Genomic DNA, 224,736 nt, shown 5'->3' on the forward strand with positions numbered 1-224,736 from the left:
CGCGGCACGAATCTCGGCGGACAGTTCGGCCCACAGCTCCTGACGGGCGAGGAATTGGCCCTGATCCTGTGCGGCAACCGCTTCGGGGTCTCCGTTCGCCTCGCAGATCGGAATCGACAGGCTGTCCTCCAGTCTGGGAGCGGGGCTTGCGACTGTCTGTTCAACCGGCTTCGGCTGCGTCGTTGGCACCGGGACCGGCACCGCAACCGGCACGGCGCAGGCTTTGGAGGCGGAGCGCAGTTGGCCGCCAGGCGCAGTGGCGGAGAGCAGGCCGGAAATCCGCGAGAACATTTCCCGCGCCTGTCGAGACGGATTGAACATTTGCGCGTCCTGAAGATTGGCAGCTTGTCGTTACTGGCATTCTCCTCAGGCATTGGGGCGCAATCATGGCGCGACTGGGGAAGTTCCTGAGCGAAGGCGATAATTCGCCGCAAACAGGCAAGATCGCACGCAGGTTTCCGCGCGGGCAGCCAATTGGTTCTGCTGCGCGCCAACGGGCAGCAGGGCCGTGTCAGAACGGGGAGAAATGGTGGCGTTTGCAGCGCAGCCCGCGGGCGGCAAATGCGGCTTCCAGCCGATCTATGGGTGGGGTCGCCTCTTGTGGCAGGCGGAGGCGCTGTCCGTCTTTCAGGACGAGCGTCGCGCGCCGGGAGAGATCCCAGCGGGTGTCGAGGCGCAGGTGGTCGACCTCCTCCAACTTCACGAAGCCGGTCAGCCGCCCACTGTGCCAGTCAACCCGTTGGGGCGACATCGTCAGCCCGGCACTGGGGTTGCGGATCAGATCCAGAAGGGCTGGCAGCACCGGCAGCGTCAGAAGTGCTATGACCAGCGGGGAGGCCTCCAGCAGTAGCCAAAGGCCCAGCAATGCAGCCAGCCAGGCAGCCACCAGCGCAAACGCGGCAGGGGACCGCCCCCGGCGGGCGAATGTGAAATCCGCCGGGGGAGGCGTGGTTTGCGGGTCAGGCATTCAGGATCCGGCTGACCATCTCGTTGGTGTCGCGGCTCAACCCGTCGGTGCCCGCGATCCGCAGGAGCTGCTCACGGATCCGTTCCTGACGGGCGGTGTCGTAGCGCTTCCAGGTCTGGAAGGCCGCGCACATGCGGGCCGTGGTCTGCGGGTTCAGCTTGTCGAGGGCGATCAGGTTGTCGGCGAGGAGCACGTAGCCGTCACCGCTGGCATGGTGGAACCCCGCATGATTACCGGCCAGCGCGCCGAAAACGGCGCGGAAGCGGTTGGGGTTCTTCATGTCAAACAGCGGGTGCCGGGTGAGGGCGGCCGCGGTGGCGGCTGCATTCTCGGGGGAGGCACAGGCGATTTGCAGGGCGAACCACTTGTCCATCACCAGGCGGTCGTGCTGCCATTGGTCGAAGAAGGTCTGCGACTGCGCATCGGCCTTTTCCGCCTTCATCAGGCAGGACAATGCCGTGTACTGCTGGGTCATGTTGTCCGCGGTCGCATATTGGCGCGCGGCCTGCTCGCCGCCGTCCAGCCGGGTCAGCAGCGACAAGATACGACCGTTCAGTGCGCGTTTGCCGGCGCTTTCGGCGTCCGGGCGATAGGGGCCGTCGACCGTCGTGGCGGCGTAAAGCCGGGGCAGGCTGGTCTCCAGTTGCTGCGCCAGCGTCTGGGCAAAGGTTTCGGCCGCATCGTAGATTTTTTGCGGATCCGGCGTGTGGCCGCGCTCTGCCAGGGTCTGGGCGATGTCGGCCTGGCTCGGCGGCGACAGCACCAGCGCCCGGAAGGCGGGGTCCTGGTCGTCGTCGCGCACCAGTTTTTCAAGGGCGTCCAGATAGGCCGCGTCGGGGGTGGCACCGTCAACGACCATCGCCACGCGGACTTCCTTGGCCAAGGCGTTGCCCGCTTCCCAGCGATTGAAGGGATCGGTGTCATGCGCCAGCAAGAAGGCGCGTTCGGCATTGGTGGTCTCGCGTTCGAGGATCACCGGGGCCGAGAACTCGCGCAGGATGGAGGGCACCGGCTTGGCGGCGAGGCCCTCGAAGGTGAAACTCTGCCTGGCTTCGGTCAGCTCCAGCACTTCGGTGCCACGCACCTCGTCGCCGTTGGGCGACAGTAGGCCGACCGCCACCGGGATCACGCGCGGCGCTTTCTGCGGCTGGCCGGGGGTGGGCGGCGTCGATTGCTCGAATGTCAGGGTATAGGTGCCGTCGGCGTAGTCCTCCGAGACTTTCAAACGGGGGGTTCCGGCCTCGCTGTACCACAGCTTGAACTGGCTGAGATCGCGCCCGGTGGCATCCTCGAAGACCTTCAGCCAGTCTTCGATGGTGCAGGCTTGGCCGTCGTGGCGCGCAAAGTAGAGTTTGAGCGCCTTGTAGTAATTGTCATCCCCCACCAGCCGCTTCAGCATGCCGATCACCTCGGCGCCTTTTTCATAGACGGTGGCGGTGTAGAAGTTGTTGATTTCCTGGAACTGTTCGGGGCGCGGCGGGTGCGCGAGCGGGCCGTTGTCCTCGGGGAACTGGCGGGCACGCAGGGCGATCACGTCCTCGATCCGCTTCACCGGCTCCGAGCGCATGTCGGCCGTGAACTGCGCGTCGCGGAACACCGTCAGCCCTTCCTTCAGGCAGAGCTGGAACCAGTCGCGGCAGGTGATGCGGTTGCCGGTCCAGTTGTGGAAATACTCATGCGCGATGATCGCTTCGATGCGTTCGAAATTGGCATCCGTGGAAGTTTCGGGCGACGCCAGAACGCAGGAGGAGTTGAAGATGTTCAACCCCTTGTTTTCCATCGCGCCCATGTTGAAGTCATCGACAGCGACGATGTTGAAGAGATCGAGGTCGTATTCCAGGCCGTAGACATCCTCGTCCCATTTCATCGACTTCTTCAGCGCTTCCATGCCGAAGGCGCATTTGTCCTCATCCCCCGGGCGGACCCAGATGTTCAGCTCGACCTCCTTTCCCGACTTGGTGGTGAACTGACCGGGGTGGTTGACCAGGTCGCCTGCCACCAGCGCAAACAGATAGGCCGGTTTCGGCCAGGGATCGTGCCATTCGGCCCAGCCCTCGCCTTTGCCCATGGGGTTGCCGTTGGACAGCATCACCGGCGCGTCGCCCTCGATGCGCACGGTGAAGGTGGACATCACGTCGGGACGGTCGGGGTAATAGGTGATCTTGCGGAAGCCCTCGGCCTCGCACTGGGTGCAGTACATGCCGTTCGACATGTAGAGCCCCTCCAGCGCGGTATTGCCCGCCGGGTTGATTTCCACCTCGGCTTCCCAGGTGAAGGGGGCGCTGGGCACGTCGCATTTCAGGCCACCCTCAACAAGCGTCGGTGACACCTCCTGACCATCAATCTTTGCCGAGATCAGCTTCAGCTCCTCACCGTGCAGGAAGAAGGTCGTGTCCGTGGCAACTGCCTTCGGAGCGAAGCGGATCTTGCTGAGAACGCGCGTGGCTTCGGGGGTGAGGTGGAAGGTCAGATGAACGCTTTCGACGTCGTATCCGAATGGCGTGTAGTCCTTCAGGTAGATGGTTTCGGGGGCGGTGGCAGGACTGGCATCTTTCACGGCGGAACCTCGTTTTTGGGGAACCGGAGCGGGTCCGGCACGTTGTTTCCCTAGTCGTAGGCAACAGCAGGCGGAGCGGCAAGCCGTCCTGCATGTCAATTTGTTACCTTAAGGAGATCTGTTATGTCAGCACCGGACACCAATGTTGAGCGTCAGAAGAAAGACCACAAACCTTCGCTGCTGGGTATCGGCGCTGCCGCAATTTTTGGTGTGGCCGCCATCGCATTGCTCACGCTGATGGTCGTTGACCGCGCGAGTGAGGATGACACCGCCGAGCTACCGGCGACCGCGGATGAGGTGCAGGCGGTCATCAACGGTACCGCTGACTGATATTGGGGCCCGAGCCGGTTTGCCGGGGCGTGCAGCGAAAGCTGTGCGCCCTTTTGTTGGGGGCTTCCAGCTATTGCATATTCGGAATTCTTTTCGGCACTTTCTTGAAAATCAAGAAATTGCGTTTGGTTTCACAGGATGGCTGTTTTGTTGCTGATCGGAAACTTCTGCCCTAGGTAGGATGCAGCATACAGTGGTGTACCGCCGAAAGGAGCAAGTCATGAGCCGGGTCGAGAAACAGGGAATTCAGGTCGCGCCGGAACTGGCGGAGTTCATCGAAACGCAGGCGCTGCCCGGAACCGGGGTTGCGGCAGAAACTTTCTGGTCCGGCCTTGCAGACCTGGTGAATACCTTTGGCCCCGAGAACCGTGCGCTGCTGCAAAAGCGCGAGGACATCCAGGCCAAGATCGACGCCTGGCATATCGCGAACCGCGACAAGCCGCATGACCATCAGGCCTACAAGACCTTCCTGAGCGAGATCGGCTACCTGCTGCCCGAGGGCGATGACTTCGAGATCGAGACCAGCAACGTCGATCCCGAAATCGCCAAGGTTCCGGGGCCGCAGCTGGTGGTGCCGATCACCAACGCGCGCTACGCGCTGAACGCGGCCAATGCCCGCTGGGGCAGCCTGTATGACGCGTTCTATGGTACGGACGCCATGGGCACGCCTGCGCCCAAGGGCGGGTATGACAAGGGCCGCGGTGCCCGCGTCGTTGCCCGCGCACGGGTGTTCCTGGACGAGGCATTCCCGGTGGAGGGCACCAGCCACGCCGACGCCCGCCGTTATCACGTGCAGGATGGCGCGCTGCTGGTCGATGATCTGCCGCTTGCGCAGCCGGAGAAATTCGTCGGCTACCGCGGCAACCCCAAGGCTCCCGATGCCGTGCTGCTGCGCAACAATGGCCTGCATGTCGAGCTGGTCTTTGACCGCACCCATGCGATCGGCGCGCGCGATCAGGCGGGGCTGGCTGACGTGCGGCTGGAAAGCGCGATGTCGGCGATCATGGATTGCGAGGATTCGGTCGCCTGCGTCGACGCCGAGGACAAGGTTCTGGCCTATTCCAACTGGCTCGGCCTGATGAAAGGCAATCTCGAGGCCAAGCTCGACAAGGGCGGCAAGACCCTCACCCGCCGTCTGAATCCGGATCTGGACTACACCGCGCCGGATGGCTCTGCCCTGACCGTGAAGGGGCGCGCCCTGTTGTGGGTGCGCAACGTCGGCCACCTGATGACCAATCCCGCGGTTCTGGACAAGGACGGCAACGAGGCCTACGAGGGGCTGCTCGATGCGTTGATCACCGTTGCGATTGCCATGCATGATCTCAAGCGGGATGGCGGCAACTCTGCCCATGGCTCGGTCTATGTGGTGAAGCCCAAGATGCACGGGCCGGAAGAGGTCGCCTTTACCGACCGCATCTTTGACAAGGTCGAGGACATCCTCGGCCTGCCGCGCCACACCGTGAAGATCGGCATCATGGATGAGGAGCGCCGCACCTCGGTCAACCTCAAGGAATGCATCCGCGCCGCCAAGCACCGGGTGGCTTTCATCAACACCGGCTTCCTTGACCGCACCGGCGACGAGATCCACACCTCGATGGAGGCTGGCCCCTTCAGCCGCAAGGATTTCATCAAGCGCAAGGGCTGGATCGGGGCCTATGAGAACCTGAACGTGGACATCGGCCTGGAATGTGGTCTGTCCGGCAAGGCCCAAATCGGCAAGGGCATGTGGGCGATGCCCGACATGATGGCGGCGATGCTGGAGCAGAAGATCGAGCATCCCAAATCCGGCGCCAACTGCGCCTGGGTGCCAAGCCCGACCGCGGCGACCCTGCATGCGCTGCATTACCACAAGGTGGATGTGATGGCGGTGCAGGCCAAGCTGAAGGCGGGCGGGCGCCGCGCCCATGTAGACGGTATCCTTGAAATCCCGCTGGCCAGCTTCCGTCGCTGGACGCCGGAACAGATCGCCCGCGAGGTGGACAACAACGCACAAGGCATTCTGGGCTACGTGGTGCGCTGGGTCGATCAGGGGGTGGGCTGCTCCAAAGTGCCGGACATCAACGACGTCGGCCTGATGGAAGACCGCGCCACCTGCCGGATCTCGGCCCAGCATATCGCCAACTGGCTGCACCACGGCGTGGTGAGCGAGGAGGAGGTGATGGCCTCGATGCGCAAGATGGCGCAGGTCGTTGATGCGCAGAACCGAGGCGACAACAGTTACCGCGCGATGGCGCCGGGCTATGACACCATCGCCTTCCAGGCCGCCTGCGACCTGGTGTTCAAGGGGCGGGTGCAGCCTTCGGGCTACACCGAGCCGGTGCTGCACGCGCGCCGTCTCGAGCTGAAGGCGCAGGCTGCGGCAGGCTGATTGCGGCCTGCGGCGAACTGACCCGCGCAAAACAGTTTCGCCGCAAATGCGGCTAGTCAAAGGGGGCCGTTTGGCCTCCTTTTTCGTTCTGACGCAAGGTAAGCGAAAGGCAGGACGGATATGGCTGGGATTTCTCTGAGCGAGGCGCGCGGCATCATCGGGGCGGCGCTGGAAAAGGGCCGCGCACTGGCGCTGAAGCCCTTGTCGGTGGTGGTGCTGGATGCGGGCGGCCATGTGCAGGCCTTCGTGCGCGAGGATGGCGCCGCACCGGGTCGCTTTGCGATCGCGCAGGCCAAGGCCTATGGCGCGGTGATGCTGGGCATGGGGGGCACGGCGCAGATGGCGCGGGCCGAGGCGCAGGGTTACTTCATGGCGGCGGTGAACGGCGTCTATGGTGGCCGGGTGGTGCCGGTGCCGGGCGGCGTTCTGGTGCGCGACAGCATAGGCGCGGTGATTGGCGCGGTGGGCGTGACCGGCGATACCTCCGACAATGACGCCATCGCGGCGCTGGCCGGGATCGAGGCCGTGGGCCTGCAGGGCGAGGCCTGAGGCGCGCGCCGGGTGTCTGCGCCGCCTGTCGTCCGGCTGCAGGACCATCGCGCATGTGTGTGCGTGAACAATGTGTTGCGCGGTGCCGACTGTTGAACCCTGCAGAGGGCAGAGCTAGGTTTTCCCACAGGCATTAGTTTCGCGGGTGGATCATGGCGCGTCCCAAGGTTGGCATTATCGGCAATTCCTATCTGATCAACGATCAGTACCCTGTGCACGCGGGCGGCACGATGAACTCCGAGGCGGTCGCCGAGGTGGCGGGCTGCATGCCGCTGATGATCCCGTCAGACCCGCGCTTCGTCACGGTGGAGGAACTGCTGGAGACCTTCGACGGCTTCCTGCTGACCGGCGGCCGCCCAAACGTGCACCCCGCGGAATACGGCGAGGCCGAGACCGAGGCGCATGGCGCCTTTGACCGCGCCCGCGATGCCATCACCCTGCCGCTGGTGCGGGCCTGCGTCGAACGCGGTCAGCCATTCCTGGGCATCTGTCGCGGCTTTCAGGAGGTGAACGTGGCGATGGGCGGCACGCTCTACCCCGAGATCCGCGATCTGCCGGGGCGGATGAACCACCGGATGCCGCCCGATGGCACGCTGGAAGAGAAGTTTGCCTTGCGCCATCCGGTCAAATTCAACTCCGGCGGGGTGTTCCACCAGTTGATGGGCGCCGAAGAGGTTATGACCAACACGCTGCACGGGCAGGGCATCAAGCGCCCCGGCCCGCGTGTGGTGGTGGACGGGCATGCGCCCGATGGGACGCCAGAGGCCATCTACATCAAGGATGCCCCCGGTTTTACCTTGTCGGTTCAGTGGCACCCGGAATGGGATGCCGCCAATGACCCGGTGTCGCGTCCGCTGTTCGAGGCCTTTGGCCGCGCGGTGCGGGGCTGGGCTGATACCCGCGTTCAGGCCGGATTCCAGAAAAGCGCCTGACCCGCACAACGTCGCAAGAGGTTTCAGATGACAGTGGCAACCAAAGGGGCTGCCGGGAGCGGGTGGTCCGCTTACCGCATCCGGCCCGGCAGGCCGGAGGATGCTGCGGCGCTGGCAGAGGTTTTTCATGCCGCGGTGCATGGGCTGGCCAGCCGTCACTACACCCCGGAACAGATCCGCGCCTGGTGCCCGGAACGCCCGCCGACCGAGGTATTCGGGCGGCGGCTGTCGGACGGGCGGCAGCTGTGGGTGGCGGCCGATGCGGAGGATATGCCTGCCGCCTTCATCGATCTGGAAGCGGACGGGCATGTGGATATGCTGTTCTGTCATCCGCGCGCCGCGGGGCTGGGCGTGGCCGCGGCTCTGTACGCGCATCTCGAGGCTGCGGCGCGGCGGGACGGGCTGACCCGCCTGCATGTGCGCGCCAGCGAGGCGGCACGCGGGTTCTTTGAGCGTCAGGGCTTTGCCGTGCAGCAGCGCTGCGCGTTCGAGCGTAACGGCGTGATGATGCACAACTACCTTATGGAGAAGCTCCTGGCCTGACCCGCCCTCGGCCCGCCCGTTGCCGGGCAGGCCGAGGTCTGTGTCAGACCAGCAGGTCGAAGTCATGCATCAGGGGCAGCCGCCGGGCCCGGATGCCGGTCAGGTCGAACAGTGCATTTGCCAGGGCCGGAGCGGCCGGGGGCGTGCCGGGTTCGCCCGCGCCGCCCATCCGCGGCTGGTTCTCCAGAAGTTGCACCTGCACAGAAGGCATCGTGTGCATGCGCAGGGCGTCATAATCCGGGAAATTGCCCTGCTCGGCGGCCCCATCGGCAAAGGTGATCTTACCAAAGCAGGCCGCCGACAGCCCATAGGCCATGGCTCCGAACATCTGCGCGCGAGTGTTGTCGGGGTCGATCACCCGGCCCAGATCGGCAGCAATCCAGGCACGGGTCATGCGGATGCTGCCGTCCTGCTGCGCGACCTCGATCACCTGCGCAACCGGGGTGCCGAAGCTGTAGCACAGCGCCACGCCGCGCCCGGTGCCTGCCGGGGGTGGGCTGTCCCAGCCGGACATTTCGCGCACCGCTTCCAGCACCGCTGCGGCGGGTTCCCATTCGCGCCGGGCCATCTCCAGCCGGAAGTCCAGCGGATCGCGCTGGGCGGCATGGGCCATTTCGTCGATGAAGCTTTCGACAAAGAAGGCGTTGAAACTGTTGCCGACCGAGCGCCAGAAACCCACCGGCACCTCCACGTCGGACAGATGCCCGGCCATGCGGTGGTTGGGGATTGCGTAGGGCGTGTTGAAGAACCCCTCAACATGCACCTTGTCGGGGCCCGCAGCGGCGAGGCCTGCGACCCGGTCCATTGCCTGTGCTACCGGCGAAGCGGCGGCCACCTTGCCATCCAGCAGCACCGCGCGGCCGTCTTTCACCGCGCCGCGCATCCGCGCCAGCGCGCCGGGGCGGTACATGTCGTGGCGCATGTCCTCCTCGCGGCTCCAGGTCAGCTGCACCGGCACGCCGGGCATCGCCTTGGCCAGACGGGTGGCGTAGACGGCGTAGTCGAACTCCACCCGCCGCCCGAAGCCGCCGCCCAGGTAGGTGGTGCGCAGATCCACCTGTTCGGCGTCCAGCCCGGCTTCGGCTGCGCATTTCATCTGAGTGAAGCCGGGCATCTGGTTGCCGCACCAGACGGTCAGCTTGCCGTCCTCGAAAAGGGCGGTGGCGTTCATCGGCTCCATCGTTGCATGGGCGAGGTAGGGCACCTGATACTCCGCCGCCAGCTCCGTCGCGCCGGGCGGCAGCTGGTCTGCGTCGCCATCGTCCCGCATCACGGAGTTGGGGGCGTCGTCGAAGGCTTCGGCGATGCGGGCAAAGATCTGATCGGTCTCGGGCGGGTAGGGCGCCGCCTGCCAGTCGATCTGCACCGCCTCTGCCGCCTGCATAGCGAGCCAGGTGTTGCTGGCCACTACGGCAATGCCGCTGCCCATGTCGACGACGCGCTCCACGCCGGGCATTTTCAACGCGTCTGTGGCGTCAAACCCGGACATGCCGCCGCCCTGTGCCGGGTTCATGCGCAGGGCTGCGAATTTCATCCCGGGCAGGCGCACGTCGATGCCGAAGGTTGCCGTGCCGGTGGCCTTCGAAACCATGTCGACGCGGTGCTGCGATTTGCCGATCAGCCGCCACTGGCTGCTGGGGCGGAGTTCTGCCTCGATCGGTTCCAGCTGCGCCGCGGCCTCTGCTAGATCCGCGTAAGCGATTTTGGTGCCGTCCGGGGCGATCACCGCACCCTGCGCGGTGCGCAGTTGGCTGCGGGCCACACCCAGCCGCTCGGCGGCGGCCTGTTTCAGGGTCTCGCGGGCGCTGGCACCGGCCGCGCGCAGGCGGTCAAAGCCATCCTTCATCGAGGTGGAGCCGCCGGTGCCGTGCAGGTTCAGCACCTTGCCCAGATGCCCCAGCGCGTTGCCAATGGCATGGCTGATCTCGCCACGGTCATAGCCCTTGCCCGGCAGCGCATCTGTCATGAAGGCGGAATTGTAATAGGCCTTGGCGGCGGGGCCGTGCAGCACCCGGACCTGATCCAGTTCCACGTCCAGCTCCTCGGCGATCAGGGCGGCCCAGCTGGTTTTCACGCCCTGGCCCATCTCGGCGCGCGGCGCAAACAGGGTGACGCCCTGCTGGTCGATCAGCACAAAGGGATTGAGCGCGGCCTCGCCCTTGCCAGCGGTCAGCGGGTTGGGGGCCGGGCGGCTGACGGAATAGGCGCCAAAGGCCACACCGCCGACAATGGCGGCAGAGCCGATCAGGAAACTGCGACGGGCGATCTTGCCAATGCTGGCCATGGTTTATGCCTCCTGCAGCTTGCGTGCGGCGGTGTGCACTGCGGCGCGGATGCGCGGGTAGGTGCCGCAGCGGCAGAGGTTGCCCTGCATCGCTTCGTCAATATCCGCATCCGACGGTGTGGGGTTTTCGGCCAGCAGGCTGGCGGCCTGCATGATCTGTCCCGACTGGCAATAGCCACATTGCGCCACCTGGTGATCCACCCAGGCCTGCTGCACCGCGGCCATGGCGTCCGGCGTGCCAAGCCCCTCGATCGTGGTGACCTCGCCCCAGACATCCGAAAGCGCCACCTGGCAGGAGCGCACCGCCTGGCCGTCGATATGCACAGTGCAGGCGCCGCAGGCCGCCACGCCGCAGCCATACTTGGTGCCGGTGAGGCCGATTTCGTCGCGCAATACCCACAACAGCGGAACCTCGCCTGGGAGATCCATCTGATGCGGCGTTCCATTGATGCGGAGGGTTGTGGGCATGGCGGGCTCTCTGCTTGGTTGAGTGGGCTTTGATGCGCTGACAAAAATGCTTAATTTTGTCAGCGTGTCAATTGACAAATTTCGCCCGGACTGTCAGACCTCGCGCCATGACCCTGAAGATGACCGGACTTGATCCCAAGCAGCAGGCAATTCTCGGCGCCGCCTGGAGCGCCTTTGCCACCTATGGTTTTCGCAAGACGTCGATGGATGACATCGCGCGGGGGGCGGGCATGTCGCGCCCGGCGCTGTATCTGCATTTCAAGAATAAGGACGCCATTTTTCGCGCGCTGGTAACGGTTTACAACGCGGAAGCCTGCGAAAACCTGCGCGCGGCGCTGGCCGGGCAGGGCACGTTGGAGACCCGTCTGCTGGCCGCGTTTCAGGCGCAGGTCGGGCCAGCGGTGGAGGCCATGCTGACCTCTCCGCATGGGTTGGAAGTGTTTGAGGCGGGCATGAACGCCGCCGCCGAGGATATCGAGGCAGGCGAGGCCGCGTTCCGGGCGATCTATGCCGACTGGCTGGAGGCGGAGGCCGCCGCCGGGCGGGTCAGCCTGACCGGTCCCAGCGCCGAGATTGCCCGCACCATCTGCGCCGCGCTGAAGGGGCTGAAGCATACTTCCGGTGATTTTGCCACCTATCAGGCCGGGGTGCGGCAGCTGGCCAAGCTGCTGGGCGCTGCGCTGACACCGCGCTAAGGCGGGCCGGTGTCCCGGCCCGCAGGGCTGCGTTAGAGCTCGGTGCGCAGGTGCCAGAGCTCGGGGAACAGCTCCACCTCCAGCATCCGTTTCAGATAGCTGACGCCGCCGGTGCCGCCGGTGCCGCGTTTGAAGCCGATGACGCGTTCCACCGTGGTGACGTGGTTAAACCGCCAGCGGCGGAAATAGTCCTCGAAATCGACCAGTTTTTCCGCCAGCTCATAGAGCTCCCAGTGGTCTTCGGGCGCGCGGTAAACCTCGGTCCAGGCGGCCTGCACGGCCGGGTGGGGCTGGTGCTTTTCAGCGGGGTCGCGCTCCAGCACCTCGGCAGGCAGCGGAAAACTTTGTGACAGCGCCCGCAACGCCACGTCGTAAAGGGACGGCTGCGCCAGTTCCGCCTCCAGCAGCTCCACCAGGTCGGGGCGGTGGGCGTGGGGCTTCAGCATCGCCTTGTTGCGGTTTCCCAGCATGAATTCGATCAGCCGGTATTGGTGCGATTGAAAGCCGGAGCTCTGCCCCAGCGCATCGCGGAACCGCGTGTAATCGGAGGGCGTCATGGTCCGCAGCACGTCCCAGGCCGAGTTCAGCTGTTCGAAGATCCGGGCGACGCGGGCCAGCATCTTGAAGGCCTGCCGGGCTTCGCCGCTGATCAGCTGCTGCCGCGCTGCGGTCAGTTCGTGGATCGCCAGCCGCATCCACAGCTCGGACGTCTGGTGCTGGATGATGAACAGCATTTCATCATGGGTGTCGCTCCAGGTCTTCTGGGCGTTCAGCAGCATGTCCAGCGACAGGTAGTCGCCATAGGACATGCGGTCCTTGAACGACATCTGCGCGCCTTCCTCGGCGGGATCATAGGGTTTGCTCATCGGTGTCTTCCTTTTCCTAAGTGTAGCATATGTCAGGGAAGGGAAGCGCACCTCCGGTTCAGCGTGCCGCATTGGGCCAGGCGGCGCCACAGCGCGACCCAGCCCGCCGGACGGCACAGCGGCAGATGGTAGGAGCGTCGCAAGCGCATCAGGTGACAGCGTTGCGGATCTTGTACTCCGGGTTGTCCCACAGCGCGTTGGTCATCACATCGGCAACGATGTCAGTTGCGGCCCGTACGTCAGCCTCGTCGATATAGAGCGGGGTGAAGCCAAAGCGCATGATGTCGGGGGCGCGGAAGTCGCCGATCACGCCGCGGGCGATCAGTGCCTGCATCGCGGCGTAGCCCTCCCGGAACTTGAACGAGACCTGGCTGCCGCGGTAGGCCGCGTCGCGGGGAGAGGCCAGTTCCAGCTGCGGACATTTGGCCTCGACCTCGGCGATGAACAGGTCGCACAGTTGCATGGACTTCGCGCGGACCTCGGCCATGTCCGCCATGTCCCAGATGTCCATCGCCGCCTCCAGCGAGGTCATCTGCAATACCGGCGGAGTGCCGACGCGCATCCGCTCGACACCGCGACCCGGCCGGTAGTCGAGGTCGAAGGCAAAGGGCGCCTCGTGCCCCAGCCAGCCCGACAGCGCAGGGCGGGCCTTCTCGGCGTAACGTGGTGCAACATAGATGAAGGCCGGGGCGCCGGGGCCGCCATTCAGGTATTTATACGTGCAGCCGACACCGAAGTCCGCGCCGCAGCCTGCCAGATCCACCGGCAATGCGCCGGCGGAATGGGCCAGGTCCCAGACCGTCAGAACGCCCATCTCGCGCGCCTTGGCCGTCAGCGCGCGCATGTCGTGCTTTCGACCGGTGCGGTAATCCACCTCTGTCAGCATCAGCACCGCGATGTCATCGGTGATGTTCTCTTCCACGGCCTCCGGGTCAACCACGCGAAGCTCATACTCCGCTCCCAGGGAGGTCAGCAGCCCCTGGGCGATATAGAGATCGGAGGGGAAGTTGCCGTTGTCTGACAGGATCACCTTGCGCCCGGGGTTCAGTTCCAGCGCCGAGGCCAGCGCCTGGTAGACTTTGATAGACAGCGTGTCGCCGACGATGACGTGACCGGGCTCAGCGCCGATCAGCCGACCGATCCGATCCCCGAGATCGCGGGATTTCTGCATCCAGCCGGCCTTGTTCCAGCCGGTGATCAGCATGTCGCCCCATTCGTGCTGCATCATGTTGCCAACCCGCTCGGTTGCGGCGCGTGGCAGCGGTCCCAGCGAGTTGCCGTCAAGATAGATCGTGCCCTCGGGCAGGTGGAACATCGCCTTGGTGGCCGCAAAATCAGTCATCGGAGCCTCACTTGCTCATGGTATTTTATGCTTAAAGCATATAGTGGTGCTATCCCAAGCCGCGGCTTCTGTCCAGTGATAGTCTGATCCCGCACGGCGCAGCGATCCGGCCTCGACCAGCGATACGGCTTTGTCCGGTGTGGCTTGGCAACCGCGTAAGGTTTAGGCAGGCCGCCCACGCGAGGCGCGGTCGGGGTGTTCTGTGCGGCGGCTCGCAGGAGTGAGACCGACCTCGGCCAATTTGCCGCAGTTGCATTTGCGCATGGCAGACTATGGTCGCAGTGTTGGTGCCAGACAGGCGCCAGCGTCCGGATGACCCGCCGCGAGCCCGACAGATCCATCAGAATTAGCGATGGGCATTTGGACAAAACTATGCAGGATCTTGCCGCAGGATGGAACGGATTCGCCGTTTTTGTGCAATCAGCGGCAAACTGTTCTTTTCTTCGCGATGGGGCCAAATGGCTCTGGACGATGTGGCCGGATATGGGAAAGCTGCCCGCCATGTACGTGTATTTGCTGGATAATGTTGCCGAGGCCTGCGGATGACGGGCTGTCTGGCTTTCCCTTTTGTGGGGTCCTGTGATCGGGGGCTGCATGGTCTGACTGCGCATGCACCGGGGACCGGAGGTCTCTCTGCACGGCTGCAGCTCGGGAACAGGGATCCATGTCGCGTATCCAGCAACAAAGGCGACGGGAAAGCGAGGCGGCCAACCTGACATTTCCGCGTCGCGGCGTAATTTTGCGGCGATGCAGCAATTTTGTTGCGCAACAATCTTGCGCCATGTACGAAGTAAATTCACGATCTGTACCCGGACAATCGGCGTCCGGGCAAGACGAGGGGAAAAGCGGTGAAACTAGGGACACCAAAAGAGACATTTCCGGGCGAGAACCGGGTTGCGCTGACGCCGGACTCTGCGCGTCAGTTGCAGAAGCTGGGTTACACTTGCGCGATCGAGGCCGGGGCCGGGGCGGCGGCGGGGTTTTCGGATGCCGCCTACGCCGAGGCGGGCGTCGAGATCGTCAAGACCGCGGCGCAGCTGTGGAAGACGGCCGACATCATCGCCAAGGTGCGCCAGCCCAATGAGACCGAGCTGAAGCGGCTGACCAAGGGCAAGACGCTGATCTCCTTCTTCAACCCGGCTGGCAATGAAGAGGGGATGGAGGCCGCCAAAGCCAAGGGCGCCAATGTCATCGCGATGGAAATGGTGCCGCGGATCAGCCGCGCGCAGAAGATGGACGCGCTGTCCTCGATGGCCAATATCGCGGGCTACCGCGCGGTGATCGAGGCGGGCAACAACTTCGGCCGCTTCTTCACCGGCCAGATCACCGCCGCGGGCAAGGTGCCGCCGGCCAAGGTGCTGGTGGTGGGCGCGGGTGTTGCGGGCCTTGCCGCGATCGGCACCGCGACCTCGCTTGGCGCGGTCACTTACGCCTTTGACGTGCGTCCCGAGGTGGCCGAACAGGTGGAATCGATGGGCGCCGAATTCGTCTATCTCGATTTCGAGGAAGAGCAGCAGGACGGGGCCGCCACCGGCGGCTATGCCTCTGTATCCAGCCCGGAATTCCGCGAAGCGCAGCTCGCCAAGTTCCGCGAGCTGGCGCCGGAGATGGACATCGTCATCACCACCGCGCTGATCCCCAACCGCGAAGCGCCCGAACTGTGGACCGAGGACATGGTCGCGGCGATGAAGCCGGGCTCGGTGATCGTGGATCTCGCGGCCGAGAAGGGCGGCAACTGCAAGCTGACCGTCGCGGACGAGAAGATCGTCACGGACAACGGCGTCACCATCATCGGCTACACCGATTTCCCCAGCCGCATGGCGGCGCAGGCCTCGTCGCTCTATGCGACCAACATCCGCCACATGATGAGTGATCTGACGCCGGGCAAGGACGGGCAGATCGTGCATGACATGGAGGATGACGTGATCCGCGGCGCCACCGTGGCGTATCAGGGCGAGATCACCTTCCCGCCGCCGCCGCCCAAGGTGCAGGCGATCGCGGCGCAGAAGAAGCCCGAGGTGAAGGAGCCGACGCCGGAGGAAAAACGCGCCGCCGAAGTGGCCGCCTTCAAGGCGCAGACCAAGGCGCAGGTGACCATGCTGGCAGGCGGCGGCGCGCTCTTGCTGCTGGTCGGGCTGTTTGCGCCGGTCAGCTTCATGCAGCATTTCATCGTCTTTGCGCTGGCCTGTTTCGTGGGCTTCCAGGTGATCTGGGGCGTTGCGCATTCCCTGCACACGCCGCTGATGGCGGTGACCAACGCGATCTCCTCGATCATCATCCTCGGCGCGCTGATGCAGATCGGCTCGGGCAGCTGGCTGGTGATCCTGCTGGCGGCGCTCAGCGTCTTCATGGCCGGGATCAACATCTTCGGCGGCTTCCTCGTCACCCGGCGCATGCTCGCCATGTTCCAGAAATCCTAAGGAGGCCGGACACATGGATTACGGTTTCACCACCGCCGCCTATGTCGTTGCGGCTGTTCTGTTCATCCTGTCGCTGGGCGGCCTGTCGAACCAGGAAAGCGCCAAGCGCGCGGTCTGGTACGGCATCGCGGGCATGGCGCTGGCGGTCTTTGCCACCCTCATCGGCCCCGGCTCGGGCCTGTGGTTGCTGTCGCTCTTGCTGATCGCGGGCGGCGGCATCATCGGCATGTATGTCGCCAAGAAGGTGCAGATGACCGAGATGCCGCAGCTGGTGGCGGCGATGCACTCGCTGGTCGGCCTCGCCGCGGTTTTCGTCGGCTTCATCGCCCATTTCGAGATCGGCAATGTGGCGGCCGCCGCGGCGGCGGGCACGGCGGACGAGCTCGGCACCTTTGCCAAGCTCATCGCCAAGAAGACCCCGGCCGAGATCGCCTTTTTGCGGGTTGAGCTGTTCCTCGGCATCTTCATCGGCGCCATCACCTTCACCGGTTCGGTCATCGCCTTTGGCAAGCTGGCGGGCAAGGTCACCTCGGCGGCCACCAAGCTGCCGGGCGGTCACGCGCTGAACGCCGGTGCCGCGGCGCTCTCCTTCATCTGCCTGATCTGGTACTTCAACGCGGGCACCTTCCTGCCGCTCTTGCTGATGACGCTGGCAGCCCTCTTCATCGGTTACCACCTGATCATGGGCATCGGCGGCGCCGACATGCCGGTGGTGGTGTCGATGCTGAACAGCTACTCGGGGTGGGCCGCGGCGGCGATCGGCTTCTCGCTGGGCAATGACCTCTTGATCGTGGTCGGCGCGCTGGTCGGCTCCTCGGGTGCGATCCTCAGCTACATCATGTGCAAGGCGATGAACCGGTCGTTCGTCTCGGTGATCCTTGGCGGCTTTGGCGGCAGCACCGGCCCGCAGATGGAGGTCGAGGGCGAGCAGGTCGCGATCGACGCCGAGGGCGTGGCGCAGGCGCTGGAGGAAGCGGACAGCGTCATCATCATCCCCGGCTACGGCATGGCGGTGGCGCAGGCGCAGCAGAACGTCGCCGAGCTGACCCGCCGCCTGCGGGCAAAAGGCAAGGAAGTGCGCTTCGCCATCCACCCGGTGGCGGGCCGTCTGCCGGGCCACATGAACGTGCTCTTGGCCGAGGCCAAGGTTCCTTATGACATCGTGATGGAGATGGACGAGATCAACGACGACTTCCCGGACACGGATGTGGCGATCGTCATTGGCTCCAACGACATCGTGAACCCGGCGGCGCAGGAGGATCCGAACTCGCCGATCGCGGGCATGCCGGTTCTGGAGTGCTGGAAGGCGAAACAGGTGATCGTCTCCAAGCGTGGCCAGGGCACCGGCTACTCCGGCATCGAGAACCCGCTGTTCTTCAAGGAGAACACCCGGATGTTCTACGGCGATGCAAAACAGAGCCTCGACACGCTGCTGAATTCGATCAGCTGATCGGATCCGCAAAACAACACCAGCAAGGCGCCCCAATTGGGGCGCCTTTTTTGTGTGGGCATGAAGGCCGCATGCGCGGCGGTGGCAAGGCGTAGATTCGCGCGTCGAGCGGGGTATGCTTGGGCCGCCGAGACGCCGATGAGATGCAGGGCAGGGGCGGTTCCCGAAGTGTTTCTGGTTTGGGTGCCGAATGCGGCGGTCAGCCGGTTCTTTGCGGCGGGTCAGCGCGCTTTCGTATACTGTCGTATTCACTCAAAGCATTGATTGTAAACATTTCTTTACTTTGTCTCGGGGCGATCTATGGTGGCCGGGATTGCCCCGGAGACCACCATGACAAAGATCCAGGACCACCCGCTGCGCTACCAGCTGACAAATGAGCTGCATGCCCGTCCGTTTCCGACCATCTCCAGCCCCTCCACGGTGAGCTACCTTGCGGTGAAGCAGCCCCAGGATGCCGAACATCGCGACAGGGGGCAGGATCTGCAGCATCTGATCGAGTTGCTGGACCGGCACGGCGCGGCGCACCCGAAGCCCGGGGCGACGCATCATACGGCGCAGATCGGGCGGCACACCCTGAAATGGGAACAGCACTCGGAGTTCGTCAGCTACACCGCCTATGCCACTGGTGTCAGCACGCGGGCCTTTGACCCGGCGGATTTCGAGGTGTTTCCAGCGGATTGGCTAGCCACCGCGCCGGGGCAGCGGATCACCTCGGCGATGATCCGTGTGGTGCAGCATGACGGGGACGGAAGCCTGCAGCCGATGTTGCAGGAATGGTTCGTGCCCGAAAGCCTGGCGGTGTCGCGCGTGCTTGACGGCAGCGCAGTTGTGGCCGGTGATTTCCGCATCGATCCAGCGGGGCACGTGCGGTTTGCCATTCTGCCTGCGGCAGACACAGGCAACCAGCGCATCGGGCGCATCGTCAAACGCCTGTGCGAGGTGGAAACCTATCGGGCGATGGCAATGCTGGGCCTGGCGCGCGCCCGGGATCTGACGCCGAGCATCAGCAAACTGGACACCCGGCTCAGCGAGATGATGCTGGAGATGACGTCGGGCCAGACTCCGGCGGAGGAAACCCTGTCGCAGCTCCTGGTGGTCTCTGCCGAGCTGGAGGCGATGGCGGCGCGCTCGGCGTTTCGGTTCAGCGCCACGGGAGCCTATGATGCGCTGGTCAATCAGCGCATCGGCTTGCTGCGCGAGGAGCGGTACAAGGGGTTCCAGACCCTTGGCGAATTCATGCTGCGCCGGTTCGAGCCGGCGATGCGCACGGTGACCTCTACCGAGCGGCGGTTGGAAATGCTGGCCGACAGGGCGCGCCGCGCAGGTGAGCTGCTGCGGACCCGCGTCGATGTCGAGCGCTCCGCCCAGAACCAGGCGCTGCTGGCAAGCATGGATCGGCGCGCGGATCTGGCTCTGCGCTTGCAGCACACGGTCGAGGGGCTGTCGGTCGTGGCGATCAGCTACTACGCGGTCTCGCTGGCCTCTTATGCGCTCTACCCGCTGGCGGCGGTGTTGAACCTCAGCAAAGGGGGGCTGACGGCGCTGCTTACGCTGCCGGTCGTCGTGTTGGTTTGGCTGGCTGTGCGCCGGATTCGGAAGCGCCTGCACTGAGCCAAGCATTCGTCACAAGACCGCCCAGTGCAATCGACGCCAGTGCCAGCAGGGCGGCGACGCTCAGCGTGGGAATGCCGGCAAGACCAGCGCCAACCGTGCAGCCGCCGGCCAGCACGCCGCCAATGCCCATCAACCCGGCACCGGTCATGTAACGACCGGTCTGGCGCGGACTCTCGAAGCTTTGCCATTGGAAGCGGCCGCTCAGCAGGGCGGCAAACAAGGCACCCAGCAGCACGCCGCCGACCAGGCCGGGTCCGAAACCGGCCGGGATAGAGCTGGAGGCGACGATGAAGAACAGCGTATCGGCGGCTGGAGCGGTGAAGGACAGGCTTTCCATCGCGATCGGGTCAAACTCGTCATAAAGGATGAAGCCCGTGCCCACCCAGGCGATTGGCACCAGCAGGCCGATCAGCGCAGCCGCAAGCAGCGTTGGCAGGCCGTTTCCGGAGCGCAGTGCGACAACCAGGGCGGCCGCCGCGATCAGAACGCTCCACAACCAGCTGCCGCCGGGGAGCGCCGCGAGCGAGGCGTATTCGGCCAGAGGCAGGGTGACTGCGCCCAGCGTGGTGCGCAGGGGTGCCAGAACCCCCTTGAGCGTTGCATGTGCGGTGATCGAAAAGACCACGATCACCAGCAGCGCGCGCAGATTGCCACTGCCACCCAGCACCAGCAGGCGCGATGCGCAGCCGCGTGTGAGGATCATGCCAGCTCCGAACATCAGCCCCCCCGCGACGATGGCGAGTACCGGCAGATCCGCAGCCATCAGGCGGTGGTCGGCGAAATCGATCCAGCCCTGAGCGACGGCCGCCTGCGTCGCGATCACCGCCGTCGCCAGCGCCAGCATCCAGACGCCTGCAGCCTCACGCCGGTCCTGCCCGACGAGGGCGCGTCGGAAACAGAACCCTGTGCACTGCGCCAGAGCGCCAAAGATAAGCCCGACAACGAGGGCAAACAGCACGGACACTTGTCGCGCGGTGGTCTCTTCAAAGCCGAAGGTTTCGAACATTTCGGTCACCAGCTGGGAAACGGAATATTTTCCCGAAATGGCGGTAATGAGGGCGAGGGGCAAGTCTTGATATGCGGCTTGACGGTGACAAAGCGGGAATGGCGTTCGCATTGTCTTGGCCAGAGCGAACAAATTGCCTTTCAGGCCGCCAGGGGCGAAACAAACTGGCCACCCGAAAAGGGTGGCCAGAAGTCATGTTCTTATTTGAATGTGTATTTGCGATTGCGATCTCAGCGCCCGCGGATGCGGGGGTCGAGGGCGTCGCGCAGGCCGTCGCCGAGATAGTTCACGCTCAGCACCGTCAGCGAGATCGCCATGCCGGGCCAGAACACCCGCTCGGGGTACTGTTGGAGGTAGTCGGTGGCATCAAACAGCAGTCGCCCCCAGGTCGGGAAGTCCGGCGGGAAGCCGAGGCCGAGGAAGGACAGCGACGATTCCGTGATGATCGCCGTGGCGATGCCCAGCGTGGCCGAGACCATGATCGGCGACAGCACGTTGGGCAGAATGTGCCGGGTGATCAGCTTGCGGTTGGTGGTGCCGATCGAGCGCGCTGCCATCACGAATTCGCGCTCCTTCAGTGCCAGCACGTCGCCGCGCACGATCCGGGCGGTCGGCATCCAGCTGGTGACGCCGATAGAGGCCACGATCAGGATGAAGATCCCCTGTTCCGGTCCAAAGGCGGCGTTCAGCGGTTCGCGGAACAACAGCATCATCACCAGCAGCAGCGGCAAGAGCGGCAGTGCGAGGAACAGGTCGGTGAGCCGCATCAGCGGACCGTCCAGTTTCTTGAAGAACCCGGCCATCACGCCGATGAAGGAGCCGAGCACCAGCGCCAGCAGCATCGCTGTCAGGCCGACTGAGACCGAGGTCGCGCCGCCTGCCATCATCCGGGCCAGCATGTCGCGGCCCAGCTGGTCGGTGCCGAAGGGGTGCGCCCAGCTGGGGCCCTGGTTGCGGGCGCGGATGTCGATCTTGGTGGCGTCGATGTCCCAGACCAGCGGCCCGGCATAGACGGCGAGGATGATGAACAGGAACAACGCCCCGCCCATCAGCGCGCCGCGGTGGGATTTGAACTGGTCCCAGACGTCCAGCCACTGGCTGCGCGGCGGGTTGTGCAGCTCTTCCAGTGCGCCTGCTCCCGGCACCGAGGTGGAGGCCGGTGCCATGCCTTCGTCGGGCACAAAGCGTTCCTTGTCAGTCATAGCGGATCCTCGGGTCAAGAATGCCGTACAGCACGTCGGCGATCAGGTTGAACAGCACGATCAGCACCGCAAAGATGAAGGTCAGCGTCTGCACCATCGGCAGGTCGTTGGCCTGGATCGCGCCGATCAGGAGCTGGCCGATGCCGTTCACCTTGAACACCTGCTCGGTGATGATGGCGCCGCCGAAGATTGACGGGATCCCCAATGCGATCACGGTGACCACCGGGATCATCGAGTTGCGCAGGACGTGGACCATGACCACGACATATTCGCTCAGGCCCTTGGCACGGGCGGTGCGGACGTAATCCTGGTTCAGGTTGTCCAGCATAGAGGCCCGCATGAAGCGGCTGAGTTGCGCGGTGATCTGCAGCGCCAGCACCATCACAGGCATGATCATCTGCTTCAGCTGGTAGACAAAGGCGTCCCAGCTATCGACCACATGGGTGGTGTCATAGATCGACGGGAACCAACCCAGCTGCACCGAGAAGATCACGATCACCAGCACCCCCGAAAAGAACGGCGGCACCGAGAAGCCGACCATCGACACGAAGGTGCCAAGCTGGTCGAACCAGCTGTACTGGCGGTAGGCGGAATAGATGCCGATCGGCAGCGCGATCAGGATCGCCACGATATAGGCGGTGCCAACCACCCACAGGGTCTGCGGCATGCGCTGGATCACGATGTCCATCACCGGCGAACGGGTCTGCCAGGAGATCACCCGCAGATCACCGGCCGAGAAGCTGGTGCCGAGGTAATGGTCGATCAGAACCTGTGGCTCGATCCAGAAGAACTGCACCAGCCACTTCCAGAACCGGATGTGCATCGGCTGGCCGAGGCCAAGCGCCTCGCGCATCTTTTCTTTCACTTCGGGGGGGACGGTCAGGGGAACCTGCGCCATCGGGTCGCCGGGGGCGAGCTCGAGCAGCAGGAAAATCACGAGGCTGATGAATAGCAGTGTCGGAACCGCGAGAAACAGCCGCCGGATTGTAAAGGTCAGCATCAGGTGGGCGCCTTTGCAACTTGTTTGGAATTCGGGTCAGGCTGGGTGCCTTGGAGCCATACGCAGCGCGGCGCGGCAGGCGGGCGCGGGGTAATGGCAAGGGGCCCCGGCAGAACGCCGGGGCCCCGGTGAGGCAAGCCTAGGCTTACTTGATGCGGTACCAGTCAGCCACGTTCCACAGCTCGCTGTCCCAGACGTTCAGGTCGACGCCGCCCAGGGTATTGGAGTGTGCCGACAGGCGACCACGGTGCACCAGCGGGATCATGCCGCCCTTTTCGATGATGATATCGTTCAGGCGTTTGGCGATCTCGGCGCGGGCTTCCAGACCGGCGGTCTTGGTCAGCTCGGCGTGCAGCTTGTCGTATTCCTCGTCACAGAAGCGCGAGATGTTCTCACCCTGCCACTGGGTGGCCGGGGTCGGTGCCTTGTCGCACAGGCCGTTGCCCAGGTAGGACTGCGGATCGGTGCCGTTGAAGGTGTTGGCGTACATCTCGACGTCGGCGTAGAACTTCTGGAAGGTGTCGGGCGAGCCCGGGTCACCGCCGAAGAAGACGCTGGAGTTGATGTTGCGCAGTTCGGTCTCGATGCCGATCTGGCTCCACCATTCCTTGATCAGCGCCTGGAAGTCCTGACGCACGGCGTTGGTCGAGGTCTGGTACAGGATCTTCATCGGCTTGCCGTCCGGGGTCTCCCGCACGCCGTCGCCGTTGGTGTCCTTGTAGCCGGCTTCCTCCAGCATCGCCTTGGCGCCTTCGATGTCTTGGGTGGAGCAGTCGAAGGTGTCGGAGGCGAAGGCTTCAGGCGCGGGCACCCAGTTGCAGCCGACCTTGCCGGCCTTGCCGTAACCGATCTCGACCAGCAGCGGGCGGTCGATCGCCATCGACATCGCCTTGTAGACTGCCGGATCACCCAGGAACGGGTGCGGGCGGATCACCGAACGTTCGTCCGGGCCAAGCGCCGGGTCGGGGTTGGTGTTGTTGAGCATGATGCGCTCGACCAGCGGGCCGAAGCCTGCCACCGGCTTGCCCTTGCCGCCGGCTTCCATCTGCGCGATCACTTCCGGCGCCAGCTGCAGGTTCCAGGCGTAGTCGAACTCGCCGGTTTCCATCACTGCACGGCCTGCCGCGGTGGCATCGCCGCCGCCCTTGAACAGCACCTTGGCAAAGGCGGGCTTGTTCGGGTCGCGGTAGTTGTCGTTCGCCGACAGGGTGATCACGTCGTTCGGCTTGAACTCATCCACAACAAAGGGACCGGTGCCGATCGGGGCGAAGTTTGCCTCGGTACACTCAGGGGCCTTGGCGCCAAGGCAGTTCTCGAACTGGGCCTTCTGGATGATCGGGCTTTCACCGCCAACGAAGGGACCGTAGGGGAAGGGGGTCGGCTCGGCGAAGGTCACCTTGACGGTCAGATCGTCCAGTGCTTCGACGTTGGTGACGCCTTCGTATTTGGTTACCTGTGCGCAGCCACCTTCGGGGTGCATGCAGTATTCGGCGGTAAACACCACGTCATGGGCGGTGAAATCGCTGCCATCGGACCACTTGATGCCCGGGGCGATCTTCCAGGTGATCGACTTCAGGTCTTCGCTGACGCCACCATTCTCGACGGTCGGGATCTCGGATGCGAGAAACGGCACCATGTTGCCTTTGGAATCGTAGCGCGCCAGCGGTTCAATCACCAGCGAAGCCGCCTCGACGTCCTTGGTGCCGCCCGACAGGAACGGGTTCATGATCGACGGCGCCTGCCAGTAGATGATGTTGACCTGGCCATCCGACCCACGCTCGGCGAAGGCCGCCGGGGCCAGAGTTGCCGCAGCAACGGCACCCATGAGAAGGGATTTGAACTTCATTACACTCTCCTTGTCGGACACGGTTTCGTGTCTTTTTGTTGCCCGGACCTGAGACAGCCCGGATTTTGCCGCATCACTGCGGAAGTCTAGCACTCAGACCTGCTGGTATCGGGAAACCAAGACACTGGTGGCCGGTCAAAAAAGCGGCACGAACTCTCTGTCGGATGCACCGACGCGCGATACCTCGCAGGAAAACGCTGAACTCATCGAAAACCACTTGCAGGAAAATTGCAAATTCGAATTTTGGAGTAGTCATGCGAAATTTGCATGAGCATTTCGCAGGAAACTAGAGTTTACTGCAAAACCAGAAGCCGCGATCAAAAAGTGGTCACCAGACAAACAAATGGGGAAGTTGACATGCTGGACAACGCAATTGCGTCCATCCGAAATCTGCGCGTGGAGTTTCAGACCAAGGATGGCACCGTCACCGGCGTTGAAAATGTGTCCTTCGATGTAAGCCCCGGCGAAACCGTCTGCATCGTCGGGGAATCCGGCTCGGGCAAATCGGTGTCCTCTTTGTCGCTGATGCGGCTGGTAGAGTTCGGTGGCGGCGAGATTGCTGGCGGCGAGTTGGTGTTCAACCGCCGCGAGGGCGGCAAGACCGATCTGGCGCGCGCCGAGCAGGAGATGATGAAGCAGATCCGCGGCAACGAGATCGGCATGATCTTCCAGGAGCCGATGACCGCGCTGAACCCGGTGTTCACCGTCGGCCGCCAGCTCACCGAGGGCCTTCGCATCCACAAGAACATGTCCAAGGCCAAGGCCGAGGAACGCGCGCTGGAGCTGTTGCGCCAGGTCCGTATCCCCGAGCCTGAGCGCCGCCTGCGCCAGTACCCGCACGAGCTGTCGGGCGGCATGCGCCAACGTGTGGTGATCGCAATGGCGATGGCCTGCGAGCCTCGCCTCTTGATCGCGGATGAGCCGACAACCGCGCTGGACGTGACCATCCAGGCCGAGATCCTCGCCCTGATGGACCGGCTGAAGCGTGAGACCGGAACGGCCGTCATGTTCATCACGCATGACATGGCGGTTGTGGCGCAGATGGCCGATCGCGTCGTCGTCATGTTCCGCGGCAACAAGGTTGAAGAAGGCTCCGTCGAGGAGATCTTTGAAAATCCCAAGCACGACTACACCAAGGCGCTGTTGGCCGCGGTGCCCAAGCTGGGCGAGATGCGCGGCAAGCAGTATCCCGAACCGATGAAGCTGATGGGCGTGACCGACCAGAAGATCGAGCCGATCAAGGGCACCGACGAGGTGCTGCTGGACGTGCAGAACCTGACCACCCGGTTCCCGGTCAAGGGCGGCCTCCTGCGTCGGACCATCTCGAATGTGCATGCAGTCGAGGATGTGTCGTTCAAGGTTTTCAAGGGCCAGACCCTGTCGCTGGTGGGCGAATCCGGCTGCGGCAAATCCACTGCGGGCCGCTCGATCCTGCGGCTGGTGGAACCTTTGTCGGGCAAGGTCAATTTCGAGGGCCGGGACATCCTCGGTCTCAGTCACGCGCAGATGCACAAGGCGCGGCTTGATATGCAGATGATCTTCCAGGATCCCTTTGCCTCTCTGAACCCGCAGATGCAGCTGATGGACCAGGTGGCGGAGCCGCTGCGCAACTATGGCCTTGCTTCCGGCTCGGAACTTCAGGATCGCGTCGCCAGCCTGTTCGACCGGGTCCACCTGCCGCGCAGCTTCATGCGCCGCTACCCGCACGAGATGTCCGGCGGCCAGCGTCAGCGGATCGCAATTGCCCGCGCGCTGGCGCTGAACCCCAAGCTGATCGTCGCGGACGAGGCGGTCTCGGCACTCGACGTGTCAGTGCAGGCGCAGGTGCTGAACCTGATGATGGAGCTGCAGGCGGAGCTGGGCCTGTCGTTCCTGTTCATCAGCCACGACATGGCGGTGGTCGAGCGCGTCAGCCATCAGGTCGGTGTCATGTACCTTGGTCGCATTGTTGAAATTGGCCCGCGTGATCGCGTTTTCGAGAACCCCTTGCATGCCTACACGCAGGCCCTGATGAAGGCGGTGCCGATTGCCGATCCGCGCCAGCGCAAGTCGGAGCGCGAGCTGAATTTCAAACCGATTCCCTCGCCGATCCACGGGCTGGACTACCAGCCGGAACCCTCGGAGTATCTCGAGCTGGAGCCGGGCCATTTCGTGCTGAAGACCGACAGCGGATATTAAGGCGACGGACATGGCAACTGTGCTGACGCCGCTGGAGATCATGACCCGCCTGGTCTCCTTCCCGACCGTGAGCCATGACACCAACCTGCCGCTGGTGGATTGGGTGCAGGCCTATCTGGCCAGCCATGGTATCGAAAGCCACCGCTGGGTCGATCCGCGGCAACCACACAAGGCGGCTGTGTTTGCCCATGTCGGCCCCCGCGTCGAAGGTGCCGTGGTGCTTTCGGGCCATACCGATGTGGTGCCGGTCGACGGCCAGGAATGGCAGAGCGATCCCTTCACGGTAGAGGAGCGCGACGGCAAGTATTTCGGTCGCGGCACCTGCGACATGAAGGGGTTTGATGCGCTCGCCATCTGGGCCCTGGTCGAGGCGCACCGGCAGGGCGTCAGCCGCCCCTTGCAGCTGGCGCTCAGCTTTGACGAGGAAATCGGCTGCACCGGCGCGCCGCCGATGATCGAGGCGATGCAACCGCTGCTGCCCAAGGGCGCGGCGGTGATCGTCGGCGAGCCTTCGATGATGCAGGCGGTGACCGGCCACAAGGGCATCATCGGCTTTGATACGCATCTCACCGGGTTCGAGGTCCACTCCTCCCTGCTGCACACCGGCGTCAGCGCGGTGATGCAGGGCGCGCGGCTGATCGACTGGGCCAACCAGCGCAACGCCGAGAACATGGCCGCGGAGCCGGGCGAGGTGCAGGCAATGTTCGAGCCGCCCTGGACCACTGCCCATGTCGGCACCGTCACCGGCGGCACCGCCAACAACATCACCGCCAAGGAATGTCGGTTTGTGATGGATTTCCGGGTGGTGCCGGGCGAGAATGCCTCTGACTGGGAGGCCGCCTACCTGGCCGAGGTGCGCCGCATCGAGGCAGAAATGCAGGCCATCCACCCGGACAGCCGCATTGACGTGCAGCGGGTCTTCGCGGTGCCCGGCTTGGTGCCGGAAGCCGAGGGCCGGGCCGAGGCGCTGGTGCGCGGCCTGACCGGCGACAACGGCACCCATGTGGTCAGCTACGGGACCGAGGCGGGCCAGTTCCAGGCGGCGGGCTATTCCGCGGTGATCTGCGGCCCCGGCGACATCGCCCAGGCCCATCAGCCCAACGAATACATCACCGTCGCCCAGTTCGAGGCGGGACATGCATTCATGCGCAAGCTGCTGGAGCGGCTGCAGGGCTGACCGGCGGCGCTTTCGCGCCCTGAGACCGACCGCTGCCTGCGCAGATACAGGGCAGCGGCGCGCCCTGCGGCGGCCATGACGCCCGCGTGCGCATTTCAATCCGGCGGTGCGAAATACGGCCGGGTGATTACTTGCTAAAGCAAGTTTTTTCGCAGACAGTCAGCGGCAACGGCAAAGGGCCGCGCAGCAACGGAGGGGAACATGCCAGTCAAAAATCGCTTGGCCGAAATGCACACGGAGATAACTGGCTGGCGCCGTCATCTGCATCAAAATCCCGAACTGATGTATGAGGTCCACGAGACCGCCGCCTTTGTCGCGGCGCGGCTGAAGGAGTTCGGCGTCACCGACATCACCACCGGCGTCGGCAAGACCGGCGTGGTCGCGGTGATCGAGGGCAAGACCAACACCTCGGGCCGCACCATCGGTCTGCGCGCCGATATGGACGCGCTGCCGATCCCAGAAGCCTCGGGGGTGGACTATGCCTCCAAGACGCCGGGGGTGATGCATGCCTGTGGCCATGACGGCCACACCGCCATGCTGCTGGGCGCGGCCAAATACCTGGCGGAGACCCGCAATTTCGACGGCCGCGCGGTGCTGATCTTCCAGCCTGCCGAAGAGGGCGGAGCCGGCGGCAAGGCGATGTGTGATGACGGGCTGATGGACCGCTGGGGCATTCATGAGGTGTACGGGCTGCACAACATGCCGGGCCTGCCGGTGGGCGAATTCGCCATCCGCCCCGGCGCGCTGATGGCCTCCTCCGACGAGTTCGAGATCACCGTCACCGGCAAGGGCGGCCATGCCGCGGCGCCGCATGACGCCATCGACACCACGCTGGTCGCCTCGCAGATCGTGGTCTCGCTGCATTCGATCGTCTCCCGCAATGTGGACCCGGTGAAGCGCATGGTGCTGACCGTCGGCACGTTCGAGACCGACAGCACGGCGTCGAACGTGATCGCCCATACCGCCCGGTTGCAGGGCACCGTGCGCACGCTGGACCCGGAATACCGCGAACAGGCCGAGGGCTGGGTGCGCCGCGTGGTTGAAAACACCGCCGCCGCCTATGGCGCCACGGCCGAAGTGAAATGGAGCCCCGGCTACCCGGTGACGGTCAATGATGCGGCCAGCACCGACCACGCGGTGGAGGCTGCGCGGGCGGTCGCTGCCAAGGTCGACGCTGAAACCGCCCCGATCATGCCGTCCGAGGATTTCGCCTATATGCTCGAGGAACGCCCCGGCGCCTACATCTTCCTCGGCAACGGCGACACCCAGATGTGCCACCATCCTGCCTATGTGTTCGACGATGACGCCATTCCGCTCGGCTGTAGCTGGTTTGCCGAACTGGTCGAACGTCGCATGCCCGCCGCCTGAGGAGTCACTGATGCCGATCAAGAACCGCGCTGCGGAGTTTCACGAGGAAGTCGCAGGCTGGCGCCGCGACATCCATGAACACCCCGAGATCCTCTATGACACCCACCGCACCTCGGCGCTGGTGGCGGACAAGCTGCGCAGCTTTGGCTGCGATGAGGTGGTGACCGGCATCGGCCGCACCGGCGTTGTCGCGGTGATCCGCGGGCGCATGGACACGCAGGGCCGCGCCATCGGTCTGCGCGCAGACATGGACGCGCTGCCGATGCAGGAACAGACTGGCCTGCCGCATGCCTCGAAGACTGATGGCGCGATGCACGCCTGCGGCCACGACGGCCATACCGCGATGCTGCTGGGCGCGGCCAAATACCTGGCCGAGACCCGCAATTTCGACGGCACCGCAGTGGTGATCTTCCAGCCCGCCGAGGAGGGCGGCAACGGCGCCGAGGCCATGTGCAAGGACGGCCTGATGGAGCGCTTTGGCATCGACGAGGTCTATGCCATCCACAATTCACCGGGGTTGGAGGCGGGCAAGTTCGCCATTCGCCCCGGCCCGCTCCTCGCTTCGGTGGATGAGTTCACCATCACCCTGCAGGGCAAGGGCGGCCATGCGGCCAAGCCGAATGAAACCGTGGATACCACTGTGATGATGTGCCACCTGATCACCGCGCTGCAGACCGTTGTGTCGCGCAACGTCGACCCGGTGTTGCAGGGCGTGCTGTCGATCACCTCGGCCGAGACGTCCTCCAAGGCGTTCAACGTCATTCCCGACCGGGCCGAGGTCCGCGGAACCATCCGCACCCATGCGCCCGCGGTCCGCGAGCAGATTCCGCAGCGGCTGCGCGCCATTCTGGACGGTATCACCCGGACCTTCGGCGGCCGCGGGGAGATCGATTTTCACCTTGGCGTGCCGGTCACCATCAACGATGTGGCTGCCAGCGAACACGCCCGCGACGCAGCGCAAGCCGTGGCGGGCGGCTGCGAGGAGGTGGCGCTGGCAATGGGAGGAGAGGACTTCTCCTTCATGCTGCAGGAGCGCCCGGGCGCGATGATCCGCTTGGGCAATGGCCCCAGCGCCGGTCTGCACCACCCCGAATATGATTTCAACGACGAGATCATCCCCGCCGGTATCAGCTGGTTTGCCGAGCTGGTGGAACGAAGAATGCCCGCGGCCTGACGGCGCGGGAAACCTACCCAAGAAGGAGTGTAAAATGCCGGTCAAGAACCGCTTTGCCGAACTGCAGGATGAAATCACCGCCTGGCGTCGTGACATCCACGAAAACCCCGAAATCCTGTTCGAAACCCACCGCACCAGCGCGCTGGTGGCGGAGAAGCTGAAGGAATTCGGCTGCGACGAGGTGGTGACCGGCATCGGCCGCACCGGCGTTGTCGGCGTCATCAAGGGCAAGTCCGACAGCGCGGGCAAGGTGATCGGCCTGCGCGCCGACATGGACGCGCTGCCGATTCATGAGCAGACCGGGCTGGACTATGCCTCCAAGACCCCTGGCGCGATGCACGCCTGCGGCCATGACGGCCACACCGCGATGCTGCTGGGCGCGGCCAAGTACCTGTCCGAGACCCGCAACTTCGACGGCACGGTGGTGGTGATCTTCCAGCCCGCCGAAGAAGGCGGCGGCGGCGGCAAGGAAATGTGCGACGATGGCCTGATGGAGCGCTGGAACATCCAGGAAGTCTACGGCATGCACAACTGGCCGGGCCGCCCGGTAGGCTCCTTCTCGATCCGCCCGGGGGCGTTCTTTGCCGCCACCGACCAGTTCGACATCACCTTCGAGGGTCGCGGCGGCCATGCGGCCAAGCCGCAGGAAACCATCGATACCACCGTGATGGCCGCGCAGGCGGTACTGGCGCTGCAGACGATCGCTGCGCGCAACGCAGACCCGGTAGAGCAGATCGTGGTCTCGGTGACCTCCTTCGAGACATCTTCGAAGGCGTTCAACGTGATCCCGCAGAAGGTGCAGATCAAGGGCACCGTGCGCACCATGTCCACGGCCATGCGCGACCTTGCCGAGGCGCGGATCAAGGAAATCTGCACTGGCATAGCGGCGACCTTCGGCGGCACTGCGGATGTGACCTATCATCGGGGTTATCCGGTGATGGCCAACCACGAGGAGCAGACCGAGTTCGCCGCCAAGGTGGCTGCGGATATCTCCGGCAGCTGTGACGAGGCCCCCTTGGTGATGGGCGGCGAGGATTTCGCCTTCATGCTGGAAGAGCGTCCCGGTGCTTATATTCTGGTCGGCAACGGCGACACCGCCGCGGTGCACCATCCGGAATACAACTTCAACGACGAAGCCATCCCGGCGGGCTGCAGCTGGTGGGCCGAGATCGTCGAGCAGCGGATGCCTGCGGCCTGATCGGCTTGATCTGAAACAGGGGAGGGGGCTGTCTGCCCCCTTTCTACGCCACTTGGCGCAAGTCCCCCCGGAAAAAAGAGAAGGGGGCAATTTTGACCGGAGCCAACCGCGCGGCCATGCCGTTGGAGGTTAGTGCTCCAGCATCTCGCGGTAGATGGTGACCAGGGTTTCGGCCTCTTTCTCCAGTGCGAAATTGGTGACCGCATGCTTGCGCGCGGCCTTGGACCACTCCGCGAGGCGGCCTTCGGTGGTCAGCACGGATTTGATCGCCTCGATCATCTGGCCGGTGTCGCCGGGATCGATCAGCAGGCCGGTCTCGCCGGGCGCGATCAGTTCTTCGAAGGCGCCGACGCGGGTGGCAACGGCGGGCACGCCGCAGGACATCGCCTCCAGCGGGGTCAGACCAAACCCCTCCCAGCGCTGCGGGGCGACGTAGAGATCCAGCGCCTGATACCAGCGTGCCACTTCCCAGACCGGGACTTCGGGTGGGAACAGCAGCCGCTCGGACAGGCCCGCAGCGGCCACGCGGGCGCGCAGATCCTTCTCGAAGGCTGCGTGTTTGTCGGTGGCGCGGCCCATCACGATGCCAACCGTGTTGGGGTTGTCTTTCAACACCTCGAGCATCGCATCGACAAAGACATCGGTGCCCTTCTGCGCGCGGATCCGGCCGTAGCAGCCGATCAGGGTGGCGTCCTGTGGCAGGCCCAGCTCGCGCCGCAGGGCCTGTTTGTCCCGAGGCGGGCAGAAGTCATCGGTGTTGATGCCGTGATGCACCACCTGCACGGGTTTCTCGAGGTAGGCCGCCCCCTTGGCAGAGGTGGCAATCACCCGGTCCATCTGCCCGATCAGCCATTTGGTATAGGCCGAATGGTGGCGCTGCGAGGCCGAGGTGAACAGGAGTTTCAGCCGCTTGCCCAGCAGGTATTTCAGCGCCAGCCCGCCCAGCATCTCGACGTTGCGCCGGGCATGCCAGACGCGCGCGCCGGTGGGGCCGTTGCGGCGCATGAAGATCAGCTGCGCGAGTGATAGATGCGGCAGATCCTCGGGCAGACCGCTGCCTGCCGTGGCAATGGCGATGTGCTGCCGTTGCAGCGGCACCAGCCGCACGATGGTGGAGGTGACACCGGACAGGCGGCGTTTGAAGTTGGGGGCGATGACCTCGATTGCATTGGCGTCTGTCCGGGCCATCACGGGGCCTCCTGTTGTTGCGCAGGCAGCAGCGCCAGAAGCGATGCGACCGTCTGATCCAGCTGGTCCGACTGGCGGAAGATGAACTGCGCCGCGGCTGTGCGGGCGGCGTCCAGCTTCTCCGGCTCTTGCAGCCAGAGCGACAGCTGTTCGGCAAGCTGTTCGGCCGAAGTGACCTCTGTCGCGGCACCAAGCCGGGTCAGCTCGGCGTAGGTTTCGGCAAAGTTGAAATGACCTGTACCGCTGATGACCGCCGCGCCAGCCTGCATGGGCTCAAACGGGTTGTGGCCGCCGATCTCGCGCAGCGAGCCGCCGAGAAACACCAGCGGGCTCAGCGCATACCAGGTGCCGACCTCGCCCAGCGTGTCCGCAAGATAGACTTGCGTGTCTGGGGCGGGGCTTTCGCCGACACTGCGGCGCGCCGAGGTGAAGCCGGCGGCGGCAATCAGCGCCTGCACCGCATCGCCGCGTTCAGGGTGGCGGGGGGCAAGCAGCAGGCACAGGTCCGGGTGGCGCTGCAGCAGCAGGCGGTGCGCCGCCAGCACGGTTTCCTCTTCGCCCTCGTGGGTGGAGGAGGCCACCCAGACCGGGCGCGGTCCGAGGGCGGCGCGCAGGTCAGCCAGGGTCTTTTCATCTGCGGGCAGGGGCGCGGAGACCGCCTTGAGGTTGCTGCCGGGCCGGATGCGCTCCGGGGCGGCTCCCATGGCGGCGAGGTTGTCGGCGGTCCGCTGGTTCTGGGTCACCAGCAGATCGAACTGATCGAGGATGAAGCGCGCGGTCTCGGGCCGCTTCTTCCAGCCGTCGGCGGAGCGCTCGGACAGTCGCGCGTTCAACAGCACCAGCGGGCAGCCCGTCCGGCGGGCGCGCACCAGCATCTGCGGCCACAGCTCGCTTTCGACAAAGACGCCCAGATCGGGCTGCCAATGGGCGAGGAAACGGTCAACGGCGGCGGCGCTGTCCAGGGGCGGGAACTGGTGGCGGCAGCGCGGCGGCATGCGTTTTTCGATCAGCTCGGCCGAGGTGGGCGTGCCGGAGGTGATCAGGAACTCTGCCGCGGGCAGCTGCTCGCCCAGCCGGCGGATCAGGGTCAGCACCGACAGGCTTTCGCCTACAGATGCTGCGTGGAACCAGATCAGCTGTCCGTCGGGGCGCGGCAGCGAGGCGTGGCCGAGGCGTTCGCGCACGCGTGCCTCGGGCAGACCGTAGGCGCGCAGCTTGGCCGCCACCTTGCGCCAGGCGAAGGGGGCCATGAGGGCGCTGGCGCCGCAGTACAGCGAATAAAGCAGCGTCGGCTGCGCAGGTGTTCCCCCGGGCATGGGTCAGCCGCCGGTGTGGCTCATGTGGCGGGTCATCTGGCCTGCAACCTCTTGCCGGGAGTAATCGAAGTCATGGCCGCGCGGCTTGTCGCCAATCGCTGCGCGGATCGCGGCCTCCAGGTGGCCGCTGCCTTCTGGATGGGCGCGCAGGGGCGCGCGAAGGTCGGCTTTGCCCTCCTGGCCGAGGCAGGTGTAGATCTCGCCGGTGCAGGTAACGCGCACCCGGTTGCAGCTTTCGCAGAAGTTATGCGACAGCGGCGTGATGAAGCCGATCTTTTGGCCGGTTTCCTCCAGCCGCACATAGCGCGCCGGGCCGCCGCTGCGTTCGGCGAGGTCGGTGACGGTGTAATGGCGCTCGTACTCGGCGCGCAGGTCCTTCAGCGACCAGTATTGGCCGATGCGCTCCATGGCGCCGATGTCCTCGCCCATGGGCATGACTTCGATCCAGGTCAGGTCCATGTCCCGTTCGGCGCACCAGCGGGTGATTTGCGGCAGCTCGGCCTCGTTGAAGCCTTTCAGCGCCACGGTGTTGATCTTGACCCTCAGCCCCGCCTTTTGCGCGGCATCGATGCCCTTCAGCACTTGCGGCAGGCGGCCCCAGCGGGTGACATCCGCGAATTTCTGCTCGTCCAGCGTGTCGAGCGAGATATTCACCCGGCGCACCCCGGCCGCATAGAGATCATCCGCGTATTTCGCCAGCTGCGAACCGTTGGTGGTCAGCGTCAGCTCCTTCAGGGCACCGCTGTCCAGATGGCGGCTCATCGCGTCGAAAAAGGTCATGATGCCCCGGCGCACCAGCGGCTCGCCTCCGGTGATGCGCAGCTTTTCCACCCCAAGCCGGATGAAGGTGGAACACAGCCGGTCCAGTTCCTCCAGCGTCAGCAGGTCCTTCTTGGGCAGAAAGGTCATGTTTTCCGACATGCAATAGACGCAGCGGAAATCGCAGCGGTCGGTAACCGAGACACGCAGGTAAGTGATTGCGCGGGCGAAGGGATCGATAAGCGGAGCTGTCATGTGTCTTAGGTAAAGGCGGCCACAGTCCGCGACAAGGGGGGCGTGATGTTTTGTGGCTGGCAAACTGTTTCGCACGAGGCTAGGGTCACCGCATGCGTATGACAGTTCTTTCCCTCGCGTCCATTTCCCTGCTGGCGGCTTGCAACAGCCCTCAGCTGAATTCTCAGATTTTGGGTGGTCAGGCATCTGTGCCTGTACAGGAAACCGGGCAATCGCCGGTTCTGGAACCGGCACCGGGTGTTGAGGTCGCAGAAGCTGCGCCACTGGCGCCCGATGCCCCCTCGTTCAGTGGCTCGGCCACGACCGTGGCTTCCCTCGGCGATCCTTCGGTGCCGGGGATGTGGATGGAGACACCGCTGGTTGCTACCGAGCAGCAGGCGCTGGTCCGGTCGGATCGGAACACGCAGGTGGTGGTGACGCTGAAGCCGCTGGCCGCTGGTGCCTCCGGCGGGAGCCGTCTGTCGATCGGCGCGATGCGGGCGCTTGGCCTGCCGCTGACCGAGGTCGTTGAACTGCAGGTTCTCCCGGCCGGGTAAGGCTGTTTGGTTCGGGGCGGGCCAGACCGTGGCCGGATCGCCCCGCCAAGGTCAGGCGTTTTTCAGATATTTGCCCGCTTCCTTGCGGGCAAAGCTTTTCATGGCGTCGCCATGTTCCGCCAGAAAGGCGCGCGTGCGGTCTGCATCATGCTTGCTGAGGTCGCGCAGCCACCAGGCCACGGCCTTCTGAATGAACCAGTCGCGGTCTGGCACGTAGGACGCGGCCCAGCCGAGGATACGCTCGCGCCGTTCCTGGTCCGCGGGTTTCAGATTGTTCATCTTGGCCCAGGGTAGGGTGGCGACCAGCGCCGCGCGGCGGGTCCACATGTGTTCAGACTGTGTCCAGTCTGCCACCGTGTCCAGCCGTTCGGGAGCTGCCACCAGCCGCTTGGAGATGGCAGAGCAGGCGTGATCGGCGATCGCCCAGCTGTCAAACTGCGGCACCCAGCCTTGCAGCAGGTTCCAGACTGCGCCGTCTTCCTTGATCCGCGCTTGCGTCAGCAGCTTGCCCGCGGCGATGCGGGCTTCGAAGATGTCGCTGTCCCACAGGGCGCGGGCCAGCTCTGCTCGCTCTGCGACGTCCAGAGCCTGCCGCCAGGATTTGGTCAGCTCGTTTATGGCAGGGTTCGGGACGCCCAGAACGTCCCGGGTCTGCTTGTGATAGGCGGTCATCTGCTCGGCCCGGCCGGGTTCGGCCAGCGCCTTCAGCTGATCCAGCGCATCCTGCAGTGTCGGTGCCGTCATTCCACGGTCACCGATTTGGCCAGGTTGCGCGGCTGGTCGACGTCGGTGCCCTTGGCCACCGCGGTGTGATAGGCCAGCAGCTGCGCCGGGATTGCATAGAGGATCGGGCTCAGCGCCTCCTTGACGGCAGGCATGCGGATCGCCTCCCAGACATCGTCACCCGCAGCCGCAAGGCCCGCCTGATCCGAGATCATCAGCACCTTGCCCTTGCGCGCCAGCACCTCCTGCATGTTGGAGACGGACTTGTCGAACAGGCTGTCATGGGGCGTCAGAACCACCACCGGCATGTTCTTGTCGATCAGCGCGATGGGGCCGTGTTTCAGTTCGCCGCTGGCATAGGCTTCGGCATGGATGTAGCTGATTTCCTTCAGCTTCAGCGCGCCTTCCAGCGCCAGCGGGAACATCAGCCCGCGGCCCAGGAACAACACGTCGCGGGCCTCGCTGACCTTCTGAGCGGCCTGGCGGATTGCCTCGTTCTGCTCCAGCGCCGATGACAGCACGTTGGGCAGGCCGCGGATGGCGCTGGCGTAATCGGCCATCTCATCTTCGGACAGATGTCCGCGATCGCAGGCCGCCTTCAGCGCCAGCGCCAGCAGCACGGTCAGCTGGCAGGTGAACGCCTTGGTCGAGGCGACGCCGATTTCCGGCCCGGCAAAGATCGGCAGCGCCAGATCGCTTTCGCGCGCGATCGAGCTTTCGGGGACGTTGACCACCGACAGGATGCGGTCGGCCTTCTCCCGGCAATAGCGCAGCGCCGCCAGCGTGTCGGCGGTTTCCCCGGACTGCGAGACGAACAGCGCCGCGGTCTTGGCCGGGATCGGCGGTTCGCGGTAGCGGAACTCGGAGGCGATATCGACCTCGACCGGCAGGCGGGCGATCTGCTCGAACCAGTATTTCGCGGTCAGACAGGCATAATAGGCCGTGCCGCAGGCGACCATGGTCAGCCGGTCCACCTGCGCAAAATCCACGCCGTCGCCGGGCAGGCGCACGGCGTCTTCCTCGACCGGCAGGTAGTGGCGGATGGCCTCGGCGATCACATGCGGCTGCTCGGCGATTTCCTTGGCCATGAAATGCTTGTGCCCGCCCTTGTCGACCTGGGTCGAGTCGATCTGGATGGTCTTTGTCTCGCGGTTGACCAGCGCGCCTTCGGCGTTGCGGATTTCCGCACCGGCGCGCGTGACCACGGCGCGGTCGCCTTCTTCCAGATAGGTGATCCGGTCGGTGAGAGGTGCCAGTGCGATCGCATCGGAACCGACGAACATCTCGCCGTCACCATGGCCGATGGCCAGTGGCGAGCCCTTGCGGGCGGCGACGATAAGATCTTCCTGACCCTCAAACAGAAACGCCAGCGCAAAGGCGCCTTCCAGCCGGTCCAGCGTCTTGAATGCGGCCTCGACGGGGGGCAGCCCCTGCTGCAGATGGCGTTCGGTCAGCAGGGCGACGGTTTCGGTGTCGGTCTCGGTGCGGAACTCCAGCCCGCAATCCAAAAGCTCGGCGCGCAGTTCCTTGTAGTTTTCGATGATGCCGTTGTGCACCACGGCCACCGCGCCCGCCCGGTGCGGATGGGCGTTGGCAATCGATGGTGCGCCGTGGGTGGCCCAGCGGGTGTGGCCGATGCCGGACTTGCCCGCCAGTGGCTCATGCACCAGCAGATCGGACAGGTTCACCAGCTTGCCCACCGCGCGGCGGCGCGCGAGGACGCCTGTGTTCACGGTGGCGATGCCCGCGCTGTCATAGCCGCGGTATTCCAGCCGCTTCAGCGCCTCGACCAGGATCGGGGCGGCCTCGTGATTGCCCAGTACGCCGACAATTCCGCACATCACTTGGCTCCCTTCAGCAGGCGGGCCTTCTTTGCGCGCAGCATGTCCATCAGCTTGCGCGCGCGGCCCGGTTTGTTGGTTTGTTCGGCGCGGGCAATGGCCAGGTCGCCGTCGTCAACATTCTTGGTGATCACCGCACCGGTCGCGGTCATCGCCTCGTTGCCGACCCGGACCGGCGCCACCAGCATGGTGTTCGATCCGATGAAGGCCCGGGCGCCGATCTCGGTGCGGTGCTTCATCACGCCGTCATAGTTGCAGGTAATCGTGCCTGCGCCAATATTCGTGGCTTCGCCCACCGAGGCATCGCCAATGTAACTAAGGTGGTTCACCTTGGCGCCTTCGGCAATCTCGGCGTTCTTGATTTCGACGAAATTGCCGATGTGGGTGTTCTCGGCCAGCTCGGCACCGGGGCGCAGGCGGGCATAGGGGCCGACCTTGGCGCCGCGGCTGACGTGGCAGCCTTCAAGATGCGAGAACGCCCGGATCAGCGCGCCGCTTTCCACCGTGACGCCGGGACCAAAGACCACGTTGGGCTCGATCACCGTGTCGCGGCCGATATGGGTGTCAAAGGCGAGATAGACGGTTTCGGGCGCCATCAGGGTGACGCCCAGCTCCAGCAGTTCTGCCCGCGCACGCGCCTGGAACACGGCATCCGCCTGCGCCAGATCGGCGCGGGAGTTGATGCCCAGCGTCTCGGCCTCGTCGCAGGCAACCGCGGTAACTGTCTTGCCCTTGGTGCGGGCCAGTTCCACCAGGTCGGTCAGGTAGTATTCGCCAGAGGCATTCTCGTTGCCGACCTCCGAAATCAGATCGAACATCACCGCCGCGTCGCAGGCCATCAGGCCGGAGTTGCAGAAGGTGATGGCGCGCTCGGCTTCGCTGGCGTCCTTGAATTCGACAATGCGCTCCAGGCTGTCACCGTCCATCACCAGGCGGCCATAGCGGGCGGGGTCGGCGGCCTCGAACCCGAGGATCACCAGATCGGCGCGCTGGCGGGCCTCGACCATGCGCTCCAGCGTCTCGGCGCTGACAAAGGGGGTGTCGCCGTAAAGCACCACGACATCGCCCGCGAAACCTTCCAGCGCGCTACGGGCCTGATCAACCGCATGGGCGGTGCCCAGCTGCTCTTCCTGCAGCACCACCTCGGCTTCCGGGTCGATCTCGGCAACGGTCTTGCGCACAGCTTCCGCGCCGTGCCCGGCGACGATGATCGTGCGCTCCGGCTCCAGCGCGCGGCCTGCGGCCATGGCGTGTTCCAGCATCGGCGCCTGGGCGATCGGGTGCAGGACTTTGGGAAGATCGGAGTTCATCCGCGTGCCTTTACCGGCCGCCAGGATGACAAGGGCAATGCTCATAATCGCTTTTCTCTTTGTCTTTTTAGCGCTCCCGTTTTATCCGCTGGGGGGCAGGGCGCAAGGGAGCGCGCCATCAAACTAGGTTGCGGGCTGCAACATCCGGCAGCGGAAACACGCCGAAACGGGCCGAGGAGGCGGGACATGCGGACGGTAATCTTTGATCTGGACGGGACCTTGGCGGATACCTCGGGCGATCTGCTGGCCGCGGCCAATGCCTGCTTTCGGCAAATGGGACTGGGGGATGTGCTGACCCATCCACAGGACGCAGGCGTTGCGTTGCGGGGAGGGCGCAATATGCTGAGCGTCGGCTTGCAGCGGGTGGGGCAGTTCAACTCCGCGACGGTGGACGAATTCTACCCGGTGCTGCTGGACGCCTACCGCGAGGCTATCTGCCTGCACACCCGGCTGTATCCCGGCGCGATGGAGGCGGTGGAAGCGTTGAAGTCTGCGGGCTTTGGTGTCGGCATCTGCACCAACAAGCCGGAGGCGCTGGCGGAGCAGCTGATGCGCGATCTCGGTGTGCGCGACGCCTTTGCCTCGTTGGTGGGGGCGGACACGCTTCCGGTGCGCAAGCCGGACCCGGAGCCGCTGTTCGAGGCGGCGCGGCGTGCGGGTGGTGACCCGGCGCGCACCTTGCTGGTTGGCGACAGTGACACCGACCGAAAGACGTCCGCCGCCGCGGGCGTGGCGTCGGTGCTGGTGACCTTCGGTCCCTCCGGCGATGACATGGCGGCCTTGGAGCCCGAGGCGTTGTTGCACGACTTTTCGGACCTCGTGGACGTTGTGTCGCGGCTGCTGCCCTGACACGGCGAACGGGGCGGCGATGGTGCGCTTGCCTCTTGACCCTTCGCCTGCTGCGGCCCAGAAACGCGGGATGAGCGAGATTTTTTCCGGGTCATTCACCCAGCAGGAACCTATCCCCGAAGACGCCATCGAAGCGGCGCTGGCGGTTTTGCGTCACGGTCGCTTGCACCGCTACAACGTGGCGGCGGGCGAGGTTGGCGAAGTGGCGCTGCTGGAGCAGGAATTCGCCGCGCAGATGGGGGCCAGGTATTGCCTGGCTGTGGCCTCGGGCGGCTATGCGCTGGCAACGGCCCTGCGCGCGGTGGGCGTCGGTCATTCCGACACCGTGCTGACCAATGCCTTCACGCTTGCGCCGGTGCCGGGGGCCATTGCCGCGGTCGGAGCCAGGCCCGTCTTCGTCGACGTCACCGAGAATTTGACCATCGACCTGGAGGATCTTGCGGCCAAAGCGGGGCAGGCGAAGGTGCTGATGCTGTCGCACATGCGTGGCCACCTCTGCGACATGGACCGGCTGATGGAAATCTGTGACGCCGCGGGCATCACCGTGATCGAGGATTGTGCTCACACCATGGGGGCGTCCTGGAACGGGGTGAAGTCCGGTCGTCATGGCGCCATCGGCTGCTATTCCTGCCAGACCTACAAGCACGTGAACGCGGGCGAGGGCGGCCTGCTGATCACGGATGATGAAGAGATCGCCGCCCGCGCCATCATGCTGTCGGGCTCCTACATGCTTTATGGTCGCCACCTGGCGGCGCCGGGGCCAGAGGTGTTTGAGCGGGTGAAATACGAAACCCCCAACATCTCGGGGCGGATGGACAACCTGCGGGCCGCCATCCTGCGGCCGCAGCTGCGCAATCTCGACGCGCAGGTGGCGCGCTGGAACGAACGTTACCGCAAGCTGGAGGATGGCCTGCGTGGCACGCCGGGGCTGACCGTCGTGGAGCGTCCCGCTGCCGAGGTCTACGTCGGCTCGTCCTTTCAGTTCCTGCTGCTGGACTGGGCCGAGGGGGCGGTGCAGGCGGTGCTGGACCGCTGCGCTGCCCGGGGGGTGGAGCTGAAGTGGTTCGGCGTGCCGGAGCCGGTTGCCTTCACGTCGCGCTATGACAGCTGGCGCTACACGCAGACGCCGCGCTTGCCGCAAAGCGACCGGATCCTTGCGGGCATCATCGACATGCGGGTGCCGTTGACTTTCAGCCTTGAAGACTGCGCCCAGATTGCCCGCATCATTCGCGCCGAGGTCTCCGCGGTCTATCAGTCAGGCTGATAGAGCGGCACGGTCGAGATGGACACCTTGGCCGACCCATCCGTCAGCTCGGCCGCGTGGGCGACATAGATCAGCGTCTGGTTGGCCTCGTCGTAGAGCCGTTTGACCCGCAGCGATTTCAGGATGATCGACCGCGACTGGCGAAACACGTCTTCGCCGTCCTCGCTGCGGTCGATGTCACCGAGGGTGATCGGCCCGGTCTGGCGGCAGGCCAGCGATGCGTTGGACGGATCCTCGAACCAGTTGCCTTTGGACAGTCGGTCCAGAAGGCCGCGTTCGAAATATGCGACGTGACAGGTGACGCCTTCGACCTTGGGATCGGCGATGGCTTCGATCACGATGTCATTCCCCACCCAGTCCACGCCGATCTTCCCGACCTCCTCGGCCAGAAGGGGCGGGCTGATCAGGCAGGCCGCGGCGGCCAGGGTGGTTCTCAGGTAACTCATGTGACGCTCCTCGGGGTTCGGGTTCTGTCGTGATAGCAGACATACGCGGCTGGCCGCAAAAAGGATCCCCTTTTGCACGGTCTTCCGCCGGGCGATGTCGATCGTTTGGAACCCTTGGGCTTTGGCGACGTTAGTGCTGCACAACGGCGCAATGAGGCGCCGGATACTGACGAGAACATCGAGGAGAACACCATGTTTACGCCGAAGCTCGCCATGACCGCATCTGCCCTGGCCCTGGTTGCAGCGCCCGTCTGGGCAAGCACCCAGGTGCAGGCTGTGACCGACCTGAACCTGCGCACCGGCCCTGGCCCGCAGTATGAGATCGCCAGCGTGATCGACGCAAAAGGCGCCGTTGATCTGCAGGGCTGCCTGGAAAAGTCGAACTGGTGCAAGGTGTCCTATGAGGGGACTGAAGGTTGGGCCTATGGCGAATATCTGACCGGCACCGTCACTGAAAAATTCATCCCGGTGGTTGCCAGTGACAGCCCGGTCACCGTGGGCACCGTGACCTATGATGCCGTCGGCGAGACCGACGAGGAAATGGGCGCGATTGGTGGTGCCATTGCCGGCGGTCTGGTGGCCGGTCCGGCCGGGGTTCTGGCCGGTGCACTGGCCGGTGCAGCCGCGGGTGAGGCAGCCGTCCCGGACGAGCGCGTCGTCACCTATGTGCGCACCCATGAGGTCGAGCCTGTCTACGTTCAGGGCGAGGTCGTGACGGGTGTTATCGTGCCGCAGGAAATCCAGCTGGCCGAAATCCCGGACTCTGACTACCGCTATGCCTACATCAACGGCGTGCCGGTGCTGGTGGAGACCGAAAATCGCACCGTGATCCACGTTGTGCGCTGATCGGCATGACATGTGACAGGAAGCGGGCGGCCCGATGGGCCGCCCGTTTTCTTTTGCACCGCATTCGCCCCCCCGGCGGGCCAACCCGATTGACGCGAATCGAGCGGTGCTCTATTGAATTGAACAACTGTTCATATAATGGCCGTACCTGCGGGAGGATATGCGGATGTTCAATGCAAGCATGACGTTTGATCTGGGTGAGGACGTGAACGCGCTGCGCGACATGGTGCACCGCTGGGCGCAGGACCGCATCAAGCCGATGGCGCAGGAAATCGACCAGAAGAACGAGTTCCCGGCCGAACTGTGGCGGGAGATGGGCGAGCTGGGTCTCCTCGGCATCACCGTGCCGGAGGAGTTCGGCGGCGCGGGCATGTCCTACCTGGCGCATACCGTCGCGGTCGAGGAAATCGCCCGGGCGAGCGCCTCGGTGTCGCTGTCCTACGGCGCGCATTCCAACCTGTGCGTCAACCAGATCAAGCTGAACGGCAACGCCGAGCAGAAGGCGAAATACCTGCCACGGCTGATCTCCGGCGAGCATGTCGGCGCGCTGGCGATGTCCGAGGCGGGTGCCGGTTCCGATGTGGTCTCAATGTCCCTGCGCGCCGAAAAGCGCAATGACCGCTTCGTGCTGAACGGCAACAAGTACTGGATCACCAACGGTCCCGATGCAGACACGCTGGTGGTCTACGCCAAAACCGATCCCGAAGCGGGCTCCAAGGGCATCACCGCCTTCCTTATTGAAAAGGAGATGAAGGGCTTCTCCACCTCCAAGCATTTCGACAAGCTGGGGATGCGCGGCTCCAACACGGCTGAACTGGTGTTCGAGGACGTTGAAGTGCCGTTCGAAAACATCCTCGGCGAAGAGGGCAAGGGCGTGCGCGTGCTGATGTCCGGCCTCGATTACGAGCGCGTGGTGCTCGCGGGGATCGGCACGGGCATCATGGCTGCCTGCATGGACGAGATGATGCCCTACATGAAAGAGCGCAAGCAGTTCGGTCAGCCGATCGGGAACTTCCAGCTGATGCAGGCCAAGATCGCCGACATGTACACCGCGATGAACACCGCCCGTGCCTATGTCTACGAAGTTGCCAAGGCCTGCGACAAGGGGACCGTCACCCGGCAGGATGCCGCGGCCTGCTGTCTGTATTCCTCCGAGGTTGCCATGACCCAGGCCCATCAGGCAGTGCAGGCCTTTGGCGGCGCGGGCTATCTGAACGACAACCCCGTCGGTCGCATCTTCCGCGATGCCAAGTTGATGGAGATCGGCGCCGGCACCTCGGAAATCCGCCGCATGCTGATCGGTCGCGAGCTGATGGGGACGATGTGACAGGCAGAAGCGTGACAGGCAAAAGCGCGCTGGCCTGAAGGCGAGGGGCGGGGAGGCCCGGCAGCCGGTTGTCGGCCGCCGGACCCTCGCACGCAGACTAAGGGGGGATTAGAAACGGTGCACGTAAGCGAGGTTCACCACGACCGGATCGATTTCCGCGGTGCCGATGGCGGCCCCGTTAAGCGTTGCGTCCGTGTCAATGTCCATCCAGCGGACGTTGAACCGCAGCGCGCCGCGCTCCGTGATCTGGTAGTCGGCGCCGGCGTTTACCGCGATCCCGAAGCTGTCGTCCAGCTTCAGATTGCCGAGCGCTGTCTCCTCCTCGAAGAAGGTGGTGTAGTTGAGGCCAAGCCCGAGGAACGGCTTCACTTTGCCCGCGGTCGGGAAGTGGTAGTTCACCGACAGGGTCGGCGGCAGCTGCCGCGCCGAGGCGGCAAAGGCGCCGTTCAGTTTGACGTCATGCTCGAACGGGCTGGCCGCGAGCAACTCGACCCCCCAGTTGTCGCGAAAGAAGTATTCCACGGTCAGAGACAGCGCCGTGCCGTCATCAATGTCCGCTGCCGCGCCCGCCAGCGTTCCGTTGCCCGACTTGGGGTTGACATTGGCAATACCGACGCCAACGGTCCAATCCCCCCGTTGTTGCGCCAGACCCGGCGCGGCCATGGCGGTCAGGGCGGAGGTCAAGGCCAAAGCGGAAACCAGTTGTTTCATGGGGTGTGTCCCTTTTCTTTCAGTTGTCGCCGCGTGTTAGGCGCCCCGTCGCCGCGCGGCTCTGATCTGGATCAAAAGGCTGCCCGTTTGAGCGTTGAAAAGTTTGAGAAATATCGCATGGCTGCCATGCGTTTCAGGAATGCATCATGATGAATGACCGACCGCATGTTCCGGGACTGACAAGGGATGGCGACTGGGATCTGCCGCCAGGGTTGAACATGGCGGCGCAATGCCTGTCGCACCCTGCGGAGGCGCTGGCGCTGATCGACATGACCGGCGGTGAACGGCGCGATATCTCCCATGGCGTGCTCGCCCTGATGGTCGATGGGATCGCGCGTTACCTGCTGACCCGTATTCAACCCGGCGACCGGGTGGGCGTATTGCTCAGCCAGTCGCCCTGGTGCGCCGCCGCCCATCTGGCGATCTGGAAGATCGGCGGGATCTCGGTGCCGCTGTTCAAGCTGTTCAAGCACGACGCGCTGGCATCGCGGGTGGGCGACGCAGGCGCGCGCCTCGTGCTGACAGATGGCGAGGGGGCCGAATTGCTGGGCACCTTGGCAGAGCCGGTGATGGCGGCCGAAGTTGGCCTGGACGGTGCGCCGGTGCCCTTTGCCGACACCACGCCCGAGACCCCGGCGATGTTGATCTACACGTCTGGCACCACCGGCAGCCCCAAGGGGGCGCTGCACGGCCACCGGATGCTGACCGGACACCTGCCGGGCGTCGCCATCAGCCATGACCACCTGGGGCAGCCGGGTGATGTGCTGTGGACCCCGGCGGACTGGGCCTGGATCGGTGGCTTGTTCGATGTCCTGATGCCGGGTCTCGCGCTGGGTGTGCCGGTGGTTTCCGCGCGGTTGGACAAGTTTACCCCGGAGGCCTGCGCGGAGCTGATCGAACGGGCAGGGGTGCGCAATATCTTTTTCCCACCCACCGCGCTCCGCATGCTGAAGGCGGCGGGGCAGGGGCTCAGCGGTTTGCGGTCCGTCGCGTCGGGCGGGGAGCCGCTCGGGGCCGAGATGCTGGCCTGGGGGCGGCGGCAGCTGGGCGTGACCATCAACGAATTCTACGGCCAGACCGAATGCAACATGACGGTGTCCTCCTGCGGCGCCGACTTCCCGGTGCGCCCCGGCTGCATCGGCAAGCCGGTGCCGGGCCACGTGGTCGAGGTGATCGACGAAGCGGGCCAGCCGACGACAGAAGAAGGCGACGTGGCAGTGCGGCGCGGCTCGGCCTCGATGATGATCGAATACTGGAACCGCCCCGAGGAGACCGCCGCCAAGTTCCGCGGCGACTGGCTGGTCACCGGCGACCGCGGCATCTGGGAGGACGGCTACCTGCGCTTTGTCGGTCGCGAGGATGACGTGATCACCTCGGGCGGCTACCGCATCGGCCCGGCCGAGATCGAGGACTGCCTGCTGACCCACTCGTCGGTGGCGACAGTGGGCGTGGTCGGCAAGCCCGACAGCTTACGGACCGAGATCGTCAAGGCCTACGTGGTGCTGAAGGACGGTGCCACCGCCTCGGAGCAAGACCTGCAGGACTACGTCAAGGACCGCCTCGCGCATTATTCCTACCCGCGGGAGGTCGAATTCCTTGATACGCTGCCGATGACCGTGACCGGTAAGGTGATCCGCAAGGAACTGAAGGCGCGGGCGGCGGCGGAATGAAACCGGCTGTCGCACACTCGGCGTTCGCTGCGCCAACCGGAACGAAAGATCTCAACCCTATGACGGGAGAGTGGACATGAAACTCACATCCAAGGCGATGCCCTCCTCGGACGGCTTCAAGCAGAACCGCGAGGCGCATCTGGACGCGCTCGCGCAGATCAGCGAGGCGGCCGAGGCCGCGCGCATGGGCGGCGGCGAGAAATCCCGCGCCCGGCACGAGAGCCGCGGCAAGATGCTGCCGCGCCGCCGGGTGGCGAACCTGCTGGACCCGGGCTCGCCCTTTCTTGAGATCGGCGCCACCGCGGCACATGGCATGTATGATGGCGCCGCCCCCTGCGCGGGTGTGATCGCGGGCATTGGCCGGGTGCACGGGCAGGAGGTCATGGTGGTCTGCAACGACGCCACCGTGAAAGGCGGCACCTATTTCCCGATGACGGTCAAGAAACACCTGCGCGCGCAGGAGATCGCCGAGGAAAACCGCCTGCCCTGCATCTACTTGGTCGACTCCGGCGGCGCCAACCTGCCGCAGCAGGACGAGGTCTTCCCTGACCGCGACCACTTCGGGCGCATCTTCTACAATCAGGCCCGCATGTCGGCCAAGGGCATCCCGCAGATTGCCGTGGTCATGGGTAGCTGCACCGCGGGCGGCGCCTATGTGCCTGCGATGTCGGATGTCACCATCATCGTGAAGGAGCAGGGCACCATCTTCCTCGCAGGTCCGCCGCTGGTGAAGGCCGCGACGGGCGAGGTGGTGAGCGCCGAGGACCTGGGCGGCGGCGACGTGCACACGCGGCTCTCGGGCGTGGCCGACTACTTGGCCGAAGATGACGCCCACGCGCTGGCGCTCGCCCGGCGCGCGGTCCAGTCGCTGAACATCACCAAGCCGCTCACCGTGAACTGGGCCAGCCCCGAGGAGCCGGCCTACGACCCCGAGGAGATCCTCGGCGTGGTGCCCGCGGACCTGCGCACGCCCTATGACATCCGAGAGGTGATCGCACGGCTTGTCGACGGCTCCCGCTTCGACGAGTTCAAGCCCCGCTTCGGCGAAACCCTGGTGACCGGCTTTGCCCACCTCAAGGGCTGCCCGATCGGCATCATCGCCAACAACGGCGTGCTGTTCTCGGAAGCCGCCCAGAAAGGCGCGCATTTCGTCGAGCTGTGCAGCCAGCGCAAGATCCCGCTGGTGTTCCTGCAGAACATCACCGGCTTCATGGTGGGCCGGAAGTACGAAAATGAGGGCATCGCCCGCCACGGCGCCAAGATGGTAACGGCGGTGGCAACGACCAACGTGCCCAAGATCACCATGCTGGTCGGCGGCTCCTTCGGCGCGGGCAACTACGGCATGTCGGGCCGCGCCTACCAGCCGCGCTTCCTGTGGACCTGGCCGAACTCCCGCATCTCGGTGATGGGCGGCGAGCAGGCGGCCGGCGTGCTGGCCACCGTCAAGCGTGACGCCATCGAACGCCAGGGCGGCAGCTGGAGCGCCGAGGAGGAAGCCGAGTTCAAGCGCCCCACCATCGAGATGTTCGAAAAGCAGAGCCATCCGCTCTACGCCTCGGCGCGTCTCTGGGACGACGGTATCATCGATCCGCGCAAATCCCGCGAGGTGCTGGCGCTCTCGCTGAGTGCGGCGCTCAATGCACCGATCGAAGACACCAGGTTCGGCGTCTTCCGGATGTAAGCCGCCGGGCTTTCATCTTTCGAAAAATACTCCGGGGGTCCGGGGGCAGCGCCCCCGGTCCAGAGCTCCAGACAAAGGACCAACCCCATGTTTGACAAAATCCTGATTGCCAATCGCGGAGAGATTGCCTGCCGCGTGATGGAAACCGCCCGTGCCATGGGGGTGCGGACCGTGGCCGTCTACTCCGACGCGGATGCCGCGTCCAAGCATGTCTCGCTGGCGGATGAAGCGGTGCACATCGGCGGCCCGGCCCCGGCGGACAGCTATCTGAAGGGGGACGTGATCATCCGGGTAGCGCAGGAGACAGGCGCTCAGGCGATTCACCCCGGGTATGGTTTCCTGTCGGAAAACCCCGATTTCGTCGAGGCCGTGGAGGCCGCGGGCCTCACCTTCATCGGGCCATCGGCGGATGCGATCCGCAAGATGGGGCTCAAGGATGCGGCCAAGGCGCTGATGGAAGAGGCCGGCGTGCCGGTTGTGCCGGGGTATCACGGCGCCAATCAGGATCCGGAGTTCCTCGCCGAGCAGGCCAAACAGATCGGCTACCCTGTGCTGATCAAGGCCGTGGCCGGCGGCGGCGGCAAGGGGATGCGGCTGGTTGAGAAAGCGCAGGACTTTGCCGATGCGCTCAAAAGCGCGCAAGGCGAGGCAACCACGGCCTTCGGCAACCCGGATGTGCTGATCGAGAAATACATCCAGCAGCCCCGCCACATCGAGGTTCAGGTCTTTGGCGATGGGACCCACGCGGTACATCTGTTCGAGCGTGACTGCTCGTTGCAGCGCCGCCACCAGAAGGTGATCGAGGAAGCCCCGGCGCCGGGCATGATGGACGAGATGCGCGCCGCCATGGGCGAGGCCGGCGTGCGCGCGGCCGAGGCCATCGGCTACAAGGGGGCCGGCACGGTGGAGTTCATCGTTGACGGCTCGGAAGGGCTGCGCCCCGATGGCTTCTGGTTCATGGAAATGAACACCCGCCTGCAGGTGGAACACCCGGTGACCGAGCTGATCACCGGCGTCGACCTGGTGGAATGGCAGTTGCGTGTCGCTTCGGGCGAAAGCCTGCCCGCGCGGCAGGAGGATCTGAAGATCACCGGCCATGCGTTCGAGGCGCGGCTGTATGCCGAGGACGTGCCCGCAGGCTTCCTGCCCGCAACTGGCACGCTGACCCATCTGTCGTTTCCGGCCGAGTGCCGGGCGGACAGTGGCGTGCGGGCCGGGGATACCATCAGCCCTTGGTACGATCCGATGATTTCCAAGGTGATCGTGCACGGCTCCACCCGAAAGGTGGCGTTGTCGCGGCTGGCGCGCGCGCTGGAGGACACCCAGGTCGGTGGCACCGTCACCAACCTTGCCTTCCTTGGCGCGCTGGCCAGTCATGAGGGGTTCGCGGCGGGCGAGGTGGATACCGGCTTGATCGCCCGCGATCTGGAGGCCTTGACCACGGCGCCCGAGGTCGAGCTGCGTCACAAGGCGGCGGCCGGGATGGTGGCGTTGGACCTGGTGGACGCCGCGGCGGAGACGGGGTTCACGCTCTGGGCACCGTTGCATCGGGCGGTGACACTGTCTCATGCGGGCGAAAGCTTTACCGCTGATGTGCAGGTCGACGGGCCGGACCGACAACTGTGGACGGTGGAGGGTGAAACGGTCGTGGCCGAACGCTCCCAGGGCCAGTGGCGCATCGGCGGGCAGCGCATGCCAGCGGTGTCGCGGTCGGCTGGCTTGATCACCGTACATGACGCCTATGGCCTCGAGTTCACCGTCATTGACCCGCTTGATCGCGATGCGGCCGCCGGGGGGGATCTGAACGTGATCGAAGCCCCGATGCCGGGCCTGGTGAAGGCGGTGTTCGCCGAAGCCGGGCAGCCGGTGAAGGAGGGGGATCGCCTGGCGGTGCTGGAGGCGATGAAGATGGAGCATTCCCTGCTGGCCCCGCGCGACGGCGTCGTTGCGGAGGTGCTTGCGGGTGCGGGCGACCAGGTCGAGGCCGGCGCTGCGCTGGTGCGGCTGCAAGACGAGAGCGATTGACCCCGGTCCGGGGCGGCGCGCCTGTCGCCCCGTTGCGGTTTGAGTATTTTTGGAAAGATGAAGGGGGAGGGGCGTTCCATGGCAGAGCACGTCGAGATTTTCGAGGTCGGTCCGCGCGATGGGTTGCAGAACGAGAAGCGCGAAATCCCGGTAGCGGAGAAAGTCGCGCTGACGGATTGTCTGAGCCGCGCGGGCTTTCGCCGGATTGAGGTGGCCAGTTTCGTCTCGCCCAAATGGGTGCCGCAGATGGCAGGCAGCGCGGAGGTGCTGGCGGGCATCACCCGCGCCCCCGGCGTGCGCTACGCGGCGCTGACGCCGAACATGCGCGGCTACGAGGACGCGGTGGCGGCGCGGGCCGACGAGATCGCGGTTTTCGCCTCCGCCTCCGAAGGGTTCTCCAAGGCCAATATCAACGCCAGCATCGAGGAGAGCATCACGCGCTTCCTGCCGATCCTCGAGGCGGCGAAACAGACCGGGTTGCCGGTGCGGGGCTATGTCTCCTGCGTGACCGACTGCCCCTACGATGGCGCGGTGCAGCCCGGCCAGGTGGCCAAGGTGGCGGCGCGGCTGTTTGAGCTTGGCTGCTACGAGGTCTCGCTCGGTGATACCATTGGCCAGGGCACGCCCGAAAGCATCACCGCGATGCTGCAGGCGGTCACGGCAGAGGTGTCGGCAGGTAAACTGGCGGGCCACTACCATGACACTGCGGGCCGCGCGCTGGACAATATCGAAGCCTCGCTGGCGCAGGGCGTGCGGGTGTTCGATGCGGCGGTGGGCGGGCTCGGCGGCTGCCCCTATGCGCCGGGGGCTGCGGGCAATGTCGCGACCGAGGCGGTGCATGCACGGCTGCTGGCGCTGGGTTATGAGACCGGGCTGGACGCTGATGTTTTGACTGAGGCCGCGGAGCTGGCGCGCGCGATGCGCAACCCCAAGTGAAACGAAACAGGAGAAGCGGCATGTTCGAGACAATTACCCTGGAAACAGATGCGCGCGGCGTCTGCACCCTGACCCTGAACCGTCCGGACAAGCACAACGCCATGTCCGGTCAGATGCTGCAGGAACTGACCCTGGCGGCAGGCCGCCTGGCGGCGGATGACACGGTGCGGGTGGTGGTGCTGACCGGCGCGGGCAAGAGCTTTTGCGCAGGGGGTGATCTGAACTGGATGCGCGCCCAGATGGATGCCGATGCCGAAACCCGCGGCCGCGAGGCGCGCGTGCTGGCCGAGATGCTGATGGCGCTCAACACGCTGCCCAAACCGGTGATCGGCGCGATTCAGGGCAATGCCTTTGGTGGCGGCGTCGGCATGGCCTCGGTCTGCGACGTGGCGATCGGCGCGGACCACCTGAGGATGGGGTTGACCGAAACCAAGCTGGGCCTGATCCCGGCCACCATCGGCCCCTACGTGATTGCCCGCATGGGCGAGGCGCGCGCACGTCGGGTGTTCATGTCGGCACGGCTGTTTGACGCCGCGGAGGCCGTCGAGCTGGGTCTGCTGGCCAGGGCGGTGCCTGCGGACCAGCTGGCCGAGGCGGTCGAGGCCGAGGTCGCACCCTATCTCAACTGCGCGCCGGGGGCGGTTGCTGCGGCCAAGAAACTGGCCCGGGACCTTGGGCCACGCCTGGACGATGCCGTGATCGATCACACCATCGCGGCGCTGGTCGAGCGCTGGGAAGGCGCGGAAGCGCAGGAGGGGATCAGCGCCTTTTTCGACAAGCGCAAGCCCGGCTGGCAGGCCTGAAAACAGGTATCTGACATATCTGTTCAGTACTCGGTGGCAGCCCACGGCTGTCACCGATTTCCTATTAAAATGATAGGGTATCAGAAACTTGGCGCTGGGGTGCTTTTTCCTGTCACAAACCCTGCATGATTAACCTCGCCTTAGTTGACGCTGTGGGGGTGGGGGAGTATGCACGATCCAAATCAACACGCCAATTGACGTCGCGCGGGAAACCGCCGGGGAAAGGAGCTGCTCTTGGAAGAGATGTTGAGGGAATACCTGCCGATCCTGGTCTTCCTGGGCGTTGCGGCAGGTTTGGGGATTGTCCTTATCCTGGCAGCCGTGGTGCTGGCGGTCCGAAATCCGGACCCGGAAAAGGTCAGCGCCTATGAATGCGGTTTCAACGCTTTTGACGATGCCCGAATGAAATTCGATGTCCGGTTCTACCTGGTGTCGATTCTCTTCATCATTTTCGACCTGGAGATTGCCTTTCTCTTTCCCTGGGCCGTCGGTTTCAAGGACATCAGCGACCTTGGCTTCTGGTCGATGATGGTGTTCCTGGGCGTGCTGACCATCGGCTTCGCCTATGAGTGGAAGAAGGGAGCGCTGGAATGGCAGTGATGACCGGGGCAAACACCGCAGGCGTGGACAAGGAAGTTGTCACCCAGGCGCTGAATGCGGAACTGCAGGACAAGGGGTTCCTGCTGACCTCTGCCGAAGACATCATCAACTGGGCACGCACCGGTTCCCTGCACTGGATGACCTTTGGTCTTGCCTGCTGCGCGGTGGAGATGATGCACACCTCGATGCCGCGCTATGATGCCGAACGGTTCGGTATCGCGCCGCGCGCCTCGCCGCGCCAGTCGGACGTGATGATCGTCGCGGGCACCCTGACCAACAAGATGGCCCCGGCCCTGCGCAAGGTCTACGACCAGATGCCCGAGCCGCGCTACGTGATCTCGATGGGGTCCTGCGCCAACGGTGGCGGGTACTACCACTACAGCTATTCGGTGGTGCGCGGTTGTGACCGTATCGTCCCGGTCGATGTCTACGTTCCGGGCTGCCCGCCGACCGCTGAGGCGCTGCTGTACGGGCTGATGCAGCTGCAACGCAAGATCCGCCGCACCGGCACATTGGTCCGCTGAGGCAGGGAGGCAAGCAAATGACGCAAGCGCTGCAAGAGCTGGGTGCCCAGATCGAAGCCAAACGCCCCGATTGCGTGGTGTCCTGGGATATCTCCTTTGACGAATTGAACATCGACGTGGCCCCAGCCAACATCGCCGGGCTGGTCGAGTTCCTGAAGAACGATCCGAACTGCAAATTCTCGACGCTGGTCGACATCACGGCGGTCGACTACCCCGACCGGCCCAAGCGGTTCGATGTGGTCTATCACTTCCTGTCGATGTACCGAAACCAGCGCATCCGCCTGCGTGCCGCCGTGCGCGAGGACGAGATGCTGCCGTCGATCACCGATGTGCACCCCTCGGCCAACTGGTTCGAGCGTGAAGTCTACGACATGTTCGGCATTCTGTTCACGGGCCACCCGGACCTGCGCCGGATCCTGACCGACTATGGCTTCCGCGGCTACCCGCTGCGCAAGGACTTCCCGACCACCGGCTATACCGAGGTCCGCTATGATGACGCGCAGAAGCGCGTGGTCTACGAGCCGGTCAAGCTGGTGCAGGAATACCGCCAGTTCGATTTCATGAGCCCTTGGGAAGGTGCCGAATACATCCTGCCCGGTGACGAGAAGGAGGGCGCGAAATGATGGATGGGACCAACCTCGAGGCCAAGTTCGACGATGGCAGCGTGGATGCGCTGAGCGGCGAGCAGAAGATCCGCAACTTCAACATCAACTTCGGCCCGCAGCACCCGGCGGCGCACGGCGTGCTGCGTCTGGTGCTGGAACTCGACGGCGAGATCGTCGAGCGCTGTGACCCCCACATCGGCCTGTTGCACCGCGGCACCGAAAAGCTGATGGAGAGCCGCACCTACCTGCAGAACCTGCCGTATTTCGACCGGCTCGACTACGTGGCGCCGATGAACCAGGAACACGCCTGGTGTCTCGCCATCGAAAAGCTCACCGGCGTCGAGGTGCCGCGTCGCGCGTCGCTGATCCGGGTGCTGTACTCCGAAATCGGCCGCATCCTGAACCATCTGCTGAACGTGACCACCCAGGCCATGGACGTCGGCGCGCTGACGCCGCCGCTTTGGGGCTTTGAAGAGCGCGAAAAGCTGATGATCTTCTACGAGCGGGCTTGCGGTGCGCGCCTGCACGCGGCCTATTTCCGGCCCGGTGGCGTCCACCAGGATCTGCCGGATGAGCTGATCGATGACATCGAGGAATGGGCGATCGAATTCCCCCGCGTGCTCGACGACATTGATGGCCTGCTGACCGAGAATCGAATCTTCAAGCAGCGTAACTGCGACATCGGCGTGGTCACCGAAGAGGACATTCAGCAATATGGCTTCTCGGGTGTCATGGTGCGCGGCTCGGGCCTTGCCTGGGATCTGCGCCGTGCGCAACCCTATGAATGTTATGACGAATTCGACTTCCAAATCCCGGTTGGCAAGAACGGCGATTGCTATGACCGTTACCTGTGCCGGATGGAGGAGATGCGCCAGTCGCTGTCGATCATCCGCCAAGCGATCCACAAGCTGCGCGAAGCTACCGGCGACGTGCTGGCGCGTGGCAAGCTGACGCCGCCCAAACGCGGCGACATGAAGACGTCGATGGAGAGCTTGATCCACCATTTCAAGCTCTACACCGAAGGCTTCCATGTGCCGGCGGGCGAGGTCTATGCCGCGGTCGAGGCGCCCAAGGGCGAGTTCGGCGTCTACCTGGTGGCGGACGGGACCAACAAGCCGTACCGCGCCAAGCTGCGCGCGCCGGGCTTCCTGCATCTGCAGGCGATGGACCACGTGGCCAAGGGTCACCAGCTGGCCGACGTCGCCGCCATCATCGGCACCATGGACGTCGTATTTGGAGAGATTGACCGCTAATGCTTCGCCGTCTGCATCCCGAACAACCCGAAAGTTTTGCCTTCACCCCGGCCAACCAGGCCTGGGCCGAGGCGCAGATCACCAAATACCCCGAAGGGCGTCAGGCCTCTGCGGTCATTCCGCTGCTGTGGCGCGCGCAGGAACAGGAAGGCTGGGTCAGCAAGCCGGCCATCGAATATGTCGCCGACATGCTGGGCATGGCCTACATCCGGGTGCTGGAGGTTGCGTCCTTCTACTTCATGTTCCAGCTGCAGCCCACGGGGTCGGTCGCGCATGTGCAGATCTGCGGCACAACCTCCTGCATGATCTGCGGCGCCGAGGATCTGATCGCGGTCTGCCGTGAGAAGATCGCCGCCAAGCCGCACACCCTGTCGGCAGACGGCAAGTTTTCCTGGGAAGAGGTCGAATGCCTTGGTGCCTGCACCAATGCGCCGATGGCGCAGATCGGCAAGGACTACTACGAAGACCTGACCACCGAAAGCTTTACCCGTCTGCTGGACGATCTGGCGGCTGGCAAGACCGTCACGCCGGGGCCGCAGAATGGCCGCTACGCGGCAGAGCCAAAAACCGGCCTGACGTCGCTTGGCGACTATGAGAGCGGCAAGACGCAGTACAACGCTTCGGTGCAGCTGGCGATGGACATCAAGGATGGCGTCAAGCGCATCCAGGGTGACGAGGTGCCGCTGCTGACGCCCTGGATCGGCAAGGATGGCAAGGTAGCCGGGCGCGCAGCCGGGGGGCAGCCGCCGAAGGCGCCCGAAGCCGTGCTTCCGGCCGTGAAACAGGCGGCCAAGGACGCCCCCGAGAAGAAGGCAAAGGTTGCCAAATCCGCTGCGGCCGAGCCGTCTTCGCCGGAAGGTGCCGCCGCCAAGGTGACGGAAGACTCCACGACCCAGCCCGCGGTTGAGGAAAAGGCGCCGGAGACCCTGAAAGAGGCCCGCGGTGGCCTGCCGGATGATTTGAAACTGCTTAAGGGCGTTGGCCCGAAGCTGGAGCAGACCCTGAACAAGCTTGGGTTTTTCCACTTCGACCAGATCGCCGAATGGACAGACGCCGAGGTCGCCTGGGTCGACGCGCGGCTCAAATTCAAGGGCCGGATCAAGCGGGACGGCTGGATCGAACAGGCCAAGCGCCTGGCCGTGGGCGATGAGACGTCATTCGCCAAACGCGCCAAGGACGAAGGCATCTACAAAGACGACGACAAGTAACAGGGGCGGCTCCGTCAGGGGCCGCGCCCGGGTGATAGGGAACAGATGAGCAAGGATCAGGACCACGCCATCGCGGCCAAGGGTCGGCATATCGCGCTTGTGATTGCCGGGACCATTTCGCTGTGGGTTGTGCTGTCGCTGTTCATCGGCCCCATGCTGGGACTGCCGGGGCGCTATGCCCTGCTGTTCGACTTCGCCGCGCTGGCAGGCATGATCTATGCGCTGGTCAACATATTTCAACTCTGGCGGATGCGCCGGGACAACCAAAGGTAGGCACCCATGCTGAAGGATCAGGACCGGATCTTTACCAACCTTTACGGCATGCACGAGCGCACGCTGGCTGGCGCCAAGGCGCGCGGCCATTGGGACGGCACCGCGGGCATCATCGAAAAGGGCCGCGACTGGATCATCCAGACGATGAAGGATTCCGGTCTGCGTGGCCGCGGCGGCGCGGGCTTCCCCACGGGTCTGAAATGGTCCTTCATGCCCAAGGAAAGCGACGGACGCCCGGCCTACCTGGTAATCAACGCCGATGAATCCGAGCCCGGTACCTGCAAGGACCGGGAAATCATGCGCCACGATCCGCATACGCTGATCGAAGGCGCGCTGATCGCCAGTTTCGCGATGAACGCGCATACCTGCTACATCTACCTGCGCGGCGAATACATCCGCGAGCGCGAGGCGCTGCAGGCGGCGATCGACGAATGCTATGATCAGGGCCTTCTGGGCCGCAACGCGGCCGGTTCGGGCTGGGATTTCGACATCTTCCTGCACCACGGGGCAGGGGCCTACATCTGCGGCGAGGAAACCGCGCTGATCGAAAGCCTTGAAGGCAAGAAGGGCATGCCCCGGATGAAGCCGCCGTTCCCGGCGGGTGCGGGGCTCTATGGCTGCCCGACCACGGTGAACAACGTCGAATCCATTGCCGTCGTTCCGACCATCCTGCGCCGCGGCGCAGAGTGGTTTGCCTCTTTCGGGCGGCAGAACAACGCGGGCACCAAGCTGTTTGCGATCTCCGGTCACGTCAACACCCCCTGCGTGGTGGAAGAGGCGATGAGCATCTCCTTCGAGGAGCTGATCGAGAAGCACTGCGGCGGCATCCGCGGCGGCTGGGACAACCTCCTGGCGGTGATCCCCGGCGGCTCCTCCGTGCCCTGCGTGCGCGGTGAGAACATGCGCGATGCGATCATGGACTTCGACTACCTGCGCGGCGAGCTGGGCTCGGGCCTCGGCACCGCTGCGGTCATCGTGATGGACAAGCAGACCGACATCATCAAGGCGATCTGGCGGCTTGCGAAGTTCTACAAGCACGAAAGCTGCGGCCAGTGCACCCCGTGCCGCGAAGGCACCGGCTGGATGATGCGGGTGATGGAGCGACTGGTGCGCGGCGAGGCAGAGCTGGAAGAGATCGACATGCTGTGGGATGTGACCAAGCAGGTCGAAGGCCACACGATCTGCGCGCTCGGCGATGCGGCGGCCTGGCCGATCCAGGGCCTGATCCGCAACTTCCGCGAGGAAATCGAGGACCGCATCAAGGCGCAGAAGTCGGGCCGCATGGGCGCGATGGCCGCGGAGTAATCACCAGTGGACGCTTTGGCCGCATATTCCCATGCTCTGGTCGCTTTGGCGGGGTTTGCCGTCATTGTGCTGCTGCTGTCGCCGGTCTCGGCGCTGGCCAAGCAGAAGGCCGGGCTGGCACCGGGCGGCACCCCGGCAGAGGACTATGCGAACCCGGCCTACCGGTTGAACCGCGCCTATCTGAATGGCTGCGAAACCCTGCCGATCTTCCTTACCGTGACGCTGCTGGCGATTCTTGCCGGGGCGGCCCCGTTCTGGGTGAACATGCTGGCGTCACTGGTGCTGGTGACGCGCATTCTGATGGTGATCGTGCACATCCGCGGCATCGGCCGCGCGCAGGCAGGGGCAAGAACGATCTTTTACGTGACGGGCTGGGCCTTGATGCTCGGCCTGGCAATTCTGGCATTGGTGGCACTGTTTTGAGTATGAATGAACGATATCGTGTGGCGGCCCCGCTGGTGATCGCGGCTGTCCTGGCGCTGACAGGATGCGAGGCCGTCGTCGGCAACAAGCGCCCCCTGTATGACGGCGTGCCTTTCAAGACCAGCGCCAAGGCTGTCGACAAAAAGGTGAACCGCGCGCTGTTCTCGGTGACGGTCAAGGACGCAGGACGTTCGATCACCGGGGCGCGGCAGGCGGCTGCCCATGCCGGAACACGCTACTGCATCGAAAACTATGGCACCTCGCGGATCGACTGGGCCGTGAACCCCTCGGACGAAAACGCGCCTCTGACGCTCAGCGGTGGTGATGCGATTTTCCAGGGAACATGCAACCCGTGAGCAGGAGCGCGGCATATCAGCAGCGTCTGCTATTGCATAGCAGAGCTGTGCTGCGGCGCAGTGGCCTCTCTTTTACAAAGGAGAGACCCATGTTGCGTACCCTGACGGCCGCCACCCTGACCCTGGTCTTGGCGTTGCCTGTGGCAGCCTTGGCCAAGCCATCCCTGCGTGATGTCGCTGAAATCGAAGACCCGCTGTTCGCCGTCGCCGTCGCCAAGGAAGTGGCGGACCATTGCGACAGCATCGCGCCTCGCTACTTCAAGGGGCTGGGCGAGCTGCGCCGTCTCAAGTCGCGGGCGAATGCCCTGGGCTACAGCGATGCCGAGATCCGCGAATACATCGAATCCGACGATGAAAAGGCGCGGATGCGGGCCAAGGGCGAGCGGCTGCTGGCGCAAAACGGCGTCAGCTACGGCGAACCGGAAACTTTCTGCGCCTATGGCCGCGCGGAGATTGAGAAAAACAGCGCGATCGGCGTGTTACTGAGGGCGAAATAGACCATGTCTGACCTCCGCAAGATCAACATTGACGGAACCGAGATCGAGGTGGACGGGGCAATGACCCTGATCCAGGCCTGCGAAGAGGCGGGCATCGAGATCCCGCGCTTCTGCTATCATGAGCGCCTGTCGATTGCCGGCAACTGCCGCATGTGCCTCGTCGAGGTCGTCGGCGGCCCGCCCAAGCCCGCGGCCTCCTGCGCAATGCAGGTGCGTGACCTGCGCCCAGGGCCCGAAGGCCAGGCGCCGCAGGTGAAAACCAACTCGCCCATGGTCAAGAAGGCCCGTGAAGGCGTGATGGAATTCATGCTCATCAACCACCCGCTGGACTGCCCGATCTGCGACCAGGGCGGCGAATGCGACCTGCAGGACCAGGCGATGGCCTATGGCCTGTCGGGCAGCCGCTTCAAGGAGCCCAAGCGGGCGGTGGATGATCTGGACCTCGGCCCTCTGGTGGACACCACCATGACCCGCTGCATCAGCTGCACCCGCTGCGTGCGCTTCACCACCGAGGTCGCTGGCATCACCCAGATGGGCCAGACCGGCCGCGGCGAGGATGCGGAGATCACCTCCTACCTGAACCAGACCCTGCAATCGAACCTGCAGGGCAACATCATCGACCTCTGCCCGGTGGGCGCGCTGACCTCCAAGCCCTATGCCTTTACCGCACGGCCCTGGGAGCTGACCAAGACCGAAACCATTGACGTGATGGACGCGCTGGGGTCGAACATCCGGGTCGACACCAAGGGCCGCGAAGTGATGCGCATCCTGCCGCGCAACCATGACGGCGTGAACGAGGAGTGGATCAGCGACAAGACCCGCTTTGTCTGGGATGGCCTGCGCCGCCAGCGTCTCGACCGCCCCTATGTGCGCGTCGACGGCAAGTTGAAGCCCGCCACATGGCCCGAAGCCCTGTCCGCGGCGGCCAATGCCATGCAGGGCAAGAAGGTTGCGGGGCTGATCGGTGATCTGGCCCCGGTCGAGGCGGCCTTTGCGCTGAAACAGCTGATCGAGGGGCTTGGCGGCAACGTTGAATGCCGCACCGACAACGCCCGTCTTCCGATCGGCAACCGTGCGGGCTATGCCGGCACCGCCACCATCGAGGACATCGACAACGCCAAGTTCATCCAGCTGATCGGCACCAACCCGCGTGACGAGGCTCCGGTGCTGAACGCCCGTATCCGCAAGGCGTGGCTGAATGGCGCCCAGGTCGGCCTGGTCGGCCAGCCTGCCGATCTGACCTACGACTACGCACATGTCGGCACCGACCGGGCAGCCCTGTCGAGCCTGCTCGACAAGGACCATGGCGCCGTCAAGGACGCGCCGTCGGTGGTAATCGTGGGGCAGGGCGCGCTGCGCGAAGCCGACGGCCTGGCGGTTCTGGCCGCCGCGCAGAAACTCGCGGCCGACACCGATTCCAAACTGCTGGTGCTCCACACCGCCGCCTCCCGCGTTGGCGCGATGGACATCGGTGCGGTCACCGAAGGCGGCATGGCCGCCGCCATCGACGGAGCCGAGGTGATCTACAACCTCGGTGCCGATGAGGTGGAGATCGACCCGGGTGCCTTCGTGATCTACCAGGGCAGCCATGGCGACCGTGGCGCGCATCGCGCCGACGTGATCCTGCCCGGCGCCGCCTATACCGAGGAAAACGGCCTGTTCGTGAACACCGAAGGCCGTCCACAGCTGGCGATGCGTGCCGGCTTTGCACCGGGCGAGGCCAAGGAAAACTGGGCCATCCTGCGGGCGCTCAGCGCCGAGGTCGGAAAACAGCTGCCCTATGACTCGTTGGCGCAGCTGCGGCAGGTTCTGGTCGCGGCAGTGCCGCACTTGGCCAAGATCGACCGGGTGACTGCGAAGGAAGGGGCCCCGCTGGCACAGGACACGCTCGGCACTGCCGACTTCCTGCCCGCGATCCGCGACTTCTACCTGACCAACCCGATCGCGCGCGCCTCGCAGCTGATGGCCGAGCTGTCCGCCGGTGCCAAGGCCCGCACGACCGGGAAACTGGCCGCCGAATGATCCGTTTCGCCCTCATATCTGTGCTGATGCTGGCCGCCTGCGCGATGGAGCCGGGCAGCACCGGCGCGCGGCCCACCCCGGTCTACGAAGGGGTGGAGACCAGCCTGCTTGAGGGCGATCTGGTGCAATTTCATGTCTCCATGCGCGATGTGCGCGACACTGGGGATCTCGACAAATATGCGGAATGTGCCGCCGCGCAATATGCGCTGATCCGGGGTTACGGGTTTGCGCGCCACGTGCGCACGACAATGAAACAGGCAGGGGGCAGCCGGACCGCCGATGCGGTTTATCTGATCTCCCCCGCTTTGCCGCGCGGATTGCGCACCATCGACGCCGAGGTCGTGGTGGCGGATTGCGCGGCGAACGGAATACCCACGGTGTGAGGACCTATGGCTGATTTCTTTAACACTCCAGGCGGCATCGCTGTTCTGATCCTGGCGCAAGTGCTGGCAGTTGTTGCCTTTGTGATGATCTCGCTCCTGTTCCTCGTCTACGGGGACCGCAAGATCTGGGCCGCGGTCCAGATGCGCCGGGGCCCGAACGTGGTGGGCGTCTTCGGCCTGCTGCAATCGGTGGCGGATGCGCTGAAATACGTGGTGAAAGAGGTGGTGATCCCCGCGGGCGCCGACCGCACCGTGTTCATCCTGGCACCGATGACCAGCTTCGTCTTGGCGATGATCGCCTGGGCGGTGATCCCGTTCAACGACGGCTGGGTGCTCTCGGACATCAACGTCGCCATCCTCTATGTCTTCGCGGTCTCCTCGCTCGAGGTCTACGGCGTCATCATGGGCGGCTGGGCGTCGAACTCGAAGTATCCGTTTCTCGGCAGCCTGCGCTCGGCGGCGCAGATGATCTCCTACGAGGTCTCCCTTGGCCTCATCATCATCGGCATCATAATCTCCACCGGAAGCATGAACTTCGGCGACATCGTGCGTGCACAGGATGGCGACCTGGGGCTGTTGAACTGGTACTGGATCCCGCATTTCCCGATGGTGTTCCTGTTCTTCATCTCGGCGCTGGCGGAAACCAACCGCCCGCCGTTCGACCTGCCGGAAGCGGAATCCGAACTGGTGGCGGGCTACCAGGTCGAATACTCCTCGACCCCGTTCCTGTTGTTCATGGCCGGTGAATACATCGCCATCTTCCTGATGTGCGCACTCACCTCGCTGTTGTTCTTCGGGGGCTGGCTCAGCCCGATCCCGGGCCTGCCGGACGGCGTGCTGTGGATGGTCGCCAAGATGGCGTTCTTCTTCTTCCTCTTCGCGATGGTAAAGGCGATCACCCCGCGCTACCGCTACGACCAGCTGATGCGCCTGGGCTGGAAAGTGTTCCTGCCGTTCTCGCTGGCCTGGGTGGTCTTCGTGTCCTTTGCTGCAAAATTTGACTGGTTCTGGGGCATCTTCGCCCGCTGGACCGTGGGAGGCTAACTGATGGCGAACATCGACTATACCCGCGCCGCAAAATACTTCCTGCTGCAGGATTTCTGGGTCGGTTTCAAATTGGGGCTGAAGTATTTCTTCGCCCCCAAGGCAACCGTGAACTACCCGCACGAAAAAGGCCCGCTCTCGCCCCGCTTCCGCGGCGAGCATGCGCTGCGTCGCTATCCCAACGGCGAGGAGCGCTGCATTGCGTGCAAGCTCTGCGAGGCGGTCTGCCCGGCGCAGGCGATCACCATCGACGCGGAACCGCGCGAGGACGGAAGCCGCCGCACCACGCGCTATGACATCGACATGACCAAATGCATCTACTGCGGTTTCTGTCAGGAAGCCTGCCCGGTGGATGCGATTGTCGAGGGGCCGAACTTCGAGTTTGCCACCGAGACCCGCGAGGAGCTGTTCTACAACAAGGAAAAACTCCTGGCCAACGGCGACCGCTGGGAAGCCGAGATCGCCCGCAACCTGGAAATCGACGCACCCTACCGATGAAAGAGCCGCGCAAAAGTTTCCCAAAACTTTTGCCATGACTTTTTGAAAAGTCTCGGGCCAGAGGAGATGACGTGACCAAGCAGCCGCCAAACCCGTTTGAGGCCATGATGGAACAGATGCAGGCCCAGGCCCAGCAAATGGCCAAGGCGTTCAATCCGGCGCTGGAGAACTTCTCGCCCTCCGAGGCCTTCAAGGAGTTCGAGGCGCTGTGGCCCACCATGCCCAAAGAAGTCATGGAAATGATGTTCGGCAATACCGTCAACAAGGACGGTCTGGATGCCAAGACCCGGCTGCTGCTGACGCTGGCCGGGCTCACCTGCCAGGGCGCACAGGCCGACAGTGCCGTGCGCCAGACCGTGCGCCACGCCCTCGCGGCAGGTGCCAAGAAACAAGAGATCGTGGAAACGATCGGACAGATGTCGGTCTTCGCCGGCATTCCGGCCATGAACCGGGCGCTGGATCTGGCGCAGCAGGTCATGGACGACAAAAGGGACGATGAGACATGAGCGTTTTTGCCTTCTACCTCTTCGCCATCAGCGCAATCACCGGCGGGCTGTTCACCGTGATCAGCCGCCAGCCGGTGCATTCGGTGCTGTGGCTGATCCTGGCCTTCCTTTCCTCGGCCGGGCTGTTTGTGCTGTTGGGGGCGGAATTCGTCGCCATGCTGCTGGTCATCGTCTACGTGGGGGCGGTCGCGGTGCTGTTCCTCTTCGTGGTGATGATGCTGGACGTGGATTTTGCCGAGCTGAAGGCGGAGATGGCAAAATACATGCCGCTGGCGCTGCTGATCGGCTTGGTGATCCTGATGCAGTTCGTGATGGCCTTCGGCGTTTGGGAAACCGCCCACAAGGCGCCGGAGCTGCTGGCCAATCCGGTGCCTGCGGACCGTCACAACACCGAGGCGCTCGGCCTCATCATCTATGACCAATATTTCCTTCTGTTCCAGCTGTCGGGCCTGATCCTGCTGGTGGCGATGATCGGCGCGATCGTGCTGACGCTGCGCCACCGCACGGATGTCAAACGCCAGGACGTCGTCGCGCAGATGATGCGCGACCCGGCGATGGCGATGGAGCTGAAGGACGTGAAACCGGGGCAGGGGCTGCAAGGCAAATGATCGGACTTGAACATTATCTGACCGTCGCGGCGACGCTGTTCGTCATCGGCATCTTCGGGCTCTTCCTGAACCGCAAGAACGTCATCATCCTGCTGATGAGCATCGAACTGATGCTGCTGGCGGTGAACATCAACCTGGTGGCGTTCTCCAGCTTCCTGGGCGATCTGGTGGGGCAGGTGTTTACCCTGTTCGTGCTGACCGTGGCCGCCGCCGAGGCCGCCATCGGCCTTGCGATCCTGGTCTGCTTCTTCCGCAACCGCGGCACCATCGCCGTCGAAGACGTCAACGTGATGAAGGGCTAAAGAACCATGGAAACCATCCTCCTCTTTGCCCCGTTGGTGGGGGCGGTGATCTGCGGCTTCGGCCACAAGTTCATCGGTGAAAAAGCCGCCACGATCACCGCGACGGCTCTGTTGTTCCTGTCGGCGCTGCTGAGCTGGATCACCTTCCTGTCGTTTGACGGCACCACCGAGACCATCACCATCCTGCGCTGGATCGAGAGCGGCTCGCTGGCGACCGACTGGGCGATCCGTCTGGACCGGCTGACCGCGATCATGCTGATCGTGATCACCACGGTTTCCAGCCTCGTGCACCTCTACTCCTTCGGCTACATGGACCATGACCCGCAGTGGAAAGAGGGCGAGAGCTACAAGCCGCGCTTCTTTGCCTATCTGTCGTTCTTCACCTTCGCGATGCTGATGCTGGTGACCTCCGACAACCTGGTGCAGATGTTCTTCGGCTGGGAGGGCGTCGGTGTCGCCTCCTACCTGCTGATCGGCTTCTACTATCGCAAGCCGTCGGCCAATGCTGCGGCCATGAAAGCGTTCATCGTCAACCGTGTCGGCGACTTCGGCTTTTCGCTGGGGATCTTCGGTCTGTTCTTCCTGACCGACAGTATCAACCTCGGCGACATCTTCGCGGCAGCGCCGACGCTGGCAGAGACCCAGGTGTCCTTCCTGTGGACCGAGTGGAACGCGGCGAACCTGTTGGCCTTCCTGCTGTTTGTCGGCGCGATGGGCAAGTCGGCGCAGCTTTTGCTGCACACCTGGCTGCCGGACGCGATGGAAGGCCCGACCCCGGTGTCGGCGCTGATCCACGCCGCGACCATGGTCACCGCGGGCGTGTTCCTGGTTTGCCGCATGTCGCCGCTGATGGAGTTTGCGCCTGAAGCCACGGCTTTCATCACCGTGCTGGGGGCCGCGACCGCATTCTTTGCCGCCACCGTTGGCCTGGTGCAGAACGACATCAAGCGCGTCATCGCCTATTCGACCTGCTCGCAGCTCGGCTACATGTTCGTGGCGGCTGGCGTCGGCATGTATTCGGCGGCGATGTTCCACCTGTTCACCCACGCCTTCTTCAAGGCGATGCTGTTCCTTGGCGCCGGTTCGGTGATCCACGCGATGCATCACGAGCAGGACATGCGCAACTACGGCGCGCTGCGCAAGAAAATCCCCTATACCTTCTGGGCGATGATGATCGGCACGCTGGCCATCACCGGCGTCGGCATCCCGCTCACCCACATCGGCTTTGCCGGCTTCCTGTCCAAGGACGCGATCATCGAAAGCGCCTATGCGGGCGGCTCGATGTTCGGCTTCTGGGCGCTGGTGCTCGCGGCCTTCATGACGTCGTTCTACTCGTGGCGCCTGATGTTCCTGACTTTCTATGGCGAGGCGCGCGGCGACAAGCACACCCACGATCACGCCCACGAAAGCCCCATGGTCATGCTGATCCCGCTGGGCGTTCTGGGCCTTGGCGCGATCTTCTCGGGCATGCTTTGGTACGGCAGCTTCTTCGGTCACGCCGATCAGGTGGGCAAGTTCTACGGCATCCCGGTGGCCGAAGCCGCGGCAGAGGCCCATGGCGAAGCGGCGGCAGACGATTATGCCGGTGATGAGCACCACTACGCATTCGTCGGCCAGCCGGGGGAGGGCGCCTTGTACATCGCGCCTGACAACCACGTGCTGGAGGATGCCCATGCCGCGCCCAAATGGGTGAAGGTCTCGCCCTTCATCGCCATGCTGGGCGGCTTGGCGCTGGCCTACCTGTTCTACATCGTGAACCCCTCGCTGCCCAAGCGCCTGGCCAAGCAGCAGCGGCCGCTGTACCTGTTCCTGCTGAACAAGTGGTACTTTGACGAGATCTATGATGCGATCTTTGTCAAACCGGCGGTGGCGCTTGGTCGGCTCTTCTGGAAGAAGGGCGATGGCAAGACCATCGACGGCTTCCTGAACGGTCTGGCGATGGGCATTGTTCCCTTCTTCACCCGCCTCGCGGGCCGGGCGCAGTCCGGTTACATCTTCACTTATGCCTTCTGGATGGTGCTGGGCATTGCCGCCCTGGTCACCTGGATGTCGATCGGCGGAGGAGCGCACTGATGGACAATCTCCTTTCTATCGTCACCTTCATCCCGGCGCTTGCGGCGGCCATTCTGGCCCTGTTGATGCGCGGCGCGGATGAGGCGGCGCAGCGCAACGCCAAATACGTCGCGCTTTTTGCCACCACCGTCACTTTCCTGATCAGCCTCGGGATCTACTCCCAGTTCGATCCCGCCAATACCGGCTTCCAGTTCGTCGAAGAGGCGGAATGGATCTTCGGGTTGAAGTACAAGATGGGCGTCGACGGCATCTCGGTGCTGTTCGTCATGCTGACCACCTTCATCATGCCGTTGACCATCCTGGCCAGCTGGTCGGTCACCGACCGGGTGAAGGAATACATGATCGCCTTCCTGCTCTTGGAGACCCTGATGCTGGGCGTCTTCATGGCGCTGGACCTGGTGCTGTTCTACCTGTTCTTCGAGGCGGGCCTCATTCCGATGTTCCTGATCATCGGTATCTGGGGCGGCAAGGAGCGGATCTACGCGTCCTTCAAGTTCTTCCTCTATACCTTCTTCGGCTCGGTTCTGATGCTGGTGGCGATGGTGTTCATGTATGTGGATGCCGGTACCACCGATATTGAGACCCTGCTGACCCACAGCTTCTCGGCGGCGTCGTTTGACGTGCTGGGCCTGCACATCGTGGGCGGCGCGCAGACACTGATGTTCCTGGCCTTCTTTGCCTCCTTCGCGGTGAAGATGCCTATGTGGCCGGTGCACACCTGGCTGCCGGACGCGCACGTGCAGGCGCCGACCGCGGGCTCCGTGGTGCTGGCGGCAATCCTGCTGAAAATGGGCGGCTACGGCTTCCTGCGCTTCAGCCTGCCGATGTTCCCGGTTGGGGCGGACGTAATGACCGACGTGGTGCTGTGGATGTCCGCCATCGCGGTGGTCTACACCTCGCTGGTCGCCATGGTGCAGGAGGACATGAAGAAGCTGATCGCCTATTCGTCCGTCGCACACATGGGCTTTGTCACCATGGGCATCTTTGCCGCCAACCAGCAAGGTGTGGACGGCGCGATCTTCCAGATGATCAGCCACGGCTTCATCTCCGCCGCGCTCTTCCTCTGCGTCGGCGTGATCTATGACCGCATGCACACCCGCGAGATCGACGCTTACGGCGGCCTGGTGATCCGCATGCCCGCCTATGCGCTGGTCTTCATGTTCTTCACCATGGGCAACGTCGGCCTGCCGGGCACCTCCGGCTTCATCGGCGAGTTCCTGACCCTGATGGGCGCCTTCCAGAAGAACACCTGGGTCACCGCAGTGGCGGCAACCGGCGTGATCTTCTCGGCAGGCTATGCGCTGTGGCTCTACCGCCGCGTGGTGTTCGGCGACCTGATCAAGGGCAGCCTGAAGACCATCCAGGACATGAGCGCCCGCGAACGGTTCATCTTTGCGCCGCTGGTGGTGATGACCCTGCTGCTGGGCGTCTACCCGGCGCTGGTCACCGACATCATCAGCCCCTCGACCGAGGCGCTGGTCGCTAACTTCAACCAGTCTCTGGCTGCTGCCGATACCTCGGCGGCGACCCAGATTGCTTCGCACTAAGGGAGCATCAGGCAGATGATCCAAGCTGATCTCACCGTAATCCTGCCAGAGATCGTTCTGGCACTTTACGCCATGGCGGCGCTCTTGGGCGCGGTTTACACCGGCAAGGACAGGCTGGCGGGCCCGCTGGTCTGGTCCACCGCCGCGCTGCTGGCGGTGCTGGCCTTCTGGATCGGCTCCAGCCCGGCCGGAACGCAGACCGCCTTTGGCGGCATGTTCATCGACGACGGTTTCTCGCGCTTTGCCAAGGTGGCGCTGCTTCTGGGCGCCGCTGCGGTGCTGCTGATCGGTCAGGAATACATGGCCCGGCGCGGCATGCTGCGGTTCGAATACCCGATCCTGGTCGCGCTCTCCGCCGTGGGCATGATGATGATGGTCTCGGCAGGCGACCTGATGGCGCTGTACATGGGGCTGGAGCTGCAGTCGCTGGCGCTGTACGTCGTTGCTGCAATGCGCCGCGACAGCGTGAAATCGACCGAGGCGGGCCTCAAGTATTTCGTGCTCGGCGCGCTGTCCTCCGGTCTGCTGCTCTACGGTGCCTCGCTGGTCTACGGCTTTGCCGGCACCACCAAATTCGCAGGCATCATCCAGGTGGCAGAGCAGGGCCACATGTCCATCGGCATGCTGTTCGGCCTCGTCTTCATGATCTCGGGGCTTGCCTTCAAGGTTTCGGCGGTGCCGTTCCACATGTGGACGCCCGACGTCTACGAAGGCTCTCCGACGCCGGTTACCGCCTTTTTTGCCACCGCACCCAAGGTGGCAGCGATGGGCCTGTTCGCCCGCGTGCTGCATGACGCCTTCGGCGGCGCCATCGCCGACTGGCAGCAGGTGATCGTGGTTCTGTCGGTGCTGTCGATGTTCCTCGGCGCGATTGCCGCCATCGGCCAGCGTGACATCAAGCGTCTGATGGCCTTCTCCTCGATCGCCCACATGGGCTATGCGATGATCGGCCTTGCGGCCGGGACCGAGGCAGGCATCAGCGCGATGCTGGTGTACCTCGCGATCTATGTCACCATGAACATCGGCACCTTCTCCTTCATCCTGATGCTCGAGAAAGACGGCAAGCCGGTCACCGACATTCTGGCCCTGAACCAGTTCGCCGCGCGTGAGCCGGGCAAGGCGCTGGCGGTGCTGGTGCTGATGTTCTCGCTGGCGGGCGTGCCGCCGATGCTGGGCTTCTTTGCCAAGCTGGGCGTGTGGAAGGCGGGCGTGGATGCCGGGCTGATGGGGCTGGTGATCGCCTCCGCCGTGGCTTCGGTCATCGGTGCCTTCTACTACCTGCGGATCGTGTTCTACATGTACTTCGGCACCGGCGAGGGCGATGTCGAGGCCAAGGGCTCCCCGGTGCTGGCGGTGGCCCTGATGGCCTCGGCAGCGATGATGCTGGTGGGCGTGGTCTACCAGTTCGGTATCGACGGCGCGGCGGCTGCGGCTGCGGCCACCCTTGTAAACTGATCGGCTTTTCATCAGGCTGAACGGGCCCGGTCGCTTGACCGGGCCTTTCGCACTTTCTAAGGAGCGCGCATGAGCTGGCCAGCAGGATATGGAAAACGGGTGCTGCCCGAGGTCGACAGTACCCTGGACGAGGCGGCCCGTATCGCCGACGGGCTGGCGGGGCCGGAGTGGATTCTGGCCCTGCGTCAGACCAAGGGCCGCGGCCGACGCGGTCGCGACTGGAAAGACCCCAAGGGCAATTTCGCCGCCACCCTGGTGATGCGCCCCGAAGGCGCCCCGGGTCAGGCGGCGCTGCGCAGCTTCGTGGCAGCCCTCGCGGTCTATGACGCTTGCGTCGCGGTCACCGGCCGCAGCGACGGCTTGTCGCTGAAGTGGCCCAACGACGTGCTCTTGAAGGGCGGCAAGCTGGCCGGCATCCTGCTGGAAAGCTCGGGCAATGGCAAAGGCGTCAACCACCTGTTCGTCGGCATCGGTGTCAACCTGGTGGAAACCCCGATGAAGGAATGGCTGGAACCCGGCGCGGTCTGGCCGGTGTCGCTGTTGTCGGAAACCGGCGTGCAGGTCTCGCCCGAGGATTTCCTCGAAGCCCTGGCAGAGGCCTTTGCCCGCTACGAGCATCAGTTCTCCACCTACGGGTTCGAACCGATCCGTACCGAGTGGCTCGCCCGTGCGGCCAAGCTGGGCGAGGTGATCACCGCCCGCACCGCCAATTCTGAAACCGAAGGCACATTCGAGACGGTGGACGCCAACGGCAACCTCGTCCTAAACACGGCCAAGGGCCGTGTCAGCATCCCGGCGGCGGACATCTTTTTCTAGAAAGGGGCAGCGATGCTTCTGGCAGTTGATTGCGGCAACACCAACACGGTCTTTTCGATTTATGACGGCGAAGAATTTATCGCCATGTGGCGCACGGCCACCGACTGGAAGCGCACCGCCGACCAATATTATGTCTGGCTCAACACGCTGATGCGGCTGCAGGGCATCGAGGCGGATATCACCGACATGATCGTGTCTTCCACGGTGCCGCGGGTGGTGTTCAACCTTCGGGTGCTGGCCGATCGGTATTTCAACACGCGCCCGCTGGTCGTGGGCAAACCCGAGTGCAAGCTGCCGGTCGCCGTGCGGGTAGATGAAGGCACCCAGGTCGGGCCCGACCGGCTGGTCAACACCGTGTCCGGATTCGACCAGCACGGCGGCAACCTGATCGTGGTCGATTTTGGCACGGCAACCACCTTTGACGTCGTCGCCGAGGATGGCGCCTATATCGGCGGGGTGATCGCGCCCGGCGTGAACCTCAGCCTCGAGGCTCTGCACCAGGCCGCGGCGGCCTTGCCGCATGTGGACATCACTAAGCCACAGCGTGTAATTGGCACCAACACCGTCGCCTGCATGCAGTCCGGCGTGTTCTGGGGCTATGTCGGCCTCGTGCGCGAAATCTGCGACCGCATCAAGATGGAACGCGGCGTGGCGATGAAAGTTATCTCAACAGGCGGGCTGGCGCCTTTGTTCCAGCAAACGGCAGATCTGTTCGATGCGTTCGAGGAAGACCTCACCATGCACGGGCTTCAGATCATACATAAATACAACAAGGAAAACGGAACTGACGCATGAGCAGTGAACGACTGATATACCTGCCCCTCGGCGGGGCGGGTGAAATTGGCATGAATGCCTATGTCTATGGCTACGGACCGCAGGACAAGGAGCGGCTGATCCTGGTCGACCTCGGCGTGACCTTCCCGGACATGGACACGACCCCGGGTGTGGATCTCATCATGCCGGACATGACCTGGCTGAAAGAGCGCGTGGACCGGCTGGAGGGGATTTTCATCACCCACGGTCACGAGGACCACATCGGCGCCATCGCGCATATGTACTCCAGCCTGAGCGTGCCGATCTACGCCCGCCCCTTCACCGCCAACCTCGCGCGGCGCAAGATGGAAGAAGCGGGCCATGATCCGGCCAATGTCGTCACCGTCGAGGCCTGGCCCGAGGTGAGACGGCTTGGCCCCTTCACGGTTGGCGTCGCGCCGATGAGCCACTCGATCCCCGAGAGCGGCGCCCTGGTGATCGACAGCCCCGCAGGCCGGGTGGTGCACACCGGCGACTTCAAGCTGGATCCGAACCCGCTGGTGGGCGAACCCTTCGATCCCGAGATGTGGGCGCAGATCGCCGCGCCGGGCATCCAGGCGCTGGTCTGCGATTCGACCAACGTGTTCTCGACCCATCCGGGCCGCTCGGAATCGGAATTGCCGGAGCCGATCACCGAACTGTTCGCCAATGCCAAGGGCATGGTGGCCGCCACGACCTTTGCTTCCAACGTGGCGCGGGTGAAGACGCTCGCGAAGGCGGGCGAGAAGGCCGGGCGCTCCATCGTGCTGCTGGGCCGCGCCATGCGGCGGATGATCGAAGCCGCGGTGGAAACCGGTGTGCTGAGCGATTTTCCGAAGACCATCAGCCCCGAGGACGCCAGCGATGTGCCGCGCGAGAACCTGATGCTGATCACCACCGGCAGCCAGGGCGAACGCCGCGCTGCCACCGCCCAGCTGGCGCGCGGCAAGTACCGCGGGCTGGAGCTGAAGGAGGGTGACCTGTTCCTGTTCTCCTCCAAGACCATTCCGGGCAATGAGAAGGGCGTGATCCACATCATTAACCAGTTTTCGGAAAAGGGCGTCGATGTCGTGGACGACAGCTCGGGCCTGTACCACGTGTCGGGGCATGCCAATGGGCCCGACCTGGAGGCGTTGCACGATCTGCTGAAGCCCAAGATGGTGGTCCCGATGCACGGCGAACACCGTCACCTGCGCCAGCATGCGCGCCTGGCCGAAGCCAAGGGCATCGCCAGCGCGGTGGTGGTCAACGGCATGATGATGGACCTGACGGGCGATGCGCCCAAGGTCACCGGCTATGTCGACACCGGCCGCACCTACTTGGACGGCACGGTCAAATACGGCGCGCTGGACGGCATCGTGCGCGATCGCATCCGGATGGCGCTGAACGGCCATGTCACCGTGACGGTTATCCTCGACGAAGAGGACGAGCCTCTGGGGGAGCCGTGGTGCGACATCAAGGGGTTGGCCGAGACAGGCAGCTCCAACGCGGCACTGGTCGAGGTGATGGAAGAGGACCTGAACCAGTTCCTGATGCGGGCCGGGGCCAAGACCCTGCGCAACGAGGAAAAGCTGGAGCAGGAACTGCGTCGCATCGCGCGCCAAAGCGCGCAGAGCGAGATCGGCAAGAAGCCGGAAGTCACGGTGGTGGTCAGCCGCATGCGCTGATCCTGCGTGGCAGGGCAGGGCGGCTCTCCCGCCCGGCCCAAGCTGCATCCCGGATGCATCAGGCCCCGTTGGGCCAGGCGCCGCGGTCCCTTGACGGGACCGCGGCGCTGTCGCTTTTGCGGAGACGTTGGGACAGCAGCCTGAAACGGGCGGCCAGCAATGAAAAACGCCGCGGCCCTTCGGGGCACGCGGCGTTTTGATCGTCCCCCCCGGACGGGGGGCAGTGCAGCCCTGGGTGTCAGCCGTGCAGCGGACGGGCGCAGCTGGGGCAGGAGACCACTTTGCGCGGCGCGCTGAACACGGCGCGGAACAGGGTGCGCAGCATGGAGGCAAAGGCCTCGGCGCGCAGCTCATGTGCGCGTGCCTCGATGGCCTGGAAATCGGCAAGGGTCAGGGTCGGCGTTGTGTTTTCGGTGCTGGTCATGGTTTGGCCTGTCATCAGTGGCGCGTTTTCTGTTGGCGCAGCTATACGCCTCTCTCGGCCCGTTTACGCCAACCAAGATCGAAGACCCGTTATGCTGCAAGTGCAAAGCTTGCCATGCCGCACTTGCATGGGCGTGTCTGAACATCAGTGCCAGCGCCCGAATCCATACGGCAGGACAGACGCAAAAGGGCCGCTTCACTGGGAAGCGGCCCTTTGGAAATCGGGATCAGGAGCGTCCTTTGCCGATTTAACCGGCGCGGCGCTCGGCAAAGCTGAGGGCGATGAAGCTGGGCATGTGATCGCCCATGCCCACGACGGTCTTGTCGTCACGACGCTCGCCCTTGCCACGTCCAGAGGAGCGGCCGCTCTTCTGGTTGACCTTGTTGTCGCGGTTGTCGCGCGTGTCCTTGGCGGATTTCGTCGCGGGCTTCCCACCGGATTTCTCCTCGCGGCTTTCGACCTTGGCGTCTGCCTCGGGTTTGGCCTCCGGCGCGGGCTTGTCCTTTTTCGGCGCGGGCTTCACCGGGTTTTCCAGCCGGGTGATTCCCTTCTGGATCAGGGTCTCAACCGCATCCAGCGCCTTCTCGTCGCGGGGCGAGCAGATGGTGATCGCCTTGCCCTCGCGACCCGCGCGACCGGTGCGGCCGATGCGGTGGACATAATCCTCGGCATGGCCGGGCACATCGAAGTTGAACACATGGCTGACGCTCGGCACGTCCAACCCGCGCGCTGCGACGTCAGAGGCGACCAGGATCCTCAGGGAGCCTTCGCGGAAGCCGTCCAGCGTCTTCATGCGCTGGCTCTGGTCCAGGTCGCCATGGATCGCGGCCGCGTCATAGCCGTATTTCTTGAGCGATTTCGCGCAGATATCCACATCCGTCTTGCGGTTGCAGAAGATGATGCCGTTGGTCAGCTTCTCCCCCTCGGCGTCGATCAGCGCGCGCAGCACCTTGCGCTTCTCGCTGCCCTCGCGGTCGCGGCGGGAGGGTTTGAACATCACCACGCCCTGCTCGATGGTTTCGGAGGCGGTGGCCTGGCGGGCGACCTCGATCCGGGCCGGGGCCGACAGGAAGGTATTGGTGATGCGTTCGATTTCCGGCGCCATGGTGGCCGAGAAGAACAGCGTCTGACGGGTGAAGGGCGTCAGCGAGAAGATGCGCTCGATATCGGGAATGAAGCCCATGTCGAGCATCCGGTCGGCCTCGTCCACCACCATGATCTGCACGCCGGTGAGCAGCAGCTTGCCGCGCTCGAAATGGTCCAGCAGGCGGCCCGGAGTGGCGATCAGCACGTCGACACCCTTGTCGATCAGCGCGTCCTGTTCCTTGAAGGAAACGCCACCGATCAGCAGCGCCTTGGTCAGCTTCACGTGCTTGGCATAGGTGTCGAAGTTCTCGGCAACCTGTGCCGCCAGCTCGCGGGTGGGGCACAGCACCAGGCTGCGCGGCATCCGGGCGCGGGCGCGGCCACGGGCCAGCAGGGTAATCATCGGCAGGGTGAAGGACGCGGTCTTGCCGGTCCCGGTCTGGGCAATCCCCAGAACATCGCGCCCTTCCAGCGCCGGAGGAATCGCCCCGGCCTGAATGGGGGTGGGGCTTTCGTAACCAGCTTCCTCAATTGCCTTGAGGACCTTGGCGTTCAGGTTCAGATCGGTGAATTTTGTCATCTGTATCCGTCATTGCGGACACTGACCAGGCCCGCGCGTGTGTGTTGCAGCCGGCTCCGCTAGGGTCACGCGGGATGGCAGCTTCCGGCTCGAGGGCGGGCATAGCAAAATACCGGGTGATCGTCAATTAATGCCGGTTTTTGCGCTCTTTTTAGCCGGTGGCGCGCTGAAAAGGGAACAATTCAGGGGCTGGACGGAAAGTGTTTCTGTCGCGTCGCGCCCAAGCCCAGTTGGCGAATCCGCAGCAGTCCGGCCGCGTCGAGCCGCTCGCGCAGGGCGGGGCTGTCGGCACAGACCGCCGCAAAGAAGCGGCGCAGTCCGGCGGTGCCTTCTTCGCGCTCAAGCGTGCTCAGTAACTCGTGCATGGTGATTCCCCCGGCTTGGCGCGCGCGGGTGGGCTTCAATTCGGCCCGGTAGGAGCCTTTGCGAAGCCGGTATTGATAGTGTGCCAGCCAGCTGTCCCAGTCCTGCGCGTGAAAGTGGCACAGCTCCATCTGGTCCAATTCGGCCTGTCCCGGGTTGGGGGAGTCATCGACAAAGGCGTTATGGATGCGAAACTCCAGCCGGGGCTGGCCGCAACGCACGAACAGCTTGCCCTGGGTGTGGCTGAGGAATCCGCCACGCAGATCGGCGCCAAACGGGCCATAGGCGGCGGCTGAGGCGGTCTCATCGGCAAGGGTCTTGAAGGCCGAGCCATCGCCGCCCGCCAGCGCTTCGAGAGGGCGGACCCTGGCGCAGAGCGCCTCTTGTGGCAATTCCGCCAATGTCGCGGCGACGGGGTCGGGCGACCACAGGAATTCATCCACGTCGCAGTGCAGCAGCCAATCAACGTCCCCCGCCGCCTGGCGGTGGTAGGCCCGCGTGGCGTTGGCGCTTTGGCGGACCTGGTGTTTGGCGGGTCGGCGGCCCTTGGTGCCTCCCTGCTTGCCCCAATAGGTGTCGTCGCAGGTGATGACGCGGATCTTGGAATGCGCTTTCAGGTGGCCAAAGGCGTCGGGGCAGGGCGCATCCAGATAGAGATACAGCCGGTGTGCGCCCATCTCCAGATGATGGGCGGCAAAGCGCAGGATGTCTTCGGCTTCGGCCTTGATGGTGCTGACAATGCCCCATTTCACCTGCTGCTGCGCCATGGCCTGTCCCCTGCCTGCGGTCCTCTCCGCCTGTGCGGTCAGCATCCGCGCAGAGCCGGGCAAGTGCAAGGGGGGCAAAAGAAATCGCCCGGCAGAGCCGGGCGCTTGGTCAAACCATCATTTCCTTGGTCGCGGTCAGCTTGAGGTCGGGGTAGTCCCGCTCGACCCGGTCGATGTCCCACTGCAGCCGTGTCAGATAGACGATGTCGCCGTCGTGGTCATGGGCGATGTGCTGCTTGTTGGTGTTGATGAACTTGTCCACCGCCGCCTTGTCGCCGCTGACCCAGCGGGCCGAGGTGAACTGGCTGGCCTCGAAGCGCACCGGCAGGCCATATTCCATCTCGATCCGGCTGGCCAGAACCTCGAACTGCAGTGCGCCGACCACGCCGACGATGAAGCCGGAGCCGATCGAGGGCTTGAAGACCTTGGCGGCACCTTCCTCGGCAAACTGCATCAGCGCCTTTTCCAGGTGCTTGGCCTTCATCGGATCGCCCGCGCGCACGCCCTGCAGCAGTTCCGGCGCAAACGACGGGATGCCGGTCACCTTCAGAGCCTCGCCCTCGGTCAGGGTGTCGCCGATGCGCAGCTGGCCGTGGTTCGGAATGCCGATGATGTCACCGGCCCAGGCCTCTTCGGCCAGCTCGCGGTCGGAGGCCAGGAACAGCACCGGGTTGGAGATCGCCATCGGCTTCTTGGTGCGCACATGGGTCAGTTTCATGCCGCGTTTGAAATGGCCCGAGGCCATGCGCACGAAGGCCACCCGGTCGCGGTGCTTGGGGTCCATGTTGGCCTGCACCTTGAAGACAAAGCCCGCGACCTTCTTCTCCTCCGGCGACATCTGCCGCGGCTCCGCCGATTGCGGTTGCGGCTCGGGGCCGTATTTGCCGATGCCGTCCATCAGCTCCTTGACGCCAAAGGAGTTGATCGCCGAGCCGAACCAGATCGGGGTCATGTGCCCCTCGAGCACCGACTGGGGGTCCAGCGCGGGCAGCAGCTCACGCGCCATCTCGACCTCTTCCAGCAGCTTCTCCAGCAGATGCGCAGGCACGTGCTCGGCCAGCTTGGGGTCGTCCAGCCCGTTGATCTCGATGCTTTCGGCCACCTTGTTGCGGTCGGCGCGGTCCATCAGCTCCAGCCGGTCACGCAGCATGTCGTAGCAGCCGATGAAATCGCGGCCCACCCCGATCGGCCAGCTGGCCGGGGTCACGTCGATCGCCAGGTTTTCCTGGATCTCGTCGATGATCTCGAAGGTGTCGCGGCTTTCGCGGTCCATCTTGTTACAGAAGGTCAGGATCGGCAGGTCGCGCAGGCGGCAGACTTCGAACAGCTTCTGGGTCTGGCTTTCCACACCCTTGGCGCCGTCGATCACCATCACCGCCGCATCCACCGCCGTCAGCGTGCGGTAGGTATCCTCGGAGAAGTCCGAGTGGCCGGGCGTGTCCACCAGGTTGAACCGGAAGCCGTTGAAATCGAACGACATGGCCGAGGCCGAGACCGAGATGCCCCGATCCTTTTCCATCTGCATGAAGTCCGAGCGGGTCCGCCGTGCCTCGCCCTTGGCGCGCACCTGTCCGGCCATCTGAATCGCGCCGCCATAAAGGAGGAACTTTTCAGTCAGCGTGGTCTTGCCCGCATCCGGGTGCGAGATGATCGCAAAGGTGCGGCGACGGGCAACTTCGGGCGGCAGTTCGGGGCGGTTGGTGACGGTATCCTGCATGAGCGCGCGTATAGCAGGAATGCGGCAGGAGGCAAGAAAAACAGCCGGGCCGGGCGCCGCGTCCCTGCCGTGGTGGGCGGTCGGCGAAAACTTACCTGCGGGCTGCAAAACACGCTACCATGCAAGTCCGCGCCACGGTGGCACACCCGCCCCGCGCGGCACGAACAGCGGCGGCCCGCCGAGGCACGCCGCGCCAGGAAACAAGAGAGGCAAGACACCGACCTGACCAACCCCATAGGGAGACCCTGATGAAAATAGCCATGCTGTCCCGCAATCCAGAGCTTTACTCGCACAAGCGGCTGAAGGAGGCTGCCGAGGAGCGTGGCCATGAATTGCACATCATCAACACCCTGCGCTGCTACATGAACATCGCCTCAAGGCGGCCCGAGATCTACTACAACGGCGAAAAGCTGACCGGCTATGACGCGGTGATCCCGCGCATCGGCGCTTCGGTCACCTTCTACGGCATGGCGGTGCTGCGCCAGTTCGAGATGATGGGCGTGTTCCCCCTGAACGAAAGCGTGGCCATCGGCCGCTCACGCGACAAGCTGCGCTCGATGCAGCTTCTGGCGCGCGACGGCATCGGCCTGCCGGTCACCACCTTTGCCCATGACCCCAAACAGACCGACGAGGTGCTGGACCTGGCCGGCGGCGCGCCCATCGTGATCAAGCTGCTGGAGGGTACACAGGGCATCGGCGTGGTGCTCGCCGATACCAACCGCTCGGCCAAATCCGTGGTCGAGGCGTTCCGCGGCGCCGGCGTCAACATCCTCTTGCAGGAGTTCATCAAGGAGGCGGGCGGCACCGACATCCGCGCCATCGTGGTCGGTGGCCGGGTGATCGCGGCGATGAAACGCACCGGCGCCGAGGGCGAGTTCCGCTCCAACCTGCACCGCGGCGGCTCTGCCGCGCTGGTAAAGCTCTCGCCCGAGGAACGCTCCACCGCGGCCCGCGCTGCCAAGACCATGGGGCTGAATGTCTGCGGCGTCGACATGCTGCGCGCCAATCACGGCCCGGTGGTGATGGAGGTAAACTCCTCTCCCGGCCTTGAGGGCGTTGAAAAGGCTACCGGCCTCGATATCGCCGGCAAGATCATCGAATACATCGAAAAACACGCCAAGCCGGGCGCGACCAAGACCAAGGGCAAGGGGTAGGGGCTTGGGCGGGCGGGGCCTGACGGGCCGTGACCGGCGCTAACGCAACGACGCGCGCTTCAGCAGCTTTACCGCGTCGGGACGGTTGAGCAGCGCCCGACCCACCTCGAGCCCGTGCGCGCCGGGCTGGGGAATGCCGGGCCACGCGCCAGCCCCCTCGCCACCGCGGCATATCCGAAGGTCCTCCGGCAGCGCGGGGCGGGTCACCGGGTCGAGGAAAGTTGTCTCGGCCGCGATCCCTTCGGCGTAGATGATGTGATGGCTGTCGAACAGGATCTGCACATAGTCGACAAAGCCGCCATCCAGCACCACGACGCTGTTGCCGTTGACCAGGTCACGGGCCCGCACGAGGATCTCCGGCGCGCCTGCACCGATCTCGTCGCTGCGCTGATAGACCATCAGCCGGTGGTTCGGGCTGACGATCAGGTCGCGGGCGTTGTTCAGCGCCCCCTCGCGGATCAGGATCGGCGCGAGATTGCCCACCGCGCGCAGGGTGGACTGGCCGACCCAGCGCACCTGCTGCACCCCTGCATCGCGCGTCAGCACCCGGTCGCCGGGGGCCAGGTCCTCGATCGGGCATTGCGCGCCGGTGGCCAGGGTGATGCGGGTGCCGCGGGTAAAGGACACGCAGGCCGACTGCGCCAGCTTGCGTCTTGCAGGCTCCCGTTCGGCGCTGACCAGCGTGTAATTCACCTGCGGCAGCAAGGGGGCCAGCGGCAGCAGAAAGATTTCCGCCACATAGCCGTCAGGGTCGGCCTCGACCACCAGCAGGATCTCGACGTTGGCGCCGCTGTCGGGCATCACGGTCAGCAATCCGTCCAGGTGCAGCGTTGCGCCGGGCGTGCCCAGCTGGGTCTCCTGGTCAACGGTCAACCGCCCGTCATGATGCGCGGCGATGCCGAGACGGCGCGGGCGCGCGGATTGCGCCAGCACATAGATGTCATCCAGCACCAGGTCTTCCAGCAGGCCGAGCGGATCGCCCATGCAGGCCCCGTAGGCGGCGCAGAAATCAGCGGCCGGATAGGCCGGGAGGGCGGCATGGCTGGAGGTCAAGCTGGGGTCCATCGTCAAGTCCGGGTCTGTCCCTATGATGTCGCCTGCGCGCGGCGCGTCCAAGGGGTATGGCGTGAAAACATGGCCAAAAAACGGTGCCCCCGCGCAGATTTTTCGGCGCGGCGGCGGTGCGCGACGCGCAAGACGGTCCGGGGCTGGTCATCGGGTGCGCAACGGTGCAATCTGCGCCGCGAACGAACAGGAATCCCAAGGGAGAATGACGATGGATCTGGGAATTGCGGGCAAGCGCGCGCTGGTTTGCGCCAGCAGCAAGGGGCTGGGCCTGGGCTGCGCCGAGGCGCTGGCAGAGGCCGGTGTGAACCTGGTGATGAACGCCCGCGGCGCCGACGCGCTCGAGGCTTCGGCGCAGGCGATCCGCGACCAGTATGGCGTCGATGTGGTGACCGTGGCGGCCGACGTGACCACCGAGGACGGCCAGCAGAAGGTGCTGGAGGCCGCCGAGCGCGTCGATATCCTGGTGACCAACGCAGGCGGCCCGCCGCCGGGCATGTGGACCGACTGGGAGCGCGAGGACTTCATCAAGGCGCTGGACGCCAACATGCTGTCGCCGATCGCCCTGATCAAGGCGCTGGTGCCCGGCATGATGGAGCGCGGCTGGGGCCGGGTGGTCAACATCACCTCTGTTTCGGTCAAGTCTCCGATCCCGGTGCTGGGTCTGTCGAACGCGGCGCGGGCCGGGTTGACCGGCTATGTCGCGGGCACCGCGCGGCAGGTGGCCGGCAAGGGCGTCATCATGAACAACCTCCAGCCGGGCATCCACGCCACCGACCGCGCCGTGTCGCTGGATGAGGGCGCGGCCAAGGCGCAAGGCATCTCCGTCGAGGAAGCCAAGGTGCAGCGCTGCGTCACCATTCCGGCAGGCCGCTACGGCACCCGCCAGGAATTCGGCGCGACCTGCGCCTTCCTCTGCTCGCAGCACGCGGGCTTCATGGTCGGTCAGAACATCCTGCTGGATGGCGGCGCCACCAACACCACCATGTAAGGAGCCGCGCATGGCCAGCGGGTTTTCCCTGAAAGACCAGCTGTTCAACCGCGACAAGGTCCGCTACCTGGCGGGCCTTTTTTCTGCGGCTGACACTGGATTTGATGCTGCCGCCTTCGAGGCGCAGGTGATGGCGGATCTGCCCGCGCTGGAGCTGAAGCAGCGCATCACGCTGATCGCCGACGTGCTGGCAGATCATCTGCCCGCCAGCCTCCCCGAGGCCGCCCCGGTTTTGCTGCGCGCGCTGCCGCCGCCGCTGGACCCGTCGCTCAAGGATGATGACTTCGGTGATTTCATCTTTGCCCCCTTGGGCGACTACGTTGCCCGCCACGGGCTGGAGGATCACCGCGATCTGTCGCTGGACCTGCTGGAAGAGATCACCCAGCGGTTCTCGATGGAATGGGCGATCCGCCCCTTCCTGAACCGCTGGCCCGCCGAGGTGCTGGCGCGGATGGAGCGCTGGGCCGGGCATTCCAGCTATCACGTCCGCCGCCTGGTCAGCGAGGGCACGCGGCCCCGGCTGCCCTGGGGCGAGGCGGTGGGGCTGGCGCTGGCCGACCCGCTGCCGCTGCTGGACCGGCTGCACGCCGACGGCGCGCGCTTCGTGACACGCTCGGTCGCCAATCACCTCAACGACATTGCCAAGAAGGATCCTGACCTGGTGATGGACCGGCTGCAGCACTGGCAGGCCGCTGGCGCACAAAGCCGGAAGGAGCTGGACTGGATCACCGCCCACGCCCTGCGCGGGCTGGTCAAGGCCGGCCATCCGCGGGCGATGAAAATGCTGGGCTATGACCCGGACCTGGAACTGCGGGCCGAGATCGCCCTGCCGCGCCGCGAAGTCCGTATCGGGGACGCGCTTGAACTGGCCTGCGTTCTGGCAGCCGCGCCGGGCTCCGCCGTACTGGTGGATTACGTGCTGCATTTCCAGCGCCCGTCGGGCAAGACCTCCGCCAAGGTGTTCAAGCTCAAACAGGCCCGGGTGACGCGCGACCAGCTGCGGCTGAAAAAGACGCACAAGCTGAAGGGCGATGCCACGACCTTCAAGCTGGTGCCGGGGCTGCACCGGGTGGAGCTGATGGTCAACGGTCGCGTGCGTGCGGCGGCGGAGTTCGACTTGCTGCCACCGGCCTAGTGCCCGGCCTGCTGACGCGCCATCACGTTCCTGTGGAAGATCTGGCAGCGGCCCCGCGCCGCTGCTAGTCCGGGGAGACCAAATTCTCGGGATCTGTCCATGCAAGCCATCGCCATCACTGCTCTCTTTGCTGCCGTTATTGCTCTCAGCCTGTTGGTTGCCCCGCGCCGGGCAACGGTCGGAGGCTTCTTTGGCGGACGCTCCGCCGAGGGGCAGGCGCCGGGGCTGTGGACGCTGGTGCTGTCACAGGTGACGACATGGATCTTTGCGCGGTCACTGATGAATGCCGCGATCCTCGGCTTCTATTATGGCATCGCCGGCACCCTGGCCTATGCAGCCTATTACGGCTCCTTCCTGACCGGTGGGTACATCGTCGGGCGAATGCGCGCCCAGGGGGCAGGGTCGGTTCAGGACTGGCTGACACAGCGGTTCGGGACGACAGGGACCACCGCCTACAACCTCGTCATCGCGTTGCGGCTCCTGTCCGAGGTCTTTGCCAACCTCCTTGTGGTCGGGTTGATCTTCGCCGCCGCGCTGCCGCAGGTGGAGGGCGCCGAGACCGTGGCCATCATCGCCGTCGGCTTGCTGGCGCTGGGCTATTCCGCCTGGGGCGGGCTGTCGGCGGCGCTGCGCACCGATGTCATCCAGATGGTGGTGTTTCTGGCGGTTTTCGGCACGGCGCTGGTGGCGCTCATGCTGCGTCCGGGCTTTGACCTTACCGCGGTGCTGACCGCGCCGGGCACGGCAGGCGCGCACAACGGCTGGGTGCTCTTGGCGGTTGCCGCGCTGCAGGTGTTTTCCTACCCGGTGCATGATCCGGTGATGATGGACCGCGGCTTCCTCGCCGATCCCGCCACCACCCGCAAAAGCTTTTTGCACGCCTTCTGGATTTCGGCAGTCTGCATCCTGGGCTTCGGTTTTTTCGGCATCCAGGCCTCGCTGGAGGGCGCGGCCTATGAAGGCCAGCTGCTGGGAACATGGGCCGCCATCCTGCCCGGCTGGGTCTTCGTGCTGCTGATCGTGTCGCTGCTTGTCTCGGCGCTGTCGACGCTGGATTCGGCGCTCAGCAGCGCGGCGCGGCTGATGGTCGAAGAATTGCGCCTGCTGCCGCGCACGCTGTCAGGCGGCCGGGTGGCAATGCTGGGGTTTGCCGCGGCTGGCGGCGCGCTGACGCTGTGGGGCAACCAGACCTTGTTTGATGCGGTGGCGGTCTCTGGTACCGCGTCGATGTTCCTGACCCCGGTGCTGGCGGCAGCGCTGGCAGGGCGACAGGTTGCGCTCTGGGCGTATCTGGTCAGCTTTGCCGCGGCGATGGCAGGGGCTGCGGCCTACATGCTGCGGGATCTGCCCGCCTTGGCCGCGCTTTTGTATGACGGGCACAAATACGAACAGCTGCTGCAGATCTGCGTGGCTGTCCTGCTGGTCGGCTTTGCCGCAGTGGCCCGTGGCAGCCGCAGGGTTGAAGCAGGGCAGGCGGGCTGATAGAGCTTCGGCAAATTCCGACGAAAATCGTCGGGGACCGCAAGAGGCGACAGGTGCAATTGCAGACCCAAACTCCAGCCCCCCGTCTTGAAATCCGCAATATCAAGCGTCGCATCGAAGGCCGCACGGTGGTGGATGATGTCTCCTTGCAGATTCAGGCGGGGCAGGTGACCTGCCTTCTGGGGCCATCGGGCTGCGGCAAGTCCACCACGCTTCGGATGATCGCCGGGGTCGAGATGCAGGACAGCGGCGAGATTTATGTCGACGGCAAGCTGATCTGCGACACCGTGTTCCGGGTGCCACCGGAACGGCGCGAAATCGGGCTGATGTTCCAGGATTTCGCGCTGTTTCCGCATCTGACCGTGGGCGCCAATGTCGCCTTTGGCCTGAACGGCAGCAAGGACGAGAAACGCGCCCGTGTCGAAGAGCTGCTGGCGCGGGTGTCGCTGGGCCGCTACATCGACGTCTACCCGCACGAGCTGTCGGGCGGCGAGCAGCAGCGTGTCGCCCTTGCCCGCGCCCTGGCGCCGCGGCCGCGCATCATGCTGATGGACGAACCTTTCTCGGGTCTCGACAACCGGCTGCGCGACGGCATCCGCGATGAAACCCTGAGCCTGCTGAAAGAGGAAGACACCGCGGTTCTGCTGGTCACGCACGAGCCGGAAGAGGCGATGCGCATGGCCGACGAGATCGCGCTGATGCGCGGCGGCCGGATCGTGCAGCAGGGGGCGCCCTACAACGTCTATACCCACCCGGTCGACAAGGCGGCGCTGTCCTTCTTCAGCGATGTCAACGTGCTGAAGGCGCAGGTCAATGGCGCCCTGGCCCGCACCGCCTTTGGGGAATTCCTCGCACCGGGCGTCGCCGATGGCACCGAGGTCGAGATCGTCTTTCGTCCGCAGCACCTGCGCATCGATTTCGACCGTGGCGGCAAGGGGCCGCTGCCCACCTCCAGCGACGGCGTCCCGGCCCGCGCGGTGGTCGAACGCGCCCGCTTTCTGGGACGCGAGAGCCTGGTCGAATTCCGCATGGACTTCGATGGCTCCATCCTGCGCGCGACGGTGCCGAACGTGTTCCTGCCGGAAAAGGGCCGGGTGATGTGGTTGACAGTGCGACGCGACCGCTGTTTCGTCTTTCCCGCCTGATATCCGACCGGGCGCAACCCGCCGACCGGTCTCCCCGCGGACAGCTGATCAGCCCCTATCCTTGTAGGGTTGGTAATCCTTCAGTCGTTTGCCGGGCTCATCAACGAACAGTTCCGGCAGGGCAGCAGCCTCTTCGATCAGGTCCACGCGGAACACCCGAAAATCCTCGCGGGTCTCGCACCAGGCGGTCAGCGTCCAGACCCGTCCCCAATACTCCATGTGCAGGGGGCGGATCGTCCGCTGCGTGAGGGTGCCATCGATGCGCCGGTAATTCAGCCGCAGCTTCTGCCGCGCCTTGATCGCCGAGCGCAGCGTCGGCATGTGGGCAAAGCCGCGCGCCGCATCAGCAAAAGGGTAGACCGCGAATTTCCACGCGTCGGCTTCGGCTATCGTCTGTTCGGGCAGCACCGCGTCCACCTTGGCGGCCAGCGATTGCGCCGCCGCCTTCAGGTCGGGATCTGCGGCTTCGGCGACGATGGCCATGCCGAGGTTCAGCGCCTCCAGCTCCTCCGGGGTCAGGGTCAACGGCGGCAGGCTGATCTGTTCGCGCACCATATAGCCGACGCCGCGCTCGCCCTCGACCGGCACCCCCGAGGCAACCAGCGTGTCCATGTCCCTGTAGATGGTCCGGGTAGAGACCTCGAGGCGCGCGGCAATGTCCTGTGCGCGGTGCAGCTTGCCGTCGCGCAGGATCTGGATGATTTCGAATAGGCGGTCGGTGCGGCGCATGCTCCAGCCTTGGATTGCCAGCGCGAGGAGGTCAAGGGCTGCGCCATGTCAGATGTGGCGCAGCCCGCGATGGCTCAGGGCAGCATCGACCACTGCACTTCCTCATGGCGCATCCGGGCGCTGCCATCGGCGATGGCCTGCATCACCGCAGGGGCAAAGTCCTGCTGCATGAAGGTCTGCGCCACCTGTTGCGCCGTGGCCATGTCCTGCCAGACCACATGATCCGTCCAGCTGCCATCGGCGCCACGGCTCAGACGCCGGGCAATGAACCCTGGCTGGGCGCGCACGAAGCTCTCGGTGCGTCGCATCAGGCTGGTAAAGTCCGCCTCGCTCATGCCCTCGGCCAGTTGGAAGGTCACGATTTCCGCCACATGTTTGGTCATCACTTTGTCTCCTGTTTGTCGTGATGGGCTGGATTTACCGGATAGCAACTGACATAAACCTGTCAGTTGAGGTTTGGCGTCCCGGAAAAACTGCACTTTCAGCGGTGTCTGGGCCTCACCCGGAGGGCTTGATGCTTCCGCTGCAGGTCGTCGGCGCGCTAAACCCGAAAGTGACCGTATTTACCGGCGCGCATATGCCGCGTCGGACCATGTAAGGAGACACACTCATGCTCAACAACATCGGCCTTCCCGGCATTCTTCTGATCGCCGTCGTGGTTCTGGTCCTGTTCGGCCGCGGCAAGATTTCCTCGCTGATGGGCGAGATCGGCAAGGGCATCACGTCCTTCAAGAAGGGCATCAGCGAGGGCAACAAGGAGCTGGAAGAGGACACCGCCGCCGAGGCGAAGGACGTCACCCCCGCGACCGAAAAAGACAAGGTCTAAACGCTTATGTTCGATCTTGGCTGGACCGAACTTCTGGTCATCGGCGTGGTCGCGCTGATCGTGGTCGGCCCCAAGGACCTGCCGGTGCTGTTTCGCAATGTCGGACGGTTCGTGGGCAAGGCCAAGGGGATGGCGCGCGAATTCAGCCGGGCGATGCATGATGCGGCGGATGAAGCCGGGGTCAATGACATCGCCAAGGGGTTGAAGACCGCCACCAATCCGGTCGGCACCGCCATGGACGGGGTCAAACAGGCGGCGCAGGAGATGGCATCGTCGATCGACCCGACCAAATACGACCCCGACAGCGAGACCGGCAAACTGGCCGCGGAGCGGGCCGAGGACGCCAAGCGCATCCAGGCCGCCACCGCGCGCGCTGCCGCCGACCGCAAGGCGCGCGAGGCCGAAGCCGCCGAGGCCAGCGCTGCCGCCGCCGAGGCTGAGGTGAAACCCGACGGAGAGGCCAAATCATGAGCAACACGGACGAGATCGACGACTCGACCGCGCCGTTGATCGAACACCTGGCCGAGCTGCGCAGCCGACTGATCCATTCGGTCGTGGCCTTTGTCATCGGCATGGTGATCTGTTTTACCGTTGCGACGCCGGTGTTCAATTTCCTCACCGCGCCGCTGTGCGATGTGCTGGCCGAAAGCGGGCAGGACTGTTCCCTGATCTTCATCAGCCCACAGGAAGGTTTCTTTGTGGCGATTAAGATCTCTTTTCTGGGCGGCTTCATCCTGGCCTTTCCCTACATTGGCTTCCAGATGTGGCGGTTCGTGGCGCCGGGGCTCTACAAGAACGAGAAGGGCGCTTTCCTGCCCTTCATGATCGCCTCGCCGTTCATGTTCCTGCTGGGGGCCAGCTTTGCCTTCTACGTGGTCACGCCGCTGGCCTATGACTTCTTCCTCGGCTTCCAGCAGTTCGGTGCCGAAGGCGAGGCCGTCGTCGGCGAACAGGTGAACCAGGGGCTGAGCGTTGTGTTCCAGGGCTCCGCGCAGGAGTATCTGAACCTGACGATCAAGTTCATTGTCGCCTTTGGCCTCTGCTTCCAACTGCCGGTTCTGCTGACGCTGATGGGCAAGGCAGGTCTGGTCAGCGCCGAGGGGCTCGCGTCTGTGCGCAAATACGCGGTGGTGGCGATCCTCGTTCTCGCCGCGCTGGTGACGCCGCCGGATGTGATCACCCAGATCATTCTCTTCGTCGTGGTCTACGGCCTCTATGAGGTCTCGATTTTCCTGGTGCGCCGGGTCGAGGCCAAGCGCGAAGCCAAGCTGCGCGCCGAGGGCTACTATGACGCCGAGGACGACACGGTTGAGACAGAGATGGAAGCCCATCCTGATGATCCGCTGATGGCTGAGTTTGACGCCGAGGACGGCAAGGACAAATAGGCCGTCTCGATAAAACACAGGAAGGCGCGCCAGCAATGGCGCGCCTTTTTTGTCTCTCCTTGCGCAGCGTGCGGTCCGCCGGAACTTTCCCACAGGGCAAACGTTGGCTCTGTATCGCGCCATGGAGGATGTTATGCCCGAAGACAGAAAAGCCGACGGCCAATCGAACAAGCAGGATGCCCGCCCGGAAGTTGCGCAGGATGGTCACGGCAAGCCCCGGCAGAAAATCAAGGAAGACTGGAAAAACACGACCGACACGATGGATGAGGGCCCCGCAGGGAGCCCGAAGGCCGAAGAGCAAAGCCGCAAGAGCTGAAGCCCAGCACCGGTCGGCAGCGGCCGCGTCCGACACGTGATGTGAGCCGCCCGCTGCCTCTGTGGCTGACCGGAATGCCCCCTCTCGCTGCCACCACGCAGGGGACCGGGCCCGCGCCATAAACGCCAGGACAGAAGGGGCAGGGATGGCGCTCAGCCAAATTTCCGCGCCACGCGCCAGCCGCACCGCATTCTGAGCCACCGGTCTTTGGGCGGGGTTTCTCCCACGTCTCCCGCCTCTTGCCGACCGTCCACGAACGTGCTTTGAACACCGCCAACGCACAGGCAGACGGAGGCACGCCCATGGACCAGACCGCATTGACCCGCATCGCCGAGGCGCTGGAGCGGATGTCCCCCGCGCCCTTGGCGGCACCCGACTTTGACGTGGCCTCCGCCTTTGTCTGGCACGTGGGGCCGGAACGGCTGGAGCCGGTGGCCGAGGTCAGCCGCGTCGATCTGGAGCTGCTGGTTGGCATCAACCGGTCTCGGGACACGTTGCTGGAAAACACCCGTCGCTTCGCGCAGGGGTTCGCGGCGAACAACGCGCTGCTCTGGGGCGCGCGCGGCATGGGCAAGTCCAGCCTCGTCAAGGCCGTGCACGGCGCGCTGGTGGCCGATCACCCCGGTCTGAAGCTGGTCGAGCTGCAACGCGAGGATCTGCCCTCGGTCGGGCGGCTCTTGAACCACCTGCGCGGCGCGCCGCACCGTTTCATCCTGTTCTGCGATGACCTGTCCTTCAGCCATGACGACCAGCACTACAAAAGCCTCAAGGCGGTGCTCGACGGCGGCATCGAGGGGCGGCCGGAAAACGTGGTGTTCTATGCCACCTCCAACCGTCGCCACCTGATGCCGCGGGACATGATCGAGAATGAACGCTCCAGCGCCATCAACCCGTCCGAAGCGGTCGAGGAGAAGGTCTCCCTTTCCGACCGTTTCGGCCTGTGGCTGGGGTTCCACCCCTGCGACCAGGACGAATACCTGGCGATGATCGAGGGCTATTGCGCCGCCTATGGCGTCAAGGTCGCACCGGAGACCCTGCGCGCCGAGGCGGTGGAATGGCAGGCCACCCGTGGCGGACGCTCGGGCCGGGTGGCCTGGCAGTTCTTCACCGATCTGGCCGGTCGCCACGGGGTCAGCCTGCGCTGACAGCACAGGCAAAAGCCCGGCATCTCTGCCGGGCATGCTGTCAGCTGCGGAAAGGCGTCAGCGTCAGTTCAGGTAGTTGAGCGGATCGATGCTCTCGAACCCGTCGCGCACCTCGAAATGTACATAGGCGTCGTCGCCCCCGCGCAGCGAGGCGATACGCTGCCCGCGCGCGACGGTATCGCCCTTGTTGACGGTGATGTTGTCGACGTTCTGATAGACCGTCAGCAGCTTCTGGCTGTGGCGGATCACGATGATCGGCACATTGTTGGAATCCTTGGTGATGGCCGCCACGGTACCGGCTTCCGCCGCCTTGACCGGGCTGCCAGCAGGCCCCGCAATGTCGATGCCGTCATTGCGCCCCTTGGAGTATGTCTTGATGATCTTGCCCTGCACCGGATAGGACATCGCGGCATCGCTCTGGCGGCTGGGTTCGGGCAGCGCCGGTTTCACCTCTGCCGGGGGCTTGGCGGCCTCGGCAGCGGGCGCCACCGTTTCGCGGGGCAAGGGGCGGGTGGCGCTCGGCGGAACAGGCGTGACGCTGCCTTCGCCGGGTTCGGTGACGGTGACCGGGGCCGCCGCTGCCGAGACTTCCGCCTCCGGTTTCGGGGCGGGTGCCTCTTTCAGCGGGATCAGCAGGTATTGCCCCTCGCGAACGGCGAAATCGCTGCCAAGGCCATTCCACTCGGCCAGGGATTTGACCGGCACCCGGTAGAGACGCGAAATGGTATAGGCGGTCTCGCCACGTTTGACCTTGTGGCGCACCGGCTCGGGGCCGGACTGGACCTTGGCCGGCTGCGGCTTGGGCGCGGGTTTGAGCTCGGTCGAGGTGACGGAGCCCGGGTTCGGCGTGGTGAGCGGCGCGGTCTCGATGGCCTGACCCGCAAGAGAGGCGATATCAACCGAGCCGGGCGCGGCGGTGCCGTCAGCGGGTACCCCGTCGGGGGCGCGGCGGGGCAGGGCCAGTATTTCGCCCTGCCGGACACTGTCGCCCGGGCTCATGCCGTTGTAACGGGCAACCTCGTCGGCGGGCAGGCCCACGCGGGTGGCGACATCCGCCACGGTGTCGCCGCGGCGGGCCACGGCCACCTGGTAGGAGGGGTAGGTGATCAGCCCGCGGCTGTCCGCACGGGGGCGGTCAGAGGTCACGGATTGGGCTGCGCTGGTTGTATTGAAGGCGCCAATCTGGCCGCGCAGATCGTAGTCCAGCGGGCTTTTGCAGGCGGCCAGTACCCCGATCAGAGGCAGCGCCGCCAGCAGTCGGGTGCGGCGGGACAGACCGGCGCGTGTCGGCCCGCTCTGGGCCGGGCCGTCGGTGCGCAGCGCATGCCTGGCCGTCCGGGGGTGGGGGGTCCGGGTCATCTTGCTCTCCTCAAAACACGCCTCCCCTTTTTCGCGGGGATTCTCTCGCGTCAATCATTATAGCCCATGCCGCCGGGCGGCCGGCTGAAATCCGCCGGCATGATACGTGGCCCAAGGGGGAATATCAAACCAGCTGGAGAAATTGTGACCGGTCCGGGCATCGCGGCGGCAGAGGCATGCGGCAGCGGTCGCGGGACGCGGGCTGGCCTTGCCGTGACAGACCGGGAACTGGTGGCCCGCGTCGCGGTCAGACTTCCTTGCCGAGCCCTTCCAGCAAGGGCACGAAACGCACCGGGCGCAACTCGTCATATTCCAGCCCGTCTTCAGTCTTGCGAACGCGGATCAGCGTCTGCACGTGGTCGGACTGCCCGACCGGCAGCACCATGATGCCGCCCGTCTTCAGCTGGGCGAGCAGCGGGCCGGGCGGGTCCTCGGCGGCGGCAGTGACGATGATGCGGTCAAAAGGCGCCTGGTCCGGCAAGCCGTGGCTGCCATCGCCGACCAGCGAGGTCACATTGGCCAGCTGAAGCTGTTCGAACACCGCCCGCGCCTCGCGCACCAGCCGCGCGTGCCGGTCGATGGTATAGACCCGGCGCGCCAGTTTCGACAGGATCGCGGCCTGGTACCCCGAACCGGTGCCCACCTCCAGAACCTTGTCGCGGGGGCTGACCTGCAGCGCCTGGGTCATCATGCCCACCACCGAGGGCTGCGAGATGGTCTGGCCGCAGGCAATCGGCAGCGGCACGTCCTCATAGGCACGTTCGGCGAACAGCCCGCGCAGGAACAAGCCGCGGTCGATCTCCTCCATCGCCTCCAGCACAGAGGCGTCGGTCACCCCGCGCGAGCGGACCGAGTACAGGAATTGCATCTTGGTTTCGGCGTCGGGTCCGCTCATGCGCCGAGTCTCTCACCGTCGGTTTCGATCGCCTGCAGGGCCTCCATCGCGTCATGGGCGGTCAGATCCGCGCGCATCGGGGTGACGGAGATATAACCGGCCATGTTCAGCGCCGCATCCGTGCCAGGCGCGGTTTCCACCTGCTGGTTGCCACCGCGCACCCAGAGGCAACGGCGCCCGGTGGGCGAGACCTGCTCCTCGGCGCTGAAGCCGGTGCCCGAGCGGAACCCCTGGCTGGCCGCGCGCACGCCCTTCACCGCGGCGGCGGGCACGGGCGGGAAATTAATGTTGTAAAACAGGCGGTAATCCTGTCGGTCTTCGGGCATCTGGCACAGGATCTTTTGCACCAGCGCTGCGCCATGCACGGCGGCGGCCTCGAACGGATCGGCGGTGTCGCGGTTGGCGGGGCCGTAATATTGCGACAGCGCCATCGCCGGGATACCCTGCAGCGCGGCTTCCATCGCACCGCCCAGCGTGCCGGAATACAGCGCATTCTCTGCCGAGTTGTTGCCCCGGTTCACCCCCGACAGCACCAGATCGGGCCGCGCATCCCGCATCACCACGTGCAAACCCGCCAGCACGCAGTCCGCGGGCGAGCCTTCGGCGGCAAAGCGGCGGCTGTCCAACTGGCTGAGCATGGTCGGACGGGTGTAGCTGATGCAATGGCCAACGCCGGATTGCTCGAACGCCGGTGCCACGCACCAGACCTCGCCGTCCGGGCCTGCAACCTGTCGGGCGATGGTGTCCAGTACGGCCAGCCCGGGGGCGCTGATGCCGTCGTCGTTGGTAATCAGGATGCGCATGGGTCTGCCTGCCGTCTTTTGCCGGGTTTGCGATTGAATAGGACCTGCGCCGGGACGGGGCAAGCCTTTCGCGCCGCCGCGCCGGATCGATCCCCAAGACGGGCAGAGAGGCAACAGACTGGGCCGCGGGGCGGTCGCAGGCAGGGCGAAGGCAGTCGAAAACGGGCGTCACGCGGGGGAGGGGAGAGGGAGGGGAGACCAGCCGCTTGGCCGGTGGCTAGCACCCTGCGGGACGGGGACCGCCGCCCGGCGTCGCATCATGCAAGCAGGGTCGCCCCTTGGGCCGCGCGCCGCCCCGGGGACGGGGCGGCGGGCAGGCCAGGTGTGTGGTCGTCAGTCGGCCAGGATTGCTGGCAGCAGGCGGTGCGCCTCGTCCTGGATGCTGGCCAGGGCTGCGCGATCTTCGCCGGGGTGGAAGCGGGCGCGCAGCGCGGTGGCCATCGGGCGCGGCTCCAGGATGCGGACCTGCGGGCCGGTGCGCTCCGTCTCTGCCTGCCAGCTGCGGGCCAGCGCCATCTGCGCCGCCTTGGTCGCGCCATAGGTGCCATAGAACTTCTCGCCGGCTTTCGGGTCGTCAAAGAACACGACCCGGCCCGACTGGCCCAGCAGCGGCGCCACATAGGGGATCAGCACCGATGTCGCGGTGGCATTGACCGCCAGCGCCTTGGTCCAGTCCTTGGGGGCGACCGACGGCGCCGGGCACAGCGCGGTGGCATGAATGGCGGTGTGCAGCCACAGGTCCAGCTTGCCCCAGCGGTCATGGATGCCCCGGCACAGGGTCGCCATCGCTTCGGGCACGGTGATGTCCATCGGCGCCAGCGTGGCACTGCCGCCGGCCGCCTTGATGCGGTCGTCGAGCTCTTCCAGAGCGCCGGTGGTGCGGGCCACGGCGACGATGTGATGGGTGGGGGCCAGGGCTTCGGCCAGGGCACTGCCCAGTCCGCGCGAGGCACCGGTGATGAGAGCGATCTTATCTGTCATGGGCCACCTTGTGGTCCGCGGGCGCAGGCAGGTCAAGGGGCGCTGACAGCGCGCCGCGGCTGCCGGGCCGATTTATGGCAGCGCCTGTCAGATTTTCCGCGCACGGCCGCTGCCATCGTGCGGCCTTCGGCGGTGGTTGGTGTCGGCCGACGGCTCAGGAGCCCGGCATCTCCAGCAGCTTGGTACCGCCACGGCTGCTCAGCACCAGCCCGCGCGCGTCGATCGCGACCACCTGGCCCGCCGACAGGCGGCTGCCACGCTGCACCGTGCGGGTCCGCCCGGAGGGCAGCCGCACCAGCGCCGTCATGCTGTCCTCGGGACCGTACAGCCCAAGCAGGCTCAGGTTGTTGCGGTTCACCGCATTGCTCTGTGTTGCAAGCCCGGCGACCTTGGCAGAGGTGCGGGCTGTGGAATCTGAATTTGCCATGTCGTCCTTCCCCAAAAGGCCATCACAGGTGGGTCTCTGTCGGGGCGTGTGTGACGGCTCGGCAGTCGGGCGGCAAGGGTGTGAGACATACGCCCCCCGCTTCGGCAGGAAGCCGCGAACCGGGCAGGGGGACTGGGTGGAAAGGCGCCGACGCCGGGCCGTTCAGCGGCGCTCAGGCATCATAAACCAGCGACGGCAGGTCGTGGCCATAGGCATAGAGCAGCTCCAGCAGCTCCTCCAGCGAGGCCCCGTCGCGCTGCAAGGGGAACAGCGGGTGGCCTTGCTCGCTCACCTTCAGCTCCGGGTACTGGCCTTCGGGGCGCATCTCCAGCATGCAGCCGGCGGGCAGCGCCAGGTCCGGCGGAATCGCATTGGCCAGCCAGGCCGGACGATCGCCAAGCTTGTCCGCTTCGCGCATCTCGAACAGGTCGAGGTAGGCGTCAAAATCATCGCGGCTGAGGCTGGCCCAGGTGCCCAGCACGAATTCCTCGCCGCGACTGTTGGTCAGCGGCACCGCCAGCACCGCGCGGATGAAACGCAGATCACCCAGGCGGCAGAAATCTTCGGTCAGGATGTCTCCGCGGGTGGCCAGAACCGCTGAATTGTCCTCGACCTCCATATCCTCGGGGCAGACATCGGGCCTGTCACAGCTGAGGCTGAGAAGTTGCGCAAAGGTGGCGCCGCAGCAGCGGCACTTGCGCGGAGAACTCAGCATGCGGGCAAGATGCGGATCCAAGAAGAGGCCTTTCGTCAGAAGGCATAGGAAAAGGCGCGGACCATCGCGGCCAGCGCCTCCCTATTGCCGTGTTGCCGCCCTCATACGCCGACGCGCGCGAAAGTTCAAACCCCCGCGTCAGCCATGGGCGAGCGTCAGCCCTGCGCCAGCTTGGATGCGTTCCACGAGGCGCCGGGCACCGGCATGTCCTTGATCTTGGCGCTGACGCGGCTGCTGCCTTCCAGCGCCGCCAGGTAGTCTTCGGTCACACCGGTGACGTAGTTGCCGTCAAAGCAGGAACAGTCAAAGCCCTGGATGTCCGGGTTGCCTTCCTGCGCCGCCCAGATCAGGTCTTCGAGCTTCTGGTAGAACAGCCCGTCGGCGCCCAGTTCGTCGCGGATTTCTTCGATGGACAGGCCATTTGCAATCAGCTCATGCTTGGTGGGCATGTCGATGCCATAGACGTTCGGGTATTTCACCGGCGGCGAGGCGGAGGCGATGTAGACCTTCTTGGCGCCTGCCTCGCGGCACATCTGCACGATCTTCTTGATGGTGTTGCCGCGCACGATCGAATCGTCGATCAGCAGCACGTTCAGGTCCTTGAACTCCAGCGGAATCGCGTTGAGCTTGCGCCGGACCGATTTCTGCCGCTCGGCCTGGCCGGGCATGATGAAGGTGCGGCCGACATAGCGGTTCTTCACCAGCCCCTCGCGGTAGCGGATGCCGGTCGCGTTGGCCACTTCCAGCGCCACGGGGCGCGCCGAATCAGGCACCGGGATGATGCTGTCGATTTCCAGGCCCGACTCCTGGATCTGCTTGGCCAGCGCCTGACCCATGCGCAGCTGGGTCTTGTAGACCGAAACCCCGTCCAGCATCGAATCAGGGCGCGCCAGGTACACGTATTCGAAGATACAGGGGGTGAGCTTGCCCTCGACCGCCTGGAAGGTGTGCATCTTGCCGTCCAGGTCGATCAGGATCGCTTCGCCCGGTTTCACATCGCGGACCTTCTCAAAGCCGTTGATGCCAAAGGCCACGTCCTCGGATGCCACGCAGTAGTCATCCCCTTCGCCCTGCGCGGGGCGCTTGCCCAGCGACAGCGGCCGGATGCCGTGCGGGTCGCGGAAGGCCAGCATGCCGACGCCGGCAATCATGCACAGAACCGAATAGGCGCCCTGCACCCGTTCCATGGTCATCTTGACGCCGGCAAAGATGTTGCGGATCGGATCCGCGTTGCCGTTGACCTTGATCGCGTCCGCGACCTTGTCGGCCAGCACGTTCAGCAGGATTTCCGAGTCCGAGGTGGTGCGCAGATGGCGGCTGTACTTGCCGGTCACCTTCTCGCGCTGCTCTGCGGTGTTGGTGATATTTCCGTTGTGAACCAGATAGATGCCATAGGGCGCGTTGACGAAGAAGGGCTGGGCTTCGGCCGCGCTCAGCGAGCCCGCGGTGGGATAGCGCACGTGGCCCATGCCGACCCGTCCGGTCAGGGTCTCGGCATCCTGCGGACCGAAGACATCCTTGACGAGACCGTTTGCCTTGCGCTCGCGGAAGAACTCGCCGGTGTAGGTGACGATGCCGGCCGCGTCCTGGCCGCGGTGCTGAAGCATCAGGAGCCCGTCATGTATCTCCGCAAAGACATCCGTATCCCGGCTTGCGATCCCCAAAATCCCGCACATTGGCTGGCTCCAATCCCACTTAGGCTCTGCTGTTCGACTGCTGCTGGAAGCGGCTTGGGCACCTGTGTGACACAGCCCAGGGCAGGGGTGTCAAGCGGTCGCCGGCTGCTGTACGGGCCTGGCCCCGATGGCCGGCTGCGTCCATGGCTGCGCGCGCGTGGCGCGTCGGCTCATCATCACTTAGGCAGGCGTGCAGCAGCGGCAAGGGCTGAGGCTCCGAATCCGTTTCCTGTTCCGGCCCTCACATAGTGCCTTTCCAGGGCGCTGTCATCAAAGGATCACACATCCCTTCTGCGCTGCGGCGTCTGGGCGCGGCAGAAGCGGACAGCCTGACGGCGGTCGAAAAAAAAGGCCCGCAGCGAACTGCGGGCCAGAGGCAGGGACAAACCATCATCTTGGCGCGGCTGGGTGGTGGGGGTGGGGTGAGCGCCGCGCGAAATCAGGCCGCCAGGATGCGATCCAGAAGGTTGTCCAGCAAGTTGTTCATCGGGCCAGGCAGGCGGGCATCGACCTCGCCCATGCCGGTTTCGGCCAGGGCGCGGCCTTCGTCGCTGGCCAGAACCTGGCGGGTTTCGCTCAGCGACAGCTGGTGAAAGGCGCTGTCCTCGGCGACGTCCCCGGCCGGCAGCAGCATGCCGCATTCGGCCCAGACCAGTTCTTCTTCTTCGAATTCGAAATGAATGCGGCCGAGGCGTTCCGGCGCGGCCGGGGTGATGCCCTTGTAACCGGCCAGGGCGATCAGCTTGGTCACCACGACGGGCAGGCCGAACAGGCGCTCGGCGGTGTCCATCTCCAGAACCACCTTCTGGTCCGAAGGCAGCATCAGGTCGGTGTCGTTGCCCAGGGCGCCGGCCGGAACATGCATGCAGGTGGTCAGGCGCGGCACCGCGTGTTTCACCGCTTTGACTTCCTGCGCGCCGCCATCAAAGGTAAACACCTTGTCGCCGGGCTTGATGTCGCGGGCCTGCTTGAAGCCTTCTTCGGTCTCGACCAGCGTATCGGGGAGGAAGCCGCCGCTGCGCGGACGGGCGCGCTTGGCAGCCGGGGCAGCGGTTTGCGGCAGCGGATTGGTCAGCAGCAGTGCGTCAACCGGCTGAAAGTCAGCAAAGCTTGTAACGTGATCCAGCTGCATTGTTTCGTCCCTTCTGAAGCGTCTTGACCCGGCGTCCTGCCGTTGAAGCCATATCGCCCCCGAATTGGGACCAAATTGGGGCAGCTGTGCGGCCCCTTCCGGGACGCGCCGGGATTCCGGTGGAAAAAACGCCGATTCCGCAGCGGATGTTAACCTTTCCCCCCCGCAGGCTGAGGATTTTTCCCGCGACAGGGGAGATTGCGCGCCGTCTCCCGGCGCAGGCAGAATCACGATTCCCTGTGGTTAACAAAAGGTTAACGTTGCGGCAAGCGGTTAAGGAAGTGCTTGTTTTGGCTGTGGATAACTGTGTGAGTGCTTTGCCGCGACAAAAAAAAGGCGGGCGCCCCATGGGCACCCGCCGTGTCACAGCCAGGCTGCTGCTGTGTTGGTTTACTGGTCGCAGGCGCTGGTCAGCGCCACGTATTGGCTTTCGATCCAGCCCAGGGCCTGCTCGGGGTTGCGCTCTTCGATTTTGCCGATCAGTCGCTCGAACACCCGTGCCGAGCGGCTCTCGTCAACGATCGTGAAATTCTGGCCGGTCATCACCACGTTGTAGACGAAGAACGCGATCGCCACCAAAAGAATGCCGCGCAGCACGCCAAAGAAGAAGCCCGCGCCCTGGTCCAGCCCACCCAGGGCAGACCGCTGCACCAGCGTCGAAAACAGCGGTGTGAAGAACGAGACCACGATCAGCGCCAGTGCAAACACCGCGGCGAAGGCAGCAATGATCGAGATCTCGCAGCTGTCGGCGATGAACTCGCCCACCACCGGGATCTCGGCCATCAGCGGCTCGACCTGCGGCGCAAAGATGAACGCCAGCACACCGGCGGCAACCCAGCCGGCGATGGCCATGGCCTCGCGTACGAAGCCGCGCGAATAGGCCAGCAATGCCGATACGACGATGACAAGGGCCACGACCCCGTCGATGATTGTGAAACCTTCCATGTCCCTCGCCCGTTTGCCTGCGATATCAAATTTTTTGCGACTTTAGCCGGCCCCGAAGAATTCGCCAACAAATCCCGCAAGATCGGTGGTATGGCGCAGATTCAGGCCGGTCACCGCAATGGATTTGCCGCCGCTGGGGGCTATCGCCGCCGTGAAACCAAGTTTTTGCGCCTCTTTCAACCGGTTTTCGGTCTGCGGCGCCGGGCGCAGGGCGCCGGACAGCGAAATTTCACCAAAAACCGCGGTATCGGCGGGCAGCGCCACGTCCTCGCGGGCGCTCAGCAGCGCCGCCGCCACGGCGAGGTCGGCGGCAGGCTCGGAAATCTTCATGCCGCCGGCGACGTTCAGATAGACATCCAACCCGGCAAAGGGAATGCCGCAGCGTGCCTCCAGCACCGCAAGGATCATCGCCAGCCGCGACGAATCCCAGCCCACCACCGCGCGGCGGGGTTGTGAATGCGGCGAGGGCGCGATCAGCGCCTGCATCTCGACCAGCACCGGCCGCGTGCCCTCGATGCCCGCAAACACCACCGAGCCGGGCGACGGTTCGCCGCGCTCCGACAGGAACAGCGCCGAGGGGTTCACCACCTCCGACAGCCCGCCGCCGGTCATCTCGAACACCCCGATTTCATCCGCCGGGCCGAAGCGGTTCTTGACGGCGCGCAGGATGCGGAACTGGTGGCCGCGCTCACCCTCGAAGTAGAGCACGGTGTCGACCATATGCTCCACCACGCGCGGGCCAGCGATCTGGCCCTCCTTGGTGACATGGCCGACCATGATGATGGAAATGCCGTGGCGCTTGGCAAAGGTTGTCAGCTCATGCGCGGCCGCGCGCACTTGGCTGACAGAGCCGGGGGCGCTGTCCACGTGATCGGCCCACATGGTCTGGATCGAGTCGATAATGGCCAGCTGCGGCTTCTCCGCCTCCAGCGTGGTCAGGATGTCGCGCAGGTTGGTCTCGGCGGCCAGCTGCACGGGGGCATCCGCCAGCCCCAGCCGCTGCGCGCGCATCCGCACCTGGGCCGAGGCCTCCTCGCCGCTGACATAGACGGTCTTCACCCCGTTCTGGGCAAAGCGCGCCGCCGCCTGCAACAGCAGCGTGGATTTGCCGATGCCCGGATCACCGCCGACCAGGATCGCCGAGGCCGCAACCAGGCCGCCGCCCAGCACCCGGTCCAGCTCGCCCACGCCGCACAGGCTGCGCGGTGGTGGGGTTTCGCGGGTCGACAGGTCCGTCAGCTCGATTGTGCGCCCGCGCTTGATGCCCAGCGACTTCTTCGAGGGGCCGGACGACAGGCCCTTGTCCTCGCTGATGGTGTTCCATTCGCCGCAGCCCTCGCAGCGGCCCGACCATTTCGATAAGCTGGCTCCGCAGGCGGAGCAGGAGAAAGATGTTTTTGCCATGTGGGATCACTGGCAGATGTTTCTGTTTTGTTCAAGTGTCCACATGCGTGCCGTCGATGCGCGGCGTCGGCCGACGCGCGGAACTGCTGCGCGGATGCGCCTCAGCCGCCGCTGCGGGGCGGCTGGATCGGCACCACGCTGCCGGTTTCCGGGTCGGATCCGTCCGGCGGGGTCTGCAGCTGTGCCGACAGTTCCGGCAACAGCTCGAACAGCTCGCCGCGCAGTCGCCCGAGGTGCGATTTGGCAATGCTTTCCTCGATCTCCACGTCGCGGCTCCACTGGCGCAGCTCCTGCATGATGATCTGCGCATCCTCCAGCCGCGTCTTGAAGGTGTCCAGCTCCTGCTGGCGCTGGGTGAGGAAGGCGCGGGCGCGCGCCACCTTGTCATCCGAATAGGTCTCCGCCAGCTCGCGGCTGACCTGGCTCATCTGCGCCGCGACCTCCAGCACATCCGGCTCCAGCCCGGCAAGATCGGGGTGGTCGCGCAGGAAGGCCAGCCGCTCCTTCACCGCGTCGAATTCGGACGCCAGCGTGAACACCCCGGCGCGGTCCCCGGCATGGGCCAGCTGATAGGCGTGCAGCACATCTTCCATGTTCAGCGAAAACCGCCGGTGCGAATTCTCCAGCGCCAGCATGCGGCCGTTGGCGGGCAGGAAGAACACCAGCATCACCGCCAGCAGCGTCAGGCCGATCTGCGCCGCCATTCCCGCCTGTGGATGGGGCTCTGCGCCAAAGCCCGCCTGCAGGTTGAGCCACGGCCAGACGCCAAGGGCTGACAGGGCGGTCGCGACCAGCGCCGCCAGCGCGACAAGGCAGATTGCACAGAAGCACAGCCGCATCATCGCGGCCTGCGCGGTGAAAAGGAATGTCTTATACCCGGCCATAGGCCCCCCTCCGACAACATCCGCGGACCCGGTCCTGCCAGGCGGGGGAGACCTGATTGCCGCAGGAAATTCCGGTTCCGGGGACTCGATCCCGAACAGTTCTCTGCATTCAACTGGAGCGGTTTGCCCCGGGATCAAGGGCTTAAGCGTTTTGGCGCAGCCCGCGTTCGGTCAGCATGCCCAGCCCCAGCGAGGTCAGGATGCAGGCGGTGAACAGGTAGAGACCCCAGGCGGTCTCGATCGTGCCCAGCCCGATGCCCTTGGCCAGGGTGATGTAAAGCGCGATCAGAAAGACGTCGGCCATCGCCAGCTTGCCCAGCACATGCAGCACCGGCTGCACCTTGGCGTCGAGCAGGTCCCATTGCACCAGCGCCAGCCCGATGGTCTTGAGGTAGGGCGCAAAGATCGCGAAGAAGGTGACCACCAGCGCAAGCGCCGCATCGCTGGCCCACAGCGATTGCAGCCCGGTCAGCACCGAGATTTCGGACAGGCCAAACAGCGGCAGCAAGCCCGCCCGCATCAGGGGCGCAAACCACGCCACCGGATAAAGGACCAGCAGCGACAGGGTGAGGAGGCGGAGCAACAACCTAGCGCAGCTCGCTTCTCAAACGCGAGAGGTTACGCCGCACATACCACAGTCCAATGCAAGAAAGTGACGCCCAGAAAACGACAGCCGCGTAACCAGCCCACGCCGTTTGCGGAAGCAGAACACGCGCTGCCAAAGAGCAGAGCTGGAATAGCAGAAGTACCGCGAACATCGCCCCCATGAGCCGTGGAATAGCTTTCCTGAGGAACTTTCGACGCAGTTGAGGCGCATTGAGACTTGGGCCTTTTGCGACCTCCATCCACGCGCCGACTGTGAATATCAGAACAATGACGCCAACGATGCTGGGAACTATTTGCATGTCTACCTTACCGCCTCAATCGGCCCCTCGGCGCGGCCGTGGATGAACTGCTCCATATAGGGATCGCCGGACTGGTCCATTTCGCTCACCGGGCCGGTCCACTGGATCACGCCGTCGTGCAGCATTGCCACGTTGTCGGCGATGGCGCGGACCGAGGACATGTCGTGGGTGATGGTCATCGCGGTCGCGCCCATCTCCACCACGATCTCGCGGATCAGGTCGTTGATGACGCCGGACATGATCGGGTCGAGACCGGTGGTCGGCTCGTCGAAAAAGATGATCTCCGGCTCGGCGGCAATGGCGCGGGCGAGGCCGACGCGTTTCTGCATACCGCCCGACAGCTCGGAGGGAAACAGATCCGCCACCGCCGCGCGCAGGCCGACCCGGCGCAGTTTCTCGATGGCGATCTCGCGGGCCTCCTCGGCCGGGCGTTTCAGCCGACCGCGCAGCAGGCGAAAGGCGACGTTCTGCCACACCGGCAGGCTGTCGAACAGCGCCGCGCCCTGGAACAGCATGCCGAAACGCGCCAGAAACGCGTCGCGGTCGCCCACGCCAGCCGGTTTCCCGTCGACGTAGATCTGGCCGCTGTCGGGCTGGATCAGCCCCAGCACGCTTTTCAGCGCCACCGATTTGCCGGTGCCGGAGCCGCCGATGATGACCATGGACGTGCCCTTGGGAATTTCCAGGGTCAGCCCCTTCAGCACGGCATTGTCGCCAAAGGACTTGTGGACGTTTTCCATGCGGATCATAGCGAGAAGAACACCCCCGTCAGGACAAAGTTGGCGGCCAGGATCAGCACCGCGGCCGCCTCGACCGAGCCCTTGGTGGCGCGGCCCACGCCCTGCGCGCCGCGGCCCGAGGTCATGCCGTAGTAGCAGCCCATCAGCGCCGCGATGGTGCCGAACACGGCACCCTTGGTCAGCGAGGACAGGATGTCGTGCGCCTCGAGGAAGTCGACGGTGTTCTTGAGATAGGCCGCCGGGTTGAAGCCGAGGTTCTGGGTCGCCACGGTGTAGCCGCCAAGGATGCCGATGATGTCACCGACCGCGACCAGCACCGGCACGGTGACCAGCGCTGCCAGCACCCGCGGTGCCACCAGGTATTTCATCGGATGGGTGGACAGCGTGACAAGCGCGTCGATCTGCTCGGTCACCTTCATGGTGGCGATCTCGGCGGCGATCGACGAGGTGACGCGCGCCGCGATCATCAGGCCGACCAGCACCGGGCCCAGCTCGCGCACCATGCCGATGGCGACAATCTGCGGCACCACGGCCTCGGCGTTGAAGCGCGCACCGCCCGCGTAGATCTGCAAGGCCAGCGCACCGCCGGTGAAGATCGCGGTCAGCCCCACCACCGGCAGCGACAGCCAGCCGATGTTGAGCAGCGCCTGGAACAGCTCGCGCGGGTAGAAGGGCGGCCGCAGCATGTGGCTGAAGGCCGAGAGCGCAAACAGCGCTGCCCGTCCCACCGCCGCCAGCGCAGACAGCGCCGTGCGCCCCAGCCGGGCCAGAAGTGCGATCGGTGTCATCCCTGGTAGGTCCGTGCGTGCCGGTGACCGGTTGCGGTGAGGATCTCGTAGCCGATGGTGCCCGCGGCATCGGCCAGCGTGTCGACGGTCTGCTGTTCGTTCAGAATCGCCAGCATCTCCGGCACCTCGGGCAGATCGGTGACATCCACGGTGATCAGGTCCATCGAGATGCGCCCGACCACGGGGCAGGGGGTCTCACCGGCGTAGAGGTGAATGCCGCCATTGCCCATCGCCCGGTGCAGGCCATCGGCATAGCCGGCCGCCACGGTGGCGATGCGGCTGGGACGCTTGGCGGTCCAGGTGTTGCCATAGCCTGCGGTCTCGCCGACCTCCAGGTCGCGCAGCTGGATCACCGGCAGCTCCAGCTGGACCACCGGCAAGGCATCCTTGAACGGCAGGCCGCCGTACAGGCCGACACCGGGGCGGCAGAGGTCGAAATGGTAATCCGGCCCCAGCAGCATGCCGCCGGTGGCCGCCAGCGAGCGCGGCAGGTCCAGCCCGTCGGTCATCTCGCGGAAGGTCTTCAGCTGATGCGCATTCATCGGGTGCGACGGCTCATCCGCGCAGGCCAGGTGCGACATCAGCAGCACCGGGTTCTGGCCGAGCGCAATTTCCGCAACCGCGGCCCATTCGCCGGGCTCCATGCCCAGCCGGTTCATGCCGGTATCGAGCTGCACGCCGAACGGATGGCCGGGCAGGGTCTCGAAGTGGCGCAGCATCTGGTCCAGCGAGTTCAGCATCGGCGTCAGCTGGAAGTCCTTCAACAGCTTGGCGTCGCCCTCCATATGGCCGGAAAATACCGAGATGCCCGGTCCCGGACCCAAGGCGCGGCGCAGCGCGCCACCTTCCTCGGCCACCGCCACAAAGAAGTTGCGCGCGCCCGCCTTGGCCAGTGCGGTGCCTACGCGACCTGCATCCAGGCCATACCCGTTCGCCTTGACCACGGCTGCGGTCTCGCAGCCGGTCAGCGCATCCAGATTCCGCCAGTTGGTGACCAGCGCATCCAGGTTGATTGTCAGTTTTCCCGTGCTCATGCGGTGTTCTTGACACGGGTGTGGCGCAGGTCAAGGGGGAAAGCCCATGGCCCCCGCGCATGGGCAAGAAAACGGTTGTGAATCTGCCGCGGGCTTCGCAGGTTGGCAGCAACAACCAGGGAGGGCAGGGCAGAGATGGGGTGGATCGCAGAATTGTTCGGCAGCATCCGCCTGCAAGTGCTGCCCTTTTCGCTGGCGGCGGGCCTGCTGGGCTGGTTCCTGCGCCGCGCCTATGTCGAAAGCGTTGCGCGGCGGCGGCTGATCCGGGCGCTGTTTGCCGAGATCGACTTCAACACCCGCGACATGGAGACCTTCCGCCGCTCCTCGCCCAGTCGCGAGGTCTTGCAAGCGGCGCTGGGGGCAAATCCCGACCTGGTGCCGCATGTGACGGATGCGCGCCACACGGAGATCTACCGGCAGCATATTGCCAGCCTGCATTTCATTCCCGGCCACCTGCTGCACCAGGTGATCGACTACTACGGCCTGCTGGAGAAGATCCGGGTGCAGGTGGAGGGGCTGAACTACGACAGCTACAAGACCCTGTCGCTGGCCGGGCGGGTGCGGGCGGTGGATCTGCTGCGCACCACCAGTGCGGATGCCGAAACCAGCGGCAAGGCGCTGATGGCGGCCTTCCGGCGGACATTTCCCCGCCTGAACCTGACCCGCTACAAGGCGCCACACCGGAGCCGACCCACGGGCAGCTGACGTCGGACGCGCGGCGTCGCACGCCGCAGCACGCCGCCACAATCGGTCAGCGTCAGGACAGATCCCGGAACGTCAGGGAAGTTTACGGGAAGACAGAATGCAGAAAGACAGAAGGGGCCGGTGTCGTTCGGCCAGACGCAGGGGCGCGGCGGCAGCGGTTGCCGCAGCGGTCATACGATGATCGGATCTGGTCCCAGTTTCATGCGTGATCTCCCATTTTGGCCGGTCGCCTAGTATCGGCCGGTCGCCCGGTTTTGGCCAGTCGCCCGGCGGTCTGGCGTCTGCGTTCCAGCATAGGTGGCCGTGAGGCGTGCGGCAAGCCCTGCAAGGCCGTCGCACGCCTGTTATGTGTGCACGCCGCGGCTTGATTTCAAGTTAAGCTGCCGCGCGCTGCCCGGAGCAAGGCCGGATCAATAGTCCTCCGGCCCCTGTTGCCAGGATTTGGCGAGGTTGCCAAAGCGGGTGAACTGCGCCTCGAAGGACAGCTCCACCGTGCCGATGGGACCGTGACGCTGCTTGCCGACGATGACCTCGGCCTTGGCGTGCAGCCGTTCCATCGCCTGCTTCCACTCTTCCATCTTCTCCAGCTCGTGATCGCCGGGCTTTTCCCGTTCCTTGTAGTATTCCTCCCGGAACACGAACATCACCACGTCGGCGTCCTGCTCGATCGAGCCCGATTCGCGCAGGTCCGACAGCTGCGGACGCTTGTCCTCGCGGTTTTCCACCTGGCGCGACAGCTGCGACAGGGCGATCACCGGGATGTTCAGCTCCTTGGCGATCGCCTTCATGCCCATCGAAATCTCGGCGATCTCGTTCACGCGGTTGTCGGACATGCCACGGCAGAGCTGCAGGTAGTCGATCACCAGGAGGTCCAGCCCGTGGGTCCGCTTCAGGCGCCGCGCCCGGGCGGCCAGCTGCGAGATCGGGATCGCCGGAGTGTCGTCGATGAACAGCGGGCAGCTTTCCAGATCCTTCGCCGCCTGCACGAAGCGGCGGAATTCCTCCTCGGTCATGTCACCCTGACGGATCTTGTGCGAGGAGATTTCCGAGGCTTCCGCCAGGATCCGGCCCGCCAGCTGCTCGGCCGACATCTCGAGGCTGAAGAAGCCCACGACGCCGCCGTCGATGGCGCCTTCGGTGCCGTCGGGCTTGATGCCGCGCTTGTAGGCCTTGGCGACGTTGAAGGCGATGTTGGTCGCAAGCGAGGTTTTCCCCATCGAGGGGCGCCCGGCGAGGATCAGCAGGTCCGAGGGGTGCAGGCCGCCCAGCTGCTTGTCCAGGTCGGTCAACCCGGTTGAGATCCCGGCCATGCCGCCGCCACGCTGGTAGGCCTCGTTGGTGACGTTGACCGCCTCGGTTACCGCCTTGAGGAAGGATTTGAAACCGCTCTCGGTCTGGCCCTGTTCCGCCAGCTGATAGAGCTGCTGTTCCGCTTCGACGATCTGTTCCCGCGGTTCCGAGGCGACGTCGACGCGCCGCGCCTTGTCGGCGATCGACTGGCCCAGGGCGATCAGCTCCCGGCGGATCGCCAGGTCGTAGATCATCTGCGCATAGTCGCGCACCGCGAAGGCCGAGATCGACGCACCGGCCAGCTTGGCCAGGTAGGCCGGGCCGCCCAGCTCCTTCAGACCCTCATGGTCTTCGAGGAAGGCTTTCAGGGTTACCGGCGAGGCCAGCGCATTCTTGGAAATCCGCGCCGCGGCCACCTCGAAGATGCGGGCATGCACCGGGTCGTAGAAATGCGAAGAATCGATGATCAGCGCGATCTTGTCGTAGACCTCGTTGTTGGTCAGGATCGCGCCCAGCAGCTGCTGCTCGGCCTCTACCGAATGCGGCAGCTCGTTGTCCGGCATCGCGCTGTCGGCCTGTGCAGGCTCGGGCATCGGGGCCGGAGGGGGCATATCGCCGTCGAAAGGGGTAATCTCGTTCATCACTGCTCTCGTCGTTAGGCCTGCGTTATAGGGCGCGCGGAGGCGTTCTCCTATCTGGGAATCTCTGTGGATACCCTGTGCATATCCGGCGTCTGTCTGTGGATGGCTCGGGGCCATTCGGCTGCTGTCCGGTTTCAGACAGGCTAAAGGATGCGGGGGGCTTAGGAAAGCCCCCCATATCTTGTGGTTCTTGTCTCTGGAGTGCGATTCGGGGCGCGTGGCTTATCCACAGCGCCAGCCGGGAAACGCGGTCAGCTTGACGTATCGTCAGGCGGATTTATGCGCATCCTGCCAGGCGCGCGGATCCTTCAGGAAGCGCTCCACCTCGTCCAGTGTCTCGGTGCTGAAAGCGCCCTGCGCCCGCGCTTCGGCCAGCACATCCCACCAGGTGCAGAGGTAGTGCAGCTCCACCCCGTGGTCGCCCAGCGTCTTGGTCGTCTCGGGGAAGATGTCGTAATAGAAGATCACCGCGGTATGGCCGCAGCTGGCGCCGGTCTCGCGGATCGCATCCACAAAGGACAGCTTGGAGCCGCCATCGGTGGTCAGATCCTCGACCAGCAGCACCCGCTCGCCTTCGCTCATCGCGCCCTCGATGCGGGCATTGCGGCCATAGCCCTTCGGCTTCTTGCGCACATAGGTCATCGGCAGCGCCATGCGCTCGGCCACCAGCGCGGCAAAGGGAATGCCCGCGGTCTCGCCGCCGGCGATGTTGTCGAACGCCTCGAAGCCCGCGTTGCGCATCACGGTGACGGTCATGAAGTCCATCAGCGTCGAGCGGATGCGCGGAAAGGAAATCAGCTTGCGGCAGTCGATGTAGCTGGGCGAGGGCAGGCCGGAGGCCAGCGTGTAGGGCTCATCCGTGTTGAAGTTCACCGCGCCGATTTCCAGCAGCATCCGGGCCGACAGGCGGGCGATTTCTTCTTTCGACGGATAGGAGGAGGGGATCATGGGCAGGGCATCCTTTGCGGCAGCGGTTTTGCTGTCCATAAACCGGATGCGGACCGGTTTGAAGCCCCGCAGATGGCTTGTGGCAGCGCGCGGGCCGCAAAATGGCCCGCGCGCCGCCGAAGCTGGTCAGAAGATGAAATCGTTGGCCGACAGGTCGGCGATCGAGACATCTTCGAGGGTGATGCTATTGCCGCGGTTGTCGCTGATCACCACGTCGCCGTCGCCGTTCTCCGACAGGTGGTTGTTCTTCAGGTCGCGGAAACTCCGGATGGTGCTGACCCCGTCCAGGTCAATCTTCTCCTTGCGGCCGCTGGTCTGGAAATCGGCAATGATGTCATTGCCAAAACCGTCGTTGAAGACAAAACGGTCGGCATCCTCTTCGCCCAGCAGGCGGTCATCGCCGCCGCCGCCTTCCAGCGTGTCGCGGCCGCGGCCGCCAAAGAGGGTGTCATTGCCGCCAAGGCCGAACAGCTTGTCATAGCCGCCTTCGCCTTCCAGTTTGTTGCGGCCACCGTTTCCGGTGATATTGTCGCGCAGCTCGGAGCCGCGCACGTCCTCGATGCTCTTGAGCGTGTCGCGGTCGCCGAAACCGTCGATGGCAAAGCTCTTGTTCAGCTTGACGGTCACGCCGTCATTGCCGCCATAGCGTTCGTCGCGGTCGTAACGCACCTGATCGCGGCCGCCGCCGCCGTTGATCGTGTCCTCGCCTGCCAGCCCGCGGAAGTAGTTCGCCTTGCCGTTGCCGATGAACTTGTCGTCATGGGCCGAGCCGCGCAGCATCTCGATGCTTTTCAGCGTGTCGGTCTTGCCCCAGCCATCTGTGGCGCGGCCGGTCTTCAGGTTGGCGGTGACACCGGTCGGATCGCCCGCAAAGGTCACCTGGTCATAGCCGCCTGCGCCGCCGTCATAGGTGTCACGCCCGTCGGAGCTGACAAAATAATCGTCCCCGGCGCCGCCCTTGTAATTGTCGCGGCCGGGGGTGCCGTAGAATTCGTCTTCCTCGGTTGTGGTGGCGCCGGGAATGTCCGTCCAGGCGATGTCGGCGCCGGGCGCAAAGGCACCTGTCGGCGTCGAGAAACCTTCGATGTCCGCTTCCACCGCTGCCCAGTCTGCGGCCGAGTTGATGCTTGGCAGCGGCTTGCCATCCAGCACGATATAGAACTCGGTATCCGTATAGTCGCCGGTTTCAAGCGACACGATCAAGATCACCGTGGAGCCACCACTTTTCCAGCTGACCTCTGTAATCAGGGTTTCATCGGACCGGATTTCGCTACTCAAGTTGTCGAAGTTGATGTCGTCGAGGATCGGCTGCACGACGTCGTCATCCATCTCGACGATGTCGATGCCGTCGTCTTCGCCCACGACCCGGTAGCGGAAAGTGGAGGAAGCGGAGGGTACCGTGAGGGCGCCGTCAATCGTTCTGATGACGTCTGAACCGTCGCCATCATCATAATCCGCCCGAATACCTTTAAATGAAACCGTTGTCATGCTTTTGCGCCCTTTTTAGAAGTGCTGCCGCCACAATCTGTCGACAGAAACCAATAGGGCGAAACCTGCGTTCTGGGGGTGATTCCCTGCAAGGACGAAAGCCGATTCGCTGGCGGGATAGTTAACGCGTGTGGCAATTCGGCCAGTTGTCCGGCAGCGCAGTCACGGCGGATGGGGGCCGCAACGCGGCCGGGGCGTGACCGTCATCAGACAGCTGCGCGGGTGGGCGACCGGCGCGCGCCCGCGCAGCTGTTCAGCGGGTCTTGCTCAGTCGTCGGCGACGGCCCAGAACACCTCTAAGCCGGGGTCAAACACCGTCACCGGCCCGTCGGCGGTGGCGATCTTGGCCGGGAACTCGACCGCAGTCTCGGACTTGCGCAGCGTCAGGCGCTGCGTGCTGACCGGCAGGCGATAGAAGGCCGGGCCGTTCTCCGAGGCAAAGCCCGCCAGCTTGTCGAGCGCGCCTTCTTCCTCGAACACATGCGCCAGCAGCGACATGGTGTTGGTGGCCGTGAAGCAGCCCGCACAGCCGCACTCGCTGAGCTTGTTGGGATCGGTGTGCGGCGCCGAGTCGGTTCCGAGGAAGAACCGCGCATCGCCCGAGGTGGCGGCGGCACGCAGGGCCAGCCGGTGTTCCTCGCGCTTGGCGACGGGCAGGCAGTAGTAATGCGGCTTGATGCCGCCGACGAGGATGTGGTTGCGGTTGATGATCAGGTGGTGGGTGGTGATCGTCGCGCCCAGATCCTTGTCCTGCGAGCGCACGTAATCGGCGGCATTGCTGGTGGTGATATGCTCCATCACCACGCGCAGCCCCGGGGTGGCGCGGCGGATCGGGTCCAGCACCCGGTCGATGAACACCGCCTCGCGGTCAAAGATGTCGATGTCGTGATCGGTGACCTCGCCATGGGTGCACAGCGGCAGGCCGATCTCGGCCATTTTCTCCAGTACCGGGCGGACATTGTCGAAATTGGTCACGCCCGAGGCCGAGTTGGTGGTGGCCCCCGCCGGATAAAGCTTTACCGCCTTGACCAGCCCGCTGGCATGGGCGGCGGCGACGTCTTCCGGGTCGGTGTCCTCGGTGAGATACAGGGTCATCAGCGGCTCGAAGCTCATGCCGTCGGGCAGGGCGGCGAGAATCCGGTCCCGGTAGGCCGCGGCCTGCGCGGAGGTCACCACCGGCGGCACCAGGTTGGGCATGATGATGGCCCGGCCGAAATGGCGGGCGGTCTCGGGCAGCACGGCCTCCAGCATCGCGCCATCGCGCAGATGCAGATGCCAGTCGTCGGGGCGGGGGATGGTCAGGTCCTGGGTCATGCCGCTCGCCTAGCACAGGGGCGAGCGAAAAAGAAGCCGCGCAATGCGCCGCAGGGGGCGTCCGCGCGCGGGTATTCCGACGTCTCCCGGAGGGCTGCGAGGCGTGCGCCCTCAGCGTTTTGCGGGCAGGTGGAATTCGCCGTTCGCGGCCCGCTGTTCCAGGTCGGTCAGGCGGCGGCGGAACCGGGGCGCGCGCATCCGTTCGGTCACGTTGCGGCACAGAAGGGCCATCAGGTAGCAGCGGTCGTCCCGCTCCAGCCGCGCCAGCAGGTTGCGCAGGAAGTAGGAGTTGTTGCGCCGGTTGCGGAACAGCTTGTAGAAGGCCGTCGCCGTCAGCTTGCCGCTGCCCGCCATCGACAGGATGTGGTACAGCATGTCCATCTCAATCAGCCGGGTCTGCACGGCCTCGCCCATGTGCATCGCGCGCAGGCGGGTGACGTTCTTGCGGGCAAACAGCGACGCGTGCATCGCGTCCAGCCGTTCCTGCGGATCATAGATCACATAGGCGCGTTCAGCGGCGTCCAGCATGTCGGGCGCATAGCCATAGCGGTCGGTGAAGCACAGCCGCCGTTGCTCGGTGAAACGGTCGTCCCATTCGGTCATCCGCGGCTCCAGCGTGGCCTGCGGCTGGACGGCCACCACCGAGGCGCCGGGGGCGGCAACGGAATAGGCCGCCGCCGCATAACCGCAGGGGCCGGCACCGTAGAAGATCACGTTGTCGAATTCGTCAAAGAAGCCATCGTCGATCAGCTGATCGAAAAAGGCATAGATCTGCTCGTCGCGGAACCAGGTGTCGCCGTCGGAGACCACGCACATATGCGACCAGCCCAGGTTCTTGACCAGGTCAAAGCCCAGCGGCTGCGCCAGGTCGGACAGGTTGTGGATGCCTTGCATGGTCTCGAAGGTGACCAGCAGCGTGTCCCCCTGTTCGATGAAGGTCGCGAAATGCCGCTTGCCCAGCGGCTGGTACATGCCGTTGGTTTCGGCCAGCTCGGCAATACGGGCCTTCCACTGGGCGGTATCGAGCCCGGAAAGATCCTCGTCCAGGTTTTCAAGTCCATCCTGCATCTGTGCCATCCTTACTGCCCGCGCTGCGCCGCTTTCAGGGCTGCCTGCCGTTAAAGGCTAGGTTGGAAATAAGGCCAAATTTGGAAAAACTCATGCGTTAATGCGGCCTTGCAGCGCCCATTCGGCGGCGATCTGCCGAGAGCGCAGCCGCGTCGCCCCCCCGTGACGCTTCAATCCTTGTCCGGCGGGGCGCGCAGCGCAAAGCGGCGCAGCAACCCCGCCGCCGCCGGGCTGATCGGGCGCGACGGCGGCGTCATCAGCAGGCGCGCGAACAGGGCGCGATAGGTCTCCTGCTCCATCAGCTGGGCAAAGCGATCATGCCGCCACTGCACCGCCGCGTGATGCAGCCGGGCCAGCACCGGATCATCCATCAGCTCGGCCTGCAGCGCGGCGCGGGCCGGGGCGAGGCGCTGCGCCGCGTCGTCCTCGATGCTGCCGTAATTGCGCTCGACCCAGTAATCCATGCCAAGCTCCGCCTGCCGGTTGACGCGGCCGCGATCTGCCTTCAGCACGTAGCTTTCCATCGCGCCCAGCGGGTAGTGGTTCAGCTGGGCGAGGCGGGTGTTGGACTGGCCGTAGTCGTTGAACAGGCGTTGCTTGCGAAAGGCCTCCCCCAGCGCGCGCCCCTCGCAGTCGTACCAGCGGAACCGGGCCAGCCGCTCCGCGTCCCGGGCATCGCGGGGGCGGTGCACGCCACATTTGCGATAGGTGCCATCGTTGCGGTACAGCGTCTTGAACATCGTCGCGCGCCACGGCCAGTGGATCACCTCCGGGGCGCAGCGGATAAACTGTTCCGTCACCGGGCGATCCTCGTAGCGCACGATGCCGCCATTGCCGAACAGCCGCCAGGTCAGCGTCACGGCATCGGCCTGCGGCAGCGCCGCCAGCAGATCCGCGAGCTGCCCGCCGCCGGTCTTGACGCAGACGAACTCGTCGATGTCCAGCACCATCACCCAGTCGGCGGCTTTCATCAGCGGGTGCCTGTCGGCCGTCTTCAGCGCGGTGAACTGGATGCCGCCCTGGTCATAGGGGCCGTCGTTGCGCACATGGGTCAGCTGCCCGAGCTCCGCCAGCCGGTCCAGCATCTGGTCGGTGCCGTCCTGGCAATCGTTTGAAAACACGAGGAAGTCGGTGAATCCCGCAGCGCGGTGGTGGGCCAGCCACTCCAGCAGGAAGGCAGCCTCGTTGCGCACGCACAGAACAGCCAGGGCACGCATCGCGCTCACCTGCGGCAGCCGGGGGCTGCAATACGGGGGAGGGGCTGGGGCGTCATGCGGGGGGGGTATCCTGTTACCTGCGTGCCTGCGGCCCCATGCGCATGGGACCATCGGTTGCGCCAGAGTCTACCGTGCTGCCGGGGTTTTACAACCGCCCGGACATCTCTTGACCGCAAGGGCGTTGCCGTGGCCTGTTGTCGGCATGGGATGCGCAGCAACCATGGGGAGAACCGCCAATGCCGCCAGTGCAATCGATCGAACAGGTCCAGCAGCAGCTTGCACAGCAGGGCTACGTCTGCGGCCGCGCGCTGGCGACGGTGGTGTTCCTGTCGCTCAAACTCGGCCGCCCGCTGTTCCTCGAAGGCGAGGCCGGCACCGGCAAGACCGAGATCGCCAAGGCGCTGGCCGCTGCCCTCGGCCGCCGCCTGATCCGGCTGCAATGCTACGAGGGGCTGGATGCCGCCAGCGCCGTCTATGAATGGAACTTCGCCGCCCAGATGGTCGCCATCCGCAGTGCCGAGGCCACGGGCCGCGCCGACCGCGCCGCGCTGCAGGCGGATCTGTTTTCCGATGACTACCTGATCGAACGCCCGCTCCTGCAGGCGCTGCGCCCGGATGAGGCCGGCCCGCCGGTGCTGCTGATCGACGAGCTGGACCGCACCGATGAGCCCTTCGAGGCCTTCCTGCTGGAGGCGCTCAGCGACTTCCAGGTGACGATCCCCGAACTCGGCACCGTCACCGCGCCCGCGCCGCCGATCGTCATCCTCACCTCCAACCGCACCCGCGAGGTGCATGACGCGCTGAAGCGCCGCTGCCTTTACCATTGGGTCGACTACCCGGATTTCCCGCGCGAGCTGGAGATCCTGCACGCCCGTGCGCCGGGCGCAAGCGAGGCGCTGAGCCGCGAGATCGTCGCCTTCGTGCAGGCCCTGCGCACCGAGGATCTGTTCAAGAAGCCGGGCGTGGCCGAAACCATCGACTGGGCCAATTGCCTGCTCGCGCTCGACGTCATCGCCCTCAGCCCCGAGGTGATCGCCGACACCCTGGGCGCGATCCTGAAATACCAGGACGACATTGCCCGTCTGCACGGCTCCGAGGCCAAGCGCATCCTCGACCAGGCCCGCGCCGGTCTGGGCAGCGCCTGATGCTTCACCTTTGCACAAATACTCCGGGGGTATGGGGGCAGCGCCCCCATGGAACCTGCTGATGCCGGATTATCCGCCGCTGCCGCTGCCGGACACCCCCCGGCTGGCCGCAAACATCGCCCATTTCGCCCGCGCCCTGCGCAAGGCGGGGCTGACCATCGGCCCGGGCCGGGTGCTGAACGCGGTGGAGGCGGTGGCGGCGGCGGGTTTCACCAGCCGCCAGGATTTCTACTGGGTGCTGCACGCCTGTTTCGTCTCCAAGCCCGAGCACCGCGTGGTCTTTGCCCAGGTCTTCCGGCTGTTCTGGCGGGATCCGCGCTATCTCGAACGCATGATGGCGGCGATGCTGCCCGCGATCCGCGGCGTGCAGCAGGACCGCGCCGCCAAACCCGCCGAGCAACGCGCGGCAGAGGCGCTGCTGGACGGCATGGCCAGCCAGCCCGACACCCCGGCCGAAGAACCCGAGGGCGGCGACATCCAGATCGACGCCGCGCGCACCGCCTCGTCCCGGGAACGGCTGCGCACGCTGGATTTCGAGCAGATGACCACCGCCGAGGCCGCCGCCGCCAAGCGCATCCTGGCGCGGCTGAAACTGCCGGTGCCGCCGATCCAGTCGCGCCGCCTGATGGCCGCGCCGCGGGGCGCGCGCGCTGATTGGCGCCGGACCCTGCGCACCGCCGCGCGGCAGGGCGGCGAGCTGCAGGCGATCGCCCGCGCCAAGCGCCGCATCCGCCGCCCGGCGCTGGTGGTGCTCTGCGACATCTCCGGCTCGATGAGCCAGTACAGCCGCATCATCCTGCATTTCCTGCACGCCGCCGCCAATGCCAGGGACGCGGGCTGGGCGCGGGTGCATGGCTTCACCTTCGGCACCCGCCTCACCAATATCACCCGCCATCTGCATCAGCGCGATGTGGATGCCGCGCTCTCTGCCGCGGGGAGCGAGGCGCAGGACTGGGAGGGCGGCACCCGCATCGGTGACTGCCTGCACGCCTTCAACCGCGACTGGTCGCGCCGGGTACTGGGGCAGGGGGCGGTGGTGCTGCTGATCACCGACGGGCTGGACCGCGGCGATGCGGACGCTCTGTCGCGCGAGATGCAGCGGCTGCAGCTGTCGGCGCGCCGCCTGATCTGGCTGAACCCGCTTTTGCGCTGGGACGGCTTTGCCCCCAAGGCGGCCGGCATCCGGGCGATGCTGCCGCATGTGGACAGCTTCCGCGCCGGCCACTCCATCGCCTCGCTGCAGGATCTGGCGCAGGTGATCGGCGACCCGGGCGATAGCGGCGAAAAGGCCCGCCTGATGGGCCTGCACTGACGCCGCGGTTGCGGCTTGAAATTCAGCGGGCTAAGGCCGACCTTAGACAGACCCCCAAGCCCCTAGTCGGAGACAGCCAGATGCCGCAGCCGCCCCGTTTTGAAAATGCCCCGGAAACCGCGCTGGACTGGCACCGGGCGGGCAGCGGCGCCGCGCTGGCCACCGTGGTGCAGACCTGGGGCTCGGCGCCGCGGCGGGCGGGCTCGCAGCTGGTGGTCGCCGGCGATGGCCGCATCGAGGGCTCCGTCTCCGGCGGCTGCGTCGAGGGCGCGGTGGTGGCCGAGGCGCTGGAGGCGCTGCAGGACGGCCAGCACCGGCTGCTGGAATACGGGGTCAGCGACGCCGATGCCTTTGCCGTGGGGCTGGCCTGCGGCGGCACCATCAAGGTGCTGGTGGAACCGGTCGGCAGCGCGCTGCCGCTGGGCATGCTGGAAGACCTCGTCGCGGCCCGCGCCGCCCGCCGGCCGGTCGCCTATGAGGTGAACCTCGCCACCGGCGCGCGGCGGCTCGGCCTCGAGGGCCATGCCGACCGGATGCGCATGGATCGCTCCGGGATCGAAGACGACGGCGAGACCTTTGTCGCGGTCCACAACCCGCCCTTGCGGCTGGTCTGCGTCGGCGCGGTCCACATCACCCAGGCGCTGGTGCCGATGGCGCGGATCGCCGGCTATGATCCCGTCATCATCGACCCGCGCACCGCCTTTGCCGCGCCCGAGCGGTTCCCGGGCGAAACCCTGATGGACGACTGGCCCGACGAAGCCGTCGAAAAGCTCGGCCTCGACAGCCGCACGGCGCTGGTGCTGCTGACACATGATCCGAAACTCGACGATCCGGCGCTCACCGCGGCGCTGGGGGGCGATGTGTTCTATATCGGCGCGCTGGGCAGCAAGAAGACCCACGCCGCCCGCGTCGCCCGCCTGCAGCAGGCGGGGTTCACCGAGCATCAGATCGCCCGCATTCACGGCCCCGTGGGCCTCGACATCGGCGCGGCCAGCCCGGCCGAGATCGCCGTCTCGATCCTCGCCGAGATGACCGCGGTGCTGCGCGGCAAGTCGCAATGAAATTCGGCCCCGTTCCGCTCGCCCAGGCCGAGGGCGCGATCCTGGCGCATTCGCTGCAGGGGGCCAGCCGCAAGGTGGCCAAGGGCACGCTGCTGCGCGCCGCTGACCTGGCCGAGCTGTCGGCGGCGGGCCATGACACCCTGACCGTTGCCCGGCTGGACGCGGACGATTTGCACGAAGACGCCGCGTCCGAGGCGCTGGCACGGGCGCTGGCGCCGGAGCCGGAGGCGCAGGGCATCCGTGTGTCGGGCGCGGGCACCGGGCGGGTAAACCTTTACGCCGCCCACGCCGGGCTGGTGCGGCTGGACCGCGCCCGGCTGCAGGCCTTCAACGCGGTCGACGCGATGCTGACCATCGCCACGGTGCCGGATTACCACCGCGCCGATGCGGGGGGCATGATCGCGACGATCAAGGTGATCTCCTATGCGGTGGCCGAGGCTCTGGTCCGTCAGGCCTGCGCCGGTGCCGCCGGGGCGCTGCGAGTGCTGCCGCCGGTGATCGCAAGCGCCACGCTGATCGAAACCCGCGTCAGCGCGGATATCCCGCCGGACAAGGGCCGCGCCGCCATGGCCGGGCGGCTCGACCGTATGGGCGTTTCGCTGTCGGACCGCGTGGTGGTGCCGCACCGCGAGGCGGATCTGGCGGCGGCGATTTCCGAGGCTCCGGGCGAGCTCTTGCTGGTGCTGACCGGCTCTGCCACCTCGGACGCGATGGACGTGGCACCGCAGGCGCTGCGCCGGGCGGGCGGCAGCGTCACCCGCTTCGGGATGCCGGTGGATCCCGGCAACCTCCTGTTCCTGGGGCAATACCAGGGTCGCCCGGTGATCGGCCTGCCGGGCTGCGCCCGCTCGCCCGCCCTGAACGGTGCCGACTGGGTGCTGGAGCGGGTGCTCTGCGGGGTGGAAGTCTCGTCGGACGACATCGCCGCAATGGGCATCGGCGGGCTGCTGAAGGAAATTCCCACCCGTCCGATGCCGCGCCGCGAAGCCGCGGGTTGAGCGTATTGCGAACAAGTCGGCGGGGCGGGGCACTCTGCAACCATAGGTAAGTGTCGCTGACGTGAATTTTACCCAGACCAGAAGGGCAAAAACACTTCGCACCGCGCCCGGGGCGTGTTTAACTCTGCTCAGCCAGACAAGAACAAGCTAAGGGAGGGTACTATGGCCAAGGTCTCAATGACCGTGAACGGCAAGGCTGCCAGCGGCGAGGTCGAGGGGCGCACGCTGCTGTCCTCGTTCCTGCGCGACACGCTGGGGCTGACCGGCACCCATGTGGGCTGCGACACCAGCCAGTGCGGCGCCTGCGTGGTGCATGTGGACGGCAAGGCGGTGAAATCCTGCACCATGCTGGCACAGGAAGCCGACGGCTCGGATGTTGCCACCATCGAGGGGCAGGCCAACGCCGACGGCTCGCTCAACGTGATCCAGCAGGCGTTCCAGGACCACCACGGTCTGCAATGCGGCTTCTGCACGCCGGGCATGGTGATGTCGGCGGCGGCGCTGCTGAAGGACAACCCCAAGCCCACCGAGGCGGAGATCCGCGAATACCTTGAGGGCAACCTGTGCCGCTGCACCGGCTACCACAATATCATCAAGGCGATCCTTGCGGCTTCGGGGCAGGATGTCTCTGCCATCGCGGCGGAATAACCGCCGCCCCCCATATGCGACGACCGCAGGCCGGTGCCCGGCCTGACCTGCAAAAGGAGTGAATACCAAGAGCTGCGCCAATGGCCGCAGCCTCCAGGGAGGAGACTTCAGACATGCCCAAGGACAACGACAGCGGTATCGGCGCCAGCCCCAAGCGGCGCGAGGACGTGCGCTTTCTGACCGGCGCCGGCAATTACACCGACGACATCAACGTGCACGGACAGGCGTATGTGCATTTCCTGCGCGCCGACGTGGCCCATGCAACCATCAATTCCATCGACACCAGCGCCGCCGAGGCGATGCCTGGCGTGGTGAAAATCTTCACCGGCGCGGACTTTGCCGAGGTCGGCGGCATCCCCTGCGGATGGGGCGTGACCGACCGTCACGGCAACCCGCAACAGGAGCCGCGCCACCCGATCATCGCCGATGGCACCATCCGCCACGTGGGCGAGATCGTCGCCGCCGTGGTCGCCGACACGCTGGAACAGGCCCGCGACGCCGCCGAGGCGATCGAACTGGACCTCACGGACAAGCCGGTGGTGGTCGACATGGCCGCGGCATTGGCGGAGGACAGCGCCAAGGTGCATGAGGATCTCAGCTCAAACCTCTGCTATGACTGGGTGTTCGGCAATGACGACGACGACGCGGTGCAGGCGGCCTTTGATGCGGCGGCGCATGTCACCACGCTGGAGCTGGTCAACAACCGGCTGGTCGCCAACCCGATGGAGCCGCGCGTGGCCATTGGCGAATACAGCCGCGGCACCGATGAATACACGCTGCACACCACCAGCCAGAACCCTCATGTGATCCGCCTGTTGATGTGCGCCTTTGTGCTGGGCCTGCCCGAGCACAAAGTCCGCGTGGTGGCGCCGGATGTGGGCGGCGGCTTTGGCTCCAAGATCTTTCACTACGCCGAGGAGGCGTTCTGCACCCATGCGGCCAAGGCCTGCGGGCGGCCGGTGAAATGGACCTCGACAAGGTCCGAGGCATTCATCTCGGACGCCCATGGCCGCGACCATGTGACCAAGATCGAGCTGGCGCTGGACAGCAACAACAACTTCACCGCGCTGCGCACCAACACGATGGCGAACATGGGCGCGTATCTGTCGACCTTTGCCACCTCGGTGCCCAGCTACCTGCACGGCACGCTGATGGCGGGCAACTACAAGACGCCGGTGGTGCAGGTGAACGTGAAGACGGTGTTCACCAACACGGTGCCGGTCGACGCCTACCGCGGTGCGGGTCGGCCCGAGGCGACCTTCCAGCTGGAGCGCGTGATCGACAAGGCCGCGCGCGAGCTGGGCGTCGACCCGATTGCGCTGCGGCGGCAGAACTTCATCACCGAGTTCCCCTATGAAACCCCGGTGGCGCTGACCTATGACACCGGCGATTACACCGCCACCATGGACAAGCTGGAGGAGATCGCCGACGTCGCGGGCTTTGCCGCCCGCCGTGCGGAAAGCGAGAAGAAGGGCAAGCTGCGCGGCATGGGCGTCAATTGCTATATCGAGGCCTGCGGGATTGCGCCCTCGAACATCGTCGGCATGCTGGGCGCGCGCGCGGGCCTGTACGATGCTGCAACGGTGCGGGTGAACGCCACCGGCACCATCAGCGTCTTCGTCGGCGCGCACAGCCACGGGCAAGGGCACGAAACCTCCTTCCCGCAGGTCGTTGCCGACATGATCGGCATCGACGAGAGCATGGTCGATATCGTGCATGGCGACACCGGCCGTGTGCCCTTTGGCATGGGCACCTATGGCTCGCGCTCCATCGCGGTCTGCGGCTCGGCCATGGTGCGCGCGACCGAGAAGATCATCGCCAAGGCGAAGAAGATCGCCGCCCACCTGCTGGAGGCCTCGGACGCGGATATCGAGCTGAAGGACGGCCAGTTCACCGTTGCGGGCACCGACAAATCGGTGGCCTGGGGCGATGTCACGCTGACCGCCTATGTGCCGCACAACTACCCGCTGGAGGAGCTGGAGCCGGGGCTGGAGGAGACCGCGTTTTACGATCCGGCGAACTTTACCTATCCCTCGGGCGCCTATGCCTGCGAGGTGGAGGTCGATCCCGACACCGGCAAGGTCACCATTGAGCGGTTCTCGGCTGCGGATGATTTCGGCAATATCATCAACCCGATGATCGTCGACGGCCAGGTCCATGGCGGGCTGGGGCAGGGCATTGGCCAGGCGCTCTTGGAAAACGCCGCCTATGACCAGGACGGCCAGCTCTTGTCGGCCTCCTTCATGGATTACGCGATGCCGCGGGCGGATGATGTGCCGTTCTACCAGGTGGATCATTCCTGCCAGACGCCCTGCACGCACAATCCCCTGGGCGTGAAGGGCTGCGGCGAGGCGGGCGCGATCGGCTCGCCGCCCGCGGTGGTCAACGCGGTGGTGGATGCGCTGCAATCGGCGGGCAAGAACGTGACCCATATCGACATGCCGCTGAGCCCTGCGCGGGTCTGGGCGGCGATGAACGGCTAAGGGTTCATGGGGGCGCTGCCCCCATACCCCCGGAGTATTTTCGGAAAGATGAAGGCCGGAGTGCCGGTTTTCGGAAAGGATACACGATGTATGAATTCGAGTTTGTAAAGCCTGCGACCGTGGGTGAGGCGGTGGCGGCGCTGACGGAGGAGGACGCCCAGGCGCTGGGCGGCGGGCAGACGCTGATCCCGACCTTGAAGCAGCGGCTGGCGATGCCGTCCAAACTGGTCAGCCTGTCGGGAATCACCGAGATGCAGGGCATCAGCGACAGCGGTGGCGTGCTGACCATCGGGGGTGCGGCGACCCATGCGGCGGTGGCCGCCGGGGCCGCCAGCTATCCGGCGCTGGCGGAGCTGGCCAGCCACATCGGCGATCCGGCGGTGCGCAACCGCGGCACCATCGGCGGCTCGCTGGCCAACAACGACCCCGCCGCCTGCTACCCGGCGGCGGCGCTGGGCAGCGGCGCGACCATCGTCACCAACAGCCGCGAGATCGAAGCGGATGACTATTTCCAGGGGCTGTTCGAGACCGCGCTGGAGGAGGGCGAGATCATCACCGCGGTGCGCTTCCCGGTGCCGGAGAAAGCCAACTACCAGAAGTTCGTGCAGCCCGCGTCGCGCTTTGCGCTGGTGGGGGTGTTCGTGGCCAGGTTCTCTGACGGGGTGCGGGTTGCGGTCACCGGCGCGTCGGAGGAGGGCGTGTTCCGCTGGCGCGAGGCGGAGGCGGCGCTGAGTGCCAATTTTGCGCCTGATGCGCTGGACGGGCTGAGCGTGGATGCAGAGGGCATGATCGCCGATCTGCACGGCTCCAAGGAGTACCGCGCGCATCTGGTCGCGGTGATGACCAAACGGGCGGTGGCGGCGGCGGGCTGACGCCTGCGGGCCGCCCGTGCCAAAGCGAAAGCCCCGCGGCAGCGCCTGCGGGGCTTTCTTTATGTCCGGGCGCCGCGGGGGCGCTGCGGCTTATTTCTTCGCCAGCGGGCCGATCATCATGATCATCTGACGGCCTTCCATCTTGGGCATGTTCTCGACCTTGCCCAGTTCCTTGATGTCCTCGGCGACGCGTTCCAGCAGTTCGCGGCCCAGGTTCTGGTGAGCCATCTCGCGCCCCCGGAAGCGCAGGGTGACTTTCACCTTGTCGCCGTTCTCGAGGAACTTGTAGACGTTGCGCATCTTCACATCATAGTCATGAGTGTCCGTGTTGGGACGGAACTTGACCTCTTTGACCTCGATGATCTTCTGCTTCTTGCGGGCTTCGCTCTCGCGCTTTTGCTGTTCGTACTTGAACTTGCCAAAGTCCATGATCTTGCACACGGGCGGGTTGGCGTTGGGCGAGATTTCAACCAGATCCAATCCGGCCTCTGCCGCCATGTCCATGGCTTTCGCGGGATGCACGACCCCAACGTTTTCGCCATCGGCACCGATCAGGCGGATTTCGGGGGCACGGATTTTTTCGTTGACGCGCGGGCCGGTGTCACGTTGCGGCGGCGCGTTATGAGGTCTGCGGGCTATGACTGTGATCCTTCTGTCATTGCAAAAAGTGCGGGAAAGCTACTGCTCCCGCGCCTGTGATTCAAGGCCTATGGGCGGTATGGCGGCAGGAAAGCTGCTTTTCAAGGCCGCATGTTGCAATTGCTGCCAAAACAGGGGGTGGAAGGGGGCAGAACGGTGCGGTTGGCCGGGGGACGACGGCGGTCGCGCGCGCATGAGGCGTGGTCGGGAAACTTCCCCCTTGAGGAAGGCCGCGCGCATCGCCATGTGGCGGGTGTGAGGCATCTGCGGATGTGCATGGTCTTGCGGGGCAAATCCCGTCGGCCCGCGCGGCGGAGGCCGGAACTAGGAAGGAAAGCATGATGAAACAGCTATTGATCCTGGCGGCCCTGGGGGCCGCAGCGGTGGGGGGCTATGTGGTGATCAGGGGCCAGCAGCCGCAGGACAGCGCGCCGGTGGCGACAACCGAGGATGCGCCCCAGACAGCCCCCGTGACCGAGCCCGAGCAGGTGCAGGTGGAGACGGTGCCCGAAGCAGACCTGCCGGAGAGCGTGGATGAGGCTGCGGATGCGCTCGGCGAGGCCGTTGAGGCCGCGGGCGAAGTGGCGAGCGAAGCCGCCGCCACGGTGGGTGAAACGGTGAACCAGGCTGCCAAGGCCGTTGAGGAGGCCGTGGAAGGTGCGATTGACAGCGCGGCCGACAGCGCCAGCGAGGCGCTGGATTCCGGCATCGCCGCGGCGGGCTCTGCCGAGGCGGGTGCTGATGCCGCCGCCGAGGCGGCAGCAGAGGCGATCACCAAGGGCGCTGATGCCGCCGGAGCGGCGGCAACCGAGGCTGCGGAAGCGGCCGGAGCGGCCACGGATGCGGCGACCGGCGATGCCGGTCAGGCGCTGGATGATGCGGCTGCAAATGCCAAGAAGCTGCTGAGCGCGCCGACCGAGGCGGAAGCTGGCGCGGAGGCGACGGTCGAAGGCTCCGCCGGGGGCAGCGCCGCGAGCAACTGATCCGGGCGGCCCGCATCGGGCAAGACGCCCTGCGTTCCACATGGCAAAACGCAGATCAGCCCCTTCCGGCGGGAAGGGGCTGATTGAGTCTGCCTGCTCGCCCTGTCGCAGCATCGCTGGGCAGCGTGATGCGACGGCGGGCGCGTGGCCGGTCAGTGCGGGTGCATCTGTGCGCCGGTCTGCGCGGTCTGGGCCAACTGGCTGATATGGGCCATCGGGGTTGGCTTCTCGGCCAGCGGGGCGGCGGGCGCTGCCGCCGCGACCGGGGCGGGCGTTGCGGCCTGCGGGGCCAGGAACGCCAGGAAAGCTTCCCAGCTGGCACTGCTGCCGCCCTGCTTGCGGGCGCGCTGGATCTGCAGTTTCGCCACGGCGACCAGGTCCATCGGACGCGCCGCATCAAAGGGGTTGCCGGTGATCGCGGCAAGGCGTCCGCGGAACGCGGCCCCCATCGAATTCAACAGCAGCATGGGCGCGGTGACCGGCTGGCCGGCTTCGACCAGCGCGTCGAACATCCGGTCGATGTCGAGCGGCGAAACGGCGGTGAGGTCAAAGCTGGCTTTGACCGCGGCGATCTTGTCGGGGATGGAGGGCTGCACCTTGTCCGGGCGGGACTGGAAACCGTTCAGGGCCGCCTTGACGCGGGCCTTGCCTGCTTCGCTGCGGACAGAGGAGAAGATGGGCGCCTGCCCGGTGGTGGGATCGTTCTGCATCGGTGCTGCTCCATTCTGGATGTCAGCATCAGAATTAGGCAAACATTCCCAACAAAAGATAAACGGGACAAGGCGCGGCACGGACAAAACCGTGACCAAAACAAGGCATGCCGCCGCGCCCCCGGTGCCCTCCGGTGCCAAAGAAAAAGGCCGCCCGGGCGGGGCGGCCTTGGTTCCGGGGCGCGGGTGTGCCGGATCAGTCCAGGAACGCCTTTTCCACCACGAAATGCAGCGGCTTGGAGTTGGCGCCTTCTTCCAGCCCGTAGGTGTTCTCGAACAGGTCTTTCAGTTCGAGGTTGAAGGCCAAGTTGCCGCAGATCATCGCGCGGTCGGTGTCCGGGTTCAGCGGCGGCACGCCAAGGTCGGCGAAGGCCTCGCCCGAGCGCATCAGGTCGGTGATGCGGCCCATCTTGGGGCTCTCCTCGCGGGTGGTGGTCGGGTAGTATTTGATCTTCTTCCAGAAGCCCTCGCCGATCAGCTCGTTCAGCAGCTCGTCGTCCTTCAGGCTTTCGATCAGTTCGCGGCCGTACTGCAGCTCACCCACGGTGCGGCAGGTGTGGGTGATGATGACCTCGTCGTAATCCTCGTAGGTCTGCGGCTCGCGCAGCAGCGATGCAAAGGGCGCAAAGCCGGTGCCGGTGGCAAAGAACCAGATCCGCTTACCAGGCAGCAGCGCGTCATGCACCAGCGTGCCGACCGGTTTGGGGCGCAGGATGATCTCGTCGCCGGGCTGGATGTGCTGCAGCTTGGAGGTCAGCGGGCCGTCCTCGACCTTGATCGAGTAGAACTCCAGTTCCTCGTCCCAGGAGGGCGAGGCGATGGAGTAGGCGCGCAGCAGGGGTTTCTGCTTGCCGGTCTTGGGGTCGGGATCGTTCATCAGGCCGATCATCACGAATTCACCCGAGCGGAAGCGCAGCGAGGCGGGGCGGGTCACCCGGAAGGAAAACAGCTTGTCGGTCCAGTGCTTGACCGAGGTCACGGTCTGGGCGTCGGGCAGGGCCGGTTTGGCCTTTTCGGGCGCGGCGGTGGTTGCGGTCTCGGTCACGGCGGTCATCTCATTCATCACATGCACTGCCGGAAGATCTGCCGGCACCTCTGATTAGTCTTTGATACAGGTCAGGAAAACCCCTGTTCCGCAAATCCTGCCCGCTGCGGCGCGGGCGCCGGGGCAGGGTGCGGGGTTTTCCCGGTTGCAAGGGGGCTGGCTCAGCGGGCAGCGGTGCTGCCGCGCAGGCGGGCCTGGTAGCTATGCGCTTTCCAGTTGGCGCGGGCAAGCCATTGGTCCTCGGGCTGGCGCGCGGCGAGATCGTCGCTGATCTCGACCTCGTCGAAACCCGAGCGCCGGGCCATGGCGTATTGATCGGCGATCACATGGCCAAAGGCGCGCAGGCGGCCCTCGTAGCCCTTCAGCCGCAGCTGCCGGGCGAGGGTGAAGCCGCGGCCGTCGGCGAAGCTGGGGAACTGGATCCGCACCAGTTCCACCCCGTCCAGCGACACGTCGCTCAGGTCGGCGTCAGAGGCCAGCTCCAGCACGTTGGCGCCGTCAAAGCCGCCGGTCCAGTCGTCGGGGGCAAAACCCGTGTCGGTCACGATAACAGTCATCTCACTTACGCTCCTGTGCGTACGAATTTGCCATCCACCACGTGGATGCCGCATTCTTCCTTGTTTTCACCGCGCCAGCGGCCGGCACGGGGGTCTTCGCCTTCCTTGACCGGGCTGGTGCAGGGCGCGCAGCCGATCGACGGGTAGCCCTTGGCCACCAGCGGATGGCGGGGCAGGCGGTTTTCATCCATGTAGGCGCGCACGTCCTCGGGCGCCCAATGGGCCAGCGGGTTGATCTTGAGCCGCCCGGTGCCATCCTCGACCTCGAAGAAATCGAGCGCGGCGCGGGAGCCGGACTGGAACCGCTTGCGGCCGGTGATCCAGCCGTCATAGCCCGCCAGCGCCTTTTGCAGCGGAATGGTCTTGCGCAGGGTGCAGCAGGCGTCCTTGTCGCTGAAGCGCAGGGCGCCATAGGGGTCTTTCTCGGCGATGTCGTCGGCGCGGATGATATGCACGTTGCGCAGGCCCAGCCGCTCGCTCACCTCCTGCTGATAGATCAGCGTTTCGGTGAACAGCAGCTCGGTGTCCACGAACAGGACCGGCGTCATCGGATCGATGACCGCGGCCATGTGCAAAAGCACCACCGATTCCGCCCCGAAGGAGGAGACCAGCGCAATGTGGCCTGCGTCCTTCAAGGCGCCTTCCATCACCGAGGTGGCCGAGTGGTGGCGGAAGCGCGCGTTCAGCGCCTCCGCCTTGGCGGCCAGCTCCCGGTCGCGGGTGGGGTTGCCCCCCCCGGCGGGCTGTTTTCCGGCTGTGTCGAACATGGTCAGGCGACCTTTTTCTGGGCCTCTGGGTAGAGGGCTGCCTTGAAGGGCTCCATGCCAATGCGGCGGTAGGTCTCGAGGAAGGTCTCGTCGGCGCTTTCGCGCTGCGCCATGTAGACCTCGACGATGCGCTCCACCGCAGGCACGATTTCGTCATAGGCGAAACCGGGGCCGGTGCGGGTGCCGATGGCGGCCGTCTCGGTCGCGTCGCCGCCCAGGGTGATCTGGTAGTTCTCCACCCCTGCGCGGTCCAGCCCGAGGATGCCGATATGGCCCACGTGGTGATGGCCGCAGGCGTTGATGCAGCCCGAGATCTTGATCTGCAGATGGCCGATGTCGTGCTCCATCTTCAGCTCGTCAAAGCGGGTCGCGATCTCCTGTGCCACCGGGATCGAGCGGGCTGTCGCCAGCGCGCAGTAGTCCATGCCCGGGCAGGCGATGATGTCCGAGATCAGGCCGACGTTGGCGGTCGCGAGGCCGTGCTGTTTCAGCTTGGCGTGGATCGCGGGCAGGTCGTTCTTGTGGACATGCGGCAGGATCACGTTCTGCTGGTGGCTGATGCGCAGCTCGTCATAGGCGTATTGCTCGGCCAGGTCGGCCATCGCCCGCATCTGCTCAGCGGTGGCGTCGCCGGGGGTGGCGCCATGCGCCTTGATCGAGATGGTGGCGATCGCGTGATCGTCCTTGCGGTGCTCGGTCAGGTTGGTGTCGGCCCAGGCGCGGAACACCGGGTCGGTGTCATAGGCCGCGTCAAAGGCTTCGGTGCTGCCGGAGCGGAAGTCGGGCGCCGCGAAATGCTGCTTGATGTCTTCCAGCAGCGCCTGGTCGGTGCCGTCGAACTGGGCGCGCAGGGTCAGGAAGGCTTCCTCGACCTTGGCGCGGAAGGTGTCGATGCCGTTTTCCATCACGGTGATCTTGATGCGCGCCTTGTACTTGTTGTCGCGCCGACCCAGCACGTTGTAGACGCTGAGGATCGCCTCCAGATAGGGCAGCAGGTCCGCCTGCGGCAGGAACTCGCGCAGCACCTTGCCGACCAGCGGGGTGCGGCCAAGGCCGCCGCCGACGATGACCTCGAAACCGGTCTCGCCGTCGCGCTGCACCATGCGCAGGCCGACGTCATGCGCCTTGGTCACGGCGCGGTCGTTGGGGCTGCCGGTGATGGCGATCTTGAACTTGCGGCCCAGGAACTGGAACTCCGGGTGGTCGGTGGACCACTGGCGGATCAGCTCGGCATAGGGGCGCGGGTCCATCAGCTCATCCTTGGCGGCACCGGCGAAATGGTCGGCGGTGGTGTTGCGGATGGTGTTGCCGGAGGTCTGGATCGCGTGCAGGCCAACCTCGCCGAGGGCGTCCAGCATGTCGGGCAGGTCACGCAGCTTGGGCCAGTTGTACTGGATGTTCTGGCGCGTGGTGAAATGGCCATAGCCCTTGTCCCACTTCTCGGCCAGCAGGGCCAGCTGCCGCATCTGGGCGGAGTTCAGCGTGCCATAGGGAATCGCCACCCGCAGCATGTAGGCGTGCAGCTGCAGGTAGACACCGTTCATCAGGCGCAGCGGGCGGAATTCTTCCTCGGTGAGCGAGCCGTCGATGCGGCGCTCGACCTGGGCGCGGAACTGAGCGTTGCGCTCTGCCAGGAAGGCTTCGTCGAACTCGTTGTACTTATACATTGGCTTGCGCCTCCTGCTTGCCGTGGAAGTAGTTCGAGGGGCCAGTGCGGCGGAATTCCTCGCGGAAGTGGGTGGGTTCGGGGCCGTTCGGGCCTGCCTTGGCATCGGCCAGGTAGGCACCGACGATCTTGAGGTTCTGCTTCTCCGCCTCGATCAGGCGCAGCTGGGCTTCGGCTTCATCGGTGATCAGCTCGGCCTCGGACATGTCGCGGGTCCAGGTGTCGTCAGCGGTGAAATAGATCACGTCGCCCTCGAGCAGGTCGTTGGCGGTGATGACTTTGGGCGTAAAGGCGCGAGGCATTATGCAAGCTCCGTCTTGAGATCGGTGAGGGCGGCGGCCGCTTTGCGCGGCGCGAGCCCCAGGAAGGTGAGGGCAGGACCGTCCAGCCCGGCCGCGTCGAGGTCGGCAGGCAGGCGTTCCAGCGTGGTTTCCAGCACCCGCTGTTCGGGGCGCGAGGCGTTTTCGACGAGGGTGACCGGCATGGCGCGGTCGGCCCCGTGCATGATCAGGCGGCCCTGCACGAAGCGGGCGGATTTCTTGCCCATGTAGACCGCGGCCACTGCACCGGGGCGCGCCAGCGCGGCCCAGTCGTGGTCGGCAAAGCCCTTCATGTCGTGGCCGGTCAGGAACCGCACCGAGGAATTGCGCCCGCGCTGGGTCAGGCTCTGGCCGATGGCGGCAACGGCGGCGGAGGCGGCGGTGATGCCGGGCAGGATCTGGCTGGCGATGCCTGCCGCCTCCAGCGCCGACAGTTCCTCGTCCAGGCGGGCAAAGATGGTCGGATCGCCGGCCTTCAGGCGCAGCACCTTCCTGCCGGCCTTGGCATGGGCCACCAGGCGGGCGTTGATGTCCTCCTGGCTGACCTGCGGGCCAAAACCCTCCTTGCCGACGTTTTCCAGCGCGGCTTGCGGACCTGCCAGGGCCAAGACGGCGTCGGACACCAGGCGGTCATGCAGGATGACATCGGCCTCTTGCAGGGCGCGCAGCACCTTGAGGGTGAGCAGCTCCGGGTCGCCGGGACCGGAGCCCGCAAAGGCAACCTCGCCCGCAACCAGGCAACACATGCCGCCGCGAACGTGAGCGGTGGCAATAGCGGCATGTGTCGTAGGTGCGGACATCCCTGTACCCTCTGTGGTGCGTGTTTGACTTGGCTGTAGATATAGGAAATATTCCCGCCATTACGCTATATCGGCGGATAAATAAGAACGTTGGTTTCTGCGCGGCGCGAAGCCGGGCTGATTGGTCCTCAGACAAGGAGAAAACAGGAATGACGGTGCGGATCGACGGCACGGACCGGAAAATTCTGGCTGAACTGCAACGCGACGCCAGCCAGTCTCTGGATGAAATCGCCCGCCGGGTGGGCTCGTCAAAGACGCCGGTGTGGAATCGAATCCGCAAGCTGCGTGAGGCGGGGGTGATCGGTCAGCAGACGGTGCTGCTGGATGCCGAGGCGCTGGGGTTCGAGGCCTGTTTCTTTGTCCTGATCCGCACCTCGGAGCACGAGGCGGAGTGGCAGGCAAAGTTCCTGCAGGCCCTGCGCGACCGCCCCGAGGTGCAGGAGGCGCACCGGCTGGCGGGGGATATCGACTATATCCTGAAGGTGCGGGTGCAGAACGCGCGGGCCTATGACGTGTTCTACCAGGCGCTGATCTCGGAGGTGAAGGTGCACAACGTCACCGCGCTGTTGTCGATGGAGGAGATCAAGTCGACCACCATGCTTCCGCTGGACAGCGTGGCGGTCTGATCCCCTGGCCGCGCCCGCAGCACGCGCGCTCCCCGGAAGGGGCGGGCCCCGGCTGACCGCGCCCCAAGCGGCGCGGTCAGCCGGGGCGTAGCCTCAGACCGTCACCATCAGCCGGGTCAGCCCGTGGAAGTGATAGGTGTTGGCGTATTGCGGCGCGGCGGCCAGTTTCAGCTCCGGGCAACGCTCAAACAGGATCGGCAGCGCGATCTGCATCTCCAGCCGGGCCAGCGGCGCGCCGACGCAGAAATGCAGCCCGCCGCCGAAGCTCTTGTTGACCTTGGCGGGGCGGGTCGGGTCGAACCGCTCCGGGTCCTCCAGCATCGCGGGGTCGCGGTTGGCGGCGGCCAGCAGCAGCGCCACCTGCTCGCCGCGCTGGAAGGTATGGCCGAAAACCTCTGCCTCCTCATAGGCGTAGCGGGTGAACATGTGCAGCGGCGGGTCGTAGCGCAGGATCTCCTCGACCAGCCGCTCGATGCCCTCGGGCGCCAGCCACTCGGCCTGCCAGCCCTGCTGCAACATCGTCTTCACGCCGTTGCCCAGCGAATGCACGGTGGCCTCGTGGCCCGCGTTCAGCAGCAGGATGCAGGTGCCGATCAGCTCATCCGTCGACAGGGTCTCGCCCTCTTCCTCGGCGGCGATCAGCCGGGTGATGAGGTCGTCGCGGGGATCGTCGCGGCGCGCGTCGATATAGCCGCGCAGGAAGTCGGTGAACGCCTGCGCCGCGGCGGCGGCGGCGTGTTCGGTCGCCTCGGTGCGGGCGGCCTGGTACATCGCCACCATCCGGTGCGACCAGTCCAGCAGCTGCGGCGCCATGTCGGTCGGCACGCCCAGCAGGCGGCAGATGGTGATCACCGGCACCTGGGTGCAATAGGCCTCGAGAAGGTCGAACGGGTGGTCCGGGAACGCGTCGATCAGCTGGTGGCACAGCGTCTCCAGCTCCGGCTGCAGCGCCGCGATCCCGCGCGAGGTGAAGGCGCGCATCACCAGCTTGCGCAGGCGGGTGTGGCGGGGCGGTTCGGCGTCCAGCATCGAATGCGCCTCGGTGGCGAGGAAGGGCGCGAGATGGGCCGGGCCGTGCTGCTGCATCTCCTGTGGCAGTTCGCGGCCAAAGCGGCGGTCGCGCAGCAGCATGTGCACCGCTGCATGACCGAAGGCGGCAACCATGCCGTAGTCCTGCCAGTGGTGCAGCTGGCCCTGCGCGCGGGCCGCCGCGTAAAACGGGTAGGGGTTCTGGACGAAGCCGGGATCGGTCGGGGATTGGGACAGGATCTGCATGGGGTGATTTTGCCGGCATGGCTGGTCTTTGCAAGGGCTGCGCTGTTAACTTGCCCGCATGAAAGCACAAACTCTGATCCGCTGGAGCCTGCCCGTGGGCTTCCTGCTGGCCGTCGCGGCGCTGGCGCTGGCGGTCTGGTCCTATGGCTACCGGCAGGCGCTGGACAGCCTGGCCGAACGCAGCGCCGCCGACCTGGCGCTGGCGTCGGACCGGGTCAGCACCCAGCTGGAAGTCTACCAGGAGCTGGCGGTGCTGACGGCGGAACACCCGGTGCTGCGCGACCTGTCGGAGCCGGTGGCCCGGGCGGCGGCAGCGGATCTGCTGCGCTCGATCGCGGACAAGACCGCGGCGCTGGACGTGTTCTTCACCGATTCCTCGGGCCGGGTGCTGGCGGCAGCCGAGGGCGTGGTGGGCAGCAGCGTGGCCGACCAGGCCTATTTCCGGCGCGCGCAACAGGGGGCGCTGGGCACCGGCCATGGCGTGTTGCGGCCCGACGACCAGCGGGCCTATTTCTACGCCGCCCCAGCCTTTGGCACCGATGGGCGCGTTCGCGGCGCGCTGGTGGTGGTTGCGGATATCGAGGACGTGGAGCAGACGTGGCGCGGCAGCCTGCCGGCGGTGTTCTTTACCGTGGCCAGCGGCGAAGTGTTCATCGCCAACCGGTCCGAGCTGCTGTTCTGGAACCGCAAGGCGGCGGTGGCGGGCGGCGCGGCGGGGCCGGGGCCGGGGCTGGGGGCGGCGGCGAGTCGGCCCCGGGTACTGGCCCAATGGCACATCGGCCCGCATGAGATCTGGCGGCTGGCGGGCAGCCCGTATTTGCCCGCGCGCGCCTTGCATCTGTCGGTGGCGCTGCCGGTGATCGGCATGACCGGAGAAATCCTGGTGGATGTGGCGCCGGCCCGGCGGATCGCCGCGCTGCAGGCGGCGGCGCTGGCGGCGGTGTGCCTTGCCTTCGGGGCCATGCTGTTCTTCGTGATGGAGCGCCGCCGCACCCTGGCCGAGGCCAATGCGGTGCTGGAAAGCCGGGTGGCGCAGCGCACCGAGGCACTGTCTGCCGCCAACGTGCAGCTGCGCCGCGAGGTGCGCGAGCGCGAGGAGGCGGAGGCCGCCTTGAAGCGCGCGCAGCAGGACCTGGTGCAGGCGGGAAAACTGTCGGCGCTGGGGCAGATGTCGGCGGGCATCAGCCACGAGCTGAACCAGCCTTTGATGGCGATCCAGCAATATGCCGAGAACGGCGCCGCCTTCCTCGCCCGTGGCAAGGCCGAGCGCACGGGGGAGAACCTGGCGCGGATCTCCGACATGGCGGCGCGGATGGCGCGGATCATCAAGAACCTGCGCGCCTTTGCCCGCAACGAGAGCGAGCCGGTCGGAAAGGTCGACCTTGCCAAGGTTCTGGAGGACGCCGTGGAGCTGACCCAGACGCGGCTGCGCGAGTGTTCCGTGCGCCTGGACTGGGCGCCGCCGCCGCGCGGAGAGATTTTCGTGCGCGGCGGCGAGGTGCGGCTGACGCAGGTCTTCGTGAACCTGATCAACAACGCGGTGGACGCGATGCTGGACCAGGAGGACCGGGTGATCCGCCTGCAGGTGCACCGCGGCGCGCGGCTGTCGGTCACCGTGCAGGACATCGGCCCCGGCCTGAAGGAGCCGGAAAAGGTGTTTGATCCGTTCTATTCGACCAAGGCGGTGGGCTCCTCCGAGGGGATGGGGTTGGGGCTGTCCATTTCCTACGGTCTGGTGCAGAGCTTTGGCGGCAACATTCGCGGCTCCAACGCTGAGCGCGGCGCGGTGTTCACGGTGGAGCTGGAATATTGGAAAGAGGAAGAGGCGGCATGACACGAAGGGTTTTGCTGGTCGACGACGATGCGGCGGTGCGCGCGGCATTGGCGCAGACGCTGGAGCTGAACGAGCTGGACGCGGTCACCGCGGGTTCCTTCGTGGCGGCCAAGGATCTGATCACGCGGGAGTTCGACGGCATCATCGTCTCTGACATCCGGATGCCGGGGCGCGACGGGTTCCACCTGCTGGACTATGCCCATGAGGTCGACCCCGAGTTGCCGGTGGTGCTGCTGACCGGCGAGGGCGACATTCCGATGGCGGTCCGGGCGATGTCGCGGGGGGCGTTTGATTTCCTCGAAAAACCCTGTGCCGCCGCCGATTTCCTGCCGGTGCTGGAGCGCGCCCTGCGGACCCGCGCCCTGGTGCTGGAGAACCGCCGCCTGAAACAGCAGCTGGAGACCGGCGATCCGGCCTCGCGGATGCTGTTCGGCAGCTCGCCGCAGGCCAGTGCGCTGCGCCGCCGGGTGCGCACGGTAGCCCCGACCGGGGCCGAGGTGCTGGTCTCGGGGCCGCCGGGCAGCGGCATTTCCAAGGTGGCAGAGGTCATCCACCTGATGTCCCCGGTCGGCCAGGGCCCCTTCGTGAAACGCGCCGCCGCCGGGCTGGGGCAGGCCGATGTCGTCAGCCTGTGCAAGGACGCCGCCGGGGGCTCGCTGTTTCTCGACGAGGTGCAAAGCCTGCCCGAGGCGGCGCAATATGCGCTGTTGGGGCAGTTGGAACAGGGCGCGGGCACGCGGGTGATCGCGGGGTCCAGCGCCGATCTGGCCGGACAGGTGGAGCAGGGCGCCTTCAACGCCGATCTGTTCTACCGGCTGGACGTGATGCGGGTGCGCATCCCCTCGCTGGCGGAACGTCCCGGCGATATTCCGGTGCTGTTTCGTCACTACGTGGCGCAGGCGGCGGAACAGGCGGGCATCCAGCCGCCGGAGATCAGCCAGGAACATCTGGCGGCGCTGATGGCCCAAGACTGGCCGGGCAATACCCGGTCCCTGATGTCGGCGGCGATGCGCTTCGTGCTGGGCATGCCCGAGGAGGCGGCGGCCAGCGCGGGGCTTGGCCTTGCGGAACAGATGGCGCAGGTGGAGCGCTCGCTGCTGATCGCGGCGCTGGGGCGGGCAAACGGGCGCGCGGCTGTGGCGGCGCAAGCCCTGAAGCTGCCCCGCAAGACCTTCTATGACAAGCTGGCCCGCTATGGCATCCGCCCCGAGGATTATCGCCGCTGAGGCGGAGAGAGGGGGGAGCCGTGCGGCTCGTTCTGATCCGGCATGGCTGCCGGTGGTAAAGGAGGCGGCGCCGCCGCTCCCCCCGATAAAAGGGGGCGCATGGGCGGAGGCAGGATGGGGGCGTTTCCCCCATGTCCGCTGAAGCCTTCGTTGCGGGTCACCCCTGCACCCAATGAGGAGGTGGTCTGAGGGGGCCGGTTCTCCTGTTGGTGCGGGGTGTCAGTCCGCACCGGTGTCGCGACGAAAGCCAGTATCGCAAGACCGGGTTAAGGAGCGGACACTGCGGCGTACGCTGCATGTGCAACAGGCACCGCGCGAGCATTCGCCCAAAGACCGGGCAGAGCGATTCTGCCAGTGAAACGATGGTTTATGTCATACGCTAACATTTGTGCGGATTTTCGCACAAAGCCCGAAATGGCCTGTGCGGGATTTCGCACAGCGGGCGCAGCCGCTGGCGGGGGTTTCCGGGGGTGGCCGGAAAACGCGTTGAAAAACAATATGAAATTGGCGTGTCACGTGATTCTCGAATCAACTGTTGAGCGGATTTTCGCAACTTGGGATGTTATGTGCGGGTTTCAGCCATGCTGCTGAACACAGCACTGCAATTCTGGGAGGAATGACATGAAGATGCTGACTGCTGCCGCCACCGCGATGGCGCTGACCGTGACCGCTGGTGCGGCAAGCGCTGCCTGCGACGACGGCGAGATCGTGGTGAAATTCAGCCACGTCACCAACACCGACAAGCACCCCAAGGGGATCGCCGCGTCGCTGTTGGAAAAGCGTATCAACGAGGAAATGAACGGCACCATGTGCCTGGAGGTCTATCCGAACTCCACCCTCTACAACGACAACAAGGTGCTGGAGGCGATGCTGCAGGGTGACGTGCAGCTGGCGGCACCGTCGCTCTCCAAGTTCGAGAAGTTCACCAAGCAGTTCCGCCTGTTCGACCTGCCGTTCATGTTCAAGAACATCGAGGCGGTAGATGCGTTCCAGGCCTCCGAGACCGGTCAGGAAATGCTGGATTCGATGCAGCGCCGCGGCCTGCAGGGTCTGGCCTACTGGCACAACGGCATGAAGCAGATGTCGGCGAACAAGCCGCTGCTGGCGCCGGAAGACGCCAACGGGCTGAAGTTCCGCGTGCAGTCCTCGGACGTGCTGGTCGCGCAGATGGAAGCGATCGGCGGCAGCCCGCAGAAGATGGCCTTCTCGGAAGTTTACGGTGCCCTGCAGCAGGGTGTTGTGGACGGCCAGGAGAACACCTGGTCGAACATCTACGGCAAGAAGTTCTTTGAAGTGCAGGACGGTGTGACCGAGACCAACCACGGCGTGCTGGACTACCTGGTGGTGACCTCGGTGGACTGGCTGGACAGCCTGGAGCCGGAGGTGCGCGAGCAGTTCCTGACCATCCTGAACGAGGTGACCGCGGTGCGGAACGCGGAATCCACCAAGGTCAACAACGAGGCCAAGCAGGCGATCATCGATGCCGGTGGCGTGGTGCGTGAGCTGACGCCCGAGCAGCGCGCGGTCTGGGTCGAGGCGATGAAGCCGGTTTGGGAGAAATTCGCAGGCGATGTCGGCCAGGACAAGATCGACGCCGCCCAGGCGATCAACGCAGGCTTCTAATCCGGCCCGCGGAATTTCAGACAGGCAGGGTGCCCCTTGGCGGGCGCCCTGCACCCGGCGCCGCGGCTTTGACCGGCGGCCCAACCAAGCAATCCAAAAAATTTGGGGGACTATCATGTCGGGGGCAAGAACCGGCCCAACCGGGCTACTCAATTCACTCGAAGAAACCCTGATCGCGCTGCTGCTGGGGCTGATGACCATCATCACCTTTGCCAATGTGATCGCGCGTTTTGTGTTTAATTCCAACATCCTGTGGGCGCTGGAGCTGACCGTGTTCCTGTTCGCCTGGCTGGTGCTGCTGGGGGCGTCCTACGCGGTGAAGGCACATGCGCATCTGGGTGTGGACGCCATCGTCAACATGCTGAACCCGGGCGCACGCCGGGCGGTGGGGCTGTTTGCCGCCGCCTGCTGCATCGTGTTCTCGCTGCTGCTGCTGAAGGGCGCCTATGACTACTGGGCGGTGTTCGCCGACCTGCCGCCGACCTCGGGGCGGTGGTTCCCGACCGGCTTTGACATGAAGGCCCGCAGCCAGAGCTTTTACGAGGTGCAGGACGTGCCGATGGTGAGCTTCCTGCGGTTTCTCGAAGACCTGATCAACTACGGCGATTCCTACGAGAAGCTGCCCAAGGTGGTGCCCTACGTGGTGCTGCCGGTGTCGACCCTGCTGCTGGTGGTCCGGTTCATCCAGGCGGCGTTCCAGATCGCCCGCGGCGAGGCCGACCGGCTGGTCGCCAGCCATGAAGTCGAAGATGAAATTGCAGAAGTGCAGGCGCAGCGCGGGGAGCATGACTGATGGAAGTGGTAATCCTCTTTGCGATGGTGATCGGCCTGTTGCTGATCGGGGTGCCGATCGCGGTGTCCCTGGGTCTCAGCTCGACCATCTTTCTGCTGATTTATTCCGACAGCTCGTTGGCGTCGGTCGCCGGTACGCTGTTTGAAGCCTTCGAAGGCCATTTCACCCTGCTGGCGATCCCCTTCTTCATCCTCGCCTCCAGCTTCATGACCACGGGCGGCGTGGCCCGGCGGATCATCCGCTTCTCCATCGCCTGCGTCGGCCACCTGCCGGGCGGTCTGGCGATCGCCGGCGTCTTTGCCTGCATGCTGTTTGCGGCCCTGTCCGGGTCGTCGCCCGCAACCGTGGTGGCGATCGGCTCGATCGTGATCGCGGGCATGCGCCAGGTGGGCTACTCCAAGGAGTTCGCAGCCGGTGTGATCTGTAACGCGGGCACGCTGGGCATCCTGATCCCGCCCTCCATCGTGATGGTGGTCTATGCCGCGGCGGTCGAGGTCTCGGTCGGGCGGATGTTCCTGGCGGGGGTGATTCCGGGCCTGATGGCCGGCCTGTTCCTGATGGTGACCATCTACGTGATGGCCAAGGTGAAGAACCTGCCCAAGGGCGAGTGGAAGGGCTGGGGCGAGATCATCGCGTCGGGCCGGGAGGCCGGTTGGGGCCTGTTCCTGATCGTGATCATCCTTGGCGGCATCTACGGCGGCATCTTCACGCCCACCGAGGCGGCAGCCGTTGCGGCGGTCTATGCCTTCTTCATCGCGAGCTTTGTCTACAAGGACATGGGGCCGCTCTCCAATGGTGAGGGCGAGGCCAAGACATCGCTGCTGAAGAAGCCGCATGCGCTGCTGACCGCGTTCCTGCACAGCGACACCAAGCACACGCTGTTCGAGGCGGGCAAGCTGACCGTTACGCTGCTGTTCGTGATCGCCAACGCGCTGATCCTGAAGCATGTTCTGACCGACGAGCAGGTGCCGCAGCATATCGCCAATGCTATGCTGTCGGCGGGTTTCGGACCGGTCATGTTCCTGATCGTCGTCAACGTGATCCTGCTGATCGGCGGCCAGTTCATGGAGCCGTCGGGCCTGTTGGTGATCGTGGCGCCGCTGGTGTTCCCGATTGCCATCGAGCTGGGCATCGATCCGATCCACCTGGGCATCATCATGGTGGTGAACATGGAGATCGGCATGATCACCCCGCCGGTCGGTCTGAACCTCTTCGTGACCTCGGGCGTTGCGGGCATGCCGATGATGTCCGTGGTGCGGGCGGCCCTGCCGTTCCTGGCGGTGCTGTTCGTCTTCCTGATCCTGATTACCTACGTGCCCTGGCTGTCGACGGTGCTGCCGAACGCGGTGATGGGACCGGAGATCATAACCAACTAGGTGCACATGTTCGTGCCCAAAAAAAACGCCCCGGGAAACCGGGGCGTTTTTTCATGCCTGCACAGGTTTGCACCTCTGCGTGTGGGTCAGGCGTTTTCCAGGGTTTCGATGATCGGAGAAAAATCCGCGGCCTTCAGGCTGGCGCCGCCGACCAGCGCACCGTCGACATTGGCGACGGCAAAGATTTCGCCCGCGTTGCCGGGTTTGACCGAACCGCCGTAGAGCAGGCGGATGCCATCGGCGATCTCGGCACCGAAACGGTGCACCAGCTCGGTGCGCAGGAAGTTGTGGACCTCGCCGATCTGCTCCAGCGTCGGCACCTTGCCGGTGCCGATGGCCCAGACCGGTTCATAGGCAATCACTGTATTGGCGGCAGTGGCGCTGTCCGGCACCGACGCGGCGAGCTGATCGCCAACGATCTTCAGTGTTTCACCCGCCTCGCGCTGCTCCAGCGTCTCGCCGAGGCAGATCACGGCGATCAGGTCTTCGGCAAAGGCGGCCTCGGCCTTGGCGCGGACCTGGGCATCGCTTTCGCCGTGGTCCGCGCGGCGCTCGGAGTGGCCCAGGATCACGGCGCTGGCGCCTGCATCCTTGAGCATGGCGGCGGACAGGTCGCCGGTATGGGCGCCCGCGGCCTCGGCGTGGCAGTCCTGGGCGCCAATGGCGATGGCACCGCCCTGAACCGCCTCTGCCGCCCGCGACAAGAGCGTGGCCGGGGGGCAGATCAGGATGTCGACCGCCGGATCCGCGTGACGCTCGCCGAGGTCCGCCAGTTCTGCCAGGCTTGCGCCGGTGCCGTTCATCTTCCAGTTGCCTGCTGCCAGTTTGCGCCGCATGGGGAAAGCCTCCGCTGATCTGTTTGGAGGAGACAGGTAACACCGGCGGGCGCGCGGCGCAATTCGCTTGCGCGCCTGTGGCGGCACGCAAAAAGGGCGGGGAAGACCCCGCCCGTCCGTGTCCGGCCCTGGCATGCCGGGTCAGCTGCCGGGCTGTTCCTTGAAGCTGATGGATTCACCGCAGCCGCAGGCCTCGGCCACGTTGGGGTTGTTGAACTTGAAGCCGCTTTCCAGCAGCGTCACTTCGTAGTCGATCTCGGTGCCGAACAGGAACATCTGCGCCATCGGTGCGATCAGGATACGGGCGCCGTCCTGTTCCACCACCTCGTCGTTGGGGGCGGCTTCGTCGACGTATTCCATGGTGTATTCCATACCCGCACAGCCGCCCTTCTTGACGCCGATGCGCAGGCCGGCATGGCCGTCTTTCTCCATCAGCTTGGCAATCTGGGCCGCTGCCTTGGGGGTCATGGTTACCGCCTGTTTGCCGGGGATGCCGAACATGAGAGATCTCCAAATTTCGCGCGTTACGTCTAACTTAGGCGCGGGGTGGTGCTGGCTCAAGGGGGGGGAGGCGGGGCGGGCCCCGCAGCGGACTGCGGAGCTGGCGGCAGCGCGCAAGGCCACGGGCGGAACCGCGGCCCGGGGCGCAGGTTACATGAAGCCCAGTTCCAGCCGGGCCTCGTCGGACATCATTTCCATGCCCCAGGGCGGCTCCCAGGTGAGTTGCACATCGACATCCTTGACGCCGGGGATCGGCGAGACGGCATCGACGACCCAGCCCGGCATTTCGCCCGCAACCGGGCAGCCCGGTGCGGTCAGGGTCATGATGATCTTGACCTCGTTCTCTTCGCTGATGTCGATGGTGTAGATCAGGCCCAGCTCGTAGATATTGACCGGAATTTCCGGGTCATAGACAGAGCGGCAGGCATCGGCCACCGCTTCGTAGAGCGGATGGTCGACGGAGGAGGGCGCGATCAGCGGGGTACCTTCGAGAGGTTCGGACGAGTTGGTCATGCGTGTTCCGGTCTGGTTTTCCGACCGTTTATATAGGAAACACCGGCTCCGGCGTCCAGTGGTGGCGGCGGCGCGGCGGGAACTTCCTGTCTGGCGGGTGACGGGAATTTGATTTCAGGGGGTTGCAGCACTAGATTGTGGCCCCCCTGCTGAACCGGCAGGCAATCGGGCCAGGCGGCGCGGGGGATGCGTGCGGGCAAGAGCCAACGGGGTGCCACGGGGCGGCTCCGGCGAGACGATTGCGCCGCCGCACCGGGAGGTGCCATGACCATGCCAGTTGTCCAATCCAGAGCCCGGCGAGCGAAGCGGCCCGCCTTGGCGGCGCTGGTGATCGTGGCTTCGGGACTGGCCGCGGAGCGCGCAGAGGCCGAACGGATCTGGCAGTTTCAGCTGACACCCATGGTGCAGGCCGGGTCGGTGGAGGGGGTCACCGAACTAGGGCTGCCGGGCCGCGACCTGTCGATTGATCCGGGCGATATGCTGGACCCTTTGCGGGCCGGAGGCGTGCTTGAGTTCGAGGCGCGCCATCGCAGCCGCCTCGGCTTTCGGCTGCGCTACACGGTGCAGGATGCCGATGGGCGCGGCGGGGGCGGCGTGGTGGTCGACTATGACCAGAACATCGGCGAGGCGGTGGTGACCTACCGGCTGGGCCGCATCGGCCCGGAGGCGGCCAGCGCCCGCGATCGCCTCGAGGTGTTCGGGGGCATCCGCCATTGGGACGTGGATGTGCAGGAGGCGGCTCCCGGCAGTTTGCGCCGCAGGGCCGACTGGAGCGATGCGATCGTCGGCCTGCGCTGGCAGCGCCGCCTGAGGCCGGGATTGAGCCTGCTGCTGGAGGGCGATATCGGCGGGCTTGGGGGGAGCGATCACAGCTGGTCGGCGACCGGCGGGGTCGTTTTCGACCGCTGGCAGCGGGCGTCGGTCTACGTGATGTATCGCGCTCTTGGTGTAGACTACGAGGACGGCCAGCGCGGTACGGCGGGCTATTTCCGTCACGATACCGTCAGCCACGGGCTGCTGGCCGGGGTGGGTATCCGGTTCTGACACCCCCGGCTGTGCGAGAGGTGAGGGCCTGTTCCAGGCCGGGCAGGCTGCCCCCAGCGTGTCGCCGGGCGGGGCAGCCGGCGCGTTTGTCAGTCGTTGATGTCGTGGTCAAAGGTCTTGACCTGCCCCTTGGGCAGGGCGAACAGGCGCCGCAATATCAGCCAGGCCACCAGCGACAGGGCGGCGAAGACCAGCAGCAGCGGCGACAGGCCGATGCTGCCGCCGCCCAGCAGCAACAGCGCGGTCACGGCCGCGGCGCCAATGGCAAACCCGAGGAACACGAAACCGGGCACCAGGACCTCGAGAATGGCGAGCACGAGCGCCGCGGCGCCCCAGACCCACCACAATGCCCAGAACTGGTCCGCCATCACTTGCCGCCTTTCAGCAGTTTGAAGGCATCGCCAAAGGCTTCCAGCGCGGCCGAGGGCAGCACGATGGTCTGCTTGCCGTCACCGTTGCCGAGCGCGTTCAGCGCTTCCACCTGTTTCAGCGCCACCTGGTACTGCGCCGCTTCGATGCCGTTGTCGGCGATTGCCTTGGCCACCACCCCGGTGGCATAGGCTTCGGCCTCGGCCTGGATGCGGCGGGCCTTGGCGGTCTGCTCGGCGGCATAAAGCTCGGCATCGGCGGCCAGCTCGACGGCGCGTTTCTGGCCCTCGGCCTTGGTCACCTCGGCGCGGCGGGCGCGCTCGGCGTTGAGCTGCTGCAGCATTGCATCCCGGGTGGCCTGGTCGAGGTTCACATCGAGGATCTCGGCACGGGTGACTTCGATGCCCCAATCGTCCACGGCACTTTCGACGCTGCGCTTGATCTCGGCGATCAGCTGGGCGCGGTTGGACTGCACCTCGTCCAGATCCATCTTGCCGATCTCGGCGCGCACGATGCCCGCCACCGTGGTGGAAATCGCGCCATCGACGTCGCGGATCCGGTAGACGGTCTTTTCCGGCTCGAGGATGCGGTAGAACACCGAGGTGTCGATCTCGACCAGCACGTTATCCTTGGTGATCGCGTCCTGGGTGGCATTGGGCAGCTGGCGTTCGAGGATCGAGACCTTGTGGCGCACCACGTCCAGGAACGGCACGATGAAGTTGATGCCGGGGCCGAGCACCGCGTGCAGGCGGCCGAAGCGTTCGATCACGAACTTCTGCGACTGGGGCACGATGCGGATGCCCTTGAGCACCACGATGACGAGCAGCAGCGCGCCCAGCAGGTAGAGGATGTTGTCAGCCAGCAGGGTGAGGAAAATGTCTTCGGCTTGAAAATCGTTCATTCAGATGTCCTTTGGTTGCCGGGCGTTCTCTGCCCGGTGGCGGCAGGCGGAGCGGGGGCTGTCGGCCCGAAAAGGCTGGCATCGGCTGGCCCCGAGGGGGCGTGCCCGGCAGCGGTGTTCTGCCTCTGCCGGGTACAAGTTATGGCGGTGGCGGCGGGGGACTGGCAAGCCCGGAAATGTCCCCCAACCGCAGGATTTGGCGCGATTGTCAGCCCGCAGACCCGGGCTTGCGCCGCCGCAGGGGAGCCGGTCGTACCCGGTCCTCGATCTCGTCGAGGATCAGCCCGGCGATGTTCTTGCCCGAGGTTTTCTCGATGCCTTCGAGACCGGGGGAGGAGTTCACCTCCAGCACCTTGGGGCCGCTTTCGGAGCGCAAGAGGTCGACGCCCGCGACGTTGAGGCCGAAGGCCCGTGCCGCCCGCACCGCGGTGGCGCGTTCCTCCTTGGAGATGCGCACCGCAACCGCGCTGCCGCCCAGATGCAGGTTGGAGCGGAAATCGCCCTCGGCGCCGGAGCGCTTCATCGCCGCGACCACCTTGTGGCCGACCACGAAGCAGCGGATGTCCTCGCCCGCGGCCTCCTTGACGAATTGCTGCACCAGGAAATTGGCGCGCAGCCCGCGGAAGGCGGTGATGACGCTTTCCGCGGCCTTCTTGGTTTCTGCCAGCACCACGCCTTTGCCCTGCGTGCTTTCCAAGAGCTTGACGATCAGCGGCGCGCCGCCGGCGATGCCGATCAGATTGGTGGTGTCCTTGGGCGAGGCGGCAAAGGCGGTGGCAGGCATGCCGATCTTGTGGCGCGCAAGGATCTGATGCGCGTGCAGCTTGTCGCGGCTGGCGGTGATCCCGGCAGAGCCGTTGACGCAGAAGGTGCCCAGCGTTTCAAACTGTCGCAACAGGGCGGTGCCGTATTGGGTGACCGAGGCGCCGATCCGCGGGATCACCGCGTCAAAGCGCGGCAGCCGCTGGCCGTCATAGTGAATTTCGGGGGCCAGCGTGTTGATCGCCATGTAGCAGCGGGTGGTGTCGATGATCTCCACCGTGTGGCCGCGCTTTTCGCCTTCCTCGATCAGGCGGCGGTTGGAGTAGTTGCTCTCGCGGCTGAGGATGGCGACGCGCAGGGCCCGCGGCGGCGCGGCCTTGCGGATGTCGGCGGAGGCATAGACGGAATAGTCCAGCTGCGGCTGGCAGAAGCGGTCGGAGGGATCCACTGTCACGTTGTCCAGCGCCTGGCGTCCCAGCAGCATATGCAGGGCCATGCCGCGGCGGTCGGTCAGGGTCAGTTCGACCGGCCAGCTGCGCCCGGCCACCTCGAGGGCGGTCTCGATGACGAAACGCATCTCGCTTTCCCCGTTGGAGGAGGTCACCTCGCGGCGGTCCTTGATGACCGCCGAGCAGGGGATCTCAAGGTCGTACTGGCCGGGAATGGGGTGGACGATGAAACGCACCTTTGGTGCGGCAACCGGGCCGAAGGTTTCGATCTCGGTGGCATGCAGGGACGAGGTCCGGGCGCCTGTATCAACCTTGGCCCGCAGCGCGGGCAACCCGAGGTCGGGCAGGCTGATCCATTCTTCCCAGCCCAGTTTGAGTTGCGGCGCCGGGTCTGCTGTGGACATGCGCGGGGCTCCTTGGCATTAGGGGGAATCACCGGTTTGCCGGTGTGATGGTAACGGCAGGAACACGAGATGGCAGAGCTTTTCAACTTTGAACTGAAGGCAACCGACGGCAAGGCGCGTACCGGTGTTATCAACACGCCACGGGGCGAGATCCGTACCCCGGCGTTCATGCCCGTGGGCACCGCTGCCACCGTCAAGGCGATGTTGCCGGAGAGCGTTCGGGCCACCGGTGCCGATATCCTGCTGGGCAACACCTACCATCTGATGCTGCGCCCCACCGCCGAGCGCATCGACCGGTTGGGCGGTCTGCACAAGTTCATGAACTGGGAGCGCCCGATCCTGACCGACTCGGGCGGGTTCCAGGTGATGTCGCTGGCCGGGCTACGCAAGCTGACCGAGAAGGGGGTGACCTTCAAATCCCATGTCGACGGCTCCAAGCATGAGTTGACGCCGGAACGGTCGATGGAGATCCAGCGCTTGCTGGGCTCCGACATCGTGATGTGTTTCGACGAATGCCCGGCGCTGCCTGCCGATCGCAAGCGCATCGCCGACAGCATGCGCCTGTCGATGCGCTGGGCCGAGCGCAGCCGCGAGGCGTTTGGCGACCGTCCGGGGCACGCGCTTTTTGGCATCATGCAGGGCGGGCTGGAGAAGGATCTGCGCGAGGAAAGCGCCGAGGCGCTGAAGAAGATCGGGTTCGAGGGCTACGCGGTGGGTGGCCTCGCCGTGGGTGAGGGGCAGGAGGCGATGTTCGAGTGCCTCGATTATGCGCCCGGTTTCCTGCCCGAGGACAAGCCGCGCTACCTGATGGGCGTGGGCAAGCCTGACGATATCGTCGGCGCGGTGGCCCGTGGCATTGACATGATGGACTGCGTGCTGCCGTCGCGCTCGGGGCGGACGGGGCAGGCGTTTACCCGCTACGGCGTGGTCAACATCAAGAATGCCCGCCACCAGGACGACCCGCGGCCGCTGGATGAAAACTGTTCCTGCCCTGCCTGCAGCAGCTATTCCCGCGCCTATCTGCACCATGTGTTCCGCAGCAACGAGATGATCTCGGGCATGCTGCTGACCTGGCACAACCTGCATTACTTCCAGGAGATCATGCAGGGGATGCGGGATGCCATCGCGGCGGGCACGTTCGAGGCCTGGCAGAAGGACTTCCACGAGACCCGCGCCCAGGGCGATATCGAGCGGTTGTGATCCGGACTGGCCCAAGGCCGAGGTACATCGCTTCTTTCGTGAACGACTGAATGGCCGCCCCTCGGGGCGGCTTTTCACGTTCCGGCAGCGCATCATTTTCTGCTGTTGCCAAAGCCCCGGGGCGGTAGCCGGGCAAAAAAGTCCGCCCGCATGTAACATTCCTGAGACTGGAGGGTTGAAACTGCGGAACGGCATGCACAGCTCCTTTCGGGCAACATTCCTGTTGCTGGAAACTTTGATCGGAGGGACTACCCCGTGACCCAAGAATTGTTTTCCGCCAGCACTGCTGGCGCAATCGAGTTGAAGAACCGGATCGTCATGGCGCCGCTGACCCGTAACCGGGCTGATGACCAGACCGGTGAAGTGCTGGACCGGCATATGGAATATTACGCCCAGCGGGCGGGCGCCGGATTGATCATCACCGAGGGCAGCCAGGTCAGCCCCGAAGGCAAAGGCTATATCCAGACTCCGGGCATCCACACGGCGGCGCAGGCCGCTGCCTGGCGCAAGGTCACCGACGCGGTCCACGCCAAGGGCGGCAAGATCGTCATTCAGCTGTGGCACGTCGGGCGGATCACCCACGAGTCGCTGCTGCCCGCAGGCACCCCGGCGGTCTCGTCGACCGATGTCGCGGCGGAGGCACAGATCTTTACCCATGACGGGTTCGTGCCGACAGCCAAGCCGCAGGCGCTGAGCCCGGAGGGTATCCAGCGGGTCGTTTCGGATTACGTGCAGGCGGCGAAATACGCCAAGGAGGCAGGCTTTGACGGTGTCGAGTTGCATGCCGCCAACGGCTACCTGCTGGAGCAGTTTCTGAAGGATGGCGTGAACACCCGGACCGACGCTTATGGTGGCTCTCCCGAGAACCGCGCGCGGTTCCTGTTCGAGGTTCTGGACGGTCTGCTGACGGTCTGGGAGGCGGGCCGCATTGGCCTGCGCCTGTCGCCCTTCGCGACCTTCAACGACGTGTCGGACAGTGACCCGGTGCGCCATTACACGCCGCTGATCGAGCGTCTGAACGGTTATGGGTTGGCCTATCTGCACATGATCGAAGGGGACACCGGCGGAGCCCGCGAGGGGGATTTCGAGACCCTGCGCAAGCTCTACACCGGCACCTACATGGCCAACAACGGGTATGATCGCGATCTGGCGCTGGCGCGAACCGCGTCCGGCGAGGCGGATCTCGTCGCCTTTGGCCGCCCCTTTATTGCCAACCCGGATCTGGTGGCCCGGCTGGCAGCAAACGCGCCGCTGAACGAAGGCAACCCCGAGACCTACTATGGCGGCGGGGATGAAGGGTTTATCGATTACCCGACCTTGCCGCAGGCAGCGGAGTAGACCCCGGCAGTTTGCCATCCTTTGAACGGGCGGCCGGGCTGACATGCCCGGTCGCTGTCGTTTCGGCAGGGGGCGCTGCATTCACCGGTTGTGAAGGTCTCGGCTGGTAGCATTGCGCCAAAAGCGGGGAGGATTGCGATGTTCCGGTATCAGGCCTTAGTCGTTGCGGCTGTGCTGGGCGGCAGTTCAGCCGGTCTTGCGCAAACCGCAGAGACCGCACAGACCGTGCAGACGGCGCCGGGGTCGCTGGCGGAGGCGTCCAGCTTCTTCAAGGCACCCGCCCTCGATGGGTGCCGCATACCCCTCGAGGATCTGGTCAAGGGCGGTGCGCAGGCGCTGCGGGGGCAGTGGATCCTGCGCAAGGGGCCGGGCGAGATGGCCGTGCCGGCGGCGGGCCGCATCCACATGGAACCCATGCCGCAGCGCAGTGGCGAGCTGGTGAACCTCACCTTCCGCAACGGCCGCCTCGTAGTGGATTCCCCGGTGGCCGGGATGCTGCCGATCTCGGTCCGGGATCGCGCCCCTCCGGAGCCGGGCAGCGGTTTGCGCGCAGCCAGCGTCGGACGCGGCGATCTGCCGGAAGGGGCGGAGGTGTTTCTCGACGAGGTGGCGATCGGGCGTCTGCCCTGCGGCCCGGATCAGCTGCTGCAATTACGGTTGCAAGCGGCGCTGGATACGGCCACCCCCGAGCCCCGGCGCGCCGATTATCGCTTGTTCCTGATCGACGCCACGCGCATCAGCGGCACGTACCGTGAAACCGGCCCCGCAGGTCACATCACCCGTGGCCTGGTGACGCTGGAGCGCCCCTGATGCGCAAGTCGCAGGCGACATGCCCGCTTGACGGTCTCGTTATTGCTTTGCTCACCGTTTCCCCATTTGCGCCCTTGTGATCCGGCGTCGGTGCGGGCAAGGTGAGCCCCAACCTGGCAGCAGGGCAGTTGAAAATCTTCGACAGCCCCACCAGATATAGACATCCAATGAGGAGACGGGCCAAAGCTGCCGATGACCGGGGCCGGACCGTCTTGCCAAACCAAAGGACCGAGTATGCAAGAGCCACTCAATTCCTCCTACCCAGTCCTGCCGCTGCGCGACATCGTGGTGTTCCCCCACATGATCGTGCCGCTGTTCGTGGGCCGGGAAAAATCGGTGCGTGCCCTGGAAGAGGTCATGGCGGATGACAAGCAGATCCTGCTGTCCAGCCAGATCGACCCGGCCGAGGACGATCCCGAAACCGATGGCATCTACACCGCTGGCGTGCTGGCCAATGTGCTGCAGCTGCTGAAACTGCCCGACGGCACCGTCAAGGTGCTGGTCGAAGGCCAGACCCGTGTGAAGATCACCGAATTCCTGGAGAACGACAGCTTCTTCGAGGCCAAGGCCGTCGAGCTGACCGAGATTCCGGGCGACGTGACCACCACCGAGGCGCTGGTGCGCACCGTGGGAGACGAGTTCGAGCGCTACGCCAAGGTGCGCAAGAACATCCCCGAGGAAGCGCTGTCCGCCGTTGGCGAGACCACCGAACCGGCCAAGCTGGCCGACCTGGTGGCGGGCCATCTGGGCATCGAGGTCGACCGCAAGCAGGAACTGCTGGAAACCCTCAGCATCAGCGAACGCCTGGAGAAGGTCTACGGGCTGATGCAGGGCGAAATGTCGGTCCTTCAGGTCGAGAAAAAGATCAAGACCCGCGTCAAGTCGCAGATGGAGAAGACCCAGCGCGAGTACTACCTGAATGAGCAGATGAAGGCCATTCAGAAGGAACTCGGCGATGGCGAGGACGGCTCTGGCGAGATCCAGGAGCTGGAAGAGAAGATCGCCGCCACCAAGCTCTCCAAGGAAGCGCGCGAAAAGGCCGAGGCAGAGCTGAAGAAGCTCAAGAACATGTCGCCGATGTCGGCGGAAGCCACCGTGGTGCGCAACTACCTCGACTGGATGCTGTCGATCCCGTGGGGCACCAAGTCCCGCGTCAAGAAAGACCTGGCCCGCGCCCAGCAGATCCTGGATGCGGATCACTATGGTCTGGAGAAGGTCAAGGAACGCATCGTCGAGTACCTGGCGGTGCAGCAGCGCTCGGCCAAGCTGAAGGGGCCGATCCTGTGCCTTGTCGGCCCTCCGGGCGTGGGTAAGACCTCGCTGGGTAAATCTGTCGCCAAGGCGACGGGGCGCGAGTTCATCCGCATCTCGCTGGGTGGCGTGCGCGACGAGTCCGAGATCCGCGGCCACCGCCGCACCTACATCGGCTCGATGCCCGGCAAGATCATCCAGGCGCTGAAAAAGGCGAAGACCACCAACCCGCTGATCCTGCTCGATGAAATCGACAAGATGGGGCAGGATTTCCGCGGCGACCCGGCCTCGGCGATGCTGGAGGTTCTGGACCCTGAACAGAACAGCACCTTCATGGACCACTATCTGGAGGTCGAATACGACCTCTCGAACGTGATGTTCCTGACCACCTCGAACAGCTACAACATGCCCGGGCCGCTCCTGGACCGGATGGAGATCATCCCGCTGTCCGGCTACACCGAGGACGAAAAGCGCGAGATCGCCAAGCAGCACCTGATCTCCAAGCAGGTGAAGAACCATGGCCTGAAGGCCAAGGAATTCGAGCTGACCGAGGAGGCGCTGACCGAGATGATCCGCACCTACACCCGCGAGGCGGGCGTGCGGAACCTGGAGCGCGAGATCGCCAAGGTGGCGCGGAAGTCGCTGACCAAGATCGTCAAGAAAGAGGCCGAAAGCGTGACCGTCACGCCCGACAACCTGGACGAATTCCTGGGCGTGAAAAAGTACCGCTATGGCCTCGCCGAAAAGGAAGATCAGGTCGGTGTCGTCACCGGGCTGGCCTATACCTCCGTCGGCGGCGAGCTGCTGTCGATCGAGGCGCTGCGTCTGCCGGGCAAGGGGCGGATGAAGACCACCGGCAAGCTGGGCGACGTGATGAAGGAGTCGATCGAGGCGGCGTCGAGCTACGTGCGTTCGATCAGCCCGCAGATCGGCGTCAAGCCGCCGCGCTTTGACAAGCTGGACATCCACGTCCACGTCCCCGATGGCGCCACCCCCAAGGATGGCCCCAGCGCCGGTCTGGCGATGGTGACCGCCATCGTTTCGGTGCTGACCGGCATTCCGGTGCGCAAGGACATCGCCATGACCGGCGAGGTCACCCTGCGCGGCAATGCCAGCGCCATCGGCGGTCTGAAGGAAAAGCTGCTGGCAGCGCTGCGCGGCGGTATCAAGACGGTGCTGATCCCGCAGGAGAACGAGAAAGACCTGCCGGATATCCCGGACAACGTGAAAGAGGGGCTGGAAATCATCCCTGTCTCCCATGTGTCCGAGGTGCTGGAACATGCGCTGGTTTCCAAGCCCGAGCCCATCGAGTGGGACGAAGAGGCCGAGGAAGCCGCTGCTGCCAAGGCGGCGCTGAAGGAACAGGGCGACGGCGCCTCTGCCACCGCCCACTGATACCGGGTTGCCCGGTGCTCGTCCTGTTGGCGGGCCGGGCGGGGCAGGCTGCGGCCTGCCACCAGATCCTACCCGTGCAAAAAAGAGGGCGGCCCCGTCGTGGGCCGCCCTTTTCAGGTGTTCTCTTCCGTTCTGGCCCTTCTGTGACGGGGCGTCGTTATTCGCTTGTCTGGCGGCGGAGGCGCCGGACCGGTTGCCCGGCCCGGCACGCTGGCGACCCCGACAGGGCAACCAGCCGCGCCTGAAGCCGGGACGAGGGAGGCGCCGCCGGGCCGCAGGCTGTTTGACAGGGCGGGGCGCGGCGGCGTTCAGGCCGCCTCGCGCGCCATCCGGGCCTGCACGGTGGCGATGGCGACCGCGTCCGGGCTGGTATTCTCGACCCGCGCCTGGTTGAGGATGGTGGCTAGGGTGGCGTCCAGCGCGGCCAGTTTTTCGGCCACGAAGCCGGCCCGGTCCGAGATCTTCAGGATTTCCGTTGCGACATTGATGATTCCGCCACCGTTGGCGACGAAATCGGGCGCATAGAGGATGCCACGGTCATGCAGCGCGGCACCGTCCGCCGGTGTGGCGAGCTGGTTGTTGGCGCCGCCTGCGACGATGCTTACCTTCAGTTGCGGGATCGTCTGGGCGTTCAGAATGCCGCCGATGGCGCAGGGCGCAAAGATGTCGGCCTGCACGCCGTAGATTTCCTCGAGCCCGACGGGGCGCGCGTCGAATTCCGCCACGGCCTTTTCAACCCGGGCGGCGTCGATATCGGTCACCACCAGTTTGGCGCCTGCTTCGAAGAGGAACTGGCAGAGGTACCAGCCGACATGCCCCAGCCCCTGAACCGATACGGTGAGCCCGTTGAGGTCGCGGCTGCCGTGCTTGTGCGCCTGCGTGGTGCAGATGGCGTTGAAGATCCCGCGCGCGGTCACCGGCGAGGGGTCGCCGCTGGCGAACTCACCATCCGGCAGACCGGCGACGCAGCTGGTTTCCTCGGCCAGCAGGGCCATGTCGGCCGGGGTCATGCCCATGTCCTCGGCGGTGATGTAGCGCCCGTCCAGCGTGTTGATGGCGCGGGCGAAGGCGCGGAGCAGCTCCGGCGATTTCTGCGCCGTCGGGTCGCCGATGATGACCGCCTTGCCGCCGCCCAGCGGCAGACCGGCTGCGGCGTTCTTGTAGGTCATGCCCTCGCTGAGGCGCTTGACGTCGGTGAGGGCCTCGTCCTCGGAGGCATAGGGGCGCATGCGCAGCCCGCCAGCTGCGGGGCCGAGCAGGGTGGAATGGATGGCGATATATCCCACCAGTCCGATAGAGGCGTCCTCGACGCGGACGATTTCTTCATGGGTGGTGGATGCAACGGCGGTCACGGACATCTGGACAGTTCCTCCTCAGGGTGCCGGAATACTAGTCTGGTCGCAGAGCCGGTTTTCACCAAAAATGTCTGCTCGAAAGGGCAGTTTTGGTGGTAGGGTGTCATCTGAAAGAGAATTTTGGAGGAAATCGGCGTGGATTCGATTGATCGTAAGATCGTGGCAGCCTTGCAGCGCAATGGGCGGCTGCGGATATCGGAGCTGTCGTCCATGGTCGGCCTGTCTCCGACGCCCTGTGCGCGGCGGGTGGCTAACCTCGAGGAAAGCGGTGTCATCAGCGGCTATTCGGCCCGGGTGGACCAGGCCAAGCTGGGGCTGCCGGTGACGATCTTCGTGGCGGTGGAGCTGGAGCGGCAATCGCGGGACGCATTGATGGCCTTTGAAAACGCGGTGCGCCGGTTCGACCAGGTGATGGAATGCTACCTGATGACCGGCACCCGGGATATCCTGCTGCGGGTGGTGGCGGAAGATCTTGCCGACTTTGACCGTTTCCTCGAGGACCGGCTGATGCGGGTGCCGGGGATTCGCAACACGCGATCGAGCTTCACCCTGCGCACGATGATTCAGCGGGATGCGCTGCCCAGTTGCTGAGTGCTGTTGGCGAGAGCCGATAAAATTGCGCGTCGGGTAAAATTTCTTCCCCGGACCCTCTTGCAGAGGCCGCGGCCTGCGGGTAATACCCTGCCTCACGGGTGATTAGCTCAGTGGTAGAGCGCTTCGTTCACATCGAAGATGTCAGGAGTTCAAATCTCTTATCACCCACCATCTTTCTGTAAGGCGCTCCCTGAAAAAGGTTGAGCGCCTTTTGCTTTTGCGCCTGTTGTTTCCGGCTTCCTGTTGCCTGTCGCTGCCGTTACCACTGTGAGGGCAAACAAGGAGGCCGCCATGCCCTTTCCAAAGATCTGGCTGTTGCGTCATGGACAGACCCACTGGAATGCCGAGCGCCGCATCCAGGGACAGTTGGAATCACCGTTGACCCAGCTGGGAATCGAGCAGGCGCGTCGTCAGGCGCAATTGATGCGGCCCTATCTGACGCCGGATCTGCGCTGCTTCGTCTCTCCGCTGGGGCGCGCGCAGCAGACTGCGGACATTGCGTTGGGCGGTGCCCCGTATGAAACCGATCCGAGGTTGGCCGAGGCCTATGCGGGCGAGTTGCAGGGCATGACCCTGTCGGAAGTCGAGCGCACCTACCCGGAGATCTATGCCAACAACCCGCAGAATCTGGACCTGTTCTGTAATGCGCCGGGCGGCGAGGGGTATGAGCGCTTTCACGGTCGCATCCTCGCCTTCATGCAGTCGCTTGAAGGTCCGTCGGTCGTGGTGGCCCATGGGCTTCTGGGGCAGGTCATGCGGGGAATTGCCTGCGGGCTGACGCGGGACCAGATGGCGGCGCTGCCGAACGGGCAGGGGTGCGTGTATGTTCTGGAGAACGGCCAGGAAACGGTCCTGGCCTAGGCCGTCGGTCGGTGCGTTCGCGGGGCAAAAAAATCTTCTTTTTCCTCTTGCGTCCGCCAGCGCCATTGTCTAAATCCCCGGCCAACGGGTCGTTAGCTCAGTTGGTAGAGCGCTTCGTTTACACCGAAGATGTCGGGAGTTCGAGCCTCTCACGACCCACCATTCTCCCTATTTTCGACGACTGAACGCATACGCCTTCACGGGTTTCGTGGAGGCGTTTTTTGTTTTGTTTCAGGGGTTTGGGGGTGGGTTTGGATTTTTTTCCAGGAAAGTTCCGAAAAAGGCAAAACACGGCTTGACGGTGCGCAGGGTGGCGCATATTACAGCCCAACATTCAGCAGCGATGCTGAAGACGCAGCGGGCGGTTGTAGCTCAGTTGGTTAGAGTACCGGCCTGTCACGCCGGGGGTCGCGGGTTCGAGCCCCGTCAACCGCGCCACTGCTGCGCCCCTGTTCCGGGGTTGAAACGGAACCCGCCCCGGAGGGGAATTGGACTGGAAACGGTCCGCCGCAAGGCGAAAATGCGGTTGTAGCTCAGTTGGTTAGAGTACCGGCCTGTCACGCCGGGGGTCGCGGGTTCGAGCCCCGTCAACCGCGCCACTTTCGCCCGCCGCCCTGACGTTTCAGGGTCCGCCCCGGAGGGGACATCGGCCAGAGATGGCCAGCCGAAAGGCCCATGCGCGGTTGTAGCTCAGTTGGTTAGAGTACCGGCCTGTCACGCCGGGGGTCGCGGGTTCGAGCCCCGTCAACCGCGCCACTTTCCCCACTTCTCCAGGAATTTGCCTGTTTTGATGGCACCGAGGCGCTTCGCTTTCGGGTGTTTCGTCGCTTGGCTCTTTCGTCTGCTGTGCGCGGCTGCAATGCTGGGGATAGCCCCGTTTGCGCCAGGAGACAGTAGATGAGCCAGCAGATGCAGCCGCCCGAAACCCAGCCCACGCTGCGCGTGATCGCGATGCCCACCGATACCAACCCGGCGGGCGACATCTTTGGTGGCTGGCTGATGAGCCAGATGGACCTTGCGGCGGGAACCATCGCCGCGCGGGTCTCCAAGGGCAGGGCGTCGACGGTCTCGGTCGAGGAGATCCAGTTTCACCGCCCGGTGCTGGTGGGGGACGAGGTGTCGCTGTTTGCGGAAATGCTGAAAATCGGGCGCACCTCGATGCGCATCCGGGTGCGGGCCTGGCGCCGGGCCCGCCATCAGGAGGAGACCCAGCAGGTGACCGAGGCGATTTTCACCTTCGTGGCGCTGGATGAAAACGCCCGCCCGAGGCCGGTGATCCGCGACGCAGGCTGAACACCGGTACGCGGGTGTAAAAAAGCCCCGGCCGAAGCCGGGGCTTTGTGGCTATCAAGACGGCACCTGGGGTGCCTCAATCCGACGCCGTCTACTTGCGCGACAGCGCGTCGAGAACCCTTGCCCAGGAGCGGATGCCCTTGTGGAGTAAGGCCCGTTCAGGAAACGCTCCGGGGGAGCGTTTCAGGGTCGAACGGGCGGAGCCCTTCAGAGCTTCCACCTGCGGCGGCTTACTTCCGCGACAGCGCGTCGAGGACCCGCGCCCAGGAGCGGATGCCCTTGTGGAAGCTCTCCAGGTCGTATTTCTCGTTCGGCGAGTGGATCGCGTCATCTTCGTTGGCAAAGCCGATCAGCATCGCGTCCATGCCGAGGATCGACTTGAAATAGCCCGCCACCGGGATCGAGCCGCCCATGCCCGAGAACACCGCCTCGCGGCTCCATTCGTCGCTCAGCGCGCCGCGGGCGGCTTTGAATTCGGGGCGGGTGGTGTCGATCACATAGGCGGGGGAGCCTTCGAGGTCCACGTCCCAGGTGACGGTGCAATCGGCGGGCAGCCGGTCCTCGACGTGTTTGCGGATCTTCTGGCGCAGCGCGTCGGGGTCCATGTCGCCGACCAGGCGGCAGGTGATCTTGCAATGCGCCTGCGCCGGGATCACGGTTTTCGAGCCTGCGCCCTGGTAGCCGCCCCACAGCCCGTTGATCTCCAGCGTCGGGCGCGCCCACTGCTGTTCCAGCACCGAGTATTTTTTTTCCCCGTGCGCTTGGGTGTAGCCTGCGTTGGACAGGTAGTCCTGCTCGTCAAAGCCGCAGCCCTGCCACTGGCGCAGTATGTCCTCGGGCACCTCGTGCACGCCCTCGTAGAAGCCGTCGACCGCCACGGCGCCGGTCTCGGGATCGTGGAACGAGGCGATGATATGCGAGATCTCGCGCAGCGGGTTCAGGCCCGGGCCGCCGTAATGGCCCGAATGCAGGTCGATGCGCGGGCCGGTCAGGGTAAATTCATCCTTCAGCATGCCGCGCAGCTGCGATGCAATCGACGGCACCCCGCGCGACACCATCGAGGTGTCGCAGATCAGCGCGATGTCGGCCGACAGTTCTTCCTTGGCGGCCTCGAGGAAGGGGATCAGCGAGGGCGAGCCGCTTTCTTCTTCGCCCTCGAAGAAGAAGGTGATGCGGCAGGGCAGGGAACCGTTCACCGCCTTCCAGGCGCGGCAGGCCTCGACGAAGGTCATCAGCTGGCCCTTGTCGTCCGAGGCCCCGCGGCCGCGGATCACGGTGCCGTTCGGGGTTTCCTCCAGCTGGGGTTCGAACGGCGGCGTGTTCCACAGGTTCAGCGGATCAACCGGCTGTACGTCATAGTGGCCGTAGAACAACAGATGCGGCGCGTCGCTGTTCTCCTCGCCGACATGGCCCACGACCATCGGATGGCCGGGCGTTTCGCGTTTTTCCGCCTTGATGCCGATGCTGTTGAGGTCGGCCACCAGCCAGTCCGCGGCCTTGTCGCACTCGGCCTTGTAGGCAGGATCGGTGGAAATCGACTGGATGCGCAGCAGGTCCAGCAGCCGGTCGGTTGCTGCGCTCAGATCTGCGTCGATGCGGTCCAATACGTCGTTCAATGCCATTCTCGTGGTCTCCTTCCTGGCCGGACGCGCCGGCGCTGGTGTCGTTTTGCCGCGGAGCCTAACAGCGTGCCCCGGCAGGGGCCAGAGGCTGCAAACAACCGCTGGCGCTGCCTTTCCTGGGCTGCCCGGCAGTGCGGCAGGCAATGCGGGCGTGCGACGCACCGTCACAATCCGGCGCGCAGGCGGCAGGAGTTCTTGCCGACACATGCAATAAGTTCTATTTGACCTGCATCAATGTCGCGCAGCCGGGCCTGGGCGTATGGAGTTGATCGGAAGGGGCAGCTGCGGTAACCACGTCGCCAACGTGAATGTGGCCGCATCGCCAGAAGGCAGTGCCCTGAACACAGCCCCGCGTGTTCCTCTGGAACACCTTTAGCTATGGAGATGCCGGTGGACTATACCGCGAAACTGGACGCAGCGATTGCCAGCCTTCATGACGAGGGCCGCTACCGGACCTTCATCGACATCGAGCGCAAGAAGGGCCATTTTCCGCATGCGGTCTGGTCGCGTCCAGACGGCAGCCAGCAGGATATCACCGTCTGGTGCGGCAACGACTACCTGGGCATGGGCCAGCACCCGGTGGTGCTGCAGGCCATGCATGAGGCGATCGATGCGACCGGTGCAGGCTCGGGCGGCACCCGCAACATCTCCGGCACCACGGTCTATCACAAGCAGCTAGAGGCGGAACTGGCGGACCTGCACGGCAAGGAAGCGGCGCTGCTGTTCACCTCTGCCTATATCGCCAATGACGCGACGCTTTCGACTCTGCCCAAGCTGTTCCCGGGCCTGATCATCTATTCCGATGCGCTGAACCATGCCTCGATGATCGAGGGCGTGCGCCGCAATGGCGGGGCCAAGCGCATCTTCCGCCATAACGACGTTGCCCATCTGCGCGAGCTGCTGGAGGCGGACGACCCCAAGGCGCCCAAGCTGATCGCCTTTGAGTCGGTCTACTCGATGGACGGCGATTTCGGCCCGATCGCCGAGATCTGCGACCTGGCCGATGAGTTCGGCGCGCTGACCTATATCGACGAGGTCCATGCGGTCGGCATGTACGGCCCGCGCGGCGGCGGCGTGACCGAGCGGGACCGTCTGGCGCATCGCATCGACATCATCAACGGCACCTTGGCCAAGGCCTATGGCGTCATGGGCGGCTATATCGCGGCCTCCGCCAAGATGTGCGATGCGATCCGCTCCTACGCGCCGGGCTTCATCTTCACCACCTCGCTGGCACCTGCGGTGGCGGCAGGGGCGGCGGCCTCGGTTGCGCATCTGAAGCAGGCGCAGGAGCTGCGCGACAAGCATCAGGAACAGGCCAAGGTACTGAAATTGCGCCTGAAAGGGCTGGGCCTGCCGATCATCGATCACGGCAGCCACATCGTGCCGGTGATCGTCGGCAACCCGGTGCATACCAAGGTGCTGTCCGATCATCTGCTCGAGGATTACGGCATCTACGTGCAGCCGATCAACTTCCCGACCGTGCCGCGTGGCACCGAGCGGCTGCGCTTCACGCCGTCGCCGGTGCATGGACCGCGCGAAATTGATGCGCTGGTCAACGCGATGGACGCATTGTGGTCGCATTGTGCGCTGAATCGTGCCGAACTTGCCGGTTAACACACTGATCAGTGTAATTTTACGCTGCGTGTGTTACGCTGTTGTCAATCAATACGTGGATTTGAGTCGCAACTGTGATTCTTTCACCACTCGGGGACGATTGCGGCAGGCATTTATGGGACGGCAGGCATGATCGGGCGCTTTACTCAGCGCAAGCATGAAGAGCATGACAAACCGGCGGAACCCAAGGGTTTTGACGATTTCGAGCTGCGATTGGGCGACATGATGCGCGGGGAGCGCGCCACCATGGGCAAATCGCTGCTGGATGTGCAGCGAGAATTGCGCATCAAGGCCTCCTACATTGCCGCCATTGAAAATTCCGATCCTTCCGCCTTTGACACCCCCGGCTTCATCGCCGGTTACGTGCGGTCCTACGCGCGATATCTGAACATGGATCCGGAAGAGGCGTTCAACGCCTTCTGCCGGGAAAGCGGCTTCAGCGTTGCCCATGGCATGTCGGCCGAGGCCTCGGGGCGGAGCAAGGCCGGCGCTGCGCCGCGGGTGCGCTCCACCGGGCTGGGCGGTGATGCCTTCACCGGCTCTGCAACCCCTTATGTGCCTGCACCCAGCAGCCTGCTGAGCCAGATCGAGCCGCGCGCCATCGGATCGCTGATGGTGCTGGTCGCCCTGATCGGCGGCATCGGCTACGGCGGCTGGTCGGTGCTGAAAGAGGTGCAGCAGGTGCAGTTCGCCCCGGTCGATCAGACTCCGGCGGTTCTGGCGGATCTCGACCCGCTGAACAGCGCCGTTCTGCTTGGCGAGGAGGGCACGCAGGATCCGGCGGCCGAAGCGCTGGATCGCCTCTATCGACCGCAGGCGCTGGACGTGCCGGTGCTTGTCGCGCGCGATGCGCCGATCGCGACGCTGGACCCTTCCAGCCTTGGCAATTTCGCGGCACCCGAACCGCCCAGCCTTGCACTTGCCGAGGCGAGCCTGCCGCATGATGCGACAGTCGCCGGGCCGCATCAGCCGGTGCCGCAGGTGGTTGCAGAGGTCAAACCCGGCGTCGAAATGGTGGCCGTGCGGCCGTCCTGGGTGCAGGTTACCGCGGCGGATGGCAGCGTGATCTTCGAAACCATCATGGATGCAGGCCAGCGCTTCCAGGTGCCTCTGACCGAGGATGCACCCAAGTTGCGCACCGGCGAGAGCAGCGCCATCTACTTTGCTGTCAACGGGGAACATTTCGGCCCCGTCGGCAAGCGCGGCCAGGTCTCCAAGAACATCGAACTGTCGATGGATGCGATCACCAGCCGCTTCGAACTGGCTGATCTGGCGGATGACCGGAACCAGGCGCTTGCGACCTTGGTGGCACAGTTGCAGGCGCAGCCCGAAACCCAGCCGGGCGAGTAACGATTTCATGAAACCTGCGGGCTTTTGGCGGCTGCCATTGCAGCTCCGCCCGCCTGCGCGTATCTAGACGCCAACAGGATCCAGCCGGGACACGCCACTCATGTCGATGAACCATATCCGCCCCTGGCGCCACATCGAGCGCCGCAAAAGCCGCCAGATCCACGTCGGCAACGTCGCCATTGGCGGCGACGCCCCGATTGCGGTGCAGACGATGACCAATACGCTGACCACCGATGTGGCGGCGACGGTGGCCCAGGTGCAGGCGGCGGCTGAGGCCGGCGCCGACCTCGTGCGTGTCTCGGTGCCGGACGAGGCGTCGTCGCGGGCGCTGAAGGAGATCGTCCGCGAAAGCCCGGTGCCGATCGTCGCCGACATCCATTTCCACTACAAGCGCGGCATCGAGGCCGCCGAAGCCGGTGCCGCCTGCCTGCGCATCAACCCCGGCAACATCGGTGATGAAAAGCGCGTGGCCGAGGTGATCAAGGCCGCCCGCGACCACAACTGCTCGATCCGCATCGGCGTGAACGCGGGCAGCCTCGAAAAGCACCTGCTGGAAAAATACGGCGAGCCGTGCCCGGAAGCGATGGTTGAATCCGGCCTTGATCACATCCGCATCCTGCAGGACCACGACTTCCACGAGTTCAAGATCTCGGTGAAGGCGTCGGATGTCTTCATGTCCGCTGCCGCCTACCAGCAGCTGGCGGAGGCCACCGACGCGCCGATCCACCTCGGTATTACCGAGGCAGGGGGCTTTGTCTCCGGCACCATCAAATCCGCCATCGGCCTTGGCCAATTGCTGTGGATGGGCATCGGCGACACCCTGCGCGTCAGCCTGTCCGCCGATCCGGTCGAAGAGGTCAAGGTCGGCTTCGAGATCCTCAAATCCCTCGGCCTGCGCCATCGCGGCGTCAACATCATCTCCTGTCCCAGCTGTGCGCGGCAGGGGTTTGACGTGATCAAGACGGTGGAAAAGCTGGAGCGGCGGCTGGAGCATGTGAAGACCCCGATGAGCCTCAGCATCATCGGCTGCGTGGTCAATGGCCCCGGCGAGGCGCTGATGACCGATGTCGGCTTCACCGGCGGCGGTGCAGGCTCCGGCATGGTCTATCTGGCGGGCAAGGCCAGCCACAAGATGTCCAACGACCAGATGGTCGATCACATCGTTGAAGAGGTCGAGAAAAAGGCCGCCGAGATCGAGGCAGCCCAGGCCAGAACAGCGCAGGACGCGGCAGAATAACGGCGTCTGCGGGCGCGCCCGTCGTTTTCATCTTTCTGAAAATACTCTGGGGTCCGGGGCAAAGCCCCGGTCCTGTGCTGTCGGATCAGCTCTGCTGTTCGCGGATTTCGGCCACCATGATCTCCATCTGCTCCGCGGGCAGAAAGCCGCGCAACATTTCGGTGCCGAGCACAAAGGTCGGCGTGCCGGAGATCGCCAAATTCTGCGCCAGAGCACGGGTCTGGCGCAACTGGGCGGTCACCTCGTCGCTGTCCATCCGCGCCAGGATCGCATCTGCGTCCAGCGACAGCCCTTCGGCGAGACGGCGCAGTGCCACTTCGTTCGGCTCGCCGGTGAAGGCGATCAGCGCGTCATGAACCTGCTTGTAGGCGTCGTCGCCGGCCTCCAGCTTGGTCGCCACAGCGAAGCGTGACGCCATCACCGAGGCCTCGCCGAGAATCGGGAACTCCTTGATGATCAGGCGGATGTTGCCGTCATTTTCCAGCAGCTCGGCGACTTCGGGTGCGGCCCGGCGGCAGTAGCCGCAACGGTAGTCCATGAACTCGACCAGCGTGATGTCGCCATCAGGGTTGCCGCCGACCCAGGAGTAGCCATCGTTGATCAGCTCTTCCATGTTCTCGGCCACGAGGGCGTCATCGCGCGCGGCTTCGGCTTCCTGCTGGCGCTGTTCCAGCAGGTCCACCGCCTCGAGGATCAGCTCGGGGTTCTCCAGCAGGTAGGCGCGCACTTCGGCGCCAAAGGCTTCGCGTTCGGCATCGCTCATCGCCGTCAGGTCAAAGGCCTGCGCGGGGGCGCCCAGCAGGCTCAGGGCGGTGGCGGCCATGGCGGCGGCACGGGTCAGGGGTTTCATTTCCGTTTCTTCCTTTTTTGATCTTGTTCGTAGGCCACCAGCACATCCTGCGCCCGCCGGGCCGCGGGCGAGCCTGCGGGCAGCTGCGCCATCGCGCGTTTGGCGTGGATACCGGCGTCCTCCAGCCGCCCTTGCAGGGCATAGCGTTCGGCGGTGACGAGGGCGGCCATGCCGCGCTGGCCGGTCTTGGCGTAGGCGAGGGACATGTCGCGCAGCATCACCTGGTTGCGAAAATCCTGGTGGCGGGCTTTTTCCAGCACTGCCAGCGCCGCCTTGGGCTGGCCCGCAGCGAGCAGCGCGCGCCCCTGTCCGGCCAGGATCAGTGGCTCCCGCGGGGCGAGGGCCGCGGCGCGGCCATAGGCCGACAGGGCGGCGGACCACTGGCGGTTTTCCATCAGGATCTGGCCCTTCAGCTCGTGATAGAAGGCATCACCGGGGCGCTGTGCAAGTGCTCCGTTGATCGCCTTCAGCGCTTTGGACATGTCGTTGCGCCGGTGGTGAGCGGCGGCCTCGCGCATCAGGCGCACGTCCTTGTAGCGTTCGCTGCGCGCGCGGCGCAAAGTCCATTTCGGGGAGCGGGTGAAGGCGGAGAGCTTGCCCTGCAGACGGGCAAACCAGTATTGCGCCTCGGCGTCGGTCTGCCCCTTGTCGCCATGCGCGGCGACATAGGCCCGTGCCGCCCGCAATCGGTCGCGGCTGAGCGGGTGCGACCGCATGTAGGGATCCTGGTTGGCCGCGCTCAACACCTCTTGTCCGGCAAAGACCTGATGCAGGTCCACCAGACCCTGGGGGCTGATACCGGCGCGGTTCAGATAGTCCTCGGCGGCGCGGTCGGCGGAGCTTTCCTCGGCCCGGGTGTGGGCCAGGAAGCCGCGCAGCGCCGTGTTCTGGCTGCCGACGGCAATGCCGCCCGCCGCCTCTCCGGCACCGGCGGCCGCGGCCAGCACTGCCAGCGCCATGCCCAGCCCGGCGGCATTGTTGGCCGAGCGCAGGTTCTGCATCCGGCGGGCGATGTGGCCATTGGTGATATGGGCGGCTTCATGCGCGATCACGGCCTGCAGCATTTCCGGCGTGGTCGCTTTCCGGACCAGGCCGTAGTGAATGAAGATGGTGCGCGAATCCACCACGAAGGCATTGAAGGACGAATCGTTCACCAGCAGGATCCGAACCCGCTTGGCGTTCAGCCCGGCGGCGTTCAGAACCGGTGCCGCCAGCCGGGTCAGACCGTGTTCGATGTCCGGATCGCGCAGCAGGGAAATCGACGCCGCTTGCACCGCCGTGGCGAAATGCACCAGCGCACACAGCACCATGGCCGGGATTGACGCCAGCCGGAAGAAACGGTCAAAACTCATGCGCGCACCATGGGAGATCAGAATGCGAAACTCAAGCCGCTCCGACGTCGATCCTTTTATTGTGATGGATGTAATGGAGGCCGCCCGCAAGGCCGAGGAGGCCGGCCGCCACATCATTCACATGGAGGTTGGTCAACCCGCCACCGGCGCGCCCTCGGGTGCGTTGAAGGCGCTGGGAGCTGCGCTGGAAACCAACGCCCTCGGCTACACCGTGGCACTGGGACTGCCGGAGCTGCGCCGCCGCATCGCGCGGCTTTACGGCGAGTGGTACAACGTTGATCTGAACCCGGAGCGGGTGATCATCACGCCGGGCTCTTCCGGCGCATTTCTGCTGGCCTTCACGGCGCTGTTCGACAGCGGCGACCGGGTTGGCATCGGCGCGCCGGGCTACCCCTCGTACCGGCAGATCCTGAAGGCCCTGGGGCTGACGCCGGTGGACATCCAGACCGCGCCGGAAAACCGGCTGCAGCCGGTGGCAGCGGATCTCAGGGGGCAGGATCTGGCCGGGCTGATGGTAGCTTCGCCCGCCAACCCGACCGGCACCATGCTGGACCACGCCGCGATGCGCGCATTGATCGAGGCCACCCAGGAGGCTGGCGCCAGCTTCATCTCGGACGAGATCTATCACGGGTTGGAATACGAGGCCAAAGCCGTCACCGCGCTGGAGATCACCGACGAGACCTATGTCATCAACTCTTTCTCCAAGTTCTTTTCCATGACCGGCTGGCGGGTCGGCTGGATGGTCGTGCCGGAGGATCACGTGCGGGTGGTCGAGCGCATCGCCCAGAACATGTTCATCTGCGCACCGCACGCCAGCCAGGTTGCGGCTCTGGCGGCGATGGACTGCGAGGAGGAGCTGCGCGGGAACCTTGCCGTTTACGCAAAGAACCGCCAGTTGATGCTAGAGGGGCTGCCCAAGGCCGGTTTCACCAATATCGCGCCGCCGGACGGGGCGTTCTACGTCTATGCGGATGTCTCGGACCTGACGTCGGACAGCCGCAACTTTGCCGCGGAAATTCTTGAAAAGGCTGGCGTTGCCGTCACTCCGGGACTGGATTTCGACCCGGTGCGCGGGGCCACGACGCTGCGGTTCTCCTATGCGCGGTCAACCGCGGATATCGAGGAGGGGCTGGCGCGGCTGAGGGCCTTCATGGCGCAGCGCGGCTAAAGGCGAAAAGGCGGATTTCAAATTCCGGTCGAATTGCCTACCTTGCGCGCAAAACCAAGAAACGGGGGCCGGGGCATGGGCAGGCTGTTTTCCATCATCACGCTGATCTGGCTGCTGACAGGGGCCGCGTGGGCCCAGTCGGCGGGCGCTCAGGGCTTCAGCGGCCTTGCACGTATCGATGCCGAAACCAGCCGGGTGCGCGATGCCGGGCAGGGGGTCGAGGTGTCGCTGGGGCTCAGCCAGGGGGTGCCTTACCGGTTGTTCACTCTGGACGGGCCGCCGCGTCTGGTTCTGGATTTTCAGGAAGTCGACTGGACCGGGCTGACCGTTGCGCGATTGCTGGAGGGCGAGCAGGTCAAGGCGGCGCAGTTCGGCACCTATGTGCCGGGCTGGTCGCGGTTGGTTCTGGAGCTGGCGGCCCCGATGCAGGTTGCTGTCGCCGCGATGGAGGTTGATCCGGTCACCGCCGCGGCCCGGCTTGAGCTGACATTGGAGCCGACCAGCGCGGAGGCGTTTGCGGCCCGTGCGGGCGCGCCCGACGATCCGCGTTGGGATCTGCCGCAGCCCCAGGTCATGCAGGGGCGTGCGCCACGCGATGAACATGCGCCGATGCTGGTGATGCTGGACCCCGGCCATGGGGGCATCGATCCGGGCGCCGAGGCGGAAGGCGGCATCAGCGAAAAACAGCTGATGCTGCAGTTCGCCCGCGAGCTGGGCGAGGCGCTGCTGCGCTCTGGCCAGTTCACCGTGGCCCTGACACGGGACGACGATTATTTCGTCTCGCTCGAGCGGCGCATCGCCATGGCGCATCAGGCGGGGGCCGACGTCTTCATCTCGTTGCACGCGGATTCGATTTCCGAGGGCCGGGCCCATGGCTCTACCGTCTATACCCTGTCGCGGGAGGCTTCGGATGCGGCTTCGGCCAAGCTGGCGGAACGGCATCTGCGTGGCGATCTGCTCTCCGGCACCGACCTCAGCGAAGCGGATGACGAGGTGACCGGGGTGATGCTGGACCTCGCGCGACTGGAGACGCAACCGCGCAGCGACGCGCTGGCGGCGGCGCTGATCGACGGGCTGCGGGCGCAGGGACGCCCGATCAACAACCGGCCGCTGCGCAAGGCCGGGTTCTCGGTGCTGAAATCTGCGGATATTCCGTCAGTGCTGGTGGAGATCGGTTTTCTGTCCAGCAAACGGGATCTGAAGAACCTGATCGACCCGGATTGGCGCGCCAAGGCGGTGCGCGGTATCCTGAATGGGCTGATCACGTGGCGGGCCGAAGATGACGCGCGCCGGGCCTTGGTGAGGCAGTAAGACATGCGCCGATCGGCGTAATCGTGCCGGAATTGACCAGCGGCAAGGCGCGGGGCGGCTTCAGCGGTGAAAACCAGTGGTTTTTTCCCGCCGTTTTACGTGGCGATCCGCGCTTTGAGCTTTTGACCCCGCGCGGCAGCGTGCCTATATAGGCGTCATCTCGCGAGAAAGGCCCAACTCCGTGCTCAGGTTCATACTCTCCTTCTTTGGTTCCATTTTCAGCACCATCACCCTTGGAGTGGCGATGGTCGCGCTGACCATCGGAGCGGTGTTCTGGACCTATGGCCGTGATCTGCCCAGCCATGAATCGCTGGCCCAGTACCAGCCGCCGACGATCAGCCGGATCTATTCCGGCGAGGGCCACCTGATCGACGAATTCGCCAAGGAACGTCGCCTGTATACCCCGTCGTCGGAAATCCCGGACCTGGTGAAGCAGGCGTTCATCTCTGCGGAAGACAAGAATTTCTACAGCCACGCCGGCTATGACGCCCGTGGTATTGCGGCCGCGGCAATCGAGGCGATCCAGTCGCGCGGCAAGAACGTGCGCGGCGCCTCTACCATCACCCAGCAGGTGATGAAGAACTTTCTCTTGTCCGGTGACCGCCGGGCCGAGCGCAAGATCAAGGAAATCATCCTCGCCACGCGGCTGGAAGAGACGCTGGACAAGGAACGCATCCTCGAGCTGTACCTGAACGAGATTTTCCTTGGCCAGAACTCCTACGGGGTGACGGCTGCAGCGCAGACCTATTTCAACAAGACCCTTGGCGAGCTGGCCCCGCATGAGGCCGCGACCCTGGCGGCGATGCCCAAGGCGCCTTCGGACTACCATCCGGTGCGTGAAAAGGAGCGGCTGCTGGCGCGGCGCAACTACGTGCTGCGGGAAATGCGCGAGAACGGCTATATCTCGGATGATGTCTACAAGGTGGAAGTGGCGCAGCCCCTGCGCTCGGTGCAGAACGGCGATTTCGAAAGCTTCCGCACCACCTTGCCGCCGCGCGACTATTTCACCGACGAGATTCGCCGCCAGCTGACACAGGATTTCGGCGAGGGTGAATTCTTCACCGGCGGCTTTACCGTGCGCGCCACCATCGACCATGAAATGCAGGCCGAAGCTGCCCTGGCGCTGCGCACCGGATTGCAGAAGTACGACCGCTCGCGCGGCATCTGGCGCGGCACCGGTGTCGAGCTGGAGGAATCCCAGCTGGTGGACGAGGCCTCCTGGCGCGCCGCCCTGGCCGAGGCCGATGTGCCGCGCGACATTGACCTGGGGGGCAAATGGTACCCGGCCGTGGCGCTCGAGGTCGGCGACCAGGCGCTGACCGTTGGTGTCGAGGGGCACGAGGGCACGGGATCCGTGCCGCGTGCGGACATCAAGTGGATGAAGGGCAGCTTCAAGGACAACATCAGCCGCGGTGACGTGGTGCTGGTGCGGGCGGAAAAGAAAGACGGCGAATTCAGCCACTGGTCGCTGCGGCAGGTGCCGGAAGTGCAGGGCGGCTTCGTGGCGATGGACGTGGATTCGGGCCGCGTTCTGGCGATGCAGGGCGGCTTCTCCTACCAGCATTCGGTGTTCAACCGGGCTACCCAGGCGATGCGCCAGCCGGGCTCCAGCTTCAAACCCTTCGTCTATGCCGCGGCGCTGGACAGTGGCTACAGCCCGGCCACCATCGTCGTTGACGCCCCGATCGAGATCAACACGCCGCAAGGTCTGTGGCGGCCCAAGAACTCCTCGAACAAGTTCTACGGACCGACGCCCTTGCGTACCGGCATCGAGATGAGCCGGAACCTGATGACGATCCGTCTGGCGCAGGAGGTCGGCATGCCGGTTGTGGCGGGCTATGCCGAGCGCTTTGGGGTCTATGACAACATGGGCGCTTTCCTCGCGAACTCGCTCGGTGCCGAGGAAACCACGCTGTACAAGATGGTGGCGGCCTACGCGATGTTCGCGAATGGCGGCGAGCGGGTGCAGCCGACGCTGGTGGACCGGGTGCAGGACCGTTTCGGCCGGACCATCTACCGCCACGACGACCGTGACTGCGTTGATTGCGCCGATCCGGAATTGCCTGCTGGCCAGAAGCCTCGCATAATCGCGGATCGTGAGCAGGTGATGGATCCGATCACCGCCTATCAGCTCACCTCGATGATGAAGGGCGTGGTCGACCGCGGCACCGCATCAAGCGTCATCAACCTGCCGGTGCCCACCGCTGGCAAGACCGGTACCACCAATGACTCCCGCGACGTCTGGTTTGTTGGCTTTACCTCCAACATCGTTGCGGGCTGCTACATGGGCTTTGACCAGCCGCGCCCGATGGGCCGCGGCGCCTATGGCGGCACCATGTGCGGGCCGGTGTTTCAGCAGTTCATGGAAAAGGCCGTCGAGAAATACGGCGGCGGCCCGTTCGAGGTGCCCGAAGGTGGCCATTTCATCAAGATCGACCGCTACACCGGTGCGCGGCTGCCCAACGACGCGTCCGGCCCCTACGTGGTGGCAGAATACTTCCGTGACGGGGAAGAGCCGATCTTTGGCCTGACCTATGACGGCGGCTTTGCCATGGGCTCCAACCTGCCGCTGGTGGAGGAAGTTCAGCAGTCCGGTCGCAAGGTGACCACCTCCAGTGGCGGGACCGCTGTGCTCGGGCCCAAGGCAACCTTTGGTACTATCAGCTCCGGTGGCCTGTACTGACCGCTATCGCTGGCTTGCGCCGCTGCTGGCTTGCCCGCGGCGCAAGTGTGGTCTATCACGCAGGCCTGACCTGACATTGCCCAAGATTGCAAGGACACCCCATGCGCGCGGAAACCCAGAACATCGTGGCGGACATCGAGAAATCGCTGGAGCTGCTGGCCCAGCGGCTGAACTGGGAAACCGCCGAATACCGGTTGGAGGAGTTCAACGCGCGGGTCGAGGACCCCAACCTGTGGGACGACCCGGAAGCGGCGCAGAAACTGATGCGCGAGCGCCAGGCGCTGGTTGACGCGATCAACACCTACAAGGGCATCAAGCAGGATCTCTCCGACAACATCGAGCTGATCGAACTGGGCGAGATGGAAGAGGACGAGGACGTGATCAAGGATGCGGAGGTCGCCCTGGCCGCGCTGAAGGTCACGGCCGCCGAGAAGGAGCTGGAAGCGCTGCTGGACGGCGAAGCCGACGCCAACGACACATTCCTTGAAATCAACGCAGGCGCGGGCGGTACCGAAAGCTGCGACTGGGCCTCCATGCTCGCCCGCATGTACGTCCGCTGGGCCGAGAAGAAGGGCTACAAGGTCGAGCTGCAGTCCGAAAGCCCGGGCGAAGAGGCGGGCATCAAATCCGCCGCCTATAAAATCTCCGGCCACAACGCCTATGGCTGGCTGAAGTCCGAGAGCGGCGTGCATCGCCTCGTGCGGATCTCGCCCTATGACTCGGCGGCCAAGCGCCACACCTCGTTCAGCTCGGTCTGGGTCTACCCGGTGGTTGACGACAACATCGAGATCGAGGTGAACCCGGCCGACATTCGCATCGACACCTACCGTTCCTCGGGTGCGGGCGGCCAGCACGTGAACACCACCGACTCGGCGGTGCGGATCACCCACATTCCCACCGGCATCGTGGTGACCTCCTCCGAAAAGTCGCAGCACCAGAACCGCGACATTGCCATGAAGGCGCTGAAATCGCGGCTCTATCAGCTCGAACTCGACCGCCGCAACGCCGACATCAACGCCGCGCATGAGGCCAAGGGCGATGCAGGCTGGGGCAACCAGATCCGCTCCTACGTGTTGCAGCCCTACCAGATGGTCAAGGATCTGCGCACCAACTATGAGACCTCCGATACCAAGGGGGTGCTGGACGGCGACCTGGACGGTTTCATGGCAGCGACGCTGGCCTTGAATGTCTCTGGCAAGAGCCGCGCCGACGCCCAGTCGGACGACTGACGACCAGCTTGCATTTTGACGGTCATGGCAGGCCCCGGAGGACACTCCGGGGCTTTTCCACATCTGTCTTCGGCTGTCTTAACATACATCTGCAAAACATTTTTTCCCGCCCAAAGCTGCGCTAGGCTGCCCCTGAGGCCGCGCCGCCCTTGCCATGGGCAGGGCAGCGGCAGGCAAGAGGGACAGGGCAGGGGGCAGGGATGGAGACGCAAAAGCCGTTTGGCGTACCGCAGTTGCGTGCGGCCAGTGTGGGAATGCTGCTGGAGGCGTTGCGCTGTGGCTGGGCGGACTTCAAGGCCCGTCCCGTCTATGGCCTGACCTTTGCAGGTTTCTACGTGCTCGCAGGCTGGGCGATGGCCTGGGTGACGCAGGCGACCGGCACGACTTTCTGGCTGGTGCTGGCCGCCATTGGCTTTCCGCTCATCGGTCCTTTCGCGGCGGTTGGCCTTTACGTGGTGTCGCACCGCCTGTCCACGGGGCAGCCGGTGCGACCGTCCGAGATCTTTGGCGTGGTGCTGCAGCAAAGTCGCCGCCAACTGCCCTCGATCTGCGCGATTATCGTGGTGGTTTTCCTGTTCTGGTTCTTTATCGGCCACATGATCTTTGCCCTGTTCCTGGGGCATTCCACGATGACCAACATCATGTCCTCGGCCGAGGTATTCCTGACGCTGAACGGCGTGGTGATGCTGGCCGTGGGCAGCACGGTGGGTGCGCTGTTTGCGCTGCTGCTCTTCATGATCACGGTGATTTCGCTGCCTCTGTTGCTGGACCGGGAAGTGGATTTCGTCACCGCGATGATCACCAGCTTCCAGTATGTGCAAGGCAACCTGGTGGTGATGCTGCTGTGGGCGGCCCTGATCGCGGGCTTGACCTTCCTGGCGCTGATGCCGTGGTTCCTGGGGTTGTTCCTGGTGCTGCCGGTGCTGGGACACGCCAGCTGGCACATCTACCGACAGATCTCCGGCGGCTAGGCTCAGCGGAAGGGCTGGCTCGGCGTCAGCAGCCGCAGGTGGAAGGGGAGCAGGTCCTCTTCGGTGACAAGACCGGCGTTGCGCGCTGTTTTCAGGACCTCGGCGCGGTTGCGGCCCAGGTGTTCGTAAACCATGCGCGTGACCCGTTCGCCGCTGCCTTCGCGCACGGTGCGGGCCACGTAGCCGGACCAGAAATTGTTCTCGAGCGAGGCGACCCGGGCCAGGTAGTTGAACGAATAGGTCCTTGCCTTGCGCCGCGCGATGACAAAGGCGACGCCGTCCTCATGGGTGCTGACATAGCCGCGAAATTCGCGCGCCGAGGGGCTGGTCGACAGGCCCTGGCTGCGCATGGCTTCCTTGGCTTCGAACCCCTTGATGTAGGTGACGCCGCCGGAGCGGAACACATAGGTCAGGCCGATCACGAACCTGTTTTCATCGATGAAGCTGCGTCGGCTGAAACGGTAGAACCCGGAGGGAAAGAAGGATTCCGTTAGCTGTTGCACCCCCTGGCCGAGGAACTCGCCGAGAAACGGCCCGTTCACCACCCTGTCCCCCGTCGAGATGTGGTCTACAGGAGTGAGCAGGATGCGGGCGTCGACCTCGAAGAAGCGGCAGATCCGGTCCAGAACATCGGGACGGGGAAAGCTTTCGCCAGACAGGTAGCGGTTGAACTGGGTCCGGTTGATGCCCAGCTGTCGCGACAACTCCGAGATCGACGGATACTGGTCCGCCAGCTGGCGCAGGTTGGCGCCGAACATGTTTCTCAACTCAGCGGGGGAGCGATCCTGCGGGGTCATCATGCCTGTCCGGTCTCGACGTTTGGGTCAATTTTTTGCCTCTTGCCCGCATGACGTAGCAAATTCAGGCAGCTATAAGGTGGCGCTGTAATGAATCTGCGCCAATAGTGGCGCGAATTCACGTCAGGATGCTAATTTAGCTGACACAAAATGCAATAGGTTAGCTTTGATTTTGTCATGTAGGTGTCAGCGCAATTGATCCAGTATTATTATACGGGAATGTGAGGATTGGTATGATTGGAGTTGTACTGTGGAGCGAGCAGGCCCTGAACAAAGCCGTAATCTGGTGTGACGATCAGGGCGATCTCGCCTTTTATTCCGACAAAACCGGTGCCGGTTTTCAAGACCTTAACCCAGGCGACTGGGTTGAGTTTGAGCTAACCCTGGGTGGCAATTTCCGAATTGCCAAGAATCTGCGCGTATTGATGGAAAAGGGCAGCCCGGACCTGGCAGCGCGCTTGACCGAGGCCCAGGATCACGCGGAGCAGGACTGCACGCAACACGCCGACGGGGCGGCCGCAGCGACCCCTTTTGCTGGTGTTAGCCGCAAAAGCAAGGGAAGCGAAAAAGTTGTGCCCTTCCCTCAGTCTTCTCCGCGACGCTCCAAAAGCACTGCCAAGGCCGCAGTGGTAAAGCTGACGCGTCGCTGACATCGGTCGGTTTGGCGATGGCGGATGGTCGTATCAATGCACGTACGCCCCGGCAGGCTTCCGGGGCGCTGGTGAAGTCTAAACCGCGAGTTTGACACGGGCTGGTGTCACTGGGGCATCAGCGGTAGGGCGACGTGTCGCCCCCAAAGCGGGCGATCCCGAAAACCTGGCGGTGCCCGGACGGCAGTCGCGATCACTCTGACGCGCCGCGACTGTCAGTTGTGAGCGCGGTCTCAGTTGCCGCGCAGCAGGGCAGCAACGCCGGTGCGGGCAATTTCAGTCAGACCCAGGGGGCGCATCAGATCGGCGAATGCGTCGATCTTGTCCGGCGCGCCGGTGATCTCGAACACAAAGCTATTGAGCGTGCTGTCGACCACATTGGCGCGGAAGATATCCGCCAGCCGCAGCGCCTCGACCCGTTTGTCGCCTTCGCCCGCGACTTTCAGAATCGCCAGCTCGCGCTCCACGGCATCGCCTTCGACGGTGAGGTCGTGCACGTCACGCACGGACACGATGCGGCCGAGCTGTGCCTTGATCTGCTCGATCACCTGCGGCGTGCCGGTGGTGACGATGGTGATGCGGGACAGGTGCCCGGTGTGGTCCACCTCGGCGACGGTGAGGCTTTCGATGTTGTAACCGCGGCCGGAGAACAGGCCGATCACCCGCGCCAGCACGCCGGGTTCGTTTTCCACCAGCACCGCGATGGTGTGACGCTCCTGCGTGTCGGAAAACGTCGGGCGTAGGTTGTAGGCGGAGTGGCGGGTCGAGCCTTTTTTGATGTGTAGGGCAGACATTCTGGGTCTTCCTCTCATATGTGGCTGCCGGGACATCCGAGTGCTCCCGGCAAATCTCTTTGAAGAAACTTGCGGCGCCGCCGCGATTATACCAGCACGGCGCCGCCGGCCTGGATGACACCCTGGGTGTCAGCCTCTCCCAGCAGCATCTCGTTGTGCGCCTTGCCCGACGGGATCATCGGGAAGCAGTTCTCATGCTTTTCCACCAGGCAGTCAAAGATCACCGGCCCGTCGTATTCGATCATCTCCATGATCGCATCGTCCAGATCCTTGGGGTCCGAGACACAGATACCCTTGGCGCCGAAGGCTTCGGCGAGCTTGACGAAATCGGGCAGCGCTTCCGACCAGCTGTGGCTGTAGCGCTCACCATGCAGCAGCTCCTGCCACTGGCGCACCATGCCGAGGCGCTCGTTGTTCAGGATGAACTGTTTCACCGGCAGGCGGAATTGCACCGCGGTGCCCATTTCCTGCATGTTCATCAGCCACGAAGCCTCACCGGCGACGTTGATGACCAGCGCATCCGGGTGTGCCATCTGCACACCGATCGATGCCGGGAAGCCATAGCCCATGGTGCCCAGGCCACCGGAGGTCATCCAGCGGTTCGGATCCTCGAAGCCGAGGAACTGCGCCGCCCACATCTGGTGCTGGCCAACCTCGGTGGTGACATAGCGGTCATGCCCCTTGGTCAGCTCCTCCAGCCGCTGCAATGCGTATTGCGGCTTGATGGTGGTTTCCGACGGCTTGTAGGTCAGGCATTTGACCGCGCGCCATTCGCTGATCTGCTTCTGCCATTTCTCCAGCGCCTCGCGGTTGACCTTGCGGCCGCGCGACTTCCAGACCTTCAGGATGTCTTCGAGCACATGGCCGACGTCACCGACGATCGGAATGTCGACCCGGATCACCTTGTTGATGGACGACGGGTCGATGTCGATATGGGCCTTGGTCGAGTTGGGGCTGAAGGCGTCGATCTTGCCGGTGATGCGGTCGTCGAACCGCGCGCCGATGTTGATCATCAGATCGCAGTCATGCATCGCCATGTTGGCTTCATACAGCCCGTGCATCCCCAGCATCCCCAGCCAGTTCGGCCCGGAGGCAGGGTAGGCGCCAAGCCCCATCAGCGTCGAAGTGACGGGAATACCGGTCGCGTCCACCAGTTCGCGCAGCAGCTGGCTGGCAGCGGGGCCGGAGTTGATGACGCCACCGCCCGTGTAGAACACCGGACGTTCCGCGGTTTCCAGGGCTGCGACCAGCTCGGTGATCGCCTCCATGTCGCCCTTCAGCTGCGGCTGGTAATGCGAGGCGGCGGGCTTGGGGCCTGCGTATTCGCCGGTGGCGAACTGCACGTCCTTCGGAATGTCGATCAGCACCGGGCCGGGGCGGCCGGATGTGGCGACATGGAAGGCCTCATGCAGGGTGGGGGCCAGGCTGTCGGTGTCCTTGACCAGCCAGTTGTGCTTGGTGCAGGGGCGGGTGATGCCGACGGTGTCGGCCTCCTGGAAGGCGTCGGAGCCAATCATGAAGGTCGGTACCTGGCCGGTCAGAACCACGATCGGGATCGAGTCGAGCAGCGCATCGGTCAGGCCGGTGACCGCATTGGTCGCGCCGGGGCCGGACGTCACCAGCACAACACCGGGTTTGCCAGTGGAGCGCGCATAGCCTTCGGCCGCGTGAACCGCGCCCTGTTCGTGGCGCACCAGCACGTGACGAATGTCGTTCTGCAGAAATATCTCGTCATAAATCGGCAGCACGGCGCCGCCAGGATATCCGAAGACTACGTCCACACCCTGGTCTTTCAGGGCTTGGACAACCATCTTTGCGCCGGTCATTTCACGTGTCATCTGCTTTTTGCTCCAATTGGCGGCATCGTGCGTTTCGCATAAAAAAAGCCCCCGATTTTTGGTCAGGGGCGCATGGGTTCGATTATGGTCAACCGTCACCGGCCCATGCGCGTGGTTCCTACAATTACGACTAGGGTGGTCATTTCGGCCACGGGCTCCATTTTGCGTTGCGGGCGACATTATGGCGGGGGGCAGGGGGCGTCAACCTGCAAACCTGTCAAAAATGCCCCGTATGGGGACATTTTCTTGCGGCTTTGGGTGTTCAGGGGAAATTTCTGCGAAACCGAGGTGGCCTTCTGCCCTGTTTTGCTGCGCATGGGCTGCACGTATCGCCATACGACTGCCGATCGGGGGCTGTCAGGTGGGACGATCTGTAGCGCAGATGCGCGGATATGGCGGAGCCAGAGGCAATTCCGTTCCTTTGTCAGCGCCACTCGCCGCTTAACCGGCGGTGACCTGCCGTGGCGGGAAACCGGGCCTTGGCGCTGGACCTGCTTTCTGGCAGCCTGTCGGGCAAAAGCCCCGGTCACACAGGCAAGGTGACGCAGAAGGGGATGATGGATCTTGGCAGCAAGCGGGCATTGGACATGAGCATTTCACGACGGAGTTTCGGTTTTGGAGTGGCGGCGCTGGGGTTGACCGCCTGCGGCGGCACGGTTCCTACGGGCGGGGGCACCAGCGGAAGCAGCGGCAGCAGCAGCCTGCCAGCGGACCTGCGGCCCACGCCCAATGCAGGCTATGACGCCTGGGTGGCCGCGTTTCGCAGCCGGGCCGAGGCCAAAGGCATCAGCCGTGCCACGCTGCGCGCGGCTTTTCGCGGCGCGGGCTACTTGCCGGGGGTGGTCAAGCGGGACCGCAACCAGACCGAGTTCAAGCGCACCCTGGAGGACTACCTCGCCATCGCGGTCTCTGACGAGCGCCTCGCCAAGGGCAGGGCGGCCTATGCCCGGCATCGAACCACTTTGAAGACGCTGGAGCAGACCTATGGCGTGGATGCGGAAATCATCTGCGCGATCTGGGGGCTGGAAAGCTTCTACGGCGAGCGGCGCGGCAATGTGCCGGTGATCTCGGCGACATCGACGCTGGCCTATGACGGGCGTCGGGGCGCGTTCTTCGAAAAACAGCTGATCGCGGCGCTGAAGATCCTGCAAAACGGGGACATATCGGCCGCGCGCATGACCGGCAGCTGGGCCGGCGCGATGGGGCATACCCAGTTCATTCCGACCTCCTACCAGTCATTTGCGGTCGATTTCACCGGCGACGGGCGGCGCGATATCTGGTCGGACGACCCGACGGATGCATTGGCCTCCACCGCCGCCTACTTGCAACGCAATGGCTGGACCCGCGGGTTGAAATGGGGCGGGGAGGCCGGTGCGCCCGGCACGCCCGCCGGTCGCAAGCTGCAACCGCAGGCGGGCGGGCCGGTGTTCTCCGTGACGTCCAATTTCGACGTCATCAAGCGCTACAACAACTCCGATTCCTACGCGATCGGCGTGGGGCATCTTGCCGACCGCATTGCAGGTGGCGGGCCTTTGCGCGCGTCCTTTCCGCCGGACAGATACGGTCTGACCAAGGAAGACCGGATCCTGTTGCAAAAGCGGCTGACGGCACGCGGTTTCGACACCGGCGGTGCCGACGGGGTGCTGGGGCCGAAAAGTCGCGCTGCCATCAGCGCCTACCAGTCCAGTCGGGGGCTGGCGGTTACCGGGGATCCGTCGCCAGCGCTGCTGAACAGCCTCGGCTGATGCAGTCTGGCTGACGCCTTCGTGACGGTCGGGGCGGGGCGGTCAGAACCCCGCGCCGGTGCCTTGCAGGACCCCGTGTTCCAGCGCGTAGCGGGTCAGCCCGGCGGTAGAGGAGATACCCAGCTTGCGCTTGATGTTCTTGCGGTGGGTTTCGACTGTCCTGACAGAAATGTCGAGTGTCTGCGCCACATCCTTGTTGGACTTGCCCTGCGCCAGTTCCAGCAGGATCGTCTGTTCGCGTCCGGTCAGCGCTTCGCGCGTGTCGCCCGCCTTGGGTTTCAGCGAACCGGCGGCCCCGGTGCAGAGGTAGGTCTGCCCCTGCATCACCGCATCGATGGCCTGCTTGATTTCATCCGTCGGCACATCCTTGAGGATGTAGCCCATGGCGCCGTGGCTGAGCGCGGAGGAGATGTATTCGGGGCTGTCGTGCATGGTCAGGATCAGAATGCGCGTGCCCGGATGTTGTTCCAGTATGATCTCGGTGGCGCTGAGCCCGCCCAGTTTGGGCATGTTGAGATCCATCAGCACCACGTCCGGGGCCAGCTGCCGCATCTGCTCGACCGCCTCGCGGCCATCGGTCAGGGAGCCGACCACCTGAATGTCGTCATAGCTTTCGAGGATCGACTGAATGCCTTCGGCCACCATCGGGTGGTCATCCACGATCAGTACTTTTACCGGTGTCGCCATGTCATCCCCAATTCGCATCCATCGCAGCCCGTGGCTGCCTGCTGCCGATGTCGCCCACCCAACCTAGGTTTCGCGCCTCGCCATCGCCGACTTTCGCACGCGGCGCCGCCCCTGTCGGCGCTCATGGTAACTGTGCCGGGCTGCTGTCTTCTCCCGGTGGCAAAAGGTGGCTGAGGGGCAGCCCGACCTCGATCACCGTGCCACTTTCGGTGCCTCGTGATGACAGAATGCGCAAGGTCCCGTCAAGTTGGTCGATGCGTTCCTGCATGTTGCGCAGTCCGATCCCCGGGCCGGAGCGGGCGCTGAGGGGCGGCAGGCCGACGCCGTTGTCGGTGATCCGCATGGTGGCGCCCTTGGTGTGGCCGCGCAGATCTATGGTGACCTTGGTGGCGCCTGCGTGGCGCTCGATGTTGGTCAGTGCTTCCTGGGCGATGCGGTAGAGCGCGATCTTGGCGTCCTGATCCAGCCGGTTGCGGAACACCACGGTCGAGAACTCCGTCTCGATGCCGGTGCGGGCAGCGAAATCGTCGGTCAGCGCCTTCAGGGCCGGACCCAGGCCCAGGTCGTCCAGAACGCCGGGCCGCAGGTCACGGCTGATCCTGCGCACTTCGGTGATCGCGGTCAGCAGATGTTCCGTGCCCTTCTCCAGCGGCGCAGCGGCCCCTTCGCTGTCGCCCCGCGCGAGGCGGCGGCGGGCATTGTCCAGCGCATAGCGCACCCCGACCAGCAGCTGGCTGATGCCGTCGTGCAGTTCGCGCGCAACCCGGCCGCGCTCGTCCTCCTGGGCGTCGAACACCCGTTGAGTCAGCTCCTTCAGCTTGGCATCCGCCAGTCGGCGTTCGCGAATGTTGAGCAACATGCCGGAGGCAAAGACCAGGACCAGCGACACGAGCGTGATGGCCCCGATGTAGAGGAAGGTGCGTTGCACGCGGGCTTCGACCTCGGCCCGTGTCGCCGCAACCGAGGACAGCACATCGTCGATGAACACACCTGTGCCGACGGCCCATTGCCAGTCCTGCAGGCCGACCACATAGGCGATCATCTGCGCCTCTTCTCCGGTGGAGGGCTTTTGCCATGTAAAGCTGTGCCAGCCGGCCCCGTTGCGGGCCAGTTCGATGAAACGGTCCACGACCGGCACACCGGCGCTGTCGGTCAGCCCCGCCCAGTTGCGGTTGATGAACTCGGTCTGGCGCGGGCTGACCAGGTTGGTGCCGTCATAGTCATAGACAAAGAAGAAGCCGTCCTTGCCGTAGATCATCGCGCTGAGGATCTGGGCCACCTGTTCCTTGGCCTCGGCATCGTCGGGCGCGGCGAGACCATAGATATGGGCAAACCCGTTGCGGGCCTGGGTCACGTAGTTGCGCAACTCCGCCTTCTTCGCCTCGATCAGCTGAACCTCGAGCGCCTGGATCTCGCGCTCGGCCAAGGCACGTGACTGATACCCGACCAGCACCGCGATCGCGGTCCCGGCCACGATCAGCGGCAGCGTCATCAGAAGCGACAGTTTCTGGGCGTAGGTGGGGCGAAACAGCGTATCGAAAAGGCGCATGGGCAAGGGGCAAGCCGGGGCAGTGGATTGGTAAGAAACTTGTACCGAATCATCCCGCCAGCGCCCAGAAGAATCACCGGCCCGCGGCAAAATACACGCAGAGGCTGTGGCGGGGAGGGCTGGATCCGGTCGGAAAATCAGCGCTCTGGAGGGGCAAATGCTGAAAATTGCGCCGCTCTACGCAGTACTAGGTATTCACAACCGCGACTGCCTCGCTAGTCTGACCGCACTCGAACCGATCCGCTGGGCAGTCAACTGCCGGGCATCCAAGAATTATGGGAGGAATAATACATGGATCGCCGTTCTTTCTTGAAAACATCTGCACTGGGCGGGACCGCAGCCGCGGCCGGCACGCTGGCTGCACCGGCCTACGCTCAGGGCAAACGCACCCTGACCATGGTCACCACCTGGGGGCGCGGCCTGGCGGGCGTGCATGATTCGGCCCAATATGTTGCTGATGCCATCACCACCATGTCCGACGGCAACCTGACCGTGGACCTGAAAGCCGCGGGCGAACTCGTCGGCGCCTTCGAGGTGTTTGACGCCGTGACCGCCGGTCAGGCCGACATGTACCACGGTGCGGACTACTACTTTACCGGTCAGCATCCGGGCTATGCCTATTTCACCGCCGTGCCCTTCGGCATGACGCCGCAGGAACTGACCAACTGGTACTACCACGGCGAAGGCATGGCGCTTCACGACGAGCTGGGCCAGATCTTCGGTCTGAAGTCCTTCCTCGGCGGCAACACCGGCCCGCAGTCCGGTGGCTGGTTCAACAAGGAAATCAAAGGCCCCGAAGATTTCAACGGCCTGAAGTTCCGTATGCCGGGCCTGGGTGGCAAGGCGCTGGGCAAACTGGGCGCATCCGTTCAGAACATCCCGGGCTCCGAAGTGTATCAGGCGCTGTCCTCCGGCGCGATCGACGGTACCGAGTGGATCGGCCCCTGGGCGGACGAAAAGGCCGGTTTCCAGGAAATCACCAAGGTCTACTACACCGCGGGCTTCCACGAGCCGGGTGCGGGCCTGTCGGTTGCCACCAACCGTGACGTCTTTGAGAGCCTGTCGCCAGCCCACCAGAAGATCATCGAAATGGCAGCTGCCGCTGGTCACCAGTGGAACCTGGCCCAGTTCATGAACAACAACGGTGCGGCGCTGCAGCGTCTGCAGTCCGGTGGCGTGAAGACCCTGGAATTCCCGGAAAGCGTCTGGGATGCCTTCGGCACCGCGACCAAGGAAACCCTGGACGAGTTCATGGGTGACGAGCTGTTCGCCAAGATCCGCAACAGCGTCGAAGCCTCGATGAAAGCGTCCTCGGGCTGGATCACCAAATCCGAAGGCGCCTATCGCGTCCAGCGCGACCGCGTTCTCGGCTAATCCGCCTGACAGGCATCAACCGGATCCCCCGCCACTGCGCGGGGGATCCCTTTACAGTTGCGTGACGCGGGGCTTAGGCCGGCCTTGGGGCCGTGCGCCGGACTCGCCGCAACAAAGACCCCCGGGGGAAACATGCAGGAAGAGAGTGGTCTCACCTTCTTCGGCGCCATAGCGGGCGGACTGCTCTGGCTGGTCCAGAACATCGCCGGCGCCTTCTACAACTTCGGCTACGCCGTTACCCATCCGCAGCTCTGGCTCGACTGGTCCGACAAGGCCTCGATCATGCGCTTTGTCTATTACGGCGGGTCGGTCGAATTCTTTTTCGTCGTCTTCACGGCCTTTCTGGTCCTGACCGCCATCGGTCTCTACTTCCGTGGCTTCATGTGGGGCATGGTGCGCGGGCTGGAAGGCATGGCGAACATGATCGGCCGGTTCTTCGCGTGGGCCGGCCTTCTGATGGTTCTGCAACAGATCATCATCGTCTTCATGCAGCGCGTCTTTGCGCGTCCCGACATCAGTTTCGGTTTCGGCATCCCGTTCAGCCAGGACATCAGCTGGTTCGCGGAAGAGCTGAAGCTGTACAATGCGCTGGTGGTCTGCATGTGCGTCACCTACACCTTCGTGCAGGGCGGCCATGTGCGGGTGGACCTGATCTATTCCGGCATCAGCTTCCGCGCCAAGCGGGTGGTCGACATGCTGGGATCGCTGCTGTTCATGATGCCGGCCGCGGTGCTGACATGGATGTACGGCTGGTTCTTCCTGTGGCGTCACCTGATCGTGCCAAAGCCGTCGGCCTCGGACACGCTGGACCGCCTGGTGATGAAATCCCGCGCCCTGCGCTGGAACGTGGAAACCATCGGCTTCAGCCCCAACGGCTTCAACGCCTACTTCCTGTTCAAGATCCTCCTGATCGCCTTTGCAGGTCTCGTGTTCCTGCACGCCATCGCCTTCTTCTACCGCTCGTACCTCGAGTTCGTCGAAGGGGAGGGCAGCGAAAACAAATACCTCGACAAGGATAGCCTTGGAGAGGGTGAAGAAGCCTACGAAGGCACGCACTAAAGGGACGTCGGAAACATGCTATTTGGACTTGATGGCGTCGAAATCGGCCTGCTCATCGTATTTTTCTGCCTCTTCGGGGGCATTCTCTCCGGCTTCCCGGTGGCCTTCGCCATTGGCGGTGCCGGGGTCATCTCCTTCGGGATCATCGCGGCGCTGGACAGCGCAGGGATCCTGATCCACCAGGCAATCGACTCTTCGTCGCAGGCTTACCGCGACCTGGTTGCCTCCGGCGTGCGGCCCGACAAGATCTCGGTATTCCGCTATCCGGACCTGCCGAGACTGGCCGAGCCGGTCTTTGCACAGGGCTGGGAAGTGGCGCTGGACCGCAACATTTCCTTCATCGTGAACCGGATGAACGAACGCGTTCTGGCCGGGGCCTCGATCGAGACCCTGCTGGCGGTGCTGATGTTCGTGCTGATGGGCATCACCCTGGAGCGCTCCAAGATCGCCAATGACCTTCTGACCACCATGGCGCGGGTCTTCGGACCGCTGCCCGGCGGTCTGGCGGTGTCGATCGTGGTGGTGGGTGCCTTCCTGGCGGCCTCCACCGGCATCGTTGGCGCCACCGTGGTGACGATGGGGCTTCTGGCCCTGCCCACCATGCTGCGCAACAACTACTCGCCCGAGCTGGCCACCGGCGTGATCGCCGCCTCCGGCACGCTGGGGCAGATCATCCCGCCGTCGATCGTGATCGTTCTTCTGGGCACGCTGGCGGGCGACCTCTACTCCACCGCGCAGGAAACCCGTGCGATGGAGGCCGGTTGCTCTGATGCGCTGACCTACCTGGGTGAGCCCGCGGTGGTGTCCGTCGGCACCCTGTTCCAGGCGGCACTGCTGCCGGGGATCATGCTGGCGCTGCTCTATGCCTCCTATGCCTTTGGCTATGCGCTGCTGAACCCGCACAAGGCGCCCGCCGTGAACTTCGAAGGTGGCACCGGTGAGGTCATCACCCGCAACGAAGGCCTGCTGTGGTTCCTGGGCGTGCCCGCGGCGCTGATCGGTGGTGCCGTGCTTCTGTCCAGCTTCAACGTGATCGGCAGCCAGAACACCGTGGTGTCGACCTTCTCTGACGCCGGGCAGACCGCCAGCCTGCGCACCAACGTCGGTGCCGAGTGCAAGGCAGCGATGATCGAGCTGCACGGGCAGGAAGCCTGGGACGCGGCCTTGGCCGAGCAGGAAAGCATCGATGCAGCCGGTGGTGTCGCTCTGGCCGAGAAGCTGAGCGAAGAGGAAATCGCCGCGGCTGTTGAGGCCAAGATTGCCAATGCTGCGCCGATCGGCACCGGCATTGCTGCGATCATGGTGATCCTCGGGCTGGTACTGGCCTTTGGTCGCGGGGTCGCGCCGTCGCGTGACGCCAAGCCCCTGATCCTCGGCGCCATCGGCATCCTGCTGATCGCGTTGGTGGATCTGGTCGCCATCGCGCCGACCACCTCGCCCGGCAAGACGGTGCTGCTGATCGCGCTGCCGCTCTTGCTGGCGCTGTACGGCTGTCGCGAGGCCGCCGCGCGCTGTGCCAAGAATGATCTGATCCGCGTGGTGTTCCCGCCGCTGGTGCTGATCGTCGCGGTGCTGGGCTCGATCCTGGGCGGTATCACCAACCCGACGCCGGCTGCGGCGCTGGGCGCAGGCGGTGCCATCATGCTGGCGGCCTACCGCAAGCTGCAGGACGAGGGCAAATCGGGCAAGATCATCATCTGGTCCACCTTTGCCGTGATGATCTGCATCCTGATCGGCATGAACTTTGACCTGCGCGTCAACCAGGGCGGCGTGACCGTCGAGAACTGGATCGCATTCTTCGCGGCTTATGCGGCCTATCTGTACGCCTTGTTCGGCCTGCTGTTCGGCTGCTGGGTTCTGTTCCGCTCCGGCGTGCTGACCCCGGTGGTGCGGGAAACCGCGAAGGTGACCTCGATGGTGTTTACCATCCTGATCGGCTCGCAGCTCCTGAACCTGGTGGTGATCTCCTTTGGCGGCGAACACTACATCCAGCAGTTCCTGAAGAGCTTCGACAACGAGATGACGGTCTTCCTGATCGTGATGCTGGTCTTGTTCTTCCTGGGCTTCGTGCTGGACTTCCTGGAGATCATCTACATCGTGATCCCGATCGTGGGGCCGGTGATCTATGGCGGGTCGTTCGATCCGAAATGGGTGACCATCATGGTGGCGGTGAACCTGCAGACCTCCTTCCTGACCCCGCCCTTCGGCTTTGCGCTGTTCTACCTGCGCGGGGTGGCACCGAAAGAAGTGACCACCGGCCACATCTACCGCGGGATCATTCCGTTTGTGCTGATACAGGTGGTGGGTATCGCGATCCTCTGGGCCTTCCCGTCGATCGTGACCATCGTGCCGGCGCTGATCCCGAACTGATCCGGGCGCAGGATAGGAAATCGAAAAAAAGGGGCCCCGAGCGGGCCCCTTTGCTTTTGTCCCGGGGCAGGGGCGCTGCCCCTCTTGGCCAAGGGCCAATTCACCCCGGAGTATTTGCAGAAAGATGAAAGGCGGCGGCGCGGCCGTCAGGTGAGCTGGATCAGGTCCCAGCGGTTGCCGAACGGGTCGCGCCAGACCGCAACGGTGCCGTAAGGTTCATGCCGCGGTTCTTCCTCGAAGGTCACGCCCTGGGCCAGCATCGCATCGTGGTCGCGGGCAAAGTCGTCCGTGGCCAGGAACAGGCCGACGCGGCCGCCGAACTGGTTGCCGATGGCCGCCTGCTGCTGCGCCCCCTCGGCGCGGGCGAGGATCAGGCTGGCAGCGCCAGAGCGGCCATCTGATCCGGGTGGGAGGATCCGCACCCAACGCTTGCTGCCCTGGTCGATGTCTTCGGCCAGGTGCCAGCCGAGTTGACCGCAATAGAAGGCGATGGCGGCGTCATAGTCCGGCACCGGCAGTGAGACTGCCTGCAGGGACTGCATCAGCGATTGCGGTGAATGGGCTGCTCTGGCAGCTGGATGTTGGCGACCTGCTCGGCGATCGGGTCCGTCGACAACGGATGCCCCTCATCGGCGTATTCGGCAGGGTCGGTCATCTTTTTCCACTGGTTGGCGTGATAGATCTCCAGACCGGAGAATTTTGCCTTGTATCCCATCTTCTGGCTGCCGGGCACCCAATAGCCCAAGTAGACATAGGGCAGGCCGGCCTCGCGCGCGATGTTGATATGGTCGAGGATCATGAAGGTGCCCAGTGAATTCTGCGGCAGGTCCGGGGCGTAGAAGGAATAGACCATGCTGAGGCCATCCTCGAGGACATCCGTCAGCGAGACCGCGGTCAACGTGCTGGAGCCGGGTTCGGCATATTCCACCACCCGACTGCGGACCGGGGTCTCCTCGATCATGGCGGCGTATTCGAATACATCCATGTCAGCCATGCCGCCATCGGCGTGCCGGCTGTCGAGATAGCGGCGGAACAGGTCGTATTGATCCTCGGTTGCCCAAGGGGAGGTGGCGCGGCGCTCCAGATGTGCGTTGCGCTTCAGCGTGCGCTTCTGGCTGCGGCTTGGTTTGAAGGCGGCAACGTCGATCCGCGCCGACAGGCAGGCGGAACATTCCGAACAGGAAGGGCGATACAACACGTTCTGCGAGCGTCGAAACCCTTGCTGGCTCAGGCTGTTGTTCAGCTGCTCGACGCCGTCCCCCTGCAGAGCGGTAAAGAGTTTGCGCTCCATCCGGCCCTCAAGATAGGGGCAGGGCTGCGGGGCCGTCACATAAAACTGCGGTGCAATCGGTAAGGTATGGCGCATCGGGTCTCATTCGCGGTTTCGCGTGGCAATCTAAATTGGCGGCCGCTTCGGGTGGCAGGTGCTCCGGATGATGATAGCAACGCCATGGGTATGCGCCAAGCCTGCATCTGAGGCTTGGCTTAACAGGTTCTTGATGCGTGGGGCTGGCCACGCCGGGTCAGGCGCGGCGGTTCAGCATGACGGTGCCGAGCAGATGGTCGGTCAGGCCCTGACCGCGCGCGGAGGTCAGCATCAGCACGATGGAGATCACCTGCAGCACCGGAATGGCCAGCGACAGCGTGTAGCCTGCGGTGTGCAGCAGCGCCTGCGCGCCGTCCAACCGCTGGCCGCTGGTGTCGCGCAACTCGATCCCTGCAAAGCGCATGCCCCAGGTGGCCGAGCCGTTGGCGATGGTCACCACCCTGTAGGCAAAGCCGACCACAAGATACAGCAGCGGCCAGACGAACAGCCCCACGAAGGCGGTTGCCACCACCGCGGCGGCGCTCAGCATCACGATCAGGAGGCTGTCCACGACCCAGGCCACGAGGCGTTTGGCGGGAACGGAGGCGTAGAATTCAGCCTGGTAGTCAGGGTCGGGCAGGGCAGTCATCTTGGTGTCCTTTGGCTCTGCGTGTGTGGAAAACCTATGCAACGGTGCCCCGCCCGACAAGGACGGGACCCGCGCGGGGCGATGGCCCCCGGAGGCAGGCCCAAAGGCCTGCCCGGTCAGTGCTGTTTGCGGCCGGAGCTTGCGTCGCGGTTGGGCGCCTCATCCGCGTCGTCCAGCGGATCGCTCTCGGCCTCTTCGCCGACCGCATTGCGGGCGCGTTCCTCCATGAACTCGTCGAATTCGGCCTTGTCCTTGGCTTCGCGCAGGCGCTGCAGGAAGGCCTCGAAGTCATGTTGCTCCTGTTCCAGCCGTCTCAGGGTATCGGCCTTGTAGGCGTCAAAGGCGCTGTTGCCCGACGGGCGCATGGCGGAAAACCCCTGACGCGCCCAGGATTTTTCGCCCCAGCTCTTGTTGGCGTAGCGGCAGGATTTGCTGAACATGCGTTTGCTCCAGATCATGTAGAAGAGAAGGGCGAGGCCGACGGGCCAGAAGAACACGAAGCCCAGGACCATGGCGGCGATCCAGGCCCCCTTGCCCTTGCGGTCGAGCCAGGCTTCGCTGCGGGAAAACCAGCCCTGCTCGGGTGCCGGGGTGGCTGTGGCGGTGTAAGTTGTCATCGGTGTCCTCCGGGATGATGTGAATGTAAATTCCTTTCACATCATGTCATATTGGGTGGGGGCCGGGGGCTTTCAAGGCTGTATGTGAATGTTTTTTACATTTTGCCTGCGGTTGACCGTTCCGTGGCTGAAAACTGTATACTTGTCAGGGAGTTGCCAGGAGACGCGGACGTGAGTGAAGGAAACCCTTCCGGGCGTCCGCGTTGATCCGGCAATTCCCCATTGACGCGCCGACATGCTGCGAACACTGTCTGCACATGAGCACCGCCCTGAAAATATCCCGCGTTCCCCGTGCCTTCGACCCTGAACTGGGGGCGGAAACCCGTGCCCTGCTGCCCGCCTTGAATGGCGAGCAGGCAGAGCTGGTGGCGGGGGCCTGTGGCTCCAGCCCCTATCTCAAGGAGCTGACGGTGCGCGAGGCCGACTGGCTGCCGGGCGCGCTGCAGGATCCGCAGGCTGCAGTGGCGCAGGTGTTCGACACCTGCCGCGGGCTGGAGGGGGCTGCGCTGAAGCCGGGCTTGCGCGAAGGCAAGCGGCGGCTGGCGCTGCTCACGGCATTATGTGACCTCTCCGGTGGGTGGAGCCTTGAGCAAGTCACCGGTGCGCTCACCGATTTCGGCGCCCTGGCCGTGGATGTGGCGATCAAGGCGGAAATCGCCACGCTGATCCGGCGCAAGAAACTTCCGGGATTGTCGGAGGATGACGTCGCGACGGCCGGGGGGCTGACCATTCTGGCGATGGGCAAGATGGGGGCGCATGAGCTGAACTACAGTTCAGACATCGACCTGATCTGCTTGTTCGACGAGACGCGCTATGATCCTGATGATTTCTACGAAGCCCGACAGGCCATGGTGCGCGCGACCAAGAACATGTGCGCGGCGCTGAGCGATCGCACCGGCGATGGCTACGTGTTCCGCACCGATCTGCGACTGCGGCCAGATCCCTCGGTCACCCCTGTCTGCATGGCGATGGAAGCCGCCGAGCGGTATTACGAGAGCCTGGGCCGCACCTGGGAACGCGCGGCCTATATCAAGGCGCGCGCGTGTGCTGGCGATATCGAGGCTGGCGAGCGCTTTCTGAACGCGTTGCGCCCCTTTGTCTGGCGGCGGCACCTCGACTTTGCCGCCATCCAGGACGCCCACGACATCCGCCTGCGGATCCGGGAGAGCAAGGGGACCGGCGGTGCGCTTTCGGTGCCCGGCCACGATATGAAGCTGGGGCGGGGCGGCATCCGCGAGATCGAGTTCTTCACCCAGACCCGCCAATTGATCGCCGGCGGGCGGGACGAAACCCTGCGCTGTCGTGGCACCGTGGACGGGCTTGCGGCGCTGGCGGCCAAGGAGTGGGTGCCACAGGATGTGGCGGACACGCTCAGCGCGCACTACCGCGCGCATCGCGAGGTCGAGCACCGCATCCAGATGGTGCATGATGCCCAGACCCACAAGATGCCGCAGTCGCCTGACGGAATCGCCCGGATTGCCTGCCTGATGGACCGCGAGCCAGAAGCGCTGACCGAGGAAATCCGGGAGCGCCTGCAACAGGTGCATGAGCTGACCGAGGGCTTTTTCTCGCCTGGGTCGGCCCCCGGCAGCGCGCGTCCGACGACCGCTGCGGCCGTGCCGGAAATCGGCGCGGAGCTGGACGGGGCCGTGATCGCCCGGTGGCCAACCTACCCGGCGCTGCGCTCCAGCCGCGGCGCACGGATCTTTGAACGTCTGAAACCAGAGCTTCTGGCCCGTGTCGCCGCCACGGCCCAGCCGAATGAAACGCTGCTGGCGCTGGATGGCTTCCTCTCCGGGCTGCCTGCCGGGGTGCAGCTGTTTTCGCTGTTCGATGCCAATCCGCAGCTGCTGGACCTGCTCGTCGACATCGCCGGCACCTCGCGGGAACTGGCCAGTTTCCTGTCGCGCAACTCCTCCGTGTTCGATGCGGTGATCGGCGGCTCCTTCTTTGATGCCTGGCCGGGCGCGGATGTGCTGCAGCGCCAGCTGGAGGACCGGCTGGCGCGGGAGGAGGACTACGAAACCCGGCTGGACATGGCGCGCCGCTGGGCCAAGGAATGGCATTTCCGCATCGGCGTGCATCATCTACGGGGATTGATTGGCGGTCAGCAGGCCGGGGCGCAATATGCCGAACTGGCCAGCGTGGTGATCGCGGCCCTCACGCCGACGGTGGTCGAGCAGTTCGCCGCCAAGCATGGGCCACCGCCGGGCCGCGGCGCGGCGGTGCTGGCAATGGGCTCGCTTGGGGCGGGCCAGATCCACGCGCAGTCCGACCTCGACGTGATCGTGATATACGATCCCTGCGGTGCGGAGATGTCCGAGGGCAAGCGGCCTCTGGCGACCCGGCCATATTTCGCGAGACTCACCCAGGCTTTCGTGACGGCGCTCTCCGCGCCGATGGCGCAGGGGCGGCTTTACGAAGTTGACATGCGGCTTCGCCCGTCCGGGACGCAGGGGCCGGTTGCGGTCAGCCTGACGGGGTTCACCAGCTATCAGGAGAACGAGGCGTGGATCTGGGAACACCTCGCCTTGACACGTGCCCGCGTGGTGGCGGGCGACGCCAGCCTCGCCTCCGAGATCGAGAGCTTTCGCGAGAGGTTCCTGTCGACGCCGCGCCCGGTGTCAAAGGTTCTGCAGGAGGTGGTGCGTATGCGCGGCCGCTTGTCCGAAGCAAAACCTCCAAAGGGTGTCTGGGATGCCAAGAACGGCGCGGGCCGGATGATGGATATCGAGCTGCTCTCCCAGGCCGGCGCCCTGACCGCCGGTTCGGTGGCGCGGGACGTGCACGCGGGACTGGATGGCGCGGTCACGGCCGGGTGGCTGGACCGGACGGATGCGGATTACCTCGGGGCCAGTTACGATCTGTTCTGGCAGGTTCAGAGCGCGGCGCGGCTGCTTTCCGGTAAACCGATTGATGCGGCCACCATCGGCGAAGGCGGCGCACGTTTTCTGTGTCGCACAACCGGGCATGACCAGCTCGAGACGCTGGAGCAGGCCCTGACGGCGCGCTATAGCGGCTGCGCAGAGCGGATCGATGCCGCCTTGAACATGGAGGGATTGGATGCAGGGCAGGACTGAACAGGATCCCCGCGGGCTGATCTACGAAGCCTACCGGATCGACGGGATCACCGATGAACAATGCCGCAGCATTTTTCTGGACTGGGCGTTGGGAATGGCGGCGGAACGCGACAGTCGGACCGACATCCAGTCCTTGCTGCGGCAATACGGCGAGGAGCATCCCGAGCATCCGATGACGGCCGTGCTGCGCGCGGGACTTGAGGCCGCAGCGCGTCCGCGCCGTCGTGGCGGCTGGCGCTCGCGCCCGCGCGGGCCGCTGTCCTGAGGCCCGCTTGAGGCCGCCGCAGCCTCTTTCCCTGCGTCGCACATGCCGCTAAGAGGAAGCCATGACAGCCTCCCCTGATGCGCCGCAGCGCCCCCGTGTGAAAATGAAACCCAAATCCAACGCCCGCGCCATCCGGCACGGGTTTCCCTGGGTTTACGCCAATGAACTGGTCACTGACCGCCGCACGCGCAAGCTGGCGCCCGGTACGCTGGCCGTGCTGGAGGACGAGGCGAACACCCCGCTGGGGCTGGTCGCCGTCAATCCCGAGAGCAAGATCATCGCCCGGATGCTTGACCGCGACCCCGCGGCTCAGATCGACCAGGCCTGGTTCGCCGCCCGGCTGAGCCGCGCGCTGGAGATGCGCGAACGCCTGTATGACGCGCCCTTCTACCGGCTGGTGCATGCGGAATCCGACGGGCTGCCCGGCGTGGTGATCGACCGCTTCGGCGACGCTTGCGTGGTGCAGCCCAACGCCGCCTGGGCTGAGGCACATCTGGACCAGCTGACCGCCGCATTGGCCGAAGTCACCGGTGCGGACGTGATCCTCAAGAACGCCTCCGGCCGCACCCGCAGCCTCGAGGGGCTGGATGATCTGAACCAGACCCTGCGGGGCGAAACTCCCACGGCGCCGGTGCCGGTGCAGATGAACGGCGCCACCTATATGGCGGATCTGACCGGTGGCCAGAAAACCGGCCTGTTTTACGATCAGCGCGAAAACCACGCCTTTGCCGCGCGGCTGACCGCACCGGGCGCACGGGTGCTGGATGTGTTCTCGCATGTCGGCGGCTTTGGTCTGGCGATGCTGGCCGGTGGTGCCGCACACGCCACCTGCGTCGACGGCTCTGCCGCGGCGCTGGAACTGGCCGTCCAAGGCGCTGCCGCCAGCGGCCATGGTGACCGTTTCACCGCCCGGCAGGGCGACGCCTTCGAGGTGCTGACCGCCCTTGGCGAAGAGGGCGCGCAGTTCGACGTGGTGATCTGCGACCCGCCGGCATTCGCGCCCTCGAAACCGGCGCTGGAGGCGGGCCTGCGCGCCTATGAACGCGTCGCCAAGCTGGCCGCACCGCTGGTGGCGCCGGGCGGCTATCTGGGCCTGTGCAGCTGCTCGCACGCGGCGGATCTGTCGAAATTCCGCAACGCTTCGGCCCGCGGCATTGGGCGCGGCGGACGGCGCGGTGCGCTGATCCACACCGGCTACGCTGGCCCGGACCATCCGCAGCTGCCGCAGCTGGCCGAAAGCGGCTATCTGAAGGCCGTGTTCTTCCGGCTCGACTAGGCCCATGCGCAAGCTGCTGCTTGACACCTGCGTGCTGTACCCGACGGTGATGCGTGAGATGCTGCTGGGCGCGGCCCGGCTTGGCCATTTCACGCCGCTGTGGTCGGCCCGCATCCTGGGCGAGTGGGAGCGCGCGGCGCTGAAACTCGGCCCCGAGGGCGCGGCGCAGGCCAAGGCGGAGATCGCCCTGACCCGCGCGGCCTTTCCCAAGGCGGAAATCGCCGCCGCACCGGGGGTGGAGGCGCGCCTGTGGCTGCCGGATACGGCGGACATTCACGTCCTCGCCGCAGCCATCGCAGGCCACGCCGAGGCAATCGTCACCGTCAACAACAAGGACTTCCCCCGCCACACCCTGGCCGAGGAAGGGCTGGAGCGCATTGGCCCCGATCAGCTGCTCTATGATCTGTGGCTGGCGGATCCGGCGGGGATGGAGCAATTGGGCGCGCAGGTGCTGGCCGAGGCCAACCGCCTGTCGGGCGACAACTGGGAGATCCGCCCGCTGCTCAAGAAAGCCCGCCTGCCGCGACTGGCCAAGGCGCTGGCCAGCCGCTGATCACATCTCGCGCAGGATCTCGGCGGCAATCTCGAACGAGCGCAGCCGTGCAGCGTGGTCGTGGATCTGCCCGGTCAGGATTACCTCATCCGGTTGATGCCGGTCGATGATCTGCGCCAGCTGCGCCTGCACGCTGTCGCGGCTGCCGGTGGCGGAAATCGCCAGCGCGGCGTTGACGCCCTCCAACAGCTGCGGCTGCAATACCGTCGTGATGTCATCGACCGGCGCGGGCAGCTTGCCCGGCGTGCCCATCCGCAGCCGCGCAAAGGCCTGCTGCATGGTGGTGCGCAGCCGCACGCCCTCGGCGTCGGTTTCAGCTGCAAAAACGTTGATTGCCATCATCGCATGCGGGCGCTCCAGCGTGGCTGAGGGGCGGAAGCTGCGCCGGTATACCTCCAGCGCCTGTTCCAGCGCGGGCGGCGCAAAATGCGAGGCAAACGCATAGGGCAGCCCGAGGGCGGCCGCCAGCTGCGCGCCGTACAGGGACGAGCCGAGGATCCACACCGGCACCTCGGTGCCTTCGCCGGGAATGGCCCGCAGCGCCGCGCCCTCGCGGCGCGGGCCAAGGTATCCGATCAGCTCCTGCACGTCCTCGGGGAAGCGGTCGCCGGCGCCCGCATCCAGACCGCGCCGCATTGCGCGCATCGCCGCCATATCGGTGCCGGGCGCGCGGCCCAGCCCCAGGTCGATCCGGTTTCCGTGAATTTCCGCAAGCGTGCCAAAGGCTTCGGCCACCATGTAGGGCGCATGGTTCGGCAGCATGATGCCGCCCGCGCCAATCCGCATGGTGCTGGTGGCCTGCGCCACATGGCCGATCATCACCGCCGTCGCGGCGCTGGCAATGCCCGGCATGTTGTGATGCTCCGCCAGCCAGTAGCGGTGATAGCCCCAGCGTTCCGCGTGGGCGGCCAGGTCGGCGCTGTTGCGCAGCGCGGTGGCGGTGGTCTGCCCTTCGGGCACCGGGGCGAGGTCAAGTACGGAATAGCGCATGGAAACCTTCTTTTGGCTGGAAGGTTTACATGTGCATCATGCGGGCGTTTGCAAGGGGGCCACCCGAAATTGGCTGGGCGGCGAAGATGGGCAGTTCAGCCCCGGGACCACCTGTCCTCAAGCGCCTCCAGCGCGGCGATGCGTTCCTCGGTCTTCGGGTGGCTCATCAGCCAGGCGGGGGCCATGCCGGCGCGGGCCTGGGTCAGTTCCTCGAGCTTGCGGAACAGGCTTTTCTGCGGTTCGGTGCCGATGCCTGCCTTGGTCAACAGCGCAGCGGCGTATTCATCCGCCTCGTATTCGTCGCCGCGCGACAGTCGGGCGGCCAGCAGGCTGGTCAGCACCCCGGCGATCCACGGGCCGATAAAGGGGATATAGCGCCCCAGCAGCAGCATCAGCGCGGTGCGCAGCGCGTTCTGGCCGGAAAAGTCGATCATCCGCTTGCGCGCATGCCCCAGCGCCACGTGGCCCAGCTCATGCGCGATCACGCTCGCCATCTCCTCGGCGCTGACCTCGCCGTTCTGGTACTTGCGGTAAAAGCCGCGGGTGATGAAGATCCGCCCGTCCGGCGCGGCCAATCCGTTCACCGGATCGACCTCGTAGATATGCACCGGGATACGGTCGATCTCCAGCGCCGCGGCCAGCCGGTCGGTCAGCCGCTTGAGCTTGGGATCCGCCAGCTCGGTCGAGCGCTGGTCCAGCTCGCGGTGGGTGCGCCAGACGGAAATCCGGTACATCACAAGACCATAGAGAACGGCCAGCAGGATCGGGGTGAGGCGCAGCATGGCTCAGATATGGGGGCTTTGCCGGACAGGCTCAAGCGCAAAACGCGGTAACCGCCGCCGCCGGGTGCCGACTGCTGAGCCCGGCTACAGCGCCAGCGCGGGCGAGGTGCCGGAATCTTCCAGCTCCCAGGCCGCGGACCAGTTTCCGCCCTGGCGCTCCAGCGTCAGGTAATTGCGCTCGGCCACGTAGCGCCCTGCCTGGCCGGGGATCTTGCGGATCCGGATCGGATGGCCCTTCAGCGGCGCATCGCCCAGCCAGGCCAGCAGCCCCAGAACCCGCGCCCAGGCCTTGGGCGGGGCGCGGTGGGCAATGCCCGAGGCCACCAGCTGATGCAGCAGCTTGCCGCCGCCCAGCGGCATCTCGCCCCGCGTGGCCAGGTGGATTTCGCCCGACAGCGCGGTGACCTGCTGGCCCTCCCGCGCCGCCATGTCGCGCACCATCCGCAACATCCGCCGCCACGAGGCCCGGTGCGCGCGGCTCTGCCATTGGTCGCGCAGGTCGTCCTCGTATTTCTGCATGCGGGGCGTCAGCACCATCAGCAGCTCCAGCAGCGACAGCCGCGGCCCCAGCAGGGGCACGCTGGACAGCAGAAGGGTGCGCCCCGGCGCCGGGGTTTCCACCGCCGCCTCCATCATTCGCCAGCCGCCGCGCGCCATCACCCGCCGCCGGCTGCGCTCGCTGCGCAGGTCCGGCGCCAGCAGCCGCAGCCCCGGCGCTTCGACGCACCAGCCCAGGTGGTTGCCCTCGGGGTCGGCAAAGCGCGGCGGCAGATCGCCGACGGTGCAACCGTGCTGAAACAGCAGCGCCGCCTCGCGCGCGGCGGCAAATAGCGTCTGGCCCACCGGTGAATAGGTGCGCGAGCGCGGCAGCGAGCCCCAGCCGTCGCAGATGTCATGGTCGTCCCACTGCGCCAGCGCGGGCACCCGGGCCGCGAGCCAGGCAAACTCCGGTGCGCTGCAGACCGCCAGGTAGCGGCGCAGGAAGCCCTCGCGCAGATGCGTGTGCAGCGCCTTCAGATCCTCGCGGCTGGGTTCGCGCGGCGGGCGGCCGGGCCAGTTCTCGCTCAGAGGGTGGCCATGGGTCACCTCGTCGGCATAGACCTGATCGCCGCCGTGCAGCAGCAGCGAGAATGGCCGCGCGGCATGATCGCGCCCCATCCGCGCCCACATCGCGTTGCGCTCCTCGCCACTGCGCTCAAGGTCGCCGTGCTCCTCGCCGTTGCAGGAGGCATAGGCGATGCGCAGATCCGCCGTCTCGTCGCCCAACCTGCCGGCAACCTCGTAGGTTGCACCGTCCCACTCATAGCTGGAGGGGCGGTCGGTCGGCAGGCTGAAGCGGGCGCGCAGCACCGCATGGCTGCGGTATTCGGCAATCACCTCGGGTGTGGTCTCAGCGCCCTCGTGGCGCAGCGGCGGCAGCTGCGTGTCCCGGGGGACGATGAACAGCGCGGCAAGCTGCATCCGCCCCTGCTGGAGGCTGTCGAGGATCAGGATCGGGCCGGTAACGGGTTCTGTGCTGCTCATCACAGGCTCAGACCTAGGCGGGGGCGGCCGGGCATTCAACCGCAGCCGGGTCCGGTCGCGGAATTTTGCAACATTTGCTGTGTCTTGGGCCGGGGGCTGCGCCACTCCCGGCAGGTCTTTGTCGCCGCGTCAGAAGCGCTCCCGCCCGCGCGGGGCAGCATGGGACATGCCGCCCTTGCGGTTGGGCCCGGCGCCGGAGCGAGGCTCCGGCGCGCCTGCGGCCTGCCATCGGCAGGCCGCAGGCCATGCCCAAAGCCGCCAGACGGTGCTGGCGTCAGCCAGCGCAGGCGCGGGTGCGGGAGGGCTTGGCGGGACTTGCTGCCGGTTGCCGGGCAGGGGCCGAACAGGGGGGACCTAGCGGAGGGCTTAGCGCGACAGCTCGCGCATGCCCCGGTCCAGGCCGTCCAGCGTCATCGGCACCATGCGGCCTTCGAAGATTTCGTGGATCATGCCGATCGACTGGGTGTAGTCCCAGTATTTCTCCGGCACCGGGTTGATCCAGAGGTTCGCGCTCCAGGCTTCCCGCGCGCGCTGCAGCCAGACCTGGCCCGCCTCTTCGTTCCAGTGCTCGTTGGCACCGCCGGCATAGGCGATCTCGTAAGGGCTCATCGAGGCATCGCCCACGAAGATGCATTTGTAATCCGGCCCGTAGGTGCGCAGCACCTCGTGGGTGGGGATCTTTTCGGCCCAGCGGCGGCGGTTGTCGCGCCAGACGCCTTCGTACAGGCAGTTGTGGAAGTAGTAGTATTCCAGGTGCTTGAACTCGGCGCGGGCGGCGGAGAACAGCTCCTCCACCACCTGGATATGCGGATCCATCGAGCCGCCCACGTCCAGAAACAGCAGCACCTTCACGGCATTGTGCCGCTCGGGCCGGGTCTTTACGTCAAGATAGCCGTGTTCGGCGGTGGAGCGGATGGTGCCGTCGAGGTCCAGCTCTTCTCGCGCGCCCTCGCGGACCCAGCGACGCAGGCGTTTCAGGGCGACCTTGATGTTGCGGGTGCCAAGCTCGACCTCGCCGTCGAGGTTCTTGAACTCACGCTTGTCCCAGACCTTGACCGCGCGCTGGTGGCGGCTCTTGTCCTGGCCGATGCGCACACCCTCGGGGTTGTAGCCGTAGGCGCCGAAGGGAGAGGTGCCGGCGGTGCCGATCCACTTGTTGCCGCCCTGGTGGCGGCCCTGTTGTTCCTTGAGGCGCTCCTTCAGCGTCTCCATCAGCTTGTCGAAGCCGCCCAAAGCCTCGATCTCGGCCTTTTCCTCGGCGCTGAGGTGCTTTTCGGCCATCTTGCGCAGCCAGTCCTCGGGGATATCGACGGCCTCCATCACCGCCTCGGCCGGGATCGCCTCCAGCCCCTCGAAGGTGGCGGCAAAGGCGCGGTCGAAGCGGTCGATGTGGCGCTCGTCCTTCACCATGGCGGCGCGGGCGAGGTAGTAGAAGCCTTCGATATCGTAGGTGACGAGACCGGCCCGCATCCCTTCCAGAAAGGTCAGATACTCGCGCAGCGACACCGGGATGGCGGCCTTGCGCAGGTTTTCAAAGAAGGGCTGGAACATATCGGCGCGCTCCGGTCAGGCCAGCAGTCGGTGCGTCAACAGCGTCGCCAACAGGCCGAGGATCCCAAAGACGATGGCATAGACTGCGCCGTATTGCAGCATGTCCAATGTATTGCCGCCCCGCTTGCGGGCCTTAAACGCGCCCAGCAGAGCTCCCAGCAGCAAACCGCCTATTACGATCATGTCATGTTCCGTCTTCTGTTGTTGTCGCTGTCGTCCTAAGGTCGGCGGGACGTCAGGGGCCGCAAGGATGCGATGTCCTCCAGCCGCGCCTTGACCTGCCAATCCGCGCCATAGCCGTAGCGTGCCCACCCGAGGCTGTCCAGTCTGACCCGGCGCGCCTCGACCACGCGGCCGGTGAGCTCAAGCGCTTCCGCCTGCAACATCAGAAGCGTCGACAGAAGCGCCGCGTTTTGATGGGCTGCGGCGGTGGCAGAGGCTGGCTCCAGCCGCGCCAGTGCGGCCTCGCCCCGGCCCGAGGCGATATCCTGCGCAGCCAGCTGGACGGCCAGTTTGGCCTGATGCAGCGCGGTGCCGGGCTGGCCTTGCAGGAAGCTTTCGGCCGTGAGGTAATGCTGTCGCGCCAACAGCGGCTCCCGCGGGTGCAGCGTGCGTCCGAGGAGATAGTGGCTGAGCGCGCGGCGGTGGTCCTGCCAGCCGAGGTCCCGGGCGATGGCGGCGGCGTCATTTGCGGCGCGGGTGCGTGCGCGCACGGGGGCGTGGGGATCCAGGGCCTGTTCGACCGCGTCGATCCAGGCGCGCGGCGTGGGTGGCAGCCAGAGCGTGGCATGCCGGGCACCTGCCGGATTCAGCCGCGCGAGGATCGCGGGCAGCCGCGCGGCGACTTCGGCGCGGGTCATGCCGGTGCGCAACTCCGGGGCATAGGTGGCCCGCAGGATCAGCATGTCAAACCCGGTCAGAACCGCGTGGACGTTGTCGTCGTTGAAGATCGAGTCCGGCAGCCGGTAGAGGTCGTTCAGCGGTCCGATCGCCTGAGCCAGCTCTTCGTGCAGGCAATCGCGGACCTCTTGCAGGCTGACGTCATTGGGGATGAAAACGGCCAGCTTCTCGCGTTGGTGCAACAGCGACCAGCGCGTCCGCGGGTTGCGCCGGTTGCGCCGGTATTCCGCAAGCGACGACACGTTTGGCACCACGAAACACGCAGCCTTTGGCAGCGCGCTCCGGATCTGGGTCCGCGAAACCGACTCGATGGTGATGCGGGCGGTCGTGTCTGCATCTGCTGAGCCAAGCACGTGAATGTCGATCCCCGCCTCGTTGCGCAAGCGGGTCAGCAGTGCGGCCAGCTCCCGTCGGAAACCCGGGGCAGGCTCACCGGTTACCCGCAGGGTGATCGGGCTCTCGAACCGGGAAAAATGGGGCAGGCTGGCACCGCCCTCCAGCTCGAAGTGCAGGTCGAGGAAATCGCGGGCGATATCCGTGTTGGAGCGTTGCGCGGCGGTCGGCGGACGCGGGGTGAACACCTTGACCGGGGGCAAGACCAGCACCGCGGAGGCAGCGCGGGTGGGCGGCGGCGCCTCCGCCCCAGGTCGCCCGCATCCCGTCAGCGCCAGTGCGGTCAGGGCGACCATGCCCAAACGCATCAGGCGGCTGCTGACAGGGCGGGGCGTGGTCCGGGCTTGCAAAGGGGCGTCAGCGGGCACTCAGGCGTCTCCTATCGGCCCGGCTGAAGTTGGCCTGGCATCCTTGTCTTGGTGATAGGCCAAGGAACCGGCAAATTGAAGCAAAACAGCCCACCGCCGGATGACACGGCTCAGCGCCGCCCGCGCGCCATGAAGGCGAGCCGCTCGAACAGGTGCACGTCCTGCTCGTTCTTCAGCAGGGCGCCGTGCAGTTTCGGCAGCGCATCGGCTCCGTTGCGGGCAATGTCCTCGGGGCCCAGGTCTTCGGCCAGCAACAGTTTCAGCCAGTCGATCACTTCCGAGGTCGAAGGCTTCTTCTTCAACCCCTGGGTTTCGCGGATCTCGTAGAACTGGGTCAGGGCCGCGGTCAGCAACGCCTCCTTGATGCCGGGGTGATGCACCTCGACGATCTTCTTCATCGTCTCGGCATCCGGAAAGCGGATGTAGTGGAAGAAGCAGCGGCGCAGGAACGCGTCGGGCAGCTCCTTTTCGTTGTTGGAGGTGATGATGATCACCGGCCGGTGCTTGGCGCGAATGGTTTCGCCGGTCTCGTAGACGTGGAACTCCATCTTGTCGAGTTCCTGCAAGAGGTCGTTCGGGAACTCGATGTCGGCCTTGTCGATCTCGTCGATCAGCAGCACCACGCGCTCGTCCGCCTCGAAGGCCTGCCACAGCTTGCCCTTCTTGATGTAGTTCTTCACATCATGGACCCGCTCGTCGCCCAGCTGGCTGTCGCGCAACCGGCTGACGGCGTCGTATTCGTAAAGCCCCTGCTGCGCGCGGGTGGTGGATTTGACGTTCCACTCGATCATCTGCATCCCCAGCGCGGAGGCCACCTGTTTGGCCAGCTCGGTCTTGCCGGTGCCCGGTTCCCCCTTGACCAGCAGCGGGCGCTCCAGCGTGACGGCCGCGTTTACCGCGACTTTCAGGTCGTCGGTGGCGACATATTCCTTAGTACCTTGAAACTTCATATCTTTCCCGTTCCGATCCTGATCGCGGGGCGCAGGCCCCCTTGTTGCCTTTCTTTTAACCAAACCAGACTACTATTGTGTAGTGACATTCCTGCCCGATAGGGATAAACGCAGCGGCAGAGGGGGAGCCACAATGTTCAGGTGTAAATTATGACCAGCATTATGGGCCAGACCGAAGGAGCCGAAATGAAGCAAGAAGTGTTTCTGCCGGACGACTACCGCCCGGCCGAAGATGAGCCGTTCATGAACGAACGGCAGCTTGAGTATTTCCGACGTAAGCTATTGAACTGGAAAGAAGAGTTGCTGTCCGACAGCCGCGACACGATCGAGGGACTGCAGGACAACACCCGCAACATCCCCGATGTTGCCGACCGCGCCAGCGAAGAGACAGACCGCGCGCTGGAGCTGCGCACGCGGGACCGCCAGCGCAAGCTGGTTGCCAAGATCGACGCCGCGCTGCGCCGTATCGACGAAGGTGAATACGGCTATTGCGAAGTGACCGGTGATCCGATCTCGCTGAAACGCCTGGACGCCCGACCGATCGCAACCATGAGCCTGGAAGCCCAGGAGCGCCACGAGCGCCGGGAAAAGGTCCATCGCGACGACTGAACGGCCGAAATTGCGTCAAAAATGAAAGAAACCTGAACGCCGGGGGCTTTTGCTCCGGCGTTTTTTGTTTCATTTGGTGCAGGCTTGCAACACGGCGGACCCTCATGGAACTCAAAGGCCTCAAGATAACCATTATCGGCTCCGGCATCGGCGGGTTGACCGCGGCGGTGGCGCTGCGCAGGCTTGGGGCGTCCGTCACGGTGCTGGAACAGGCCAGCGCGATCACCGAGGTTGGCGCCGGCTTGCAGATCAGCCCCAACGGGGTCGCGGTTCTGCGGGCGCTGGATCTGGCGGATGATCTGGCCTGGTGTTCCCAGCGGGCCCGGGCCGTGGTGTTGCGCAGCCACCGGCGCGGCGCAGAGGTGCTGCGACTGGATCTGGATCAATATGCCGCTGGATTGCCCTATTACATGGTGCACCGGTCGGATCTGATCGGCCTTCTGGCAGCCGCCGCGCGCCGCGCGGGGGTGCAGGTGCGCCTGTTGCAAAAGGTCGAACGGGTCGAGGTTGGCGCCCGGACGGTGGTGCATCTGGGCAATGGCGCGCAATGCGGCGGCGACGTGGTGATCGGCGCCGATGGTCTTCATTCGAAAATGCGCACGGCGCTGAACGGGGGCGATCAGCCTTTCTTCACGGGGCAGGTGGCCTGGCGGGCGACCGTTCCCAATCACCTGAACCTGCCGCCCGAGGCGCAGGTCTTCATGGGGCCGCGGCGGCACCTGGTGGCCTATCCGCTGCGCGATGGCCGGTTGGTTAACCTCGTGGCGGTGCAGGCGCGCCGCAGCTGGGCCGAGGAAGGCTGGCAGTTCCGTGATGACCCGGCGAACCTGCGGGCCGCTTTCGCCGGCTTCGGCGGGGCCGCTGCGGCGTTGCTGGAGGCGGTCGACGAGGTCATGCTGTGGGGGCTGTTCCGCCATCCGGTGGCAGAGTGCTGGCACCGGGGCAATGCGGCGATCGTCGGCGACGCGGCGCATCCGACGCTTCCTTTCATGGCGCAGGGGGCCAATCTGGCGCTTGAAGATGCCTGGGTGCTGGCGCGCTCGCTGGCCGAGGCCCCGGGGGTCGAAAGCGGTCTGGCCATGTACCAGCAACGGCGCCGTGACCGGGCGGAGAAGGTCGTGCACACCGCCAGCCGCAATGCATGGAAATATCACCTGCGCGCGCCGCTGAACTGGCCGGCGCACCAGGTGCTGAAACTGGCGGGGCGGTTCGCCCCGGAGCGGATGGTGCGGCAGTTCGACTGGATTTACCGTCATGACGTGACCGTCTGAGGCCGCCGTACCGACAGCTGCCCGAGGCTGCGTGCATACGAGCTGCGCTGAGTCTGCCTTCGCCGGAACAACGATCCCCGTCGATTTGGGGACCGGTTCACCCGGTCGGAGGCGCGACGCGTCCCTGTGTTACAGGTCGAGCTCCACCCAGACGGGCACATGGTCCGAAGGTTTTTCGCGCCCCCGCACATCCTTGTCGATCTGGCAGTCCAGCAGCAGGTCCGCCGCCTGGGGGGTGAGCAGGAAATGGTCGATGCGGATACCGTCGTTGCGGTTCCACGCCCCGGCCTGGTAGTCCCAGAACGAGTAGTGTCCCGGCTCGGGGTGGCGCGCCCGGAACGCCTCGGTAAAGCCGAGGTTGAGGATCCTCTGATAGGCGGCCCGGCTTTCCGGACGATGCAGCGCATCCTCGACCCAGGCTTCTGGGCGTTTGGCGTCCTCGGGTTGGGGGATGATGTTGTAATCTCCGGCCATGAGGGCAGGCATCTCCTGATCAAGAAGCGCCTGCGCACGGGCCTTGAGGCGTTCCATCCAGGCCAGCTTGTAGGCATATTTGCCGCCCGCCACCGGGGTTCCGTCAGCCTCCAGTTCAACCGGGTTGCCGTTGGGCAGATAAAGGCCGCAGATCCGGATCGCCTGCTGACCAACCGCCGTGGCTTCGATCCAGCGGGCCTGTTCGTCGGCATCATCTCCCGGCAAACCCCGGCTCACGTCCTCCAGCGGCAGTTTCGACAGGATGGCGACGCCGTTGAAGCTTTTCTGGCCGTGGGTCTCCACGTTGTAGCCCCGTTCTTCGAACACCTCGCGCGGAAAGGCCTCGTCGACGGACTTGATCTCCTGCAGCACCACCACATCGGGTTGCGCCTCGTCCAGCCAGTCCGGCAGCGCCTGCGCGCGGGCCTTGATGCCATTGATGTTGAACGTGGCGATTTTCATGGCTTGCCTCCGACGCATGGTGCTGTATTCACGCGCTGATCTATCGCCCAATCGCGGGGCCGGAGCAAGGTGAATGCGTGCCGGTCAGCCTCCGTTGCGAATCATGCGGGTGTGGCATTCGGGAAACTGCCTTTGTGCATCTGCAAAGCAGCCCTCAGATTTGCGGCGAAGGGCGTGCGTTTCGGCGCATGTGCATAACTTCATCTCTCGCCTGTGGATCGTTTGAAATCATTTTGACCCGCTAGATGACAGTCGAAGAAAGTTCATGTGGGTATAATCATGGATTGTTTGTTGTCGTTAAAATTCTACTTTTTGTTGAGTGATCGCCATGTAAGCGTCAGTGGGGTAACCGTCTCAAACACATGAGGTTTCCGATGTCTGCACTGCGCAAGTTCACCGAATTTTCCGTTTCGCACAGCGAGGAGTCGCCCTTGGCCGATTTGCACGCAGGGGGTGGGGTCGAGATGTTCTCCTCAGGCTCCCTGCCGCAACGGGATGCAGATGTCAGCCTTGGCGAGGCCGTAGGGTGCTTTTCTTCCGGCTCCGCCCCCTCGGCGCGGCTCTCTGACACCGTCAGCGGCAACCAGGTGGGCCTCTATTCCTCCGGGTCGTCACCAGTGGCGCGGGGCAGCCGGGTGGCGATGGACGCCGGTGTGGCAACGGGGCTTTTCTCCTCCGGCAGCTGATCTGAACTGCGCCTTGGCGGGCCCGTCTATATGTCCGCCATCTGCCTAATTTCGCAGGGCACGCCGAGGCACGCTCCCAGGGCGCGGTCAAAACGGCTTTCCTGCTCAATATCGGGCGCACTGGCTGGACAAGACCCTGGCCGGCGCCCCTCGCTCGACGAGGTTTCAATGGCCCAGATCATTCCTCTTTCCGTCCAGCCCTCCGGCGCTGCATTCCATGGAGGCCGCACGGGCTTTGCGCGCGGGTCCATTGGGGGTGGTTCTTCGCCGCAACGGGCGTTGGTCGCGGCCTTCGCGCGGGGCCGCCGTCGCGAGGAGGATGTGTTCTGGCTCAAGGAAAACGCCGAGCTTCTGAACATCCTGCAATGCACGGGGCATCGGTTCGCGGATGATTCGCTCGCGGTTCTGGCCCCGTTTTACGCTGCAGCTCCGCGGCATCTGAGCTTTTTTCGGCAATATTACCGGTTCATCCTGTCCATCTGCCTCGACCTCGAAGATCTCGGGATGGAGGGGGAGAGCGGCGCGCAAATGGCGCAGTGGGCGGCGAGGCAGGGATTGGTGCAGGCCGAACTGTCCGACCTGCAACGGGCCGAGGCCCGCCGCCTGCTGGGGCGCCGCGACGTGCAGTTGGCTGATGCGGGATTGGACGACCGCCTGCGCGGGTTTGCGTCGCGCTCGCAAACCTTTGCCATTCCGAACAAAAAAGCGGCCTACGAGCTGACCCATATCGTCTTCTACCTGTCGGAATACGGGCAACGGGACCCGGATCTGCCGACGCAGGTAAAGACCAGTCTGGAATATGCCGGATTGGTCGCCTTTCTCGATCAGGATGCGGATCTTCTGGCCGAAATCTGCATCGCCCTGCGCTATGCCGGGCACCAGCCGCCGTTGCAGTGGGAGGCCTGGCTCGACCGGGTGTTAACGGAGTTTTCACTCGCAAAAGGAGAGTTTTATGGTGTCAACGACGATTATCACGCGTATTTTGTGGTGAATTGGCTGATGGTTCTCTCGGGCCGCCGTGGTTTTCGGCATCCGGTGCCGCGAACCATTGGCCCAGCAACGGCTGGGGGAGAGGCCGGGACGCGCGGGGGTGGTGTCTCGCGTGGGCTGCTCGTTTCCGGGCCGCAGGGAGGAAGTGTTTTGAAACATTTGTCCGAGGCTGTTTTCAAGGCAGGCGAAACGCGGCCACATTGGCCGTCGATCAAGACCCGCTGCCAGAGCGCCTTGACGCCGCAGGCGCAGCAGGTGCTGAGGTCCGCGGAGCAGAGCTGCGCTGACTTCGACGGCTTTTTCGAGTGTTTTGCCCGTGCGGGCCACGCGGCTCCGGCATGAGCCGCGTTCGGACCCAGAGCCTTCTCGGCGCCCTGCTTGTGGTGATCTACACGGGGTTGATCGCCTCGGCCGATGGCATAACCAAGGTCCTGGCAGGGGGCTATGGCCCGGTGCAGATCTACGCCTTGTCCGGGGCGGTCGTTGTGCTGTTGTGCCGCCTCGCCGACCGGCTCCCGGGGCAGCGCCGGGGGTTCGCCACCAGCTGCCCGCGTGCGACGGCCTTGCGCAGCCTCGCAACGGTCATCGCCGCGATTTGCTTTTTTCAGGCCTTCCGGCTGCTGCCCTTTGCAGAAGTCTTCGTGTTCATCGGTCTCATGCCATTGCTGGCCGGGGCGATGTCGGGCGCGCTGCTGAACGAGCCGGTGCGCCCGGCGGCCTGGCTGGCACTGCTGGCGGGGTTCGCCGGGATGCTGTTTCTCTTTCCACGCGGCCTGGCAACGGTCTCGGCCGGTCATCTGCTGGCCTTGATGGCGGCGGTTGCGGGCACGTTCTCGATGACCATGGCGCGCTACATCGGCCGTTACGAGGCGAAACCGCTTGTCCAGGTCTTCTACCCGAATCTGTGCCTTTGCCTGCTGATGCTCCTGCTGGTTCCCTTTGCCTGGCAGCCCATGTCCGCAGGGGACGTGGGGTGGGTGCTGGCCTATGCGCTGCTGCTGTTTGCGGCCCGTTGGTTGCTGGTGGTAGCGCTGCGGCTTCTGGCCTCTTATGCGGTCACGCCGCTGATGAACTTGCAATTCATCTGGATGGCGGCCATTGGCGCGCTCGGGTTCGGGGAGTACCCGCCATTGACCACCTATGTCGGGGGGCTCGTCGTCGTGGGCTCGGGGCTGTATCTGGTGTGGGATCAATTCGCGCCGCGCGGGCCGCAAACGGCTGCGCAACCGACGCGACCGGCGCGGCTGCGCACCGATCCCTGAAGCTGCCCGGCACAGGTGGCGCGTGCAGCCCGCGGTGTGGCCAATGGCCGTCAGTCAGTGGGCTGTCAGAGCCGCCGGAGATCCCATCAGATGCCCCGGACGCCCCGCGCTTACATCGAAAAAGACGTCCCGCAGCCGCAGCTGGAGGTGGCGTTGGGGTTTTCGATGGTGAAACGCGCGCCGATCAGCTCTTCGGTGAAATCGATCACCGCGTTTTCCAGGAAGGGCAGAGACACCGTGTCGACCACGACTTTCTCACCCTGGCCTTCCAGAACCAGGTCGTCAGGCTTGGCTTCGTCCAGCGCGATCTCGTACTGAAAGCCGGAACAGCCGCCGCCTTCCACTGCGATACGCAGCGCCTGACCCTGTGCAGCGGCGCCGATTTCGGCCAGCCGGGCAAAGGCGCGGTCGGTCACTTTGGGGGGCAGTTGCATGGTCGTTCTCCGCAGGCTCAGGTTGCAGCGCAAAGCTTTATATAGAAAGGTGCAGTAAAAGCGGCAAGATGTAGAGCCTGTTCGGGGGGAAAGATTTCTGATGCATGCACCATATGCCACCATGCCGGAGCGCAGCCGTGGACGTCAGGTCGCCGAGGAAGAAAGCTCCTTTCGGTCCCCGTACCAGCGTGACCGCGACCGCATCATCCACGCCAGCGCCTTTCGGCGGCTGAAGCACAAGACGCAGGTTTTCGTCGAGCACGAAGGCGACAACTACCGCACCCGGCTCACCCATTCGATCGAGGTGGGGCAGGTGGGCCGCACCATTGCCGGCGCGCTGGGGCTGAACCAGGAGCTGACCGAGGCGGTGGCGCTGGCGCATGATCTGGGCCACACGCCCTTTGGCCACACCGGCGAGGATGCGCTGCATGCGCTGATGGCACCCTATGGCGGTTTTGACCACAACGCCCAAGCCATCCGCATCGTGACCCGGCTGGAGCGTCACTACGCCGCCTTCGATGGCTTGAACCTCACCTGGGAAACCCTTGAGGCGATTGCCAAGCACAATGGCCCGGTGGTGGGGGAGCTGCCCTGGGCGCTGGCCGAGTGCAATGCGGAAATAGACCTCGAGCTGCACAGCCACGCCAGTGCCGAGGCGCAGGTGGCGGCGCTTTCCGATGATATCGCCTATAACAACCACGACCTTCAGGACGGGCTGCGCGCCGGGCTGTTCACCGATGCGGATATCGCCGATTTGCCGCTGATCGGGCCCTGTTATGCCGAGGTCGATCGGATCTACCCCGGCCTGGAGGCCAACCGCCGCCGCCATGAGGCGCTGCGCCGGTTCTTCGGGGTTCTGGTAGGGGATGTGATCGACACCGCCCGCGCCAACCTGTCGAACAGCGGCGTGCAGTCGGTGGAGGAGGTGCGGGCGCTCGGGCGACCGGTGGTGACGTTCTCGGACGGCTTGTGGCGCGATCTGAAGGAGGTGCGGAGCTTTCTGTTCACCCGGATGTACCGCGCGCCCTCGGTGATGGAGAAGCGGGCCAAGGTTGCCAGCGTGGTCGAGGCGCTGTTTCCGCATTTCCTGGACAACCCGGCGCATATGCCGGAGCGCTGGCAGCCGGAAATCGCGGCGGCCCCCGACCGCGTCGCGCGTGCGCGCATCGTTTCCGACTACATTGCCGGCATGACGGACCGCTTCGCCCTGCAACAGTACGAGCGGCTGTTCGGCACCCCGGTCAAGGTGTGACGCCTGCGGGTCGGCGACCGGCGCGCAGCCGATCTGGCCCTAAGCGAGGCTTGCGGCTGGCCCTATGACACGGTGCCGCCATGGCGGTAAGCCGCAGAGAGGGCTGCAACAAGGGGAAGCGTTATGGCGCGCTGGACGGTCACATTCACGGACAGGCCGGAGATGGACCGGGTGCGCGGCGACAAGCGGCGGCGCGAAGCGCATATTGCCTTTGTGCGGGCGCATCCCGAGTTGCAGATCGGCGGTGCGCTGGCGATGCGGCCGATGCAGGATTTTCCCGGGGCGATCTGGAATGTCGAGGCCGAGACCCGGCAAGACGTGGAACGGCTGATCCGGCAGGACCCCTATTTCACGGACGCCCTGCGCAGCTATCGGATCCGACGCTGGGGCACGGCGGCTGCGCTGCAGGGCAGCGGCAGCTGACGGCCGTGGCCCGTGGGGGCGAAAGCCGGTCCGACCCGATGAATTCTGCGTCCCGCACCCGGGGATGAGGCCCGCAGTGGCGGCAAGGCTGTTGACCCTGCCTCTGCCCCTCGGTATCCGCCTCTGTGAACATATGGGACGCCAGATATGAACCTCTTTACCGATATCCGCTCGCTTGTGATTGACAGCCTCACCGCCATGACCACGGAGGGCGTGCTGCCGGAAGGCCTCGATTTTGCCAATGTCGCGGTGGAACCGCCGCGCGATGCCGCCCATGGGGACATGGCGACCAATGCCGCCATGGTGCTGGCCAAGCCTGCCAAGATGAAACCGCGCGACATCGCCGAGGCGCTGGCGGCCAAATTGGCCGCGGATGACCGCGTCACCTCGGCCGAGGTGGCAGGCCCTGGCTTTTTGAACCTGCGCCTCGCTCCGGGCATCTGGCAGGGGGTGCTGAAATCGGTCCTGGACGCAGGCACGGATTACGGCCGTTCGGACATGGGGGCAGGCAAGCGGGTGAACGTGGAATACGTTTCCGCCAACCCGACCGGCCCGCTGCACGTGGGCCACACCCGCGGCGCGGTGTTCGGCGATGCTCTGGCCTCGCTCTTGGCCTATGCGGGCTACGACGTGACGCGCGAATACTACATCAACGATGGTGGCGGTCAGGTCGACGTGCTGGCGCGCTCCGTCTACCTGCGCTACCTGGAGGCACACGGCCAGGAGATCGCCTTTGCCGACGGCACCTATCCCGGCGATTATCTGAAGCCGGTCGGCCAGGCGCTGAAGGATAAAGTGGGGGATGCCTATCTCGATCAGCCCGAAGACGTCTGGCTGGCCGAGGTGCGCGAATTCTCCACCGATGCGATGATGGAATTGATCCGCGAGGATCTGGCCCAGCTCGGCATCGAGATGGATGTGTTCTATTCGGAAAAATCGCTCTACGGCACCGGCAAGATCGAGGCCGCGCTGGCCGCGCTCGAAGCCAAGGGGCTGATCTACCAGGGCGTGCTGGAGCCGCCGAAGGGCAAGAAGCCCGATGATTGGGAGCCGCGCGAGCAGACGCTGTTCAAATCCACCGATCACGGCGATGACGTCGACCGCGCGGTGAAGAAATCCGACGGCTCCTGGACCTATTTCGCGCCCGACATCGCCTATCACTACGACAAGGTGGAACGCGGCTTTGACGAGCTGATCGACATCTTCGGCGCCGACCACGGCGGTTACGTCAAGCGGATGAAGGCGGCGGTGTCGGCGCTGTCCGACGGCAAGGTGCCGCTGGACATCAAGCTGTGCCAGCTGGTCAAGCTGTTCAAGGACGGCCAGGAATTCAAGATGTCCAAGCGCGCGGGCACCTTCGTTACCCTGCGCGACGTGGTTGATGCGGTGGGCGCTGATGTCACCCGCTTCATGCTGCTGACGCGCAAGAACGACCAGGGCTTCGACTTTGACCTCGACAAGGCGCTGGAGCAGTCCAAGGACAACCCGGTGTTCTACGTGCAATATGCCAACGCGCGGATCTGCTCGACCCTGCGTAAGGCGGGCGAGCAGGGCATTGCGGCCGATGACGCGACGCTGAAGGCGGCCGATCTGGCGCTGATTGCCGATCCGGCGCAGCTCGCGGTGGCTAAGAAGCTGGCCGAATGGCCGCGCCAGGTCGAGATCGCCGCACGCACCCATGAACCGCACCGGATTGCCTTCTATCTCTATGATCTGGCATCGGAATTGCACGGACTGTACCACCTCGGCAAATCGCAGGAAGGTTTACGATTTGTTAACGAGAGCAGCCAATCGGCAACACATGCGAATTTGGCTCTGGCGCGGGCCGTTTCCGTTGTCATTTCTGCGGGGCTTGGTATTCTTGGCGTCAAACCGGCAGAAGAGATGCGATAACCACCGGGGGCGCCAGCTCTCGATGGTATAAATTCCACATTCCGCTGGTATGAGGCAGTTCAAGAGACTTGGAAAGCAGCGCCCCACGGGGTGCTGCTGCACCGGGCAGTGAGGCGGACAATGGCGTATTTCGCGCAGGCAGGCCAGGGGCGTGCCTTCACCCAAGGTGATGTTCAGGAACAGGAAACAGCCGCAAGCGGTGCCTACGGGCAGGGCTATGCGGGGGGATATCAGGCGCAGGTGAACCCGGCCCCCGGCTACCAGCCGCAGGGGTATCAGGCGCAGGGGTATCAGCCGCAAAGCTACGCGCCGCAGGGCTATCCCGCCGAACAGGCATATGTCGGCCCAGGGGCCGAGCCGCAATATACCTACGCCGAACCGGATGAATTCGGCTATGTGCCGCCTGCGCCGGGACAGGCCCGTGCGGGCATGACGCAGACGCTCAGGCTGCTGGGTGCTGCGGCATCGGTGGCGCTCGTCGCCGGGGTCGGTGTCTGGGGCTACAAGCTGGTGATGCGGGATGTCAGCGGTGTGCCGGTTGTGCGCGCAGCCGAAGGCCCGATGCGGGAGGCTCCGGCCAACCCCGGCGGCATCCAGGCCGACCATCAGGGGCTGGCGGTGAATGCCGTGGCCGCGCAGGGCAGCGCCGCCGCGCCAGCCGATCGGCTGACGCTGGCACCTGCCGCCATCGAACTGACCGAGGACGACAAGCCGCAAGCACTGCTGACCGCGCAGGTCTCTGCGCAACAGGCGGCCGCCACGGCCCAGCCCGCCGAGGATGCGGGCGTCAGCGAGGCCGCGGTTGCCTCCTTCCAGAACGGCGATATCGATGCGCTGGTGGCCGAACTGGCGGCCGAAGCCGAAAGCCTCTCGGCGGCCACTCCGGCCTCGGCCCCCGCCATCGTGCAGCCGGAACCGCTGCGCCCGGCACTGGCGGACGCGGCCAAGATTTCTCCGGCCTTGTTGAATGCACCGGGCGTGAAACGCTCTCTGCGCCCGCCGGCCCGTCCGGCGCGGATCACCCGGACCGCGGCCGCCGCTCCGGCGGTTGCCGCCAGCCGCACCACGGTGGAAGTCGACCCCGCCACCCTGCCGCCAGGCACACGGCTCGCGCAACTCGGGGCCTATGAAAGCGCCGAGATCGCCCGCGCCGAGTGGGATCGGATCTACGCGCGGTTCTCTGATTTCCTGGCAGGCAAGCAGCGGGTGATCCAGCGCGCCGAAAGCGGCGGTCGCACCTTCTACCGGCTGAGGGCGATGGGGTTCGAAGGGCTGTCGGACACCCGCCGGTTCTGCTCGGCGCTGGTGGCTGGCGATGCGGACTGCATTCCTGTAACCACACGCTGACGACGCCCCGCACGGCGGGGTCGGGCCGCACAGCAGGAGGAAGCATGACCTACGGAGCCACCATCCTCGACGCCGAAGGGCTTCGCCTCAGCGCGGAGGAAAAGGCGTTTTTCCGTGATGCGAACCCTTTCGGGTTCATCCTGTTTGCCCGCAACATCGAAAGTGCCGACCAGACCCGCGCCCTGTGCGATGACTTCCGCGAGGCGGTGGGCCGCGACTGCCTCATCACCATCGACCAGGAGGGCGGACGGGTGCAGCGGCTGCGGGCGCCGCTGGCGCGCGACTGGCTGCCGCCGCTGGACCATGTGCAGCGGGCCGGCGCGGGGGCTGAGCGGGCGATGTACCTGCGTTACCGCCTGATCGCGCATGAGCTGCGCGCGCTTGGCATCGACAGCAACTGCGCGCCGGTGGGCGATGTCGCCTGCGCGGTGACGCATCCGTTTCTGAAGAACCGCTGTTATGGCAGCGACGCGGCGGCGGTGGCCCGACTGGGCCGCGCGGTGGCAGAGGCGCATCTCGACGGTGGCGTGTTGCCGGTGCTGAAGCATCTGCCCGGCCATGGCCGCGCCACTGCCGACAGCCACAAGGACCTGCCGCGGGTGAGCGCCCCGGCGGTGGAGTTGGAACAGGCGGATTTCGCGGCCTTTCAGGCGTTGAATGACCTGCCGATGGCGATGACCGCGCATCTGGTCTACGAGGCCTATGACGCCGAGCGCCCGGCCACCATATCGCCGGTGATGACGCAGCTGATCCGCGAGACAATCGGCTTTGGCGGCCTTCTGATGAGCGACGACATCTCGATGAAGGCACTGCGCGGCGCGCCGCAGGACATTGCCCGCGCCACCATCGCGGCGGGCTGCGACGTGGTTCTGTTCTGCAACGCCCCCCTGGCCGAGCGCCGCGCCGTGGCGGAGGCGGCCGGGCAGATGACCGCGGCAGCGCAATCCCGCGCAGAGGCCGCTCTGGCTGCCCGCAAGGCCCCTGCGGAGCTTGACATTCAGGCCGCCGAAGACGAACTTGCCGCCCTCATGGGCGGGCAGGTGTATGGCTGAGCAGACACTCTTTTCAGAGAAGGATCCAAGTGTAGAGGAACGGCTGGCGGCCGAGGCCTTGATCGTGGACGTGGACGGCTTTGAAGGGCCGCTGGACCTGCTCTTGACGCTGTCGCGCACCCAGAAGGTCGACCTGCGCCGCATTTCCGTGCTGGAGCTGGCCAAGCAGTATCTGACCTTCGTCAACCGCGCCAAGGAACTGCGGATCGAGCTGGCGGCCGACTACCTGGTGATGGCGGCCTGGCTGGCGTTCCTGAAATCGCGCCTGCTGCTGCCGCCGGATCCGGAGGAGGAAGGCCCCTCGGGCGAGGAGCTTGCCGCCCACCTCGCGTTCCAGCTGGAGCGGTTGCAGGCGATGCGGGATGCGGCCGCGAAACTGATGGCGCGCGACCGCCTGGGGCGTGACTTCTTTGCCCGCGGCGAGGAGGAAAACGTCGCGCGGATCAAGACCGTCACCTATACCGCCAACCTGTTGGATCTGATGCAGGCCTATGCCCGCATCCGCACCAAGGAAGATTTCCGCCCCTTCGTGATGGACCACGACTCGGTCTTCACCATGGAGGAGGCGCTGGACCGGATGCGGCACCTTTTGGGCTTTACCGGCGACTGGACCGACCTGATCAGCTATCTGCCCGATGGCTGGCACAGCGATCCGGTCAAGCGCCGCTCGGCCACCGCCGCGACCTTTGCCGCCTCTCTGCAGTTGGTCAAGGAAGGCAAGGCCGAGCTGCGCCAGAGCGAAACATTTGCGCCGATCCAGCTGCGCAGCCTCGACGAGGACGAATGATGGAAGATCAGATGATGTACGGGCCGTCCACTTCCGGGCGGACCGAGAATGATACGCTGTTCGATGCGCCGCCGATGGCCGAGCAGGAGCGGATGGTAGAGGCGGTGCTGTTTGCCAGTGCCGAGCCGGTCACCTTGCGTGACCTTGAGGGGCGGATGCCGCCGGGCTGCAACCCGCGCGAGGCGCTGGAGCATCTGCGCAAGCGCTACGAGGGGCGCGGCGTGCGAGTGGTGCGGCTGGGCGAGGCCTGGGCGATCCGCACCGCGCCGGACCTCGGCTTCCTGATGCAGAAGGAAACCACCGAGCTGCGCAAGCTCAGCCGTGCCGCGATCGAGACGCTAGCGATCGTTGCCTATCACCAGCCGGTCACCCGTGCGGAGATCGAAGAGATTCGCGGTGTCTCCGTTTCGCGGGGCACCATCGATCAGCTTCTCGAGATGAACTGGATCCGTCTCGGCCGCCGTCGGATGACGCCGGGACGGCCGGTGACTTTCGTGGTGACGCCGGAGTTCCTCGATCATTTCGGTCTCGAGAGTGCGCGCGATCTGCCGGGCCTGAAAGAGCTGCGCGCCGCGGGCCTGCTGGAAAACCGGCCGCCGCCGGGCTCCTTGCCGCTCGGGCAAGGCGATTCCGACGACGACGAACCTGCGGACGAGCAGGCGGAACTCTTCGAGGAATAGACGGCCCTCCGCCGGTTTGGCGGGGCCATGCCTCGAAATCGCCAAGCTTTGCGCCTAGGCTGGCCTCTGAACGTCAGGGGAGGCATCGGCCATGACACTGAATGCGATCGTGAACATGGTGCTGCGGCGCCTGCTGCGCCGCGCGGTCAACATGGGCATCAATGCATCGATCAAGGCGGCCTCCAACCGGGGGCAGGCCGCCCGCCGAGATATCGCGCGGGAGGACACGGCCTCGGGCATTCCACGGGTCAAACAGCGCCGCAGACCGAAATAGATCTTCGGGTCAGGCGGCCGCAGCCGCCGTGATGGGGCTACTCCGGCGATTTGAAGTGTTTGGAGAGCTTCAGCCCTTGGCCCTGGTAGTTGGAGGCAATGCCCGCGCCATAGAGCTGCTGCGGCACCTCGGCCATCTTCTCGTAGACCAGCCGCCCAACGACCTGCCCGTGTTCAAGCACAAAGGGCGCTTCGTGGCAGCGCACTTCCAGCACGCCGCGCGATCCGGTGCCACCGGCGGCATCATGGCCGAAGCCAGGGTCGAAGAAGCCCGCGTAATGCACCCGGAATTCGCCAACCATCGCCAGGTAGGGGGCCATCTCGGCGGCATAGGCGGGCGGGATATGCACCGACTCGCGGCTGACCAGGATGTAAAAGGCACCGGGATCGAGGATGATGCGGCCATCCTTGGTGCGCACCTCTTCCCAGTACTCCTGCGGGTCGTATTCGCCGATCCGGTCCAGATCGATGACCCCGGTATGTGGCTTGGCGCGGTAGCCGACCAAATCCGTGCCGGGCAGCTTCAGATCGACCGAAAAGCCAAGTCCGTCCTCGATCACCGCGGGGCCGTCCACCAGCGGCGTACCGGCGTGCAGCATCTTCAGTTCGGCGTCCGACAGCACCGCCTGCCCGGTGCGGAACCGGATCTGGTTCAGCCGCATGCCCGGCCGCACCAGCACTGAGAACGACCGCGGGCAGATTTCGGCGTAGAGCGGGCCGCTGTAACCCGGCTTGATCCGGTCGAATTCCTCGCCGCCATCGGTGATGGTGCGGGTCAGAAGGTCGAGGCGCCCGGTCGAGCTTTTGGCGTTGGCCACTGCCGAGACGGTGTCGGGCAGGGCCAGGCTCTCCATCAGCGGCACCACGTAGACGCAACCCTTCTCGAGCACCGCACCCTCGCTGAGGTCAATGCGGTGCATTTCAAACTCGCTCAGCCGGTCAGAGACGCTGCTGCCCTGTCCTGCGAGGAAAGAGGCGCGCACGCGGTAGGCGACCCGGCCCAGCCGCAGGTCCAGGCTGGCGGGTTGGACCTGGCCTTCCGCGCAGGGAGCATCAAGGATGATCTCACCACGTTCCAGCATCTTTTCAATGGTTTGGCCGGGCAATACGCCTGTCATCTTCTGCTCCCTCCGCACCGGTGTTCCGGTAATGCTGTCCCATCGGAGGGTTTCGCGCAATTGGCAAAACCTCCGCGGGATATGAAAACACCCGGTCGCCAGAAGCAACCGGGTGTTTTTCAATGGTCGGGCTAGCAGGACTCGAACCTGCGACCTTCCGTCCCCCAGACGGACGCGCTACCAGGCTGCGCCATAGCCCGTTGAGGAGCCTTCTAACCTTTTTCGCGGCAGGGGCAAGAGGGGGCGATGAAGTTTTTTCCAAAACAGGCGGAAAACTTTGCCGGAGGCTGCATTTAGCGGCCGTCGATCCAGGCCCGCAGCGCCTGGGCGCAATCGGCGATCTCCGCGGTGAGGTGCGGCGGCAGCTGTTCCAGTTGCGCCAGATGCGTCAGCACGCCGGGCACCACAGATTGCGGTGCGGCGGCGGGTGCGGGTTGCGGTCTTTCCACCGTCGAAGGCTGTTCAGCATCCAGTTGCGGCAGATCCACCGGTCTGGCGCTGGCAGCGACGCCAGCTGTGGCGGTGGACACCGGGGCAGCGGGCGCAGCGGCTGGCAAGTCCGCGGGTTCCGGCTCCTCCTCGAAGCCGGCGGCGAAGTCCAGCGGCTGGACCTGGCGGCTGGCCTCATCGAGATCCTGCGGCGGGAAGGGGGCCGAATCCGTGTCCTCTGGCTCAGGCTCCTGTGCAGGCGCTTGTGCCTCGGCAGCCGTGCTCTCCGGCGGCAGGGCAGTCGCCTCGTCGCCGAAGTCCAGCGGCATGTCGGGTACAAGGTCCGCCGCCGCCAGCAAGGCGTCCTCCGGTTGCGGGTCGGCCATCTCGGTTTCGATCTGCGGTGGTTCAGACAGCACCAGTGTGTCCGGGCCAACGGATTCGGGGGCCGGGTTTGCCGCGGGCGAAGCGAGATCTTCGAAAGCGGGGCGGGAGACCTCAGCCAAAGGCTGCAGCGATTCGCTGTCCGACATTGTGGCGGTCTCCCCTTGCGGCTCCGCCGCGGTCTCGAACTCAGTCTCGGATTCGGCGTGATGCGGCAGCGCTTCGGGGGCAGGGGCCTCTTGTGTCGAGGCGGGGAAGTCCATCTGCATCTGCGGCGCAGGCGCTGCCTCCTCGGGCGCGGGCGCGGGCGTGGCGGGATCGGAGTTCAGAGGTGGGGCGGTCTTGGCTGCGGCGGCCGGGAAGCCGAGCACATTGTCACTGGTGGCAGCGGCGGCGGGCTGCGCCTCCTGCGCCAGCTGCATGCTTTCCTGCCAGTCGCTGCCCAGGGTGTCGGCGGCAGGCTGCGGATCAGCGGGCGTCCGCGGACCGTCGTCCTGCGGGCTGTCTTCGCCATCCAGCGGCTGCGACAGGGCGGCAACATGGGACACGCCGCGGTCGCGTAGCAAGGTCTGCACGTCCTTGATGCTCAGCCCGTCATCATGCAGCAGCTTGCGGATGCCGCCGAGCAGCAGCATGTCCGCAGGCCGGTAGTAGCGGCGCCCACCGGCCCGCTTGACAGGTTTGACCTGGGTGAACTTGCTCTCCCAGAAGCGCAGTACATGCGCCTGCACGCCCAGCCATTCCGCAACTTCGCTGATGGTGCGGAAGGCATCCGGTGATTTCGACATGGCTGTTTGGTCCCGTTACTTACGGTTGCCCTCTGCCACGCGGTCTTTCATCAGGTGGGACGGCCGGAAGGTCAGCACGCGGCGCGGCTGGATCGGCACCTCTTCGCCAGTCTTCGGGTTGCGCCCGACGCGGGCCGACTTGTCCCTTACGCTGAATGTCCCGAACGAGGAGATCTTCACCTGTTCGCCGCGCACCAGGGCGTCCGACATATGTTGCAGCATGCTTTCCACCAGCTGCGCGCTTTCATTGCGCGACAGGCCGACTTCGCGGAAAACCGCTTCGCTCAAATCCATTCGTGTCAGTGTTTTTTCGCCCATACCATTCCCCGTTGTTTCCCAAAGCATAGGGCGCAGAGAATTTCCCTGTCAATATCAATGAATTGCGGGTGGTCTTTCTGGCGGATCTGCTACCAGCGCAGCACGACGGCTCCCCAGGCGAGCCCGCCGCCAATGGCCTCGGTCACGATCAGGTCGCCCTGCTTGATCTGGCCGCGTGCCTTGCCGACGGAGAGGGCCAGCGGGATCGAGGCGGCGGAGGTGTTGCCGTGATCCTGCACGGTTACCACCACGTTGTCCATGCTCAGTCCCATTTTCTTGGCCGTGCCCTGGATGATGCGGATGTTGGCCTGATGCGGCACGATCCAGTCCACGTCCTCGGCTGCCAGGCCCGCGCGCTCCAGCGCGGTCGTGGCGGTGGAGGCGAGCTTTTCGACGGCGTGGCGGAACACCTGGTTGCCTTGCATCCGCAGATAGCCGGTGGATTGCGTCGACACGCCGCCATCCACATAAAGCAGGTCCTTGTAGCGCCCGTCAGAGTTGAGGTCGGTCGACAGGATGCCGCGGTCGTCGCTGGTGCCGCTCTGCTCCTGGGCTTCCAGCAGCAGCGCCCCGGCGCCATCGCCGAACAGCACGCAGGTCGAGCGGTCGCTCCAGTCCATGATGCGGCTGAAGGTTTCGGCACCGATCACCAGCACCCGCTCCGCCTGGCCCGAGGCCAGCAGCGCATTGGCGTTGGACAGCGCATAGACAAAGCCCGCGCAGACCGCCTGCACGTCAAAGGCAAAGCCGCGGGTCATGCCCAGTTTGGCCTGCACCATGGTGGCGGCCGAGGGGAAGGTGAGGTCGGCGGTGGAGGTGGCGACCACGATGGCATCGACGTCGTCGGCCGTCAGGCCGGCGTCCGCCAGCGCGGCCTCCGCGGCCCTGGCGGCCATGTCGGAGGTCGTCTCACCCTCGGCGGCGAAATGGCGGCGTTCGATGCCGGACCGGGTACGGATCCATTCGTCCGTGGTATCCAGTTCCGGCATTGCTTCGAATTCCGCGTTTTCAACAACCCGTTCGGGGAGATAGTGGCCAGTGCCTACAACTACCGCACGTCGCGTCATCCGGTGCCTGCCTTGTTGTTAGTCTTGATCGGTGGCTGCCCGCAGCGCGCGGTCAGCCGGGTCATCTTGGGGAGGCGCACCGGCAGATGCAACCCGTGCCGCCAGTTTTTCGGCAAAACCCTGCTGCGCCAGCCGGAAGGCCAGTTTCACGGCAGCCGAAACTCCGGTGGCATCGGCGCCGCCGTGGGATTTCACCACGGTGCCGTTCAGGCCCAGGAACACGCCGCCGTTGACGCGCCGCGGGTCCAGCCGTTTCGACAGGCGTTTCAGCGAGGTCATCGCCAACAGCGCGGCAATCCGGGACAGGAAGGAATACTGGAACGCCTCGCGCAGGGCGGTGCGCATCAGCGTGGCGGTGCCTTCGCCGGTCTTGATCGCCACATTGCCGGTGAACCCGTCGGTAACGATCACATCGGCGATGTCGCCGGGAATGTCGCTGCCTTCGACAAAGCCCACGAATTCGAACTGCGACCGCGCCGCGTTCTCGGCGATCAGCCCGTAGGCTTCCTTCAGTTCGGCGCGGCCCTTGTGCTCCTCGGTGCCGACATTCAGCAGGCCCACACGCGGGCAGGCGATGTCCATCGAGTTGCGCACGTAGGAGGTGCCCATCAGCGCGTATTGCAGCAGATCCTCGGCATCCGCCTTTACGTCGGCGCCCACGTCCAGCATCACGTTGAACCCTTGCGGGTTCAGCGACGGCCAGAGAATTGCAATGGCAGGGCGGTTGACGCCTGGCAGTTTGCGCAGGCGCAGCATCGACAGAGCCATCAACGCGCCGGTGTTGCCACAGGATACGGCACCGGCGGCTTCACCATTCTTGACCGCGTCGAGCGCGGACCACATCGAGGTGCCCTTGCCGTTGCGCATCACCTGGGAGGGCTTGTCCTCCATGGTGACCACATCGCGCACGTCGCGGATCTCGACCCGGCCATCCAGGGCACGCCGCTTGTCGACCAGCGGTTTCAGCTGGTCGGCGGGACCGTGAAGAATGAACCCGATATCGGGGTTCTTCTCGGCAGACATAGCAATGCCGGCCACCACAACCGCGGGGCCGGCGTCTCCGCCCATGGCGTCAACAGAAATGGTGATGCGGCCGGCTTTTGCCTGAATGTGATCGGGTTTACCCGTCATGCGAAAGCCTGCCTGGCATCAAATCCTGTCCGTGGCTTACGCCGCGTCCTCGTCGATCTCGATCTCGTCAGCTGCTGCGACAATCTCTTTGTTGTCGTAGTGGCCGCAGGAGGGGCACACGTGGTGCGGGCGTTTCAGCTCGCCGCAGTTGCCGCATTCGTTCGGGTTTGCAGCAACCAAGGCATCGTGCGCGCGGCGGTTGTTGCGGCGCGATTTGGATACTTTGTTCTGTTGGACGGCCATGTCTCAACCTTTGTCTGTTTGGGCCTTGGGGGCAGCCCCGCGGCGCGATTGCGTTCTGTTCGATCAGTCTGACGTGCGTTTAGGCGTCTGCCTTAGCATTGTCCAACCAAAAATTCCGATGAGCGCGCGAAAATACTGCGAATCTCCGTCGGCGCAAGGGGTTTTTTAGGGCAGCGCCCGCAAGGGTTCCAGCCGGAAATTCAGCTGTCGGCGAAAAATGCGCGTCAATCTTCCGGCGTGTCGTCCTTTTGCTCCAGCTGCCCGCGCAAGGCGGCCAGCCCGGCAAAGGGGCGGGTGTCCTCGTCACGCATCGGCGTGACGCCTTTTTCGGCATAGATCGCTTCGCCCAGGCTGGCGCCTTCCTTGCGCGGATAGGCTGGGATATGCAGCGCCAGCGCTTCGGTCATCACCGCGGCGGGGTCGATATGGCTGCCGAGCGGCTCGGTGGTGTCATCTTCCGGCATCTCGACTTCCTCCTCGTCGGGAGTCTCGAAATGCGCAAGGTAGGTGATCTGCACCGGCTCGTCGATCCGGGTGGTGACCGGTTCCAGCGTCACGACGCAGTCCTGCACCACGGTGGCCCCCAGGGTGCCGGTCAGCTGCCAGTCAGCCTTGCCGATGGCGCGGATCTGGCCGGTGAAGCGCAGCTTGCGCAGTCCGGTCACGCCCAGTTCCCTCGCCAGGGCATCCAGCGCCGGTTTGTCCGGTGTGATCTCGAATGGGGTGGGGGCGTTCTGTGGCAGATCGGCCACCCGCAGGGCGGTGCTGTCAGTCATGGTCGGGAACTTTCGTTTCTTGAACCGGAAGCGGTCATTAGGTAATCGGGTTGCCAGATGTATTCAAGCCGCCGGTTGCGGCGGCGGCTCGGGGGGCCATGATGTTTGCCAAGGGATTTGATCTTAAACCTGTTCTGCGCACGGCGGTTTTTGTGGCCGTGGGGGTGGCGCTGAGCGCCTGCGCGGCGACCTACCGCAAGCATGGCTACGTGCCGTCTCCGGATCAGCTGGCCGAGGTGGTGCCGGGGATCGACACGCGGGATTCCGTGGCCGAGACCATTGGCGTGCCGTCCTCGACCGGCGTGCTGAATGACAGCGGCTACTACTATGTCGCGACCCGGTTCCGCCATTATGGCGCCGCCGCGCCCAAGCCGGTGTCCCGCGATCTGGTGGCGATCAGCTTTGACACCGCCGGCGTGGTGCAGGGAATTCAGCGGTACAACCTCGAAGACGGCAAGGTGGTGCCTCTGGAGCGCCGCGTGACCAGCTCGAGCGTGCAGGATTCCACCTTCCTGCGGCAGTTGCTGGGCAATCTGGGCAACTTCAGCCCCGACCAGTTCATCGGCGACAACTGACGCGGCTGGCGCAAGGTGCGCGCCTGCACCGCCCCCGCGCGCAGGTCTTCACCGCGCTGTCACAGCGCCTATGCTAAGGGCTGAGCCGGAGCACGGGGAGGCCGCGATGGCAGAACCACAGATCGCGTTGAGCAAGGGGCGTTACCGGGCGCGGCAGGCGGCGGGGGCGGCGGATGTCGCCGCGGCGCAGGCCCTGCGCAGCCTGTGTTTTCAAACGGCTCAACCGGATCGCGACGCGCATGATGCGCTCTGCACCCATGTTCTGGTCGAAAACACCGACACCGGCGCGCTGGTCTGCTGCTTTCGATTGCTGGTGCTGGAAGATGGCAGCGACCTCGCACGGAGTTATGCGGCGCAGTTCTATGATCTCGCGGCGCTGCAGGGCTTTGCCGGACGCATGGTCGAGATGGGGCGGTTCTGCATCCATCCCGAATCGTCCGACCCTGATATTCTGCGGGTTGCCTGGGGCGCCATGACCGCCTTTGTCGACCGCATGGCGGTGCGCCTGCTGTTCGGCTGCTCGTCCTTTGCGGGCACGACGCCGCTGCCCTATCTGGATGCCTTTGCGCTGTTGCGGCAGCGCCACCTGGCGCCGGGGCGCTGGCAGGCCGGCTGCAAGGCGCCCGAGGTGTTTCGCTTTGCCACGGGGCCGCAGCGACGGCCGGACGTGAAGCGGGCGATGCTGCAGATGCCGCCATTGCTGCGGACCTATCTGTTGATGGGAGGCTGGGTCAGCGACCACGCGGTGGTGGATCGGGACCTCAACACGCTGCATGTGTTCACCGGGCTGGAAATCAACGCGATTCCCGCCGCGCGCAAGCGGCTGCTGCGGGCGGTCGCCGGCCAGGGCTGAGTATTTCTGGAAAGATGAAAGGCGGGCGTTGACGCGTTTCTGCCGCCGGGGTAGCAGCCTGTCATGGCACGTATTCCTCTTTTGCAGATGTCCGGCATTTCCCTCACCTTCGGGGGCGATCCGGTTTTCGCCGATCTTGATCTGGTGGTGCAGCCGGGCGACCGGGTGGCGCTGGTGGGCCGCAACGGATCGGGTAAATCCACCTTGATGAAGGTGATGGCGGGCATTGTCGAAGCTGACAGTGGCTCGATCGTGGTGCCGCCCGGCCGCTCCGTCGGCTACATGGAGCAGGACCCCAAGATGGAAGGGTTTGCCACCCTGGGCGATTTCGCCGCCAGCGGGCTGGAACCGGGCGAACTTTACAAGGTGGAGCGTGCGGGCGAGGGGCTGAAGTTCGATCCGGCGCGGCCGGTGGAGACCGCCTCGGGCGGCGAGCGGCGGCGTGCCGCGCTGGCCAAGCTTATGGCCGAGGCGCCGGACCTGATGCTGCTGGACGAGCCGACCAACCACCTGGACATCGAGGCGATCACCTGGCTGGAGGAGGAGCTGAAATCCACCCGCGCCGCCTTTGTGCTGATCTCCCACGACCGGGCGTTTCTGCGCGCCTTGACCCGCGCCACCCTGTGGGTGGACCGCGGCCAGGTGCGCCGCCAGGAAAAGGGGTTCGAGCATTTCGAGGCCTGGCGCGACAAGATCTGGGAAGAGGAAGACCAGCAGCGCCACAAGCTGAACCGGCTGATCAAATCGGAAAGCCGCTGGGCGGTGGAGGGCATCTCGGCCCGGCGCAAGCGCAACATGGGGCGGGTGCGGGCCTTGCAGGATCTGAAAGCGGAACGCGCCAGCCAGATCAAGCGGCAGGGCACCGCCGAGATGGCGCTGGAAGCGGGGCCGAAATCGGGCCGCAAGGTGATCGAGGCCGAGGGGCTTAGCAAGGCTTTCGGTGACAAGGAGATCGTCAGGGATTTCTCGCTGAAGGTGCAGCGCGGCGACCGGGTGGCCTTTGTCGGCCCCAACGGGGCGGGCAAGACGACGCTGCTGAAGATGCTGTTGGGCATGGAAGAGCCGGATGCGGGCGCGGTGCAGCTGGGCACCAACCTGGAGATTGCGCTGTTTGACCAGACCCGTGACCAGCTGGATGGTGATGCGAGCCTGTGGGAGAACCTGACCTCGGACCCGCTGCTGGGGATTTCCGGCAAGGCCGACCAGGTGATGGTGCGCGGCCAGCCCAAGCATGTGGTCGGCTATTTGAAGGAATTCCTGTTCGATGAACGGCAGGCGCGGGCGCCGGTGCGGTCCTTGTCGGGCGGCGAGAAGGCACGGCTGCTGCTGGCGCGGCTGATGGCGCGGTCGTCGAACCTGCTGGTCCTGGACGAACCCACCAACGATCTGGACGTGGAGACGCTGGACCTGTTGCAGGAACTGCTGGACGGCTACGACGGCACCGTGCTTCTGGTCAGCCATGATCGCGATTTCCTGGACCGGGTGGCCACCACCACCATCGCGATGGAGGGCAATGGCCGGGTCACCGCCTATGCGGGCGGCTGGAGCGATTACCTCGCGCAGCGCGGCCCGCTGGAGGGCGAGGCAAAGCCCGAGAAGGCAAAACCCGCCAAGCCCAAGCCCAAGCAGGAGAGCCAGCCCAAGGACGGCCTGAGCTTCAAGGAAAAACACCGGCTGGACGCGCTGCCCGGCGAGATCGAGCGGTTGGAGGCGGAGATCGGCAAGCTGCAGGAGCTGATGGCGGACCCGGAGCTGTTCACCCGCGAGCCGGTCAAGTTCAAGAAGGCCACCGAGGCCTTGGTCGAACGGCAGGAAAAGCTGGCCGCGGCCGAGGAAGAATGGCTGCTCTTGGAGGAGAAGGCCGGGGGCTGATGTCGCCCGGTCGGGTAAGGCAGCAAGGCTGACCCATTGTTTCGCGCGCGAAACAATGGGTCAAAGACACTGTCGTAAGGCTTTGTGATTTATCAATAATCATATCTGGTGGGTAAACGTCGCGGGCGCCGGGGTTTGCGTTTGTCTTCTTGTCTTTGGCGGACCATTGGCACGGATCCGCGGGCGGCGGCGCACAGGCGCGTGCAACACCGGCGGGCGCTGTTGCCGCAACAGTTTGGCTTTCAAGGGTGAGCGGGGTGTCCGCGCAGGCGCAGCGCTCCCGCGCCCGCAGGTGTTCCGGCTGCGCCGGAAAACCTTTGTGCGGCCTTGGGCCGGGCGTTGCTGCGCAACGCTGAAGATATCTGCTGAGAAGCGCTTGCGGGGCAAGTGTGTCCCGCAAGGCGCCATGTCGAGTGTGTTTGCCGCTGATTGCGCGTCGAGGGTGAACCCGTGCTGCGCACGGCGGCTTTGCCGCCCTTGACCCGCAACCAGCGGCGGTTGCGTCAGCGCATGCGCAGGGCGCCGTCGATGCGGATGACCTCGCCGTTCAGATAGCCCATTTCGACGATGAATGCGGCGAGGCGGCCAAATTCGCGCGGATCGCCCAGCCGGGCGGGGTTGGGGACGTCGGCGGCGAGCTGCTGCTGCACCTCTTCGGGCAGCCCGGCCAGCATCGGCGTCATGAAGATGCCCGGCGCGATGGTCATCACCCGGATGCCGAGCGAGGCCAGATCACGCGCCATCGGCAGGCACATGCCTGCAACCCCGCCCTTGGAGGCGGCATAGGCGGCCTGGCCCTTTTGGCCGTCGAAGGCGGCGATGGAGGCGGTGTTGATGATGACGCCGCGGGCACCGTCCGCGTCGGGAGCGTTCTTGGCGATTTCGGCGGCGGCGAGGCGGGCGACGTTGAAAGTGCCGACGAGGTTGATGTCGATGGTGCGCTTGTAGGCGTCCAGCGGATGCGGGCCATCCTTGCCCACGGTCTTGGCGCCGATGGCGATGCCGGCACAGTTCACGCAGGCGGTGACCTTGCCCATCTTGTCCGCGGCATGGGCGATGGCGGCCTGCACCGAGGCTTCGTCCGTGACATCGGTTTCGGCGAAGTGGCCGCCGATGTCTTTGGCCACCTGCGGGCCGCGCTCGGCGTCACGGTCCAGAATGGTGACCTGCGCGCCTTGTTCGGCGAAATGGCGGGCGGTGGCCTCGCCGAGGCCGGAGGCGGCGCCGGTGATGACGGCGGCGGTGTCTGCGAGTTTCATGGGCGGGTCTCCTCCCGGTTATCTGAACGTGTGTTCATATAATCCGGGGCAGGCAGCCCTGTCCAGCGGCGCGGCGGGGCGGGACGGCACGTCGCGGCGGTTTGCCGCTAGGCCTGCATCAGCCGTCGGTCCAGCGCGGCGAGCGGGCGCAGCAGGCGGCTCAGCGGCGGCCAGAGCGCCCAGGTGCCGCCGAGGCGGTGCAGGCGCGCGCCGGTGCCGAGCTTGAACCGGGCAAGGCCTGCGGCGTCCTCAGTGTTGATCAGCCCGAGGTCGAGCTGGCGGACGCCCTTGGCGGCGAGCCAGGACATTGCCTCCCACATCAGGAGGTTATGGGCGCTGAGATGGCGGCCGCGGGCGGTGGAATGGGCGATGTGATAGGTGGCGGCGCTGTTTGCGCCGCTGCCGTGGCTCAGGATCAGCATGGCGGCGACCGGCTCGCGGCCCTCGAAGGCCTGGAACAGTTTGGCGCGGCCTTTGTTCTGCCGCGCATAGGCCTGCGTCAGCGGCACCGGCCAGCTGCGGTAGCGGCGCGCCGCCTGCTGGGCGCTGTCGGCGGCGAGCAGCCAGTGGCCGGGGTCGTCCGGCATGTTCTGACGGGTCAGGCGCAGGCCTTGGGCGGCGGCGTGGTTCAGCCGGTTGCGCCATTTCTGATGCAGCGCGGCGCGGCGCTGCTGCGGATCCGGGGTGAGGTCCAGCAGGGCGACATGGGCGGGGCTCATCAGCGGCACGGCGCCGTGACGGGCCAGGTCCGGGGGCGCAGTTTCGGGGGTCAGGATCAGTGGCGTGCGGCCAAGGCCCGCTGCGCGCAGCTGGGCGATAAGTTCCGGCAGATCGTCAACTGGTGCACGGTTGATCATGGCGGCGTGGAGCCCTCCCGCAAAGCGGCGGCGCAGCACCAGCACGTCGGGGGATTGGGGGCTGTCGGCCAGCCAAAGCAGGGTTCGGCCGCAGGCGCCGAGGGCGCGGGCAAATTCCGAGGATTGCTGCAGCGCGGCTGGACGTGCGGTGGTGGTTGCGGCGGGTTCCGGGGGTCGATCGAACATGCATCGTATTAACGCGCTGGAAACCTAAATGATGGTTAATAAAGCGATGAAAAAGCGAAGTGAAGTTCTGGGGCAGTCAGCGTCGGCGCCGCGGGTGACCAAGGCGGCGGCAGTGCTGCTGGCGGCGGCATTGTCGGTGCCGGTTTTCCTGCTGTTGACGCTGGCGGATTGGCTGCTGTTTTAGGTGGCGCTGCGTGGCTGCTTTGCGCGGGGAGAGGCTCCCGCGCCCGCAGATGTTCTGGCTGCGCCAGAGCATCTTTTACGGCCTTGGGCCGGGCGCCGCTGCGCGGCGGGCTGCTGGCGCAGCAGGAAGATCCGCTGAGAGGCGCTGAAGGGCAGGTCTGCCCATCAGCGCCAGTACCAGTTTATGTTCGCCCTGGCCGCGTCAAGGGTGAACCGTGCTGCGCACGGCGGCTTTGCCGCCCTTGACCCGGCCTGGGCGGGGTGGGCGCTGAGTCCGTTGCCGTGGGCGGAGACATTGAAAGGGCAGAGCTGCCGCAGCACGCGGGAGCGTGCTGCCCGGCCCAACCATGACGTTCCATCTGCGATGGGGCTGGAATGGGCGGGAGGGGCTGGAATAGCATGAAAAAAGGGAGCCCGAAGGCTCCCTTTGACGGGTGGTGAGGGCGGTGGCTCAGTCGGCCAGCTGCACCAGCGCGTGGCGCTTCTTGCCTGCGCTGAGCTTGATCGGCGAGGTGAGCGCGCCTGCGTCGATCATCAGGCCTGCGTCGGTCAGCGGCTGGTCATCCAGCTTGGCGCCGTTCTCGGCGATCAGGCGCTTGGCGTCCTTGCCGGATTTCGCCAGCCCCGACTTCACGATCAGCTGCACGATCGAGATGCCGTCGCCCAGATCCGCAGGCGACAGGGTCAGCGTGGGCAGGTCGTCACCGATGCCGCCCTTTTCGAACACCTCGCGGGCGGTGGCTTCGGCTGCCGCCGCGGCCTCGGCGCCGTGCAAGAGTTTGGTCACCTCATTGGCGAGGATCACCTTGCCCTCGTTGATCTCGGAGCCTTGCAGCGCGCCGAGGCGCTCGCATTCGTCAACCGGCAGCTCGGTATAGAGCTTGAGGAAGCGGCCGACGTCGGCGTCGGTGGTGTTCCGCCAGAACTGCCAGAACTCATACGGCGAGAGCATCTCGCCATTGAGCCAGATCGCGCCGCCCTGGGACTTGCCCATCTTGCGGCCGTCCGAGGTGGTCAGCAGCGGCGAGGTGAGGCCGTAGACCTCGTGGTCGATCACCCGGCGGGTGAGGTCGATGCCGTTGACGATGTTGCCCCATTGATCCGAGCCGCCCATCTGCAGGATGCAGCCGTAGCGGCGGTTCAGCTCCATGAAGTCATAGGCCTGCAGGATCATGTAGTTGAATTCCAGGAACGACAGCGACTGCTCGCGGTCGAGGCGGGATTTCACGCTCTCGAACGACAGCATCCGGTTCACCGAGAAATGGCGGCCGATGTCGCGCAGGAATTCGAGGTAGTTCAGATTGTCGAGCCACTCGGCGTTGTTGAGCATGATGGCGTCGTTTTCGCCGTCGCCGTAGGTCAGGTAGTTCGCGAAGACCTTTTTCATGCCGGCGATATTGGCGTCGATCTGTTCGGGGCCCAGCAGCGGGCGCTCGTCCGAGCGGAACGAGGGGTCGCCCACCTTGGTGGTGCCGCCGCCCATCAGGGTGATCGGCTTGTGGCCGGTCTTTTGCAGCCAGCGCAGCATCATGATGTTCAACAGGTGGCCCACGTGCAGCGACTGCGCGGTGGCGTCATAACCGATATAGGCAGGCTGAACCCCCTTCAGCAGCGCCTCGTCCAGGCCCTGATAATCGGTGCAGTCGGCCAGATAGCCGCGTTCCATCATTACAGCGATGAAATCCGATTTGGGAGTGTAGGTCATGACATGCCTCGGTCTCTTGGTTTGCACCTAGCCCCTATAAATCGCATCCGCGCGGGTTGGAACCTGTTTTCCCGGCAATTTATGCGCGGTAATATCCGCGCGAACGGGCAGGACAGGCCCGGAGGCTGTGAAGGGGCAGGCGGATGGGCAGAGCCATCGCAAGGACGGGCGCAAGGACAGGCGCAAAGACGGGCCCAAAGACTGGCATGGTGCGGGCCTTGGGCGCGATGAGCGGCACCTCGCTGGACGGGGTGGATGCGGCGGAGGTGGTGACCGACGGCGAGCGCATCCAGAGCTTTGGCAAGAGCCGCTACCGCGAATACACCGCGGCAGAGCGCGACGTGTTGCGTGCGGGTCTCGGCAAATGGACCGGGCCGGAGGTCGAGGCCGCGGCGGAGGTCTGCGACCGCGTCCATGCGGAGGTGCTGGCCGGGTTCAGCGAGGCCGAGATCATCGGTTTTCACGGTCAGACCCTGGCCCATGCGCCGCGCCGCCAGGGCACGCTGCAGGTGGGCGACGGCGCGGCGCTGGCAGAACGCCTGGGCAAGCCCGTGGTCTGGGA

210 protein-coding genes and 6 tRNA genes (2 of these 216 only partly in view) are annotated in these 224,736 nt (G+C 65.1%); 121 read left to right on the forward strand and 95 right to left on the reverse strand.

Annotated features, from left to right (window positions below; all coding sequences use genetic code 11):
• The 3 genes from ACZ52D_RS12895 to pepN form a co-directional block, all read right to left on the reverse strand.
• Positions 1-321, reverse strand: partial view of a hypothetical protein gene (locus tag ACZ52D_RS12895; protein ID WP_464441564.1) — the start only. Its footprint begins 1,032 nt before the window's first position; the window shows 321 of its 1,353 coding nt (coding positions 1-321); the start codon lies at positions 319-321; its stop codon lies beyond the left edge, outside the window.
• A gap of 190 nt (positions 322-511) precedes the next feature.
• Positions 512-967, reverse strand: coding sequence for a hypothetical protein (locus ACZ52D_RS12900; protein ID WP_464441565.1), 456 nt, complete (start codon positions 965-967; stop codon positions 512-514).
• Positions 960-3,524 carry an aminopeptidase N gene (gene pepN, locus ACZ52D_RS12905; RefSeq protein ID WP_464441566.1) on the reverse strand — a complete coding sequence of 855 codons (2,565 nt, stop codon included), beginning with the start codon at positions 3,522-3,524 and terminating at the stop codon, positions 960-962. The genes ACZ52D_RS12900 and pepN overlap by 8 nt, the downstream gene beginning before the upstream one ends.
• 123 nt (positions 3,525-3,647) lie before the next feature.
• Between pepN and ACZ52D_RS12910 the strand changes: the two genes are divergently transcribed.
• The 5 genes from ACZ52D_RS12910 to ACZ52D_RS12930 all read left to right on the forward strand — a co-directional run bounded on the left by ACZ52D_RS12910 (position 3,648) and on the right by ACZ52D_RS12930 (position 8,246).
• Positions 3,648-3,854, forward strand: coding sequence for a hypothetical protein (locus tag ACZ52D_RS12910; RefSeq protein WP_222455898.1), 207 nt, complete (start codon positions 3,648-3,650; stop codon positions 3,852-3,854).
• A gap of 220 nt (positions 3,855-4,074) precedes the next feature.
• Complete coding sequence (locus ACZ52D_RS12915; protein ID WP_464441567.1) at positions 4,075-6,222, forward strand: malate synthase G; 2,148 nt, start codon at positions 4,075-4,077, stop codon at positions 6,220-6,222.
• A gap of 120 nt (positions 6,223-6,342) precedes the next feature.
• Positions 6,343-6,771 (forward strand): GlcG/HbpS family heme-binding protein, encoded by a 429-nt coding sequence (locus tag ACZ52D_RS12920; protein WP_464441568.1) that lies wholly within the window; start codon positions 6,343-6,345, stop codon positions 6,769-6,771.
• A 152-nt stretch (positions 6,772-6,923) separates the two neighbouring features.
• A complete protein-coding gene (locus ACZ52D_RS12925) occupies positions 6,924-7,703 on the forward strand; it encodes a gamma-glutamyl-gamma-aminobutyrate hydrolase family protein (RefSeq protein ID WP_464441569.1) in 780 nt (259 codons plus the stop codon).
• 27 nt (positions 7,704-7,730) lie between these two features.
• A complete protein-coding gene (locus ACZ52D_RS12930) occupies positions 7,731-8,246 on the forward strand; it encodes a GNAT family N-acetyltransferase (protein WP_464441570.1) in 516 nt (171 codons plus the stop codon).
• A 43-nt stretch (positions 8,247-8,289) separates the two neighbouring features.
• Here ACZ52D_RS12930 and ACZ52D_RS12935 read toward each other — a convergent pair whose 3' ends face one another.
• The gene (locus ACZ52D_RS12935; protein WP_464441571.1) at positions 8,290-10,530 is read right to left on the reverse strand and encodes a xanthine dehydrogenase family protein molybdopterin-binding subunit; all 2,241 of its coding nucleotides are present in this window, start codon (positions 10,528-10,530) and stop codon (positions 8,290-8,292) included.
• Positions 10,531-10,533: 3 nt separating this feature from the next.
• A complete protein-coding gene (locus ACZ52D_RS12940) occupies positions 10,534-10,998 on the reverse strand; it encodes a (2Fe-2S)-binding protein (RefSeq protein ID WP_464441572.1) in 465 nt (154 codons plus the stop codon).
• Positions 10,999-11,105: 107 nt separating this feature from the next.
• Here ACZ52D_RS12940 and ACZ52D_RS12945 point away from each other — a divergent pair, with 107 nt between their 5' ends.
• Positions 11,106-11,693, forward strand: coding sequence for a TetR/AcrR family transcriptional regulator (locus ACZ52D_RS12945; RefSeq protein ID WP_369926321.1), 588 nt, complete (start codon positions 11,106-11,108; stop codon positions 11,691-11,693).
• 32 nt (positions 11,694-11,725) lie between these two features.
• Here ACZ52D_RS12945 and kynA read toward each other — a convergent pair whose 3' ends face one another.
• Together kynA and kynU are read right to left on the reverse strand one after the other, a co-directional pair.
• Complete coding sequence (kynA, locus tag ACZ52D_RS12950; RefSeq protein ID WP_417475009.1) at positions 11,726-12,559, reverse strand: tryptophan 2,3-dioxygenase; 834 nt, start codon at positions 12,557-12,559, stop codon at positions 11,726-11,728.
• Positions 12,560-12,707: 148 nt separating this feature from the next.
• Positions 12,708-13,901 (reverse strand): kynureninase, encoded by a 1,194-nt coding sequence (gene kynU, locus ACZ52D_RS12955; RefSeq protein ID WP_464441573.1) that lies wholly within the window; start codon positions 13,899-13,901, stop codon positions 12,708-12,710.
• Between the two features lie 372 nt (positions 13,902-14,273).
• Between kynU and ACZ52D_RS12960 the strand changes: the two genes are divergently transcribed.
• From ACZ52D_RS12960 to ACZ52D_RS12975, 4 genes are all read left to right on the forward strand, one after another.
• Positions 14,274-14,447: a hypothetical protein gene (locus ACZ52D_RS12960; RefSeq protein ID WP_222455907.1), complete on the forward strand. Its 174-nt coding sequence runs from the start codon at positions 14,274-14,276 to the stop codon at positions 14,445-14,447.
• Between the two features lie 302 nt (positions 14,448-14,749).
• Positions 14,750-16,321 carry a Re/Si-specific NAD(P)(+) transhydrogenase subunit alpha gene (locus ACZ52D_RS12965; protein ID WP_464441574.1) on the forward strand — a complete coding sequence of 524 codons (1,572 nt, stop codon included), beginning with the start codon at positions 14,750-14,752 and terminating at the stop codon, positions 16,319-16,321.
• A 13-nt stretch (positions 16,322-16,334) separates the two neighbouring features.
• Positions 16,335-17,771, forward strand: a complete 1,437-nt coding sequence (locus ACZ52D_RS12970) for an NAD(P)(+) transhydrogenase (Re/Si-specific) subunit beta (RefSeq protein ID WP_464441575.1) — start codon at positions 16,335-16,337, stop codon at positions 17,769-17,771.
• 330 nt (positions 17,772-18,101) lie between these two features.
• Entirely contained in the window at positions 18,102-19,382 is a 1,281-nt protein-coding gene (locus ACZ52D_RS12975) for a DUF3422 family protein (RefSeq protein ID WP_464441576.1), read from the forward strand.
• On the opposite strand, the gene ACZ52D_RS12980 is transcribed toward ACZ52D_RS12975, so the two are convergent.
• The 4 genes from ACZ52D_RS12980 to ACZ52D_RS12995 form a co-directional block, all read right to left on the reverse strand.
• Positions 19,318-20,391 (reverse strand): YeeE/YedE family protein, encoded by a 1,074-nt coding sequence (locus ACZ52D_RS12980; protein WP_464441577.1) that lies wholly within the window; start codon positions 20,389-20,391, stop codon positions 19,318-19,320. The two genes, ACZ52D_RS12975 and ACZ52D_RS12980, sit on opposite strands and share 65 nt — an antisense overlap.
• A gap of 230 nt (positions 20,392-20,621) precedes the next feature.
• Positions 20,622-21,593 carry an ABC transporter permease gene (locus tag ACZ52D_RS12985; protein ID WP_222453618.1) on the reverse strand — a complete coding sequence of 324 codons (972 nt, stop codon included), beginning with the start codon at positions 21,591-21,593 and terminating at the stop codon, positions 20,622-20,624.
• Positions 21,586-22,593 (reverse strand): ABC transporter permease, encoded by a 1,008-nt coding sequence (locus ACZ52D_RS12990; protein WP_222453617.1) that lies wholly within the window; start codon positions 22,591-22,593, stop codon positions 21,586-21,588. The genes ACZ52D_RS12985 and ACZ52D_RS12990 overlap by 8 nt, the downstream gene beginning before the upstream one ends.
• 145 nt (positions 22,594-22,738) lie before the next feature.
• Positions 22,739-24,439, reverse strand: coding sequence for a peptide ABC transporter substrate-binding protein (locus ACZ52D_RS12995; RefSeq protein WP_222453616.1), 1,701 nt, complete (start codon positions 24,437-24,439; stop codon positions 22,739-22,741).
• 357 nt (positions 24,440-24,796) lie between these two features.
• Between ACZ52D_RS12995 and ACZ52D_RS13000 the strand changes: the two genes are divergently transcribed.
• The 5 genes from ACZ52D_RS13000 to ACZ52D_RS13020 all read left to right on the forward strand — a co-directional run bounded on the left by ACZ52D_RS13000 (position 24,797) and on the right by ACZ52D_RS13020 (position 31,534).
• Positions 24,797-26,617 carry an ABC transporter ATP-binding protein gene (locus ACZ52D_RS13000; RefSeq protein ID WP_369926581.1) on the forward strand — a complete coding sequence of 607 codons (1,821 nt, stop codon included), beginning with the start codon at positions 24,797-24,799 and terminating at the stop codon, positions 26,615-26,617.
• A 10-nt stretch (positions 26,618-26,627) separates the two neighbouring features.
• Positions 26,628-27,794, forward strand: a complete 1,167-nt coding sequence (gene argE, locus ACZ52D_RS13005; RefSeq protein ID WP_464441578.1) for an acetylornithine deacetylase — start codon at positions 26,628-26,630, stop codon at positions 27,792-27,794.
• Positions 27,795-27,995: 201 nt separating this feature from the next.
• On the forward strand, positions 27,996-29,162 hold the full coding sequence (locus tag ACZ52D_RS13010) for a M20 aminoacylase family protein (protein ID WP_464441579.1): 1,167 nt from the start codon (positions 27,996-27,998) through the stop codon (positions 29,160-29,162).
• 10 nt (positions 29,163-29,172) lie between these two features.
• On the forward strand, positions 29,173-30,336 hold the full coding sequence (locus ACZ52D_RS13015; RefSeq protein WP_464441580.1) for a M20 aminoacylase family protein: 1,164 nt from the start codon (positions 29,173-29,175) through the stop codon (positions 30,334-30,336).
• A gap of 34 nt (positions 30,337-30,370) precedes the next feature.
• A complete protein-coding gene (locus tag ACZ52D_RS13020; protein ID WP_222453611.1) occupies positions 30,371-31,534 on the forward strand; it encodes a M20 aminoacylase family protein in 1,164 nt (387 codons plus the stop codon).
• Between the two features lie 129 nt (positions 31,535-31,663).
• Here the strand turns inward: ACZ52D_RS13020 and ACZ52D_RS13025 are convergent, their stop codons facing one another.
• Genes ACZ52D_RS13025 through moaA form a run of 3 tightly spaced genes read right to left on the reverse strand, consistent with a single transcriptional unit; the run spans position 31,664 to position 35,052 of the window.
• On the reverse strand, positions 31,664-32,722 hold the full coding sequence (locus ACZ52D_RS13025; RefSeq protein ID WP_464441581.1) for a glycosyltransferase family 4 protein: 1,059 nt from the start codon (positions 32,720-32,722) through the stop codon (positions 31,664-31,666).
• Positions 32,722-34,038 carry a 3-deoxy-D-manno-octulosonic acid transferase gene (locus ACZ52D_RS13030; RefSeq protein ID WP_464441582.1) on the reverse strand — a complete coding sequence of 439 codons (1,317 nt, stop codon included), beginning with the start codon at positions 34,036-34,038 and terminating at the stop codon, positions 32,722-32,724. The genes ACZ52D_RS13025 and ACZ52D_RS13030 overlap by 1 nt, the downstream gene beginning before the upstream one ends.
• A 3-nt stretch (positions 34,039-34,041) precedes the next feature.
• Positions 34,042-35,052 carry a GTP 3',8-cyclase MoaA gene (gene moaA / locus ACZ52D_RS13035; RefSeq protein ID WP_464441583.1) on the reverse strand — a complete coding sequence of 337 codons (1,011 nt, stop codon included), beginning with the start codon at positions 35,050-35,052 and terminating at the stop codon, positions 34,042-34,044.
• A gap of 92 nt (positions 35,053-35,144) precedes the next feature.
• Between moaA and ACZ52D_RS13040 the strand changes: the two genes are divergently transcribed.
• The gene (locus ACZ52D_RS13040) at positions 35,145-35,588 is read left to right on the forward strand and encodes a hypothetical protein (protein ID WP_464441584.1); all 444 of its coding nucleotides are present in this window, start codon (positions 35,145-35,147) and stop codon (positions 35,586-35,588) included.
• Positions 35,589-35,639: 51 nt separating this feature from the next.
• Here ACZ52D_RS13040 and ACZ52D_RS13045 read toward each other — a convergent pair whose 3' ends face one another.
• The 3 genes from ACZ52D_RS13045 to glmU are packed head-to-tail and all read right to left on the reverse strand — an operon-like array spanning position 35,640 to position 39,507.
• The gene (locus ACZ52D_RS13045; protein WP_464441585.1) at positions 35,640-36,332 is read right to left on the reverse strand and encodes a DNA alkylation repair protein; all 693 of its coding nucleotides are present in this window, start codon (positions 36,330-36,332) and stop codon (positions 35,640-35,642) included.
• Positions 36,329-38,152 carry a glutamine--fructose-6-phosphate transaminase (isomerizing) gene (gene glmS, locus ACZ52D_RS13050; RefSeq protein ID WP_464441586.1) on the reverse strand — a complete coding sequence of 608 codons (1,824 nt, stop codon included), beginning with the start codon at positions 38,150-38,152 and terminating at the stop codon, positions 36,329-36,331. Before glmS ends, ACZ52D_RS13045 begins: the two co-directional genes overlap by 4 nt.
• Positions 38,152-39,507, reverse strand: a complete 1,356-nt coding sequence (gene glmU / locus ACZ52D_RS13055) for a bifunctional UDP-N-acetylglucosamine diphosphorylase/glucosamine-1-phosphate N-acetyltransferase GlmU (protein ID WP_464441587.1) — start codon at positions 39,505-39,507, stop codon at positions 38,152-38,154. Before glmU ends, glmS begins: the two co-directional genes overlap by 1 nt.
• A gap of 141 nt (positions 39,508-39,648) precedes the next feature.
• Here glmU and ACZ52D_RS13060 point away from each other — a divergent pair, with 141 nt between their 5' ends.
• Positions 39,649-40,311, forward strand: a complete 663-nt coding sequence (locus ACZ52D_RS13060) for an HAD-IA family hydrolase (protein WP_464441588.1) — start codon at positions 39,649-39,651, stop codon at positions 40,309-40,311.
• Positions 40,312-40,381: 70 nt separating this feature from the next.
• The gene (locus ACZ52D_RS13065) at positions 40,382-41,575 is read left to right on the forward strand and encodes a DegT/DnrJ/EryC1/StrS family aminotransferase (protein ID WP_369926559.1); all 1,194 of its coding nucleotides are present in this window, start codon (positions 40,382-40,384) and stop codon (positions 41,573-41,575) included.
• Here ACZ52D_RS13065 and ACZ52D_RS13070 read toward each other — a convergent pair.
• Positions 41,563-42,021 (reverse strand): CreA family protein, encoded by a 459-nt coding sequence (locus tag ACZ52D_RS13070; RefSeq protein WP_222453601.1) that lies wholly within the window; start codon positions 42,019-42,021, stop codon positions 41,563-41,565. The two genes, ACZ52D_RS13065 and ACZ52D_RS13070, sit on opposite strands and share 13 nt — an antisense overlap.
• Positions 42,022-42,213: 192 nt before the next feature.
• Between ACZ52D_RS13070 and ACZ52D_RS13075 the strand changes: the two genes are divergently transcribed.
• Together ACZ52D_RS13075 and ACZ52D_RS13080 are read left to right on the forward strand one after the other, a co-directional pair.
• Positions 42,214-42,867, forward strand: a complete 654-nt coding sequence (locus tag ACZ52D_RS13075; RefSeq protein WP_222453600.1) for a DUF1236 domain-containing protein — start codon at positions 42,214-42,216, stop codon at positions 42,865-42,867.
• A gap of 166 nt (positions 42,868-43,033) precedes the next feature.
• Positions 43,034-44,194 carry an isovaleryl-CoA dehydrogenase gene (locus ACZ52D_RS13080; protein ID WP_222453599.1) on the forward strand — a complete coding sequence of 387 codons (1,161 nt, stop codon included), beginning with the start codon at positions 43,034-43,036 and terminating at the stop codon, positions 44,192-44,194.
• A 108-nt stretch (positions 44,195-44,302) separates the two neighbouring features.
• Here ACZ52D_RS13080 and ACZ52D_RS13085 read toward each other — a convergent pair whose 3' ends face one another.
• A complete protein-coding gene (locus tag ACZ52D_RS13085; protein ID WP_417472528.1) occupies positions 44,303-44,905 on the reverse strand; it encodes an OmpW/AlkL family protein in 603 nt (200 codons plus the stop codon).
• A 149-nt stretch (positions 44,906-45,054) separates the two neighbouring features.
• Here ACZ52D_RS13085 and ACZ52D_RS13090 point away from each other — a divergent pair, with 149 nt between their 5' ends.
• The 28 genes from ACZ52D_RS13090 (at position 45,055) to ACZ52D_RS13225 (ending at position 72,777) form a co-directional block, all read left to right on the forward strand.
• Positions 45,055-46,575, forward strand: coding sequence for an AMP-binding protein (locus ACZ52D_RS13090; RefSeq protein WP_464443138.1), 1,521 nt, complete (start codon positions 45,055-45,057; stop codon positions 46,573-46,575).
• A gap of 76 nt (positions 46,576-46,651) precedes the next feature.
• Positions 46,652-48,256, forward strand: a complete 1,605-nt coding sequence (locus ACZ52D_RS13095; protein ID WP_464441589.1) for a carboxyl transferase domain-containing protein — start codon at positions 46,652-46,654, stop codon at positions 48,254-48,256.
• A gap of 87 nt (positions 48,257-48,343) precedes the next feature.
• Positions 48,344-50,281, forward strand: coding sequence for an ATP-binding protein (locus ACZ52D_RS13100; RefSeq protein ID WP_464441590.1), 1,938 nt, complete (start codon positions 48,344-48,346; stop codon positions 50,279-50,281).
• Positions 50,282-50,359: 78 nt separating this feature from the next.
• Positions 50,360-51,217 carry a hydroxymethylglutaryl-CoA lyase gene (locus ACZ52D_RS13105; RefSeq protein WP_464441591.1) on the forward strand — a complete coding sequence of 286 codons (858 nt, stop codon included), beginning with the start codon at positions 50,360-50,362 and terminating at the stop codon, positions 51,215-51,217.
• Positions 51,218-51,237: 20 nt separating this feature from the next.
• Complete coding sequence (locus ACZ52D_RS13110) at positions 51,238-52,020, forward strand: crotonase/enoyl-CoA hydratase family protein (protein ID WP_222453593.1); 783 nt, start codon at positions 51,238-51,240, stop codon at positions 52,018-52,020.
• A 234-nt stretch (positions 52,021-52,254) separates the two neighbouring features.
• Positions 52,255-52,620 carry an NADH-quinone oxidoreductase subunit A gene (locus ACZ52D_RS13115; RefSeq protein WP_222453592.1) on the forward strand — a complete coding sequence of 122 codons (366 nt, stop codon included), beginning with the start codon at positions 52,255-52,257 and terminating at the stop codon, positions 52,618-52,620.
• Positions 52,611-53,144 carry a NuoB/complex I 20 kDa subunit family protein gene (locus ACZ52D_RS13120; RefSeq protein ID WP_039125929.1) on the forward strand — a complete coding sequence of 178 codons (534 nt, stop codon included), beginning with the start codon at positions 52,611-52,613 and terminating at the stop codon, positions 53,142-53,144. The genes ACZ52D_RS13115 and ACZ52D_RS13120 overlap by 10 nt, the downstream gene beginning before the upstream one ends.
• Before the next feature lie 17 nt (positions 53,145-53,161).
• Positions 53,162-53,767, forward strand: a complete 606-nt coding sequence (locus ACZ52D_RS13125; RefSeq protein ID WP_222453591.1) for an NADH-quinone oxidoreductase subunit C — start codon at positions 53,162-53,164, stop codon at positions 53,765-53,767.
• Positions 53,764-55,002 carry an NADH-quinone oxidoreductase subunit D gene (locus tag ACZ52D_RS13130; RefSeq protein ID WP_222453590.1) on the forward strand — a complete coding sequence of 413 codons (1,239 nt, stop codon included), beginning with the start codon at positions 53,764-53,766 and terminating at the stop codon, positions 55,000-55,002. Before ACZ52D_RS13125 ends, ACZ52D_RS13130 begins: the two co-directional genes overlap by 4 nt.
• Entirely contained in the window at positions 55,002-56,210 is a 1,209-nt protein-coding gene (locus ACZ52D_RS13135) for an NADH-quinone oxidoreductase subunit E (RefSeq protein WP_464441592.1), read from the forward strand. The genes ACZ52D_RS13130 and ACZ52D_RS13135 overlap by 1 nt, the downstream gene beginning before the upstream one ends.
• Before the next feature lie 45 nt (positions 56,211-56,255).
• Positions 56,256-56,483: a DUF5337 domain-containing protein gene (locus ACZ52D_RS13140; protein WP_222453588.1), complete on the forward strand. Its 228-nt coding sequence runs from the start codon at positions 56,256-56,258 to the stop codon at positions 56,481-56,483.
• 6 nt (positions 56,484-56,489) lie between these two features.
• Positions 56,490-57,788: an NADH-quinone oxidoreductase subunit NuoF gene (nuoF, locus tag ACZ52D_RS13145; RefSeq protein WP_222453587.1), complete on the forward strand. Its 1,299-nt coding sequence runs from the start codon at positions 56,490-56,492 to the stop codon at positions 57,786-57,788.
• A 6-nt stretch (positions 57,789-57,794) separates the two neighbouring features.
• Positions 57,795-58,211, forward strand: a complete 417-nt coding sequence (locus ACZ52D_RS13150) for an MAPEG family protein (RefSeq protein WP_222453586.1) — start codon at positions 57,795-57,797, stop codon at positions 58,209-58,211.
• Positions 58,212-58,213: 2 nt separating this feature from the next.
• On the forward strand, positions 58,214-58,567 hold the full coding sequence (locus ACZ52D_RS13155; protein ID WP_417472516.1) for a hypothetical protein: 354 nt from the start codon (positions 58,214-58,216) through the stop codon (positions 58,565-58,567).
• An 89-nt stretch (positions 58,568-58,656) separates the two neighbouring features.
• Entirely contained in the window at positions 58,657-59,064 is a 408-nt protein-coding gene (locus ACZ52D_RS13160) for a DUF5333 domain-containing protein (protein WP_369926531.1), read from the forward strand.
• 3 nt (positions 59,065-59,067) lie between these two features.
• Positions 59,068-61,086, forward strand: a complete 2,019-nt coding sequence (gene nuoG, locus ACZ52D_RS13165; RefSeq protein ID WP_464441593.1) for an NADH-quinone oxidoreductase subunit NuoG — start codon at positions 59,068-59,070, stop codon at positions 61,084-61,086.
• On the forward strand, positions 61,083-61,469 hold the full coding sequence (locus ACZ52D_RS13170; RefSeq protein WP_222453582.1) for a hypothetical protein: 387 nt from the start codon (positions 61,083-61,085) through the stop codon (positions 61,467-61,469). The genes nuoG and ACZ52D_RS13170 overlap by 4 nt, the downstream gene beginning before the upstream one ends.
• A gap of 6 nt (positions 61,470-61,475) precedes the next feature.
• On the forward strand, positions 61,476-62,513 hold the full coding sequence (nuoH, locus tag ACZ52D_RS13175; protein WP_222453581.1) for an NADH-quinone oxidoreductase subunit NuoH: 1,038 nt from the start codon (positions 61,476-61,478) through the stop codon (positions 62,511-62,513).
• A gap of 3 nt (positions 62,514-62,516) precedes the next feature.
• Positions 62,517-63,011, forward strand: a complete 495-nt coding sequence (gene nuoI / locus ACZ52D_RS13180) for an NADH-quinone oxidoreductase subunit NuoI (RefSeq protein ID WP_222453580.1) — start codon at positions 62,517-62,519, stop codon at positions 63,009-63,011.
• A gap of 104 nt (positions 63,012-63,115) precedes the next feature.
• Entirely contained in the window at positions 63,116-63,517 is a 402-nt protein-coding gene (locus ACZ52D_RS13185) for a carboxymuconolactone decarboxylase family protein (protein WP_369926589.1), read from the forward strand.
• Positions 63,514-64,125 carry an NADH-quinone oxidoreductase subunit J gene (locus ACZ52D_RS13190; protein ID WP_222453578.1) on the forward strand — a complete coding sequence of 204 codons (612 nt, stop codon included), beginning with the start codon at positions 63,514-63,516 and terminating at the stop codon, positions 64,123-64,125. The genes ACZ52D_RS13185 and ACZ52D_RS13190 overlap by 4 nt, the downstream gene beginning before the upstream one ends.
• Complete coding sequence (gene nuoK / locus ACZ52D_RS13195; protein WP_008553673.1) at positions 64,122-64,427, forward strand: NADH-quinone oxidoreductase subunit NuoK; 306 nt, start codon at positions 64,122-64,124, stop codon at positions 64,425-64,427. The genes ACZ52D_RS13190 and nuoK overlap by 4 nt, the downstream gene beginning before the upstream one ends.
• A gap of 6 nt (positions 64,428-64,433) precedes the next feature.
• Complete coding sequence (nuoL, locus tag ACZ52D_RS13200) at positions 64,434-66,500, forward strand: NADH-quinone oxidoreductase subunit L (protein ID WP_464441594.1); 2,067 nt, start codon at positions 64,434-64,436, stop codon at positions 66,498-66,500.
• Positions 66,500-68,047, forward strand: coding sequence for an NADH-quinone oxidoreductase subunit M (locus tag ACZ52D_RS13205; protein WP_222453576.1), 1,548 nt, complete (start codon positions 66,500-66,502; stop codon positions 68,045-68,047). The genes nuoL and ACZ52D_RS13205 overlap by 1 nt, the downstream gene beginning before the upstream one ends.
• A 15-nt stretch (positions 68,048-68,062) precedes the next feature.
• The gene (nuoN, locus tag ACZ52D_RS13210; RefSeq protein WP_222453575.1) at positions 68,063-69,502 is read left to right on the forward strand and encodes an NADH-quinone oxidoreductase subunit NuoN; all 1,440 of its coding nucleotides are present in this window, start codon (positions 68,063-68,065) and stop codon (positions 69,500-69,502) included.
• 69 nt (positions 69,503-69,571) lie between these two features.
• Entirely contained in the window at positions 69,572-70,318 is a 747-nt protein-coding gene (locus tag ACZ52D_RS13215) for a biotin--[acetyl-CoA-carboxylase] ligase (RefSeq protein ID WP_222453574.1), read from the forward strand.
• A 12-nt stretch (positions 70,319-70,330) separates the two neighbouring features.
• On the forward strand, positions 70,331-71,113 hold the full coding sequence (locus tag ACZ52D_RS13220) for a type III pantothenate kinase (RefSeq protein ID WP_222453573.1): 783 nt from the start codon (positions 70,331-70,333) through the stop codon (positions 71,111-71,113).
• Positions 71,110-72,777 (forward strand): ribonuclease J, encoded by a 1,668-nt coding sequence (locus tag ACZ52D_RS13225; RefSeq protein ID WP_464441595.1) that lies wholly within the window; start codon positions 71,110-71,112, stop codon positions 72,775-72,777. The genes ACZ52D_RS13220 and ACZ52D_RS13225 overlap by 4 nt, the downstream gene beginning before the upstream one ends.
• Before the next feature lie 238 nt (positions 72,778-73,015).
• Here ACZ52D_RS13225 and ACZ52D_RS13230 read toward each other — a convergent pair whose 3' ends face one another.
• The 4 genes from ACZ52D_RS13230 to ACZ52D_RS13245 all read right to left on the reverse strand — a co-directional run bounded on the left by ACZ52D_RS13230 (position 73,016) and on the right by ACZ52D_RS13245 (position 77,714).
• Positions 73,016-73,201 (reverse strand): RSP_7527 family protein, encoded by a 186-nt coding sequence (locus tag ACZ52D_RS13230; protein WP_369926516.1) that lies wholly within the window; start codon positions 73,199-73,201, stop codon positions 73,016-73,018.
• 247 nt (positions 73,202-73,448) lie between these two features.
• On the reverse strand, positions 73,449-74,867 hold the full coding sequence (locus ACZ52D_RS13235) for a DEAD/DEAH box helicase (protein ID WP_464441596.1): 1,419 nt from the start codon (positions 74,865-74,867) through the stop codon (positions 73,449-73,451).
• Between the two features lie 182 nt (positions 74,868-75,049).
• Positions 75,050-75,997, reverse strand: coding sequence for a glycosyltransferase family 2 protein (locus ACZ52D_RS13240; RefSeq protein WP_464441597.1), 948 nt, complete (start codon positions 75,995-75,997; stop codon positions 75,050-75,052).
• Between the two features lie 109 nt (positions 75,998-76,106).
• Positions 76,107-77,714: a peptide chain release factor 3 gene (locus tag ACZ52D_RS13245; RefSeq protein ID WP_222453568.1), complete on the reverse strand. Its 1,608-nt coding sequence runs from the start codon at positions 77,712-77,714 to the stop codon at positions 76,107-76,109.
• Positions 77,715-77,962: 248 nt separating this feature from the next.
• Here ACZ52D_RS13245 and rimK (ACZ52D_RS13250) point away from each other — a divergent pair, with 248 nt between their 5' ends.
• Positions 77,963-78,868, forward strand: coding sequence for a 30S ribosomal protein S6--L-glutamate ligase (gene rimK, locus ACZ52D_RS13250; RefSeq protein WP_369926510.1), 906 nt, complete (start codon positions 77,963-77,965; stop codon positions 78,866-78,868).
• A gap of 39 nt (positions 78,869-78,907) precedes the next feature.
• Here rimK (ACZ52D_RS13250) and ACZ52D_RS13255 read toward each other — a convergent pair whose 3' ends face one another.
• Positions 78,908-79,933 (reverse strand): Hint domain-containing protein, encoded by a 1,026-nt coding sequence (locus ACZ52D_RS13255; protein ID WP_464441598.1) that lies wholly within the window; start codon positions 79,931-79,933, stop codon positions 78,908-78,910.
• Between the two features lie 211 nt (positions 79,934-80,144).
• Here ACZ52D_RS13255 and ACZ52D_RS13260 point away from each other — a divergent pair, with 211 nt between their 5' ends.
• The 4 genes from ACZ52D_RS13260 to ACZ52D_RS13275 all read left to right on the forward strand — a co-directional run bounded on the left by ACZ52D_RS13260 (position 80,145) and on the right by ACZ52D_RS13275 (position 84,686).
• On the forward strand, positions 80,145-80,924 hold the full coding sequence (locus ACZ52D_RS13260) for an SDR family oxidoreductase (RefSeq protein WP_464441599.1): 780 nt from the start codon (positions 80,145-80,147) through the stop codon (positions 80,922-80,924).
• A 10-nt stretch (positions 80,925-80,934) separates the two neighbouring features.
• Positions 80,935-82,059: a hypothetical protein gene (locus ACZ52D_RS13265; protein ID WP_464441600.1), complete on the forward strand. Its 1,125-nt coding sequence runs from the start codon at positions 80,935-80,937 to the stop codon at positions 82,057-82,059.
• A 99-nt stretch (positions 82,060-82,158) separates the two neighbouring features.
• Positions 82,159-83,541 carry an SLC5/6 family protein gene (locus ACZ52D_RS13270; protein ID WP_464441601.1) on the forward strand — a complete coding sequence of 461 codons (1,383 nt, stop codon included), beginning with the start codon at positions 82,159-82,161 and terminating at the stop codon, positions 83,539-83,541.
• 53 nt (positions 83,542-83,594) lie between these two features.
• Positions 83,595-84,686: an ABC transporter ATP-binding protein gene (locus tag ACZ52D_RS13275; protein WP_222453562.1), complete on the forward strand. Its 1,092-nt coding sequence runs from the start codon at positions 83,595-83,597 to the stop codon at positions 84,684-84,686.
• Between the two features lie 48 nt (positions 84,687-84,734).
• Here ACZ52D_RS13275 and ACZ52D_RS13280 read toward each other — a convergent pair whose 3' ends face one another.
• The gene (locus ACZ52D_RS13280; RefSeq protein WP_464441602.1) at positions 84,735-85,415 is read right to left on the reverse strand and encodes a helix-turn-helix transcriptional regulator; all 681 of its coding nucleotides are present in this window, start codon (positions 85,413-85,415) and stop codon (positions 84,735-84,737) included.
• 74 nt (positions 85,416-85,489) lie between these two features.
• Positions 85,490-85,798, reverse strand: a complete 309-nt coding sequence (locus ACZ52D_RS13285) for an antibiotic biosynthesis monooxygenase family protein (RefSeq protein ID WP_464441603.1) — start codon at positions 85,796-85,798, stop codon at positions 85,490-85,492.
• 227 nt (positions 85,799-86,025) lie between these two features.
• Between ACZ52D_RS13285 and ACZ52D_RS13290 the strand changes: the two genes are divergently transcribed.
• From ACZ52D_RS13290 to ACZ52D_RS13310, 5 genes are all read left to right on the forward strand, one after another.
• Positions 86,026-86,241 carry a twin-arginine translocase TatA/TatE family subunit gene (locus ACZ52D_RS13290; RefSeq protein ID WP_222453559.1) on the forward strand — a complete coding sequence of 72 codons (216 nt, stop codon included), beginning with the start codon at positions 86,026-86,028 and terminating at the stop codon, positions 86,239-86,241.
• 6 nt (positions 86,242-86,247) lie between these two features.
• Positions 86,248-86,712 (forward strand): Sec-independent protein translocase protein TatB, encoded by a 465-nt coding sequence (tatB, locus tag ACZ52D_RS13295; protein WP_464441604.1) that lies wholly within the window; start codon positions 86,248-86,250, stop codon positions 86,710-86,712.
• Positions 86,709-87,626, forward strand: a complete 918-nt coding sequence (tatC, locus tag ACZ52D_RS13300; RefSeq protein ID WP_464441605.1) for a twin-arginine translocase subunit TatC — start codon at positions 86,709-86,711, stop codon at positions 87,624-87,626. Before tatB ends, tatC begins: the two co-directional genes overlap by 4 nt.
• Before the next feature lie 103 nt (positions 87,627-87,729).
• Positions 87,730-87,942 carry a hypothetical protein gene (locus ACZ52D_RS13305; RefSeq protein WP_464441606.1) on the forward strand — a complete coding sequence of 71 codons (213 nt, stop codon included), beginning with the start codon at positions 87,730-87,732 and terminating at the stop codon, positions 87,940-87,942.
• A 302-nt stretch (positions 87,943-88,244) separates the two neighbouring features.
• Positions 88,245-89,087, forward strand: a complete 843-nt coding sequence (locus ACZ52D_RS13310) for an ATP-binding protein (protein WP_464441607.1) — start codon at positions 88,245-88,247, stop codon at positions 89,085-89,087.
• Positions 89,088-89,150: 63 nt separating this feature from the next.
• Here the strand turns inward: ACZ52D_RS13310 and ACZ52D_RS13315 are convergent, their stop codons facing one another.
• The 15 genes from ACZ52D_RS13315 to alr all read right to left on the reverse strand — a co-directional run bounded on the left by ACZ52D_RS13315 (position 89,151) and on the right by alr (position 103,775).
• Entirely contained in the window at positions 89,151-90,446 is a 1,296-nt protein-coding gene (locus tag ACZ52D_RS13315; RefSeq protein ID WP_464441608.1) for a peptidoglycan DD-metalloendopeptidase family protein, read from the reverse strand.
• A 247-nt stretch (positions 90,447-90,693) separates the two neighbouring features.
• On the reverse strand, positions 90,694-91,341 hold the full coding sequence (locus ACZ52D_RS13320; RefSeq protein ID WP_222453553.1) for a protein-L-isoaspartate(D-aspartate) O-methyltransferase: 648 nt from the start codon (positions 91,339-91,341) through the stop codon (positions 90,694-90,696).
• Positions 91,338-92,144 carry a 5'/3'-nucleotidase SurE gene (surE, locus tag ACZ52D_RS13325; protein ID WP_464441609.1) on the reverse strand — a complete coding sequence of 269 codons (807 nt, stop codon included), beginning with the start codon at positions 92,142-92,144 and terminating at the stop codon, positions 91,338-91,340. The genes ACZ52D_RS13320 and surE overlap by 4 nt, the downstream gene beginning before the upstream one ends.
• 333 nt (positions 92,145-92,477) lie before the next feature.
• Positions 92,478-93,125 carry an SDR family NAD(P)-dependent oxidoreductase gene (locus ACZ52D_RS13330; protein ID WP_464441610.1) on the reverse strand — a complete coding sequence of 216 codons (648 nt, stop codon included), beginning with the start codon at positions 93,123-93,125 and terminating at the stop codon, positions 92,478-92,480.
• A 154-nt stretch (positions 93,126-93,279) separates the two neighbouring features.
• Entirely contained in the window at positions 93,280-93,552 is a 273-nt protein-coding gene (locus tag ACZ52D_RS13335) for a hypothetical protein (protein ID WP_464441611.1), read from the reverse strand.
• Between the two features lie 172 nt (positions 93,553-93,724).
• Positions 93,725-94,267: a DUF2199 domain-containing protein gene (locus tag ACZ52D_RS13340; protein WP_222453549.1), complete on the reverse strand. Its 543-nt coding sequence runs from the start codon at positions 94,265-94,267 to the stop codon at positions 93,725-93,727.
• A 155-nt stretch (positions 94,268-94,422) separates the two neighbouring features.
• Complete coding sequence (gene purF / locus ACZ52D_RS13345; protein WP_222453548.1) at positions 94,423-95,943, reverse strand: amidophosphoribosyltransferase; 1,521 nt, start codon at positions 95,941-95,943, stop codon at positions 94,423-94,425.
• A gap of 439 nt (positions 95,944-96,382) precedes the next feature.
• A complete protein-coding gene (locus tag ACZ52D_RS13350) occupies positions 96,383-97,075 on the reverse strand; it encodes a Hint domain-containing protein (protein ID WP_222453547.1) in 693 nt (230 codons plus the stop codon).
• A gap of 390 nt (positions 97,076-97,465) precedes the next feature.
• Entirely contained in the window at positions 97,466-98,020 is a 555-nt protein-coding gene (locus tag ACZ52D_RS13355) for a CvpA family protein (protein ID WP_222453546.1), read from the reverse strand.
• A gap of 42 nt (positions 98,021-98,062) precedes the next feature.
• Positions 98,063-99,424: a DNA repair protein RadA gene (radA, locus tag ACZ52D_RS13360; protein WP_464441612.1), complete on the reverse strand. Its 1,362-nt coding sequence runs from the start codon at positions 99,422-99,424 to the stop codon at positions 98,063-98,065.
• 101 nt (positions 99,425-99,525) lie between these two features.
• A complete protein-coding gene (locus tag ACZ52D_RS13365; RefSeq protein WP_464441613.1) occupies positions 99,526-100,308 on the reverse strand; it encodes a DNA repair protein in 783 nt (260 codons plus the stop codon).
• Between the two features lie 142 nt (positions 100,309-100,450).
• Positions 100,451-100,894, reverse strand: a complete 444-nt coding sequence (locus ACZ52D_RS13370; protein ID WP_464441614.1) for a paraquat-inducible protein A — start codon at positions 100,892-100,894, stop codon at positions 100,451-100,453.
• A gap of 321 nt (positions 100,895-101,215) precedes the next feature.
• Positions 101,216-101,962 (reverse strand): ABC transporter ATP-binding protein, encoded by a 747-nt coding sequence (locus tag ACZ52D_RS13375; RefSeq protein WP_464441615.1) that lies wholly within the window; start codon positions 101,960-101,962, stop codon positions 101,216-101,218.
• Positions 101,959-102,741 (reverse strand): MlaE family ABC transporter permease, encoded by a 783-nt coding sequence (locus ACZ52D_RS13380; protein ID WP_222453541.1) that lies wholly within the window; start codon positions 102,739-102,741, stop codon positions 101,959-101,961. Before ACZ52D_RS13380 ends, ACZ52D_RS13375 begins: the two co-directional genes overlap by 4 nt.
• Positions 102,738-103,775: an alanine racemase gene (gene alr, locus ACZ52D_RS13385; protein ID WP_222453540.1), complete on the reverse strand. Its 1,038-nt coding sequence runs from the start codon at positions 103,773-103,775 to the stop codon at positions 102,738-102,740. Before alr ends, ACZ52D_RS13380 begins: the two co-directional genes overlap by 4 nt.
• A 135-nt stretch (positions 103,776-103,910) precedes the next feature.
• Between alr and ACZ52D_RS13390 the strand changes: the two genes are divergently transcribed.
• Positions 103,911-104,480, forward strand: coding sequence for a hypothetical protein (locus ACZ52D_RS13390; RefSeq protein ID WP_464441616.1), 570 nt, complete (start codon positions 103,911-103,913; stop codon positions 104,478-104,480).
• A gap of 410 nt (positions 104,481-104,890) precedes the next feature.
• On the opposite strand, the gene ACZ52D_RS13395 is transcribed toward ACZ52D_RS13390, so the two are convergent.
• The 6 genes from ACZ52D_RS13395 to ACZ52D_RS13420 all read right to left on the reverse strand — a co-directional run bounded on the left by ACZ52D_RS13395 (position 104,891) and on the right by ACZ52D_RS13420 (position 112,446).
• The gene (locus ACZ52D_RS13395; RefSeq protein ID WP_222453538.1) at positions 104,891-106,411 is read right to left on the reverse strand and encodes a replicative DNA helicase; all 1,521 of its coding nucleotides are present in this window, start codon (positions 106,409-106,411) and stop codon (positions 104,891-104,893) included.
• Positions 106,412-106,678: 267 nt separating this feature from the next.
• A complete protein-coding gene (locus ACZ52D_RS13400; RefSeq protein ID WP_222453537.1) occupies positions 106,679-107,359 on the reverse strand; it encodes an orotate phosphoribosyltransferase in 681 nt (226 codons plus the stop codon).
• A 126-nt stretch (positions 107,360-107,485) separates the two neighbouring features.
• Positions 107,486-108,847 (reverse strand): calcium-binding protein, encoded by a 1,362-nt coding sequence (locus ACZ52D_RS13405; RefSeq protein ID WP_464441617.1) that lies wholly within the window; start codon positions 108,845-108,847, stop codon positions 107,486-107,488.
• A 267-nt stretch (positions 108,848-109,114) separates the two neighbouring features.
• Positions 109,115-110,161 (reverse strand): dihydroorotase, encoded by a 1,047-nt coding sequence (pyrC, locus tag ACZ52D_RS13410; protein WP_464441618.1) that lies wholly within the window; start codon positions 110,159-110,161, stop codon positions 109,115-109,117.
• Between the two features lie 111 nt (positions 110,162-110,272).
• The gene (locus tag ACZ52D_RS13415; protein WP_222453534.1) at positions 110,273-111,229 is read right to left on the reverse strand and encodes a hypothetical protein; all 957 of its coding nucleotides are present in this window, start codon (positions 111,227-111,229) and stop codon (positions 110,273-110,275) included.
• A 170-nt stretch (positions 111,230-111,399) separates the two neighbouring features.
• Entirely contained in the window at positions 111,400-112,446 is a 1,047-nt protein-coding gene (locus ACZ52D_RS13420; protein ID WP_464441619.1) for a glycosyltransferase family 2 protein, read from the reverse strand.
• Between the two features lie 236 nt (positions 112,447-112,682).
• Here ACZ52D_RS13420 and ACZ52D_RS13425 point away from each other — a divergent pair, with 236 nt between their 5' ends.
• From ACZ52D_RS13425 to ACZ52D_RS13455, 7 genes are all read left to right on the forward strand, one after another.
• Positions 112,683-113,591, forward strand: a complete 909-nt coding sequence (locus ACZ52D_RS13425) for an AAA family ATPase (protein ID WP_417472460.1) — start codon at positions 112,683-112,685, stop codon at positions 113,589-113,591.
• A 61-nt stretch (positions 113,592-113,652) separates the two neighbouring features.
• Positions 113,653-114,903: a vWA domain-containing protein gene (locus ACZ52D_RS13430; protein ID WP_464441620.1), complete on the forward strand. Its 1,251-nt coding sequence runs from the start codon at positions 113,653-113,655 to the stop codon at positions 114,901-114,903.
• A gap of 80 nt (positions 114,904-114,983) precedes the next feature.
• Complete coding sequence (locus ACZ52D_RS13435) at positions 114,984-115,964, forward strand: XdhC family protein (protein WP_464441621.1); 981 nt, start codon at positions 114,984-114,986, stop codon at positions 115,962-115,964.
• Positions 115,961-116,962 (forward strand): molybdopterin-binding protein, encoded by a 1,002-nt coding sequence (locus tag ACZ52D_RS13440; RefSeq protein ID WP_464441622.1) that lies wholly within the window; start codon positions 115,961-115,963, stop codon positions 116,960-116,962. Before ACZ52D_RS13435 ends, ACZ52D_RS13440 begins: the two co-directional genes overlap by 4 nt.
• 162 nt (positions 116,963-117,124) lie before the next feature.
• Positions 117,125-117,610, forward strand: coding sequence for a (2Fe-2S)-binding protein (locus tag ACZ52D_RS13445; RefSeq protein ID WP_222453528.1), 486 nt, complete (start codon positions 117,125-117,127; stop codon positions 117,608-117,610).
• Between the two features lie 113 nt (positions 117,611-117,723).
• Entirely contained in the window at positions 117,724-120,093 is a 2,370-nt protein-coding gene (locus ACZ52D_RS13450) for a xanthine dehydrogenase family protein molybdopterin-binding subunit (protein ID WP_464441623.1), read from the forward strand.
• Positions 120,094-120,179: 86 nt separating this feature from the next.
• A complete protein-coding gene (locus ACZ52D_RS13455; protein ID WP_464441624.1) occupies positions 120,180-120,965 on the forward strand; it encodes an FAD binding domain-containing protein in 786 nt (261 codons plus the stop codon).
• 90 nt (positions 120,966-121,055) lie between these two features.
• Here ACZ52D_RS13455 and infC read toward each other — a convergent pair whose 3' ends face one another.
• Complete coding sequence (gene infC / locus ACZ52D_RS13460; RefSeq protein ID WP_464443139.1) at positions 121,056-121,613, reverse strand: translation initiation factor IF-3; 558 nt, start codon at positions 121,611-121,613, stop codon at positions 121,056-121,058.
• Positions 121,614-121,945: 332 nt separating this feature from the next.
• Between infC and ACZ52D_RS13465 the strand changes: the two genes are divergently transcribed.
• Positions 121,946-122,587, forward strand: a complete 642-nt coding sequence (locus ACZ52D_RS13465; protein WP_464441625.1) for a hypothetical protein — start codon at positions 121,946-121,948, stop codon at positions 122,585-122,587.
• Positions 122,588-122,739: 152 nt separating this feature from the next.
• On the opposite strand, the gene ACZ52D_RS13470 is transcribed toward ACZ52D_RS13465, so the two are convergent.
• From ACZ52D_RS13470 to cobA, 7 genes are all read right to left on the reverse strand, one after another.
• On the reverse strand, positions 122,740-123,297 hold the full coding sequence (locus ACZ52D_RS13470; protein WP_464441626.1) for a hypothetical protein: 558 nt from the start codon (positions 123,295-123,297) through the stop codon (positions 122,740-122,742).
• A gap of 196 nt (positions 123,298-123,493) precedes the next feature.
• Positions 123,494-124,360: a ferredoxin--NADP reductase gene (locus ACZ52D_RS13475; RefSeq protein WP_464441627.1), complete on the reverse strand. Its 867-nt coding sequence runs from the start codon at positions 124,358-124,360 to the stop codon at positions 123,494-123,496.
• A gap of 143 nt (positions 124,361-124,503) precedes the next feature.
• Positions 124,504-124,899 (reverse strand): DUF934 domain-containing protein, encoded by a 396-nt coding sequence (locus tag ACZ52D_RS13480; protein ID WP_222453523.1) that lies wholly within the window; start codon positions 124,897-124,899, stop codon positions 124,504-124,506.
• 5 nt (positions 124,900-124,904) lie between these two features.
• On the reverse strand, positions 124,905-125,666 hold the full coding sequence (locus ACZ52D_RS13485; RefSeq protein WP_222453522.1) for a phosphoadenylyl-sulfate reductase: 762 nt from the start codon (positions 125,664-125,666) through the stop codon (positions 124,905-124,907).
• Between the two features lie 2 nt (positions 125,667-125,668).
• Positions 125,669-127,333, reverse strand: coding sequence for a nitrite/sulfite reductase (locus ACZ52D_RS13490; protein ID WP_464441628.1), 1,665 nt, complete (start codon positions 127,331-127,333; stop codon positions 125,669-125,671).
• Positions 127,326-127,634 (reverse strand): DUF2849 domain-containing protein, encoded by a 309-nt coding sequence (locus ACZ52D_RS13495; RefSeq protein ID WP_222453520.1) that lies wholly within the window; start codon positions 127,632-127,634, stop codon positions 127,326-127,328. The genes ACZ52D_RS13490 and ACZ52D_RS13495 overlap by 8 nt, the downstream gene beginning before the upstream one ends.
• On the reverse strand, positions 127,634-128,398 hold the full coding sequence (gene cobA, locus ACZ52D_RS13500; RefSeq protein ID WP_464441629.1) for a uroporphyrinogen-III C-methyltransferase: 765 nt from the start codon (positions 128,396-128,398) through the stop codon (positions 127,634-127,636). Before cobA ends, ACZ52D_RS13495 begins: the two co-directional genes overlap by 1 nt.
• 203 nt (positions 128,399-128,601) lie before the next feature.
• On the opposite strand from cobA, the gene ACZ52D_RS13505 reads away from it, so the two are divergent.
• On the forward strand, positions 128,602-129,078 hold the full coding sequence (locus tag ACZ52D_RS13505; RefSeq protein WP_222453518.1) for an Lrp/AsnC family transcriptional regulator: 477 nt from the start codon (positions 128,602-128,604) through the stop codon (positions 129,076-129,078).
• Between the two features lie 93 nt (positions 129,079-129,171).
• On the opposite strand, the gene ACZ52D_RS13510 is transcribed toward ACZ52D_RS13505, so the two are convergent.
• Positions 129,172-130,353, reverse strand: coding sequence for a cytochrome P450 (locus tag ACZ52D_RS13510; RefSeq protein ID WP_464441630.1), 1,182 nt, complete (start codon positions 130,351-130,353; stop codon positions 129,172-129,174).
• A gap of 58 nt (positions 130,354-130,411) precedes the next feature.
• Between ACZ52D_RS13510 and ACZ52D_RS13515 the strand changes: the two genes are divergently transcribed.
• The 5 genes from ACZ52D_RS13515 (at position 130,412) to ACZ52D_RS13535 (ending at position 137,205) form a co-directional block, all read left to right on the forward strand.
• Positions 130,412-132,187, forward strand: coding sequence for a sensor histidine kinase (locus ACZ52D_RS13515; RefSeq protein ID WP_464441631.1), 1,776 nt, complete (start codon positions 130,412-130,414; stop codon positions 132,185-132,187).
• Positions 132,184-133,413, forward strand: a complete 1,230-nt coding sequence (locus ACZ52D_RS13520) for a sigma-54-dependent transcriptional regulator (protein ID WP_369924442.1) — start codon at positions 132,184-132,186, stop codon at positions 133,411-133,413. Before ACZ52D_RS13515 ends, ACZ52D_RS13520 begins: the two co-directional genes overlap by 4 nt.
• Positions 133,414-134,034: 621 nt before the next feature.
• Positions 134,035-135,036, forward strand: coding sequence for a DctP family TRAP transporter solute-binding subunit (locus ACZ52D_RS13525; RefSeq protein ID WP_222453514.1), 1,002 nt, complete (start codon positions 134,035-134,037; stop codon positions 135,034-135,036).
• A 115-nt stretch (positions 135,037-135,151) separates the two neighbouring features.
• Positions 135,152-135,829 (forward strand): TRAP transporter small permease, encoded by a 678-nt coding sequence (locus tag ACZ52D_RS13530; RefSeq protein WP_222453513.1) that lies wholly within the window; start codon positions 135,152-135,154, stop codon positions 135,827-135,829.
• Entirely contained in the window at positions 135,829-137,205 is a 1,377-nt protein-coding gene (locus ACZ52D_RS13535) for a TRAP transporter large permease (protein ID WP_222453512.1), read from the forward strand. The genes ACZ52D_RS13530 and ACZ52D_RS13535 overlap by 1 nt, the downstream gene beginning before the upstream one ends.
• 86 nt (positions 137,206-137,291) lie before the next feature.
• On the opposite strand, the gene tpiA is transcribed toward ACZ52D_RS13535, so the two are convergent.
• The 3 genes from tpiA to ACZ52D_RS13550 all read right to left on the reverse strand — a co-directional run bounded on the left by tpiA (position 137,292) and on the right by ACZ52D_RS13550 (position 139,055).
• Positions 137,292-138,041, reverse strand: coding sequence for a triose-phosphate isomerase (tpiA, locus tag ACZ52D_RS13540; protein ID WP_222453511.1), 750 nt, complete (start codon positions 138,039-138,041; stop codon positions 137,292-137,294).
• A gap of 141 nt (positions 138,042-138,182) precedes the next feature.
• On the reverse strand, positions 138,183-138,542 hold the full coding sequence (locus ACZ52D_RS13545; RefSeq protein ID WP_222453510.1) for a HesB/IscA family protein: 360 nt from the start codon (positions 138,540-138,542) through the stop codon (positions 138,183-138,185).
• Between the two features lie 150 nt (positions 138,543-138,692).
• The gene (locus ACZ52D_RS13550) at positions 138,693-139,055 is read right to left on the reverse strand and encodes an SUF system Fe-S cluster assembly protein (protein WP_222453509.1); all 363 of its coding nucleotides are present in this window, start codon (positions 139,053-139,055) and stop codon (positions 138,693-138,695) included.
• 264 nt (positions 139,056-139,319) lie between these two features.
• Here ACZ52D_RS13550 and ACZ52D_RS13555 point away from each other — a divergent pair, with 264 nt between their 5' ends.
• On the forward strand, positions 139,320-140,099 hold the full coding sequence (locus tag ACZ52D_RS13555) for a hypothetical protein (protein WP_464441632.1): 780 nt from the start codon (positions 139,320-139,322) through the stop codon (positions 140,097-140,099).
• Positions 140,100-140,188: 89 nt separating this feature from the next.
• Here the strand turns inward: ACZ52D_RS13555 and ACZ52D_RS13560 are convergent, their stop codons facing one another.
• The 3 genes from ACZ52D_RS13560 to rimK (ACZ52D_RS13570) form a co-directional block, all read right to left on the reverse strand.
• Complete coding sequence (locus tag ACZ52D_RS13560; protein WP_417472428.1) at positions 140,189-140,467, reverse strand: NfeD family protein; 279 nt, start codon at positions 140,465-140,467, stop codon at positions 140,189-140,191.
• Positions 140,467-141,369, reverse strand: coding sequence for an SPFH domain-containing protein (locus ACZ52D_RS13565; RefSeq protein ID WP_464441633.1), 903 nt, complete (start codon positions 141,367-141,369; stop codon positions 140,467-140,469). The genes ACZ52D_RS13560 and ACZ52D_RS13565 overlap by 1 nt, the downstream gene beginning before the upstream one ends.
• Before the next feature lie 208 nt (positions 141,370-141,577).
• The gene (gene rimK, locus ACZ52D_RS13570; RefSeq protein ID WP_222453505.1) at positions 141,578-142,984 is read right to left on the reverse strand and encodes a 30S ribosomal protein S6--L-glutamate ligase; all 1,407 of its coding nucleotides are present in this window, start codon (positions 142,982-142,984) and stop codon (positions 141,578-141,580) included.
• Positions 142,985-143,053: 69 nt separating this feature from the next.
• Between rimK (ACZ52D_RS13570) and tgt the strand changes: the two genes are divergently transcribed.
• The 4 genes from tgt (at position 143,054) to lon (ending at position 148,978) form a co-directional block, all read left to right on the forward strand.
• Positions 143,054-144,184, forward strand: a complete 1,131-nt coding sequence (gene tgt, locus ACZ52D_RS13575) for a tRNA guanosine(34) transglycosylase Tgt (RefSeq protein WP_464441634.1) — start codon at positions 143,054-143,056, stop codon at positions 144,182-144,184.
• 255 nt (positions 144,185-144,439) lie between these two features.
• Positions 144,440-145,522 carry an alkene reductase gene (locus ACZ52D_RS13580; protein WP_464441635.1) on the forward strand — a complete coding sequence of 361 codons (1,083 nt, stop codon included), beginning with the start codon at positions 144,440-144,442 and terminating at the stop codon, positions 145,520-145,522.
• Between the two features lie 138 nt (positions 145,523-145,660).
• Positions 145,661-146,332 carry a hypothetical protein gene (locus tag ACZ52D_RS13585; protein ID WP_464441636.1) on the forward strand — a complete coding sequence of 224 codons (672 nt, stop codon included), beginning with the start codon at positions 145,661-145,663 and terminating at the stop codon, positions 146,330-146,332.
• Between the two features lie 234 nt (positions 146,333-146,566).
• Complete coding sequence (lon, locus tag ACZ52D_RS13590; protein ID WP_222453500.1) at positions 146,567-148,978, forward strand: endopeptidase La; 2,412 nt, start codon at positions 146,567-146,569, stop codon at positions 148,976-148,978.
• A gap of 308 nt (positions 148,979-149,286) precedes the next feature.
• On the opposite strand, the gene ACZ52D_RS13595 is transcribed toward lon, so the two are convergent.
• Positions 149,287-150,336 carry a Glu/Leu/Phe/Val family dehydrogenase gene (locus ACZ52D_RS13595; protein ID WP_464441637.1) on the reverse strand — a complete coding sequence of 350 codons (1,050 nt, stop codon included), beginning with the start codon at positions 150,334-150,336 and terminating at the stop codon, positions 149,287-149,289.
• A gap of 132 nt (positions 150,337-150,468) precedes the next feature.
• Between ACZ52D_RS13595 and ACZ52D_RS13600 the strand changes: the two genes are divergently transcribed.
• The 8 genes from ACZ52D_RS13600 to ACZ52D_RS13635 all read left to right on the forward strand — a co-directional run bounded on the left by ACZ52D_RS13600 (position 150,469) and on the right by ACZ52D_RS13635 (position 153,081).
• Positions 150,469-150,924 (forward strand): Lrp/AsnC family transcriptional regulator, encoded by a 456-nt coding sequence (locus tag ACZ52D_RS13600; protein WP_222453498.1) that lies wholly within the window; start codon positions 150,469-150,471, stop codon positions 150,922-150,924.
• Positions 150,925-151,023: 99 nt separating this feature from the next.
• Positions 151,024-151,098: transfer RNA gene (locus tag ACZ52D_RS13605), tRNA-Val, on the forward strand.
• Between the two features lie 120 nt (positions 151,099-151,218).
• Positions 151,219-151,788 (forward strand): histidine phosphatase family protein, encoded by a 570-nt coding sequence (locus ACZ52D_RS13610; RefSeq protein WP_464441638.1) that lies wholly within the window; start codon positions 151,219-151,221, stop codon positions 151,786-151,788.
• 86 nt (positions 151,789-151,874) lie between these two features.
• Positions 151,875-151,950 (forward strand) — tRNA-Val (locus ACZ52D_RS13615).
• Between the two features lie 199 nt (positions 151,951-152,149).
• Positions 152,150-152,226, forward strand: a tRNA-Asp gene (locus ACZ52D_RS13620).
• Positions 152,227-152,310: 84 nt separating this feature from the next.
• A tRNA-Asp gene (locus ACZ52D_RS13625) sits at positions 152,311-152,387 on the forward strand.
• A gap of 80 nt (positions 152,388-152,467) precedes the next feature.
• Positions 152,468-152,544 (forward strand) — tRNA-Asp (locus tag ACZ52D_RS13630).
• 141 nt (positions 152,545-152,685) lie between these two features.
• Positions 152,686-153,081 carry an acyl-CoA thioesterase gene (locus tag ACZ52D_RS13635; protein ID WP_222453496.1) on the forward strand — a complete coding sequence of 132 codons (396 nt, stop codon included), beginning with the start codon at positions 152,686-152,688 and terminating at the stop codon, positions 153,079-153,081.
• 230 nt (positions 153,082-153,311) lie between these two features.
• Here ACZ52D_RS13635 and ACZ52D_RS13640 read toward each other — a convergent pair whose 3' ends face one another.
• Positions 153,312-154,703 carry a M20/M25/M40 family metallo-hydrolase gene (locus ACZ52D_RS13640; protein WP_464441639.1) on the reverse strand — a complete coding sequence of 464 codons (1,392 nt, stop codon included), beginning with the start codon at positions 154,701-154,703 and terminating at the stop codon, positions 153,312-153,314.
• A gap of 378 nt (positions 154,704-155,081) precedes the next feature.
• Between ACZ52D_RS13640 and hemA the strand changes: the two genes are divergently transcribed.
• The 3 genes from hemA to ispG all read left to right on the forward strand — a co-directional run bounded on the left by hemA (position 155,082) and on the right by ispG (position 158,904).
• Complete coding sequence (gene hemA, locus ACZ52D_RS13645) at positions 155,082-156,317, forward strand: 5-aminolevulinate synthase (protein WP_417472409.1); 1,236 nt, start codon at positions 155,082-155,084, stop codon at positions 156,315-156,317.
• Between the two features lie 129 nt (positions 156,318-156,446).
• On the forward strand, positions 156,447-157,667 hold the full coding sequence (locus ACZ52D_RS13650; RefSeq protein ID WP_464441640.1) for a helix-turn-helix domain-containing protein: 1,221 nt from the start codon (positions 156,447-156,449) through the stop codon (positions 157,665-157,667).
• A 100-nt stretch (positions 157,668-157,767) separates the two neighbouring features.
• Positions 157,768-158,904 (forward strand): flavodoxin-dependent (E)-4-hydroxy-3-methylbut-2-enyl-diphosphate synthase, encoded by a 1,137-nt coding sequence (ispG, locus tag ACZ52D_RS13655; RefSeq protein ID WP_222453493.1) that lies wholly within the window; start codon positions 157,768-157,770, stop codon positions 158,902-158,904.
• An 85-nt stretch (positions 158,905-158,989) separates the two neighbouring features.
• On the opposite strand, the gene ACZ52D_RS13660 is transcribed toward ispG, so the two are convergent.
• Positions 158,990-159,754, reverse strand: coding sequence for a DsbA family protein (locus ACZ52D_RS13660; protein ID WP_222453492.1), 765 nt, complete (start codon positions 159,752-159,754; stop codon positions 158,990-158,992).
• Positions 159,751-161,106: a M48 family metalloprotease gene (locus ACZ52D_RS13665; RefSeq protein ID WP_464441641.1), complete on the reverse strand. Its 1,356-nt coding sequence runs from the start codon at positions 161,104-161,106 to the stop codon at positions 159,751-159,753. The genes ACZ52D_RS13660 and ACZ52D_RS13665 overlap by 4 nt, the downstream gene beginning before the upstream one ends.
• A gap of 22 nt (positions 161,107-161,128) precedes the next feature.
• On the opposite strand from ACZ52D_RS13665, the gene ACZ52D_RS13670 reads away from it, so the two are divergent.
• From ACZ52D_RS13670 to ACZ52D_RS13690, 5 genes are all read left to right on the forward strand, one after another.
• Entirely contained in the window at positions 161,129-162,274 is a 1,146-nt protein-coding gene (locus tag ACZ52D_RS13670) for a pyridoxal phosphate-dependent aminotransferase (protein ID WP_464441642.1), read from the forward strand.
• Between the two features lie 75 nt (positions 162,275-162,349).
• On the forward strand, positions 162,350-163,585 hold the full coding sequence (locus ACZ52D_RS13675; RefSeq protein WP_464441643.1) for an N-acetylmuramoyl-L-alanine amidase: 1,236 nt from the start codon (positions 162,350-162,352) through the stop codon (positions 163,583-163,585).
• Positions 163,586-163,766: 181 nt separating this feature from the next.
• Positions 163,767-166,268 (forward strand): penicillin-binding protein 1A, encoded by a 2,502-nt coding sequence (locus ACZ52D_RS13680; protein ID WP_222453488.1) that lies wholly within the window; start codon positions 163,767-163,769, stop codon positions 166,266-166,268.
• Positions 166,269-166,369: 101 nt separating this feature from the next.
• Entirely contained in the window at positions 166,370-167,497 is a 1,128-nt protein-coding gene (gene prfB / locus ACZ52D_RS13685) for a peptide chain release factor 2 (RefSeq protein ID WP_464441644.1), read from the forward strand.
• A 200-nt stretch (positions 167,498-167,697) separates the two neighbouring features.
• Positions 167,698-168,468, forward strand: coding sequence for a DUF2189 domain-containing protein (locus tag ACZ52D_RS13690; protein WP_464441645.1), 771 nt, complete (start codon positions 167,698-167,700; stop codon positions 168,466-168,468).
• A 2-nt stretch (positions 168,469-168,470) separates the two neighbouring features.
• Here the strand turns inward: ACZ52D_RS13690 and ACZ52D_RS13695 are convergent, their stop codons facing one another.
• Entirely contained in the window at positions 168,471-169,265 is a 795-nt protein-coding gene (locus tag ACZ52D_RS13695; protein ID WP_464441646.1) for a helix-turn-helix domain-containing protein, read from the reverse strand.
• Positions 169,266-169,498: 233 nt separating this feature from the next.
• Between ACZ52D_RS13695 and ACZ52D_RS13700 the strand changes: the two genes are divergently transcribed.
• Entirely contained in the window at positions 169,499-169,915 is a 417-nt protein-coding gene (locus tag ACZ52D_RS13700; RefSeq protein WP_464441647.1) for a S1 domain-containing protein, read from the forward strand.
• Between the two features lie 233 nt (positions 169,916-170,148).
• Here ACZ52D_RS13700 and ilvN read toward each other — a convergent pair whose 3' ends face one another.
• Both ilvN and ACZ52D_RS13710 read right to left on the reverse strand, forming a co-directional pair.
• A complete protein-coding gene (gene ilvN, locus ACZ52D_RS13705; protein ID WP_222453483.1) occupies positions 170,149-170,709 on the reverse strand; it encodes an acetolactate synthase small subunit in 561 nt (186 codons plus the stop codon).
• 86 nt (positions 170,710-170,795) lie between these two features.
• The gene (locus ACZ52D_RS13710) at positions 170,796-172,547 is read right to left on the reverse strand and encodes an acetolactate synthase 3 large subunit (RefSeq protein ID WP_369924412.1); all 1,752 of its coding nucleotides are present in this window, start codon (positions 172,545-172,547) and stop codon (positions 170,796-170,798) included.
• 587 nt (positions 172,548-173,134) lie between these two features.
• Between ACZ52D_RS13710 and ACZ52D_RS13715 the strand changes: the two genes are divergently transcribed.
• Positions 173,135-174,292 carry a lytic murein transglycosylase gene (locus ACZ52D_RS13715; protein WP_464443140.1) on the forward strand — a complete coding sequence of 386 codons (1,158 nt, stop codon included), beginning with the start codon at positions 173,135-173,137 and terminating at the stop codon, positions 174,290-174,292.
• 42 nt (positions 174,293-174,334) lie between these two features.
• Here ACZ52D_RS13715 and ACZ52D_RS13720 read toward each other — a convergent pair whose 3' ends face one another.
• Together ACZ52D_RS13720 and ACZ52D_RS13725 are read right to left on the reverse strand one after the other, a co-directional pair.
• A complete protein-coding gene (locus ACZ52D_RS13720) occupies positions 174,335-174,979 on the reverse strand; it encodes a response regulator transcription factor (protein ID WP_222453480.1) in 645 nt (214 codons plus the stop codon).
• 121 nt (positions 174,980-175,100) lie between these two features.
• Positions 175,101-176,528, reverse strand: a complete 1,428-nt coding sequence (locus tag ACZ52D_RS13725) for a cache domain-containing protein (RefSeq protein WP_222453479.1) — start codon at positions 176,526-176,528, stop codon at positions 175,101-175,103.
• 291 nt (positions 176,529-176,819) lie between these two features.
• On the opposite strand from ACZ52D_RS13725, the gene ACZ52D_RS13730 reads away from it, so the two are divergent.
• The 3 genes from ACZ52D_RS13730 (at position 176,820) to ACZ52D_RS13740 (ending at position 181,331) form a co-directional block, all read left to right on the forward strand.
• Positions 176,820-177,902, forward strand: a complete 1,083-nt coding sequence (locus ACZ52D_RS13730) for a TRAP transporter substrate-binding protein (RefSeq protein WP_222453627.1) — start codon at positions 176,820-176,822, stop codon at positions 177,900-177,902.
• A gap of 132 nt (positions 177,903-178,034) precedes the next feature.
• On the forward strand, positions 178,035-178,961 hold the full coding sequence (locus ACZ52D_RS13735; protein WP_369924411.1) for a TRAP transporter small permease subunit: 927 nt from the start codon (positions 178,035-178,037) through the stop codon (positions 178,959-178,961).
• A 15-nt stretch (positions 178,962-178,976) separates the two neighbouring features.
• Positions 178,977-181,331, forward strand: a complete 2,355-nt coding sequence (locus ACZ52D_RS13740) for a TRAP transporter large permease (protein ID WP_222453477.1) — start codon at positions 178,977-178,979, stop codon at positions 181,329-181,331.
• 146 nt (positions 181,332-181,477) lie between these two features.
• Here the strand turns inward: ACZ52D_RS13740 and ACZ52D_RS13745 are convergent, their stop codons facing one another.
• The 4 genes from ACZ52D_RS13745 to ACZ52D_RS13760 all read right to left on the reverse strand — a co-directional run bounded on the left by ACZ52D_RS13745 (position 181,478) and on the right by ACZ52D_RS13760 (position 183,903).
• Complete coding sequence (locus ACZ52D_RS13745; protein WP_464441648.1) at positions 181,478-181,873, reverse strand: VOC family protein; 396 nt, start codon at positions 181,871-181,873, stop codon at positions 181,478-181,480.
• Positions 181,873-182,697, reverse strand: coding sequence for an arginyltransferase (locus ACZ52D_RS13750; RefSeq protein ID WP_222453475.1), 825 nt, complete (start codon positions 182,695-182,697; stop codon positions 181,873-181,875). The genes ACZ52D_RS13745 and ACZ52D_RS13750 overlap by 1 nt, the downstream gene beginning before the upstream one ends.
• A 157-nt stretch (positions 182,698-182,854) precedes the next feature.
• On the reverse strand, positions 182,855-183,286 hold the full coding sequence (locus ACZ52D_RS13755; RefSeq protein ID WP_222453474.1) for an RDD family protein: 432 nt from the start codon (positions 183,284-183,286) through the stop codon (positions 182,855-182,857).
• A 116-nt stretch (positions 183,287-183,402) separates the two neighbouring features.
• Entirely contained in the window at positions 183,403-183,903 is a 501-nt protein-coding gene (locus ACZ52D_RS13760; protein WP_464441649.1) for a DUF2852 domain-containing protein, read from the reverse strand.
• 257 nt (positions 183,904-184,160) lie between these two features.
• On the opposite strand from ACZ52D_RS13760, the gene ACZ52D_RS13765 reads away from it, so the two are divergent.
• The 4 genes from ACZ52D_RS13765 to ACZ52D_RS13780 all read left to right on the forward strand — a co-directional run bounded on the left by ACZ52D_RS13765 (position 184,161) and on the right by ACZ52D_RS13780 (position 189,077).
• The gene (locus tag ACZ52D_RS13765; protein WP_464441650.1) at positions 184,161-186,983 is read left to right on the forward strand and encodes a bifunctional [glutamine synthetase] adenylyltransferase/[glutamine synthetase]-adenylyl-L-tyrosine phosphorylase; all 2,823 of its coding nucleotides are present in this window, start codon (positions 184,161-184,163) and stop codon (positions 186,981-186,983) included.
• Positions 186,967-187,248, forward strand: a complete 282-nt coding sequence (locus ACZ52D_RS13770) for a hypothetical protein (protein WP_464441651.1) — start codon at positions 186,967-186,969, stop codon at positions 187,246-187,248. Before ACZ52D_RS13765 ends, ACZ52D_RS13770 begins: the two co-directional genes overlap by 17 nt.
• Positions 187,249-187,309: 61 nt before the next feature.
• Positions 187,310-188,524, forward strand: coding sequence for an RSP_2647 family RNA methyltransferase (locus tag ACZ52D_RS13775; protein WP_464441652.1), 1,215 nt, complete (start codon positions 187,310-187,312; stop codon positions 188,522-188,524).
• 4 nt (positions 188,525-188,528) lie between these two features.
• Positions 188,529-189,077, forward strand: coding sequence for an RSP_2648 family PIN domain-containing protein (locus tag ACZ52D_RS13780; RefSeq protein WP_464441653.1), 549 nt, complete (start codon positions 188,529-188,531; stop codon positions 189,075-189,077).
• On the opposite strand, the gene ACZ52D_RS13785 is transcribed toward ACZ52D_RS13780, so the two are convergent.
• The 7 genes from ACZ52D_RS13785 to ACZ52D_RS13815 form a co-directional block, all read right to left on the reverse strand.
• Entirely contained in the window at positions 189,078-190,067 is a 990-nt protein-coding gene (locus tag ACZ52D_RS13785; RefSeq protein WP_464441654.1) for an LLM class flavin-dependent oxidoreductase, read from the reverse strand.
• Positions 190,068-190,162: 95 nt separating this feature from the next.
• The gene (locus tag ACZ52D_RS13790) at positions 190,163-190,849 is read right to left on the reverse strand and encodes a M48 family metallopeptidase (RefSeq protein WP_464441655.1); all 687 of its coding nucleotides are present in this window, start codon (positions 190,847-190,849) and stop codon (positions 190,163-190,165) included.
• Positions 190,850-190,933: 84 nt separating this feature from the next.
• Positions 190,934-192,373, reverse strand: coding sequence for an alkaline phosphatase D family protein (locus ACZ52D_RS13795; RefSeq protein WP_464441656.1), 1,440 nt, complete (start codon positions 192,371-192,373; stop codon positions 190,934-190,936).
• A gap of 366 nt (positions 192,374-192,739) precedes the next feature.
• Entirely contained in the window at positions 192,740-193,924 is a 1,185-nt protein-coding gene (locus ACZ52D_RS13800) for a vWA domain-containing protein (protein ID WP_464441657.1), read from the reverse strand.
• A 15-nt stretch (positions 193,925-193,939) separates the two neighbouring features.
• Positions 193,940-194,107, reverse strand: a complete 168-nt coding sequence (locus ACZ52D_RS13805; protein WP_369924764.1) for a hypothetical protein — start codon at positions 194,105-194,107, stop codon at positions 193,940-193,942.
• A gap of 35 nt (positions 194,108-194,142) precedes the next feature.
• Complete coding sequence (locus ACZ52D_RS13810) at positions 194,143-195,525, reverse strand: DUF2927 domain-containing protein (protein ID WP_464443141.1); 1,383 nt, start codon at positions 195,523-195,525, stop codon at positions 194,143-194,145.
• 170 nt (positions 195,526-195,695) lie between these two features.
• Complete coding sequence (locus ACZ52D_RS13815) at positions 195,696-196,535, reverse strand: AAA family ATPase (protein WP_222453462.1); 840 nt, start codon at positions 196,533-196,535, stop codon at positions 195,696-195,698.
• Between the two features lie 186 nt (positions 196,536-196,721).
• On the opposite strand from ACZ52D_RS13815, the gene dksA reads away from it, so the two are divergent.
• Together dksA and ACZ52D_RS13825 are read left to right on the forward strand one after the other, a co-directional pair.
• Positions 196,722-197,144 (forward strand): RNA polymerase-binding protein DksA, encoded by a 423-nt coding sequence (gene dksA, locus ACZ52D_RS13820; RefSeq protein ID WP_369924836.1) that lies wholly within the window; start codon positions 196,722-196,724, stop codon positions 197,142-197,144.
• A gap of 104 nt (positions 197,145-197,248) precedes the next feature.
• The gene (locus ACZ52D_RS13825; RefSeq protein ID WP_464441658.1) at positions 197,249-198,415 is read left to right on the forward strand and encodes an FAD-dependent monooxygenase; all 1,167 of its coding nucleotides are present in this window, start codon (positions 197,249-197,251) and stop codon (positions 198,413-198,415) included.
• Between the two features lie 129 nt (positions 198,416-198,544).
• On the opposite strand, the gene xth is transcribed toward ACZ52D_RS13825, so the two are convergent.
• Positions 198,545-199,351, reverse strand: coding sequence for an exodeoxyribonuclease III (gene xth, locus ACZ52D_RS13830; RefSeq protein ID WP_464441659.1), 807 nt, complete (start codon positions 199,349-199,351; stop codon positions 198,545-198,547).
• A gap of 374 nt (positions 199,352-199,725) precedes the next feature.
• Between xth and ACZ52D_RS13835 the strand changes: the two genes are divergently transcribed.
• From ACZ52D_RS13835 to ACZ52D_RS13845, 3 genes are all read left to right on the forward strand, one after another.
• Positions 199,726-200,037, forward strand: a complete 312-nt coding sequence (locus tag ACZ52D_RS13835) for a hypothetical protein (RefSeq protein WP_464441660.1) — start codon at positions 199,726-199,728, stop codon at positions 200,035-200,037.
• 168 nt (positions 200,038-200,205) lie between these two features.
• Complete coding sequence (locus ACZ52D_RS13840) at positions 200,206-201,369, forward strand: DUF6902 family protein (RefSeq protein ID WP_464441661.1); 1,164 nt, start codon at positions 200,206-200,208, stop codon at positions 201,367-201,369.
• Positions 201,366-202,289 (forward strand): DMT family transporter, encoded by a 924-nt coding sequence (locus tag ACZ52D_RS13845; RefSeq protein ID WP_464441662.1) that lies wholly within the window; start codon positions 201,366-201,368, stop codon positions 202,287-202,289. The genes ACZ52D_RS13840 and ACZ52D_RS13845 overlap by 4 nt, the downstream gene beginning before the upstream one ends.
• A 110-nt stretch (positions 202,290-202,399) precedes the next feature.
• On the opposite strand, the gene ACZ52D_RS13850 is transcribed toward ACZ52D_RS13845, so the two are convergent.
• Complete coding sequence (locus tag ACZ52D_RS13850; RefSeq protein WP_222453455.1) at positions 202,400-202,723, reverse strand: HesB/IscA family protein; 324 nt, start codon at positions 202,721-202,723, stop codon at positions 202,400-202,402.
• 100 nt (positions 202,724-202,823) lie between these two features.
• Here ACZ52D_RS13850 and ACZ52D_RS13855 point away from each other — a divergent pair, with 100 nt between their 5' ends.
• From ACZ52D_RS13855 to ACZ52D_RS13890, 8 genes are all read left to right on the forward strand, one after another.
• Positions 202,824-203,975: a deoxyguanosinetriphosphate triphosphohydrolase gene (locus tag ACZ52D_RS13855; protein WP_464441663.1), complete on the forward strand. Its 1,152-nt coding sequence runs from the start codon at positions 202,824-202,826 to the stop codon at positions 203,973-203,975.
• 123 nt (positions 203,976-204,098) lie between these two features.
• Entirely contained in the window at positions 204,099-204,398 is a 300-nt protein-coding gene (locus ACZ52D_RS13860; RefSeq protein ID WP_417472358.1) for a YciI family protein, read from the forward strand.
• A gap of 147 nt (positions 204,399-204,545) precedes the next feature.
• Complete coding sequence (gene argS, locus ACZ52D_RS13865) at positions 204,546-206,291, forward strand: arginine--tRNA ligase (protein ID WP_417472356.1); 1,746 nt, start codon at positions 204,546-204,548, stop codon at positions 206,289-206,291.
• Positions 206,292-206,411: 120 nt separating this feature from the next.
• Positions 206,412-207,638: an SPOR domain-containing protein gene (locus ACZ52D_RS13870; RefSeq protein WP_464441664.1), complete on the forward strand. Its 1,227-nt coding sequence runs from the start codon at positions 206,412-206,414 to the stop codon at positions 207,636-207,638.
• Between the two features lie 44 nt (positions 207,639-207,682).
• Positions 207,683-208,690, forward strand: a complete 1,008-nt coding sequence (nagZ, locus tag ACZ52D_RS13875) for a beta-N-acetylhexosaminidase (protein WP_464441665.1) — start codon at positions 207,683-207,685, stop codon at positions 208,688-208,690.
• Complete coding sequence (locus ACZ52D_RS13880) at positions 208,683-209,477, forward strand: segregation and condensation protein A (RefSeq protein WP_464441666.1); 795 nt, start codon at positions 208,683-208,685, stop codon at positions 209,475-209,477. The genes nagZ and ACZ52D_RS13880 overlap by 8 nt, the downstream gene beginning before the upstream one ends.
• Positions 209,477-210,157, forward strand: a complete 681-nt coding sequence (scpB, locus tag ACZ52D_RS13885) for an SMC-Scp complex subunit ScpB (RefSeq protein WP_464441667.1) — start codon at positions 209,477-209,479, stop codon at positions 210,155-210,157. Before ACZ52D_RS13880 ends, scpB begins: the two co-directional genes overlap by 1 nt.
• 91 nt (positions 210,158-210,248) lie before the next feature.
• Positions 210,249-210,431: a hypothetical protein gene (locus tag ACZ52D_RS13890; protein WP_222453447.1), complete on the forward strand. Its 183-nt coding sequence runs from the start codon at positions 210,249-210,251 to the stop codon at positions 210,429-210,431.
• Between the two features lie 37 nt (positions 210,432-210,468).
• On the opposite strand, the gene ACZ52D_RS13895 is transcribed toward ACZ52D_RS13890, so the two are convergent.
• From ACZ52D_RS13895 to ACZ52D_RS13930, 8 genes are all read right to left on the reverse strand, one after another.
• Positions 210,469-211,548, reverse strand: coding sequence for a 2'-deoxycytidine 5'-triphosphate deaminase (locus ACZ52D_RS13895; RefSeq protein ID WP_222453446.1), 1,080 nt, complete (start codon positions 211,546-211,548; stop codon positions 210,469-210,471).
• A 123-nt stretch (positions 211,549-211,671) separates the two neighbouring features.
• A tRNA-Pro gene (locus ACZ52D_RS13900) sits at positions 211,672-211,748 on the reverse strand.
• Positions 211,749-211,841: 93 nt separating this feature from the next.
• Positions 211,842-213,149: a MerR family transcriptional regulator gene (locus tag ACZ52D_RS13905; protein ID WP_464441668.1), complete on the reverse strand. Its 1,308-nt coding sequence runs from the start codon at positions 213,147-213,149 to the stop codon at positions 211,842-211,844.
• 15 nt (positions 213,150-213,164) lie between these two features.
• The gene (gene ihfA, locus ACZ52D_RS13910) at positions 213,165-213,467 is read right to left on the reverse strand and encodes an integration host factor subunit alpha (RefSeq protein WP_222453444.1); all 303 of its coding nucleotides are present in this window, start codon (positions 213,465-213,467) and stop codon (positions 213,165-213,167) included.
• An 89-nt stretch (positions 213,468-213,556) separates the two neighbouring features.
• Positions 213,557-214,534, reverse strand: a complete 978-nt coding sequence (locus ACZ52D_RS13915; protein ID WP_222453443.1) for a beta-ketoacyl-ACP synthase III — start codon at positions 214,532-214,534, stop codon at positions 213,557-213,559.
• An 18-nt stretch (positions 214,535-214,552) separates the two neighbouring features.
• Positions 214,553-215,665 (reverse strand): phosphate acyltransferase PlsX, encoded by a 1,113-nt coding sequence (gene plsX / locus ACZ52D_RS13920; RefSeq protein WP_369924779.1) that lies wholly within the window; start codon positions 215,663-215,665, stop codon positions 214,553-214,555.
• A gap of 36 nt (positions 215,666-215,701) precedes the next feature.
• Positions 215,702-215,908 (reverse strand): 50S ribosomal protein L32, encoded by a 207-nt coding sequence (gene rpmF / locus ACZ52D_RS13925; protein WP_222453441.1) that lies wholly within the window; start codon positions 215,906-215,908, stop codon positions 215,702-215,704.
• A 224-nt stretch (positions 215,909-216,132) separates the two neighbouring features.
• Positions 216,133-216,684, reverse strand: coding sequence for a YceD family protein (locus ACZ52D_RS13930; protein ID WP_464441669.1), 552 nt, complete (start codon positions 216,682-216,684; stop codon positions 216,133-216,135).
• A gap of 101 nt (positions 216,685-216,785) precedes the next feature.
• On the opposite strand from ACZ52D_RS13930, the gene ACZ52D_RS13935 reads away from it, so the two are divergent.
• The 3 genes from ACZ52D_RS13935 (at position 216,786) to ACZ52D_RS13945 (ending at position 219,984) form a co-directional block, all read left to right on the forward strand.
• Entirely contained in the window at positions 216,786-217,259 is a 474-nt protein-coding gene (locus ACZ52D_RS13935) for an outer membrane protein assembly factor BamE (RefSeq protein ID WP_369924837.1), read from the forward strand.
• Positions 217,260-217,365: 106 nt separating this feature from the next.
• Positions 217,366-218,112: a GNAT family N-acetyltransferase gene (locus ACZ52D_RS13940; RefSeq protein ID WP_464441670.1), complete on the forward strand. Its 747-nt coding sequence runs from the start codon at positions 217,366-217,368 to the stop codon at positions 218,110-218,112.
• 63 nt (positions 218,113-218,175) lie between these two features.
• A complete protein-coding gene (locus tag ACZ52D_RS13945; RefSeq protein ID WP_464441671.1) occupies positions 218,176-219,984 on the forward strand; it encodes an ABC-F family ATP-binding cassette domain-containing protein in 1,809 nt (602 codons plus the stop codon).
• 503 nt (positions 219,985-220,487) lie between these two features.
• Here ACZ52D_RS13945 and ACZ52D_RS13950 read toward each other — a convergent pair.
• Both ACZ52D_RS13950 and ACZ52D_RS13955 read right to left on the reverse strand, forming a co-directional pair.
• Entirely contained in the window at positions 220,488-221,243 is a 756-nt protein-coding gene (locus ACZ52D_RS13950) for an SDR family NAD(P)-dependent oxidoreductase (RefSeq protein WP_464441672.1), read from the reverse strand.
• Between the two features lie 107 nt (positions 221,244-221,350).
• The gene (locus ACZ52D_RS13955; protein WP_464441673.1) at positions 221,351-222,286 is read right to left on the reverse strand and encodes a GNAT family N-acetyltransferase; all 936 of its coding nucleotides are present in this window, start codon (positions 222,284-222,286) and stop codon (positions 221,351-221,353) included.
• A gap of 46 nt (positions 222,287-222,332) precedes the next feature.
• Here ACZ52D_RS13955 and ACZ52D_RS13960 point away from each other — a divergent pair, with 46 nt between their 5' ends.
• Positions 222,333-222,470: a hypothetical protein gene (locus ACZ52D_RS13960; RefSeq protein ID WP_222453434.1), complete on the forward strand. Its 138-nt coding sequence runs from the start codon at positions 222,333-222,335 to the stop codon at positions 222,468-222,470.
• 450 nt (positions 222,471-222,920) lie between these two features.
• Here ACZ52D_RS13960 and tyrS read toward each other — a convergent pair whose 3' ends face one another.
• Complete coding sequence (gene tyrS / locus ACZ52D_RS13965) at positions 222,921-224,174, reverse strand: tyrosine--tRNA ligase (protein WP_417472332.1); 1,254 nt, start codon at positions 224,172-224,174, stop codon at positions 222,921-222,923.
• A 206-nt stretch (positions 224,175-224,380) separates the two neighbouring features.
• Between tyrS and ACZ52D_RS13970 the strand changes: the two genes are divergently transcribed.
• Positions 224,381-224,736 carry the 5' portion of an anhydro-N-acetylmuramic acid kinase gene (locus ACZ52D_RS13970; RefSeq protein ID WP_464441674.1) on the forward strand. The gene runs 730 nt beyond the window's last position, so 356 of the gene's 1,086 nt are visible here — the first part of the coding sequence; its start codon is at positions 224,381-224,383; its stop codon lies off the right edge, out of view.

This window comes from Leisingera sp. S2M4, assembly GCF_055398055.1.

Coding starts and splice junctions, on each gene's coding strand:
- ACZ52D_RS12900 (WP_464441565.1), bottom strand. CDS start 967: ATGCCTGACCCGCAAACCACGCCTCCCCCGGCGGATTTCACATTCGCC.
- ACZ52D_RS12910 (WP_222455898.1), top strand. CDS start 3,648: ATGTCAGCACCGGACACCAATGTTGAGCGTCAGAAGAAAGACCACAAA.
- ACZ52D_RS12915 (WP_464441567.1), top strand. CDS start 4,075: ATGAGCCGGGTCGAGAAACAGGGAATTCAGGTCGCGCCGGAACTGGCG.
- ACZ52D_RS12920 (WP_464441568.1), top strand. CDS start 6,343: ATGGCTGGGATTTCTCTGAGCGAGGCGCGCGGCATCATCGGGGCGGCG.
- ACZ52D_RS12925 (WP_464441569.1), top strand. CDS start 6,924: ATGGCGCGTCCCAAGGTTGGCATTATCGGCAATTCCTATCTGATCAAC.
- ACZ52D_RS12930 (WP_464441570.1), top strand. CDS start 7,731: ATGACAGTGGCAACCAAAGGGGCTGCCGGGAGCGGGTGGTCCGCTTAC.
- ACZ52D_RS12935 (WP_464441571.1), bottom strand. CDS start 10,530: ATGGCCAGCATTGGCAAGATCGCCCGTCGCAGTTTCCTGATCGGCTCT.
- ACZ52D_RS12940 (WP_464441572.1), bottom strand. CDS start 10,998: ATGCCCACAACCCTCCGCATCAATGGAACGCCGCATCAGATGGATCTC.
- ACZ52D_RS12945 (WP_369926321.1), top strand. CDS start 11,106: ATGACCCTGAAGATGACCGGACTTGATCCCAAGCAGCAGGCAATTCTC.
- kynA (WP_417475009.1), bottom strand. CDS start 12,559: ATGAGCAAACCCTATGATCCCGCCGAGGAAGGCGCGCAGATGTCGTTC.
- kynU (WP_464441573.1), bottom strand. CDS start 13,901: ATGACTGATTTTGCGGCCACCAAGGCGATGTTCCACCTGCCCGAGGGC.
- ACZ52D_RS12960 (WP_222455907.1), top strand. CDS start 14,274: ATGCAGGATCTTGCCGCAGGATGGAACGGATTCGCCGTTTTTGTGCAA.
- ACZ52D_RS12970 (WP_464441575.1), top strand. CDS start 16,335: ATGGATTACGGTTTCACCACCGCCGCCTATGTCGTTGCGGCTGTTCTG.
- ACZ52D_RS12975 (WP_464441576.1), top strand. CDS start 18,102: ATGACAAAGATCCAGGACCACCCGCTGCGCTACCAGCTGACAAATGAG.
- ACZ52D_RS12980 (WP_464441577.1), bottom strand. CDS start 20,391: ATGTTCGAAACCTTCGGCTTTGAAGAGACCACCGCGCGACAAGTGTCC.
- ACZ52D_RS12985 (WP_222453618.1), bottom strand. CDS start 21,593: ATGACTGACAAGGAACGCTTTGTGCCCGACGAAGGCATGGCACCGGCC.
- ACZ52D_RS12990 (WP_222453617.1), bottom strand. CDS start 22,593: ATGCTGACCTTTACAATCCGGCGGCTGTTTCTCGCGGTTCCGACACTG.
- ACZ52D_RS12995 (WP_222453616.1), bottom strand. CDS start 24,439: ATGAAGTTCAAATCCCTTCTCATGGGTGCCGTTGCTGCGGCAACTCTG.
- ACZ52D_RS13000 (WP_369926581.1), top strand. CDS start 24,797: ATGCTGGACAACGCAATTGCGTCCATCCGAAATCTGCGCGTGGAGTTT.
- argE (WP_464441578.1), top strand. CDS start 26,628: ATGGCAACTGTGCTGACGCCGCTGGAGATCATGACCCGCCTGGTCTCC.
- ACZ52D_RS13010 (WP_464441579.1), top strand. CDS start 27,996: ATGCCAGTCAAAAATCGCTTGGCCGAAATGCACACGGAGATAACTGGC.
- ACZ52D_RS13015 (WP_464441580.1), top strand. CDS start 29,173: ATGCCGATCAAGAACCGCGCTGCGGAGTTTCACGAGGAAGTCGCAGGC.
- ACZ52D_RS13020 (WP_222453611.1), top strand. CDS start 30,371: ATGCCGGTCAAGAACCGCTTTGCCGAACTGCAGGATGAAATCACCGCC.
- ACZ52D_RS13025 (WP_464441581.1), bottom strand. CDS start 32,722: ATGGCCCGGACAGACGCCAATGCAATCGAGGTCATCGCCCCCAACTTC.
- ACZ52D_RS13030 (WP_464441582.1), bottom strand. CDS start 34,038: ATGCCCGGGGGAACACCTGCGCAGCCGACGCTGCTTTATTCGCTGTAC.
- moaA (WP_464441583.1), bottom strand. CDS start 35,052: ATGACAGCTCCGCTTATCGATCCCTTCGCCCGCGCAATCACTTACCTG.
- ACZ52D_RS13040 (WP_464441584.1), top strand. CDS start 35,145: ATGCGTATGACAGTTCTTTCCCTCGCGTCCATTTCCCTGCTGGCGGCT.
- ACZ52D_RS13045 (WP_464441585.1), bottom strand. CDS start 36,332: ATGACGGCACCGACACTGCAGGATGCGCTGGATCAGCTGAAGGCGCTG.
- glmS (WP_464441586.1), bottom strand. CDS start 38,152: ATGTGCGGAATTGTCGGCGTACTGGGCAATCACGAGGCCGCCCCGATC.
- glmU (WP_464441587.1), bottom strand. CDS start 39,507: ATGAGCATTGCCCTTGTCATCCTGGCGGCCGGTAAAGGCACGCGGATG.
- ACZ52D_RS13060 (WP_464441588.1), top strand. CDS start 39,649: ATGCGGACGGTAATCTTTGATCTGGACGGGACCTTGGCGGATACCTCG.
- ACZ52D_RS13065 (WP_369926559.1), top strand. CDS start 40,382: ATGAGCGAGATTTTTTCCGGGTCATTCACCCAGCAGGAACCTATCCCC.
- ACZ52D_RS13070 (WP_222453601.1), bottom strand. CDS start 42,021: ATGAGTTACCTGAGAACCACCCTGGCCGCCGCGGCCTGCCTGATCAGC.
- ACZ52D_RS13075 (WP_222453600.1), top strand. CDS start 42,214: ATGTTTACGCCGAAGCTCGCCATGACCGCATCTGCCCTGGCCCTGGTT.
- ACZ52D_RS13080 (WP_222453599.1), top strand. CDS start 43,034: ATGTTCAATGCAAGCATGACGTTTGATCTGGGTGAGGACGTGAACGCG.
- ACZ52D_RS13085 (WP_417472528.1), bottom strand. CDS start 44,905: ATGAAACAACTGGTTTCCGCTTTGGCCTTGACCTCCGCCCTGACCGCC.
- ACZ52D_RS13090 (WP_464443138.1), top strand. CDS start 45,055: ATGAATGACCGACCGCATGTTCCGGGACTGACAAGGGATGGCGACTGG.
- ACZ52D_RS13095 (WP_464441589.1), top strand. CDS start 46,652: ATGAAACTCACATCCAAGGCGATGCCCTCCTCGGACGGCTTCAAGCAG.
- ACZ52D_RS13100 (WP_464441590.1), top strand. CDS start 48,344: ATGTTTGACAAAATCCTGATTGCCAATCGCGGAGAGATTGCCTGCCGC.
- ACZ52D_RS13105 (WP_464441591.1), top strand. CDS start 50,360: ATGGCAGAGCACGTCGAGATTTTCGAGGTCGGTCCGCGCGATGGGTTG.
- ACZ52D_RS13110 (WP_222453593.1), top strand. CDS start 51,238: ATGTTCGAGACAATTACCCTGGAAACAGATGCGCGCGGCGTCTGCACC.
- ACZ52D_RS13120 (WP_039125929.1), top strand. CDS start 52,611: ATGGCAGTGATGACCGGGGCAAACACCGCAGGCGTGGACAAGGAAGTT.
- ACZ52D_RS13125 (WP_222453591.1), top strand. CDS start 53,162: ATGACGCAAGCGCTGCAAGAGCTGGGTGCCCAGATCGAAGCCAAACGC.
- ACZ52D_RS13130 (WP_222453590.1), top strand. CDS start 53,764: ATGATGGATGGGACCAACCTCGAGGCCAAGTTCGACGATGGCAGCGTG.
- ACZ52D_RS13135 (WP_464441592.1), top strand. CDS start 55,002: ATGCTTCGCCGTCTGCATCCCGAACAACCCGAAAGTTTTGCCTTCACC.
- ACZ52D_RS13140 (WP_222453588.1), top strand. CDS start 56,256: ATGAGCAAGGATCAGGACCACGCCATCGCGGCCAAGGGTCGGCATATC.
- nuoF (WP_222453587.1), top strand. CDS start 56,490: ATGCTGAAGGATCAGGACCGGATCTTTACCAACCTTTACGGCATGCAC.
- ACZ52D_RS13155 (WP_417472516.1), top strand. CDS start 58,214: ATGAATGAACGATATCGTGTGGCGGCCCCGCTGGTGATCGCGGCTGTC.
- ACZ52D_RS13160 (WP_369926531.1), top strand. CDS start 58,657: ATGTTGCGTACCCTGACGGCCGCCACCCTGACCCTGGTCTTGGCGTTG.
- nuoG (WP_464441593.1), top strand. CDS start 59,068: ATGTCTGACCTCCGCAAGATCAACATTGACGGAACCGAGATCGAGGTG.
- ACZ52D_RS13170 (WP_222453582.1), top strand. CDS start 61,083: ATGATCCGTTTCGCCCTCATATCTGTGCTGATGCTGGCCGCCTGCGCG.
- nuoH (WP_222453581.1), top strand. CDS start 61,476: ATGGCTGATTTCTTTAACACTCCAGGCGGCATCGCTGTTCTGATCCTG.
- nuoI (WP_222453580.1), top strand. CDS start 62,517: ATGGCGAACATCGACTATACCCGCGCCGCAAAATACTTCCTGCTGCAG.
- ACZ52D_RS13185 (WP_369926589.1), top strand. CDS start 63,116: ATGATGGAACAGATGCAGGCCCAGGCCCAGCAAATGGCCAAGGCGTTC.
- ACZ52D_RS13190 (WP_222453578.1), top strand. CDS start 63,514: ATGAGCGTTTTTGCCTTCTACCTCTTCGCCATCAGCGCAATCACCGGC.
- nuoK (WP_008553673.1), top strand. CDS start 64,122: ATGATCGGACTTGAACATTATCTGACCGTCGCGGCGACGCTGTTCGTC.
- nuoL (WP_464441594.1), top strand. CDS start 64,434: ATGGAAACCATCCTCCTCTTTGCCCCGTTGGTGGGGGCGGTGATCTGC.
- ACZ52D_RS13205 (WP_222453576.1), top strand. CDS start 66,500: ATGGACAATCTCCTTTCTATCGTCACCTTCATCCCGGCGCTTGCGGCG.
- nuoN (WP_222453575.1), top strand. CDS start 68,063: ATGATCCAAGCTGATCTCACCGTAATCCTGCCAGAGATCGTTCTGGCA.
- ACZ52D_RS13215 (WP_222453574.1), top strand. CDS start 69,572: ATGAGCTGGCCAGCAGGATATGGAAAACGGGTGCTGCCCGAGGTCGAC.
- ACZ52D_RS13220 (WP_222453573.1), top strand. CDS start 70,331: ATGCTTCTGGCAGTTGATTGCGGCAACACCAACACGGTCTTTTCGATT.
- ACZ52D_RS13225 (WP_464441595.1), top strand. CDS start 71,110: ATGAGCAGTGAACGACTGATATACCTGCCCCTCGGCGGGGCGGGTGAA.
- ACZ52D_RS13230 (WP_369926516.1), bottom strand. CDS start 73,201: ATGACCAGCACCGAAAACACAACGCCGACCCTGACCCTTGCCGATTTC.
- ACZ52D_RS13235 (WP_464441596.1), bottom strand. CDS start 74,867: ATGACAAAATTCACCGATCTGAACCTGAACGCCAAGGTCCTCAAGGCA.
- ACZ52D_RS13240 (WP_464441597.1), bottom strand. CDS start 75,997: ATGGCGCAGCAGCAGGTGAAATGGGGCATTGTCAGCACCATCAAGGCC.
- ACZ52D_RS13245 (WP_222453568.1), bottom strand. CDS start 77,714: ATGCAGGATACCGTCACCAACCGCCCCGAACTGCCGCCCGAAGTTGCC.
- rimK (WP_369926510.1), top strand. CDS start 77,963: ATGAAAATAGCCATGCTGTCCCGCAATCCAGAGCTTTACTCGCACAAG.
- ACZ52D_RS13255 (WP_464441598.1), bottom strand. CDS start 79,933: ATGGACCCCAGCTTGACCTCCAGCCATGCCGCCCTCCCGGCCTATCCG.
- ACZ52D_RS13260 (WP_464441599.1), top strand. CDS start 80,145: ATGGATCTGGGAATTGCGGGCAAGCGCGCGCTGGTTTGCGCCAGCAGC.
- ACZ52D_RS13265 (WP_464441600.1), top strand. CDS start 80,935: ATGGCCAGCGGGTTTTCCCTGAAAGACCAGCTGTTCAACCGCGACAAG.
- ACZ52D_RS13270 (WP_464441601.1), top strand. CDS start 82,159: ATGCAAGCCATCGCCATCACTGCTCTCTTTGCTGCCGTTATTGCTCTC.
- ACZ52D_RS13280 (WP_464441602.1), bottom strand. CDS start 85,415: ATGCGCCGCACCGACCGCCTATTCGAAATCATCCAGATCCTGCGCGAC.
- ACZ52D_RS13285 (WP_464441603.1), bottom strand. CDS start 85,798: ATGACCAAACATGTGGCGGAAATCGTGACCTTCCAACTGGCCGAGGGC.
- ACZ52D_RS13290 (WP_222453559.1), top strand. CDS start 86,026: ATGCTCAACAACATCGGCCTTCCCGGCATTCTTCTGATCGCCGTCGTG.
- tatB (WP_464441604.1), top strand. CDS start 86,248: ATGTTCGATCTTGGCTGGACCGAACTTCTGGTCATCGGCGTGGTCGCG.
- tatC (WP_464441605.1), top strand. CDS start 86,709: ATGAGCAACACGGACGAGATCGACGACTCGACCGCGCCGTTGATCGAA.
- ACZ52D_RS13310 (WP_464441607.1), top strand. CDS start 88,245: ATGGACCAGACCGCATTGACCCGCATCGCCGAGGCGCTGGAGCGGATG.
- ACZ52D_RS13315 (WP_464441608.1), bottom strand. CDS start 90,446: ATGACCCGGACCCCCCACCCCCGGACGGCCAGGCATGCGCTGCGCACC.
- ACZ52D_RS13320 (WP_222453553.1), bottom strand. CDS start 91,341: ATGAGCGGACCCGACGCCGAAACCAAGATGCAATTCCTGTACTCGGTC.
- surE (WP_464441609.1), bottom strand. CDS start 92,144: ATGCGCATCCTGATTACCAACGACGACGGCATCAGCGCCCCCGGGCTG.
- ACZ52D_RS13330 (WP_464441610.1), bottom strand. CDS start 93,125: ATGACAGATAAGATCGCTCTCATCACCGGTGCCTCGCGCGGACTGGGC.
- ACZ52D_RS13335 (WP_464441611.1), bottom strand. CDS start 93,552: ATGGCAAATTCAGATTCCACAGCCCGCACCTCTGCCAAGGTCGCCGGG.
- ACZ52D_RS13340 (WP_222453549.1), bottom strand. CDS start 94,267: ATGCTGAGTTCTCCGCGCAAGTGCCGCTGCTGCGGCGCCACCTTTGCG.
- purF (WP_222453548.1), bottom strand. CDS start 95,943: ATGTGCGGGATTTTGGGGATCGCAAGCCGGGATACGGATGTCTTTGCG.
- ACZ52D_RS13350 (WP_222453547.1), bottom strand. CDS start 97,075: ATGCAGCTGGATCACGTTACAAGCTTTGCTGACTTTCAGCCGGTTGAC.
- ACZ52D_RS13355 (WP_222453546.1), bottom strand. CDS start 98,020: ATGGAAGGTTTCACAATCATCGACGGGGTCGTGGCCCTTGTCATCGTC.
- radA (WP_464441612.1), bottom strand. CDS start 99,424: ATGGCAAAAACATCTTTCTCCTGCTCCGCCTGCGGAGCCAGCTTATCG.
- ACZ52D_RS13365 (WP_464441613.1), bottom strand. CDS start 100,308: ATGGCCGGGTATAAGACATTCCTTTTCACCGCGCAGGCCGCGATGATG.
- ACZ52D_RS13375 (WP_464441615.1), bottom strand. CDS start 101,962: ATGATCCGCATGGAAAACGTCCACAAGTCCTTTGGCGACAATGCCGTG.
- ACZ52D_RS13380 (WP_222453541.1), bottom strand. CDS start 102,741: ATGACACCGATCGCACTTCTGGCCCGGCTGGGGCGCACGGCGCTGTCT.
- alr (WP_222453540.1), bottom strand. CDS start 103,775: ATGAGCACGGGAAAACTGACAATCAACCTGGATGCGCTGGTCACCAAC.
- ACZ52D_RS13390 (WP_464441616.1), top strand. CDS start 103,911: ATGGGGTGGATCGCAGAATTGTTCGGCAGCATCCGCCTGCAAGTGCTG.
- ACZ52D_RS13395 (WP_222453538.1), bottom strand. CDS start 106,411: ATGAACGAGATTACCCCTTTCGACGGCGATATGCCCCCTCCGGCCCCG.
- ACZ52D_RS13400 (WP_222453537.1), bottom strand. CDS start 107,359: ATGATCCCCTCCTCCTATCCGTCGAAAGAAGAAATCGCCCGCCTGTCG.
- ACZ52D_RS13405 (WP_464441617.1), bottom strand. CDS start 108,847: ATGACAACGGTTTCATTTAAAGGTATTCGGGCGGATTATGATGATGGC.
- pyrC (WP_464441618.1), bottom strand. CDS start 110,161: ATGACCCAGGACCTGACCATCCCCCGCCCCGACGACTGGCATCTGCAT.
- ACZ52D_RS13415 (WP_222453534.1), bottom strand. CDS start 111,229: ATGCAGGATGGACTTGAAAACCTGGACGAGGATCTTTCCGGGCTCGAT.
- ACZ52D_RS13420 (WP_464441619.1), bottom strand. CDS start 112,446: ATGCGTGCCCTGGCTGTTCTGTGCGTGCGCAACGAGGCTGCCTTCCTG.
- ACZ52D_RS13425 (WP_417472460.1), top strand. CDS start 112,683: ATGCCGCCAGTGCAATCGATCGAACAGGTCCAGCAGCAGCTTGCACAG.
- ACZ52D_RS13430 (WP_464441620.1), top strand. CDS start 113,653: ATGCCGGATTATCCGCCGCTGCCGCTGCCGGACACCCCCCGGCTGGCC.
- ACZ52D_RS13435 (WP_464441621.1), top strand. CDS start 114,984: ATGCCGCAGCCGCCCCGTTTTGAAAATGCCCCGGAAACCGCGCTGGAC.
- ACZ52D_RS13440 (WP_464441622.1), top strand. CDS start 115,961: ATGAAATTCGGCCCCGTTCCGCTCGCCCAGGCCGAGGGCGCGATCCTG.
- ACZ52D_RS13445 (WP_222453528.1), top strand. CDS start 117,125: ATGGCCAAGGTCTCAATGACCGTGAACGGCAAGGCTGCCAGCGGCGAG.
- ACZ52D_RS13450 (WP_464441623.1), top strand. CDS start 117,724: ATGCCCAAGGACAACGACAGCGGTATCGGCGCCAGCCCCAAGCGGCGC.
- ACZ52D_RS13455 (WP_464441624.1), top strand. CDS start 120,180: ATGTATGAATTCGAGTTTGTAAAGCCTGCGACCGTGGGTGAGGCGGTG.
- ACZ52D_RS13465 (WP_464441625.1), top strand. CDS start 121,946: ATGAAACAGCTATTGATCCTGGCGGCCCTGGGGGCCGCAGCGGTGGGG.
- ACZ52D_RS13470 (WP_464441626.1), bottom strand. CDS start 123,297: ATGCAGAACGATCCCACCACCGGGCAGGCGCCCATCTTCTCCTCTGTC.
- ACZ52D_RS13475 (WP_464441627.1), bottom strand. CDS start 124,360: ATGAATGAGATGACCGCCGTGACCGAGACCGCAACCACCGCCGCGCCC.
- ACZ52D_RS13480 (WP_222453523.1), bottom strand. CDS start 124,899: ATGACTGTTATCGTGACCGACACGGGTTTTGCCCCCGACGACTGGACC.
- ACZ52D_RS13485 (WP_222453522.1), bottom strand. CDS start 125,666: ATGTTCGACACAGCCGGAAAACAGCCCGCCGGGGGGGGCAACCCCACC.
- ACZ52D_RS13490 (WP_464441628.1), bottom strand. CDS start 127,333: ATGTATAAGTACAACGAGTTCGACGAAGCCTTCCTGGCAGAGCGCAAC.
- ACZ52D_RS13495 (WP_222453520.1), bottom strand. CDS start 127,634: ATGCCTCGCGCCTTTACGCCCAAAGTCATCACCGCCAACGACCTGCTC.
- cobA (WP_464441629.1), bottom strand. CDS start 128,398: ATGTGTTGCCTGGTTGCGGGCGAGGTTGCCTTTGCGGGCTCCGGTCCC.
- ACZ52D_RS13505 (WP_222453518.1), top strand. CDS start 128,602: ATGACGGTGCGGATCGACGGCACGGACCGGAAAATTCTGGCTGAACTG.
- ACZ52D_RS13510 (WP_464441630.1), bottom strand. CDS start 130,353: ATGCAGATCCTGTCCCAATCCCCGACCGATCCCGGCTTCGTCCAGAAC.
- ACZ52D_RS13515 (WP_464441631.1), top strand. CDS start 130,412: ATGAAAGCACAAACTCTGATCCGCTGGAGCCTGCCCGTGGGCTTCCTG.
- ACZ52D_RS13520 (WP_369924442.1), top strand. CDS start 132,184: ATGACACGAAGGGTTTTGCTGGTCGACGACGATGCGGCGGTGCGCGCG.
- ACZ52D_RS13525 (WP_222453514.1), top strand. CDS start 134,035: ATGAAGATGCTGACTGCTGCCGCCACCGCGATGGCGCTGACCGTGACC.
- ACZ52D_RS13530 (WP_222453513.1), top strand. CDS start 135,152: ATGTCGGGGGCAAGAACCGGCCCAACCGGGCTACTCAATTCACTCGAA.
- ACZ52D_RS13535 (WP_222453512.1), top strand. CDS start 135,829: ATGGAAGTGGTAATCCTCTTTGCGATGGTGATCGGCCTGTTGCTGATC.
- tpiA (WP_222453511.1), bottom strand. CDS start 138,041: ATGCGGCGCAAACTGGCAGCAGGCAACTGGAAGATGAACGGCACCGGC.
- ACZ52D_RS13545 (WP_222453510.1), bottom strand. CDS start 138,542: ATGTTCGGCATCCCCGGCAAACAGGCGGTAACCATGACCCCCAAGGCA.
- ACZ52D_RS13550 (WP_222453509.1), bottom strand. CDS start 139,055: ATGACCAACTCGTCCGAACCTCTCGAAGGTACCCCGCTGATCGCGCCC.
- ACZ52D_RS13555 (WP_464441632.1), top strand. CDS start 139,320: ATGACCATGCCAGTTGTCCAATCCAGAGCCCGGCGAGCGAAGCGGCCC.
- ACZ52D_RS13560 (WP_417472428.1), bottom strand. CDS start 140,467: ATGGCGGACCAGTTCTGGGCATTGTGGTGGGTCTGGGGCGCCGCGGCG.
- ACZ52D_RS13565 (WP_464441633.1), bottom strand. CDS start 141,369: ATGAACGATTTTCAAGCCGAAGACATTTTCCTCACCCTGCTGGCTGAC.
- rimK (WP_222453505.1), bottom strand. CDS start 142,984: ATGTCCACAGCAGACCCGGCGCCGCAACTCAAACTGGGCTGGGAAGAA.
- tgt (WP_464441634.1), top strand. CDS start 143,054: ATGGCAGAGCTTTTCAACTTTGAACTGAAGGCAACCGACGGCAAGGCG.
- ACZ52D_RS13585 (WP_464441636.1), top strand. CDS start 145,661: ATGTTCCGGTATCAGGCCTTAGTCGTTGCGGCTGTGCTGGGCGGCAGT.
- lon (WP_222453500.1), top strand. CDS start 146,567: ATGCAAGAGCCACTCAATTCCTCCTACCCAGTCCTGCCGCTGCGCGAC.
- ACZ52D_RS13595 (WP_464441637.1), bottom strand. CDS start 150,336: ATGTCCGTGACCGCCGTTGCATCCACCACCCATGAAGAAATCGTCCGC.
- ACZ52D_RS13610 (WP_464441638.1), top strand. CDS start 151,219: ATGCCCTTTCCAAAGATCTGGCTGTTGCGTCATGGACAGACCCACTGG.
- ACZ52D_RS13635 (WP_222453496.1), top strand. CDS start 152,686: ATGAGCCAGCAGATGCAGCCGCCCGAAACCCAGCCCACGCTGCGCGTG.
- ACZ52D_RS13640 (WP_464441639.1), bottom strand. CDS start 154,703: ATGGCATTGAACGACGTATTGGACCGCATCGACGCAGATCTGAGCGCA.
- hemA (WP_417472409.1), top strand. CDS start 155,082: ATGGAGATGCCGGTGGACTATACCGCGAAACTGGACGCAGCGATTGCC.
- ACZ52D_RS13650 (WP_464441640.1), top strand. CDS start 156,447: ATGATCGGGCGCTTTACTCAGCGCAAGCATGAAGAGCATGACAAACCG.
- ispG (WP_222453493.1), top strand. CDS start 157,768: ATGTCGATGAACCATATCCGCCCCTGGCGCCACATCGAGCGCCGCAAA.
- ACZ52D_RS13660 (WP_222453492.1), bottom strand. CDS start 159,754: ATGAAACCCCTGACCCGTGCCGCCGCCATGGCCGCCACCGCCCTGAGC.
- ACZ52D_RS13665 (WP_464441641.1), bottom strand. CDS start 161,106: ATGAGTTTTGACCGTTTCTTCCGGCTGGCGTCAATCCCGGCCATGGTG.
- ACZ52D_RS13670 (WP_464441642.1), top strand. CDS start 161,129: ATGCGAAACTCAAGCCGCTCCGACGTCGATCCTTTTATTGTGATGGAT.
- ACZ52D_RS13675 (WP_464441643.1), top strand. CDS start 162,350: ATGGGCAGGCTGTTTTCCATCATCACGCTGATCTGGCTGCTGACAGGG.
- prfB (WP_464441644.1), top strand. CDS start 166,370: ATGCGCGCGGAAACCCAGAACATCGTGGCGGACATCGAGAAATCGCTG.
- ACZ52D_RS13690 (WP_464441645.1), top strand. CDS start 167,698: ATGGAGACGCAAAAGCCGTTTGGCGTACCGCAGTTGCGTGCGGCCAGT.
- ACZ52D_RS13695 (WP_464441646.1), bottom strand. CDS start 169,265: ATGACCCCGCAGGATCGCTCCCCCGCTGAGTTGAGAAACATGTTCGGC.
- ACZ52D_RS13700 (WP_464441647.1), top strand. CDS start 169,499: ATGATTGGAGTTGTACTGTGGAGCGAGCAGGCCCTGAACAAAGCCGTA.
- ilvN (WP_222453483.1), bottom strand. CDS start 170,709: ATGTCTGCCCTACACATCAAAAAAGGCTCGACCCGCCACTCCGCCTAC.
- ACZ52D_RS13710 (WP_369924412.1), bottom strand. CDS start 172,547: ATGACACGTGAAATGACCGGCGCAAAGATGGTTGTCCAAGCCCTGAAA.
- ACZ52D_RS13715 (WP_464443140.1), top strand. CDS start 173,135: ATGAGCATTTCACGACGGAGTTTCGGTTTTGGAGTGGCGGCGCTGGGG.
- ACZ52D_RS13720 (WP_222453480.1), bottom strand. CDS start 174,979: ATGGCGACACCGGTAAAAGTACTGATCGTGGATGACCACCCGATGGTG.
- ACZ52D_RS13725 (WP_222453479.1), bottom strand. CDS start 176,528: ATGCGCCTTTTCGATACGCTGTTTCGCCCCACCTACGCCCAGAAACTG.
- ACZ52D_RS13730 (WP_222453627.1), top strand. CDS start 176,820: ATGGATCGCCGTTCTTTCTTGAAAACATCTGCACTGGGCGGGACCGCA.
- ACZ52D_RS13735 (WP_369924411.1), top strand. CDS start 178,035: ATGCAGGAAGAGAGTGGTCTCACCTTCTTCGGCGCCATAGCGGGCGGA.
- ACZ52D_RS13740 (WP_222453477.1), top strand. CDS start 178,977: ATGCTATTTGGACTTGATGGCGTCGAAATCGGCCTGCTCATCGTATTT.
- ACZ52D_RS13745 (WP_464441648.1), bottom strand. CDS start 181,873: ATGCAGTCCCTGCAGGCAGTCTCACTGCCGGTGCCGGACTATGACGCC.
- ACZ52D_RS13750 (WP_222453475.1), bottom strand. CDS start 182,697: ATGCGCCATACCTTACCGATTGCACCGCAGTTTTATGTGACGGCCCCG.
- ACZ52D_RS13755 (WP_222453474.1), bottom strand. CDS start 183,286: ATGACTGCCCTGCCCGACCCTGACTACCAGGCTGAATTCTACGCCTCC.
- ACZ52D_RS13760 (WP_464441649.1), bottom strand. CDS start 183,903: ATGACAACTTACACCGCCACAGCCACCCCGGCACCCGAGCAGGGCTGG.
- ACZ52D_RS13765 (WP_464441650.1), top strand. CDS start 184,161: ATGAGCACCGCCCTGAAAATATCCCGCGTTCCCCGTGCCTTCGACCCT.
- ACZ52D_RS13770 (WP_464441651.1), top strand. CDS start 186,967: ATGCAGGGCAGGACTGAACAGGATCCCCGCGGGCTGATCTACGAAGCC.
- ACZ52D_RS13775 (WP_464441652.1), top strand. CDS start 187,310: ATGACAGCCTCCCCTGATGCGCCGCAGCGCCCCCGTGTGAAAATGAAA.
- ACZ52D_RS13780 (WP_464441653.1), top strand. CDS start 188,529: ATGCGCAAGCTGCTGCTTGACACCTGCGTGCTGTACCCGACGGTGATG.
- ACZ52D_RS13785 (WP_464441654.1), bottom strand. CDS start 190,067: ATGCGCTATTCCGTACTTGACCTCGCCCCGGTGCCCGAAGGGCAGACC.
- ACZ52D_RS13790 (WP_464441655.1), bottom strand. CDS start 190,849: ATGCTGCGCCTCACCCCGATCCTGCTGGCCGTTCTCTATGGTCTTGTG.
- ACZ52D_RS13795 (WP_464441656.1), bottom strand. CDS start 192,373: ATGAGCAGCACAGAACCCGTTACCGGCCCGATCCTGATCCTCGACAGC.
- ACZ52D_RS13800 (WP_464441657.1), bottom strand. CDS start 193,924: ATGTTCCAGCCCTTCTTTGAAAACCTGCGCAAGGCCGCCATCCCGGTG.
- ACZ52D_RS13805 (WP_369924764.1), bottom strand. CDS start 194,107: ATGATCGTAATAGGCGGTTTGCTGCTGGGAGCTCTGCTGGGCGCGTTT.
- ACZ52D_RS13810 (WP_464443141.1), bottom strand. CDS start 195,525: ATGCGTTTGGGCATGGTCGCCCTGACCGCACTGGCGCTGACGGGATGC.
- ACZ52D_RS13815 (WP_222453462.1), bottom strand. CDS start 196,535: ATGAAGTTTCAAGGTACTAAGGAATATGTCGCCACCGACGACCTGAAA.
- dksA (WP_369924836.1), top strand. CDS start 196,722: ATGAAGCAAGAAGTGTTTCTGCCGGACGACTACCGCCCGGCCGAAGAT.
- ACZ52D_RS13825 (WP_464441658.1), top strand. CDS start 197,249: ATGGAACTCAAAGGCCTCAAGATAACCATTATCGGCTCCGGCATCGGC.
- xth (WP_464441659.1), bottom strand. CDS start 199,351: ATGAAAATCGCCACGTTCAACATCAATGGCATCAAGGCCCGCGCGCAG.
- ACZ52D_RS13835 (WP_464441660.1), top strand. CDS start 199,726: ATGTCTGCACTGCGCAAGTTCACCGAATTTTCCGTTTCGCACAGCGAG.
- ACZ52D_RS13840 (WP_464441661.1), top strand. CDS start 200,206: ATGGCCCAGATCATTCCTCTTTCCGTCCAGCCCTCCGGCGCTGCATTC.
- ACZ52D_RS13845 (WP_464441662.1), top strand. CDS start 201,366: ATGAGCCGCGTTCGGACCCAGAGCCTTCTCGGCGCCCTGCTTGTGGTG.
- ACZ52D_RS13850 (WP_222453455.1), bottom strand. CDS start 202,723: ATGCAACTGCCCCCCAAAGTGACCGACCGCGCCTTTGCCCGGCTGGCC.
- ACZ52D_RS13855 (WP_464441663.1), top strand. CDS start 202,824: ATGCATGCACCATATGCCACCATGCCGGAGCGCAGCCGTGGACGTCAG.
- ACZ52D_RS13860 (WP_417472358.1), top strand. CDS start 204,099: ATGGCGCGCTGGACGGTCACATTCACGGACAGGCCGGAGATGGACCGG.
- argS (WP_417472356.1), top strand. CDS start 204,546: ATGAACCTCTTTACCGATATCCGCTCGCTTGTGATTGACAGCCTCACC.
- ACZ52D_RS13870 (WP_464441664.1), top strand. CDS start 206,412: ATGGCGTATTTCGCGCAGGCAGGCCAGGGGCGTGCCTTCACCCAAGGT.
- nagZ (WP_464441665.1), top strand. CDS start 207,683: ATGACCTACGGAGCCACCATCCTCGACGCCGAAGGGCTTCGCCTCAGC.
- ACZ52D_RS13880 (WP_464441666.1), top strand. CDS start 208,683: ATGGCTGAGCAGACACTCTTTTCAGAGAAGGATCCAAGTGTAGAGGAA.
- scpB (WP_464441667.1), top strand. CDS start 209,477: ATGGAAGATCAGATGATGTACGGGCCGTCCACTTCCGGGCGGACCGAG.
- ACZ52D_RS13890 (WP_222453447.1), top strand. CDS start 210,249: ATGACACTGAATGCGATCGTGAACATGGTGCTGCGGCGCCTGCTGCGC.
- ACZ52D_RS13895 (WP_222453446.1), bottom strand. CDS start 211,548: ATGACAGGCGTATTGCCCGGCCAAACCATTGAAAAGATGCTGGAACGT.
- ACZ52D_RS13905 (WP_464441668.1), bottom strand. CDS start 213,149: ATGTCGAAATCACCGGATGCCTTCCGCACCATCAGCGAAGTTGCGGAA.
- ihfA (WP_222453444.1), bottom strand. CDS start 213,467: ATGGGCGAAAAAACACTGACACGAATGGATTTGAGCGAAGCGGTTTTC.
- ACZ52D_RS13915 (WP_222453443.1), bottom strand. CDS start 214,534: ATGACGCGACGTGCGGTAGTTGTAGGCACTGGCCACTATCTCCCCGAA.
- plsX (WP_369924779.1), bottom strand. CDS start 215,665: ATGACGGGTAAACCCGATCACATTCAGGCAAAAGCCGGCCGCATCACC.
- rpmF (WP_222453441.1), bottom strand. CDS start 215,908: ATGGCCGTCCAACAGAACAAAGTATCCAAATCGCGCCGCAACAACCGC.
- ACZ52D_RS13930 (WP_464441669.1), bottom strand. CDS start 216,684: ATGACTGACAGCACCGCCCTGCGGGTGGCCGATCTGCCACAGAACGCC.
- ACZ52D_RS13935 (WP_369924837.1), top strand. CDS start 216,786: ATGTTTGCCAAGGGATTTGATCTTAAACCTGTTCTGCGCACGGCGGTT.
- ACZ52D_RS13940 (WP_464441670.1), top strand. CDS start 217,366: ATGGCAGAACCACAGATCGCGTTGAGCAAGGGGCGTTACCGGGCGCGG.
- ACZ52D_RS13945 (WP_464441671.1), top strand. CDS start 218,176: ATGGCACGTATTCCTCTTTTGCAGATGTCCGGCATTTCCCTCACCTTC.
- ACZ52D_RS13950 (WP_464441672.1), bottom strand. CDS start 221,243: ATGAAACTCGCAGACACCGCCGCCGTCATCACCGGCGCCGCCTCCGGC.
- ACZ52D_RS13955 (WP_464441673.1), bottom strand. CDS start 222,286: ATGTTCGATCGACCCCCGGAACCCGCCGCAACCACCACCGCACGTCCA.
- ACZ52D_RS13960 (WP_222453434.1), top strand. CDS start 222,333: ATGAAAAAGCGAAGTGAAGTTCTGGGGCAGTCAGCGTCGGCGCCGCGG.
- tyrS (WP_417472332.1), bottom strand. CDS start 224,174: ATGACCTACACTCCCAAATCGGATTTCATCGCTGTAATGATGGAACGC.